The sequence below is a fragment of the Xanthobacter wiegelii genome, assembly GCF_043193855.2.
Taxonomy (GTDB): domain Bacteria; phylum Pseudomonadota; class Alphaproteobacteria; order Rhizobiales; family Xanthobacteraceae; genus Xanthobacter; species Xanthobacter flavus_A.
Window position 1 is genome coordinate 3394258 of sequence record NZ_CM195529.1, and the last position, 223445, is coordinate 3617702.

A 223445-nucleotide genomic window follows, 5' to 3' on the forward strand; every position below is an offset into this window, starting at 1 on the left:
GCATAGCCGTGGAAGATAGCGAACACGCCGACGATGGTCGCCGCCACCCACAGTGGCGGGCGGATGTTCAGGGCCACCATGGCACCCAGCGCGATGCCGGACAGCGCGATCATCAGCTCGACGAAAGGCAGGTCGATGCCCATGACGCCGATGAGGCCGCCCACGGCCATTACCAGCGGGAAGGTGATGGGCAGCACCCATATGGCCGGGTTGCCGAGTTGCGCGCCCCACAGGCCCACCGCCACCATGGCGATGATGTGGTCCGCGCCGGTGAGCGGATGCAGGAACCCGCTCTGAAGGCCGATCTGCACTCCCGAGCCCGTATGGGCGAGGGCAGGCGACAGCGGGATCATGGCGAGCAGACCGGCGAGGACGAGCGCCGGATTCGGACGATGGGACTTCATGACGAATGCCCTTCCAAGGAGTTTGCCCCGAGCAGGCTCAGATGCGGGTGAGGAACCAGAACGAGGCGACGGAGCCGATGACATAGGCCGGAACGGCCGCGCCCCAGCGGGGCAGCAGCGCCTGCGCCTGCCGGTGCGCCCACATGAGGGCGAGCACAGCCATGACGAACATCAGCTGGCCGATCTCCACGCCCACGTTGAAGAACAGGAGGGCGATGGGCAGCGTCGCCTGCGGAATGCCGAGCGCCGTCAGCGCCGTGGCGAAGCCAAGCCCGTGCAGGAGGCCGAAGGCAAAGGCGACGACCCAGGGATAATGCGCGGTGAGCCCCGGCTCGCCCCGCTGCAGCTTCACGATCTCGACGCCGACGAAGACGATGGACAAAGCGATGGCGGCATTCAGCGGCCGTTCCGGCACGCCGACCCAGCCGAAGGTGGCGGCGGCGAGCGAGATGGAATGGCCGACGGTGAAGGCGGTGATGGTCTTCACCAGCCGCCAGCCGCCCTTCACGATCCAGATCAGGCCGAGCACAAACAAGAGGTGGTCGATGCCGCGCAGGATGTGGTCGATGCCGAGGTTGACATAGGTGTCCGCAAGATCGGCCCACACCGCGAGATTGGTGCCGGGCTCGCTGGCCACCATCATGGAGGGCTTGGCGGCGCTCACCGTGTAGGCGACGGGCGACCCGTCGCGCGGGACCACGCGGATGGTCGCCACCGACTGCTTGCTGCCGAGGCCCATGAAGCTCAGGCGGCCGGTCAGGCCCCGCTCGCCGCAATACAGCTCCGGCGGAGTCCAGGTGCAATGGGCTGGAAAGATGGGCTGGAGCGTCACGTCCACCGGCGGCATGGTCCATTGGCCGATGAAGCGGCCCGGCGCGATCTCGCGCAGGGTGATGACCGCCATGGTCGCCTCATGCGCCCGCGCCACCGCCGAGGGCAGCAGCACGGCGGACGCCAAGGCGAGCATCGCCAGAAGCCCGGCCAGCGGACGGCGCAGGGCCGCCGCGCCGCGACGCAGGAGGACTGTCGCGCAGCGGGCGATCATGGCTCACCGCGCCGGATGACGTAGGCATTGCCGAGATCCCTGGTCGCGGCGATGCCGAGGATGCGCCGGCGCTCGTCCTTCCAGGCGAGGGCCACCTGGGCGGACACGTCGTCGAGGTCTGTCGGATGGCCGGGCGCATAGGCATCGAGCCGCACCACGTTCCAGCCGTCCCTGGAGGGCAGCACGCGCCACTCGCCCTGCGGCAGCGCCACCAGCGTTTCCACGAACGGCGCGCCGAACGACGGCTCCAGCGACTTGCGGGGGCGCTCGCCGAAGATGAGGGCGCGGTTCTGGATCTCCTCGGGTTCCTCGCCGACGAGGATCTGCTCCAGCGTCTGGCGTGCCTCCGCCTCGGCGTTCGGGCCGGTGAAGGGCACGGAAATGAAGCTGATGGTCTCCGGCACGTCATATTGCGCGCGCCGCTTCTCGTACCAGGCTTCGAGCTCGGCGCGGGTCGGCTCCTTCACCTCGACGCCGTTGAAGATGAGCAGGCGCATCTTGTGGACGATGCGGTCGCGGATCATCTCGTCGCCCTTGTCGAGGCCCTGCGCCATGGCCTCGCGGAAGGTGATCTCGTTCAGGATCCACACGTCGACCAGCTTGCGATACTCGTCCGCCCCCGGCTCGCGGCCCTCGTGGGTGGACTTGAAGGCGTCGACGATGCTCTGCCGCACCTCGGGGGTGACCTCGATGAGCTTTTCCTTTGGCACCGCGGGCGTCACGGCCGCATGGGCCGCGAAGATCATGGCGCCGAGCACCATGAACTGGAGCAGCGGCTCGCCGATGAGCCGCCTCAGAAGACTCTTCTTCCCCGTGCCGGCCGGGCCATTCGCGCCCGCATTCAAACCCGATGCCGTCAAGACTCATCCCCCGCCCACAGGGATGCGGAAAAGCGCATCCCTGCCACTTCGTGCTTCCGCGACTGCTGGCGGCGCATCCCCTAGCGGGCCACCGGTGTCGGCTTGATGACAGCGCCGGCACCACATCGGGCACGAGCGTGCATCGCGGACGGAGGCGCCGCCAGCTTCGCCTGGCGAGCCAATTTTCCATTACTCTATTGCAAAATAACGAAAAACCAGCCTTTTTAATGCCAAGCTAAAGCCGTAACAGACCAGGCCAGACGGAGCGATCACCATGTCATTGACGGGACGAATAGTGCTTTTTGCGGTCGCGGGAGCCATCCCGCTCTTTGCCGCTTCGGGTCCTGCCTTCGCGCAGAAAATCGATATGCAGCGCGAATATTATCAAGGATGCTGGACGTGGTATGGCGTCCACAAGGCGAGAGCTTCGCCCAACAATAAGAGCCGAATCCAATTCAATACGCCAACCCAGGCCGTCTACTGATGATAAGAGCTGCTGGAACGTCACCATCAACAATGGCGTCGGCGGGGATCTGTTTTTTCGTTCGACAAGAAAAACTACTTTGAACTGAACGTCGTCGGCTCTCAGATCAAGGCACGGTTTTGGATCGACATGAAGCCCCCGGCACGCTCGCCCGACGCCACGACCACCTTTTCGCGGTTCAATTGATAGAACGATCGAAACCGCGGCCCACAGGGCGCCTCGATCGCTGACGCTTTGCGGACAAGAACGGACTTTCTTCCGGTGGCAGATCGGCGCCCCGCGTGCCGGCTGCCACCGCATTCCAATATCTGCAGTCCCGGCATGTCCCGTCGTCGCGCCAAACGCCTCCGCCCGTTGGTTTCCCGGCTCACCTTCCATGGCGTCACAGAACCTTCAGCACCCGGTCACAGAACACCGCTAGGAGGCCCTCACGGGCGGACTGGCGTCCGTGGGAAAATCAGGGGTTGGAGCATGAAGGGCGGGGTGCTGACACAGCAGCTCATCGCGGGGGCGTCGGTCCTCGCTGTTGCCGGCGGGGCGGCGTTGATGCCGACGCAGGCGTTCGCCGACAGCTACATGGCCGGCGACTTCCACAATCACACACCGTGCTCGGACGGCCGCTCGTCGGTCGAGACCATGGTGAAGAAGGCGGTCCAGAGCTACGGCCTGGAATGGCTCGGCGCGGCCGATCACGGCGGCTCCAGCCCCCGCGACTGCCGCGTGGACGACCCGGAGGGTGACGGTTCCACCACCGGTACCGGCCGCTTCTTCGATCAGGTCCAGGGCCTGGTGATCAAGGGCGACACGGCCACCTCGCAGGGCCACCGCTCCATGTGGCGCTGGCAGAGCGCGGAAGAGATCATCTTCCCCGAGCTCGTGCGCCTCGCCAAGGAGACCGGCGTGCCGATGCTCTATGCCGGCATCGAGACCAACGTGCCCGGCCACGAGCACACCTCCATGACGGTCATCGGCAATCAGAAGCCGCAGAACGCCATCGAGAAGAAGGGTCTGTTCGGCAAGAAGAACAAGGACAAGGACACCGGAGACGCCAGCGCGGTGGCCGAGTTCGAATACCGCTTCGACCGCTCCGACGCCGACTTCGGCAAGGGCGCGCCGACCCACAACTGGGAAGGCAAGGTCGCCAATGCGTCCGGCGTCGGCTCGGGCACGGCGAACCACCAGAACAAGGCGGTTCCCTCCGTCCAGTGGCTGCAGAAGTACTATCCGCTCGACAGCTACTACGTGCCTGCGCATCTCGAGCGCGCCGGCGTGTTCAACCCGGACAAGAACAACGGCTTCAACATCGAGCACCTGCGCGACTTCAACAACGCGGGTCCGACCGTCGCCGTGGGCTTCGAGAGCCAGCCGGGCCACCAGGCCTCGAACAATCGCGGCGAATACCGCGCCGGCTTCTGCGGCACCGGCTGCGACTCGGTGGGCGTGACCACGTTCGGCGGCACCGGCATCTATGCCGCCAAGATCGGCGGCGTGTGGGACGCGCTGCTGGGTGAAGGCCGCAACTGGTTCTTCTACGCCAGCTCCGACTGGCACAACCGCGGCGCCTTCTCCATCTACGAGAAGGGCACCACCAACGACTTCTACCCCGGCGAGTACCAGAAGCTCTACATCCCGCGCCCCAAGCGCAATGTGGCGCTCCGCCCGCAGGTGGTGGTCGACGGCGTGCGCTCGGGCAACTCCTACTCGGTGCAGGGCGATCTCATCTCCGGCGAGCTCACCTATTCCGCCAAGGCCGGCCTCGGCGCAAAGGCGGGCATGGGCGAAACGCTGGTCGTGAAGCGCGGCAAGTCGGTGACGCTGACCCTCGAGGTCAACGTGCCCACCGGCACCAACTACTCGCCCTACACCTTCAACAACCCGTCGCTGGCCCAGATCGGCATCCAGGAGCCGCTCAACAAGCCGACGCTGCGTCAGGTGCAGTTCATCAAGGGTGACGTGACCGGCGTCGTGGCGCCCACCAGCGCCAACTACACCGCCGGCACCAATGCCTCGGCGGCGATCATCGCCACCTTCGGCCCGTCCACCTGGAAGGCGCGCGGCACCAAGCGCACCATGACCGTCACCATCCCGAACGTGCAGAACAACATGTACGTCCGCGTGCGTGGCTCCAACCTGCCGGCCTCCGTGCCGGCCGAGACCGACGCCCAGGGCAACCCGCTCAACGACTGGGATCCGGAAAACGCCGCGCAGGGCCCGTTCGTGCCCTGCAACGACGCCGCCTGCCCCTCGCACCTCGTGGTGCGCGACGGCCAGAAGATCTCCAGCTACGACGTGGCCGCGTGGTCGGACCTGTGGTTCTACGCGAACCCCATCTTCATCCGCGTCTCCGACCAGCCGGAACTCCTCGTCGAGACCAACGAGAAGCTCGCGGTCTCCCTCGCCAAGTGACGCCTGCTCAGTGATGGGCAGCTGACGACAGAAGACAAGCGCCGGCCACGGCCGGCGCGAGACCTTCGGATGCCGGGGGCCTTCGGGCCTCCGGCTTCTTTCGCTTTCAGGGATCGTCTCGTTCATGTCCCAGGTTCAGGCTTCGCAGTCCCGATCCGCCGCGTCGCAGGACCTGACGCTCGGCCGAAACGCGCGCACCGGCATCGCCATAACGCTGGTCGCGACCCTCTCGGGCTTCGCGGGCCTCGGTTACGAGATCGTCTGGACCCGCATGCTCGCCGTCAGCCTCGGCCATGAGCTGGTGGCGGTGCTGGGGGTGATTTCCGCCCTGTTCGGCGGCCTCGCATTGGGCAGCCTGCTGCTGGGCCGAGCCATCGCCGCGAGCCGGCGGCCCGCCGTCTGGTATGCCGGCCTTGAGCTGGTGATCGGCGCCTGGGCGCTGGTTCTCATCGTCGCGACGCCGCTCTTCGGCGATCTCGTGCCCACGCTGGTGCCGGTGGATGCCTCGGCGCTGCGGCAATGGTCCGTCGCCTTCGCTTTGCCCTTCGTGCTGCTGCTGCCGGCGACCCTCGCCATGGGCGCCACCCTGCCGGCGCTTGAAGCCGTGCTCGCGCCGCGACTCGCCTCCGGGACGGCGGTGGGGCACGTCTATGCCGCCAATACATTCGGCGCGGTGGCGGGCACGCTGGCCACCGCCTTCCTCATCATCCCCGCCCTCGGCCTCAATGCGACGCTGGTTCTGTGCGCCGTCCTGAATGCGCTGTGCGCGGCAGCGATGCTGGCCGTAGCCCGGAACTCCGCAGCGGCGCCGGTCACTCGCCCGATTCGCGCGCCTGAGACCGCATCCGCCGCGCTACCCGTTCTGGTCCCCCTGTTCCTCACCGGCCTTCTCGGCATCGGCTACGAGGTGCTGACAGTGCGGGTGCTGAGCCAGATTCTCGAAAACACCATCTATACCTTCGCCATCCTGCTCGCCTGCTACCTTGCCGGCACCGCGCTCGGGGCGGCGCTCTATGCCCGGTGGGAGGCGAATCGCGGGCCGGGTGGAGAGGGCACGATCGGCTGGCTCGTCACACTCACCGCCCTCGCCTGCCTCGCCGGAGCGGCGCTGCTCGGCGCCTCCGGGGTGATTCTCTCGGGCCTCAAGGCCGTGTTGCCCGTCACAGTGGCCGGCCGGCTCTCGGCCGAGGTCGCCATCGCCGCGCTGGCCTTCCTGCCACCCACCCTCGCCATGGGCGCGCTATTCACCGCCCTTGCCCAGCGCGCGTCGGACCGGCTCGGCGGCGTCGGACCGGGGCTCGCGGCCAATACGCTGGGTGCCGCCCTGGCGCCCATGCTGTTCGGCCCCGTCCTGCTGCCCCTGATGGGGGCCAAATACGCCTTCGCGCTGCTTGCCGCCGCCTATGTGCTGGCGCTGCCGCTCCGGAGCCGCGCGGCGCTGGCCGGCGGCGGGCTGACGCTGGCGGCGACGCTGGCGCTGGTCTTCGCGCCGATTTCCCTGCGCTTCGTGCAGGTCCCGGAAGGCGGCGCGCTGGAATGGCACCGCGACGGCGTGATGGCGGCGGTGAGCGTGGTGCGCAATTCCGCCGGCGACCGCCACCTGCAGGTGAACAACCATTTCCGCATGGGCGGCAGCGCCTCCATGCGCTCGGACCACCGGCAGGCGCACATCCCTTTGCTGCTGCATCCGAATCCGCACAGCGCCCTGTTCCTCGGCCTCGGCACTGGCGCGACCCTCTCCGCCGCCGGCGACCATCCCGGCCTCAAGGTGGAGGGCGTGGAACTGGTGCCCGAGGTGGTGGAAAGCTTCCCCTATTTCGAGCGCACACCGCCACGCCTCGCCGGCAATCCGGACATCCGCATCCATGTGGCCGATGCCCGCCGCTTCGTGCGCGCCGGGACGACGCCCTATGACGTGATCGTCGCGGACCTCTACCACCCCTCCGTGGACGGCTCCGGCGCGCTCTATGCCCGCGAGCATTTCGCCGCCATCCGCGACCGCCTCGCGCCGGACGGGCTGTTCTGCCAGTGGCTGCCGCTGCACCAGCTCGACATCGCGACGCTGCGGGTGATCGTGCGCACCTTCCTCGACGTGTTTCCGGACACGACGGCATGGCTCGCCCAGTTCAGCGTGGAGACGCCGCTCGTGGCGCTGGTGGGCCGCCGCACGCCCGCCGCCTACCCGGCCGACTGGGTGGAGCGCCGCGTGCGCGACCGCGCACTCGCGGCGGGGCTGAAGGCGGTGGATATGGACGGCAGCTTCGCCCTCTTCGGCCTCCACCTCGCCGGCCCGGCGGAGCTGGCCCGCTTCGCCGGCGATGCCCCCCTCAACACCGACGACCGGCCGGTGGTGACGGCCGCCGCCCCGGGCACCGCCTATGCCGCCAGCGAGCGGCCGGCCGACCGTCTGGTGGCGCTCCTCGCGGCGCTTCATCCGGCGCCGGAGGCGCTGCTGGCGGGGGCCGATCCCGCCACGCAGGCGCGGCTCGCCGCCTACTGGACGGCGCGGGACGGCTATATCGGCATGGGCGCCCGGGCGCTGGCGGCGAAGGGGCCGCGCGACGTCATCGGCACGCTGGCGCCGCAGCTCATCGAGCTGGTCCGCATCAGCCCGGATTTCGAGGCCGCCTACGCGCCTGTGCTCGCCATGGCGCGACAGCTCGCCGTCACTGATCCTTCGGGCGCCCGGCGGCTCCTAGAAGCATTGGATAGGGCGAACCCGAGCCGGCCCGAGGCGCGGCGGCTGCTGTCCCGGCTGCCGCCGGCGTGACGGGCGGGATTTCCCCCGCCTTCGCCACGGTGAAGGCGATGGAGCCGCCGTCCGCATGGTGGTGGCGGCGCAGATAGCCGTTCCATTCCACCAGATACTTGCCGGGCGGCAGGGGCTGGGTCATGCGGAACGCGGTCTGGCGCACCTCCTGCGACGGACGCGCCCAATCGGTCGGCCACACGGCCTTGTCGTCGAGGCTCACCACCCGCACGTCATCGAGCCGGAACTCGTCGGTGAAGTCGATGGTGACTTCCGGCTGCGTCTCGATCAGCACCGCGTTGGCGTTAGGCACGGACTGGTCGAACGCGCACTGGGCCTGCGCCCCCGTCGCCGCGAGGCCGACACCGAGAACGACCGCGATTGCTGCATGAAGGCGCATGGGGCTCTCCCTGAACATGGGCCTCTCCCTGAAAAGGCGTGCTCTTGCGTTCAAGTGAAGTGGATGGCGTAGCCGAAATTGTCGAGGCGGTCGGGAATGGCGTTGAACGCCACCGAGATGCGCCGCCCGCCCTTGTTCACCGGCACCTCGTGCAGCAGGTAGCTCGGGAACATCACAAGATCGCCCGCGCCCGTCTGCGGCATGGCGAACTTGCCGCCGTTGAAGGCGTTGATGCGGGCATTGGGATTGGTGTTGCCGAAGATGAAGCCGCTGCCGCCGATGGCCTTGTGAAAGACGATATTGGCGGAGGGGTGCGCTTCCGTCAGATAGACGACGCCGGAGATGAAGCTGTTGGCATGGGTGTGGATGGCCTGGTGCCCGCCCGGCTCCAGCACGTTCACCCAGATCTCCTTGATCTGCCAGCGCAGCGCCTCGCCGAACAGCACCTCGCCGAACTCCGTCACCTTGGGCAGCACCAGCGCGCCCAGCCGCGACAGCAGGGTGTCCGACTGATCGCCCGCCACGGGCGTGTGGGAGAGCAGGTCCGAATAGGCGTTGGTGAGCGAGGTGCGGTCCGCCACCTCGGCCGCGAGCGCCGCCACGTCGGCGGGGCCGACGAGGCCCTCGACGCGCATCACGGGGGTGGGGAAAAGTCCGATAAGCTGGGTCACGACAGGCCGGCCGATGTGCGCGAGACGGGGAGACGGCGCACTTTCCCTATGGCCCATGACCCCACGATGACGACCTTAGGTGATGCGCGGCCGGCAAACGCCCGAAGCCAACCGTCAATGGCTCGAATCGAGATCCGCCGGCGACGGCTTCGTGCGGCGCGGCACCAGCACCTGCCCGGCCACCGGCTTCGCATTGCCGACCTGCGCCGCGGCGAACGGGCCTTCGGAGCCGCGCGGCGGCTGGGGGCCGCCCTTGCCGGGGGCGGGCAAGGCGAGGGTCACGGTGTCGGCACTGCCGTGCATGACCACATCGCGCGGGCCGACGCTGCGCAGCGTCCAACCGCCATGGGCATCGCCGACCTTGAGGCGCACGATCTGGCCGCTGGCCTGATCGGTGAAGATGCCGATGCTGCCGGCCGTGCTCACCACCGTGCCCATCAGCGCGAGTTGCGGACGCGGCGCGGCGGCGGCGGCGGGCGGTGCGGAGGGCGGCGGAGGCGCCAGCGCCACCGGCTGATCGGGCGGGCGGCGCGAGGGCGTGAACAGGGGGCGGTCGCGGGTCGCCGACAGGCTTTCGATGGGGACCGCCCACAGGGGATTTCCGCGCTCGGGGTCGGCGCTGGCCGTGGGGGCGCGGGCGGGCGGCTGGCCGGGCGCGAGAAATTCGATCTGCGGCGGGGGCGCCTCCACCTCGGTCGAGGCCGCGGAAACAGCGGTGGCGATCCCCGCGACGGCAACCGGAAGAGCGAGGGCGAGCGCAAGCGAGCGCCGACGGCGCGCGGATGGGGGGACGAGGCGGATCATCGCGCCCCCCGCCAGCGGCCATGGACGGTCAGCATCACCTGGATGCGTCCTTCCTGCCCCCGTGCTTCGGCGCCATCGCCCTGCATCCGTCCCTCGGCTCCATCCGCGTCCAGCTGCCCCAGAGCAGCGCCCTGCCCCTGGGCCTGGACCACAAGGGGATCCACGAACAGGAAGGGCTGCCCCGTCTCGATATCATATAGCAGGTTCTGCAGATCCTCCTGCCCGATATCGATGGTCGCGGCCACCGCCACGAAGCCAGGACCCAGCGGCGAGGCGCCAAGCTCCACGCTGGAAGAGACGAGATGCCCGCCCGCCGCATCGGCGGCGGCGGCGACGCGCTCGGCCAGCGATGCGCCGGCCACCGTCACCGTCGCGCCCTCGAGGAAGGGGGAGCCGCGCTCTTCGGCCCCGGCGGCGCCGGGCCGGGGGGGCCTTCGCCCTTCCAGCCGGTCCAGCAGATCCTGCGCCTCCGCCACCGCCGCGCGCTTGGCCAGCACGTCCGCCACCTCGCCGAACGCGACGGCCAGAAGCACGGCGACGAGCACGCCATAGCCCAGCGCGGCCAGCGCCAGCGTGCGGCGGGAACGGGCGGGCGCGGCGGCGGTCACTGGGTCACCTCGAACGGCACGGTAATGTCGGCCTGGATCTGGAAGCGCTCCCCCGCATCCCCCGGCTGCCGGGTGGTGGGGGCGACGAAGGTGGCGGCGGAGAAGTGCTTCGATTCCTCCAGCAGCCGGACGAGGGAGGGCGCCTCGCGGGAGACGCCGGTCAGCTCCACCTTGCCGTTCTGAACGGTCAGGGCCGAGAGATAGGTGTGGTCGGGCAGCACCTGGGAGAGCGCCTCCAGCACGAGCACGGTCGGCGCCTGCGCGCGCTTGGCCTTCTCCAGACCGCGCAGGGCCGCGCCCTCCGCGCCCAGTCCGTCGCGGGCGGCGGCGATGGCGCGGCGGCGGGCGGCGATGGCCTGGTCCAGCGTCTGCTGCTCCTCGTCGAGGCTGCCGCCCAAGAAGCCGGACACGCCGGACGCGAATGTCGCCGCGAGGGCCGCCGCCGCAAGCACGCCGAGCAACACTTGCCTGAGGCGTGCCGTGCCGGCCCCTTCGCCGGACGCGCCGGCATGAACGGTGATGGACGCGCCATCGCCTTGACGGGTCGTCAGCACCAGATGGCCGACGCCGAGCGCCTTCAGCGCATCGAGGGCGGGGGCGAGACGAGCGCGCGGGGTGGCGGCGACCATCACGCGGATGCGGCCGTCGCCCAGCGGTTCGGGCGCCGTCCAGCCGAAGGCGGCCTCTGCCGCGCTCCAGGGCGTGAGCCGGTCGATCTGCGCCCGCACGATGCCGTCGAGATAGGGCCTCGCCCCCTCCGGCAGATCGAGCGGACGGAACAGGAAGCGGGCGGGGTCGAGCGCCAGCTCCACCTCCCGGCCCTTCAGCGACGCCGCGACCTCGGGCGGCACGCCATGCGATGCGGCGGCCGCAAGGGGGAACGGTACGGCGCCGGGAAGGACGAAGGCGCCGTCTTCCCGCTCCTCGATCCGCACCGCACGCATCCGGCCGAGCCGCGCCCGGCCGGCGGCGAAGGCGGTGGCGAGGGCCGTCGCCGTCAGGTCGACGAAGGCCGAGAAGCCATCGATGGCGCGGGTCAGCAGCGAGGCGTCGGGTGCGCCCGGAACCAGGCTCATGGCCGTCCTCCCGTCGTCTTCCGGCGGGCGGCGGGAGGCGCGTCGTCGGCAAGCTCCCGCCACGAGAGATCGCGCCACAGGAGCACGCGATAAGGATCGACACCGAAGTCCCGCAAAAGGATCACCGCCTCCATACCCAGCCGCCGTCCGTCGTCGAACGCGACGCGCACGGTCACGCGCGCCGTGTCCCCGGCCGCGGTGGCGATGCCCGAGGCGCCCGCGACGACGCTGCCTTCGCCGCCCGCCTTGTCCTCGCCGGAGGTCGCGAAGGTGGCGGTGTCGATGTCGTCCATCCCCTGCCCCGCCTTGGCCAGCGCCGCGCGCACCATCGGCCCCGCGATGTCCGGATTCACTTCCCGCCGTCCGGCATAGACCGTGAGGTGAGGCAGCGCGGCGGCGACCACGTCGGCCGGCAGGCCCGGCACGCGCGCCAGTTCCGCCGCATGGGCGAAGGCGCCCTGCCCATGTCCCGCCTCGGCATCGCCGACCGCAGAAGACTTGTCGCCCGAGGCGGGCGCGCGCCAGGCGGCGATGCTGGCGGCATAGGCCTTTGCCGCCGGTTCCGGCACGCCCAACGCCTGGAACAGGCCGGACAGCACGGGCGGCGCGGCGGCGTTGAGATCGATGCGGGCCGCCTCGTCGGCGAAGCGGGCGGAGACGTTGGCCTCGCCCATGCGAAAGCGCACCTCGCCGCTGGTCGCCCGCTCCTGCGCCGGCACGGAGAGGAGGCGCAGCGCCGCCAGTTCCACCCCCGCCATCGCCAGCCCATCCGCGCGCAGCGTCTGCGTGCGCACCGCGGAGGCCGACGCCGTGTCCGCCACATAGACCGCATAGACGGCGGTGAAGGCGGCCAGGGCGGCGAGAATCCACAGCACGGTCACGAGGATGAAGCCGCGCTCCGTCCCTGCCGGGGCGCGCCTGAGTCGGATCGCGCTCATTGCGTCGCTCCCCCACCGTTGCCGCCCGCGCCGGAGACCGCTGTTGCGCGCGATCCGCTGAAGCCGATGGCGGTCCCGCAGATGGGCTTGGTGGCGTCGGCGGCGCAGAAGGCGGGCGCGTCCGAGCGGATGGTGACGGAGGTGGAGGCGCCGGTGGCCCGCCCCCCCTCGCGCACCACCATGCGCACCGCGCGCGGCAGTTCCTCCTCGCCGCGCCATTCGGCGTGCCATGCCCCGTCGCGGCCGGCATAGGAGAAGGAGACGCTGACCGGCGGGCGCAGCAGCCGCACCGGCGCGCCGAACGACGGAAGCCCCCCGGCCTCGGCCGGCGGCGCATAGGGCGCGGCGCGGCGGACCATGGCGGAGCCGCGCCCGTCCGGCACGGGCGCCAATTCGACAACCTCCAAGCCCCGCGCCGCGCCGGGGGCGAGCACTTCGCGCACGAAGACCACGCGCTCGGACGATCCCTGGAACAGGGGCTCCGCCCCACCCTGCACGGAAGGCAGGAAAGCGGCGGCGGCGAGGTCCGCCGCCATGCGGTCGAGGGCGAGGGCGACAAGTTCGCTCTGCTGCACCCGCCCCAGCCCGCGCTGCCAGGCGGGGAGCCATTTCGCCGTCACCATGGCGATGGCGGCGAGCACCAGCCCGGTGAGCGTCATCGCCACCAGGATCTCGATGAGGCCGAAGCCGGCGCGGCGGCGGCGCGAGGCGATGGTGCTCATTGCGGCCGGCTCCGCACAAGGCGCACCGTCTCCAGCGCCACCATCTCGCCGCCGGGGCCGCGCACGCGGATGCGGATGTCGAGGGGCGTCCAGGGCGCAGTGTCCGGCAGGCCGGCGAGCGTCATCGGCTGCACGTCCATCTGCCAGCGATGACCGGCGATCTCGCCTTCGGTGCGGCCGATCTGGATGAGATCGCGGCTCGGAATGCCCGTCTCCACGGCGCGGGCGGTCTGCAGCAGCGCCACCCGCCGCTCCAGGATCCTGGTGCCGCGCAGGCTGGAGCCCGCCACCATGGCGATGGCGCCGAGAGAGGCCGCGACCACCGCCAGCGCCACCAGCACCTCGATCAGGGTGAAACCGGCGGTGCGGCGCCGGAGGCGCAGATCAGGAGCGGCCACGGGGCACAATCTCGACGCCGCCGGTGAGCCAGTTCACCCGCACCTCATAGCCCGTCCCGCCCTTGAGCATGGCCACCACGCCGCCGCAGGAGAGGCCGGAGGGGAAGAATTGCACCGAGGCGCGCGCCGGCCGGCCGTCGCAGGTCGCGGGCAGCACGGTGTCCATCTGCACGTCGCCGGGCACGCGCACCACCCGGCCGGCTGAGCCGGAGGTCATGCGTCGGCCGGTGGCATCCACCGCCGTCGCCACCGGTACGCCCCGGCGGATGGCGGCGGCGCGGTCGGCCTTCAAAAGCGCGGCGGCCTCCACAGCGAGGGATTCGAGCTTCGCCCGCGAGGTGCCCGGCGCGAGACGCGGCAGCGCGAGGGTCGCCAGCGCGGCGACGATGGCGAGAGCGCACACGACCTCCAGCAGGGTGAACCCCGCCTCGCCGCCCCCCGCCTTTGCGCGCCCGCGCGACATGCGACGTCTCCGGCCTACCGCGCCCAGCTCGTGACGTCGGCGGCATTGCCGGTGCCGCCCTCCTGCCCGTCGGAGCCGAGGGAGACGATGTCGAACGGCCCATGCTGGCCCGGCGCGCGATAGGCGTAGGCCTTGCCCCAGGGATCGAGCGGCACGGTGCCGCCCTTCAGGTACGGCCCGTTCCAGGTCGAGACATTGCCCGGCCGCTGCACCAGCGCGTTCAGCCCTTCCGACGAGGAGGGATAGCGGCCGGCATCCAGATAGAAGAGATCGAGGGCGCTGGAGAAGCCCTGGATCTGGATCTTCGCCGTCTTCACCTTGCTGTCGCCGAGATAGCCGAGCACGCGCGGCCCCACGAGGGCGACGATGAGGCCGATGATGGTGATGACCACCAGCAGTTCCACCAGCGTGTAGCCGCCTTCGCTCTTCCGGCGACGAGAGCGGGACGGGATATGGGCCATCATGGGGGCGGGACCTTGATTCACGTTTCGTCACCCGATGCTTTGGCTGACCGACAGCAACGCGGTCATGACCGAGACGATGAGCCCGCCCACCACCACCGAAATGGTGACGATGGCCGCCGGGCCGATGACCGCGACCACCCTGGCGAGGGCGCGCTGGAGCTTTTCCTCGTAGAAATCGGCGATGCGGCCGGAGAGCAGGGCCAGTTGGCCGGTCTCCTCGCCAAGGCGCAGCATGCGGATGGCCATGGGCGGCAGCACGTCGCCCTCGGCGAAGGCATCCGACAGCCGCCCGCCGTGGCGCACCCGGTCCGCCGCCTTGGCCCAGACGGAGGCCTCTTCGCCCGCCGCCATCACGTCCACGATGATGCGCAGCGCGGCGGTCAGCGTCACGCCGTTGCCGAGCAGGATGGAGAGGTTGCGGCAGAACACGGCCGAACGGCGGAACAGAAGCACCGTGCGCACCAGCGGCAGCTTGGAGAGCACGCCCGTCACCGCCCCGCGCACTTCCTTCCGGCGAAGCGCGAGGAAGGTGAGGGCCGGAAGCACCACGGCCGCGATGCCCACCTCCATGGCATGGGCCTGCAATCCGTCCGACAGATCGAGCAGCACCTGCACCATGGGGTCCAGCTTCGCCCCCATGTCGCGCAGCACGGAGGAGAATTGCGGCATCACGAACATGAGGAAGAAGACGAGCACGCCGCCCGCCGCCACCAGCACGAAGGCGGGATATTGCAGCGCCGACACCACCTTGCGGCGCAGCTCCTCGGCCCTCTGCCGCTCGGCGGCGACCAGTTCCAGCATCCGGTCCACGGTGCCGGAGGCCTCGCCAACCTTCACCAGCGCCACATAGACCGGCGGGAAAAGCTTGGGATGGGACGCCAATGCCTCCGCCAGACTCTCGCCGGCCAGCACGTCCGCGCGGATCTTGCGGGCGACGGCGCGCATGCGGCCGAGGTCGGTGTCTCCGGTGAGCAGTTCGAGCGCCTCGTCCAGCCGCGCGCCCGCGCGCAGCAGCAGAGCGAGGTCGCGGGTGAAGAGGGTCACGTCCTCCGCCTTGGGCGCGCCGAAGGTGAAGCCGAAGGCGCTCTCCTTCTTCTCCTTGAGCGGCGTCGTCTCCACCGGCACGAGGCCGAGGAATTCGATGCGGCGGCGGACCTCCGCCTCGGTGGGCGCGGCGATCTCGCCGCTCACCATCTGCCCGGCCTGGGTGAGCGCGCGGTAGGAGAAAGTGGCCATGGGCTCAGCGCACCGTGGTCACGCGCAGCACCTCGGCGGCCGAGGTGAGGCCGGCGCGGCACTTGGCGACGCCATCGTCCAGCATGGTGGTCATGCCGCCGGAGATGGCGGCGCGGTCGAGGGCGGCGGCGCCGGCATGGCGGTCGATCATCTCGCGGATGTCGTCCGAGAGGGTGAGCACCTCGAACACGCCGATACGCCCGCGATAGCCGGCTCCGCCGCAGCGCTCGCAGCCGACCGGCTCGTACACCGTCTCGCCCGCCGCGAGGCCGAGGGCGGCATAGCGCGGGTCGTCCCGCACATCCGAGACCGAAAGGGTGTGCGGCCGCTTGCAGCGCTCGCACAGCTGGCGGACGAGGCGCTGGGCGATGACCGCACGCAGGGTGGACTTGAGGAGGAAGCCCTCCACGCCGAGGTCCAGCATGCGCGGCACCGAGGCGGCGGCGGTGTCCGTGTGGAGGGTGGTGAGCACCAGATGGCCGGTGAGCGCGGCGTGGACGGCGATGTGCGCCGTCTCCGGGTCGCGCACCTCGCCCACCATGATGACGTCCGGGTCCTGCCGCAGGAAGGAGCGCAGCGCCGCCGCGAAGGTAAGCCCGATCTGCGGACGCACCTGCGACTGGAACACGCCCCGGATCTCGTACTCCACCGGGTCCTCGATGGTGAGGATCTTGCGGGTCGGCTCGTTGAGAACCGAGAGGATGGTGGCGAGCGTGGTCGTCTTGCCCGAGCCGGTGGGGCCGGTGACCACCACCATGCCGTGGGGCAGCGCGAGCAGCTTCATCAGCGTCTCGCGGTCGTGCGGGGCGAGGCCCAGCTTGTCCACGGTGAGCACGCCCCGGTCCCGCGCCAGAAGGCGGATGACGGCGCTTTCCCCGTGCTGGGTGGGCATGATGGCGACGCGCACGTCGATCTCGTCGCGCCCGAGCTTGAGGCGCGCCGCGCCGTCCTGCGGCAGGCGTCGCTCGGCGATGTCGAGGCCGGCAAGGATCTTGATGCGGGAGATGACCGCCTGCGGCAGCACGTCGGCGAGCGCATGGATGGGGCGCAGCATCCCATCGATGCGCAGCCGCACCTCGAGGCCGGTGCGGAACGGGCCGATATGGATGTCGCTCGCGCGCAGCTCCATGGCCTTGTCGAACAGATCGTTCACCGCCCGCACCACCGGCGCGCCGGAGGCGAGGTCGCGCAAACTGTCGATGTCGTCCTCGGCCCGCGCCGTGGCGGGACCGGCGGCCTCGCGGGCGGCCGCCTCGTCGGCGCCGAGCCGTTCGGCCAAGGCGGTGGCGATATCCTCGAAGGAGGCGACGGCGAGCGTGACCTTGCTCCCCAGCACGATCTCCGCCGCCCGTACCACCGTCTCGTCGGTGGGATCGCCCACCGCGAGCCAGGCCGTGCCGTCCGCCGCGCGGAAGGGCAGCACCGTCATCTCGCGCAGAAAGCGCGGGGTAAAGTGCGAAACGAGGGAGGGCGCCGCCATCAGCTCCGGCAGGGCGATGCGGGGCAGCCGGTAGAAGCGGGCCACCTCATCGGCGAAATCGCCGGCGGTGAGCTCACTCGCCTCCCACACCTGACGCAGCGGACGGGTGTCCGTTCCGCCCCCGGCCGCCTGACCCGAGACGCGCGCGGCGAGGAAGCTCAGAAAATCGGCGCTCCCCTCCCCGCTCATGCCCGCGTCCCCGAAAGCCAGAGTCCGGATCCCGCCGCGTCATGCAGCGGCACTCTTCTGAAGCTGGACCTTGACTGCTATTAACATGGACCGCATCACCGGCGAAGGTTGCGGCCGGAAAGCAACTCCAGGCGCAGTGCCGGCCCATTTGCGGTAGCCGCCTGTTGCCCGCGCGGGGCACCGAAGCCGCCAGCCTGGTATTCCCGGCTCCCGTGACGCTCGCGCGTCACCGTGATGACAATGTCACGACATTCGGACACCACCCCGGTGCGGCGATAGCCAGCTAACTGAAGCTTGGCAGCGGCTCCGGTCAACCCTTATATATCCGTCACATGCAGTCGCTAAAGGATGGGCGCCAAGGGTCGTTCGGCGCGCGCCTGCGACTGTGGCCCTTGCATGCGGCTATCGGATCCCACGGCTCTTCTGGCCGCGCGGCTCTTGCGTTCGGAAGTAGCGGGTGATGCGTGATTGAGGATTGGCGCGGCCGGTCGAGCCCACGACCGGGCACTCTTGTATTGGCGTGCGCGATCCTCTTCGCCGCGGTCCTCTCCGGCTGCTCGGGCATCATGGACGATACGAAGCCCCAGAGCACATTCGACCAGGTCCGCAACATCGATCTGTCGCCGAAGCCCATGCAGCCTGTGGCCCAGCCGCAACAGTCGACCGACAATCGCCAGCCCATCGAATATTTTGCCACCCCCGGCGCGCAGCCCGTGACCGATCCGGCGGCGGTCGGGGCGGCGGGAGCGGCGCAGCGCGGAGCGGATGGCGGGTACGATCTCAATTTCGAGAACACCCCCGTCACCACCGTCGCCAAGGTGGTGCTCACCGATATCCTCGGCGCCAACGTCATCATCGATCCGCGGGTGCAGGGCACCATCAGCCTGTCCTCGGCCCGCCCCGTCGCCCGCACCGATCTGGCCTATGTGCTGGAGAGCGCCTTGCGCGCCAACGGCATCGCCCTCGTCCGGGATTCCTCCGGCTACCAGCTGATGCCGCTGACCGAGGCCGCCGGCTCTGGCGCCACCGATGTCGGCACATCGCGGCCGGAGCCGGGCTACGGCGTCTCCGTGGTGCCGCTGCGGTATGTCTCGGCGGAGACGCTGATGCCGGTCATCGACAGCTTCGCCACGCGGGCCGGCATGGTGCGGGTGGACCCCGGCCGGAACGTCCTGCTCATCCAGGGCACGGCGCAGGAGCGACAGGCGGCCATCAACACCGCCCTCTCCTTCGATGCCGACTGGATGCGCGGCCAGTCGGTGGGCATCTACCCCCTGCGCAACAGCGCGCCGGAACCGCTCATCACCGAGCTGGAGACGCTGCTCGATGCCGGCGAGGGCGGGCTCAGCCACAAGATGGTGAAGTTCCAGGCCATCAACCGGATGAATTCGGTGATGGTGGTGGCCAAGAAGCCGGACCTGCTGCGCACCGCCGCCACCTGGATCGAGCGCCTCGACCGCTCCGACAGCTCGGTGGGCGTGCGCGTCTATCGCCTGCGCTACGGCGAGGCGCGGCAGACCGCGCGGGTTTTGAACGAGCTGTTCAACGGCACGTCCTCCCAGGGGCTGGACCAGGCCTCCAACCAGATCGCGCCGGGCTCGGGCACCTCGCTTTCATCCAATGGCGGTGGCTCGAACGGCCCCATGTCCGTGCAGCAGCGCCTCGGCCAGACGCCGCCCCAGAACCAGAGCCAGGGCCAGAACGCCCAGCCGGTGAACCGGGGCGAGACCGACAACGAACTGCAGGGCGGTCCCGGCTCCGGGCCGTCCGGTGGCGGCGGGGCGCTGCTCTCGGGCGTCCGCATCACCGCCGATCAGGTGAACAACTCCCTGCTCATCTACGCGAGCCAGGAGAACTACCGCATCATCGAGCGCACCCTGCTCCAGCTCGACCAGCCGCAGTTGCAGGTGGCCATCGAGGCGACGGTGGCGGAGGTGACGCTCAACGACCAGCTCGCCTATGGCGTGCAGTTCTATCTCACCAGCAACAATCTGGGCCTCGGCAAGAACAACGGCTCGGTGATGAACACGCTGTCCTCAAGCGTCACCGACCAGGCGATCAACCGCGTGCTGCCCGGCTTCAACCTGCTGATCGGCCGCGAGAACCAGCCGCGGATGATCCTCGACGCCTTGCACACCGTGACCGACGTGAAGGTGCTGTCCAACCCCTCCGTGGTGGTGGTGGACAACCAGAAGGCGACACTTCAGGTGGGCGACGAGGTGCCGGTCTCCACCGGCAGCGCCACCGTGCTCACCTCCTCAAACACGGTGGTGAACACCATCGAGTACAAGAACACCGGCATCATCCTGCACGTGACGCCGCGGGTGAACGTGAACGGGCAGGTGCGGCTCGATATCGAGCAGGAGATCAGCAACGTCACCAAGCAGCCCACCGCCAACGGCAGCTCGTCCGAAAGCTCGACCCTCACCCCCACCGTCTCCCAGCGCCGGGTGAAGAGCACCATCGCGGTGACGAGCGGGCAGACGGTGCTGCTCGCCGGGCTCATCAGCGAGCGCAGCGACGGCGTGCGGCAGGGCGTGCCGGTGCTCGACCAGATCCCGGGCTTGGGCGATGCCTTCGCCCATAAGGACACCACGGTGAAGCGCACCGAGCTCATCATCTTCATCCGCCCCCAGATCATCCGCGACAATATGGATGCCCACACGGTGGCGGAGGAATTGCGCGCCAAGCTCAAGGGCACGGTGGGCGTGCTGCCGGGCGGCCCGCAGCCGCTCATCAACCGGTGAGGCACGCCATGGCCGAAGCCGCAACGGGTGATGCCGTGCACCAGCCTTCCCTTGGCGACGGACTTCCCGGAAGCCTCGGCGCCCATCCGCGCGTGGCCAGCCGGGGCGAGGTCGCGGCCCTCGCCGCCGTCTGCCTCGCCGCCATGGGCGCGAGCCTCGCGGTGGCGGGGCTTCCCACCGGCCTGCCGCTTGCCGCTCTGGTGCCGGTGCTGGCGGCCATCGCCGTCATCGACGCGCGGCACTTCCTCATTCCCGATACCCTGAGCGCCGCCGGCATCGCCCTTGGGCTTGTCCATGTGGTGCTCGCCGCCGACGACGTTGCGGAAGGACTGATCGTTTCCGGCGTGCGCGGCATTCTCCTGGGCCTGCTCTTCCTCGGCCTGCGGACGGGCTATCGCGTGCTGCGCGGACGCGACGGGCTGGGGCTCGGCGACGTGAAGCTCGCCGTGCTTGCCGGCGTCTGGCTGGAGGTGACGGCCATTCCCCTCGCCATCGAGATCGCGGCCCTGTCCGCCCTCCTCGCCTACGCCCTGCGCCGCCGCGCGGCGGGCCGGGCGCTGCGCCTCGACGGACGGCTGCCGTTCGGCCTTTTTCTCGCGCCGGCGGTGTGGATCGCCTTCATGATTGACGCCCTCCTCCTCAAGGCGAGCTGAGCATGCGCCCGGACGAGAATTTTCCCACACAGGCCTTACGCCGCTGTGCCGCGATGCTGGCTCTGATTCTGGCGCTGGCGCTCGCCGCCGGGCCGGTGATGGCCGGCAGCCGGGACGGTCCCCAGTCCCGCGCCTACGCCGCCTATGCCAAGGGTGACTACGTGACCGCCGCCGCGCTGCTCATTCCCCTCGCATGGGAAGGGGATGCGAAGGCGCAGGGGATGGTCGGCTACCTCTACGAGACCGGAAAGGGCGTGCCGCAGGATTTCGTTGTTTCGGCCCAATGGTACGGCTGCGCCGCCGAGCAGGGCGACCCCACCGCGCAATACCTTCTCGGCCTCGCCTACGACAAGGGCCGGGGCGTGCCCATCGACGTGGTGCTCTCGCAGAAATGGCTGATCCTCGCCGCCGCCCGGGCCGGCAAGCAGGAGCGCGACACCTTCACCCGCATCCGCGATGCGGTGGCCTCCAAGATGAGCCGGGCGCAGATCGCCGCCGCGCAGGAGCAGGCCATCCTGTGGATGCCGGCCCCGCCCTATGTACCCCAGCCCCTCTGGCTGAACCGGCCGCGCTCGTTCACGCCCTTCTAACCGGAGCGGGTGTTTGATGCCGTCCGTGATCCCGGATTGCGGAGGCGGCATGGCCCTGTTCGACCAGATGATCGGCGGGCTCGTTTCGAGCGTCGTCGGCCAGATCAAGAAGAGCGGCGCGGTGGGCGGCCTGCTCGATAGCCTCCTGAACAGCCCAGCCGTCGCCGCTTTGCCCGGCTGGATCGACCGGACCATGGCCGGCACCAGCTTCGGCGGCATCGAGGGCTTCGCCGAGGCCCTGCGCGCGGGCGGCCTTTCGGAGGCGCTGGACAGCTGGATCGCCGACGGTCCGAACCTGCCGGTGGACGGGGACGCCATCGTCGCGGCGCTGGGCGAGGCACGCATCGCGGAACTCGCCGCCGCCTTCAACCTGCCGGCCGCGCCTTTGCCGGGCCTGATGGCCCGCTTCCTGCCGGTGATCGTGGACCGGCTGAGCCCGGACGGCACGTTCGAGCTGCCCGAGCGGTCCGCCGCCTGACGTCAGCGTGTGCGGCGGGAGGCTCGCGCGCGCCGCGCGGGACCGCTATATAGGGGCAGGTCCGGTCGCGGCGCGGGGGCGCCATCGGGCCATCCTTGAGAAAGACCAGAGCCCGCACCGTGACCGAGCGCAAGCGTCCTACCCTTCTCGAGCGCCTGCGCGGGCTGATGCTCGATTTCGACGCGCTGCTGGACAGCTCCCTGTTCAGCCTCGGCGCCCGCACGCGCAACATCCTGTCCGCCTATTCCGCCTTCACCGAGCGGTTCAACGTCACCGGCGTCGGGCGCTGGGCCATCGGCGCGGCCTCGGAAGGCTTCACGCTGGGCGTGGCCGGGGCCATGGTGATGCTGGCGCTGGCCATGCCGGCCTTCCGCGAGACCTCCGACGACTGGCTGAAGCGCACCGAACTGGCCGTCACCTTCCTCGACCGCTACGGCAATTCCATCGGCGAGCGCGGCGTTAAGCAGAACGACACCATCCCGCTGGAAGACATCCCCGACAACCTCATCAAGGCGACCCTCGCCACGGAGGACCGGCGCTTCTACGAGCATTGGGGCATCGATGTCGCCGGAACGGCGCGCGCCCTCGTCACCAATGCGCGGGCGGGCGGCGTGCGGCAGGGCGGCTCCTCGCTCACCCAGCAGCTCGCCAAGAACCTGTTCCTGTCCAACGAGCGCACCATCGAGCGCAAGATCAAGGAGGCCTTCCTCGCCATCTGGCTGGAGTCGCGCCTCTCCAAGAGCCAGATCCTGAAGCTGTACCTCGACCGCGCGTATCTCGGCGGCGGCGCCTACGGCGTGGATGCGGCGGCGCGCTATTATTTCGGCAAGTCGGTGAAGGAGGTCAGCCTTTCCGAGGCCGCCATGTTGGCCGGCCTGTTCAAGGCGCCCTCCAAATACGCCCCGCACATCAACCTGCCGGCCGCCCGCGCCCGCGCCTCCACCGTGCTCGACAATCTGGTCGAGGCCGGCTTCATGACGGAAGGTCAGGTGTTCGGCGCCCGGCGCAATCCCGCGACGCCGGTGGACCGCCGCGACGACGAGGTGCCGGACTTCTATCTCGACTACGCCTTCGGCGAGGTGAAGAAGCTGGTGGACCAGCTTCCCCAATCCGTGGTCGAGCGCAACTTCATCGTCCGCACCGGCCTCGACCCCAACATCCAGAAGGTCGCGGACGCGGCGCTGGAGACCTCGCTCAACGAGTTCGGCCGCGACTACAAGGTGAAGCAGGGCGGCGTCGTGGTGATGGAGCCAAACGGCACCCTGCGCGCCATGGTGGGCGGGCGCGACTATGGCGAGAGCCAGTTCAACCGCGCCACCGACGCCCTGCGCCAGCCCGGCTCCTCCTTCAAGCCCTTCGTCTACACCGTGGCGCTGATGGGCGGCATGAAGCCCTCCACCATCGTGCAGGACGCGCCCATCTGCCTCGGCAACTGGTGCCCGCAGAACTACGGGCGCTCCTACATGGGCTCCATCACGCTGAAGACCGCGCTCCAGCATTCGCTGAACACGGTGGCGGTGCGCCTCGCGGAACGTTTCACCCGGAAGAAGATCGTGGATCTCGCCCACCAGATGGGCATCAAGACCCCGCTGCCCATCAGCGCGCCGCTGCCGCTGGGCGCCGCCGAGGTGACGCTGTTCGACATGACCACCGCCTATTCGGTGTTCGCCAACGGCGGCAAGAGCGTCTACCCCCACGCGGTCATCGAGATGCGCATCGGCAACGGCGACGTAGTGTGGCGCTTCGACCGCGACGCGCCCAAGCCCATCCAGATCATCCCGCAGCAGCAGCTCTATGACATCAACGACATGCTGAACAACGTGGTGGAGAACGGCACCGGCCGCCGCGCCCGCCTCGTCAATGCCAAGGTCGCGGGCAAGACCGGCACCACCAATGCCTATCGCGACGCCTGGTTCATGGGCTTCACCGGCAATTACGTCTGCGGCGTGTGGTTCGGCAATGACGACTACGCCATGATGAACAAAATGACCGGCGGCTCGCTGCCCGCCATGACCTGGCAGAAGGTGATGGCCTATGCCCACCAGGGCATCGAGATCAAGCCGATCCCCGGCGTCACCACGCCCATTCCGAAGCTGGACGAGCCGCCCGCCGCCATGAACGTGCCCGGCCTCGCCGACAGCGAGCGACCCGTCACCCTCTCGCCCCGCTCGGCGGAGCGGCTGGCGGCGCTGGAGCGCATGTTCAAGGAGGCGGAGGTGAAGATGACCGACGCCGGTGCCGCAGCAGCCCCCGTTCCGGCCGCGGCGCAGGCAACGCCCGCGCCCGCCCCCGCCGGCGCCGGCGCCCCTGCGGCGCCCGCGACCCCGATGCCGACCGCCGTGCGCCGGAACTGAGATCAACCCTCGTCCGGCGCCTTCGGCGTCCGCCAGATGCCATAGGCCCAGGGCCTGTACCAGCGCCCGCCCGTGGGCAGGCATTGGGGCACCGGATCATAACCGTGCCCGCCCCAGGGATTGCAGCGGCAGATGCGGGCGGTGGCCATCACCGCGCCGGGAAGCGCGCCGTGCCGCATCACCGCCTCCTCCGCATATTCCGAGCACGTGGGCAGATAGCGGCACTGCCGGCCCATGAAGGCGGAGAAGGTGTAGCGATAGACGAGGATGAGCCCACGCAGGGCGAGGCGCGGCGCGCGGGCGACCTGCGCGGCAATCCCCCGCACCGGCCCTGCCGTCTCCTTTGTCCCGCTGTCATCCGCCGCCATATGCGCCTCGGTCTTTGCCTCGATGCCCCGCCGCCCCACATTCGCCATGCTCAAGGGGCGGAATGCGCCTATCCAGCCTTCATGTCGAAGTCGGGGCCGAGCTGGTCCCGGCGACCCGCGCGGCTCCTGCTTCCGGGGCTCTGCTGACGCGCGAGGTGATCGACGATGCCTGATGTCTTCCCGCCCGGTTCTTCCGTCCCGCCTTTGTCCGTGGTGATGCGCGCCCTCGCCTTCGCGACGCTGCGCCACACCGACCAGCGGCGGAAGGGGCGGCGGGCGCAGCCTTATGTGAACCACCTCGTGGAAGTCGCCTTGCTGGTGAGCGAGACGACCGGCGGCACCGACCCCAACCTCATCGCCGCCGCGCTGCTGCACGATGTGGTGGAGGACCAGGGCGTCACGCCGGAGGAGATCGCCACCACCTTCGGCCCGGACATCGCCACCCTCGTCATGGAGGTGACGGACGACAAGGGGCTGACATCGCCCGAGCGCAAGCGCCTGCAGGTGGAGCACGCGCCCCACCTGTCCCCGCGCGGCAAGCTGCTGAAGCTCGCCGACAAGACCTGCAACCTGCGCTCCCTCGCCGAGGACCCGCCGGAGGACTGGCCGCAGGCGCGCGCCCGGGCCTATGTGGAATGGTCGCGGGCGGTGGCGGCGGGGCTGCGCGGCATCAACCCGGCGCTGGAAGCGGCGTTCGATCAGGCGGCCGAGGAAGCCATCGCCGCCATCGAGACGCGGCGGGCCGAGGAATGGGCGGCGGGCTAAAGCATTCTCAAGCGAAGGGGGCACCGGTTCGCGTGAAGAAAATGCGTCTCCGCGCTGAGGCCGGAGGCCTATTCCGCGGCGGCGCGGGCGGCCTCGATCTGGCCGATGGCGTCCACCACCGCGTCGAAGGTGAGCATGGTGGAGGCGTGGCGCGCCTTGTAGTCGCGCACCGGCTCCAGAACCTTGAAATCCTCCCAGCGGCCGGCGGGCGGCGGGCCGTTCTCCCGCAGCATCTTCCACATGGTGTCGCGCGCCTCGCGCAAGTCCTGCGCGCTGGCGCCGATGATGTGGCTGGCCATGAGGGAGGAGGAGGCCTGCCCCAGGGCGCAGGCGCGCACCTCGTGAGCGAAATCGGTCACGGTATCCCCGTCCATCACCAGATCGATGGTGACGGTGGAGCCGCACAGCCGGGAATGCGCCCGCGCGCTCGCCTGCGGCGCGGCGAGCCGGCCGAGCCGCGGGATATCGGCGGCGAGGGCGAGGATGCGGGCGTTGTAGACATCATTGATCATGGGCGAACCGATCAGGCGGCGTGGCACGGGCCGGAAGACCTTGCCGGACCCTGCCGCGCGGGCTTTGCCTTCTTATATAGAGACGGGAGGAACGGACGCAAAGGTAGGCGGTCCCGGCCAATCGGATGGTGCCATCAAACCTTTGCGTGGCAACTTGAGCCGCCTCACCCTTGCGAAAATGGCCCTTCGGCCCCATCATGGAACTTGGGCCCAGCTTTGGGCCTTCATTTTTGACACGGACGGCAAAGCCGCCGCCGGCAGGTCCGGCGGGGCGCGGTTTGAGCGACACCGCGCAAGCGAGCCGACAACCGGTGACACTCCCGCCTTTTCCCGGCCCCCTGGGATGGCGGGTCGAACGGAGTTGGTCATGGACGCGGTAGTCAAGTTGTTCAAGGCGCAGGCCGAGAACGAGGAGCGGGAGCGTCAGCTGAAGGCCAAGCGGGCCGAGGCTGCGCGTGCGCCCGCGCCCGATGGTGCCCCTGCCCTCCCCAAGGTGCATCCCCCCCTCTCGGACGGCAGCCCCCGGCCCTCCCGCGCGGAAGCGGAAGCGGCGGTGAAGACGCTGCTCGCCTACATCGGCGAGGACCCGGCGCGCGAAGGCCTGCTCGACACGCCGAAGCGCGTGGTGAAGGCCTATGACGAGCTGTTCTCCGGCTACGGCGAGGATGCCGACGAGCTGCTCGACCGCACCTTCGGCGAGATCGGCACCTTCGACGACTTCGTGCTGGTGCGCGACATCCCGTTCCACTCCCATTGCGAGCACCACATGGTGCCGTTCGTGGGCAAGGCGCACGTCGCCTATTTCCCGGTGGAGCGTGTGGTGGGCCTCTCCAAGATCGCGCGGGTGGTGGACATCTTCGCCCGCCGGCTGCAGACGCAGGAGCACCTGACCTCGCAGATCACCAATGCCCTCGACGAGAGCCTGCGCCCGCGCGGCGTGGCGGTGATGATCGAGGCCGAGCATATGTGCATGTCCATGCGCGGCATCACCAAGCAGGGGGTGTCCACCCTCACCACCCAGTTCACCGGCGTCTTCCGGGATGATCCGGCCGAGCAGGTGCGCTTCATCACTTTGGTGCGCTCCAAGGGCTGACGCAGGACCGCCGCCGAGAGGCGTTCCTGCCGAGGCGGGAGCGCCCGACACGCGAGCGAAAGAGTCCAGCGAATGAGCGCCGACACCGCCTTCACCTTCCCCGCCGCCGGCAAGGGCGCCGCGCTGGAGGAGGACACCCTCCTCTCCCCGCGCTTCGACGCCAACGGCCTCGTCACCTGCGTCGCCGTGGATGCGGAGACGGGCGAGGTGCTGATGCTCGCCCACATGAATGCGGAAGCCCTCGCCCTCACCATGGCGACCGGCGAGGCGCATTATTTCTCCCGCTCGCGCGGCAAGCTCTGGAAGAAGGGCGAGACCTCCGGCCACACCCAGAAGGTGCGGCAGATGCTGATCGATTGCGATCAGGATGCGGTGGTCATCAAGGTGGAAATGGGCGGCACGGGTGCCGCCTGCCACACCGGCCGCCGTTCCTGCTTCTATCGCTCGGTTCCCATCGGCGCCGCGCCCTCCGAGGCGACCCGCCTCGCCTTCACCGGCGACACCCCGCGCTTCGATCCCGCCGCCGTCTACGGCAAGGGGCACACGGACGGTCACGGCCACGACCACTGACACCGGCGGCCCGTATGGCGTGACGCACCGGCGGCCGCTGTCCCATGCCTGTGGGGAGGCCGGTACAGTGCCGACCCGTCGCTTGCGGGGGCGAGACGAACGGGACGACGGCACTGCACCGGCAGCGGAGATTGCAGGCGATCGCCCTGACGGAATCGCCTGAAACCCTGGTCCGCATCTCGTTATCGGACATTGCCCGGCAAGTTTCTCGGCATTGCGCGCACCCGCCCTATGCAGGGGACGAATCATCCGGCTTCCCTTCCGGAAAAAAGCCCGACACGGCCAACCGACATCGCTTCGGTCGTTGACGTGGCAAAGCTTCCCTTGCGATCCTTGGCGCGCGGCATCTCTCCCGGCTTCAGGCGGGCTCCGCCGCATTACGACGACGTGCGGAACCGGCGGCTCCAGCCGCCGCCGGGCCGCAAGCCAAGCGCCGATCAGATGCCCCAGGTTCCGACGCCAACAGCCGACACGTCCGTGCCGCAGGCCGCCGGCCTCGCCGGCGCGCTCGCGCCCGTAAGGTTCAGCACTTCCGACGTTCCGGAAGCCGATCGCATGGCGTTCGCCCTGGAGTTCTATGGCCCCGTCCTGGTCGGTCTCGAACTCGCCCCCGATCCCGACGACCCCTTCTCCATCTCGGCCTGCTTCCTCCAGCTCCCCGGCGCGATGGTCGCGCAGGGACACGCCAGCGCCCTGGTCTCGACGCGGACGACCGCCCTGTTGGCCGATGGCGTGGATGACCTCATCATCTGCCGGCCCGCTCGCGCCTATCGGGTGACCACCCCGCAGGGCCACTCGCTCGAAATCGGAGCCGGGCAAACCGGCGTGTGGAGCCTCGGCCAGCGGTCGTCGGCGCTGCTCCAGCCCGACACGGCGTTTCGCAGCGTGCAGATCTCCCGGTCGCTGCTGCGCGCCATGGTGCCGAACGTGGACGACATCGACATGGTTCACATCGCGCCCGGCGACCCGATGCTCGACCTTATGTTCGCCTATGCGGACCTCGTCGCCGAACACCCCATCGGCTCGGAGGAAGGCGGCAGGATCGTGGCCGCCCACATTGCCGACCTCACCGCTTTGGCACTCAAGGGCGCCGCCGGCCTGCGCGAGGGGCTGGGCCGCAGCAGCGTGCGGGCGGCGCGCCTCGCCGCGGCGAAGACGGCCATTCAGGCGGCCCTTCACCGGCCCGAGCTGTCGGCGGCCACCATCGGCGCCCAGCTCGGCATCAGCGCGCGCTATGTGCAGCTTCTGTTCGAGGAAAACGGCGAGACTTTTTCCGCTTATGTCACCCGGCTCAGGATGGAATGGCTGCGCCGGATGCTCGGCGATCCGCGCCAGACCCACCGGCGCATCTCCGACCTCGCCTTCGAGGCCGGCTTCCGCGATCTCTCCACCTTCAACCGCCAGTTCCGCCGCCATTTCGGCGAGGCGCCCTCGGCGACGCGGCGCCAGCGGGCGCCCTGGAGCGCGATCCGGGCGGAATGAACCCATGCGCTCGGCGCGTGCGCCAGGGCGCCACGCTTCGGTCACCAGACTTTAGTAAACGAGTCGGCACTGTAGCGGTGCGCCGGGATCGGGTCAGTGCAGGTGGGAGTGAGACGTCCCACGGCACCAGCCTCGCGGCGCGACGGGAGGCGTCGATGTTTCAGTCCCTCCACTGGCGATCCGGCCCCACCGCCGCAGCGGCCGCCCCCAAAGCTGCGACGTCTTCCTCGACCAGCCCCGCGCCGACGCCGGCCGATGCCGGCACGCCCGATCTCGGCACGCCCGCCCACCCGGCACCGCGCACGTCCGCGCCCAACGGCCCGGCCATCGGCCTTGCGCTGGGCGGCGGCGCGGCGCGCGGCTTTGCCCATATCGGCGTGCTGAAGGCGCTGGACCGCGCCGGCATCCGCCCCTCGGTGGTGGCGGGCACGTCCATCGGCGCGGTGGTGGGCGGCATTTGGGCCGCCGGCAAGCTCGACACCCTGGAGGACTGGGCGCTCAGCCTCACCAAGCGCAACGTGCTCGGCCTGCTGGATTTCAATCTCGGCGCCGCCGGCCTCATCGGCGGTCGACGCCTCGTGGAGCTGATGCGCCGCAACGTGGGCGGCATCGCCATCGAGGACCTGCCCATCGTCTTCGCCGCCATCGCGACGGAGCTGGGCACCGGCCACGAGATATGGCTGACGCGCGGCGATTTCGTGGACGCCATCCGGGCCTCCTATGCCCTGCCCGGCATCTTCACCCCCGTGAAGGTGGGCGGCCGCTGGCTGATGGACGGCGCGCTGGTGAACCCGGTGCCGGTCTCCGCCGCCCGCGCCATGGGCGCGCGCATGGTGATCGCGGTGAACCTCAATGCCGACGTGTTCGGCCGCGGCACGGTCATCCAGGACCATGGCGGGGTGGTGGAGCGCGTCGCCGAGATGGCGGTGGCCGAGAAGAAGGAGGGGCTCGCCGGCATGCTCAGCCCCGAACGGCTGCGGCGGCAGTTCTTTGCCGGCCCCTCGGGCGACGGGCCGCGCGGGCTCACCACGGTGATGATCGACGCCTTCAACATCACCCAGGACCGCATCGCCCGCTCCCGCCTCGCGGGCGACCCGCCGGACGTGATGCTCTCCCCCAAGCTCGGCCGAATCGGCCTGTTCGAGTTCCAGCGGGCCAAGGAGGCCATCGCCGCCGGCACCGAGGCCGCCGAGCGGGCGCTGGAGGACATTTCCTCCACGATGGTGGCGCTGGGGTAGGCCCGCGCCAAGCGCGGGCACGGGTCGCGCTGGGGTAGGCCCGCGCCGGGCGCGGGCACGGGTGGCGCTGGGCTGAGGCCCGCCCCATGCGTGAGTATAGGTGCCGCGCGGCGGGCGGAGCGGCTATGGTCCGGCATCTTCCGGATCAGGATCTGCCCCGCCATGTTCTATGAGCCGTCCAAGCGCAACCACGGCCTGCCCTTCTCGCCGCTCAAAGCCATCGTCGCGCCCCGCCCCATCGGCTGGATCTCCTCGCTGACGCCGGAAGGCGTCGCGAATCTCGCCCCCTATTCCTTCTTCAACCTGATCTGCGAGGCGCCGCCGCTGGTGATGTTCTCGTCCGCCGGCCACAAGGACAGCGCGGCCAACATCGAGGCCACGGGCGAGTTCGTCTGCAACCTCGCCACCCTCGACCTGGTGGACGCGGTGAACCTCACGTCCGCCCCCGCTCCCCGCGATGTCAGCGAGTTCGACCTCGTCGGCCTCGAGCGCGCCCCCTCGCGCCTGGTGAAGCCGCCCCGCGTGGCGGCGAGCCCCTGCGCGCTCGAATGCGTCTATGTGGAAACCTTCCGCCCCAAGGGGAAGGACGGCACGCAGCCCGACCAGCACATGATCATCGGCGAGATCGTCGGGGTCTATGTGGACGACGCCGCCATCGTTGACGGGCGGGTGGACATGCGGGTCATGAAGTCCCTCGCCCGCTGCGGCTATCTTGACTACGCCTGGGTGGAGGAGCTGACCGAGCGCGAGCGTCCGCCGGGCGGCGGGATGGACCTGAAGGCGCGCACCAAGGCCTGACCCGTCGTCCCCCGGCCTGGCCGGGGGATAAGCGGTGGGCGGAAGGGCTCAATAGTCGATCACGCCGTCCAGCGCGTAATGCTTCACGCTCTTGCGGTTGGCGATCAGCTCGTCGATGGAGGGCTCGCCCTTCAGCGCGCGGGCGATGGCGAGCTTCGTCGCCTCGTAATTGGTGCGGTAGAGGTCGGCCTTGTCGAGGTTGGGGTCCTCGGGGCAGCGCGGGTCCAGCCACACCATGATGATCATGGCGAGTTCGTCCACCTGATCCTTCGGGATGATGCCCTCGCTGACGCAATCCACGATGGCGTCTCCCATGGCCGCCTGCACCACGCCGCCCAGCAGTTCCACATATTCGGCGGTGTGGATGGTGGCCTTGGTGGTCATCATGGTCGCCGGGCGCACCATCTGGTTCAGGTCGCGCACCACGAACATGCGGGTATGGCCCTGCACCTGCCCCATCATGGAGGCGAAGGCCTGACCCACCGGGCCGCGCACCGAGCCGATGAGCACTTCGGGCATGGCGTCCGTCACCTGCCCGTCCGCCGCCAGCACCGTCGCCTCGCCCGCCTTGAACCAGATGTCGCTCATCGTTTCCTCCTCGTTGGAGGGCGCAGGTAAGCACCCGCCGCCCCGCACGTCCAAGGCGACCGTGCGTCGCTGGTGCCAAAGGGCACGCGGGTGGCGCCTCGCCTTGAACGCGGGCGCGGGCCGTGGCACCTCTGGCGCGAGGGGCGCCGTGCGGGCGATTCGCGCCCCGGTTCGAGGGAGGCAGCGATGCCCACGCTCTTCCGCATTCTGGTGGTGCTGGCCGTGCTCGGCGGCCTCGGCTACGCCGCGCTCTGGGCGCTCGCCACCAAGGTGGAGCCGCAGGAGCGGGAACTCTCCTTCACCGTCGCCCCCGAAAAGATCGGCAAATGACCGGCGCGGGCCCGGCGTCCCAGGGTCCGCTCGCGCTCTTCCTCGACATGCAGGCGGTGGAGCGCGGGGCCGGCGCCAACACGCTCGACGCCTACCGGCGCGACCTCACCGACCTCGCCGAGTTTCTGGCCCCCCGCGCCCTCGCCGCGGCGGACACCGGAGCCATCCGCGACTGGCTCGCCGATCTCTCCGCCCGTGGCTACAAGGCGACCACCGTGGCGCGGCGCCTTTCGGCCGTGCGCCAGTTCTTCCGCTTCCTCTATGCCGAAGGGCACCGGGGGGATGATCCCGCCGCCGTGCTGGAAGGCCCGAGGCGCGGGCGGCCCCTGCCCAAGGTGCTCACGGTGGAGGAGGTCTCGACCCTGATCGAGACGGCCCACGCGCGGGCGGCCGAGGCGCCAGCGGCGGAAGGCGAGGCCGCCGGCAAGGCGCGGGCGGAGCTGCTCAAGCGCCGCCGCACCGCCGCAATGGTGGAGCTGCTCTACGCCAGCGGCCTGCGCATCTCGGAACTGGTCTCCCTGCCGGCCGCCGCCGCGCGGGCGAAGGGCGATGCCATCCTCGTCACCGGCAAGGGGCGCAAGGAGCGGCTGGTGCCTTTGTCTGAGCCGGCGCGGGCAGCCATGGCGGCCTATCTCGATGCCCGCAAGGCGGCGGGGCTGGAAGCCTCGCGCTGGCTGTTTCCGTCGTCCGGCGAAAGCGGCTACGTGACCCGCCAGCAGGCGGCGCGCGACCTGAAGGAACTGGCGCTGGCCGCCGGCCTCAACCCGGCGAAGCTCTCCCCCCACGTGCTGCGCCACGCCTTCGCCAGCCATCTCCTGGCCCATGGCGCGGACCTGCGCGTGGTGCAGACCCTGCTCGGCCATGCCGACGTCTCCACCACCCAGATCTACACCCACGTTCTGGACGAGCGCCTGAAGAGCATGGTGCGCGACCTGCATCCGCTGGGGGATGAGTGATCTGCAACGCAAGCATGCTCGGGCTTCGGCTGGACCGAGCCATCCCTCGTCCCGACCCCGCCACAGTCATCCCCCGGCTCGTCCGGGGGATCCACCCATCCGCCTTGGGCCTTGTCCGAAATCTTGGTCCAGCCCAACCGTGGATCGCCCGGACGAGCCGGGCGATGACGGTGGAGCAAGGGACGAAGACCGCGCCCCCTCAGAACCGCGTCACCACCGTCGCCAGCGATGGTCGCGGGCGGTCTTCGAGCTTCTGGGTGGCGGTACCGATATAGATGAAGCCGACGAAGCGCTCGAACTCGTCGAGGCCCAGCGCCGCGCGGGCGTTGGCGTCGTAGGTCGTCCATTCGGTGAGCCAGGTGGCGCCGTAGCCGAGCGCCGCGCAGGCGACCAGGATGTTCTGGCAGCTCGCCGCCGCCGACAGCAGTTGCTCGTACTCCGGGATCTTCACGTGCGGCGCCGCCCGCGAGACCACCGCCACCACGAGGGGCGCGCGCAGGAAGCGGCGACGCTCGTCGTCGAGATGCGTGTCGGCCACGCCGGGATCGGAGAGCGCCCGCGCCTCGGCCAGCAGTTCGCCGGCCCGGGCGCGCCCCTCCCCCTCGATCACGATGAAACGCCAGGGGGCGAGCTTGCCATGGTCCGGCACTCGCGCGCCGATGGTGAGGATGGTGTCCAGTTCCTCTGCCGAGGGGCCGGGTTCCACCAGATCGAGCACGCGCGAGGAGCGGCGGGTGGAGAGGAGCGCGATGGTCTCGGGGCTCGACTTGAAAACGGCGCTGTCGGTCATGGGCAATGGCTTCCGATGAATGTCTCCGGGCAATCTACAGAGCGGTCGCCCGGTAAGGAACCGCTGGGGCGCGGCGGCAACCGGCCGCATGGGGGAATGGGGAGTGACTTGAATCCGCCCTGAATTTTGTGCACGTCAAGGGCATGATCCGCTTCGCCCGCGCCTTCTCCCGGTTTGCTCGCCTCCAGCCGTTCACAGCGGCCCGGCGGAGGCCGGCGGCCAGCTGGTGGGCGAACCGGCTCGCGCCGGCGCTCCGGGCCGTTCTGATGGCGCCCGTTCTGGTCCTCGCCGCAACGCCGGCCGGGGCGCAGTCGATGCAGTTCCTCGGTCCGCCCGCCGCGCCTCCGCCGCCCGGCCCGTTCGGCACGCCGCCCGCCGCGCGGCCCACCGGCCTGCCGCCGGGGCTGCCGCCGCCGCCCGGACAGCCCGCCCCCTCGAGCCAGCCGGGACGCGAGCCCCACGCGGTGCTGCCGCCGGCGCCTCCCGGCAAGGCGGCGCTGGGCGTCTATGCGCGTTTCGGTGCGGAAGGCGGCGCCATTCCGCGCGGCCTCGTCTGGCGCGTCTTCGCCGACCAGCCCGAAGCCTCCACCGGCGCCTTCCCGCTGGTGGCGGAAAGCTCGGAGCCGGCGCCCGTCTTCTTCCTCAATCCCGGCGGCTACATCATCCACGTCGCCTACGGCTTCGCGACGTCCGCGCAGCGGGTGCAGATGGGGCCGGTGTCGCGCCGGCAGGCGTTCGACGTGCCGGCCGGCGCCCTGCGCCTCGCCGCCGACGTGGACGACAAGCCGATCCCCGCGCAGAAGCTCACCTTCGACATCTTCGAGGGCTCCTTCCTGCAGGGGCGCACCTCCAGCCAGCCCTATTATCGCGGCGCCGCCGCGGGGGACGTGGTGCTGCTGCCCGAGGGCACCTATCACGTGGTCTCCACCTATGGCGACGCCAACGCCGTGGTGCGCGCCGACGTGATCGTCCAGCCCGGCAAGCTCACCGATGCGACCGTCCACCACCGGGCGGCGCAGATCAGCCTGAAGCTGGTGAAGGTGGCGCACGGCGAGGCGCAGGCGGACACGCAATGGACGGTCATCACCCCCGGCGGCGACACCATCAAGGAATCGATCGGCGCCTTCCCGACCTTCGTGCTGTCCGAAGGCGACTATTCGGTCATCGCCCGCCGGGAGGGCAAGAATTTCAGCCGCGACATCAAGGTCGAGGCCGGCAAGAATCAGGAGGTGGAGGTTCTGGCGAAGTGACGCCCGTCCGCCGCCTCGTCCGGAGGGTCCCCATGGTGCGTCTTCTTCCGCGCTTGGCCGGTATCGCCACGCGCGCGGTCCTCGTTGCCGCCGGCCTCGTGGCCCTGCCTCTCGCCGCCACGCCGTCTCTTGCCGCCGACGCCTCGGCCGGGCAGGCGATTGCCCAGCGCTGGTGCGCCAGCTGCCATGTGGTCGGGACCGCGCCCCAGAGCGCCGCCAGCGACGCCCCCACCTTCGCCAGCATCGCCGCGCGCGACGGCGACATTTCCGGCCCCTGGCTCGCCTTCCGCCTCTTGAACCCGCACCCGCAGATGCCGCAGGTCTCCCTCACCCGCGCCCAGGCGGCGGACCTCGCGGCCTATCTCGCGACGCTGCGGAAGTAGGCGCCAAAAGGAACGGGGCGCCGAAGCGCCCCGCCTGTCAGCTTATCAATCCCCTCACGCCGCCTTCGCGGCCAGCGCCTTGCGCTTCAGGTCCGGCGGCACGGCCTCGTCGACCAGCGCGGCGATCACCTCGTCCAGCGCGCCGGAGGTCTGGGCGTTGGAGCCGAGGCGGCGGATGGAGAGGGTGCGTTCGGCCGCCTCCTTCTTGCCCGCCACCAGCAGCACCGGCACCTTGGCCAGCGAGTGCTCGCGCACCTTCAGGTTGATCTTCTCGTTCCGGAGGTCGAGTTCCGCGCGCAGCCCCGCCGCCTTCAGCGCGTCCACCACCTCGGCGGCGTAATCGTCCGCGTCGGAGGTGATGGTGGCGACCACCACCTGCGTCGGCGCCAGCCACAGGGGAAAGTGCCCGGCGAAGTGCTCGATGAGGATGCCGGTGAAGCGCTCCATGGAGCCGCAGATGGCGCGGTGGATCATCACCGGCGTCTTCTTCTGCCCGTCCGCATCCACATAGAAGGCGCCGAAGCGCTCCGGCAGGTTGAAGTCCACCTGCGTGGTTCCGCATTGCCATTCGCGGCCGATGGCGTCCTTCAGCGTGTATTCGAACTTGGGGCCGTAGAACGCGCCTTCGCCCGGCAGGATGCCGGTCTTGATGCGCCCGCCCGACTGGGCCTCGATCTCGGCCAGCACGCGGGTCATCACCTCTTCGGCATGATCCCACACGGCGTCCGAGCCGACGCGCTTCTCCGGCCGCGTGGAGAGCTTCACCACGATCTCCTCGAAGCCGAAATCGGCGTAGGTGGAGAGGATGAGATCGTTGATCTTCAGGCACTCCGCCGCCATCTGCTCCTCGGTGCAGAAGATGTGCGCGTCGTCCTGGGTGAAGCCGCGCACGCGCATCAGCCCGTGCAGCGCGCCCGAAGGCTCGTAGCGATGCACCGCGCCGAACTCGGCGAGGCGCATGGGCAGGTCGCGATAGCTCTTCAGCCCGTGCTTGAAGATCTGCACATGGCCGGGGCAGTTCATGGGCTTGAGCGCGAACACGCGTTCGTCCTTGGTCTCGTCGCCGGCCGACTGGACCTTGAACATGTTCTCCTTGTACCAGCCCCAGTGGCCGGAGGTTTCCCAGAGCGAATGGTCGAGCACCTGCGGGGCGTTGACCTCGCTGTAGTCGGCTTTCAGCCGGCGGCGCATGTAGGCGACCAGCTCCTGGAACAGGGTCCAGCCCTTGGGATGCCAGAACACCGTGCCGGGGCCTTCCTCCTGGAAGTGGAAGAGGTCCATCTCCCGGCCGAGGCGGCGGTGGTCGCGCTTCTCGGCTTCCTCCAGGCGGTGGAGATAGGCGCCAAGCTCCTTCTCATCCTGCCAGGCGGTGCCGTAGATGCGGGTGAGCATCGGGTTGTTCGAATCGCCGCGCCAGTAGGCGCCCGCCACCTTCATCAGCTTGAAGGCGTTGCCGATCTTGCCCGTGGAGGGCATGTGCGGGCCGCGGCAGAGGTCGAACCACTCGCCCTGCTTGTAGATCTTCACGTCCTGGTCTTCGGGAATCGCGTCGACCAGCTCGACCTTGTAGTTCTCGCCCTTGGCGGCGAACACGCGCTTGGCCTCCTCGCGCGTCCACACTTCCCTGGTGAAGGGGCGGTCGCGGGCGATGATCTCGCGCATCTTCGCCTCGATGACCGGCAGGTCTTCCGAGGTGAAGGGGGCGTTGCGGGCGAAGTCGTAATAGAAGCCGTTCTCGATCACCGGGCCGATGGTGACCTGGGTGCCCGGCCACAGCTCCTGCACCGCTTCCGCCATCACGTGGGAACAGTCGTGGCGGATCAGTTCCAGCGCGCGCGGGTCGTCGCGGGTGACGATCTCCAGCTTCGCGTCGCGGGTGATGGGCTGGGAGAGGTCGGCCAGTTCCCCGTCGAGGGTGACGGCGACGGCCTTCTTGGCGAGGGATTTGGAGATGGCGGCGGCGATGTCCGCGCCGGACGTCCCCTCGGCATAGTCGCGCTTGGCGCCATCGGGGAAGGTCAGGGAAATCATGTCTCGGCTCCTTGCGGCCCACTCCTGCGCACCTCGCAGGTAGGCCTTTTCGTTAAGCGCGCCCTTTTAGGCGAGGCCATGGCGCCGCGTAAAGCGCGCGGGCGGGGCGAGGCGGCTCGAACGGCGGCGAAGCAAGGTTCGCGACAGCCCCGGTCCGTGAAACCGGCGGCTTCCGCGCTCTGGATACCGTTCAGAAACCGTTCAGGGCCAAAATGCTGCACTGCTTCGGCCGCGTCCCCCCTTTCCCTCGCGCGCGGCCTCGGCTAATCGGGAAGCGGGGTCGTGAGTGTTCGCCATGCTGGCGTCGTTCCGGAAAGGTCCAGGGAGGGCCTTTTCTGGAAGGCAGGGCGGTTCACGCGGGGTGGGAAACCGGACGCGCGCTTTTCAAAGCTGCACGGCCGGCGAGGACACCGCTCGACCGGGCTTATCGCCCGGTATGCGTCTAGAAGAGGCCGGCATGATGCCTGTGACGATCAAGACCTTGACCTTCGCCGCCCTGCTTCAGGTGGGCGTTTTTGCCTTCGCGACCGGCGCCAGCGCGCAGGTCGGCCCGCGCGGTGGCCCCGGCGCGGTGATGGACATCGACGAGCAGCCGGGCCTCACCGCCCCGGACGACGACATGGCGCAGCTCGATCCCCAGTTCCGCCACCAGCCGGTGTATTTCCGCACCACGGAAAAGCCCGGCACCATCGTCATCCACACCAACGAGCGCTTCCTGTACCTGGTGCAGGGCGACAACCGCGCCATGCGCTACGGCATCGGCGTGGGCCGCGACGGCTTCCAGTGGTCGGGCCTCAAGACCATCGAGCGCAAGGCCGAGTGGCCGGACTGGACTCCGCCGTCGGAGATGATCCAGCGCCAGCCCTATCTGCCGCGCTTCATGGCCGGCGGCCCCGGCAATCCCATGGGCGCCCGCGCGCTCTACATCGGCGGCACCGTCTACCGCATCCACGGCACCAACCAGCCGCAGACCATCGGCTATGCCGTGTCCTCCGGCTGCTTCCGCCTCGTGAACAGCGAGATCATCGACCTCTACAGCCGCGTTCCGGTTGGCACCAAGGTCGTGGTGCGCCAGCAAGCCGCCCTCTGAGGGCGGCTCTTTCTCCGATACTTCCTCACTGGGGGACTTCATGAAGACGATCCTGGCCCTACTGGCCGGCGCGGCCGTTGCGCTCGGCGCGACGGGGGCAACGGCGCAGACCCTCAAGACCGTGAAGGACCGCGGCGAACTGGTCTGCGGCGTCTCCAAGGGGCTCCCCGGCTTCTCCGCCCAGGACGCCTCCGGCAAATGGATGGGCTTCGACGTCGACGTCTGCAAGGCGCTGGCGGCGGCCATCTTCAATGACGCGAACAAGGTGAAGTACGTGCCGCTGACCGCGGACGAGCGCTTCCCCGCCCTCTCCAAGGGCGAGATCGACGTGCTCTCGCGCAACTCCACCTGGACGCTGGAACGCGAGGCCAAGCTCGGCCTGCTGTTCACCGCGATCAATTATTACGACGGCCAGGGCTTCCTGGTGCGCGACGCCCGCAAGGTCACGTCCGCCCTCGAGCTCGACAAGTCCAAGGTCTGCGTGCAGGCGGGCACCACCGCCGAGAGCAACACCAAGGACTATTTCGCCGCCAACGGCATGACGCTTGAGCTGGTCACCCTGCCCACCTCCGGCGAGCTGGTAAAGGCCTATGACGAAGGCAAGTGCGACACGCTCACCACCGACGTGTCGCAGCTCTACGCCCTGCGTCTGACCATGACGAAGCCCGGCGACCACATCGTCCTGCCGGACGTGATCTCCAAGGAGCCCCTCGGCCCCGTCGTCCGCCAGGGCGACGACCAGTGGGCGAACCTGGTGAAGTGGACCGTGTTCGCCATGATCAACGCCGAGGAACTGGGCGTCGCGACCACCACCCTCGACGCCGCGGTGAAGTCCCAGAAGCCCGAGGTGAAGCGCCTCGTCGGCAACGAGGGCAATTACGGCGAGGAGCTGGGCGTGACGAAGGACTTCGTCGTGCGCATCGTGAAGGCGGTGGGCAATTACGGCGAAAGCTTCGAGCGCAACGTGGGCGCCGCCTCCAAGCTCGGCATCCCGCGCGGCATCAACCAGCTGTGGAGCATGGGCGGCATCCAGTACGCCCCGCCGGTGCGTTGATACGGTACAGGGATCGGCGGTGCGCTGGTCCCTGCGGCTAAGCTGTTGGTCAAGCTGACAATTCAAAACGCCGCGCTCGCAGGGATGTGAGCGCGGCGTTTCCGTTCGGGCATCAGGGCCGGCTGAATCTCAGGTGGGGATAGCTCAGTGGTCTGCTGTCGGAGCCGGGGTAGTGTTGGCAGCGGGCGGTGGCAGAGCCGGCGCATATGGAGGCGTCATGCGTTGTTGTATCGCCTGATCGACGGTCGACTGGACTTTGTCCCGCCAATCGACGCCGCGCCCGAGCTGATCACCGCCAAATGCCAGCATGGCGGCCAATATCCCAAGGATCGCGAGGACGGAACCAATCGCGGTTACGATCATAGTGATACGAGTCGAATTGTTCTCGCTACGAACCGTGGCCTTCGTTTCCTTAATCTCGTCACGAAGCGACGCAGTTTCCCTATTGGACCCATCAATCCGCGCGAGGATCAGATCCATCTTGCCGGCAAGTTCGGCAAATCCGGTGCGCACATCTCCTTGCATCGTGGCGAACTTGGCGTCCGTCCGGGCTTCTGCGGCGGCGATTTTCGCGTCAACCAAGCTTTCTTCCATGGGCGTAGATATGCGCTCTTTCGTTTGGTCCGGCAACGATTGTGGGAAAATGTAGTTCGAGATTTTTCCTTCTGGCGTAAGCGGACCCACTTTGATGGAGCTTGACGGTTGTTCTCTGCTGGGGGAGAGCCGTTTTGCAAATGCCATTGGGGATGGAGTATTTTTCTGGGTGCTCGCCCGTGTCGAAACTGGGCTCATTCCGCGCCCCCGCCCCGTAGCCTCTTCCGGAACTCCTCGAGTCGAGCTGCGTCGATGAGGCCATCAGAAACTAGGCCTTCGATAGAGTTTTCGAGAAATGCAAAAAATTTACTAGTGCATCAATTGGCATAACGATCTGAATAGAAGCGTTGAATTGGCTGTCTCCAACTCCGCTAATTGAAGGATCAAACCGGCCAAGATAAAATTTGGCGACATGTTTCCCGTGCGCAAGATTAGCAATTGCTTCTACATAGACGATCGGAGTATTTGGGTCTGCGTACAAAGGGCTGTCATCAGCCTCATTTAGTTCGCCCGCCTTAGCGTTGTCTGACATCTACGCCCCTCCCTGCCAGGCTACAACCATAGCGCGACGTTGGATAAGGAGTCGATAGGATTGGCATGGACGCTGGCTAGGCATTCTCATACGACACCAACCTGCCTCAATGCCTTGTCCTAATCTCCCGGCGCTTCACGCCCCGAGGAGAATTGGATGACCGAGGTTTCCCGCCGGACCCTTCTGGCCGGCACGGCCGGCATCGCCGGTGCCATCGCCGGCGGACTCGGTTCCGCCGCCGCCCAGAACCCGACCCAGCCGGTCGCCGGCACCCAGTCCACCCCCGCCCCCAATCCCGACGCGGCAAAAGCCAATCCGGCCAAGGCGGCCGGCCCGGCTCAGGTGCCGAGCGCCTATCGCTACAAGGTCGGCGACGTGGTGGTGACGGCCATCTCCGACGGCATGCGGACGATTCCGCTCTCCGACACCTTCGTGCGCAACCAGCCGAAGGACGCGGTGAACGTGGCGCTGAAGAAGGCCTATCTGCCGGAAAACCAGGTGCCGATCTCCTTCACCGTCCTGCTGCTCGACATCGGCGGGCGCAAGGTGCTGATCGATACCGGCAACGGCGGGCAGGCGGGGCCGGTCGGCCTCGTGCGCGGCACCCTGGAGGATCTGGAGATCGACCCCGCCTCCATCGACCAGATCGTGATTTCCCATTTCCACGGCGACCACATCAACGGCCTCCTCGCCGCCAACGGCACGCCGGTCTTTCCCAAGGCGCAGCTGATGGTCCCCGAGAAGGAATGGGCCTTCTGGATGGATGACGGCCAGATGAGCCGCGCCCCGGACGGCCTCAAGGCCGGCTTCCAGAACGTGCGACGGGTGTTCAAGCCGTTCGAGGGCAAGGTGGAGCGCTACGCCTGGGACAAGGAGGTGGCGCCGGGCCTCAAGGCGGTCGGCACGCCCGGCCATACGCCGGGGCATACCTCCTTCGAGCTGGAGTCGGGCTTCGATACCCTGTTCATCCAGTCGGACATCACCAACCTGCCGGCGCTGTTCGTGGCCAATCCGGGCTGGCACGCCATGTTCGACATGGACGCGGCGGCGGCCGAGGCGGTGCGGCGCAAGACCTACGACCGGCTCGCGGCGGAGCGCATCCTGGTGGCGGGCTATCACTTCCCCTTCCCCGGCGCGGCCTATCTGGAAAAGCAGGGCGACGGCTACCGCTACCAGCCCATCTACTGGCGCCCGGTGCTGTGAGGCATTGAGGGCAAGGCGGCGGGTTCACCCCGCCGCCACCTCGCCGGCGATCCAGGCGAGATAGGCGGGCAGCCCGCCGTCCAGCGGCAGCACGACGATGGCCGGCACATCGTAGGGATGGGCGGCGCGCACCGCCTCCACCACCTCGGCGGCGCGCTCGGAGGTGGTCTTCAGCATCATCACCGCCTCGGTGCCGCGCTCGATCCGTCCCTCCCAGCGGTAGATGGAGACCATCTCCGGCAGGATGTTGGCGCAGGCGACGAGACGCGCCTCCACCAGCGCGCGCGCCATCTCCTCGGCCGCCGCGACGCTGGGGAAGGTGGCGTAGACGATGCGCGCGGGCATGAGTTCCTCCGGGCGATGGGCTTCACCCGCGACCCTACCATCCCGCCCGGCGCCTCGACAGATTGCGGCGGGACCGCTAGACCGTTCCCGGCCCCTTCCGCTCCCGGCCCGCCGACCGGACGATCCTCCTGACCGACGCACCGATGAGCGAACCCCGTTTCCAGCGCATTGCCTTCGTTGCCAGCCAGACGCCCGAGGCCGAGGCCGCGCGCGAGCGCCTCATCGCCCGCTACGGCCTGGTCGAGGAGGAGGACGCCGACGTGGTGGTCGCCCTCGGCGGCGACGGCCTGATGCTGCAGACGCTGCACCGCTTCCGCGAGCGTACCCTGCCCATCTACGGCATGCATCGCGGCTCTGTGGGCTTCCTGATGAACACCTTCCGCGAGGAGGGGCTGGTCGAGCGCCTCACCGCCGCCCAGCAGGTGACCATCCATCCGCTGATGATGGAAGCCGTCACCTCCAACGGCATGCGCCACCGCGCCCCGGCCTTCAACGAGGTGTCGCTGCTGCGCCAGTCCTATCAGGCGGCGAAGCTGCGCATCTCCATCGACGGCAAGATGCGGCTGGAGGAGCTGATCTGCGACGGCATCATCGTCGCCACCCCGGCCGGCTCCACCGCCTACAACCTCTCCGCCCACGGGCCGATCCTGCCGCTCGGCACGGCGCTCCTGGCGCTCACCCCCATCTCGCCCTTCCGCCCCCGCCGCTGGCGCGGCGCGCTGGTGCCGGACCGCGCGCGCATCGACATCGCCGTGATGGAGGCCGACAAGCGCCCGGTGAGCGCGGCGGCCGACCATTTCGAGGTGCGCGACATCATCGCCGTTTCCGCGCGGCTCGACCCCACCTCCTCCGTGGACATGCTGTTCGACCCCGACCACGGTCTCGACGAACGCATCCTGCGCGAGCAGTTCGTCTACTGACGCCACGGGCGCCGGCGAGCCATGGTCTTCTCCTCCGTCACCTTCCTGTTCTATTTCCTGCCGGCCTTTCTGCTGTGCTACTTCGCGACCCCCGGCGTGCGCGCGAAGAACATGGTGCTGCTGGCCTTCTCGCTGGTGTTCTACGCCTGGGGCGGCATCGCCAACGTGGCGGTGCTGGCGGTGTCCATCGTCGCCAATTATGTCCTCGCCCTCGCCATCGACCGCCGCAGCGAACGCTGGCGGCTGCGCGTGCTGGGCCTCGCGGTGGCGGCGAACCTCGCCGGGCTGATCGCCTTCAAATATTCCGGCTTCCTGGCGCAGAACATCAACGTGCTGCTGGCGCCGACCGGCCTCGCGCTGCCGGTGGTGCATCCGGCGCTGCCGCTGGGCATCTCCTTCTTCACCTTCCACGCCATCTCCTACCTCGTGGACGTGTACCGCCGGAAGGCCTCGGCCAACGGGCGGTTCGAGGAGATCGCGGTCTACATCACCATGTTCCCGCAACTGGTGGCGGGACCCATCGTCCGCTACTCCACCATCCATCGGCGCATCCGCGACCGCCGCACGACGCTGGGGCGGGTCTCGGCGGGACTGCGCATCTTCGTCATCGGCCTGTCCTGGAAGGTGCTGATCGCCGACGAGGTGGCCCCCGTGGTGGCGGCGGTGTTCGACAACACCGCCACGCCCAATCTCGGCGAGGCGTGGCTCGGCGTCACCGCCTATGCGCTGCAGATCTATTTCGACTTCGGCGGCTATTCCAACATGGCCATCGGCCTCGCCATCGCCATGGGGCTGAAGTTTCCGCGCAACTTCAACCTGCCCTACGGCGCGCGCTCCATCTCGGATTTCTGGCGCCGCTGGCACATGAGCCTGTCGAGCTGGTTCCGCGACTATCTCTACATTCCGCTGGGCGGCAACCGGCACGGCCACTGGCACACCGCGGCGAACCTGTGGACCGTCTTCCTTCTGTGCGGCCTGTGGCACGGGGCGAGCTGGACCTTCGTGATCTGGGGCGCCCATCACGGCACCTTCCTGGTGCTGGAGCGCACCCGCTTCGGCGCGTGGCTGAAGACCGCGCCGCGCGTGCTCTCCCACCTCTACGTGCTGCTGGTGGTGCTCACCGGCTGGGTGTGGTTCCGCGCCGACAGCCTGCCGCAGGCGCTGGAGCTGTTCCAGGGCCTCGTGGGGATGAACGGCGCCGGCTATCTTTCCGCCCAGCTGGAGGTGGAGCTGAAGCCGGTGACGCTGGCCATCCTCGTGCTGGCGTGGCCGCTCGCCATGTTCGGCCTGCCCCGCCCCGGCGGGCGGAGCATGGCGCCGAAGACGCGCCTCGCCGTATTCGGCGCGGTGGACAGTCTCGTGGTGTGGGGCCTGTTCTTGCTCTGCGTGCTCTCGGTGGGCGCGGCGACCTACTCGCCGTTCCTGTACTTCCGCTTCTAGTTTCGGAGGGACGCCATGCCGCTTCTGATGTCCTTCCGCCGCTGGTGGGCGGTGATCTTCTTCGCCATCCTCACCCTGCCCACCATCGGCCTCGTCGCCCCGGACCTGCCGGCGCCGCTGCGCACGGTCGCCGCCCCCGAGGCGCGCTGGTGGGAGGATGCGGCGCGCCGGCTCGATCCCTACATCAACAACGCCTTCGGCTTCCGCGGCGCGGTGCTTTCCGCCCATCGCTCCTACGTGCGCTTCATCGGCGACACCCAGGGCGACCTCGCGCTGAAGGGGGAGAACGGCTCGCTCTTCCTCAAGGACGAGCACGCGCTGGAGCAGTCCCTCGGCCAATTGGTGCGGCCGGAGGCGGTCAGCGGCATCGTCGCCCTCGCCGAGCGCATGAACGCCTATATGAAGGCCCATGGCGGGCGTTTCGTGGTGCTCATCCCGCCCAACGGCCACACCACCAATTTCGAATATCTGCCCGCCTATGCCCGGCGCCTGAAGACATCGCCCACCGAGTATGACCTCGTGGCGGAGCAGATGAAGGCGGCCGGCATCACCTTCGTGGACATGCGCCCCATTCTCGCCGAGGCGAAGAAGACGGGGCCGGTCCACTGGCGCTACGACACCCACTGGAACCAGCGCGGCCAGCTTCTCGGCTTCAACGCCGCCATGGCCGCCGCCGGCCGTCCCGATCTGGAGGTGAAGCCGGAGGACGCCCTCGGCCCGCCCGAGCCCCGCCTCACCGGCGACCTGCTGCGGGCGACCGGCTCACCCGTGCCCAACCCGCCGGACGTGATGTTCCCGCCCAAGGGGCCGATGGTGGCGCCGAAGGACCCGAAGCTCATCCCCGGCATCTTCAAGCCGGTGCCGGACAACGACCCGTTCCAGCCCTATGCCATCGACACGGGCCATGCCGGCCCGCGCATCATGGTCATCGGCGACAGCTTCTCCCAGGGCTCCTGGCGCGGCCTCGGCCAGTCGCAGGCCTCCGCCTATGCGTGGATGCACCACCGCTATTGCCGCTTCGAGATGAGCGCCATCGAGAAGTTCAAGCCTGACATCCTCATCTACGCCCCGACGGAGCGCGCCATGCCCTGCAAGGGTACGCCGGCGGAGTGAGAGCCGGGTGGGCGACCTAGCCTAAAGGTCACGGTGACGTTGCTGGAGCCAAAGGCGCCGCTCGGATAGGCTCCGGATCCAGCCTCCGCGTCGGGAGGGGTCGGAGCCGCTCATTTTTTCGAAGCGGGGCCACTCATCCACCCGGTGGGGCGCCGCGTATCGAGGGCATGAATGTCGCCGAGCCTCGTCTCCTCCGTGATCCGCCGCAGCAGCGTCGCCCTCGACAGCTGGCGGAGGCCGGCCTTCGTTTGGCGGGAGGGACGGCCTTGAGCGTCCAGCCCGCCGAGCCACGGGTGGCATCCTCCGGTGCCGAGCTGAGCGCGATGATCGTCGCCATCGCCAGCCGCGCCGACCGCGAGGCCTTCGCCCGGCTGTTCCGCCATTTCGCGCCGCGCGTGAAATCCTACCTCGTGCGCAGCGGACTCTCCGCCAATGCCGCCGAGGAGCTGGCGCAGGAAACCCTGCTGACGGTGTGGCGCAAGGCAACCTATTTCGACCCCACCCGCGCCGCCGCCTCCACCTGGATCTTCACGATCGCCCGCAACCTCTCCATCGACCTCAAGCGCCGCGAGCGCTATGGTGATACCTATCATGCCGAGACCCACGAGGACGAGGTGGACGAGACCTCGGGCGAGACCATCCTCATGACCGCCGAGCGGGAGGCGCGCGTCCGTGCCGCCCTCGCCAAGCTGTCGGAGGAACAGGCCACCATCGTCCGCCTCTCCTTCTTTCAGGAGAAGCCCCATTCGCAGATCGCGCAGGAGCTGGGCATCCCGCTGGGCACCGCCAAGTCGCGCGTGCGCCTTGCGCTCAACCGTCTGCGCGCCTTGCTGGAAGACCTGAAATGAGTGTTTCGACCCACCCCGGCACGGAAACCCTGCTGCGCTATGCGGCGGGAACGCTGCCGGCCGGTCCCCGCCTGCTGGTGGACGTGCATCTCGACGGTTGCCCCGAATGCCGGGCGGCGGTGCGGCGGTTCACCGCCGTCGGCGGCGCGCTGCTCGATGCCAGCGAGCCGCTCGCCCTCGCCCCCGATGCGCTCGACCGGGTCCTTGCGCGGCTCGACGGCCCGCCCGCGCGCCGCAATCCCGGCCTGCTCCACCACGCGGAAGCCGCGGGCGCGATGCCGCAGAAACGGCATCCGCTGCCGGAAGGGCTGAAGCTGCCGCCCGGCGTCGTGCTTCCCCCCGCCATCGCGTCGCGCCGCATCGGCCGGATGGTGCCGGTGTCGCCGGGCGTGCGGCTCGGCCTGGTGCATCTGGAGGAAGACCCGGACGCGCAGGTGCTGCTGTTCCGCATCGCGCCCGGCCGCGCCATTCCCCAGCACACCCATGCGGGGCTGGAATTCACCCATGTGATCTGCGGCGGCTTCAGCGATCCCAACGGCCACTACGGCCCCGGCGATCTCGTGGAGTGCGACGCGGACATCGACCACTCTCCCCGCGTGGACGACGACGGCGAATGCATCTGCCTCGCCGCCTTCGACGGCCGCATCCGCTTCCGCGGCCTGCTCGGCATGGTGACCCGGCCATTCCTCTGAGGCCTTCGGCCTCAGGTTTTGCGTTGCTTTCGCTCAGGCGCCGCGCGGGCTTTTAAGGTGGTTTCGCTCAGGCGCCGCGCGGGCTTTTAAGGTGGTTTCGCTCAGGCGCCGCGCGGGCTCCCACGCGCCGGGCGCTCGGGTCCGTTCCAGAGCCGTCATCCCCCGGCTCGTCCGGGGGATCCACCCCAGCGCCCATCCGTCTTCCGTCGTCCGGGAACCGCTCGGGCCCAAAAGTGGATCGCCCGCACAAGGCGGGCGATGACGGGGAGGAGTGCCGTTCGGGCTTTATCGTTGCCTGCGCTCAGGCGCCGCGCGGGGTTTTAAGGGCGCTTTCGCTCAAACGCCGCGCGGGCTTTTAATGACAGCTCCTCAGAACTGCGTGCGGGTGACGCCCTTCTTCACCACCGCCAGCGCCTCGGAGAGATCGCTCGCCAGCGCCGCCTTCTGGACGGGGCCGAGGAAACGGCCCACGGGCACCGTGCGCTTGCCGCTGATGAGAGCGACGTCCAGCGTCCCATGCTCGTCATCGTCCTCGCGCCACAGGCGGGTCCAGAAGGGGTTGAGGCGCGTGGTGGAGGGCCGCCCCGCCGCCGGCTCGCGGCGGATTTCCACGATGCTGGGCGTGACGCGGATGTGCTCGCGCGCCCGCGCCGAGCGGAAGCTGGCGCGGAAGGCGATATAGATCAGAAGCACATCGAGGCCGAAGAAGCCGAAGATGGGCCACGCCCCCATGGCCAGGAACGCCGCGCCGGACACCAAGCTCACCGCCCCGATGACCGCCATCACCCAGAAGAAGCCGCGCCGGGAGAGGGAACGGTGCGGCGCGAGCGTGACCGCATAGACGACGGGCTCGTCTAGAGCCTGCGCGTGCGTCTCGGGTGCGATGTCTCGGTCGCTGGTCTGGGGCATTGCCCGGTACTATACCCGAAAAATGCCGCGCAGGATCACCCCGCCGAAACCCGCTCCCCTCCCAGAGGCTGACGCCGCGACGCAGCCACGCGCGCCGCGCCCGGCGAAGAGCGCAGGGAAAGCCCCCGCCGGCCCGGTCGGCGGCGTTAAACGCCTCCCTCAGCGGCCGTCATCCCCCGACTCGTCCGGGGGATCCACCGCGGCGCGATCGGCCCACCCGAAGGCCCGGAAGCGCCCGGGCGGAAGCGTGGATGGCCCGGACAAGCCGGGCCATGACAACGGAGGGGGTGGTCCCCCGACGAGGCGAGGCCGCGTCGTGCATGCTCCGGCCCCAGCTCCGCCCCCGCTCCCCCGCCGCAACAAGGCGGTGGCCAATGCGGCGGCCGCGGTGCATGGGCGCACCGTCTCGCCGTGGACGGAGGCCGAGATCACCGAGGCCTTCTCCCGCTTCGAGGCGCAGGACCCGGAGCCCAAGGGCGAGCTGGACCACACCGACGCCTTCACTTTGCTCGTCGCCGTGGTGCTCTCCGCGCAAGCCACCGACACCGGCGTGAACAAGGCGACCAAGGGCCTGTTCGCTGCCGCCGCCACCCCGGCCGCCATGGTGGCGCTGGGGGAGGATCAGGTGGCCCACCACATCCGCACCCTCGGCCTGTTCCGCGGCAAGGCGAAGAATGTGGTGGAGCTGTCCCGCCTGCTGCTGGAGCGCCATGGCGGCGTGGTACCTCAGGACCGGGAGGCGCTGGAGGCGCTGCCCGGCGTCGGGCGCAAGACGGCGAACGTGGTGCTCAACATCGCCTTCGGCGTGCCGACCATCGCGGTGGACACCCACCTCTTCCGCGTCGCCAACCGCACCGGCCTTGCCCCCGGCGCGACGCCGCTGGCGGTGGAACTGGGGCTGGAGGCACGCATTCCCGACCGCTTCAAGCTGCACGCCCACCACTGGCTGATCCTGCACGGCCGCTACATCTGCAAGGCGACGAAGCCCGCCTGCGGCCGCTGCCTCATCACCGATCTGTGCCGCTGGCCGGAGAAGAATTTCTGAGGGCCGCGCTGCCGACATTGGCCCTGTCCTGTGTCGCGGCGTCATCCTCCGGCTCGTCCGGGGGATCCACTCCTCCGCCGGCTGGGTCTCAGGTTTCCTGCACCCCACATGCGGCCCGGTGGATGCCCCGGACAAGCCGGGGCATGACGGTGCGAAAAGGCCTCCCCGCCCGAAAGCGGAGAGGCCCAATCATCACGCCACCAGCCGCATCACGCCGCCAGTCAACTCACGCCGCCAGTCAACTCACGCCGCCAGTCCCTTGGCCAGCTCCATGGCCTGCCGCTCGAACAGGCGGCGGTAGAGGCCGCCTTCCCGGCGGACCAGAGCGTCGTGGTCGCCCTCCTCCACGATGCGGCCCTTGTCGAACACCATCAGGCGGTCGAGGGAGCGCACGGTGGAGAGGCGGTGGGCGATGACGAGGGTGGTGCGCCCCACCATCAGCCGCTCCATGGCATCCTGGATCGCCGCTTCCGATTCCGAATCAAGGCTGGAGGTGGCCTCGTCCAGGATCAGGATGGGCGCATCCGCGAGGAAGGCCCGGGCGATGGCGATGCGCTGACGCTCGCCGCCAGAGAGCTTCACGCCCCGCTCGCCCACCAGCGTGCCGTAGCCGCGCGGCAGACGGTCGATGAAGTCGGCCGCATTGGCCAGCTCCGCCGCCCGCCGGATTTCCTCGAACGAGGCATCCGGCCGGGCATAGGCGATGTTCTCCATCAGCGAGCGATGGAACAGCACCGGCTCCTGCTGCACCACGGCGATGGCGCGGCGCAGGGAGCCCTGCGTCACGTCCCGCACGTCCTGCCCGTCCACGGTGACGCGGCCGGCGGTCACGTCGTGCATGCGCTGGATGAGCTTCACGAACGTGGTCTTGCCCGAGCCCGAATGCCCCACGAGGCCCACCCGCTCCCCCGCCGGAATGGTGACGGAGAGGTTCTCGTAGAGCGGCTTGGCGTGTCCGCCATAGTGGAACGTCACGTTCTCGAACGCGATCGTGCCGTCCGTCACCTTCGCCGGCACAGCCTGCGGGGCATCGGAGACGCCGACGGTCTGGTGGTGGATCTCCACCAGTTCCTCCAGCTCGTTCAGGGAGCGCTGGAGATTGTGGACGTGCATGCCGATGTCACGCAGGTAGGAGTGGATGACGAGGTAGGAGGTGAGCACATAGGCGACATCGCCCGCGCTCGCCTGCCCCCGATGCCACAGCACCAGCGCCGTGCCTATGATGGACGCCTGAAGCGCCACCAGCGCCAGAAGCTGCGCCGTTCCGGCCCAGGTGGCCGCCATCCAGGTGCGGTAGGTGCGGGCGTTCCACTTGCCGAGCACCCGCGTGAGCCGCTCCTCCTCGCGGGTCTCCGCGCCATAGCCCTTCACCACGGCGTTGCAGCCCACCGCATCCGCCAGCACGCCGCCGACGCGGGTGTCCCACGCATTGGAGAGGCGCGCCGCCGGGGCGACGTAGTGGACCGACAGGGCCAGCGTGAGCCCGATGAAGGCCACCGCCCCCACCGCCACCACGGCGCCCAGCACCGGCCAGTTCCAGCCGAGCAGCAGCGCCGTGCCGCCCAGCGCCACCACGGAGGGGAACAGCGCCACCAGCAGGGTGTCGTGCAGCACGTCGAGGGACCACATGCCGCGCGAGATCTTGCGCACGGTGGAGCCGGCGAAGGTGGAGGCGTGCCAGTCGGACGAGAAGCGCTGCACCCGCGCGAAGGCATCCGCCGCCAGGTCCGCCATCATGCGCAGCGTGAGCCGCACGATGATGAAGTAGGTGACATGCCGCGCGCTCACCATCGTCACGCCGAGGCCGACGATGGCGAGGAAGGCCACGGTCGCGAGATGCCAGGCCGTCTCCCGGTCGGCGAGCGACAAAGCGTCGATCAGCCGGCCGGCGAACAGCGGCACCAGCACTTCCGCGAGGGTGGAGACGAGGACGGCGGCCAGGGTGGCCGCGATGATGCCCTTCCGCTTTGCCCAGTGGGCAAAGAGGAAACCGAAGATGGCGCGGAACGACAGCCCGCCCTTGTGGGTCTGGAACAACGACATGACACGATCCGGCCGCGCCGCATGGGGCGCCAAAAGCCGGTCCCTGATTGGAACGGGAACGCGCGGCGCGCGACGCCGCGAAGGGAAGAGGACGGGGCGCGTCAGCAGCCCCCACCCCGCGCATCGGCGCAGGCGGGTGGCGGACTGCGGGCCCCTGGATGTCCGAAAAGCTAGCGGCGGGAGCCGGGCTGGCGGGGAATCACATCCGTGCAGTGGGCGCGGCGCAGAATGCCGCGCGGCACGGACGGGGCTGAGGACATGGTGTTGCTCATGGACATAACCCCTCCCTGCCGGAATGTTGATCCCGCGCGGCCCCGGAGCGGGGCGGCGCCTGCAGTATGGCCGGCCGATCTGCCGCGGACCAGACCCTTTCGCAGGCGGCCATCAGACGCTAAGGTCGCGGCGCTTTTTTGGACAAGCATGGGCGGAACCATGGCGGACACCGGCATTCCCCACTTCTGCAACGACCTCGGCGTCACCGTCATCGAGGTGGGCAGCAAGGAATTCATGTGCATCGGTGCGAAGCCGCCCTTCGACCATCCGCACATCTTCATCGACCTCGGCGATGACGACGAGCACGTCTGCCCCTACTGCTCCACGCTCTACCGCTACGCCCCGGCGCTCGCCCCCGGCGCGGCGAAGCCGGAGGAGTGCGTGTGGCACGACGAGCCGGTGGCCAAGTCCGCCGCGTGACGCGCCGGCCCGGTAACGGCCCTGCTCACAAGACAAGCGGCCTGACCGCCGCAGAACACCTCCCCGGCCTGATGCTCCTTTAGACGCATCTTGGGCCTGACCGAGGCGGCCTGATCGCCGCCGCAAAGAAAGACTATCCGGCCGGCTCCTCATTGGAGCCGGGTCCAGCCATGGCCGATCCCATCCCCTTCCGGGCGAAACCCCGCACCGCCGCGCGCAGCGCCGTGGTGGTCGGCGCGGGTATCGGCGGGCTCGCCTGCGCCATCGCCATGCGCCGCGCCGGCCTCACTGTCCAGGTGGTGGAACAGGCGCGCAAACTGCGCGAGGTGGGCGCCGGCCTCCAGCTCACACCCAATGCCACCCGCATCCTGCGCGATTTCGGCCTGCTGACGCGCCTCGAACAGGTGGCGGTCACGCCGCGCTCCCTCGACGTGCGCAGCGGCGCCAGCGGCGCCACCATCACCCGCGCCCATTACGGCCCGGCCGCCTCGCGCTATGGCGCGCCCTTCCTCGTGGTCCACCGCGCCGACCTGCAGAACCTGCTGGCGGAAGCCGCGCAGGCCGAGGGCGTGCTGATCGCGCTCGGCTCCGAACTCACCGCCGTGGAGCCCGCCTTCGGCGGCGTGCGGGCGGTGGTGAAGCAGGGCGAGAACCTCATCGCCCACGGCGCGGACATCCTCGTCGGCGCCGACGGCGTGCGCTCGGCGGTGCGGGCGCATCTCGGCGTTGCCAAGCCCCCGGTGTTCGCCCAGCGGCTCGCGTATCGCGCCACCATTCCCGTGCCGGCCCGCCATCCGCCGGACGTGCGGCTCTACATGGGGCGGGACGCGCATCTCGTGGTCTATCCGGTGAAGGGCGGGGCGACGCTGAACCTCGTCGCCATCGTCAAGCACACCGAGCCGGTGGCCCGCTGGAGCGCGCCGGGCGACGGCGCCGCCGTCCATGCCGCCTTCGCCGACTGGGCGCCGGAGGTGCGCGAGCTGCTGAAGGCCGCGCCGCATTTCCTGTGCTGGGGCCTCTACGACATCGATCCCCTGCCCCGCTGGAGCACCGGGCGCGTGACGCTTCTGGGCGATGCCGCCCACGCCATGCTGCCCTTCCTCGCCCAAGGCGCGGCGCAGGGCATCGAGGATGCGGCGGCGCTCGCCCGCGCGCTCCAGAAGGAGACCGACGCCGCCACCGCCCTCAAGGCCTACGAGACCGAGCGGCTGGGCCGCACCGCGCGCATCCAGTCGGAAGCGCGGCGCAACGGCATGGTCTACCACCTCTCCGGCGCCCCCCGCCTCGCCCGCGATCTGGTGCTGCGCCGGCAAGGCGCCGCGCTGCTCGATCGGTATGGGTGGATTTATCGGGCGTGACCTAAGCTCGCGCACTGCGAAATCGTCGAACCACCTTCTCTGATTTTGCGTGTCATCTTTTCGCGTGTCATCGCCCGGTTCATCCGGGCGATCCACCCCGCCGCCTGCGCGCTGTCCGTGGGGATTACCCCAGCCCATCCGTGGATCGCCCGGACACGCCGGGCGATGACGGCGCTTTGGGGGAACAGCCCCTCTCCCCCCGAACCGCCCGTGCCCCCTCTCCCCTTGCGGGAGAGGGCTGGGGTGAGAGGTGTGGCGTCCTTTGTCCCGGCGCCTCCCAAGCCTAGCCAGCCCGCTCATCCCCGGCCCCTCTCCTGCGAGGGGAGAGGGGAAGAGGGAAAAGGGAAGGCCAAGCGGCGCCCTCACGCGGTGATGCTCTCCCTTTTCGCGTGTCATCGCCCGGTTCATCCGGGCGATCCACCCCGCCGCCTGCGCGCTGTCCCTGGGGATTACCCCAGCCCATCCGTGGATCGCCCGGACACGCCGGGTGATGACGGCGCTTTGGGGGAACAGCCCCTCTCCCCCCGAACCGGCCGTGCCCCGTCTCCCGCCCGAACTCGGCTGTTGCCGAGTTCAGTTCGTGAAGGGCGAAGTCGGCAACAGCCGACTTCGCGGGGAGAGGGGAGGCATCCCCCCCCCGCTGGACCTTCCGCGCGGGCCATGCTATCCGCCCGCCTTTCTCGTGAGGGACTTATGGGCCTTCGGCTTCAGCGACGACGACAGGGCACGGAGCGCATCCGCGCACGCGCCGTCACGCCTGCCTGAAGCCGGCCCGCCGAACTTGCGGGCCTTCCGCCCTGCCCTGCGAGTTTCTCCCCATGACCGAGCTTCCCCTCTCCATCGCCGTCGAGACGGCGGCCGACGATGCGGCCATCGACCGGCTGCATGAGCGCACCTTCGGCCCCGGCCGGTTCGCCCGCACCGCCTTCCGCATCCGCGAGCAGACCGGACACGAGCGCGCGCTCTCCTTCACGGCGCGGGTCGGCACCATGCTGGTGGGATCGGTGCGGCTCACGCGCATCACCATCGGCGGCACGCCCGCTTTGCTGCTCGGCCCGCTCACCGTGGAGCCGCCGTTCCAGTCGGTGGGCATCGGCGCGCGGCTGATGGAGCACGCGCTCGACGTGGCGCGCCAGCAGGGGCACCGGCTCGTGGTTCTGGTGGGGGACGAGCCCTATTACGCCCGCTTCGGCTTCCGCCGCGTGCCATTCGGCCAGGTGACGCTGCCCGGCCCCGTGGACCCCGGCCGCCTCCTCGTCTGCGAGCTGGCAGACGGCGCCTTCGCCGGCGTCGCCGGCATGGTGAGCGGTGCGCGCTGACACGCGACGGTTACGCCCTTGGTCTAAGGCACAACTGGCGGGGCGGCTCTCGCTCCGGTAGCGTGGTCACGAGATGCGAAACGGTTCGTCAGGTTTCTGAACAGCCAGGGGAGGACGGCGCCGCCACGGTGCCGGCCAATGCGTTCCCGCGCGCCGCATCCGCGATGGAAGAGGGAGGAAGGACGATGACGTCTTCGATCATGCGGCATTCGCGCGCCTTGCTGGCGGCGGCGGCGATCGGCGCGCTGCTGACGGGCGCGGCCCGGGCCGACGACACCACGGTGAAGCTCGGCGTGCTCAACGACATGTCCGGCGTCTATGCCGACATCTCCGGCCCCGGCTCGGTGGTCGCGGCGCAGATGGCGGCCGAAGACTTCATGGCCAAGAACAAGGGCTTCAAGGTCGAGGTCGTCGGCGCCGACCACCAGAACAAGCCGGACGTGGGCGCCTCCATCGCCCGCAAGTGGTACGACCAGGAGAATGTGGACGCCGTCATGGACGTCACCACCTCCTCGGTGGCGCTGGCGGTGAGCGACATCACCAAGGAGAAGAACAGGATCTTCCTCGTCTCCGGCGGCGGCACGTCCGACCTCACCGGCGCCAAGTGCTCGCCCAACACGGTCCACTGGACCTACGACACCTGGGCGCTCGCCAACGGCACCGGATCGGCGCTCACCAAGCAGGGCGGCTCGCCGTGGTTCTTCATCACCGCCGACTACGCCTTCGGCGCGGCGCTGGAGCGCGATGCCTCGGCGGCGGTGAAGGCGGCGGGGGGCAAGGTGGCGGGCAGCGTGAAGCACCCGCTCTCCAACACCGACTTCTCCTCCTTCCTGCTGCAGGCGCAGTCCTCCGGCGCGAAGGTCATCGGCCTCGCCAATGCCGGCAACGACCTCATCACCGCGGTGAAGCAGGCGTCCGAATTCGGCATCACCCAGGGCGGCCAGCAGCTCGCCGGCCTGCTCATCTTCTCGTCCGACGTGAAGGCCCTCGGCCTGCAGGCGGCGCAGGGCCTGGTGCTCACCGACGCCTTCTACTGGGACCTGAACGACGACACCCGCGCCTTCTCCAAGCGCTTCGGGGCCAAGTTCAACGGCAAGATGCCCACCAGCGCCCAGGCCGGCGTCTATTCCAGCGCCATGCACTATCTGAACGCCATCAAGGACGCCAAGACCAAGGACGCGCCCAAGGTGATGGAGCAGATGCGCGCCACCCCCATCAATGACCCGCTGTTCGGCAAGGGCGAGATCCGCATCGACGGCCGCGCCATCCACCCCATGTACCTGCTCAAGGTGAAGAAGCCCGCCGACAGCAAGGGCGAGTGGGACCTGTTCGAGGTCGTCTCCACCATCCCCGCCAACGAGGCCTTCCGCCCCCTCAAGGACGGCAACTGCCCGCTGGTGAAGTAAGCCCAAGGCGGCCCCGCCGCCAATCCCGACCGGAAAGGCTCTCCCTCGCGGGAGGGCCTTTTTCTTTGCCACCGCCATGTGAAGCTGTATCTTCAAGCAACAACACGCCAGGCGGGAGCGACCATGCGCATGATTGCCTCGCTCGCGCTCCTGCTGATCTCCACCGGGATCGCGCGAGCCGAGATCGTCCGCTCCCCCACCAACTGGCGGGTGGACCCGGCTCCGTTCCGCACCGACAAGGACGCGAACACCAGCATCAGCGGCGCCGCCTGCGCCACCGGCACGTCCACCTGCCTCGTGGTAAACGACGAGACGCGCTTCGCCCAGTTCTTCACCCTCGGGACCGGCACCATTTCGCCCGGCGCGGTCATAGGACTGCTGCCGAAGAAGGTCGACGGCGCCCGGATGAAGGAGCTTGACGCCGAAGGCGCCGCCTATGTGCCGCCGAGCACGCCGGGCGCGCCCGGCCATTTCTACGTCACCGGCTCCCATGGCGCCTCGCGCGAGAACGGCGTGCAGCCGTCGCGTTTCTTCCTGCTCCGCTTTCCCGTGGATGCCGCCACCGGCCTGCCCACCTTCGCCTTCGGTCCCGGCGACCCGCCGCGCGAGATCCAGCAGACCTCCGCGCTACGGGCGGCGCTCGCCCGCCTGCCGGAGATCGGGACCTATGCCAAAAAGCCGCTGGATGAGAACGGCCTCACCGTGGAAGGCTTCGCCATCCTCGACGGCGAAGCCCTTTTCGGGCTGCGTGCGCCGTGCATCGGCGGTCGGGCCTTCGTGGTGCGCGCCCCGCTCGATCCGCTGTTCTCGGGCGCGCCGGTCACCGCCCGGACGAGCAGCCTTGCGATGGGCGACAACACCGGCATCCGCGACCTCGCAGCCGTGCAAGGCGGCGTCCTGATCCTCACCGGCCGGAGCAATGATGCGCGGCGCGGAAAGACCTATTCCTGCGAGCGCCCCGTCTCCGACACGGCAAACGACGCCATGGCCGGCGTGCCGGACGCCAAGGTCTGGTTGTGGAGCGGCAAAGACGCAGACGCGCCCCTTCTGCTCGGCGCCTTGCCCGGCGTGTCCACCGGGATGAAGGCCGAGGGCCTTCTGGTGCTCGCGGAAGACGCGGCCGGCTATCGCATTCTCGTCTGGTTCGATGGCCCGCCGGACGGCGGGCCCCTGGAATTCACCGTGACCCGCCCTGCGGCCGGCAAGTAGGTGACGCCGGCGATCCGGCTTCGAGCGCGCCTCCCGCAGGCGCGCCCGTGCCCCCTCACCCCTACAGCAGCGCGGCCGCCGCAAACACCGCGACGATGCCGAGGTCGGAGACCATGGCGATGGTCTCGGTGCGGTTCTTCTCCGGCCGCAGGGCGTGCTTCACGCCGGCGAGGAGATAGAACAGCCCGCCGCCCACCGCCGCCGGCACGAGGAAGGACGGAAAGGCGAGGGAGAGCAGGCCGAGGGCGCCGAAGGTGATGTTGGCGAAGCCCAGTTCCTGCACGATCACCTGCGCTTTCGGATCTGAAATCTCGAAAATGGTCTCAGCCGTGAAGGCCGGCTGCGTCACCTGCTTCACGCCCGCCAGCCCCAGCCGCGCCCCGACGCCCCAGACCACGAACCACTTCAGCACCAGAGGCGCCAGCGCCCCGCCCGCCACCAGCGCCTCGACGAGGATACTCGCGAGCGGAGCGATCAGCATCAGCACGAGGATGGCGGCGAGATACATGGGGTGGGCTCCTCCGGAAAAGCCAAATGGCGTTTCTCCACCGTAGCGAACGCCGCCCTGATTTGCTGCGTCATCCCCCGCCTCGTGCGGGGGATCCACCCTGCGGCCGGGCAGGCTCCACGGTATGGTAGCGCCGGCAAACGGCGAAGTGGATGGCCCGGACGAGCCGGGCCATGACGGCAGAAAAGCGACTGCCTCAGCCCAAAACGAAGAACGGCGGGCCGAGGCCCGCCGTCCGTTCAGTCTCGTCCCTGGAAGAACCGCGGATCACTCCGCCGCTTCGACCTTATCGGGTTTGTCTACGCGGCGGATCACTCCGCGGCTTCGACTTGGTGGCGTCTCGTCGAACCGCGGATCACTCCGCGGCTTCGACCTGCGGGCGGCCGCGGGCGAGGCGCTCGCGCTTGAGCAGTTCGGCGACTAGGAAGGCGGTTTCGATGGCCTGCTCGGCGTTGAGGCGCGGGTCGCAGAAGGTGTGGTAGCGGTCGCGCAGGTCCTCGTCCGAGATGGCGCGGGCGCCGCCGGTGCATTCGGTGACGTTCTTGCCCGTCATCTCCAGATGCACGCCGCCGGCAAACGTGCCCTCGGCCGCATGGATGTCGAAGAAGGAGCGGATCTCCGACTGCACCCGCTCGAACGGGCGGGTCTTGTAGCCGGAGGCCGCCTTGATGGTGTTGCCGTGCATGGGATCGCACGACCACGCCACGGTGCGGCCTTCCTTCTCCACCGCGCGGATGAGGCCCGGCAGGTAATCGCCCACCTTGTCGGCGCCGAAGCGGCAGATCAGCGTGATGCGGCCCGCCTCATTGTCCGGCTGGAGGATGTCCAGGAGGCGGATGAGGCCTTCCGGGGAGATGGACGGCCCGCACTTGATGCCGATCGGGTTGCGGATGCCGCGGAAGTACTCGACATGCGCATGGTCCGGCTGGCGGGTGCGGTCGCCGATCCACAGGAGGTGGCCGGAGGTCGCGTACCAGTCGCCCGAGGTGGAATCGACGCGGGTGAGGGCCTGCTCATAGCCCAGCAGGAGCGCCTCGTGGCTGGTGAAGAAATCCGTCGTCCGCATTTCCGGGTGGCTCTGCGGATTGATCCCGCAGGCGCGCATGAAGTCGAGCGCCTCGGTGATGCGGTCCGCGAGTTCCTGGTAGCGCGAGGACTGGGGTGAATCCTTCACGAAGCCCAGCATCCACTGGTGGGCGTTCTCCAGATTGGCATAGCCGCCGGTGGCGAAGGCGCGCAGCAGGTTGAGCGTCGCCGCCGACTGGCGGTAGGCCTCGATCTGGCGGCGCGCGTCGGGCACGCGGGCAGCTTCCGTGAAGGCGATGTCGTTGACGATGTCACCGCGGTAGCTGGGCAGGGTCACGCCGTTCTCGGTCTCGGTGTCCGAGGACCGGGGCTTGGCGAACTGCCCGGCGATGCGGCCGACCTTCACCACCGGCGAGCCGCCGGCGAACGTCAGCACCACCGCCATCTGCAGGAAGACGCGGAAGAAATCGCGGATGTTGTCGGCCGAATGCTCGTCGAAGCTCTCGGCGCAGTCGCCGCCCTGCAGGAGGAAGGCTTCGCCGCGGGCTACCTTGGCGATCTCGGCCTTCAGGCGGCGCGCCTCACCTGCAAAAACGAGCGGGGGGTAGGAGGCGAGCTTCTGCTCCACCTCTTCCAGCTGCGCCTTGTCCGGATAATTGGGCATCTGGAGGCCGGGATAAAATCGCCAGCTATCCGGACGCCAGCCTTCGGCGCGGCGGGAAGCCTCGGCGCCAGGGACGGGAGCGGACTGCGGGCGGGTCACCATTTGACTCTCCATTTGCATAAGGCCGGCCGGTTCTCCGGTCCGGTCCGTCCCGCTGGTGCGCCTCCGGCGTTCCTCTTGTGTTCGCGGGATCGGAAGGCGGGCTTATACACGAAGCCCGTGCGCACCGAAAGGATGCGGCGCAACAGAGCCGGCGCCCCCGCCCGCTGACGCGACCGTGATGGATCGAGGCCCTCGGCCGACTTCTTTCCCTGGCGGAATGGCGCAAGGATCGGCCCCGGCCGTCCTGCGTTCCCGGTCTCACGGCGAAGGAGCCTTCCATGATACTCGCGCGGACACCGACACCGCGAACCGTTCGAACCCCTGCGCGTGCCGCCGGCGGTGGGCGTGCCGTCCGCCGCACCCTTGCGGCGGCGCTCGCCCTCTCGCTGCCGGCCGGCCTCGCCTTCGCCCATCACGGCTGGGGCAGCTACGACACGGCCAAGGCCTTCACCATGACCGGCCCGGTGCAGCACCTGGAATGGGCCAATCCCCATGCCCACCTCACCATCAGCCACGACGGCGCCACCTGGGAGGCGACCCTCGCCCCGGTCTCGCGCATGACCGCGCGCGGCCTGAGCGCGGAGATGATCAAGGCCGGCACCACCGTGAGCGTCTACGGCTATCCCTCCACCCGCACCCCCAATGAGATGCGGGCCGAGCGCATCACCGTGGACGGCAAGACGGTGGAGCTGAGATAGGCGTGGACGCGGCTTTTTCCCTCGCGGCCGCGATCGAGGCCTCGGCCTTCGGGCAGGCGATGCGGGCGAGCATTTGGCTCTATCCGCTGGCGAACCTCGTGCATGTGCTCGGCGCCGCCTTGCTCGTCGGCGCGTCCGCCACCTTCGACGTGGCGGTGCTGCGGGGCGACCGCGCCTCGCGTTTCGTGCTGCGGGCGGGCATTCCGCTGGCCGCGCTCGGGCTCGCGCTCCAGATCGTCACCGGCGTCGCGCTGTTCGCGGCGGAAGCCGGACCGCTCATGCGCAACCCGGCCTTTCTCGCCAAGCTCGCCTTCATCGCCGTCGGCGTCGCCAACATCGCGGTCTTTCACGCCGTTCTGAACCCGCGCGCGCAGCGGCCTTTGCCTAAAGGGGCGCGGGTCGCGGCGGCGGTGTCACTCCTCGCGTGGGCCGGTGCCCTTCTCCTCGGACGCGCCATCGCCTATGTGTGACGGCCCGTGGCGTCCCCCGCCATACCGTCCGAACGTGTCTGTTGCGGGACACGCCAACGCCCGAGCCTGTCATGTCACAGCCCCATCGCGCGCCGGCGCCGGCCTCCGCTTCTGCCGCGCGTCCGCGCGCTCCCGCCCCCGGACAGCCCGGCTCGGTCGGTCCCGGTTTCGTGGAGTTCGTCGCGCTCATCGCCCTGCTCATGGGCATGACCGCCTTCTCCATCGACAATCTCCTGCCCGCCTTCGGCGCGATCCAGGCCGACTTCGGGATGGAGAATCCCAATCACGTGCAGGTGATGGTCTATGCCTATCTCATCGGCATCGGCGGCGCGCAATTCTTCTACGGCCCCATCTCGGACGTGCTGGGCCGCCGCCCCATCCTGTTCGCGGGCCTCGCGATCTATGCGCTGGGCAGCCTGCTCGCCTTGTACACCCGCGACTTCAACGTGCTCATCATCGCCCGGCTGATCCAGGGCATGGGTGCGGCGGCGGGGCGGGTGCTGGCCGTCGCCATCGTGCGCGACCGCTTCGAGGGGCGCGACATGGCGCGCATCATGTCGTTGAGCATGATGGTGTTCCTCACCGTGCCCATCATCGCGCCGGCTCTGGGCGGCCTCATCCTGCTCCTCGGCTCGTGGCACCTCATCTTCGTCGCCATGCTGCTGCTGGCGGTGGCGCTGTTCGCCTGGTTCGGCCTGCGCATGCCGGAGACGCTGCATCCGGAATATCGCATCCCCTTCTCGCTGCGCTCCATCGGCAAGGCGGCGAAGCTGACGCTCACCACGCGCCGCTCGGTGGGCTATGCGGTGGCCATCGGGCTCATGATGGGCTCGCTGATGGCCTATGTGGGCTCGGCCTCGCAGGTGTTCCAGACCGACGTCTACCGCCTCGGCAACCTGTTCCCCATCGCCTTCGCGGCGGTGGCGGGCATCATGGCGGTGGCGTCCTTCCTCAATGCCAGCCTCGTGCATCGCATCGGCATGCGGCGCCTCTCCCACGCCGGCATCCTCGGCTTCATCGCCGCCGGGGCGCTGATGGTGGCCTCGAGCCTCATCTGGGACGGCAAGCCGCCGCTGATCCTGTTCTGCGGCCTCGTGGCGGCGGGGCAGTTCCTGTTCGCGCTCACGGTGCCGAACTTCAATTCCATGGCCATGGAGCCGCTCGGCGCGGTGGCGGGCACCGCCTCGTCCTTCATCGGTGGGTTCACGACGCTGCTGGCTGCCGTGCTGGGCTTCATCGTGGGAAGCCATTTCGACGGCACCGTGATGCCGCTGAGCCTCGGCTACATGGTGCTGGGCGCCATCGCGCTGGTGTTCGTGCTGTGGGCGGAGAAGGGCAAGCTGTTCAGCCACCAGCATTAGCGCCGGCTGGGATAGGGCTGCCCTGCGGCATGGCTGCCCTGCGCCGCCAGGGCGACGTGCGTCGGCGAACTGTCCGCAAGGCGTGGTAAAAGAGGCGCCGACACCGACACGCTTGCGTCATTCCGCGCCTGCGGGATCGACCGATCAGGAGCCCACAGGAGCCCCGATGCCTCAGCTCTCGCCCGAAGGCCAGGCGGCCATCAACGCCATTTCCCAGCGCACCGGCTTCAGCCCGGATGCGGTGACCTCCATGCTGTTCTCGGTCATCGCCGGCAACGGCACCATGGCCCAGTTCAACCATCCCGAATTCGGCGGCTCCGGCCAGTGGATGGCGGGTGGGATGACCATGGTCTCCGACATGTTCAACAATTACCTCAAGGGCCGCGTGGACGGCCTGTGCAGCGAATTGTCGAACCTCGTCGCCAGCCAGCCCGGCCTCACCCAGAGCGGCAGCTTCCAGTCGCAGAGCCAGGGGGGCGGATATTCCGGCAGCGGCCAGTGGCAGACGAACGGCGGCGGTGGCTTCGGCGGCAACATGGGCGGGAGCACGGGCGGCAACCAGCCCAGCCTGTTCGTGCCGCAGGCCTCCGGCGGCTTCAACTGGTGGCCGGCCGATCTCGGCCAGCCGGCCAGCACCGGCGCGCAGAATGGCGTGCGCTACGCCTACTTCCCCGGCGCGCGCCGCCTCGCCATCGATCTCAACGGGCAGGTGACGGTCTATGACAGCCTCGACCACCAGATCGGCGGCTTCTCCCAGCAGCAGGGCGGATCGGGCAGCCTCACCTTCACCAGCCAGTACGGCACGGTGTTCGTCTCCAGCCTGCCCATCGTGAGCGGCGCGCCGCAGGCCCCCGCTTACGCGCCGCAGGCCCCGACCTATGCCCCGCCGCCGCCCGCCTACGATCCGCCGCAGCAGCAGCCGCAGTCGTTCGGCAATGCCCCGCCGCTGGGGCAGAACGAGGTGATCTCGGCCATCGAAAAGCTGGCCGACCTCCACGCCAAGGGCATCCTCAGCGACCAGGAATTCAGCACCAAGAAGGCCGAGCTGCTCAGCCGGCTGTGAGGGGGCGGGGCCCTCCGCTCCGCCGTCACCCGAACTGCCGTCGCCCTCCGGCCTGATCGGAGGGCCCATCCCTCCGCCGGCACCAGCCCGCGAAGTCCAGGGACAAACGGCGCCCTGGGTCCTCCGGTCGAGCCGGAGGACGACGGTGACAACAGTCCTCTTCGATCACGGCGCCTTCGTGCGCAGCGTCACCAGCTCTTCCGCCGCGGTGGGATGCACGGCGATGGTGCGGTCGAAATCGGCCTTGGTCGCCTTCAGCCCCAACGCCACGGCGGCGAGCTGGATCATCTCGGCGGCGGCATCGCCCATGATGTGCACGCCGAGCACCTGGTCGGTCTCGCCATCCACGATCAGCTTCATGAAATCGCGCGTCTCGCGGCCGGAGAGGGTCGCCTTCAGCGGGCGGAAGCTGGTCTTGTAGATGTCCACCGGCCGGCCGGCGGCCCGCGCCGCCTCTTCCGTGCAGCCCACGGTGCCGATCTCCGGCTCCGAGAAGACGGCGGTGGCGATGAGCGAATGGTCCACCGTCCACGGCTTGTTGCCGAACACCGTGTCGGCGAAGGCGTGGCCCTCGCGGATGGCCACGGGGGTGAGGTTGACCCGGTTGGTGATGTCGCCCACCGCGTAGATGGAGGGCACATTGGTGCGGCTGTGCGCATCCACCACCACCGCGCCAAGCTCGTCCAGCGCGACGCCCACGGCCTCGAGGCCGAGATTGCGGGTGCTGGGAATGCGGCCGATGGCGAGCATCACCTCGTCGACCTCCACCTCCGAGCCATCCGAGAGCACCACGCGCTTGCCGCCGGAGACGGCCTCGATGGAGGCGAGGGTCTTGCCGCTGACGAGCTTGATGCCGGCGCGGGCCATCTCCATCTCCAGATGCTCGCGCACCTCCATGTCGAAGCCGCGCAGCACCTTGTCGCCGCGATAGACCAGCGTCACCTCGGCGCCCAGCGAGCGGAACAGGCCGGCGAACTCCACCGCGATATAGCCCGCGCCCTGGATCAGGATGCGGTCGGGGAAGCTCCTGAGGTTGAACGCCTCGTTGGAGGTGATGGCCAGCTCGCAGCCGGGAATCTGCGGCCCGAGCGCGGGATGGGCGCCGGTGGCGAGCAGGATGTGGCGCGCCGCCACCTCCTCGCCCGTCGCGAGGATGCGCACGAGATTCGGCCCCGCCACCACCGCGCGGGAGGCGACGACCTCCACCCCGGCGGCCTCGGCATTGCGCTTGTAGATGCCCTCGAGCCGGGCGATCTCCTTGTCCTTGTTGGCGACGAGGGTCAGCCAGTCGAACTCGGGCGCGCTCACCCGCCAGCCGAAGCCGGCCATGTCGTCGATGTCGTGGGCGTAGCGGCCGGCATAGACGAACAGCTTCTTGGGCACGCAGCCGCGGATGACGCAGGTGCCGCCCATGCGGTACTCCTCGGCCATCATCACCTTGGCGCCATGCTGGGCGGCGATGCGGCCGGCGCGCACGCCCCCCGAACCGCCGCCGATCACGAACAGGTCCACCTCGCGCTGTGTCATATGTCGGCTCCCGCCAGATCCCGATGCGTGGCGGGTGGCTTGAAGGAGCCGCGCCGGGGCGTCAAGCAAACTCGCCGTGGGCCGGCCCGCTTGCCGCTTCTGCACATAGGTGCTTCAACGCGGCATTGAATACGGACGCCGATGCACGAAACCGAGATCCCTCCGCTCTGGCTGAAGAGCGCGTCCACCGCGATGGGCGGGACGGGCTTCGCCTTGCCCGCCGTGCTGCGGCTGCGCGCCCGGCGCGGGGCGCTCGCCATCGTGCTGGCGGGCGCGGGCGCGGACGGCCCCCTCTCCATCGCGTTCGATGCGGGGACAGGCGCGGGCGAGACCTTGCTGCCCGGCGTGCCCACCGTGGCGCTGGTGCCGGCGGGGGCGACGCGCATCGCCGTCGCGGGCGCGCCGCCGGGCTTCCGGCTCGGCTATTATCCGGTCCACAAGGTGGCGCTGAAGCTGCACGCCTTCGCCAATGGCCGGTTTGAAAATCTCGGCCTGCCGCGCCGCTGGAAGGCGGCCGGCGTCGCCGCCCGCACCCTGCGCGGGGCGCTTCATGCCCTCGTCTCCGCCGCGCCCGCGCGCCGGCAGGCCGAAGCGGCGCGCTACCGCGCCTTCCGCACCCGATTCGTCGGCGATTTCGCCGAGGTGGCCGCGCCCGGCGCCGCCCCCCGGCTGAGCCTGCTGACCGATGGCGGCAGCGCGAGCCCGGCCGATCTTGCCGCCTGCGCCGCCGCCCTCGCCGTGCAGACCGACCGGAATTTCGAGTGGGTGGTGGCCCTTCCCTCCAATGCGCCGCCCGCGCTCGCAGAGGCCGCCACCGGCGCGCGCGTGGTGACGGCCGAAGGCGGCCCCGCCGCGCGCCTCGCCGCCGCGCTCACCGCCACCGAGGGCGGGCTGGTGCTGTTTCTCGACGCCGCAGCCCGCCCTACCCGCGATGCGGTGGCGCTGATCCGCGATGCCTTCGCGCAGCATCCCGACTGCGCCCTCGCCTCCGCCGACGAGGAGCGGCTGGACGACGAGGGCGCGCCGCTCCATGCCGTCTACCACCCCGCCTTCAACCGGCACCTCATGGAGGCGTCGGGCTATCTCAGGCGCTTCGCCGCCCTCCCCCGCGCCGATGCGCTGCGCCTCGGCCTCGATCCCGCCGCCGGCGCCGCCGCCGTGTTCGACCTGCTGCTGCGCCATGCTTCGGCGCTGCCCGAAAGCAGCATCCGCCATGTGCCGCGCGTTGCGGTGGGGCTGAAGGGCCACCCGCCCGGCTTCGCGCCGGAGGAGATCGAACAGGCCGCCGATGCGCTGGCGCGGCTGCGCGGCGTGGAGGTCGAAACCATCGGCCGCCACCTGCGGCCGCTCTATCCCACGCCCGCGCCGGCCCCGCTCGTCTCCATCGTCGTGCCCACCCGCGACCGGGCGGCGCTGCTCTCCGTGGCGCTGCGCTCGCTCATCGCAGTCACGAGCTATCGCGCGTTCGAGATCATCATCGTGGACAACGGCTCGGTGGAGCCCGCGACCTTCGCGCTGTTCGACGAGATCAAGGCCCTGTGGCCGGCGACACGGGTGGTGCGGGACGACGGCGACTTCAACTTCCCCCGCATCTGCAACCTCGGCGTCGATGCGGCGCAAGGCGACATGATCCTCCTCCTCAACAACGACGTGGAGGTGATCGAGGCGGGCTGGCTCGGCGAGATGGTGGCCCTCGCATCCCTCCCCGGCGCGGGCGTCGTGGGGGCGAAGCTGCTGTTTCCGGACCGCACCATCCAGCACGCGGGCGTCATCGCCGGGCTGTTCCGCTATGCCGACCACTGGTTTGCCCACAGCCCCGCGGATGCGCCGGGCTATGAGGATCGCCTCCTCGTGCGGCAGAACCTCTCGGCCGTCACCGCCGCCTGCCTGCTCATCCGCCGCGACGTGTGGGACGCCATCGGCCCGCTGGACGCCGAGCGTTTCGCCGAGGATTGCAACGACATCGATTTGTGCCTGAGGGCGCGGCGGGCGGGCTATGACGTGGTGTGGACGCCCTTCGCCACCCTCCTCCACTACGAATCCGCCTCCCGCGGCAAGAAGCGCTCGCGCGAGCACCGGGCGCGCCTGAAAGCGCAGCGGGCGCGGATGGAGGCCATCTGGCACACGTCCACGCTGGTGGACCCGCACTACAGCCCCAACCTCGACCGCAAGAGCCTGTTCGCCGCGCAGGCCGAGGCGCCGGAAGGCCCGCGCGGGCCGCGCACGGGCGAGGTCTAGGGGCTGCGGCGAAAGGCCGGGAGCGAGTGACCGGAGAGCGGGCCGTCATCCCCCGGTTCATCCGGGGGATCCACGGGGTGGCCGGGCCGGCTTTCCGTTATCGCACACTGCTCCAGCGGCGGGGTGGATGCCCCGGACGAGCCGGGGCATGACGGTGCAAAGGGATGACTTGCGCCAATAAAAAGGCCGGCCCCAGCGGGACCGGCCTGTTTCGTATCTTTGAAACTGCCAGCGCGATCAGAGATCGACGCCGCGCTTCTTCATCTCGGCGCGCACGCGCTCCATGGCCTGGGCGTTGATCTGCGCGCCCCACGCCTGGATGCCCTGCACCGCCTCCTGCACGATCACCGGACGGTCCTGCACCAGCTTGATGCCGGTGGGGCTGCGGAAGAAGGCGATGGCTTCCTTCAGCTCGGTCTCGGTGAAGCGGGTGGCGTAGGAGGTGGCGAGGATGTCGATGACCTCGGCCTGACGCTTCTCGAACTCCGGCCGCACCAGCACCGCCACTTCGCGCAGCTGCTTGGCGAGGTCGGGGTTGGTCTGGAGGAAGGAGAGGGCCGCGCCGTCCACGATGTTCGGGATCACGCCCTCGAAGGCCCGGCTTTCACCGTTGGCGGTCACCAGGTCGCGGGCGAGCTGGAGCAGCGCCGGCGAAGGCTTGGCCGCGGGCGCGGCGGCCGGGGCCGCCGGACGGGTCTGGGCGCCGGCCACCGGCGCGAGAAGCGCGGCGGCCGGAACCGACAGCGCCGCGGCGAGGAACATCTGCCGGGCGAGGCGGCCGGAAAGGGGATGACGCATGAAAATCTCCGGAAAGGGGAAAGCTAGAAGCTGCCGGGCTCCAGCTCGGTGATGCCGTCCTTGCCGGCGAGCACGGCGCGCCGGGCGAGGCCGATGAACAGTCCGTGCTCGACGACACCGGCCACCTGCGCAACCGCTGCGGCAAGCGCGGCGGGGTCGGGGATGCGGCCGAGATGGGCGTCGAGGATCAGGTGCCCCTGATCGGTGACGAAAGGATGACCGTCGCCGTCGCGGCGTACGGTGATGTCGCCGGCGCAGCCGGCGCTGCGGATGGCCTCCGCCACCTGCCGGGTGATGGCGTTAACGCCGAAATCCACCACCTCGATGGGCAGCGGGAAGCGGCCGAGCATCTCCACCTTCTTCGAGGCATCGGCGATGACGATCATCTCGCGGGCGGCGCTGGCGACGATCTTCTCGCGCAGCAGCGCGCCGCCGCCGCCCTTGATGAGGGCGAGGCCGGGGCCGATCTCGTCCGCGCCGTCGATGCACAAATCGAGCGGGCCGGCCTCGTCCAGCGTCGCGATCGGCACGCCGAGGGACACCGCCTGCGCCAGGGTCTGCTCAGAAGTGGGGACGCAGAGCACGGTGAGGCCGCCGTGGACCTTCTCGGCCAGAAGCTCGACGAAATGCCGGGCCGTGGAGCCGGTGCCGAGGCCGAGGCGCATGCCGTCGGTCACATAGGTGAGGGCGTGGGCGGCGGCGCGGCGCTTCAGGTCTTCGGCGTGGACCATTGTGTTTCCTGCCTCGATGTCCTTGAAACGTCGGCGCGACCCGGCCCGGATGGGCCACGCCGCGACGGCGCTTCTGTTCTGGCGGAACGGCGGGACCGCCCTGCTCCGGCTCTAGCCCCGATCGGGCCGCCGGACAAGCCGGCGCGACGCCCCACCGGGTGCCCTAGCGGGCCGCCGGGGTGCAGACGAGGCTCGAATCCGTTCCGCCGGCCGCGCGCGCCGTCTCGCGCACGTAGCAGATGCTCATCTCGCCGGTGTCGCGGTTGACGCGGAAGATGCCGGTTTCCCCTTCGTAGCGGGTGGGCACCAGCGCGTAATTGCCCGCCTTCTGCGCCCCCGCCCCCTCGCCCTGCGCGAAGCAGAAGGTGACGCCCACGCCGGCCGCGTTCGGCCGCTCGAACTGGCAGACGTTCATCTCCCCGGTCTGGCGGTTGATGCCGTAGACCCGGTTGGCCTGCGCGGAGGGCGGCGCGGCGAAGTCGAAGCCGGCTCCCCCCGGCGCGGCGGCGGGCTGGGCAACGGCGCCGCCGATGCCGCCGAGACCGGCGGCGAGGGCCACCGCGAGCAGCATCGCCGGAGTGCGGCGCGCCGCGCGCGCGTTGCGAAGGGGAGTGGTCCGCATTCATGCCTCCTGGAAAGCCCACACGCCACGGCTTGGGCGCGGCCGTGAACTGCGCGCCGGGGCCGCAGCCCTCGAATCCCCGCGACGCTGGCGCGAAAAAGCGGCAGGATTTAAGGCAGAAGGCGAGGATATGCTCCTTGCCGACCCTTTCCCCGCTGCCGGCGCCAGCGCCCGGAAGGGGCGGCCAACCGATCCCGGCGGCCATCGTCTGCCCCCGATACCGCCACGCTGAAGGACCGCGCCATGACCTTGACCGCACAGCCCCGTCCCCTCGTCGCCTTCGATCTCGACGGGACGCTGGTGGACACCGCGCCCGACCTGCTGGACGCCCTCGACCTCGTGCTCTCCGCCCACAGGATCCCCCCCGTGGACCGCGCCGAGGCGCGCAACATGATCGGCGGCGGGGCCCGGCTCCTCATCGTGCGGGCGCTGAAGAGCGAGGGCATCGACCTGCCGGACGAGGAGATCGCCGCCATGACGCAGCGCTTCATCGCCCATTATGCCGAGAACATCGCCGTGGGTTCCCGCCCCTTTCCCGGCCTTCTGGAGGCGCTGGACCGGCTGGAGGCGAAGGGCGTGGCCCTCGCGGTGTGCACCAACAAGCTGGAGCACCTCGCCCGCCTGCTGCTCGACGCGCTGGAGCTGACGCCGCGCTTCGCCGTCATCACGGGGGCCGACACCTATCCCCGCTCCAAGCCGGATCCCCTCCCCCTCATCTCCACCATCTCGGCGGCGGGGGCGGACGTGGCGCGCTCCATCATGGTGGGCGACAGCATCACCGACGTGCTGACCGCCCGCGCCACCGGCGTGCCCGTGGTGGCCGTCTCCTTCGGCTATACGGAGACGCCCCCCGGCGAACTCGGCGCCGACCTTCTGATCCACCATTTCGACCAGCTGGAAGAGGCCGTGGACGCCTTGCTGGCCAAGGCTTCGGCATAAGTTCCGGCCCGGCGTCGGCGCGGGCGTCGGCCCGAATGATCCACAGGCAGGCGCGGCCCTCGTCGCGTCCGCCCTTGACAGGGGAGGCCCTGCGGCTCTAAACGGCCCTCCTCGCAATGGCGCGGGCGATTAGCTCAGCGGGAGAGCACTCCCTTCACACGGGAGGGGTCGCAGGTTCAATCCCTGCATCGCCCACCATTCCGCGCCGGCGAGACTTCTCAAATTTTCTTTTATCCGAACCGGCGCCACGCAGTCCGCGCAGCGCCCGCCCCCCGTCACTGGCAGGCGCACTCGTAATTCTTCGCGGCCACTTCCTTGCCGCCATATCCCACCCAGCAGGCGCTGGCCCATTTGGGCTTCAGATTGTAGCCGGGGCGGTAGCCGTTCATGTTGGTGGCGCAGATGTAGAATTTTTCCTGCGTCGCCTGGTTGCCGGCCGTGTGCACGCCGGAATAGAGCGCGGTGAGGCGGGCGGCGCTGCAGACCTGATCGCAGGAGCCCCCGTTCGCCGGCTTCCATTGGATGTCGGCCGCGACGCCGAGCGTGGCAGACAGCATCGGCGCGGCGAGCGAGGCCGCGACACCAAGAGCCTTCAGGATTTTCATCAGTCCCCCAGATGGATCGGCCCTGCCCTCCCGCAGGGAGGCCGGCATATTCCACCAGGCTTGGCCGTGGGCAATCGATTGGCCGTTGAGGCCAATAAAAAACCCCGCCGGTCGCCCGGCGGGGTTTTCGGGTTGGGGACGTGCGGCGCCCTATTCGGCCGCGCGCATGTTCAGCCGGGCCTCGGCGAGGCTGGTGAGCTTGGCGTCGGCGGCCTTCTCCTCCTCCAGGTTGCGCTGGAGCACGGAGGCGCAGTCGTTGCGGCCGAGCTGCTTGGCCCAAGCGATGAGGGTGCCGTAGCGGGTGATCTCGTAATGCTCCACCGCCTGCGCGGCGGCCGCGAGCGCGGCGTCCAGCACCTCCGGATCGGCGACCTCGGAGGCGACGTCCTCGGCCTCCTCGATGATGCCGTCGATGGCCTGGCACTTCACCGTCTTGGCCTCGACGCCGTGCATGCGGAAGACTTCCTCAAGCCGCTTCACATGCCCCTCGGTCTCGCCGAGATGGCTCTGGAACGCCTGGCGGAGGGTGGAATTCTGCGCCTTCTCGATCATGGTCGGCAGCGCCTTCAGGATGCGCTTCTCCGCATAATAGATGTCGCGCAGGGTGTGGACGAACAGGTCGTCCATGGAATGGATATCCTTGGAGAAAAGGCCCATGTGGCACCTCCGGAAGAAACGGGAAGGAGAAAGGGGCGCGGCCCGAAGGCCGTGCCCCGCTGGCGCGCTGTCAGCTCTGGCCGCCCTTGCGGCCTGCCTCGGAGGCGAGATCGTGGTCCTGCGAGAAGGACCGCTTCTCGTCCGGCACGCTCTGGCCGCCCTTGCGGCCCGCCTCGGAGGCGCGCTCGCGATCCTGGGCGAAGTTGCCGGAGCCGCCCTGCTGGCCGCGGTTGCCGGCGTCCTGCTGGGTCTGCTGGCGGTTGTCGCCACCCGGCTGACCGCCCTGCTGGCGGTTCTGGGCGCTCTGCTCGCCGCCCTTGCGACCGGCCTCGGAGGCGCGCTCGCGATCATTCTCGAAGTTTCCGGATCCGCCCTGCTGACGATTGTTCATCGGTTCGTATCCTCTCTTGTGCCCCCGCTCAGAGAACGGGAGGCAGGGAGGATGGTTCCGGCGCAGAGCATTACAAAACCGAAGCAATCATGGCCGGAATGTGCAGGCTTTGGCCTGTCTGAAAGCCTTACGCAAAGTAATCAATTTCGTATACCGTGAGGCTTGGTCGACGATATCTTGACCTGAACCGTACTGCGGCCAAGCTCAACTGGTCCGCCCATAATGAAAATGCCCGGCAAAGGGCCGGGCATCACGCGACATCAGGAAACGGCGAAGGTTCAGCCCCCACCCTGCCTCAGTTATCCTCGGCGGGGCTCACGTCGTCGATGGCGAGGTTGGTGCAGGAGAGGCTGCCGTCGGGCTCGTCGAACGCGGTCTGGGTCAGGAAGCTGCACCGGGTGCCTTCGGCAGCGGCGATGTAGGAGACGAGGCGGTGGCTGATGGCCGCCACCTGCGAGGAATCATCCGCCGGCTTGAAGGCGGCATCGGCCGGCGCCTGCGGGCCGGATTTCTTCGCCACCTTGAGATCGGTGACGACGGGCACCAGCGACACCGACGCGGCGGTGTCGGCCGGCGTCACCACCGGCTGGAGCAGAACGGTGAACTGGTCCCAGGTGCCCTTGGCGAGGCGGCTCGCCTCGGATTCGGCGGAGACGGTGGCCTTGTAGGCCGGCCCCGCCTCGCCCGGCACCACGGTGCCGGTGCTCTTGAACTTGCGCGAGCCCGTGCCGCCTTCGGGCGCCGCGCCGGAGAGGAGGCGCGCCAGCATGGCGTCGCCATAGGCCTTGAGCTTCGCCTCGGAGACCTTGTCGGCGTCCATCAGCTTGGCGCGCGGCACGGCGGCGAACGCCATCTCCCCGCACACGGAGGGCAGCGTGACGGTGGCCACCAGCGGCACCTTGCGCAGGTCCTGGGCGATCTTCGCCTCCGCGCCCAGCGGCACGGCCACGTCCACCGAAACGTCGTCGTCGTCGCGGGCGGCGAGGCGCAGGCGGCTCCAGTAGTCCTTCATCTTCACCGTCGCGGTGCCGCCCTGCTGGGGCGTGACCACGAGATCGATCTCGGCGAGCCCGGCGGGCGCGACCGGCGTGCGGGCGAGGTCGGCGGCCTTGAGGCTCACGGCGAGGCCGCCGGTGACGAGGCCGCACCAATTGTCCTCGTCATGCTGGAGCACCAGCGCCGGCTCGGAGAAGCCGGCCTCGGGCCGGAACACCGTGACCGCCGTGAGGCCGGGGACGGACGCCGTCTCCTCATAGATGTGATGCAGGCCGCGCTGGTTCTCGGTGAAGGCGAGGGCGTAGCTGTCATCCCCCTGCCCGATGGTGAGCTTCAGCGCGCCGTTGGCCAGCGTGCCGGACACCGGCAGCGGCGCGCGGGCATCGCCCGCCGGCGGCGCGAGGGTGCCGGTGACCTTGCCGGCGCCATCCACATCGAGCGTCGCGATCGCCGCCCGGTACGGCTTGAAGAAGGGCAGCCCCAGCACCATGAACCGCTCCGAGGCGGCGCTCGCCGCCGTGGGCGCGATCAAGGCGGGCACGAGCGCGAGGGCCGAGAGGACGGATAGAACCGTCCGGCGGTGGGCGGTGCGTGTCACGGTGCGCATTCCGTCGCCTCTCTTTGCGATGCAGGTCTTTGCGATGCAGGTCTTCGATTCGGGCGGTGCTGTGCAAGCTGATCTATAGCACCGCCCCATGGCGCCCCAAAGGCGGGGGGGGCTCATCAGGATCAGGACAAGTCAGCGCGCTGCTCCATTTTGCACTGTCATCCCCCGGCTCGTCCGGGGGATCCACGGTTTGGCTGGGTCCGCTTTCGGTTTTGAGGCACCGAGCAAATGGAGGTGTGGATGCCCCGGACAAACCGGGGCATGACGGCTGGGAGACGGGGCACGTCCGCGCCTCGCTTCGGACTGCCCTCCCCCTTAAGCCCGCGCCCCCGCAATGCTAAAGCGGGCCGGACACCCTCGCTCCGGAACCCGCCCCATGACCATCCCCGCCCCCACCGACCGTGAGGTCCGCCGCATCCTCACCCCCGATGGCGTCGGCATCGCCAGCGCCGCCTTCGGGCCGGCCGACGGGGCGCCGGTGGTGTTCATCCACGGCTTCTCGCAATCCGGCCTGTGCTGGAACCGGCAGACGGCGAGCCCGGCGCTGGCCGGCCATCGGCTCGTGACCTACGACTTTCGCGGCCATGGCGCCTCCGACCGGCCGTCCGATCCCGCCGCCTACCAGTCGGCGGAAATCTGGGCCGGGGAGCTCGATGCGGTCATCCGCGGCTGGGGGCTGGAGCGGCCGGTGCTGGTGGGCTGGTCCTATGCCGGGCGCATCATCTGCGACTATCTGGCGGTGAAAGGCACGGCTGGCATCGGCGGCATCGTCTTCGTCGATGCCGTGACCGCCAACGAACGGCGCTTCTACGGCAGCTGCAACCGGCTGATGCGCCTGATGTGCAGCACGGACGTGGAAGAGAACATCGCCGCCACCCGCACCTTCCTGCGCCGCTGCTTCGCCGCCCCCATCGCGCAGCCGCTGTTCGAGCAATTGCTGGCGGTGAACATGATGGTGCCGCCCGAAGTGCGCGTCGCCCTGTTCGGCCGGACGGCCGACTATGAGGGCCTGCTGAAGCGCCTCGACGTGCCGGTGCTGGTGGCGCAGGGCGCGCTGGACGAGGTGGTGGCCCCGGCCATGGCGGAGCATATCGCCGCGACCGTTCCGGGCGCCCGGCTGGACCTCTACGCCGGCATCGGCCACGCCCCCTTCATCGAGGCGGCTGATCGCTTCAACGCCGCGCTCGCGGCCTTTGCCGCCGCGAAGTGAGGGATTTCCAGAACGGTAGCATGATAGCTGGACGAAGCTTCACACTCCCGTGGGCCGGGAACCATGTCGCCACAAAGCGGTTGCAGTCTTGTCCGTTTTGTGGCGACAAAGCGGTATTGCCGACGTATCCGGGCGTGCTCGATGGTCGTTCGCGCTCCGGCCCATCCGAGACGCAGAGCCATGATGAAGCTGAAATCGCTTGTTTTCGCGGCCGTCGCCGCGCTGGTGGCGACAGGCTCGGCCAAGGCCGATGATCGCTACGACATCTTCAATTTCAACAAGTTCTTCGGCGGCGGGAATGTCGGCGTGGTGGGCGGCTCCTCGCCCATCGGCCGGCAGATGGTCTCCATCGATCCGAAATATGCGCCCGGCAACATCGTCGTGAACACGTCGGAGCGGCGCCTTTATTTCGTGACCTCCCGTGGCCAGGCCATCCGCTACGGCATCGGCGTCGGCCGCGACGGCTTCCGCTGGTCGGGCGTGAAGACGGTGAGCGCCAAGAAGGAATGGCCCTCCTGGACGCCCCCGGCCCAGATGCTGCGGCGCCGGCCCGACCTGCCCCGCTACATGCCCGGCGGCCTCGACAACCCGCTCGGCGCCCGCGCCATGTATCTCGGCTCAAGCCTCTACCGCATCCACGGCTCCAACGAGCCGGAGACCATCGGGCAGGCGGTGTCGTCCGGCTGCTTCCGCATGACCAATGACGACGTGATCGACCTCTACAATCGCGTGCGCGTGGGCGCGACCGTCTACGTCCTGCGCTGAGCGCGCGCCACAAAAAGGCTCAACGAAAAAGGCCCGGCCGTCTTGCGACGACCGGGCCTTTTCTTGTCAACGCCTGGACCTTTAGCCCTGCTCTGCGTGGCCCCTGAACCGCGACCGGCGCCGAGCGGGTTCGCTCAGGCACGGCGCGGCATCCAAAGGCGGCTTGGCCAAAAGCTGGTGAGCAAGCTCACGCGCCTTCGGCTTCAAGCACTCAGAGAGCGGCGAGGTTCGCAGCCTTGCTCTTGCCGCGGTTGTCCGCGACGACGTCGAACGAGACCTTCTGGCCATCGTTCAGGCTGTACATGCCAGAACGCTCCACGTCGGAGATGTGGACGAACACGTCGGGTCCACCCTCATCCTGAACGATGAAGCCGAAACCCTTCTGGGCGTTGAAAAACTTTACGGTACCCGTGGCCATGGAGGCCTCCTGTAGAAACGCTCTCCGGGGGTTCCCCGAAGGCGCCGATCGTCCCGGCGACGCGCAACACACGAAGGTCGCGGCGCAACGGGACGCAGTTCAGGACAGGTTCGTACTTGGGGAAGGCTTTTGCGTCGCGGCCCGAAGGAAACGAAGAAGAGGCCGTCGACGAACTTGTCCGCTCGGCTCGCCCCTCCGCACATCCATGAAATGGAAAGCGGAGGAACGAACACCCCGTGCCATGGACCGATCTGCTCAGGCGGGATCGGAGTACATCCGTCCGTCTCCCGGAAGCGTCTGCGCTCAAAAGCGCGCCGCATCCATCGGCTGGGGTTGATGGGAAGATAGGGATCAATCGCGGCGGTTCAAGGGCGGGAGGCCAAGTTTTTCATCTGCCGCTCCCGAACCATTTCCGAACCACTCCCGAACCCACCCGATACCGGGGGTGAACGCCCCCCGGCAAGGTGGTGAAACACACCCGAACCGGAGCCGGATTATTTCGGCGCCGCCGCCTTCGCCACGAAGGTGCCGTCGAAGGTCTTGGCGAGGTCGATCTTCGCGGCTTTCAGCTCGGAATCAAACTCCACCAACATGTTAAGGGCATTCTTCATGCCCCGCTCGGGGATCAGGCCGGTGCGCGAATAGATCGGCAGGGAGTTCTTGACCGCGTTGAGGTACAAGGCCTTGTCCCCAAGCAGATATTCCTCCGGCACCACCGCCGCCACGTCCTCGGGGGTGGCGGTCTTAAGCCATTGAAGGGCCTTGTAAAAAGCATTCACCAGCTTCTGCGTGGTGACCGGATTCTGCTCCACGAAGTCGCGTTTCATATAGAGCACGGCGGCCGGATTCTCGCCGCCGAAGATCTTGTCGTTTCCAGCTTCCGTCCGGCTGTCCGCCAGAATAATGACGTCTCCGTCATCCACCAGCTTGGTAATCACGGGGTCGAGATTGGACATGGCATCGATCTCGCCGCGCTTCATCTGCGCCACGGCAGAAGCTCCGCCGCCGACACCGACGTAGGAGGCATCATCCGGCTTCAGGCCATCTTTCGCCATCAGGAAATTGACGAAGAAATTCGTGGAGGACCCCGGCGCCGTCACACCGATCTTCGCGCCCTTGAGGTCCTTTACCGACTTGATCGGCCGGTCCTTCCGCGCCACCAGCACGATGCCTGGGAAGCGACCCAATTCGATAACGGAAACAATGTCCTGGCCCTTGGCCTGCATGCGGATGGTGTGCTCGTAGGCCCCCGTCACCACATCGATCGACCCGCCGATAAGGGCTTGCAAAGACTTGGCTCCGCCGCCGAAATCATTGATGGCGACATCCAGCCCCTCGTCCTTGAAGAAGCCCTTCCGCTCGGCGATCGTCAGCGGCAGATAATACAGCAGTGGCTTGCCGCCGACCCCGAGCGTGAGCTTCGGCTTCTCGATCTTGGTGGCCTGTTGCGCGACGGCCGGAGTGGCGATAGCGAGCGCGAGCACGGCCGCTGCGAGCTTGAGCATCCTCATGATTTTCCTCCCGTTTTTCTTTAGGCCTGCGTCGCCGGCGCGGGGCGCCAGACGAGGAGGCGGTTCTCGATGGCGCTCACCACCGTGTCGATGATGATGACGAAGATGGCCAGCACCAGCATGCCCGAGAACACGCCGGTGACATCGAACACCCCTTCCGCCTGATGGATGCGATAGCCCAGCCCCGCCGCCGACCCGAGATATTCCCCCACCACCGCACCAACCAGCGCAAAGCCAACGGCGGTATGGAGCGAGGAGAACATCCAGGTCAGCGCGGAGGGCCAGAACACGTTCCGCATCAGCTGGCGCTCGCTCATGCCCAGCATGCGGGCGTTGGCGAGCAGCGTCGGGCTGACCTCCTTAACGCCTTGGTAAACATTGAAAAAAACAATGAAGAAGACCAGCGTCACCCCCAGTGCCACCTTGGACCAGATGCCGAGCCCCAGCCACAGGGCGAAGATCGGCGCCAGCACCACGCGCGGCAGGGCATTGGCCATCTTCACATAGGGATCGAACACCGCTGCGATCAGCGCCTTGCGGGCAAACCAGAAGCCCACCAGCACCCCGCCAAGGGCGCCGATGGCGAAGGCGAGCAGGGTTTCAAGGAGCGTGATGCCAAGGTGATACCAGATCACCCCCGTGTAGAAGTCCTTGAAAGTGCGCTCGAAAACGGCCATCGGCGTGGAGAAGAAGAAGGGGTCCAGCGGGTAGAAGGGCTTCGGCGAAAGCGCCGGTATCGAGACCTTCACCGTGGAGCCGAAATGCCAGATGGCGATCAGCACCACCGCCACCAGCACCTGAAGGGCGAAAAGGACGAAGCGGTTGCGCATGGTTCAGCTCGCGACCTCGGACTGGCGATACCCCTTCACCACCTCGTCCTTCAGCGCCGCCCAGATCTCGCGGTGAAGGTGGTGGAAGGCGGGCTCCAGCCGCACGTCGATGTCGCGGGGGCGGGGTATGGGCACCCGCCATTGGCCGATGATGCGCGAGGCCGGCCCGGCACCCATGATCACCACACGATCGGCCAGCGAGATGGCCTCCTCCAGATCATGGGTCACGAACATCACCGCCTTGCGGTCCTGGCTCCATAGGTCGAGCAGCAGGTTGCCCATGATCTGGCGGGTCTGGGCATCGAGCGGACCGAACGGCTCGTCCATGAGCAGGATCTTGGGATCGCGGATGAGCACCTGGGCGAGACCCACGCGCTTCCTCTGTCCGCCGGACAATTGGTGCGGATAGCGATCCGCGAAGGCCGCGAGCCCCACTCGGGCCAGCCACTTGCGGGCGCGGCTGCGCGCCTCTTCGGTGTCGGTGCCGGCGACCTCAAGGCCGATGGCCACGTTGTCGAGCGCGGTCTTCCAGGGAAACAGGGCCTCGGCCTGGAAGAGATAGCCCGCCGCGCGATTGAGGCCGGCAAGCGGGGTCCCGTGGATTGTGACCGTGCCGGAGGCCGGCTTCAGGAGGCCGGCCGTTGCGTTGAGAAGGGTGGACTTGCCGCAGCCGGTGGGGCCGACGATGGCGACGAACTCACCATCCGCGACTTCGAGATCGACACCCTGCACGGCCACAAAGGGCGAGGCGGCGCGGCTGGCGCCCGGGAAGGCGATGGTGATGTCGCGCAGCCCGACCGCGCATGCCTGAGCCATGCGGCCTCCCTGGACCACGCTGAAGGGTTGCACCACTGAACGTCTCCCGATCCCGCCCGCGCGTCCGGTTGGCCCGGATCAAGCGGACAAGGTAGCCGAGGGCGCGCGGGAGGCAAGGGCGGAGGCGTGAGGTCGGGCGCCCCCTCACCCCGGCCGGGAAAAGGTCAGGATCTCCCGCTTGCCGGCGTGGTTGGCCGGGCCGACGATGCCCTCGTTCTCCATGCGCTCCATGAGGGAAGCAGCCTTGTTGTAGCCCACCTGCAGCCGGCGCTGGATGTAGGAGGTTGAGGCCTTGCGGTCACGCATGACGATGGCCACGGCCTGCTCGTAAAGGTCACCGCCGGCGTCCGCGATGCCGGAGCGGTCGAACACCGCCTCGTCGTCGTCCTCGGCCACGGCGTCCTCGTCCAGCACCACCTCGTCGATATAGTCCGGGCCGCCCTGGGCCTTGAGGAAGGCGACGACCTTCTCCACCTCGCCGTCGGAGACGAAGGGGCCGTGGACGCGGCTGATGCGACCGCCGCCGGCCATGAACAGCATGTCGCCCTGGCCCAGCAGCGTCTCCGCCCCCATCTCGCCGAGGATGGTGCGGCTGTCGATCTTGCTGGTCACCTGGAAGGAGATGCGGGTGGGGAAATTGGCCTTGATGGTGCCGGTGATGACATCCACGGAAGGCCGCTGCGTCGCCATCACGAGATGAATGCCGGCGGCGCGGGCCATCTGGGCGAGGCGCTGGATGGCGCCCTCGATCTCCTTGCCCGCCACCATCATCAGGTCGGCCATCTCGTCCACGATGACGACGATGTAGGGCAGCGCGGTCAGGTCCATCTCCTGTTCCTCGAACAGGGCCTCCCCGGTCTCGCGATCGAACCCCACCTGAACGTTGCGGGTAATGATCTCGCCCCTGGCCGATGCCTCGCGGACGCGGGCGTTGTAGCCATCGATGTTGCGCACCGCGAGGCGGCTCATCTTGCGGTAGCGCTCCTCCATCTCCTTCACCGCCCACTTCAGCGCGATGATCGCCTTCTTGGGGTCGGTGACGACAGGCGTGAGCAGGTGCGGGATGCCCTCGTAGACGGAGAGCTCCAGCATCTTGGGGTCGATCATGATGAGCCGGCAGGCTTCCGGCGTGTGCCGGTAGAGCAGGCTCAGGATCATGGTGTTGATGGCCACCGACTTGCCCGATCCGGTGGTGCCGGCGACCAGCAGATGCGGCATCCGCGCCAGATCGGCAATCACCGGCACGCCGCCGATGGTCTTGCCCAGGCACAGGCCGAGCTTGGGATGGGCCTCGGCGAATTCGTGGCTCGCCAGAAGCTCGCGCAGCCACACGGTCTCGCGCCGCCGGTTGGGCAGCTCGATGCCGATGACGTTGCGCCCCTCCACCACCGCGACGCGGGCGGAGACCGCGCTCATGGAGCGGGCGATGTCCGGCGATAGGCCGATGACGCGGGAGGACTTCACCCCCGGCGCCGGCTCGAACTCATAGAGGGTGACGACCGGGCCGGGATTGGCGTCGATGATCTCGCCGCGCACGCCGAAATCGCGCAGCACCTGCTGGAGCATGGTTGACGACTGGTCGAGGAATTCCTCGGAAAGTTCATAGTCCGGCTCGACTACCGGCGGCTCGCGCAAGAGATCGAGGGGCGGGAGGAAATAGGGGCCGCTGTCCCCCTCCGCCACTGCGGGAACAGCCTCGGGCGGGAGGGTTGCAACGGACGGCACCGGAACAGGGGCGACGGCACCCGACGCTGCAGGCGCTGCTGCCGAGGCCGCGGGAGCGGACGTGGCAGCCGAATGCAGGGCGCCGAAGAACTGGGCGCTGATGCTCTGCTGGTAGGGCCGCCAGGACGCGAACGCTTCGCCCGACAGGATCGACCCGGCCGCGAGGGGTAGGGATTCATCCTCGGCTTCGGCCTCGTCCTGATCCTCGTCTTCGAGCACGGCGGTGTCTTCCGGCTCATCCTCGTCGAGTTCGGTGTCGAGTTCCTCGTCTTCCTCGTCCGTCAGGTCCGTTTCCTCGAAGGCATCGTCTGCGAGTTCGTCGTCTTCAAGTTCATCGTCCTCCAACTCCGAGGAGAGTGCCCCGTCGTCCTCGTCCAGTTCGTCGTCGTCCTCGGAAAGGTCGATCTCCTCTCCCTCCTCCTCGGCATCGTCCGTGTCGCCCTCCAGTTCAGCGACCTCATCGTCCTCGGAGTCTTCCTCCTCGGAGTCTTCCTCCTCGATCTCGTCGTCCTCGAGTTCATCCTCCTCGGAGGCGTCCGCCTCGGGAACCTCGTCTTCGTCGAAGTCGACAGCCTCCTCGGCGTCGGACAGGACCTCGAACGCCGGGTCCTCGCTCTCCACCAGGTCGTCTTCCACACCGGCCGTCTCTGCGGGCGCAGGATCGAGGTCCTGCTCCCCGGCCGGAGCGGGCGGGGTGGCGGCGCGGCCGAGGACGACGAGGCGGAGCAGGCTCCACAGGTGATCGGGGACGTCAGCCGTGTCGACCTCCGAAGCCGCCTCGGCCACAGCCTGTGGCGCGGTGTCGGCCTCAAGGAGCGCAGGCGCTGCCGTTTCGGTCAGGATCTCCTCGCCCGGGACTGTCTCCGCAAGCGCGACCTCGGAGGCCGGGGGCTCGCAAACCAGCGCAGTCGCTTCTTCCGCAACGGGCGGCAGGACGACGGGGGCCGCCGTCACCTCTTCCGGCACGGCGGCGGGCGCGGCGAAGGCGGTCTCCGTGGGGATATCCGCGAGCTTGGCGACGGGCTGTGCCAGCGGCTGGACCACGTCATCCGCCGGCTCGAACAGGAAGTGCCAGCCGCGGCTCGACCCCTGGGTCGTGACCGGGGTGGGCACCTGCGGCAGGACGGGCGGCATGCTCGGCAGCGGGGGCGCGCCCGGCTCGCGGGGCCGCAGCAGATGGTCCGGGGTGCGGGTGAAGCGGGTGTTGGCGTCGAGGGTGAAGGGCCGGAGCCAGCTCGGGACCAGTTCCAGGTCGATCCAGCTGTGGGTGGGCTCCGCAGTCTCGAAGGCGCCGTCATGGAGGCTCGGGTCGTATTCCGGAATCCGCTCGTAGAACGAGGGCAAGCCGCGTTCGGAACCAGAATCGGCCACGGGCGCTTCGAACGTTTCGTCAGGAGCGAACGAGGGGTACGCAAAAGGTCTGGGAGGACGGTTGAAGGAAGACATGGGAATCCGAAATCCGCAGCACCGGCGCCGTTTCGCAGACACTAGGGCGGGGGCGTTAAGGGGAGGTTTGCACCTCCAAATAACGGTTTCTGAATACCTTGCATGTGAATCATGGGGACAAGCCGACACGGCCTCCCCTCGCCTGAACCCGGTTCGGTCCAGCCCCCGCAACCCCTGCTGCCGGACCTCCATACGGTTGACATTCCGCGCTCCCGGAGTCCTTTTTAATGAGAACAAAATAGGAACATTGGTCTTCCTCCATGCACCCCCAGCAGGCTCCGCGCGAGGATCTGGCGGCCCTTCGCCGCCGCATCGTCGAAATGGAACGGCTGTCCGGACTTCCGGACGGGGCTGCCCGGCCGCGCCTGTCCCTGGGGGCCCCACTGGATGATGCCCTGGGCGGCGGCCTCGCCCGCGATGCGCTGCACGAGGCCTTCCCGGCGGAGAAGGGCAATGCCGCCGCCGTGCTCGGCTTCGCCCTCGCGCTCGCGGCCGGCACCCGCAAGCCGGTGCTGTGGGTGCGGCAGGATATGGCGGCGCTGGAGGGCGGCGACCTCTACGGCCCCGGTTGCGCCGCCTTCGGGCTTGATCCCTCCCGCCTGATCCTGGTGGCCGCCGCCGACGCCGCCGACACGCTGGGCGCCGCGGAGGAGGCCCTTGGCCACGGCGCGCTCGGGCTGGTGGTGGCGGAGCCTTGGGGATCCCCGCGCCTCATCGACCTCACCGCCACCCGCCGCCTCGCCTTGCGCAGCGAGCGCTCCGGCGTCCCCTCCCTCCTGCTGAGGCCGGGGGCGGACCCCGGCCCTTCCGCCGCCGCCACCCGCTGGCGGGTCGCCGCCGTCCCCTCCCGCGTGGCGGGGGACGTGCCGGCCTTCTGCCTCGGGCCGCCCGCCTTCGCGCTGGAGATCGAGCGCAACCGCCTCGGACCCACCGGCCGCTTCACCGTGGAATGGAATGCCCATGCCCGACGCTTCACCCCGGCGCCTCGCCGCGCTCTTCCTGCCGCGCCTGCCGACCGACCGGCTGCACCGCAGCCGGCGGGGACGTCGCATGTCGTCGGCTGGCGCCGCACCGGCTGACCTGCCGCTGGTCACGGTGGAGGTGAAGGCGAACGCCCGCCGCCTCGCCGCGGTGGACGCAGCCGCCGCCCGCCTCGGGCTTCATCCCGGCCTTACCCTCGCCGACGCGCAGGCCCGCGTGCCGCAGATGGAGGCGGTGGAGGCGGATGCGGCGGCGGATGCCGCGCTGCTTGCGGCCATCGCATCGTGGTGCGAGCGCTGGACGCCGTTCGTCGCCGTTTCCGGGCCGGACGGCATCGTGCTCGACATCACCGGCTGCGCCCATCTGTTCGGCGGCGAGGGGGCCATGCTGGCGGCCATGACCGAGCGGCTCGCCGCCACCGGACTGGCCGCCCAGGGCGCGGTGGCCGGGACCGCCCGGGCCGCCCTCGCCCTCGCCCGCTGGCGGCCGGGGCAGGTGGTGCGGGCGGGGGGCGAGCGGGAGGCCGTCGCGCCCCTGCCGGTGGAGGCCCTCGACCTCGATGCGGAGGTGGCGCGCAGCCTCGCCTATCTCGGTCTCGTGCGGATCGGCGACATCGCCGGCAAGCCCCGCGCGGCGCTGGCCGCCCGCTTCGGCAGCGCCCTTGTGGACCGGCTGGACGAGCTGTGCGGCGCGGCTTCGCCGCCCATCTCCCCGCTCAATCCCCTGCCCGTCTACGTGGCGGAGCGGCGCTTCGCCGAACCCATGGGCGATGAGGCGACCGCCCGCGCCGTGCTCGCCGACCTCGCCCGCGATCTCGCCGGTGTACTGGAGCGGCATGGCGAGGGCGGACGACGCTTCGAGGCCGCCTTCTTCCGCAGCGATGGCGCGGTGCGGCGGGTGGCGGCGGGCACGGCGGCGCCGCTCCGCGACGGCGCCCGCCTCGCCGGCCTGTTCCGCGAGCGGCTGGCCGCGCTGGCCGATCCACTCGATCCCGGCTTCGGCTATGACGTGATCCGCCTCTCGGTGACCGCAGCCGAGCCGCTGGCCGCCACCCAGTCCGGTTTCGGCGCCGAGCCGGCCGGCGCGGGGCTGGACCAGTTGGTGGACACCCTCTCCGCCCGGCTGGGTCCGCGCCGCGTCACCTGCCTTGCCGCGCAGGACAGCCATGTACCCGAGCGCGCCGCCGTGCGGATGCCGGCGCAGAAGGCCTGGCGCAGCCGGGACATGCTTGCTCATGATTGGGCCGAGCCGGCTGCCGCAGATGCGCCCCTTGCCCGCCCGCCGGCCCTCTTGCCCGTGCCCGAGCCGGTGGAAACGCTGGCCGAGGTGCCGGACGGCCCGCCCCTGCGGTTCCGCTGGCGGCGCGTGCTGCACGAGGTGGCGCGGGCCGAGGGGCCGGAGCGCATCGCCCCCGAATGGTGGACCGCCCTCGATGGCACCCGGCCGGGCCTGACGCGGGACTATTTCCGCGTGGAGGACACCGAAGGACGCCGCTTCTGGCTCTATCGCGAAGGCACCTACGGACGCGAGACGTCGGCGCCGCGCTGGTTCCTGCACGGCCTGTTCCCGTGAGCGGCCCCTTCTATGCGGAGCTGGCGGCGGCCTCGCATTTCTCCTTCCTGCGCGGGGCGAGCGCGCCGACCCATCTGGTGCGCACCGCCGTCGCCCTCGGCCTCGACGGGCTCGGCATCGCCGACCGCAACACGGTGGCGGGCGTGGTGCGGGCCTATAGCGCGCTGGAGGATCTGCGCAGTCTCGACGAGGATCTGGAGGCAGACGACCCCGAGGCGGAGGCAAAGCGCGCCGTCGCCGCCCGCGCCCGTGCCTTCCGGCTGGTGACGGGCGCGCGGCTCGTCTTCTGCGACGGCACGGCGGACATCATCGCCTATCCCTCCACCCGCGCCGGCTGGGCCCGGCTCTGCCGCCTGCTGACCACCGGCAACCGGCGGGCGAAGAAGGGCGACTGCCACCTGTCCCTTCCCGATCTCCTCGCCGATGCCCGCGACCTGATGCTCATCGTGCTGCCGGGTGAAGACGGGAACACTCTTCCACCTCTCCTCTCCCTCCTTGGCGAAGCGGCCGCCGGGGCAGTGTGGCTCGGCGTCGACATGCCCTTCTCCGGCGCCGACCGCCGCCGTCTCGCCGCGCTCAAAGCCGTCGCCCGCACTGCCGGCGTGCCGCTGCTGGCGGTGAACGAGGTGCTCTATGCGACGCCGCAGGAGCGGGACCTGCAGGACATCCTCACCTGCGTGCGCGAGGGCACAACCATCGCCGAGGCCGGACGACGGCTGATGGCGAACGCCGAGCGCCATCTTAAGCCCCCCACCGAGATGACCCGCCTGTTCCGCGATGCCCCGGAGGCGGTGGCGGAGAGCGCGGCATTCCTCGCCCGCATCGACTTCACTCTGAAGGAGCTGAAGTACGACTATCCCGAGGAGCCCGTGCCTCCCGGCTGGACGCCGCAGGCCTGGCTGGAGGAATTGACCTGGCGCTGCGCCGCCGTGCGCTATCCCGGTGGCCTCCCCGAGAAGGTGGAAAAGCTGCTGAAGGAGGAGCTGGCCCTCATTCGCCAGCTCGAATACGCGCCTTACTTTCTCACCATCCACGACATCGTGCGCTTCGCCGAGAGCCGGGGCATTCTCTGCCAGGGGCGCGGGTCGGCGGCCAATTCCGCCGTGTGCTACGTGCTCGGCATCACCGCCGTGGACCCCGCCGACAACGATCTCCTCTTCGCCCGCTTCATTTCCGCCGAGCGGCGCGAGCCGCCGGACATCGATGTCGATTTCGAGCACGAGCGGCGCGAGGAAGTGATCCAGCACATCTATGAGAAATACGGCCGCCACCGCGCCGGCATCGTCGCCACCGTCATCCACTACCGCCCGCGCAGCGCCATCCGCGACGTGGGCAAGGCTCTTGGGCTCACCGAGGACGTGACGGCGCGCCTCTCCTCTACCCAATGGGGCAGCTGGGGCCGGGACGTTTCAGACGCGCACATCCGCGAGGCGGGGCTCGACCCCTCAAATCCCTTCATCCGCCGCGCGGTGGAGCTGGCCGGCCGGCTGATGGGCGCGCCCCGCCACCTCTCCCAGCATGTGGGCGGCTTCGTCTTGGCCCGCGGCCGGCTCGACGACACCGTGCCCATCGGCAACGCCGCCATGGCGGACCGCACCTTCATCGAATGGGACAAGGACGACATCGACGTGCTCGGCCTGATGAAGGTGGATGTGCTGGCGCTCGGCATGCTCACCTGCATCCGCAAGGCGCTCGACCTGATGCGCGACCACGAGGGCATCGACTGGGGCCTCGCCGACGTGCCGCGCGAGCAACAGGACGTCTACGCCATGCTCCAGCGCGGGGATTCCATCGGCGTATTCCAGGTGGAAAGCCGGGCGCAGATCAACATGCTGCCGCGCCTCAGGCCGAAGGAATTCTACGATCTCGTCATCCAGGTCGCCATCGTGCGGCCGGGGCCGATCCAGGGCGACATGGTTCACCCCTATCTCAGGCGCCGCAACGGACTGGAGGCGGTGGACTACCCTTCCCCCGCCCCGGACTTCGGCGACAAGGACGAGCTTCGGGTGGTGCTGGGCAAGACCATGGGGGTGCCGCTGTTCCAGGAGCAGGCCATGAAGCTCGCCATGGTCGCCGCCTGCTTCTCCGACAAGGAGGCAAACCGCCTGCGCCGGGCCATGGCCACCTTCCGCAACCTCGGCACCATCCAGGAATTTGAAAGCATGATGGTGGAGCGCATGGTGGGGCGCGGCTACAAGCGCGACTTCGCTCAGCGCTGCTTTGAGCAGATCAAGGGCTTCGGCAGCTACGGCTTCCCCGAGAGCCATGCCGCCTCCTTCGCCAAGCTCGTGTACATCTCCTCCTTCATCAAGTGCCGCCACCCGGCGGCCTTCGCCTGCGCCCTGCTCAACGCCCAGCCCATGGGCTTCTACGCCCCGGCCCAGATCGTGCGCGACGCGCGCGAGCACGGCGTGGAGGTGCGGCCCGTGGACATCAATTTCAGCCATCAGGACAACACGCTGGAGCGACGGGAGGACGGCACGCTGGCCCTGCGCCTCGGCTTCCGGCAGGTGGACGGCTTCCATGCCGACTGGGGCGGGCGCCTCGCGGCGGCACGATCCGGGTCTTTCGCGAGCATCGAGGAATTGGCCCGCCGCGCCCGGCTGCCCACCCGCGCGGTAAAGCTGCTGGCCGATGCGGATGCCTTCCGCTCCATGGCCCTCGACCGGCGCGCCGCGCTCTGGCACGCCCGCCGCCTGCCGGATGACGACGCCCTCCCCCTGTTCGCCGCGGCGGACGCCCGCGAGCTGGGCGTGGAGGAAGCGGTAACGCTGCCGCGCATGGCGCGCTCGGAGCACATCGTCGCGGACTACCAGACCGTGCGCCTCTCCCTGAAGGGGCACCCCATGGGCGAGCTGCGCGACCATTTCCGCAAGGAGCGCATCCTCACCTGCGCCGAGACGGCCGCGCTGAAGGACGGCGCGTTCGCCCGCAATGCGGGCGTCGTGCTGGTGCGCCAGCGGCCGGGCAACGGCAAGGCCATCTTCATCACCATCGAGGATGAGACCGGCATCACCAACATCGTCCTATGGGAGCGCACGCTGGAGCGCTTCCGCCGCGAGGTGATGGGCGCGCGCCTGCTGCTGGTGGAAGGACGCATCCAGAAGAGCCCGGAGGGGGTCGTCCACCTCATGGCCCAGCGGCTTACCGACCGCACCGCCGACCTCACTTTGCTCTCCCGGGTGCGGCAGCCGCGCATGGAGGTGGCGCGGGCCGATGAGTTCGCCCACCCCCAGCATCCGCGCAAGCATCCGCGTGACGTAAGGGTACTGCCCAAGTCGCGGGACTTTCACTGATCGCCGCGCCGAAATTGCCGAAGAGGTATCCAGCAGCCCAAGTCCGTCGGCGAGGGGGCGAAAACTCGATAATTCAGGCAAAAAAGGCACGACAGCCCTGCACGCTTCACGATTTATCCACAAAAACCCGTGAGGCTTCAGGGCATATGGAACTAAGGCCGGGATACCGCCGCCGTGAAGCCGCTCCTCATCGTTACCGGATTTGTGGCCGCCGCCGCCGTTGGCGCAGGCATGGCCATCAGCCCGTTCCTGTCGGCCAAGGACGACGGCCCGGCAACCACCCAGTCCATCTCACAGGCCGCGACACCGGCTTCTGGACAGGCGGCCCAGGGCAAGGGCGCAACCGCCGCGCAGAAGACGGCGGCGGCCGCTGCCCAGCCGACGCCGGCCCCCGCGCCGGAACCCGCCGCGCCGCCGCCGGTGACGCCGCGCAAGAACTACACCTACAAGTCGTTCGACGTGGACGGCTCCTACATCGCCCTCACGTTCGACGACGGCCCGAGCCCGGAGACCACCCCCCGGCTGCTGGAGATGCTGCGCCAGCGCAACATCAAGGTGACCTTCTTCGTGCTCGGCAACATGGTCGCCAAGCATCCTGAAGTGCTGAAGATGATTGCCGACGAGGGGCACGAGATCGGCAGCCATTCCTGGAGCCATCCGCAGCTCACCCGCATCAGCGCCGCGGCGCTGGACAAGGAGCTCGGCAACACGACCGAGGCGATCTTCCAGGTCACCGGAAAGCGCCCGATCTTCCTGCGTCCGCCCTACGGCACCATGAAGCCGACACTACGCACCACCATCGAGGAAAAGTACGGCCTCACCATCGTCAACTGGTCTGTGGACCCCAACGACTGGAAGAACCGCAACAGCCAGGCGGTGCATGACGCTATCATGGCGCAGGTGAAGCCGGGCGCCATCGTGCTCTCGCACGACATCTACGCCACCACCGTGGACGCCATGCCGCGCATCCTCGATGAGCTGATCGCCAAGGGCTACAAGTTCGCCACGCTGTCGCAGATGGTGGCCATGGACAAGCCGCTGAAGGTCGCGCTCGCGACTCCTGGCGCAGCCAAGCCGCAGCAGAAGCCGAAGCCCGCTGGCGCAAAACCCGACGCGGCGAAGCCCGCTGGTGCGCCTAAGCCGGCCGCCACCTCGGCGCCGAAGCCCGCCGCGTCCCCGGCCCCGGCTCGCAGCGCCGGCGTCTACTGACACGCAGGTCGATCCCGAACAGAAGGCGCTCCGGTCCTCCGGGGCGCCTTTTGCGTTTCGCGGCGATCAGTCCTCGGCCGGATGACGATGCCCATGGTGCGCGTGGTCATGGTCGTGATGGGCATCCGGCGCGGGAAGCGTGAGGCCGAACGTCTTCACCAGATCGTCCACCTGCGCCGGCGACAGATAGCGCGGGTTGAGGCCGCGCAGCAGCAGATAGAGCTTCGCGGTCTCCTCCAGCTCCTCGGTGGCGAATACGGCCGCCTCCAGCGTATCGCCCGCCACCACCGGCCCATGGTTGGCCAGCAGCACGGAGGAATAGCGGCCCGCGAGGCCCCGGATGGCATCTGCGACGGCGGGGTCACCCGGCCGGTAATAGGGCAGGAGCGCGGTCTGTCCGGCGCGCATGAGGTAATAGGGCGTCATGGGCGGCAAGGCCGCGCGCGGGTCGATCTCCGGCAGCATGGTGAGCGCCACCGAATGGGTCGAATGCAGATGCACGATGGCCCGCGCCGTGCCGCGGGTCTCGTAGAGTGCAGAATGCAGCGGGATCTCCTTCGTAGGCTTGTCGCCGGTGAGGAGCCGCCCTTCTGCATCGAGCCTCGAAATGCGCGCGGGATCGAGGAAGCCGAGGGAGGCGTTGGTGGGTGTCACCAGCCACCCGCCGTCATCGAGCCTGAGGCTGATATTGCCGGACGAGCCGGGCGTCAGCCCCCGCTCGAACAGAGAGCGCCCGAAGCGGCAGATCTCCTCCCGCAGTCTGGTCTCGTCCATGGGCCAACCTCCGCTTGTTCCGCCGCCGCACCAAAGCGAAGCGCAACCGCCTTGGCAAGCGCGAACGCCGCCGGGCTAAAACGATTTGATCCGCTCCCGTCAGGCTCCTACAACATGCGCAGGATGCCGCTGCGCTAAAAAGCGGCCGAAACACCAGAACAAGACGGGGAAACGGCCATGGCCGATCAGGCGGAAGGGACAGCGGGCAAAATGGGCGCCGGACGCGCGGCCGTGATCGGCCTCGGCTCCATGGGCTTCGGCATGGCGCAGTCGCTGCTGCGGGCCGGCCTGGATGTCGCGGGATGCGACGTGGGCGCGGCGGCGGTGGAGCGCTTCGTCGCCGCGGGCGGACGCGGCGCGGCCTCGCCGGCACAGGCGGCCGAAGGCGCGGACATGGTGGTCAGCGTGGTGGTCAACGCCGCGCAGACCGAGGCGATCCTGTTCGGCCCGTCCGGTGTCGCCGAAACCTTGCCCGAGGGCGCGGTCTTCATCTCCTCCGCCACCATGGACCCGGACGTCGCCCGCGACCTCGCCGCGCGGCTGGAAGCCACCGGCCGGCATTATCTCGATGCCCCCATCTCCGGCGGCGCCCAGCGGGCGGCGGAAGGGGCGCTGACCATCCTCGCCTCCGGCAGCCCCGCCGCCTTCGCCAAGGCGAAGCCCGCGCTAGATGCCATGGCCGCCAAGCTCTACGCACTGGGCGACGCGGCGGGCCAGGGCGCGGCCTTCAAGATGATCAACCAGCTCCTCGCAGGCGTGCATATCGCCGCCGCCTCGGAGGCCATGGCGTTCGCGGCGCGGCAGGGGCTCGACCTTAAGAAGGTCTACGAGGTCATCACCGCGTCCGCCGGCAACAGCTGGATGTTCGAGAACCGCATGCCCCACGTGCTCGCCGGCGACTACACGCCGAAGAGCGCCGTGGACATCTTCGTGAAGGATCTCGGCATCATCCAGGATATGGCGCGCAGCGCGAAGTTCCCGGTGCCGGTGTCCGCCGCCGCCCTGCAGATGTTCCTCGCCACCTCCGCCGCCGGCATGGGCCGTGACGACGATGCGTCCGTGGCCCGGCTTTATGCCCGGATCACCGGCACGAAACTGCCCGGCGAGGCGGGCTGAGGCACGGCACTTGTCGCTTTTCCGCCGCGTGGACGGCGTTACACTCCGTCGCGATTCGTCACGTTCGGGGAACGCCCCTGCAACCTCGCGCCGCGAGGGTAGTTGTCGACCCGACGCATCCAAAGAGGATCCCGCCGATGACCCTCCCGCCCCGCGCCGCCTTCCTCGCGCTGCCTCTTCTCGCGCTGTGCGCCGGCCCGGCCTCGGCCCAGACGGCCGCCACCCTCACCGCGGATCAGGCCCAGGCCCTGCGCACCGCCTGTTCCGCTGACGTGAAGAAGCTGTGCGGCGATGTGCAGCCGGGCGGTGGCCGCGTGGTCCAGTGCATGCAGGCCAAGAAGGAACAGACCACCCCGCCCTGCCAGGCCGCCCTCGGCGCCCTGAGCAAGAAGTAAGCCCCGGCCAGCCTCAGGCGAGGGTCATGAGGCTGGCATTGCCCCCCGCAGCGGCGGTGTTCACCGACACCGCGCGCTCCTCCAGAAGCAAATTCGCAGGATAGGCGAAGGGCGACGCCGCAATCTCCGACGCCGTCGCCGCATGAAGGGGCACGATCGCGCCCTCCCGCTCCACCAGATCCTGGGCGGCGACGCGGCAGCGTTCCCCTTCCCCCTCCACAAGCGCCACGGCGACCGGCTCGGGACCAGCGGCGAGGCGGGCGCGGACGTCCTCCGGCACCGTTGCGAGCATCCCCGCCAGGCCAGCCGGCGCGTCCAGCAGCGCACGGTTGCCAGTGGCGAGGGTGACGCCCAGCTGCCGGATCAGGCCCGTTTCCGTCTCCGGCATCAGCAGAACCGTGCCGCGCGGGTGGAGGGCGTAGGTATTGCGCTCCCCCACCGGACCGGGAAGCTCCAGAGACAGGCCGAGCGGCACCCGCGCCACCAGTGCCCGGACGGCGTCCGCGTCCAACCGCCGGCCGGATCCCTCCAGCCAGTTGGCGAAAGCCAGCGCCGCCGGAGCGGCCGTCCCGCCGGGAAGGTCGAAATCCGGCCCGCGCACGAGCCGCGAGAGGTAGAGCGGCCCGCCTGCCTTCGGCCCCGTGCCGGAGAGCCCGCGCCCGCCGAACGGCTGCACCCCCACCACGGCGCCGATGATGTTGCGGTTCACATAGAGGTTGCCGGCCTCGACCCGCTTGGTGACCTCGGCGACGGTCGCATCCAGCCGGGTGTGCAGGCCGAAGGTGAGGCCATAGCCGGTGGCGTTGATGGCCTCGATGAGCCGCCCGAGATCGGCGCGCCGCCAGCGTACCACATGCAGCACCGGCCCGAACACCTCGCGGCCAAGATCGGCGATGGACTCCACTTCGATCAGCGTCGGCGCCACGAAGGTGCCATGCGCCGTGCCGGACGGCAGCGGCAGGCGATGAACCGGAAAGCCCTTCCGCGCCATGGCGGCGACATGCGCCTCGATGGTCTCGCGGGCCTCGGCATGGATCACCGGCCCGACATCCACCGAAAGGCGATCCGTGCGTGCCACCTCCAGTTCAGCCATGGCGCCCTTCAGCATGGCGAGCATGCTGTCGGCCACTTCCTCCTGAAGGCACAGGACCCGAAGGGCTGAGCAGCGCTGGCCCGCGCTGTCAAAGGCGGAGGCGATCACGTCCGCCACCACCTGCTCCGGCAGAGCCGAGGAATCAACGATCATGGCGTTCTGACCGCCGGTCTCGGCGATGAACGGCACCGGTCGGCCATCCAGCCCCTGCCGGTCCGCCAGCGTGCGGGCGATCAGCCGCGCGACTTCGGTGGAGCCAGTGAACATCACCCCAGCCACAGGCGCCGACACCAGCGCCGCGCCCACGCGGCCATCTCCCGGCAGAAGCTGGAGCACGTCGTCGGGAACGCCGGCGTCGTGCAGAAGGCGCACCGCCTCTGCCGCGACGAGGGGAGTCTCCTCCGCCGGCTTGGCCAGCACCGGATTGCCGGCGGCAAGGGCAGCCGCCACCTGCCCGATGAAGATGGCAAGCGGGAAGTTCCACGGGCTGATGCAGGCGACGGGGCCGAGCGGGCGATGGGCGGGTGTGAGCCGCGCCTCCGCTTCACCCGCGTAATAGCGCAGGAAATCCACGGCCTCGCGCACCTCGGCCACCGCATTGGCGGCGGACTTGCCGGCCTCGCGCATGATGAGGCCCATCAGCCCCATCATCTGCGCTTCCATGGCGTCCGCCGCGCGCCGAAGCATCCCCGCCCGTTCAGCCGGTGGGCGGGCGGCCCAGTCGGCTGCGATCGAGGAGGCGCGGGCGGCAGCGCGCGTCACATCCGCAACAGTCGCGTCGCGCACCTCGCCCACCGCATCGCGATGGTCGCCGGGGTTCAGCACCAGCCGTGCGGCCGCGCCGCCGGATGCGGGCGCCGCTATTGTCCACTTGCCCGCCTGTGCCGCGAGCTGCGACGAGAGCACGGCGAGCGTCGCGTCGTCCGCAAGATCGAGCCCGGCCGAATTCACCCGCTTCCCATAGAGGGCGCGCGGGGCGGCGATGGCGGGATGGGGCGCGCCGGGCACCGGCATTGCGGCGATGACCTCTGCGGGATCGGCGATGAGGTCCTCCACCGGGACGGCGGGGTCACGGATGCGGTTGACGAAGGAGGAATTCGCGCCGTTCTCCAGCAGCCGCCGCACCAGATAGGCGAGCAGCGTCTCGTGGGTCCCCACCGGCGCATAGATCCGGCAGGGCCGCCCGTGCGGACCGACGACCTCCTCGTACAGTGGCTCGCCCATGCCGTGGAGGCACTGGAATTCATAGTCGCCGGTTCGGAAGTCGGGGCCGGCCATTTCGTGGATGGCGGCGAGCGTCTGGGCGTTGTGGGTGGCAAACTGGGGGAAGACCGCATCCTTCGCCGCGAGCAGCTTGCGGGCGCAGGCGATGTAGGAGATGTCGGTGTGGACCTTACGGGTGAAGACGGGGAAATCCGGCATCCCGTCCACCTGCGCGCGCTTGATCTCGGCATCCCAATAGGCGCCCTTCACCAGGCGCACCGCGATCCGGCGCCCGGTGCGGCGCGCGAGGTCGATGATGAAATCCAGCACCGCCGGGCAGCGCCGGCCATAGGCCTGCACCACGAAGCCGATGCCGTCCCAGCCGGCCAGCTCCGGCGCGGCGCAAAGCGCCTCCAGCAGATCGAGGGAGAGTTCGAGCCGGTCCTGCTCCTCGGCATCGATGTTGAGGCCGATATTCCAGCGCCGCGCCTCGACGGCGAGGGCGAGCAGGCGCGGGAACAGTTCGCCCATCACCCGCTCCGCCTTGGCGCGGGCGTAGCGCGGATGCAGCGCCGAGAGCTTCACTGACAGCCCCGGCCCGCCGAAGATGCCGCGCCCGCCTGAAGCCGCGCCGATGGCGGCGATGGCATGACGGTAGGCCTCGAAATAGCGCGCGGCATCCGCCGCCGTCATGGCCGCCTCGCCCAGCATGTCGAAGGAATAGAGGAAACCCGCGTGCTCGCCCTTGCCGGCGCGCGCCAGTGCTTCCTCGATGCTGCGGCCCATGACGAACTGCTCGCCCATGATGCCGATGGCCACATCGACCGCCCGGCGGATCACCGGCGCGCCGCAGCGGGCGATGAGCCGCGTCAGCACGCCGGACAGGCCCTGGGCATCCTCCGCCGTGGCCAACCGGCCGGTGAAGAGAAGGCCCCAGCTGGCCGCGTTCACAAACATGGAATGGCCGCCACCCACGTGCGCCCGCCAGTCGCCGGGACCGATCTTGTCGCGGATGAGCGCATCGCGCGTGGCCGCGTCCGGAATGCGCAGAAGCGCCTCGGCAAGGCACATGAGGGCGATGCCCTCGCGGCTGGAGAGGTCGTATTCCTGCACCAGCTCCTCCACCGCCGAGCCGCGCGGCTTTTCCCTGAGCCGCGTGACGAGGGCCCGGGCATGGGCGGCGACCCTCTCGCGCTGCGCAGGTGAGAATTGCGCCTGCGGCAGCAAAGCAGCGACACACGCCGCTTCGGGCGCGCGCGTCATGGCGGTGATCGCCCGCCGCAGGTCGCCGCGGGGCGCGAGCGGGGGCGCAAAGTTTGCGAACAGCGGCGGGCGAAGTGTCTCCCGAGGCGGGCTGAGCAATGCGGGGCTTGGCATCGGAGGCACCTTTCGTCGCGCCGTTCGGGCGATCTCGAACAGGCTCTGATGCTAACCCGGACGGCCGGAGGCGATCTGACCGAATGCGAAGCGCATAGTTTATGAATTGACTTTTTTTGCCTCAAATCGAAAATCGAATTTATGCAGAATGACTATATTTCTGATCAAATTGACTCTTTCGATGCGCGCATCATCGCCGCCTTGGTGGAGGACGGGCGCATCTCCGTCACGGATCTCGCCGCCAAGGTCGGGCTGTCGCGCAGTCCGTGCCAGGCGCGGCTGAAGCGGCTGTTGGACGAGGGCTATATCCGCGGCTTTCGGGCCGTACTCGATCCGGCGAAGCTCGGACTCGACCACATCGCCTTCACCGAGGTGAAGCTCTCGGAGACCACCGAGGCGGCGCTCACGGCGTTCAACAGGGCGGTGATGAAGATCCGGGAGGTGGAGGCGTGCCACATGATCGCGGGCTCGTTCGACTACCTGCTCAAGGTCCGCACCCGCGACATCCGGCGCTATCGCGAAGTGCTGGGGGAAAGGATCTCCAGCCTGCCGCACGTCGCGAGCACCTCCACCTACGTGGTGATGGAGCCGGTGAAAGACGACGGTGCGTAAGGCGCGCAACCGCCGGTCTTCTGGTTTTGCGGCATTGCATCATGGCTCAGGTGGCGTTTCACTGGAGGCGATTTCCGGAGCCCGACCTTGCCCCATCCCCTGCCGACCCTAGAGACGCCGCTGCTGCGGTTCATCAAGGAGACCCACACGGAATTCTCCCGCATCGATGCGGGTGAGGTCGCCTCCTACATCCCGGAGCTGGGCAAGGCCAATCCGGACCATTTCGGCATCGCCGTCGCCACCACGGACGGGCACGTCTACGAGGCGGGCGACACGCAGGTGCCCTTCACGATCCAATCCGTGTCGAAGGCGATGGTGTTCGCTTTGGCGCTGGACCTGCTGGGAGCCGAGCGGGTGGAGGCGGCCATCGGCGTGGAGCCGAGCGGCGAGGCGTTCAACTCCATCCGCCTGAGAGCCGACAACAAGCCGTTCAACGCCATGGTGAATGCCGGCGCCATTGCCTGTTCCGGCCTGATTGCGGAGAGCGCGGGGGACGAGGCGTTCGAGCTGATCCGCACCGCCCTCGGCCGCTTCGCCGGGCGGGATCTCGGCGTCGACGAGGCCGTGTTCGAGAGCGAACGCTCCACCGGCGACCGCAACCGCGCCATCGCATACCTCCTGCGCACCTACGGCGGCGTCGTGGGAGACGTGGACCGGCTGCTCGACGTCTATTTCCGCCAGTGCTCCGTGCTGGTCACCGCCCGTGACCTCGCGGTCATGGGGGCGACCTTCGCCAACCACGGCGTCAATCCGCTCACCGGCGATACGGTGTCGTCGAACTATGCCGTGGCGCGCACGCTGGCGGTCATGAGTTCCTCCGGCATGTACGACTTCGCCGGCGAGTGGATCTATCGCGTGGGCGTGCCGGCCAAGAGCGGCGTAGGCGGCGGGATTCTGGCGGCCCTGCCCTCCCAGCTTGGCCTCGGCACCTTCTCGCCCCGGCTCGACATGCACGGCAACAGCGTGCGCGGCATCCGTACCTGCGAGGCGATTTCCGAGGCCTTCGACCTGCACATGCTGTCGCGTCGGGACGATGTGCGCACATGCGTCGTCGCCGATTACGATTTCCGCACCGTGCCCTCCAAGCCCGGCCGGCAGCCGCACGAGCAGGATATCCTGTCCGCCCGTTCCGGCGCCATACGGGCCATCGAGTTGGCCGGCAAACTCTCCTTCGCCTCCATGGACTACGTGACCCGCCGGCTCACGGCCCCTGCGGACGTGCCGGAATTCCTCATTCTCAACCTCCACCGCGTGGCCACCATCACCGACGCGGGCCTGAAGCTCCTCACCGGCCTCATCAAGAACCAGCTGCCGGCAGGGACCACGGCCGTGATCGCCGGTGTAGAGGCCACATCGCCCGTGGCGCCGCAGCTGAAGGCGCTGCGGGAACAGGGCGTGCGCGTGCGCATCTTCCCGACCTACGACGCGGCGGTGGAATGGGCCGAGGATCAGGTCGTGTACCGCCATGGCGGCTTCTCGCGGATCGAGGTGGAGGCGGATCTCAGCCGCCAGGCGCTTCTCGCCGGCCTCTCGCCCCAGGAACTGGCCGATCTATCCCGGCTCGGCACCCGAGTCGTGTTCCCGGCCGGCACGCGCATCATCTCCGCCAACGAGCCGCCGGCCAGGGTCTATTTCCTCCTTCGGGGCATGGTGAGCGCGCGCTCGGCGGGCGACGTGCGGCTCTCCACCATGATCCCCGGCATGGTCTTCGGGGAGATGGCCCTCATCGAGCAGCCGCGCAGCACGGATGTCTGGGCCGACACGGAGGCGGTGTGCGTGGAGGTGACGGCGGACCAGTTCCGCGCCTTCCAGGAGACCCACGCCCGCGCCGCGGACCGGATCATGCGCAATCTCGCTGTCCTGCTCGCCGGGCGCATCCGCATGGCCACCGCCCGCATCGAGATGCTGACCGGCTGAGACCAGCCGCATCGCGGATTGCAAAACTGCGGGCGCGCGCAGGCTTTGTCGACCCTCCGGCCTAGCACTTTCGGCCAGCCTTGAGCGAAGCCCTTTACAACCCCCTTTTCCCCTCCCAGTCTTCTCTCAAAGAGAAGAAATTCGGGAGGTAAAGATGGTGGATACGGTCGAGAACCGGCCACAGACCGTGCAGGCAATGCCGGCGGTCCGGGCGGTGACGTTCGCGGATGTGAAGGCCGCGCTCATCGAGGGACTTTCGGACTTCGCGCGGGCACCGGCGTTCGGGCTGGCGTTCGGCGCTCTTTATGCGGCAGGCGGCCTTGCCATCGTCGGCTGCGTCTTCTTCTTCGACCTCGGTTACCTTGCTTATCCCCTGTTCGCCGGCTCGGTGCTGATCGGCCCGTTCGTGGCAGCCGGCCTCTATGACGTGAGCCGCGAACTCGAGGCGGGCCGGCAGCCCACCTGGCATGGCGTCATGTCCACCATCTTCGCCCAGCGCCAGCGCGAACTCGGCTGGATGGCCTTCGTCACCATCTTCGCCTTCATCATCTGGATGTATCAGGTGCGGCTGCTGCTGGCGCTGTTCCTCGGCTTTGCCTCGTTCGCCACGCTCAGCGACTTCCTGCGCGTACTGTTCACGACCTCCGACGGCATCGCCTTCCTGGCCGTGGGCCATGTGATCGGGGCGGCGCTGGCGCTGGGACTGTTTTCCATCACCGTCGTATCCTTCCCGCTGCTCATGGACCGGGACCTGGACGTGGTCACCGCCATGATCACCAGCGTGCAGGCCGTGCTCACCAGCCCCGGACCGATGATCCTGTGGGGCATCTGCGTGGTGGCGCTCATCGCCATCGGCGCCGCGCCGGGCTTCCTCGGGCTCATCTTCGTGCTGCCGGTTCTGGGCCACGCCACGTGGCACCTTTACCGCCGGGCCGTGGCGCCACTGCCGTAAGAGGCGCCGCCGGCGCCCTGCGCGGCGCGGCGCGGCTGGCCTAACGCTTCGGCTTGGGTGCGGGTTTGGTCGTGGATTTGGGTGCAGCCGCGTTCCGTGGCCGACCTTTCTTGATCGCGCCGGCCGCTTCGGCGACGGACGCGAGAGGGGACTGGGCGGTTTTCAGCACCTTGGCCTTCACAGCCGGCTTCTTGGTAATCGCGGCTTTGGCCGCGGATTTTGCCGGAGCAGCCTTCGCCGGCACAGCCTTCACAGCAACCTTGGCCTTCGTTCCATTGCCCTTCGTCGCCTTGGGGCGCGCGACCTTGGCGGGTGTCACCATCTTGGCCGGCGCTGCCGTCTTGGCTGGCGTTGCCGTCTTGGCTGGCTTGGCGACCGCCTTTTTCGCGGCGTCTTTTGTCTTTTCGACCGCTTCAGCTGGGATGGGCTCAACCGACTCGGTCTTCGCCTTCGCCGGAGGCGCTTTCGACACCTTTTTCTTGGCTGTCTTGGCTGTCTTGGCCACGGCAATCGGCGCGGTCTCTTTGTCCCCTGCCTCGCCGGGATAACGGCTCTCCGGCTCGATGGCCGCCGTCTCACCGTCCTTTGCGGCCTTCGCCTTCCCTGCCTTCGCCTTGGGCGTTTTGGCCTTTGGGGGTTTGGCCTTCGAGGGTTTGGCATCGGCCTTGGCCGGCTTCGCCTCCTTAAGCGCCTTGACCTTGGGCGCCTCGGGCTCCGCCTGAGCCGTCGCAGGGTCCTTGCCTTTGGCGACCTTGGCCTTGCTGCCCGAAGCCCTGTCGTCCTGAGCCTTCGCCGCCTTCACTTTCGCCGGCTTCGCCTTGGCTTCAGGCTGCTCTTCCGCTCCCGCCGTTTCGGCGTTCTTCTCCGCCCAGCGCCGCGCCATGATGGCTCCAAACGACAGGATCAATTCGGAGAGATCCTCCTCCTGAACCGCCGCAGCCGCCGTCTCGACGGAGAACCAGAAGCCGTAGCGCTGGAAGCGCTCCGGCCATTTCTGCAACAGCCGCTTCACCTTGAGGGGAAACACCAGCACGTCGCAGAGCACCGAGCGGGTGCCGAGGCGCTTCTCGTAAGTGTAGGCGCCGAGCGGCTCGCGGGAGACGACGCCGACGAGCCCGGCTTCCTCATAACACTCGCGCGCCGCTGTCTTGGGCGGGGTGAGGCCCTTGATGGGCCACCCTTTGGGAATCACCCAGCGGCGCGTCTCGCGCGAGGTGATCAGGCGGATCTGTACTTCGCCATCCCGCCGGACACGATATGGCAGGGCGGCATACTGCACCCTGCGCCCGCCCGGAACACCGGTGGCAACCCGAACATGTGGCCAATCCGACCAAGGCGCCATGGGCGTTCCAGGAGCGGCGGAACGTGAAAGACGAACTCAGGAAGCGCGGATTCCCTTCTCCGCCCGCCGACGGCAGAATCGGTCATCAAACCTGATCTATCATAAAGCCTTGCAACCAAGAACCGCGCCGGACGGCACGGCTGGCCCGTCACTGGGGCTCGGCCTCGTAAACCAGCACGGTGCGCGCCCGAACCTCGATCTCACCGGCTTCCACGGGCACCGCCATGCGGGCCGCATCGGCCTTCATCATCATGGGCGCCGGCATGATGGGTCCACCGCTCTGTCCCTCGGGCTGGATCGACATGATGCGGGTCAGCCGAAGCCCCGCCGCCGCGGCGACGCCTTTCGCCTGGTCAATGGCGTCCTTCACGGAGGCGGCGCGCGCCTCGCCTTCAAGCCGCTCGCTGTCGGCGAGCGCGAAAGAAAGGCCAGAGGCCTGATTGGCGCCGGATTGCACCACCTTGTCCAGCAACGCGCCGAGCTTGCCGAGATCGCGCACCGTGATCCGCACCGAATTGCGCACTTCGAACCCGATCAGCTTCGGCGCCTCCCGGGACGGCGGCTGCGGATAGGACTGCTGGGGCTGGATCGAGAAAGACGAGGTGGAGATGTCGTTCGGCGCGATGCCGGCCGCCTTCAGCGCCGCAATCACATCCGAAACCGACTTGGAATTGGCGGCCAGCGCCTCGTCCGCCGTCTTGGCGTTGCTGACGACGCCGGTGGTGAGGACCGCCATGTCCGGCGGCGCGGTGCGCTTCGCCTCGCCGACCACGGTGATGGTCGCTGCCGCCGCGGCCGGTCCGGCAACGGCCAATGTCGCAGCCAGAGCCGCCGCGAACACAACCGCCGCGCGAGTGGCGACGCGCGGGATGGAAACGGTGCGGGGCGGCGCATGACGCATGACAGTATCCTCGTTCGGTCCCGGCCGATGTCCGGGGGACACGGAACGGGAGACGACAGCGCGAACGCGGCACCATTGCGGCGAAGCCACCCGCCATCCCCACCCTGGCGACCCGACGGCACCCGCCGGCGGGAATCTGTTGTTCCCGGCAGGCAGGATTGCTAGAGCAGCAACCAGACGCTGCGCGTTGGGGCCTGTAGCTCAATGGTTAGAGCTGACCGCTCATAACGGTTAGGTTGGGGGTTCAAGTCCCTCCGGGCCCACCATTTTTGTCAAAGGCTTACGCCGAGGGCCGCTCACCAACCTGTGCTTTGGCCAACTAATCGCCAATGGCACACGGTCGGGGCGTAGATTCCCGCCGTTCTCGGTCCGGTGCCGCTGGCGTTCCGCAGTGGCGGCAAGGCTCGGCGCCTCCGAAGGATCCGGTTCATCGGGATTTGCTGCGAGGCGGTCTCCGATACTGGTATCTTGGTCTTGCAGCCCATCCCCTTGGGCCGGAGGTCAGGGACGGATGCCTTTACTCCCATCGAAAGCGACAAGGCGCAGCATCGGCAACGTGATAGCCCCGGCGCGCTTCATCGCGTTCGCGGTCCTGCTGGTTCTTGTTGGCGGCGTATCCGTATGGCTCTTGGGCTGGCGCCTTGGCTTCATGACCGGGTTCGATGTCGCATCGGCCATCTTTCTCCTGTCCTGCTACGGCCTGCTGGACGATGCGCCCAGCGACATGCGCGCGAATGCCAAGCGCAATGATGCCAACCGGCCGGCGCTGTTGGCGCTGACATTCGTCATGGGGCTGCTGATCCTCACGATCGTGGCCAGCGAGCTGATGGAAAAGGGCAGCGCCGGCCCCGGCACGATCGCGTTGATCGTGCTAACCTTGGTTTTGGCGTGGATCTTCAGCAATACGGTCTATACGATCCACTACGCCCATTTATTCTATACGAATTCAGAAGACGACACGGATGTGGGCGGCCTGGCGTTTCCCCAGACACGTGAACCCAATTATTGGGATTTCATCTATTTTTCCTTTTGCCTTGGCATGACGTTCCAGACTTCGGACGTGGAGGTGACAAGCACGTACATGCGCCGCGCGGTGACGTTCCATTGCCTCGCCGCCTTCATTTTCAACATCGGCATTCTTGCATTCAGCATCAATTCTCTGGGCGGCTGATATTGATCGTGCCGGCACCCGTCAGGCCATGCCGCGGCCCGTCGCGCCTTCCGCGACGGGCGTGCCGCGATGCCCCGGGGACATGACAGCCGAAACGACATGCAGGCCGGGATGGAAGCGGCTGCGATAGGCGGCCGGGGTCACGCCGATGGTTTTGGCGAAGATGCGCCGCATGGTGTTCATGTCAGCGAAGCCGCAGTTCGTGGCGATGCGCTGGAGCGGCTGGGCGGTGTCCTCCAGCAGGCGGCGGGCGGCACCCGGGTCGGAAAGGCCGCGGCCGGCGTCAGGCGGCGTGCGGTTCGGCCAAGGCGGTGGACAGCGCGGCGGACAGCTCCGCCGGGTCGAGGAGGCCGGTCTTCACCACGGCCGTTTCCAGCGCGGCGAGCCAGCGCTCGTAATAGTTCCAGGACGAGCGGTCGTCGGGGTGCGCGGCCTCCCATCGGCCGATTTCCGCGATGAGTTCGTCGCGGAAATCATCCCATTCGAAATAGCCGTTGCGCGCGAGGGTGAGGGCGACACCGAAGGCCGTCCGCTCCCATTCGCTGCCGAAGCACAGCGTGCCGTTGGCCCGGGGCGGGGTGTCCGGCTTGCCCATCATCTCGGTGACGGCGAACTGCTCGAAGCGGGCGAGCATCGCGCCCTCCCCTACGCCGCGCGGGCGACGGCGACGCCCATCATGGCTTCGGGCGTGACGAGAGCTTCCAGCTCCGCCTCGCTGAGCGCCTCCGTGCCGGCCGGCCGCTCGGCCACCACGAACCAGCTGATCTGCGCGCTCGAATCCCACACCTTCACCTGCGTGCTCTCGGGCACCGCGAGGCCGAATTCCTTCAAGACCGCCCTCGGCTCGCGCGCCGCCCGGCTGCGGAAGGTGGGGTCCTTGTACCAGTAGGGGGGCAGCGCGAGCACCGGCCAGGGATAGCAGGAGCAGAGCGTGCAGATGATGAGGTTATGGACGCCCGGCGCATTGGCGACCGCCCGCATGTGCTCGCCCTCGGCCCCCGCCATGCCGTCCGGCAGCGCCAGCTCGGCGATGGCAGAGGGCGTGTCGGCGACGAGACGGTCCTTGAAGCCGGGATCGACCCAGGCGCGGGCCACGATCTTGGCGCCGTTGAACGGGCCCATCTTCGTCTCGAAATAGTCGAGCACCGTGTCCACCGAGCGATCGGTGATAATGCCCTTCTTGATCAGCAGCGCCTCGAGCGCGCGCACCCGGGCGCCGCTGTGGGCCTCGCGATCCTCGCGATAGTTGAACTGGTCGGCCATGGCTGGGTCTCCCCGTTGAATGCACTCACGCCGCCTGCTGCGCCGCGTCCGGAGCCGCGACGTAATGGGCGTAGAGGTCTGCAGGCGCACAGCGACGACGCCCGGCGAAACGAGGTCCACGCGGCCGTCGCCCGCGCCAAAGCCGCCGCCCTCGCTGGCTGAGGCCGGGTAAAAGGCGCGCGCAGACAGGGTGACAAATCCTCGCCCTCAGGCCAGCTGACGAAACGCGCCATCGAAGTAAAGCAGCGGCTCGGCGCCGCGACAGCTGACGCCGATGACCTCTCCGACGAAGATGGTGTGCGTGCCGGCGTGGTGGCGCTCGCGCAGCCGGCATTCGAGCACAGCCACGGCTTCGGCAAGGAGGGGACAGCCGGTCTCGCCCCACCCGTGGGCGATACCCTCGAACGGCTGATCGAGCCGGCGGGCGAACCGCCCGGCCAGATCCTGCTGGTGCGCGGCAAGGATGTTGACGGCGAAGGCACCGCTGTCGGCGATCAGTCCATGGGAGGTGGTCTCGCGGTTCACCACGGCGAGGATCTGCGGCGGGGCGGTGCTGACACTGCACACGGCCGTCGCCATCATGCCGTTGAGCTGGTCGCCCCGGCGCGAGGTGATGACGGTGACGCTGGCCGCGAGCACGCGCATGGCCGCCTTGAAATCCGCCGCGTCCACCGGCGGTTTCTCGATGCTGGCGGAAGGGCGCATCAGGCCGCCCCTTCGGCGAGGAGATCGCGCAGATGCCCGCCGCCATACCCCCGCCGAAGATATCCGCGGGCCTGCAGGAGCGGCACCACCGCGCCGACGAAATCCTCGAACGTGTCCGGCAGGAAGGCGGGCGACACGACGAAGCCGTCCGCCGCCCCGCTGTCGATGATGGCGATGAGCTGGTCCGCCACCTCCTCGGCCGTGCCCACGGCGCGCGGGCACATGACGCCGCGCGCATAGACCCCCCCTGCCTCGGCGATGGTCATGCCGCCATCGGGCGTGATGCTGCGCAGCGCCGCCATATTCCCCTGGCTGCCCGAGGCGGCGATCTCCTTCACCGTGGCCTCCATGGGCAGGCTGGAAAAGTCGGTGTTGGCGTGCGCGGCAAGCGTCGAGAGGCCGGCGACCGGATCGGCGAGGGAATCGTGCAGCGCCTGTTTCTCCTCCGCCTCGGCGCGGGTGGCGCCGATGAAGGGCATGATGGCCATCAACACCTTGCTGGCGCCGGGTGGCCGGCCGGCCACCGCGAGAGCGCCAGCGACGTCGGCCTTGAAGGCGTGCATGCGCTCCAGATTGGGCTGGAGCGCGAAGATCACGTCGGACCACCGCGCCGCGAAGGCTTTTCCGCGTCCGGAGGAGCCCGCCTGCACGATCACCGGCCGCCCCTGCGGGCTGCGGGGGATGTTGAGCGGCCCGCGCGACTGGAACCACGGCCCGCGATGGTTCACGTAATGCACCTTGGCGGGATCGGCATAGATGCCCGCCGCCCGGTCGAGGACGAGGGCGTCCTCATCCCAGCTGTCCCATAGGCGGAAGGCCAGCTCCATGAATTCGTCGGCCCGGTCGTAGCGCTCGTCATGGCCGAGATGGGGCACGGTGCCGAAGTTCAGTGCCTCGCCGTCATTCATGGAGGTGACGACATTCCACGCCGCCCGCCCGCCGGAGATGTGGTCGAGCGTCGCGAACTCGCGGGCGATGTTGTAGGGCGCGTCATAGGTGGTGGAGCGCGTGGCGCCGAGGCCGATGTGGCGGGTCACCGCCGCCATGGCGCCGAGGATGGGCATGGGGTCCATGCGGGTCGCGTCCTGATCGCCCCGCGCGAGGCCGGCGGCATGGCTGTCGCCGTAGCGATCGGCGATGGCGAGGCGGTCGGCGAAGAACAGGAAATCGAAGCACCCCTGCTCCAGCAGACGCGCGATGCGCACATAATGGTCGAGGCTGAGAAACGGCGTCTCGTGGGCCGGATTGCGCCAGATGGCGTGGCTGTGGACCACCGGCCCGGCGATCAGGAAGCCGCACAGATGCATGGGTTTGGGCATAATTTTTCCTCCCTGTCCCGTTGGGCAAGGCTCTGCGTTCATGCGCCGGATGCCGCGCGCATGGTGATGATGGACCTAGATGCTCAGCCTCGACGGCCGTTCCCCGGCCGGGCCGGGGAACGGCGGGTCAGGAAGGCCTCAGGTAATGACGCCGAGGGTCACGTTCTTCCCGCCCTTGATTTCCTGGACGAGGAAGGAGCGGTTGATCTGATCGCCACGGGCGTCAAAATCGCAGGTGGCGCCGGCGCCGATGAACTTGATCTTCTTGCCGGCGCGGATCAGCTCCAGCCCCTTCACCACGTCGTCGACCTCCTCGCCGGGCGGGTTGCAGACCTCGAACACCGACTTCGCCCACACCTTTGCGTCGGATGATTTGGCGTGCTCCATGGCGAGGGCTGTCACGCACATCTGGTCGTGGGCATTGCCCGCGAAGAGGAACACCGTGCCGGGCGCCGCGCCCATCTCCTTCACGAATTTCTTGTAGGAGGGCGAGTCCAGCGGCGGCGCGGGCTGGAGATGGTAGATGCCGTTGGCCACCTCCGGTCCCGCTGCCTGGAGGAACTTGCCCTCCGCATCGGCACCGATGGACAGCGCGACGATCTTGGACTTGAAGCCGCCGCGATAGGCCTCCTTGGCGATGGAGACGAAATCGGTGAGCAGCGAGAGGCAGAACACCGCGTCCGGATCGCCGCCGAACGCCTTCTCGACTTCCGAGCGGTAGGACGGCTGATCCGGATTGTACATCACCACGTCGAGCACCTTGCCGCCGAGCTTGGCGAATTCGGCCTTGAAGGGCTCGATCATGGCCACGACGAAGGGGTTTTGCTGAGCCAGCACCACCGCCGTCTTGGCGCCGATGGTCTTCATCACCTTGGCGCCGGCGGGGCCCCAGGAGGTGCTCTTTGCCTGGAAGCGGAAGACCATGCCCTTGGTGTCGCCCTCGGTCACCGCGTTTGCGGCGCACGAGACCATCTGCACCTTGTCGGCGGCGAGGATGATGGGCTTGGCCGCCAGCGCGATGGGGCTGCCCCAGAAGCCGCCGACGAGTTCCACCTTGTTCACTTCCAGCAGCTTCTTGGTGGCGGTGACACCGACCGTGGGATTGGTCTCGGAATCCTCGATGAACAGCTTGAGCGGGCGCCCGCCGAGGATGCCGCCGGCATCATTCACCCATTTCACCGCCATCTCGGCGGCCTTCTTCATGTCCGGGCCGTAGGGGCCGGTCGCGCCGGAGAAGGGCAGCACCATGCCGATAGGGATCTCGGCCGCCTGCGCTGCGGCTGGCCGCCCAAGCAGGGCAGCCGCCGGGAGCGAAGCGAGGCCGGCGACCACATGCCGGCGAGTGAGGGGCAGACTGCGCGTCACGGCTGTTCTCCTGCTGCTATGTCGGGTTCGGGATGGAGGTGGAGCAGCGCTTCTGCGGCGCCGTCGTCGATCTGGAGCGCGTCGTTGAAGCGGTTGAAGAAGCCGGCGAGCGCCGAGCGAAGGGTCAGCTCGACGATCTGCGCCTCGGTGAAATGCCGCCTGAGGTCGGCGAACACCTGGTCGCGAATACCCCAGGCGCGCTGGGTGACGAGGCGGGCATAGTCGATCACCGCGCGGTCGGCCGCGTCGAAGGCGGGATGGCCGCTCGCGGGCAGCGCCGCGACCGCCTCCGCCGGGACGCCTTCCACTTCGAGCAGAGGGGTGTGGTGGGAGACGCAATAGGGGCAGGCATTGAGCTTGGAGACCGTGACGACCGCCAGCTCGATGTAGCGGAACGCCACGCCCTCGCGCGCCCGCAGCTCCATCAGCATCCGGTAGAGATGGTCGAGTGCGGGCGGCACATGGGCGAGCACCGCCGCCTGATCGCGGAAATCGGCGTAGCCGCCGGCGAAGGCCGCGAAGACCTCCGCATAGGCGGGCGGCAGATCGGCCGCGGTGAGGGGTGCGACGCGGGGCATCAGGCTTTCTCGCTTTCGGGCGGGAAGAATTCGGCGAAGCGGCGCTTCGGCTCGGAGACGAGGCCCTCCGGCCGCAGGATGAGCAGGAGCACGATGCCGACCCCGATCATCCCGAGCCGCAGCGCGGACAGCTGGGCGCCGTCGATGCCGGGGATGAGGTCCTTGAGGAAGCGCGTGGCTTCCAGGATCAGCATGATGGAGCCGGCGCCAAGCACCAGGCCGAGGTTGGAGCCGCGCCCGCCGGCGATCACCGCCATGAAGGCATAGGCGGTGATGATGGGCGTGAACTGGCTCGGGTCGATATAGGTCAGGAAGAAGGCGTGCAGCGCCCCAGCCACGCCCATGATCGCCCCGCCGATGGCGAAGGCGCGCACCCGCAGGGCGAGCACCGGCTTGCCCAGCGCTGCCGCCGCCGTCGCATCGTCGCGGACCGCGCGCAGGGCGCGGCCGAAGGGCGAGCGGACCAGCGCCTCGCTGAAGACGAAGACGATCGCCACCAGTCCCACCGCGAAGGCGAGGATCACCGCATCGCCCCACCCGGCCGGCGTGATGCTCGCGAAGGGTCGCGGTATGTCGGCGATGCCGAGGGCGCCACCGGTCAGGCCGCCGAGATTGAGCAGCAGGATGCGCACGATCTCCGCGAAGCCGATGGTGACGATGGCGAGATAGTTCTCCTCCAGCCGGATGGTGAGCAGCGACAGCAGCATGGACAGCCCGGCGCAGACCGCCGCGGCCAGTGCGAGACCGGCGAACCAGCCCACATACGGCGCGCTGATGGCGAGGGTGTATGCGCCGAGCGCGGCGAAGCCGGCGACGCCGAAATTGACCAGACCCGCTAGGCCCCATTGCAGGTTCAGCGCCAGCCCCACGAGGGCCGCGATGGCGACAAGGATGACGACGGTGACGAGGTAGGAGATCATTGCCGCACCCTCACTTTCTGATGGCCTTGGCCCCGAACAGGCCATTGGCGCGGAACAGGAGGAGCAGCAGGATGACGCCGAAGCTCACGATCTGCCGGAACGAGACAGGCAGGACGAGGGCGGACATCTCCTCCGCCACGCCGATGAGAAGCGCGCCTGCCACCGCGCCGATGGGACTGCCCAGCCCACCGAGGATCGCGGCGGCGAAGATGGGGATCTGATAGTTCCAGCCCATCAGCGGATCGATGGCGCGATCGAGCCCCGCCAGCACGCCCGCAAGCCCGATCAGCGCGCCGGTGAGGGCGAAGGTAATGCGCGCGATGGTGCGTCGTTCCACCCCGCGCACGGCCGCGAGCGCGGCGTTGTCCGCCACCGCCCGCATGGCGCGGCCAAGCGGCGAGGCGGTGATGAGCAGGTGCAGCAGCACAAGCGCGATGACAACCACGCCGGCGGTGATGATCTGCTCGTGATTGATGCGCAGGCCGTTCCAGCGGATCGGTCGCGCAACCGCGAGATCGAAGCTGCGCGCGGCATTGCCGAAGATGAAGCGGCAGATGTTCTCCACCACGAGCGAGACGCCCATGGAGGCGACCAGCAGCGTGATGGAGCCGCGGGCGCGCAGCCGCTCGAATACCAGCGCATCGGCGATGAGGGAGGCGAGCGCCACCGTCGCCGCAGCAAAGGCCGCCGCAATCGGCAGGGGCAGCCCGAGCACCACGTTCGCCGTATAGGCCGCATAGGCACCCAGCGTGAGGAAAGCGCCCACGGCGAAGTTTGCGAAGCGCAGGATGCCGAACACCAGAGTCAGCGCCAGCGCCGGCAGGGCGAGCAGAAGGCCGGTGACGAGGCCGTTGAGGAAAAGCTGAAGCGCCATGGCTTAGGCCGCCTTTCCGAAGAACAGGCCGGCGAGGTCCGCCTGCCGGATGTCGCCGGCAGTGGCGCGCAGGGTCAGCCGGCCGGCGACCAGCACCACCACCTCATCGGCGATACCGAGCGCCGCGGCGACATTCTGCTCCACCAGCAGCACTGTGACGCCCGCCTCCCGCACGCGGACCACCGCCTCCATCGTCTCACCGACGATCTTGGGCGAGAGGCCTGCGGAGGGCTCGTCCAGCAGCAATACCTCGGGATTGGCGAGGAGCGCACAGGCGAAGGCCAGCATCTGCCGCTGGCCGCCGGAGAGGTTGCCCGCGAGCGTGCGCGGCCGCTGGCGAAGCTCCGGGAAGAGGTCCAGCACCTTCTCCCGCTGCTCCGGCCCCACGCCGGCGCGCCCGCGCAGGAATTCGGTGGCGAGCTTCAGGTTCTCGGCGATGGTGAGGGTGGCGAAGATGTTGGCTTCCTGCGGCACATAGGCGAGCCCCGCCGCCACCCGGCGCGCCGGCGACAGCGTGGTGATGTCCCGCCCGGTCACCGCCACGGTCCCGGCCCGCGTCGGCACCAGGCCGGCGATGGTCTTGATGAAGGACGACTTGCCCGAGCCGTTCGGGCCGATGACGGCGACGATGCTCTCGGCCTGCTGCGCGAGGTCGATGCCGCACACGATGTCCCCGCCCCTGCCGTAGCCTGCGCGCAGACCCGATACGGACAAAGCGAGGGACAGCTCGGCCGTCTTGGAATCGAGGGGAGCCGCCGTCATGCCGCCACCCCGAGATAGGCGGAGACCACGCGCGGATCCGAGGTCGCTTCGGCGAACGTGCCGGAGACGAGCACGCGCCCCAGGGCGAGCACGTGCACGCGGTCGCACACCTCCTCCACCAGATGCATGTCATGCTCGACGATACCGAAGGTGAGGCCTTCCGCCTTCAGCTCACGCACCAGCCGCACGATCTCGAGACGCAGCGGCGGCGAGACGCCCGCACCCGGCTCGTCGAGCAGGATCAGCTTGGGCTTCATCAGCAGCGCGCGCGCCATTTCCAGCAGTTTCTTCTGGCCACCGGAAAGCATCGCGGACGGTTGGTCGGCGAGCTTGACGAGCCCCACCCGCTCCAGCAGCGCACGGGCGAGATCGGCATTGGCGCGCTCCTGCGCCCACCATTTGCGGCGGCCAAACAGGGCGCCCGCCACGCTCTCCCCGCTTTGGGCTGGCGGCGCGGCGAGAAGCGTCTCGAATACGGTCAGGCTGGAGAGCTCGCGCACGATCTGGAAGGACCGGACCACGCCCTTGCCTGCCATCACGTGGGCCGGCAGGCCGGTGACGTCCTCGCCCTCCAGACGCACCGTGCCGCCTTCGGGCCGGGCGAGACCGGTCAGTGCGTTCAGCAGCGTGGTCTTGCCCGCGCCGTTGGGACCGATGAGGCCGGTGACCTGACCGCGGGCGATATCGAGGGTCACGCCATCGAGGGCGGCGACGCCGCCATAGCGACGCATCAGACCATCAACCTGAAGGAAGGGGCTCGGATTCACGTCGTCTCCACGGCGCAGGCGAGAGTGCCTCGCTGTTGCGCAAATGCCTTTTTGATGTGCATCAAAATCAGAGATTTTGAACAGTCGTTGGACAGTCGATCACGACCACGCACAGATTAGACCGAGACATTCCGCTCAAATCAAATTTATATTGCTTTGCACTTGGCCAAGTATTTTTAATGAGGCCGATGTCGCACCCGTTGGAGATCGCCCTGCTGCGCACCTTCGTCCTCCTGGTGGAGGAGAAGAGCGTGACCCGCGTAGCCCGGCGCCTGAACCGCACCCAGCCCGCCGTCAGCCTGCAGATCCGGAGGCTGGAGGCGGCTGCCGGCTTTCCTTTGTTCGAGCCGGACCTGCGGCATCTCAAGCTGTCGCGCCACGGGGAGATGCTTCTGCCGCATGCGCGCACCATGCTGCGGCTCGACGAGGAGGCCCGGCTGCGGCTCTCTGCGGACGATGTGGCGGGGCGCGTCACGCTGGGCTGTCCGGATCTTTATGCCGCCTTCCTGCTGCCGGACACCCTGGCGCGCTTTCGCGACACCTATCCGGGGGTGGAGGTGACTGTGCGCTGCGCTCTGTCGCGACAACTCGCGCAGGACATGAGCGAAGGCCTTCTGGACATTGCTATCGCCACCCGGATGCCCGGCGTCTCGCCGCGCGTGGGCACCGGCACACTCCTGCGGCCCGAGCCGTTGATCTGGCTGGGGGCGGAAGGCGGCAGCGCGCATCTCGCCGACCCTGTCCCGCTCGCCATGCTGCCGGACGGCAATCTCTATCGGGACTATGCGCTGGCGGCGCTCGACCGTATCGGCCGGCGCTGGCGCATCGCCTGCGTATCGGAAAGCATTGCCGGGCTTCAGTCCATGGCGCTCGCGGATTCGGCGGTCTGCGTCCTGGCCCAGTCGGTGCGCACGCCGGGGCTGGTCCGCCTCGGCAGCGCGGAGGGCCTGCCGGCGCTTGAAGGCGTGGACCTCATCCTGTGGGAGCGCCATCCCGGCGGCTCGTCGGCAGCGGACCATCTTGCCGCGCACATTCGCCGGTCCGTGTCGGAAGGGGCGTGACCCGCCCGCATCCGCGACCGCAAGGGCTCACGCCATGCGTACCGAAACGGCCGCGGGCGGACGGAGGCCATCAAAAACGCAGTCGGCGAGGCTCCCGGCCCACGCGGGGGTCAGGGGTGCGTGCGGAACGAGGATGCGATACCAGATCGGCCCGTAGAGCGCATCGATCACCACATCGAGATCGATGTCGGCGCGCAGCTCCCTGTTCGCGATCCCCCGCAGGAGGGCTTTCTTCGCCTCTTCCCGGCGCGGCAGGACATAGCCCTCGAGGAGCGCGCGCAACGTCTCCGGGTCGCTCTGGCCCTGGGCGACCAGCGCGGAAATGGTGCGCCCCACCTTCTGGCCATAGACCTCGGCGACCCGCATCATCTGGCTCTTCACGTCGGCAACCGCCGAGGACGTCGTCGGATAGCTGATCTTTTGGGCAGTCTCCGCGAGGAAGCCTGCCATCGCCAATGCCCCACGGTTCGGCCACCAGCGGTAGATGGATGAGCGCGCCGTACCCGAGCGGGTTGCAACGGCATCGATCGTAAAGCCCGAAAGTCCGCGCTCTTCAAGCAGCTCGTTCGCTGCCTTGAGGATTGCGATCTTCACTTCATCACCTTGCGGGCGACCGCGGCGGCGAACGGTTTTATTGTCCGTGCTCAAAATTTAACGCCCATCATCGAGATTTTGCCCAGATTATCGCCCGGCCCATAACTTGACAATCAGCCGGCCTGATTAAAACTACACACTGTCGCTTTTATCCGGATCCATGGAGCGAAGCCCACGGTGTGCGTCGGCCGGCGCCGCCTTCCTGTGAAGCCCCGAAACCGCCTGCACACGCGCAGGCATACGCAAACACAGCGAGGAAGCGCAATGACTGGCGTGCTCAGCCCCGAACAGATCGCGCATTTCAATTCCGAGGGATTTCTCTGTCCAGTCCGGGCCATCAGCGCCGAAGAGGCCCGCGCCTATCGCAATAAAATCGAAGACTTCGAGGCCAGCTCCGGCGAGGAGGTGAACAAGCGCCTCAAGATCAAGGCCCATCTGGCCTTTCCCTGGCTGATCGAACTGGCGCGCCATCCGCGCATCGTGTCGGCCGTCCAGGATATTCTGGGGCCAGACATACTGCTCTTCGGCTCGTCCGCCTTCGCCAAGAATGCGCGAGACCCCCGCTTCGTTTCCTGGCACCAGGACTCCGCTTACTACGGCCTGAACCCGCACCAGGAAGTCACCGTCTGGCTCGCTCTGTCGCGCGCCAGCACCGAGAGCGGCTGCATGAAGGTCATCCCGAAGAGCCACCTTGGCCCGGACCTCGTCCACGAGGAGACCTTCGATGCCGACAACCTGCTCGCCCGCGGCCAGAAGGTGACGGTGGACGAGAGCCTCGCCGTCGACATGCCCCTCGAACCGGGCGAGTTCTCCCTGCATCACGAGCGCACGGTGCATGGATCGCCCGCCAACATGTCGGACGACCGGCGCATCGGCATCGCCTTCTTCTACATGCCCACTCATTGCCGTTCGATGCTGGGGCGCCGTTCCGCCCTGCTCATCGCCGGCGAAGATCGCCACGGCCATTGGGATCGCGATCCCGAGCCGCGCTTCGACCTCGACCCCGAAAGCCTCGCCTTCATGGAAGAGGTCTGGGCGAGCTACCGCGACGACGCGACGACCGTTCAGGCCGCACGCCTCGCCTGACCCATTGCTCCGGCCGGGCACATGCTTCGGCCGGAGCACAGCCATCTGGAAGCCGCCCGCCTGCCCCCTTTGAAACCGAGAGCGCATTCCATGAAAGCCAGCATCCTTTTCAGCGCAGCCCTGTCTCTCCTTTGCGCCGCCCCCGCCTTTGCCGACCCGGTGAAGGTCGGCGTCATCCTGCCCCAGACCGGTGTCGGTGCCGTGCTCGCCAAGCAGATGCAGGCGGCTATCGAACTCGCCGTCGCCCACGAGGGCGGCAAACTTGGCGGACAGCCGGTGGAATTCATCTGGAGCGACAGCCAGGGCAAGGCGGACGTGGCCAAGCAGCTCGCCGACGAGATGGTGAAGTCGAAGCGCGTGGACTTCCTCGTCGGCCCCGTCTTCTCCTCGGAGATGATGGCGGTGCATGGCGGCCTCGCCCGTACCGACGCCTTCGTGATCTCGCCCATTTCCGGGCCGGCGCCCATCGCCGGAAAGTCCTGCTCGGCGAATTTCTTCAACGTGTCGTCGCAGAACGACCAGCAGGCCGAGGCGCTCGGCGCCTATCTGGAGAAGCTCGGCGTCAAGCGCGTCTATGTCATGACGGTCAACAACCAGGCCGGCAAGGACATGGTTTCCGGCTTCAAGCGCAACTTCAAGGGCGAGCTCGTCGGCGAGGTCTACACGCGCTTCGGCCAGGTGGACTTCGCCGCCGAGCTGAGCGCCCTGCGCACCGGCGCGCCGGAAGCCACCTTCATCTTCTATCCCGGCGACATGGGCGTCCAATACGTGAAACAGTACGCCCAGGCCGGCCTGGCAAAGTCGACGCCGCTCTACACCGTGTGGACGGTGGACCAAGCGACGCTGCCGGCCGTGGGCGACGACGCCATCGGCGTGCGCTCCGGCAATGTGTGGAGTGTGGACCTGCCCAACGCCGCGAACGCCCGGTTCGTTGCCGACTTCAAGCAAAAGAACGGCTTCCTGCCCAACGACTACGCAGCCCACGCATACGATTCCATTCTGCTTGTCTCCAGCGCGGTCAAGGCGGTGAATGGCGACATGAGCCGGAAGGACGACATCCGCAAGGCGCTGCAGAAGGCGGACTTCGCCTCGAACCGCGGAAAATTTGCATTCAATACCAACCACTTCCCCATCGAGGACTATTATGTCCGCGAGGTGGTGAAGGGCGAGGATGGCACGCTCGTGACGAAGACCGTCGAGAAGGTGATGACGGACGCGAAGGATGCCTATTACCAGGACTGCCCGCTGAAGTGATCGCGGATCATCTTGAAGAGAACTCCTGACACAGCGGGACGTCGATCATGCAACTCCTGTTCGTCGAGCAACTCCTGAACGGGGTCCAGCTCGGGGTCATCCTGTTCCTGATGGCGGCGGGGCTCACGCTCACCTTCGGCATCATGAACCTCGTGAACCTCGCGCACGGCTCCCTGTTCATGCTCGGCGCCTATCTGGGCGTCGCCTTCGCGCTGGTCACGGGCTCGTTCGTCGCGGGGTTCGTCGCGGCCGGCATCGCCACCTTCGTCATCGGCCTCGTGCTGGAGCGGCTGGTGATCCGGCATCTTTATGCCCGCAGTCACCTCGATCAGGTGATGTGCACCGTGGGCCTCGTCTACGTGCTCAACGAGGCGACGCGGATGGTGTTCGGGCCGGAGCCGCTGCACGCGCCCATCCCGGCCTTTCTCGCCGGCTCGGTGGAGCTCATTCCCGGCGCGCCCTATCCCGCCTACCGGCTGGCGATGATCGGGGCCGGGCTTGCCATCGCAGGCCTGCTTTATGTCCTCATCGGCCGGACGCGGATGGGCATGCTCATCCGCGCCGGCGCCAGCAACCGAGTGATGACGAGCGTTCTGGGCGTGAATATCGGCGCAATCTATGCCGTGGTGTTCGGCATCGGCGCGGCGCTGGCGGGCTTTGCGGGCTACATCGCCGCGCCCATCCTCACCGTCTATCCCGGCATGGGCGACAACGTGCTCATCCTGGCGCTGGTGGTGCTGGTCGTCGGCGGCATGGGATCGGTGAAGGGGGCCTTCGTGGCGGCCCTGCTGGTGGGCGTCATCGACACCATCGGCCGGGCCTATCTGAAGGACCTCATGGCGCTGGTCCTCTCGCCGGTGGCGGCGAACACGGTGGCGCCGGCTCTCGCCTCCATGCTCATCTACATTCTGATGGCGGTGATCCTGTTCTTCCGGCCGCAGGGGCTCATCCCGGCCGCCGGCCTGCGCCGGCCTGAGGCGCCGCCGGAGGCATCCGACCTCGGCCCGACAGGCCCCGGCCTACTGGCGCGCTGGCGCGTGCCGGCCATCGGGCTTCTCGGCGGCGGCTTCCTGCTGTTGCCGCTGGTCGCCGGTATCGCCGACCAGCCGTTCTGGGTGGACATGGGGCTGCGCGTCATCATCTTCGCCATCGCCGCCCTCAGCCTCGACCTCATCCTCGGCCAGACCGGGTTGGTGAGCTTCGGGCACGCGCTCTATCTCGGCATCGGCGCCTATGTGGTGGGCATCCTGGCGGATGCCGGGGTCGAGAGCGGCTTCGTCCAGTGGCCGCTGGCCATGGCGATCTCTGCTCTGCTGGCCGCGGCGCTGTCGGTGGTGGCGCTGCGCACCTCCGGCACCTTCTTCATCATGATCACCCTCGCCTTCGCGCAGATGATGTTCTACGGCGCCTCCAGCCTCTACGAATATGGCGGCGACGACGGCATGCACCTCGCCGTGCGCAGCACCTTCGGCGGGCTGGTGGACCTCTATGATTCCCGTCAGTTCTACTATGTCGCCCTCGGCCTGCTGGTGGTGCTCGCGGCTCTCAACATACGCCTCACACGGGCGCGCTTCGGCATGGTGCTGAAGGGCATCCGCATCAATGAGCGACGCATGGCGGCGGCCGGCTTTCCCACATTCCGTTACAAGCTTGTCGCCTGCATCATTTCGGCAGCGGTGTGCGGGCTCGCGGGCGCAATGCTCGCCAATGCGGCGGAGTTCGTCGGCCCGCAATATATGGACTGGACCCGCTCGGCCGAGCTGATGATCATGGTCGTGGCCGGCGGGCTGGCGACGCCCTTCGGCGCCATCATCGGCGCGCTGGCCTATCTCGGCATCGAGAAATATCTCTCAGACCTCACCATCCACTGGCGGCTCGCCTTCGGCGCGCTGCTCATCCTCCTCGTCTTCCTCGGCCGGGGCGGGCTCAGCGCACTGTTCGCGCCGGGCGCGGCGCGGCAGGCGGCTCCGGCGCACAAGGGATCATTCCGATGGGCAAGACCCTTCTTCAGACCGCGGGCGTGACCCGCCGGTTCGGCGGGCTCAATGCCGTCGACGGGGTGGATTTCGAGCTTCGCACGGGCGAACTGGTGGCGGTCATCGGGCCCAACGGCGCGGGCAAGACCACATTCGTCAATCTCCTCTCCGGCGCGCTCAGGCCCGATGCGGGCACCGTGACATTCGAGGGGCGGGACATTTCCCGCCTGCCGATGGATGCGCGCGCCCGGCTTGGCATTGCCCGCTCCTTCCAGATCGCCAGCATCTTCCCCGAGCTGAGCGTCGTCGAGAACGTGGCGCTCGCCGCCCAGGCCCACGCCGGCCACAGCTTCCATTTCTGGCGGGAGGTGGCGGACGAGGCCCCGCTGCGCCGGAAGGCGCAGGCGCAGCTCGCCGACCTCGGGCTTTCGGACTGCGCAGACCGGCCCGCGTCCCAGCTCTCCCACGGCGAAAAGCGGCTGCTGGAGATCGCCATGGCCCTCGTGGTCGAGCCACGGGTGCTGCTGCTGGACGAGCCCATGGCCGGTCTCGGCATCGCCGAGGCGCGTCGGATGATCGACTTCATCGCCGGATTGAAAGGGCGTTTCAGCATACTACTGGTGGAGCACGATATGGAGGCGGTCTTCACCCTCGCCGATCGCGTCTTCGTCCTCGCCTCGGGCGCGCGGGTGGCGGACGGGCCGCCGGAGGTGGTGCGCGCCGATCCACGCGTGCAGCTCGCCTATCTCGGCGGCGAAGGGGAGGACCTGTGATGCTGGAGCTGCGGCAGGTGAGCGCGGCCTATGGCTCGAGCCGTGTCCTGTTCGGCGTAGACCTTGCCATTGCGGAGGGCGAGGTGGTGACGCTGCTGGGCCGCAACGGCATGGGCAAGACCACGACGGTCAATGCCATCATGGGCCTCGTCTCCCTCACCCAGGGCGATATCAACTTCCGTGGCGCACGCATTTCCGGGCTGCCGGCCTACAAGGTGGCCCGCAACGGCCTCGCGCTGGTGCCGGAAGGGCGGCAGGTGTTTCCCAACCTGACCGTGGAGGAAAACCTCGTCGCCACGGCGGCGAACCGCATCCACGCCCCCGCGCCGTGGACGCTGGAGGCCGTCTATGGCTTGTTCCCGGCCCTCGCCCCCCTCGCCCGCCGCGGTGCCGGCCTGCTCTCCGGCGGCGAGCAGCAGATGCTCTCCATCGGCCGGGCGCTGATGACCAATCCTCGCCTGCTGATCCTCGACGAGGCGACGGAAGGCCTCGCCCCCCGCATCCGCCGCGAGATCTGGGATGCGCTGGTGCGTATCCGGGAACGCGGCCAGTCGGTGCTGGTGATCGACAAGAACATCGACATGCTGTGCCGCTTCGCCGACCGCCACCACATCCTGGAGAAGGGGCGCATCGTCTGGAGCGGCAGCTCGCCGGCGTTGATGGCCGACGAAGATGTCCGGATGCGCTTTCTGAGCGCCTGATCGCGCCAAGCAGCCGTTGTTGCCGGACAAAGGTCCGTCACCGGGCGCCACCAGACGGCGCCGGCGGTAACGGGACGACGACTTGATTGGTATTTAAATATTCTTTGCGTTGACAGATCTTATCCGCCTCAAAAAAGTGCATTCTAAGAGGGCGATTCTCGGTCACGAGATCACGCGAGAGGCAGCGCTCGCGCGATCACCGATGGCCTGCCACATATCGCTCAATGGGCTTTCGGGGTGGAAACAGGCACATGAGGCTGCCCAGGCGATCAGAAGATCGGCGCCAAGACGGCGGCCGGCGGGTGAAGGCGCGGCTCGATCTCATCGCAGCGATCCTGGTCGCCTGCACGGCACCCGTTCTCGCGTCGGATCTTGCAAGTAGTGGCACTCCGGCCCAGCCCGCCAGCGCACAGGATGATTTCTGGACCCGCCCCTATCTGTTCGGGGATCTCGGCCGAGCCCGTCTGAAGGACCAGGGCATCGACATCTCGGGCGGGCTGGTCAACGAAACGGTCGGAAACCTGACGGGCGGCACCCATCAGGCGGGGGCGAACGCCGGTCAGGCCTTCGTCCAGGGCATCTTCGACATGGAGAAGCTTGTCCACATCACGGGCGGCACGTTCGGCATCACGCTGGTGGGCCGTTGGGGCGACAACCTGGCCGAAGTGGCGGACATCCCCGCGCTGATGCTGCTCAATGAAGTCTACGGCCGCGGCAACATCGTCCGCCTCGTGGACTTCCACTATAATCAATCCCTGTGGGACGGGGCAGTGGACGTCAAGTTCGGGCGCCTCGCCGTCGGTGCAGACTTCGGCTTCGACCGCTGCGATTTCATCAACTTGACCTTCTGCGGGTCCGTCCCCGGAAATATAGCTGGAAACTATATTTTCAACTGGCCGGTCAGCCAGTGGGGCGGGGTCCTGAAGCTCCATCTCGCCGATGATCTCACCTTTTCCGCCGCCGTGTACGATGAGAACCCGACCTATCTGTCGGTGCAGGCGAAATGGGCGCTGCTCCCCACCTGGCCGTCGGGGTCGGAGGGGGCGCTGGTGCCCATGGAGCTGAAATGGACGCCGACGCTCGGAGACCTCTCGGGCACCTACAGGATCGGCGGCTGGTTCGATACCGCGACTGCCGATAACGCCGTCACGAGCATCAACGGGCTGCCTGCGCTCATCTCGGGGCTGCCCTATGCGCAGGATTATGCGCGGTACGGCTTCTATATTTCCTTCATTCAGCAGCTGACCGGCAATGCCACTGGCCCGAGCCCCAAGCAGGGGCTGTGGAGCTTCCTGAACGTCACCTATTCGGACCCGCGCACCTCCACCACCCTCTATCAGGTGTCGTGGGGCCTTCAGCAGCATGGAACATTCGCGGGACGGCCGGACGACGAGATCGGCTTCGCCATCGGCACCACCGGCATCAACCCGCGCCTTGCGGACGCCCAGACCCAGGCCAACTGGCTGGGTCTCGGGCCGGGATATGTGCAGCATAATGAGTATGTGATGGAAGCCTATTACGGGCTTCAGGCCACGGGCTGGCTCAACCTGAAGGCTTCGCTGCAATACGTCATCGACCCCGGCGGCTATTCTTCGCCCCTCAACGAGAACGCCTGGGTGGTCGGCCTGCGGACGACCGTGGCCTTCTGAGCCATATCGACACGGCGCCGGACGCCACGGTTCGGGTGCGATTCAGCGGGGGAATCGGTATCGTTCGGGTGGCATTCGGCGCGGAGTCAGCGCGCGGTTCAGGTCGGACCGCGCATATCCCGCCTGACACGCAGGACGAGTCGATCAGATGAACGCATGGGTTGCAGCGGGGATTGCATTCATCACCATGGCCGTCACGATGGCGGTGGGCATGGCCATCGGCAGCCGGCTATCCGACTCCCGCTATGAGGACGGGTCGGTCAAGAATTTGCGCACAAGCGTCGCCATCATCGCGACCATGTCTTCGCTGTTGCTTGGCCTCATGGTCAACTCGGCCCGCTACAATTTCAGCGATGCCTATTCCGACGTGCAGAAATACGCCGCTGTTCTACAGATCACCGATCTCAACCTGCTCAGCTTCGGCGCCCCGGCCTGCCCGCTGCGCGGCGACCTTCAGGCCTATGCCCGCCAGCTGGTGGCGGAGACGTGGACCGCCGGCGAGGATGACGCCTCCGGGGCCGCGCAGGTGACGGCGCTCGCCGCCCTCCTCCGCTTTGATGCAGGGGTCCGCAGCCTGAAGAGCGAGACCCCCGACCAGCAGGACGTGCGGGGCACCCTGCTCGGCCTGTCGCGGCAGTTGGTGGAGTATCGATGGAAGGTCACGGGCGTCGCCCGCACGGCCACGCCCGTCACCTTCATCTTCGTGGTGATCTGCTGGTTCGCGCTGATCTTCCTCTATTCCGGCGTGTTCGCGCCGCGGAACGCGCTGGTCCTCATCGGCCATGGGCTGGGCATGGTGGGCATTTCCGCCGCCATCTTCCTCGTCATGGAGATGGGCCAGCCCTTCACCGGGCCGATCAAGGTGTCCCCCGCCCCTGTGGAGCGCCTGCTCGCGCGCATGCAGGCCGAGCCCTGCCCCACGGTGGCGCCGCAGCGTTGAAACGGCGACGGCCGGATCGCGGATGCGACCCGGCCGCCCAATGCCCCGGACGAAGCCGATCAGTTCAGGCGCGGCTGCTGCGACGTGCCCTTGTACCAGTCGAAGGCCTTACCCTCGGTGGAGAGCATCACCGACTTCACGTCGAAATGGTCGTTGAAGCTCTCGATGCCGAATTCCCGGCCGATGCCGCTGTCATCCACGCCGCCCCACGGGGAAGCCGGATCGAGGCGGTGATGGTCGTTGATCCAGACGATGCCGGCCTTCACCTTCGCCGCGACCCGATGGGCGCGGTGCACGTCGCGGGTGCGGATGGCGGCGGCGAGGCCGAACGGGCTGTCGTTGGCAATGGCGAGGGCCTCCTCCTCCGTCTCGAAGGGGATCACCACCGTGAACGGGCCGAACACCTCCTCGCGGGCGATGCGCATGTGGGGCGCCACATCGGCGAACACGGTGGGCTCCACGAAGAAGCCGTTCTCGTGCCCCGGCACGATGCGCCGCTGGCCGCCGGCCACGAGACGCGCGCCATCGTCATGGCCCGCCTGCACGAAGGAGAGCACGCGGTCGAGCTGGCGCTGGGAGACCACCGGGCCGAGCTGGGTCTCGGGATCGCGCGGATCGCCGATGCGGATGGCCTTGGTCTTCGCGGCAAGGCGCTCCACGAACTCGTCATAGATGGTCTTCTGCACGATATGCCGGGCGGCGCAGACGCAGGTCTGGCCCGCGCCGACGAAGGCGCCGAAGGCGGCATAGTTCACCGCCTGCTCCACGTCGTAATCGTCGAACACCATCACAGGCGTCTTGCCGCCCAGCTCCAGCGTCTGGTGGGCGAAGACCTTCGCCGCCGCCGAGCCGGCGATGCGGCCGGCCTCGGTGCCGCCGGTGAGCACCAGCTTGTTGATGTCGTGATGCTCGGCGAGGAAGCGGCCGGAATTGCCGCCGATGCCGTTCACCACGTTGAACACGCCGGGCGGCAGGCCATTGTCGCTCATCAGCTTGGCGAGGCGCAGCGTGGTGAGGGGGGTATATTCGGAGGGCTTCACCACCGTGGTGCAGCCCGAGGCGAGCACCGCCGCCAGCGACTTGCACAAGATCATCAGCGGGTGGTTGAAGGGCGTGCAATTGGCCACCACGCCGATGGGCGTGCGGCGGGTGTAGTTGAGATAATTGCCTTCCACCGGGATCACGTCGTCGCGGCGGGCGAGGGCAAGGCCGCCGAAATAGCGCAGGAAGTCCGGCAGGCGGCCGAGCTGGGCGCGGGTCTCGTTCACCGGCCGGCCGTTGTTCTGGGTCTCGAGCTGGTACAGCTCCGGCAGCGCGGCCTCGAAGGCGTCGGCGATGCGGTTGATGAGCTTCACCCGCTCGCGGATGGCCATGCCGCCCCAGGCGTCGCCGTTGAAGGCGGCGCGGGCGCTTTTAACAGCCGCGTCCACGTCCTCGCGGGTGCTGTCGGGAATGGTGGCGATGACGGCGCCGGTGGCGGGGTTCTTCACCTCCACCGTGCCGCCGCCGATGCTTTCCACCTCGCGGCCATCGATGAAGTTGCCGCGCGCCGCGATGGCGATCTCGGCTTTGGCGTTCATGGCGTTTCTCCGGTTTTTCTCAAAGGACGACGGCGTGGCGCGACAAGGCCGCGACCACCCGTTTTTCGGCATCGGCGATATGGTCCCGCAGCAGGCGGGCGGCCTTGCGGCCGTCGCGGGACTGGAGCGCCTCGATGATGGCGACGTGCTCGGCAATCAGCCGGTCAGGGTCGCGCCCCTGCATGGTGCCGATGCTGACCAGCACCAGACGATCCGCCTGCGCGACCAGATCCACCACCTCTTCCCGCATGCGACGATGGGGCGAGCACATGGCAACCGCGACGTGGAAGGCGCGGTTGTAGCGGATGAAATCCGACTTCGACGCATCGAAGGTGCGGAAGGAATCAAGAGCGGCCAGCGCCGCGTCGGTGGCGTGGCGGGCGGCATCGGCCGCGCAGGCCGGCTCCATCACCTCGCGGAAGCGGAAGATGTCGCGCGCATCGGCCAGCGACACCGGATTCACCCTGTAGCCCTGACGCGGCAGCACGGTGATGAGGCGTTCCTGCTCCAGCCGCAGCAGGGCCTCGCGCACGGGCTGCTTGCTCACCTCGAAACGGCCGGCCAGCTCCTGCTCGCGCAGCTCCTCGCCGGGCTGGAGATGGCAGCCGAGAATCTCGTCCTTCAGCCGCGCATAGACCGCGTCCCGCAGCAGGCCGGAGCCGCCAATGGCCTTATCAGAGGCGGTGTCATGATCGAATAACATATTTCATGCCCTGACAAACTGGAGGCATTCTGGAGGAGCGATAACGACAGAACAACGAAAAAATGGCCCTTGACGGCGGTTTTCGGTTCTGTCTGAAATATCACGACAAAAAATTTAGCCGTCAAGAGCATCTCAGGGAGAGCGAAAATGCCCACACTCACCAAGCGCACCACGGCCGCGTGGCTGGCCGCGACGGCGCTGTCCGCGCTGATGGCCGTGCCCGCCGCGGCGCAGCAGCCGCCCATCAAGGTCGGCTTCATGACGGTGCGCTCCGGCGCGCTGGCGGCCGGCGGCAAGCAGATGGAGCAGGGCATGGAATATTGCCTTGCCGAGCGGAACGGCATGATGGGCGGCCGCAAGGTCGAGCTCATCACGGTGGACACCGCCGGCCAGCCGGCCACCACCAAGACCCGCGCCCAGGAACTGGTGGAGCGCGAGCGCGTCAACGCCATCATCGGCCCGCTCGCCGCCTTCGAGGCGCTGGCCATCGACGACTACATCCGGCAGGTGGGCGTGCCCGTCATCTCGCCCTCGGCGGCGGCGGAAGACCTCACCCAGCGCAAGGTAAACCCGTGGTTCGTGCGCGCCGTGGGCACCTCGGCCCAGGCCAACCACGCGCTCGGCGAATATGCCGCCAAGGACATGAAGCTGAAGCGCGTCGTCACCATCGGCGACGACTTCGCCTTCGGCCACGAGGCCACCGCCGGCTTCCAGCGCGCCTTCGAGGACAATGGCGGACAGGTGGTGCAGAAGCTCTGGCCGCCGCTCAACGTCGCCGATTACGGCAGCTACATCAGCCAGATCCGCACCGACGTGGATGCCGTCTACGCCGCCTTCGCCGGGGGCAACGGCCTGCGCTTCCTGCAGCAATACGCCGAATACGGCGCGCCGGTGAAGGTCATCGCGCAGATGACCACCGTGGACGAAGGCATCCTCAAGTCCATGGGCAAGGAGGCGGTGGGCGTCATCTCTTCCGGCTGGTACACGGCGACGCAGGACGTGCCCGGAAACAAGGAATTCGCCGCCGGCATCCGCGCCAAGTACGGCGCCGACCCCGGCTACTACACCGCCGGCGCCTATGCGGCCTGCGCCTTCCTCGATGCGGCGGTGAAGGCCGTGGACGGCAAGGTGGAGGACAAGCAGGCGCTGATGAAGGCGCTGCGCGCCGTGAAGCTGGAGAAGGGGCCGTATGGCGAGGTCACCCTCGACGCATACGGCAACCCCATCATGAACGTCACCATCCGCAAGACCGAGGAGAAGGACGGGCGGCTGCAGAACGTGGTCGTCAAGACCTATCCGAAGGTGACGCAGTTCTGGATTTACGATCCGAAAGCCTTCCTCGCCGAGCCGGTCTACAGCCGCGACTACCCGCCGGCGAAGAATCTCGGGAAGTAGTCCCGGCTGAAAGCCGTCGTCCCCGGGACCCGCCCGGGGACGACGGGCTGCTCCGCGTCGCCGGACAATCTCCTTTCCTTTCCGAGGACCAATCATGACCTTCTGGGTCAGCCAAAGCCTCAATGCCCTCGCGCTCGGCGGGCTCCTGTTCATGCTGGCGTCGGGCTTCAGCCTCATCTTCGGGCTGATGCGGGTGGCGAACCTCGCCCATGGCGCGCTGTTCATGCTGGGCGCGTATCTCGGCCTTGCCGCCGTGAAGGCCGGCTTCGGCTTCTGGGCGGCGGCGGCTTCGGCCGCGGTGGCGGTGGGGCTGCTCGGCGGCATCATCGAGCGCACGCTGCTGCGGCGCCTCGCCGGGCGCACCCTGCCCCAGGTGCTGCTGACGCTGGGCCTCGCCTTCATCATCGCCGACGCCTGCCTGATGATGTGGGGCGGCGACCCCATGCGCCTGCCGCCGCCGCCCGAACTCTCCGGCGCCGTGCGCATCGGCGACGCGGTGTTCCCGCGCTACCGGCTGTTCGTCATCGGCGCTTCGGCGGCGGTGGCGCTGGGGCTGTGGCTGCTGGTGGAGCGCACCCGCGCCGGCGCCATGATCCGCGCGGCGGTGGACGACGTGGGCATGGCCCGCGCCATCGGCGTCTCCGCCTCCACCCTCTTCACCGCCGTCTTCTGCCTCGGCACCGCTCTGGCGGGCCTCGGCGGTGTCATCGGCGGCCCCATCCTCTCGGTCTATCCCAGCCTCGACCAGGACATGCTGCCGCTGGCCCTGCTGGTTGTCATCCTCGGCGGCGCCGGGAGCCTCGCCGGGGCGTTCGTCGGCGCCTACGCCATCGGCTTCATCTACACGTTCGGACAGGTGCTCGTGCCCGACCTTGCCTATGTGATCCTGTTCCTGCCCATGATCCTGGTGCTCTCCGTGGCGCCGCAGGGCCTGTTCGGCCGGAGGCTCGGATGAGCGCGCGCGTCCTTCCCTTCGCGGTGGCGCTGGCCGCCATGGCCATGGTGCCGCTTTTCTCCACCTCGCCCTTCTATGTGAACCTCACCAGCCAGGTGGCCATCGCCGCCATCGGCGCGCTGGGGCTCAACGTGCTGGTGGGTCACGCCGGGCTGAACTCGCTGGGCTTCGCCGTCTTCCCCGGCCTCACCGCCTATCTGGTGGCGTGGCTCTCCACCGTGGGCGGTATCGATCCCGTGGCAGCGGCCTTGCTGGCGCTGGGCGGGACGCTGGCGGTGTCCGCGCTGTTCGCCCTCGTCGCCTTGCGCACCACCGGCCTCGGCTTCGTGATGATCACCATGGCGCTGTGCCAGATCGTCTGGGGCGCGGCCTATCGCTGGACCTCGGTGACGGGCGGCGACAACGGCCTGTCCGGCGTGCCGCGCCCCGGCGGCGCGTGGCTGCCGCTGGAAAAGCCGGAATATTTCCTGTGGCTGTGCCTCGCCGTGCTGGCGCTGGCGCTGATCCAGCTCGGCCGCTTCTTCGACAGCCCGCTGGGCGTCGCGCTGCGCGGCACGCGGGACCAGCCCCGCCGCATGGGGGCGGTGGGCTACGACGTGTGGCGCATCCGCTTCGTCGCCTGGATGCTCGCCGCCGCCTGGGGCGCGGCCGCCGGGCTGCTCTATGCCTGGTACCACCAGTTCGTCAGCCCGCACATGATGGCGGTGACCGCCTCCGCCGAGGTGCTGCTGATGGTGGTGGCGGGCGGCGCCGGCACGCTGGCCGGCCCGCTCATCGGCGCGGCGCTCGTGGTGCTGCTGAAGAACCTCGCCTCCATCTGGATCGACCGCTGGGTGATGCTGCTCGGCTTCACCTTCGTCGTCATCGTCCTGCTAATGCCCGACGGCATCGTGCCCGGCTTCAACCGCCTCACCGCATGGCTGAAGCGCATGAAGCCGGCGGCCCCCGCCCCCAAGCTCGTGCCGAGGGAGCGCGCCGATGGCTGAGCCCGCATTGCGCATCGACGGCCTGACGAAGCAGTTCGGCGGCCTGCCCGCCGTCGCCGATGTCAGCCTCGACATCATGCCCGGCGAGCGGCATCTGCTGCTCGGCCCCAACGGCGCGGGCAAGACCACGCTGTTCAACCTGATCTGCGGCGACCTCACCCCCACCGGCGGCTCCATCCGCCTGTTCGGATCGGAGCTGGTGGGCCTGCCGCCCCGCAAGCGCACCGGCCATGGCCTCGCGCGCACCTACCAGATCCTCACGCTCTTCCCGCACGAGACCATCTGCCGGAACGTGATGCTGGCCCTGAACGGTCTGCGCCGCGAGAAGTGGCGCGCCTGGGCGCCCTTCAATGCCGATGCGTCGCTGCGGTCGGAGGCGCTCGCCATCCTCGACCGGGTGAAGCTCGCCGATCTCGCGGACCGTCCCGTGTCCCAGACCGCCTATGGCGACCGGCGGCGGCTGGAGATCGCCATGGCCCTCGCCCTCGCCCCGCGCGTGCTGCTGCTGGACGAGCCCCTCGCCGGCCTCTCCCGCGACGAGCGGGTGATGGTGCAGGACCTCCTCGCCAATTTGCCGGAGGAGATGACCGTGGTGCTCATCGAGCACGACATGGATGTCGCCCTCGCCTTCGCCGAGCGCATCACCTTGCTCCATCACGGCCGTGTCGTGACCACCGGATCGCGCGCCGACATCGCCGCCGATCCCCGCACACGGGAGGTGTATCTCGGTGCCTGAAGCCCTCACTTTGTCCAATCTCCACGTCTATCACGGCGAGATCTGCGCCGTGCGCGGGCTCGACATCGCCTGCGCGGAAGGCGCGGTCACCGCCCTGCTCGGCCGCAACGGCGCGGGCAAGTCCACGACCCTCTCCGCCATCGCCGGGCTGCTGGACGCCCGGCAGGGGCGCATCGATCTGTTCGGCACGTCGCTGGAGAACCGCAAGCCCGAGGTCATCTGCCGGCTCGGCGTGGGGCTGGTGCCGCAGGGGCGGCGCATCTTCCCGTCGCTGACCGTGCAGGAGCATCTCGCCATCGCCTACCGGCCGCCGCGCCACAAGGCGGCGCGGGTGTTCGACATCGCCTCGGTGGAGACGCTGTTTCCCCGCCTGAAGGAACGGCGCCGGCAGCTCGCCGGCTCCATGTCCGGCGGCGAGCAGCAGATGCTGGCCATCGCCCGGGCGCTGGTCACCAATCCGCGCGTGCTGCTGCTGGACGAGCCGGCGGAAGGCCTCGCGCCGCAGATCGTCGCCGAGGTGGCGGATGCCATCGCCGCGCTGAAGCAGGCGGGGCTCTCGATCCTCCTCGTGGAACACAATCTGCCGCTGGCGCTGCGGCTCGCCGACACCTGCGTGGTCCTCTCCTCCGGGGAGGTGGTCTGGCGCGGGCCGCCTCAGGTCCTCGCCGATGACCCCGCCCTCATGGCCCAACATCTGGGAGTGCACTGATGCTCACCGCCAACACAAGCGCCGCCGGCCTCTCCGCGCACGTCACCGGCACCGGCCCCAGCATCGTGTTCCTGCACTCGCTCCTGTCCGATCGCGGCAGCCTGGAACCCATGGTGCCGCTGCTGTCGGACAGCTTCCGGCTGGTGCTGCTCGATCTGCCCGGCTTCGGCGGCTCGCCGCGTGTCGAGGGAGGACTGGACGGACAGGCGGATGCGGTCGCGGCGGCGGTGGCGGCGGCCTGCCCCGGCGAGACGCCCATCCTGTTCGGCAACGGCTATGGCTCGTTCCTCGCCCTCGCCACGGCGCTTCGCCATCCGCACCTGTCCAGCGGGCTGTTTCTCGCCGGCTGCGGCGCCGGCTTCACCGAGGAGGGGCGCGGCGCCTTCCGCTTCATGGCCGCCAAGGCGGCCGGCGAGGGCCTCGAATCCATCGCGCAGACCGCCATGCTGCGCCTTTTCCCGGCCGCCATGGCGGCACGTGTGCCGCAGACGCTGGCGGAACGCCGGGCGGCTTTCGTCGCCACCGATCCGGAGGTCTTCCGCGAGGCCTGCGGAATTCTGGCGACGCTTGATCTGAGGGAGGCGGCCGGGGGGCTCGCCGTGCCGGTGTTCGCCTGCGCCGGGACGCACGATGCGGCGACGCCGCCGCTGATGGCGCGGGAACTGGCCGATCTCGTACCGCGCGGCACGTTCCACGAGATCGCCGACTGCGCCCATGTGCCAACGCTTCAGGCGCCGACCGAGGTGGCGGTGCTGCTCACCGGATTTGCCCGCGCGCTGGAGGCCCCCAGGACCGGGGCCGTCGCCGCAAGGGCACACTGATCGGCGCGGCCGATCCTCAGGCGACGGTGGGAACGTCGATGGCCAGGGCCACCAGCGTGAAGCCGAGCGCGAGCAGGAAGTTGAGGCCGCCGCTGCCGCCGAACAGCAAGGTGACGCACACGCTCAGGAGCGCGGCGACGGCGGTGAGGATTATTCCGAAAGCGATGCCCTTCATGGGTCTGGTCCAGGATCAAGATACTGCCGCGAGCCCCCTCGCCGTGTCGTGGTGATGCTCCGGACCCCGGGCGGAATTTCGACAGGAAAGCGGCGTCTTTGCTGCGGGCGGGGTCGCCGCCCACAGATCGACGAAACGTGATCTTTTCGCCACGGCGGGCGCGGCGGCTCAGTCAGTGAAGCCGGCGACGCCGTGCGGCACGTAGGGCGCTTCCAGCGCCGCGACTTCCTCGCCCGTCAGCACCAGCGAGAGGGCGGCCACCGCGTCCGTGAGATGGCCGGGCTTGGAGGCGCCGATGATGGGCGCGGTGACGCCCTTCTTCTGCAGCATCCAGGCGAGGGCCACCTGCGCGCGCGGCACACCCCGCGCGGCGGCGATGGCGCCCACCGCGTCCACCACCTCCCGGTCGCCCGCCACATAGAGCGTCTTGCCGAACTCGTCGCTTTCAAGCCGATAGGTCGCCTCGTCCCACGCCCGCGCCAGCCGGCCGCGCGCCAGCGGGCTCCAGGGGATGACAGCCACGCCCTCCTCGATGCACAAGGGCAGCATCTCCCGCTCCTCCTCGCGATAGAGGAGGTTCATGTGGTTCTGCATGCTCACGAAGCGGGTCCAGCCGTTGAGGCGCGCGATGTAGATCGCCTTGGCGAAGCGCCACGCCGGCATGGAGGAGGCGCCGATGTAGCGCGCCTTGCCCGCCTTCACCACGTCGTGCAGCGCTTCCAGCGTCTCCTCGATGGGGGTGGCGTGGTCGAAGCGGTGGATCTGGTAGAGGTCCACATAGTCGGTGCCGAGCCGGCGCAGGCTGGCGTCGATCTCGGCCATGATGGCCTTGCGCGAGAGGCCTGCGCCGTTGGGGCCGGGGCGCATGCGGTTGAACACCTTGGTGGCGAGCACCACCTCCTCGCGCCGCACGAAATCCTTCAGCGCGCGGCCGACGATCTCTTCCGACGTGCCATCCGAATAGACGTTGGCGGTGTCGAGGAAATTGATGCCGAGGTCGAGCGCCTGGCGGATGAGGGGGCGGCTCTCCTCTTCCTTCAGGGTCCAGGCGTGGGAGCCCCGGCCGGGCTCGCCGAACGTCATGCAGCCGAGGCACAGCTTCGAGACCTCAAGGCCGGTCGCGCCGAATTTCACGTAGTCCAATGGCCGTCTCCCGCGATGAAGGCGCCCACCATGGCCGCCGCGGCGGGACATGCAAGCGCTCAATGCATCACGATACCGCGCTCTTCGCGCGCGGATGGGCGCGCACCAAGGCGCCGGCGGCGGCGCCCGCCTCCTCGAACCAGCTGGCATCGCGATGCACCAGCGAGGCGGAGAAGGCGCCATCCAGCAGCAGCAGGATCTGCCGCGCCAGCGCCATGGGCGCATCGAAGCCGGCGGATTCCAGCTCGCCCGCCAGCCACGTCGCGAAAGCCGCCTTGTGGCGGGCGCCGATCTTCACCGCCGGATGTCCGGGCAGGGCGGCGAGTTCGGCCGTGGTGCGCAGGAAGCCGCAGCCCTTCCACTTGGGATGCCGCGCGCTCTTGGCGAGGGCCGCGAAGATGGCCGCGACCTTCGCGTCCGCCCCGCCCTCGGCGGCAGCGAACCACCCCGCCATCTGCGTCAGGTTGGGCTGGTCGCGGGCATCGAGATAGGCGGCGACGAGGTCGTCCTTGCTGTCGAAATGATAATAGAGCGTGCGCTTGGTGACGCCCGCCTTCTCCGCCACCGCATCCATGCTCACGCGGCCGATCCCCTCCGCATAGAACAGCTTCGAGGCGGCCTGGACGATGTTCGCCCGTGTGTCCTTGGCGCGGATGTTCTGGGCGCGGATGTCCTGGGCGCGTCCGTCCTGGGCGCGTCGGTCCTGAGAACGGGCATCGTGGGCGCGCTTTTCCTGGGCGCGCTTGTCTTGAACGCGGGCATTCGGGGGCTTCGGCATGGCCGCAAGGTATACCGTACAGTGAGTATACTCAACCGGCCGCCGCGCGCATGGTCGGCGCCTCGCTGAACGAGGAGCCATCCATGAACGCGAACGAGACGGCGCTTGTGCTGAAGACGGTGGACGGCGCCATCGCCACCCTCACCCTCAACCGTCCGGAAAAGCTCAACGCCCTGAGCTACGACACCATCGACACCCTCCTGCGCCACCTCGACGCCATCGAGGGCGACGCCGGCATCCGCGGCGTCATCCTCACCGGCACCGGACGCGCCTTCTCGGCGGGCGGCGACATTCCGGAATTCTCCCGCTCGGTGGCGGAGAGCCCCGAGGCCGCGCTGCGGGATTTCGTGGCGCGCGGCCAGCGGCTGACGGCGCGGGTGGAAGCCTTCCGCAAGCCGCTGGTGGTGGCGGTCAACGGCCTCGCCTATGGCGGCGGGTGCGAGGTGACGGAGGCGGCGCCGCTCGCCATCGCCAGCGACCGCGCGGTGTTCGCCAAGCCCGAGATCTTGCTCGCCATGCCACCCACCTTCGGCGGCACCCAGCGCCTGCCCCGCCTCGCCGGCCGCAAGCGGGCCATGGAACTGCTGCTCACCGGCGAACCCTTCACGCCCCGGCGCGCGCTGGAGCTGGGCCTCGTGAATGCCGTGGTGCCGCACGACGAACTGATGCCCCGCGCCCGCGACCTTCTGGAGCGCATCCTCGTCCACTCGCCGCTCGCGGTCTCGACCATCCTCACGGCGGTGACGCGGGGCATCAATGTGCCCATCGCCGAGGGCCTGCTGGTGGAGGCCGAGCAATTCGCCCGCGTGGCCCCCACCGCCGACCTGCGCGCGGGCCTCGACGCCTGGATCGCCCGCCGCGCGCCGACCTATCCCGGCGTCTGGACAGCAACGGCGGCCGGCTGAATCATGTCGCCCCCGTCGCCGTCCCGTCCCATCATCCGTGAGGAGAATTCAATGACAGAGCCCGCACGCACGCCGCTCGTCGCCAAGGACGTGCCGCCGCGCACCAAGCCGTCGAACTACCCCGCCCCCTTCGCGGCGCGCATGGCGGGGCGAGAGAAGCGGCAGCTGGGCGACGCCTTCGGCCTCTCCCGGTTCGGTGTGAACCTCACCACGCTGGCGCCGGGGGCACAGTCCGCGCTGCTCCACCGGCACAGCCGGTCGGAGGAGTTCGTCTACATCCTCGAAGGCACGCCCACCCTGCGCACGGACGAGGGCGAGTTCCCGCTCTCGCCCGGCATGTGCATCGGCTTTCCGGCCAACGGCCTCGCCCATCACCTCGTCAATCAAAGCGCGGCGGACGTCCGCTATCTGGAAATCGGCGACCGCGATCCCGAGGATGCCGGCACCTATCCCGAGGACGATCTCGTGGCGCAATTCTCCGCCACCGGCTGGTCCTTCACCCGCAAGGACGGCACGCCATGGTGAGGCCCGCATGATTTCCCACGTCAATGTCGGCACCAACGACATCGTTGCCGCGAAAGCCTTCTACGATCCTTTGATGGCGCGCCTCGGCTGGCGCCTGCGCTTCTTCGATGCCGCCGACGGGAAGGCCGGATGGCAGCCGGGGCCGGAGCGGTTTCCCCTGTTCCTGCTGAGCCGGCCGTTCGATGGCGGTCCCGCCACGCCCGGCAACGGCGCCATGGTCGCCCTGCTCGCACCGGACCGGGCGAGCGTGGACGACATCCACCGCATGGCGCTCGCCGCTGGCGGAACGGACGAAGGCGCCCCGGGCCGCAGGCCCCAGTATCACCCCAACTATTATGGCGCTTATTTCCGCGACCGCGACGGCAACAAGATCTGCGTCTGCTGCCATGCGGCGGAGGGCGCATGAGCCAACCGGAGGCTCCCGACGTGACGCTCACCCGTGAGCAGATGCATGCCCACGCACAGGCCTGGATCGCCGCCTGGAACCGGCGCGACGTGGAGGCGGTCCTCTCCGCCTTCGCCGACCACGCCCGCTTCCGCAGCCCCATCGCCCTGCAAGTGACGGGATGCGCGACACTGGAAGGCCGCCCGGCTATCGAAGCTTATTGGCAAGAGGCGCTGGGGCGGATCGAGCGGCTGGAGTTCCATCTCCTCGCCGCCATCTGCGACGAGCCGGGCCAGCGCATGGTGGTCCACTATGAGGCGACGCTGGGCGACGCCACCCGCCGCGCATGCGAGATCTTCGTCTTCCGCGGCGGGTTGAAGGTCGAGGCCGAAGCGCTCTATGGCGATACGGTCGCGCTGCCGGGCGGCGGCGCGGCGGGCGCCTCCGAGGCCGCGGCGCCCGTCTCCGGCATGGCGAAGAGATAGAGCAGGAAGCCGGCTGCCGCGATGGCGGAGAGGGTGAGGAAGGCGGCGCTGTAGCCGGCGGCGACGATGGTCACGCCGGCGATGGAGGCGGAGAAGGCCGCGCCCAGCCCCTGCGCCGTGGCCACCGCGCCCTGGCTCACGTTGAAGCGCCCGGTGCCGTGCGTCAGGTCCGCCACCACCACCGGGAAGAGCGCGCCGAAGATGCCGGCGCCCACACCGTCGAGGCACTGCACGGTGAACAGCCAGAACGGATCGCTGGAGAGGGTGTAGAGCGCGCCGCGCAGCGCCAGCACGGCGAAGGCGACGAGGAAGATGGGTTTTCGTCCCCACGCATCCGCCTTCGCGCCGACCATGATCGCCATGGGCACCATCACGCACTGCGCCGCCACGATGCACAGGGCGATGAGCGAGGTCGCCTGCTCCTTGCCCACCACATAGGTGAGCAACTGCCCGGTGGTGGGCAGCATGGCCGCATTGGAGAGGTGGAAGAGGAAGCAGGTGAGCGCGAAGATCAGCAGTGGCCGGCTCGACAGGAGAGTCTTCAGGCCCGACGGATGTTCGTGGTGGGCGGCATCGTGGGCGAGGCCGCGGGCCAGCGTGTCGTCGATCTCGCGGCGCGGCACCACCAGCATGGCGCCGATGCTGCACGCGGCCAGCACCGCCATGAGCCAGAACACCACGATGGGACCGAACAGCACGGCGGTTCCGGCGGCGATGGCGGCGGAGACGGCGTTGCCGAGATGGTTGAACGCCTCGTTGCGCCCGATGCGCCGCGCGAACGCCTTCTGCCCCACGAGGCCCAGCGTGATGCCCGAGAGCGCGGGCGGGAAGATGGCCCCCGCCATGGCCGCCAGCGACTGGCTGCCCGCCACCAGATAGAAATTGGAGAGGAAGGGCAGCGAGAGGCAGGCGAGCGTCACGGCCAGCGCGCCGGCGATCACGATGGCCGGCTTGTTGCGGCTGCTGTCGATGAGCGCGCCGGCCGGGGTCTGGGCGAGGAGGCCGGTGAGGCCGGCGATGGTCATCACGAAGCCGACGGTGGCCTCCGTCCAGCCCTGCTCCGGCCCGCGCACGGCGAGGAGATAGATGGCGAGATAGGGCCCGAGCCCGTCGCGCACGTCGGCGAGAAAGAAGTTGAGCGCGTCGAGCCCCAGCATGGCGCGGCGCGATGGCCCCGGATGGGCCGCTGCGCCGCCACCCTGCCCCACCGCCTGAACATCACCCGCGACCATCGGCAGCCCCCCAACTCGTCCAACCCCTACGCGGAAAAGCGGCCGAATCGTCCCGCCATCAGGCACGACACAGCGGCAGCGTGACAACGCCGCCGGATACGCTCCAGATCCAGCTCGCCGCGCAGCCAATTTCGCCGGCGTAGCGGACGCCGCGTCATCCGATTCCGCTTTACGTTGGGAGGAGACAACCTTAGGTTCCCCCTCCGCCGTGCGGGGGACCTTTGTGCGGGGGCTGGCGCGCGGGGGGAGTTCGGAGGGACGCGGCGCGATGAAGCGGTCTACTCAGATCAGCCTTGGCCTGTTCCTCGGCGGGACGGTGCTGACCTTCTACGCCTGCAGCGGCCCCGATGAGACCGCCGAACTCGTCTATGAAGGCAATCACGCGGACGCGGTGCGCCAGTGCGTCGCCGACGACGTGCCGGCGCAGACCTGCGCAACCGCCTATGCCGAGGCGCAGCGCGCCCATGCGCAGACCGCGCCGCGCTTCACCTCCCGCGCCGAGTGCGAGCGCGCCACCGACAGCGCCTGCGACTTCACGGTGGTGAAACGGTTCGACGGCACCCTCGCGGACGTGGTGGTGCCGCTCATGACCGGCTTTCTTCTCAGCCAGGCGCTGCCCGGCCGCGAGGCGAATGTGGGCACGCCGCTCTATCGCTCCCTGAAGGATCCGACCTCCTACCGGCAGCTCTCCGCCTTCACTCGCGTCAGTGCCGGCGTCGGTCCCGCAGGCGGCGGCGGCATGGCCCTCGGCCCGACGACGGTGGGCGGCGGCAAGGGCATCGGCGCGGGGGGACGCGGCGGGTTCGGTGCCCATGGCAGCGGCGGCAAGGGCGGCGGGGGAAAAGGCGGCGGCTCCTGATGCGGCGCCATTCCATCTCCCCGCGCCCGGACTGGCGGGCGACGGCGCAACGGCTCGGCTTCCACTTCGCCAACATGTATGGCGCGCCCTATTGGGATGAGAGCGCCATGTTCTCGTTCTCCCTCACCGAGATCGAGGACGCCATTGAGGACCCCAGCCGCGACCTCCACCAGATGTGCCTCGCCCTCGCCGAACGGGCGGTGGCGGACCCGCGCGTCATGGCCCGGCTTGGCGTGCCGGAGGCTCATCGCGATCTGGTGGCGGCCTCGTGGCGCGCCGCCGACCCCACGCTCTACGGCCGCTTCGATCTCGCCTACGACGGCACGGGGCCGGCCAAGCTATTGGAATACAACGCCGACACCCCCACCGGCCTTTATGAAGCCGCCGTCTTCCAGTGGATCTGGCTGGAGGAGGCGCGCGGCCTCGGCATCGTTCCTTCCGGCGCCGACCAGTTCAATTCGGTGCACGAACGCCTCGTGGCGCAGTTCGCCGCCATGGGCACCGCGCCGCGCCTCCACCTCGCCGGCATGCTGGACGATGTGGAGGACGGCGGCACACTGGCCTATCTCGCAGATTGCGCGCAGCAGGCCGGCAACCGGGTGCAGCTCGTCAACATGGCCGACATCGGCGTCGATGTGCGCGGACGCTTCATCGATCTCGACAATCTCGTCATCTCGTGGATGTTCAAGCTCTATCCGTGGGAATGGATGTTCGACGAGGCTTTCGCCGTACACCTCGCCGGCGCCCGCTGCGCCTTCATTGAGCCCCCGTGGAAGGCGATGCTCTCCACCAAGGCCATCCTGCCCTTGCTGTGGGAGATGTTCCCCGGCCACCCCAACCTGCTGCCGGCCTATTTCGCCGGAGACCCCCGCGCCGACGCGCTGGGCGATCACGTGGTGAAGCCGCTGTTCTCCCGCGAAGGCGAGAACGTGACGCTGGTGCGCGGCGGCCGAGCCCAGACGACGCCCGGACCCTACGGCGAAGAGGGCCATGTGGTGCAGGCGGCCGCCCCGCTCTTTGAATCCGCCCACGGATATGCGGTGATCGGCAGCTGGATCGTCGGCGACACCGCCTGCGGCATCGGCATCAGGGAGGACGCCTCCCCCATCACCGCCAACCTCTCCCGCTTCGTGCCGCACATCATCGACGGCTGAGCCCGCCCTCACGGCTCGGCGCGGTGCTCCTCGCGGGCGGCCTCCCCCACGTCCCGTGCGGCATCGAGGTTGAGGGCGGCGATGGCGAGGCCGACGATGAGGTCCGGCCAGGCCGAGCGCCAGAGGAAGGCGGTGACCCGAGGCGCGCCATGTGTCGAGACCCGCCGGACAGGCTCAGGAGAGCACGCCCCGCCACACCGCCACCAGCAGGAACACGCCCATGCCGACGCGGTAGAACACGAAGGGCCAGGAGGAGAGGCGCTCCATCACCCGCATCAGCGTCCAGATGGCGACGAAGGCGGAGAGCGAGGCGGTGAGGAGGCCGACGCCGAGCACCTCCCAGCCCTGCATGTCGAGGCCGGCGTGGTGCAGCTCCAGCAATTCCTTCACGCCCGCCGCGAAGATGGCCGGCAGGCCGAGCAGGAAGGAGAAGCGCGCGGCATCCTCCCGGCGCAGGCCGAGGAACATGGCCGCCGTCAGCGTCGAGCCCGAGCGCGACACGCCGGGAATGAGCGCGCCCACCTGCGCGAGGCCCACCACAAGCGCGTCGGGGAGCCTGATCTGCGCGAAGGTGCGGGTGTGGCGGCTGGTCATTTCCGCGATGCCCAGCAGCAGGCCCATGACAAGGCTCGCCGCGCCGATGACCCACAGCTCGCGCAGGGGCGAGCCGCAGGCATTGAGTTTGTCCTTCAGCAGCACGCCGCCGATGACGATGGGGATGGTGCCGAGGATGATGCCGAGCACCGTCTTCGGCGCGTGGGCGGTGAAATCTCCGGCCCGCACGGCGGAGAGGGAGCCGCAGGCGAGCGCCCGCAGATCGCTCCAGAAATAGGTCACCACCGCGAACAAAGCGGCGAGCTGCATGGCCGCCGAGAAGGCGGAGCCGGGATCGGGCCAGCCGAGCAGCGCCGGCACGAGGCGCATGTGCGCCGTGGAGGAGATGGGCAAAAGCTCGGTGATGCCCTGCACGACGCCGAGGATGGCGACCTTGCCGGTGCCGAGGGCGACGAACCCGGTGTCCACCCCGCTGGTGCAGACGCTGGCCATGGTGTCGGTTTCCGCTTGCTGTGAGGACGGCGGGGGACGGGAAAAACTGAAGGCCTTCGTTGCTATCCGCTTCGCGCCGGGGACGAAACCGGACAGGGTGCGCGTTGTCACCGCAGTCCCGTTGCGGAAGGGCGACGGATGTCCTGCCGCGGCCCTACTCCCGCCGCGCCCACGGCAGCACCACCGTCTCGCCGGCATGGGTGAGGCGCACGGCATCCACGCCGAAAGCGTCCGCGAGATAAGCGTCGTCGAGCACCTCTGTCGGCGTGCCCTCGGCGAGGAGGCGGCCGTCCTTCATCAAGGCGAGCCGATCGCAGAAGCGGCCGGCGAGGGTGAGATCGTGCAGCACCGCCACCACCACGGCACCGCGCCGGGCGGTGTCGCGCAGCAGGGCCATCACCTCCAGCTGGTGGAGCGGATCAAGCGCGGCGGAGGGCTCGTCTGCGAGGAGGATCGGCGCCTCCACCGCCAGCGCGCGGGCGAGCAGCACCCGTGCCCGCTCGCCTCCGGAGAGGGTATCGGCCGAGCGGCGGGCAAGCCCTTCCACCCCGGCCGCCGCCATGGCCCGGCGCGCGGCATCGTCCACGACCGCCGCGCCATGGGGCAGGCGCCCCAGCGCCACCACCTCCTCCACCGGCAGAGGCCAGTGGATGCGGCCATCCTGCGGGAGATAGGCGATGGTCCGCCCGAGCCCCCGCCGACCGATCTCGGCACCGCTGCGTCCGTCATAGAGCACATGGCCGGCGGCCGGCGTCTCGAGGCCGGCGAGCACCCGCATCAGGCTGGTCTTGCCGGCGCCGTTGGGGCCGAGGAGGCCGAGGAAGGTGCCGCCTTCAACCGCGAGGCTGAGATCGCGTACCAGCGTCGCGGCGCCGCGCGTGACGGTGACGGAACGGGCGTCAAGCCTCATGCCTCCCTCCCCCTGAGCCGCGCGAGGAGCACGAGGAAGAAGGGCGCGCCGATGAGCGCCGTCACCACGCCGAGCTGCAGCTCCGGCCGGGTGGGCACGAGGCGCACCGCGATGTCCGCGCCGAGGGTGAGCGCCGCGCCCGCGAGCCCGCTCGCGGCCAGCAGCCGTCCCGGCCGGTGCCCGACCAGCGGGCGCACCAGATGGGGCACCACGAGGCCGACGAAGCCGATGGCCCCCGCCACCGCCACGCTCGCCCCCACCGCAGCCGCCGTGCCGCCGATGACGAGGAGGCGCACCCGGCGCAGCGGGAAGCCGAGGCTTTCGGCGGCGTCCTCGCCCAATGTCAGCGCATCGAGCGCCGGGCCGGTGGCGAGCACCAATACCCAGCCCACCGCCATGAAGGGCAGCGCCAGCGCCACATGCACAAGGCTGCGGTCGGCCAGCGAGCCCATGAGCCAGAACACCAGCTCCAGCGCCGCATAGGGGCTCGGCGCCAGATTCAGCGCCAGCGCGGTGAGCGCGCCGGCGAGGCTGGACAAGGCGACGCCGGCGAGGATCAGCATCACCGTCCCCGCGCCCCGCGCGGCGAGGGCAAGCAATACGGCAGTCGCGGCGGCGGCGCCTACCAGCCCGCCCAGCGGCAGGGCCAGCGCGAAGGAGGTGGAGAAGCCGAAATAGAAGGCGATCACCGCCCCCAGCGCCGCCGCGCCAGAGACGCCCACCACGCCGGGATCGGCCAAAGGATTGCGCATCAGCCCCTGCAAGGCCGCCCCGGTGAGGCCGAGGCTGAAGCCCACCGCCGCGCCGAGGATGGCGCGCGGCAGGCGCAGCTCCGACAGCACCAGCGCGGCCACGCTCGGCCGGCCGGCGAGGAGATCACCGAAGGCAGCGCCAAGGTCGAGCGGGGCATAGCCCACCGCCACCGAGGCGCAGAACAGCAGCAGCACCAGAAGGCCGAGGCCGAGGACGACGCGCGAGGGCATCAGCGCGTCCCCTCGGCGGCGGCGTGGTGCAGATGGGGAGGCCGCGCGGCGTCCGGCCCGGAGATGCGTGACCGCGCCTTCGCGAGCAGCGCCGCCGCCTCGGCAAGGTCCGGCCCGGCGCAGGTCCACAGCCTGAGCGGCAAAGCGAGCGTGCGGTCCTTGAAGGGGGCGAGAGCCGGATGGTGCAGCAGCGCGTCTGCCAGCGACGGCGGCGCCGCCTCATCAGCATTCACCACCACGAGGTCGGGCGCGGCGCGCACGATCTCCTCCAGCGCCAGCTGGCCCATCTTGTCCGTGGGCAGACGCGCGGCGAGGTTGGCGAGGCCGGCCTTCGCCATCAGTTCGTCCGCCAGAGAACCGCGCCCGGTGGTGAAGCCGTTGGGGCGCAGAACAACGGCGGTCGGGCGCTCGCCCGCGACCGGCGGCAGGCGCGCGAAGGCCGCTTCCATCTCCCGCACCATGGCCGCGCCCCGCTCCGGCACGCCGAGGCGTTCGGCCACCATGCGGATCTGGGCGTAGGCCTCGTCGAGCGTCTGCGGCTCGGCCAGTTCAAGCACCTCGAAGCCGAGTCGGCGCAGCATGGCGGTGGCGGTGCGCGTGGTGTAGGCGCCGGCCAGCGCCAGGTCCGGCTTCAGCGGCACCACCTCTTCCGCCAGCCCGCGATTGACCGGGACCGCGCGCGCAAGGTCCGCCACGTTGGACGAGAGCGGGTCGCGCGCCAGATGGGTGACGGAGAGCACCTGCCCGGCATCGGCGAGCCGGAGGGCCATTTCGTCCGTGCACAGGTTGAGCGAGACGACGCGGGGCCGGGCATGTGGCGGAACAGGGGCTTCCTCCGCCCGCGCCGGGGCGCAGGCGAGAAGAGCGGCCAAGAGAGCCGCCGGGAAAAGCCCGGCCGCCGCGAACCTCACCGTCTCACCATGCGCTTCACCATGTGAGCCTCACCCCGCCATAGGCGCCGAAGCCGGGGGCGAGGAAGCCGTTGGGGTTCTCGTAGGTCTGGTTGAACAGATTGTCGATGCGCCCGAACACGCTGGTGGCGGCATTGAGCCGGTAGTTCGCCGCCAGGTTCACCACCGTGTAGCCGGGCTGGTCGATGTAGTTCGACGTGAGGCGCACGATGTCCCACCAGGAGGAGGCATAGACGAGGCTCGCCGCCAGATCGAGCTCATCGGTGGGCCGCCAGCCGAGCGTCAGGCTCACCTTGTTGTTGGGCCGGCGCAGGGGATAGCAGGAGGTGGCGTCGATGGGCGCGCAGGCGGCGCCGAAGGGCTGGCCGGGCGGCACAGAACCCACCACGTCGGTGTAGGTGTAGTCCACCCGCGCGTCGATCCGGTCCGTCACCTTCACCGACACGAACGCCTCCACGCCCTGCGAGACGGCGCTGGAGATGTTGACGTTCTGGTACGTCACCGGATCGTAGCTGATGAGGTTGGTGATGGTGTTGTGGAAGTACGTCACCCCGAACAGCACCCGCTCCGCGAACGCCTTCTGTTCGAAGCCTAAATCCCAGCCCTCGCTCTCCTCCGGCTGGAGGCTCGCATTGCCATAATAGGGCGCGTAGAGCTGGTAGAGCGTGGGCGCCTTGAAGCCGGTGCCGTAGCTCGCCTTCAGCTTGGTGCCCGTCTCGTCGAACAGCAGCGCGGGGGCGAGGCGGTAGGTGGTGTGGTCGCCGAAGCTGTCGTCGCTGTCGTAGCGCACGTTGGCGGCGAAGAAGAGCCGGTTCCAGAGATTGCCCTGGTATTCGGCATAGACGCCCGTGTCGCCGGTGGAGGCGTCAACCGTGGTGTAGGCCGTGGAAGAGGTCATGGCCTCGTTCCGCCGCTCCGCGCCCACCAGCAGGTTCTGGCCAGGTGCGACAAGATAGTTGGAGCGCACGTAATAGACCTGCCGGTCGCCGTCATAGGTGCCGTTCACGTCCGGGTTCGGCCCCACCGTGGGGCTCGACGAGGTCATCTCGCTCGCGCCGAATGTGGTGACGAGGGCGCCATCGAACGCGGTCCACACGCCCTCCCCCTTGGTGAAGAACATGCCCGTATAGGACGTGGAGCGCAGCGCCGCGGGAAGGCCGGCATAGGTGGGCGGGGGAAAAGTATCCGGCGTGAAGGCGAGGCTGGTGTCGATGTAGCGCGCGACGAAATTCACCGCGAGCGTCTCGGTGGCCTGCCAGTCGAGCCGGGTGGAGTAGGTCCAGTTGTCATAGGCATTGGGATTGCGCGGCCAGAAGGGCGGGGCAATGTTCTGCGGCGTCACCGGAATATCGGTGGAGGAGAAGTGGGTGACGTTGAACGAATAGGCCAGCTTCTCGGTGGAGCCGGTGAGGCTCGCATACTGGTTGAACGTGCCGAGCGCGCCGCCCTCCACATAGGCCGACACCTTGGGCGGCCCCTCGCCCTTCTTGGTGGTGATGGAGATGACGCCGCCGATGGCGTCCGAGCCGTAGAGGCCGGATTGCGGGCCGCGGAGCACCTCCACGCGTTCGAGATCGGAGGCGAGCAGCTTGCCGAAATCGAACGCGCCGTTGGTGGCGGCCGGATTGCCGGCGTCGATGCCGTCGATCAGCACCTTCACATGGTTGGAATTGGTGCCCCGGATGAACACCGAGGTGGTGCCCCCCGGCCCGCCGGTCTGCACCACGTTGAGACCGGGCAGGGATTGCAGAACGTCCGGCAAGGTGCGCTGCTGGTTGCGGGCGATGTCCTGCTCGGTGACGATGCTGACCGAACTCGCCACCTCGGTCTCGGGGGTGGGAATGCCGGTGGCGCTGACCACCAGTTCCGGCAGGTCGCCGGCATTCTGGTCGTCTGCATTCAGATTTTGGGTCTGGGCGAGCGCGGAGGGAACGCAGGCAAGAGCCAGCAGGGCCGCGGCCGGCAGCGCGCGGCGGGATCGGAACGGGAAAAGGGACGGCATGAGGAACTCGACGGCACGGGTGGTCCGTCACCGCGAACGAGGCATGCCCGGCCCTATCGGACCGGGACAAAACCGCCATCAGGAGAACCCCGCCCGATGTGCTCGCGCGTGACCACGGCTGACGGCAGGTCTCCTGGCTCGCGGGTCGCCGCCCTTGTGCCGCCTTCCCAGGCCTTGCGACCCAGTGGCTGATGGCAGAGGACTCGCCGCTTACAGTTGCGGGGGCAGCCGCGGCATATCCGGCAAGGCCGGAGCACCGCGTTCCCTTTTGATCCCTTGCGGGAACCGTCGCCACGACCATAGGCGGGGGCGGTCCCTCGCGTCAACGAATCCTTCGCATCTGCAAAAACTTGAACGCAACTGCGGAAAGACCTCGCGCAACCGCGAGCGTAGCGATCACATCTTGCGCTTTGCTTCACCAAACGCGTGGTCCGAAACCACCACCGCGCCGCAAATTCTGCATGCGACTGCCTGCAAAAACGGCACCAGCAAAGGCTCGACCCTCCTTCCGCTAGGTTATGGTAGCGCACGGTTCTCAATTCGCTTAAACGATTGAGAGCCGCCCCGTCCTGCGGGAGGGTGGGCACTACTAAAGTATAATAACCGAATAATCGGACACACAGGGAGTAGAAGATGCGACTGAGGAGCATGGTCGCGGCTTTGGCCGCAGGCGTTGCCGTTTTCGGGCTTGCCTTTTCCGGCGCAGCCTACGCCGCCGACCCCATCAAAATCGGACTCACCGGCCCCTTCACCGGCGGCTCGTCCTCCATGGGCGTGAGCATGCGCGACGGCGTGAAGCTCGCCGTGGATGAGGTGAACAAGGCCGGCGGCGTACTGGGCCGTCCCCTCCAGCTCGTCGAGCGTGACGACGAGGCCAAGAACGAGGTGGGCGTGCAGATCGCCCAGGAGCTCATCAACAAGGAAGGCGTCGTCGCCACCCTCGGCTACATCAACACCGGCGTGGCGCTGGCCTCCCAGCGCTTCTATCAGGAAGCCGAGATTCCGGTGATCAACAACGTGGCCACCGGCACCCTCATCTCCAAGCAGTTCGTGCCGCCGGACAACAAGAACAACTACATCTTCCGCACCTCCGCCAACGACGCCATCCAGAGCGCCATGATCGCCGACGAGGCGGTGAAGCGGCAGGGCTTCAAGAAGCCGGCCATCCTCGCCGACTCGACCAATTACGGCCAGCTCGGCCGCGCCGACCTCGTGAAGGCCCTCGCCACCATGGGCGTGAAGCCGGTCGCCGAAGAGAAGTTCAACATCGGCGACACCGACATGACCGCGCAGCTGCTGCGCGCCAAGGAGGCCGGCGCCGACGTGGTGCTGACCTACGCCATCGGCCCCGAACTGGCGCAGATCGCCAACGGCATGGCCAAGCTCGGCTGGAAGGTGCCCATGATCGGCTCGTGGACGCTCTCCATGGCCAATTTCATCGACACCGCCGGTGCCAACGGCAACGGCGCGATGATGCCGCAGACCTTCATCCAGCTGCCGGACACCCCCAAGCGCAAGGCCTTCATCGAGGCCTATCAGGCCGCCTACAAGATCGATCGCATGCCCTCGCCGGTCTCGGCCGCGCAGGGCTATGATTCGGTGCTGCTGCTCGCCGCCGCCATCAAGCAGGCGGGCTCCACCGACGGCCGCAAGGTCCGCGAGGCGCTGGAAAACCTCAGCACCAAGGTCGAGGGCGTGGTCACCGTCTACGACAAGCCCTTCTCCGCCACCGACCACGAGGCCATCACCGCCAACATCCCGGTGTTCGGCCTCGTGAAGGACGGCCGCGTGGTCGCCGCCCACCCCGAAGACATCGCCGGCGACAAGGCGGTGCGGGTGAAGGCGAAGAACTGAGGCTGACCGGGCCGCGTCCATTAGCTGACCCGGCCATTTTGTGCGCCGTCATCCCCCGGCTTGTCCGGGGGATCCACGGGGTGACCTGGCGGCCTGCGAAGTAACAAAGAGCTGACCAGGCGGCGAAGTGGATGCCCCGGACGAGCCGGGGCATGACGGAACTGGGTGGGGTGTCGGTTCATAACCCGCCCCTCTCCCCATCCTTCACCCCACACCATTCGGATCGCCGCGCCATCGAGCACGGCGGCCGGTTCGCCCGGAACCCTGCCGTGACGCGGGGGCCGCGCCCCCTTCCGGAGATCGTCATGAACGTCCTCTCGCAGCTCATCGTGAGCGGCATCGCCGTGGGCATGATCTACGGCGTCATCGCCTTCAGCTATCAGCTCACCTTCGCCACCTCGAAGACCCTGAACTTCGGCCAGGGCGAGGCCCTGATGCTGGGCGCGCTGGTGGGCCTCACCACCATCAATTTCCTCATCGGCCAGGCGCTCGGCACCCTGTGGGCCTACCTGCTCATGCTGCCCATCGTCTTCGCCTTCGGCCTCGCGCAGGGCGCGGTGGTGGAATGGCTCGGCGTGCGGCAGGCGGTGAAGGCGAAGTCGGAAGCCGGCTGGATCATGGCGACCATCGCGCTGGGCATCATCTTCCGCAACCTCGCCGAGAACATCTGGGGCCGCGACGCGCTGCGCTTCCCCTCCCCGCTGCCGGAGGCGGCGCTCACCATCGGGCCGGTGCGCATCCAGCCCATGGAGATCGCCATCGTCATCGGCGCGCTCGCCATCATGCTGGCGGTGGAAATCTTCAACCGGCGGTCCATCTTCGGCAAGGCCGTGGTGGCCACCGCCAATGACCGCGACGCGGCGGGCCTGATGGGCATCGACACGCGGCGCGTCATCACCTTCTCCTACGCACTCTCTTCCATGACCGCGGCCTTCGCCGGCGTGCTCATCGCCCCCGTCACCCTCACCGGCGCCACCATGGGCGCGGTGCTGGGGCTGAAGGCGTTCGCGGTGGCCATCATCGGCGGCCTGTCGAGCGGCATGGGCGTCATCGTCGGCGGCCTCATCCTCGGCATCACCGAGACGCTCACCGGCTATTACATCTCCACCGGCTACAAGGACGTGCCGGGCCTCGTGCTGCTGCTGCTGGTGCTCTCGCTGAAGCCCTCGGGCCTGTTCGGCCGCGCCACCATCAAGAAGGTCTGAGCCCCATGCTCGCGCGCCGCCTCCTCTCCTCCACGGGGTCGCTCCTCGGCCTCGCGGTGCTCGTCGTGCTGCCGTTCGTGGTGACGAGTCCCTATTATCTCCACCTGCTGGTGACCATCGCCATCTTCTCGATCCTGCTGCTCGGGCTCGACGTGGTGTTCGGCTATACGGGCGAGGTGTCCATCGGCCATGCCGCGCTGTTCGGCATCGGCGCCTACACGGCCGGCTGCCTCGCCATGCATTTCGGCATCGGCTTCTGGCCGGCGCTGCCCTTGGCCATCGTCGTCGCCTGCCTGTTCGGCGTGGTGCTGGCGCTGCCGGCGCTGCGCGTCACCGGCCCCTATCTCGCCATGGTGACGCTGGCCTTCGGCACCATCGTGCAGATCCTCATCAACGAGATGACGGATCTCACCAACGGTCCCCTCGGCATCAAGCTGACGACGCCCCTCTTCATCGACCTCAGGTGGCTCGGCGACACCATTCCGCTGTTCGACATGTCGCTGAAGCGCATGAAGGAAGTGGAATATTACTACATCGCCGCCATCGCGCTGGTGCTCACCCTCATCATCATCAACCGCATCCTCGCCTCCCACCTCGGCCGGGCGTTCGAGGCGCTGCGCGACAGCCCCATCGCGTCCGATTGCATGGGCGTGTCGGTCTACAAGCACAAGGTGCTGGCCTTCGTGATCTCCGCCGGCCTCGCCGGCCTCGCGGGGGCGCTGTTCGCCTATTCGGAGCAGTATATCGCGCCGAACAATTTCGGCTTTGAGCTGTCGGTGCAGTTCCTGCTGGCGGTCACGGTGGGCGGGCGCAAGTCTCGGCTGGGGCCGATCCTCGGCGCGGTCATCATCGTGTTCCTGCCGAACCTGCTGTCCGACATCGAGCTGTTCCGCTACATCGCCGGCACCATCGCGCTCATCGCCGTCATCGCCGGCGCGCGGGCCTTCGTGAAGGATCCGGAGAACCGCGTGCGCAACGCCATTCCCGTGGTGCTGTGCCTCGCCTTCTTCGTCTTCTCGATGCTGCTGCAGAAGATCACCGACTACAAGCTCGCCGTCTTCGGCGTGATGATCCTGTTCGTGGTCTATTATCTGCCGGACGGCATCGTCGGCTTCCTCAAGCGCGCCGCCGCACAGCTCTGGCCGAGCCTCGTGCAGTCCCACGCCGTCATCCACGCCGACACCCACGGCAAGGCGGTCACCGCCTCCCACGAAGGCCATTCGGGCGTGCTGCTCCACGTGGACAATGTGGTGATGCAGTTCGGCGGCCTGCGGGCGCTGGATCAGGTCTCCATCGAGGTGAAGCCCGGCACCATCCACGGCCTCATCGGGCCGAACGGCTCGGGCAAGAGCACCATGATGAACGTGCTCACCGGCATCTATGTGCCCACCGCCGGCGCCGTCCGGTTCAAGGGGCAGGACATGGCCGGCAAGACCTCTTCCGACATCGCCAGCGAGGGCATCGCCCGCACCTTCCAGAACGTGCAGCTCTTCGCCGAGCTGACCCTGATCGAGAACGTGCTGGTGGGCCTCCACCACACCTATCAGGCGACCTTCGCCGAGGTGGCGCTGGGCCTGCCGCGCATAAGGCGGGAGGAGAAGGCGGCGCGCGAGCGGGCCATGAGCCTCCTCGCCTTCGTCGGCCTCGCGGACCTTGCCAACGAGGAGGCGCGCAACCTGCCGTATGGTAAGCAGCGCCTGCTGGAGATCGCCCGCGCACTGGCCCTCGACCCCGCCCTTCTGCTGCTCGACGAGCCCGCCGCCGGCCTCACCGCGCCGGACATCAAGCACCTCGTGGAGATCATCAAGAAGGTGCGCCACGCGGGGCTCACCATCGTGCTCATCGAGCATCACATGGATGTGGTGATGGGCCTGTGCGACACGGTGACAGTGCTGGACTTCGGCCAGAAGATCGCCGAGGGCAAGCCAGCCGAGGTGCAGGCCAACGAGCGCGTCATCGAGGCCTATCTCGGCGGCGCCGCCGCTGCGGCGGAATGAGGAGATCGCCATGCTCGAAGTGAACGATCTCGTCGCCGGCTACGGCAAGGTGAAGGTGCTGCACGGCCTCTCCCTCAAGGTGGAGGAAGGCCGGCTCGTCACCCTCATCGGCTCCAACGGCGCCGGCAAGACGACGACGCTGCGCGCCATCTCCGGCATGATCGTGCCGGAATCAGGCACGGTGCGGCTAGGGGGCGAAGACCTCACCGGCCAGCCCTCCTTCAAGATCACCAAGAAGGGCCTCGCCCACTCGCCCGAGGGGCGGCGCGTGTTCCCCACCCAGAGCGTGAAGGACAACCTCCTGCTCGGCGCCTTCCCCCGCCTCACCGGGGCCCGGGAGCGCGGCGACGTGGAGGGCGACCTCGACCGCATGTTCACCCTCTTCCCGCGCCTCGCCGAGCGGCGCGCCCAGCTTGCCGGCACCCTCTCCGGCGGCGAGCAGCAGATGCTCGCCATGGCCCGCGCGCTGATGCTGAACCCGCGCGTGCTGCTCCTGGACGAGCCCTCCATGGGCCTCGCCCCGCGCCTCGTGGCGGAGGTGTTCGCCACCATCGCGCGGCTCAAGGAGCAGAAGATCACCATGCTGCTGGTGGAGCAGTTCGCCGCCGCCGCGCTGGAGGTGGCCGATTTCGGCTATGTGCTGGAGAACGGCCGCGTCGCCGCCAAGGGTCCGGCGGAAGCGCTGCGCAACGACAGCGCGGTGCGCGCCGCCTATCTCGGACACGCCCACTGAGGGGCGCCGCCCACTGAGGGCGAACGCCTGATCGCAACACGAAGGGCGCCCCAGTGGGCGCCTTTTTTGTTTGGCCGGAAGTGCTCCTTCCCAGCGCTTTTCTTTATGGGATTTTTATTTCGGCCCATCGCGGCCCGTCTCGAATCTTTATGCGCAAGGTGACACCTTTCGATCGCTGAGCAGCGGCCGGGCGAAAAGGTTCCGGCGCTGCGGCCGGTCGCGACGCAGGTCCTCCCGCGTCATTGCGGCCCGACACTTCTGCGAGGACGGACGTCCCATGCTCGACATTCTGATGCTCGCCCTGGCCGGCGGGCTTTTCGCTCTCGCCATCGGCTACGGCTACGCCTGCGAGCGGCTCTAGCGCCGGCTTACGGCAAGAAAGCTCTTCGGCCACCCAAGCCGTCATGCCCTGGCTTGTCCGGGGCATCCACTGCGTCGCCCTCTGCGCGCCACAAGATCTCGCACCGGCCTGGCCGCGAAGTGGATCCCCCGGACGAGCCGGGAGATGACCAACCTTCATAGTATTCGAAGGAAAAATCCATGACCCTAGACTTCGCATTGGGAGGCCTCATCACGATAGGTCTCCTCTTTTACCTCACCCTCGCGTTGCTGAAGCCCGAGCGGTTCTGAGGAGGCACCGATGACCCTCAACGGCTGGATCCAGATCGCCCTGTTCTGCGCGATCATTCTCGCGCTCACCCCGCTCCTCGGCGGCTACATGACCCGCGTGTTCGCGGGCGAGCGCACATTCCTCTCCCCGGTCCTGCGCCCGGTGGAAGGCGCCCTCTACGGCCTCGCCGGCGTGGACGCCAAGCGCGAGCAGACGTGGCTCGGCTACACCCTCGCCATGCTGGTGTTCCACGTAGGCGGCTTCCTCATCCTCTATGCGATCCTGCGCCTGCAGGACCTGCTGCCGCTGAACCCGCAGGAGATGGCGGCGATGCCGCCGGACCTGTCGCTGAACACCGCCATCAGCTTCCTCACCAACACCAACTGGCAGAATTACGGTGGCGAGAGCACGCTCAGCTATCTCGCGCAGATGCTGGGGCTGACCCACCAGAATTTCCTCTCCGCCGCCACCGGCATCGCGCTGGCGGTGGCGCTGATCCGCGGCTTCTCTCGCGCCTCGGCGCAGACGGTGGGCAATTTCTGGGTGGATGTCACCCGCTGCACCCTCTACGTGCTGCTGCCGCTGTGCATTCCCTACACCCTGTTCCTCGTCTGGCAGGGCATCCCGCAGACCCTCGGGCCCTATGTGGATGCGACCACGCTGGACGGCGCGAAGCAGACCATCGCGGTCGGCCCCGTGGCCTCGCAGGTGGCGATCAAGATGCTCGGCACCAATGGCGGCGGCTTCTTCAACGCCAATGCCTCCCACCCGTTCGAGAACCCCACCGCCCTCTCCAACTTCGTGCAGATGCTCTCCATCTTCGCGCTGGGCGCGGGCCTTACCAACGTGTTCGGCCGCATGGTGGGCGACGCGCGCAAGGGCTGGGCGATCCTCGCCGCCATGGGCGTCATCTTCGTCGCGGGCGTGGCCGTCACCTATTGGGCCGAGGCCGCCGGCACGCCGGGGCTGAACGCGCTGGGGCTGACGGGCGGCAACATGGAAGGCAAGGAGGTGCGCTTCGGCATCGTCGCCTCGGCTCTCTTCGCCGTCATCACCACCGCCGCCTCCTGCGGCGCGGTGAACGCGATGCATGACAGCTTCACGGCGCTCGGCGGCATGATCCCGCTCATCAACATGGAGCTGGGCGAGATCATCGTCGGCGGCGTGGGCGCGGGCATGTACGGCATGCTGCTGTTCGTGGTGGTGGCCATGTTCGTGGCCGGCCTCATGGTGGGCCGCACGCCCGAATATGCCGGCAAGAAGATCGAGGCCAAGGAAGTGAAGATGGCCATGCTCGCCATCCTCGTCCTGCCCTTGATGATGCTCGGCTGGACCGCGGTCGCCACCGTGCTGCCCTCGGCGGTGGCCTCCATAAACAATCCCGGGCCGCACGGCTTCTCCGAGATCCTCTACGCCTTCACCTCGGCGACGGCGAACAACGGCTCGGCCTTCGGCGGGCTCACCGGCAACACGCCCTTCTACAACGTGACGCTTGCCATCTCCATGTTCATCGGCCGCTTCATGATGATCGTGCCGGCCATGGCGCTGGCGGGATCGCTGGCGGCGAAGAAGACCGTGCCGGCGTCGGCGGGCACCTTTCCCACCCATGGCGGGCTGTTCGTCGGCCTGCTGGTGGGCGTCATCCTCATCGTCGGCGGCCTCACCTTCTTCCCGGCGCTCGCGCTCGGGCCGATCGTGGAGCACCTCGCGGCGGTGGCCGGCCAGACCTTCGGGGGCTGAGATGGCACGCAGCACCCCTCCCGCGCGGGCTCCGGCCCTGCGCACCTCCGAACTCATCCTCCTTTTGACCCTCGCCGCCTTCGTCCTCGTCGCCGCCATCCAGATGGTGGCGCTCGTTGTCGGCAAACCCTGATTTCCGGGAGCCATCCATGGCCAAGCCCCGTTCCAGCAGCATCCTCGACCCGGCCATCCTGGTGCCGGCCATCGGCGCGTCGTTCAAGAAGCTCGATCCGCGCGCGATGGTGAAGAACCCGGTGATGTTCGTGGTGGAGGTGGTCGCCCTCCTCACCACAATTCTCTTCGTCCGCGACGTCGTGGCGGGAGGGAGCGGCCTCGGCTTCTCCTTCCAGATCATCCTGTGGCTGTGGTTCACCGTGCTGTTCGCCAATTTCGCGGAAGCGGTGGCGGAAGGGCGCGGCAAGGCGCAGGCGGATTCGCTCCGCCGCACCCGAGCGGAGACGCAGGCGAAGCTCCTCACCGGCGCCGGCAATGACTGGCGAGAGGTGGCCGGCACCTCGCTCAAGGTCGGCGACGTGGTGCTGGTGGAGGCGGGCGACGTGATCCCCTCCGACGGCGAGGTGGTGGAGGGCGTCGCCTCGGTCAACGAGGCGGCCATCACCGGCGAGAGCGCGCCGGTGATCCGCGAGAGCGGCGGCGACCGCTCCGCCGTCACCGGCGGCACCACGGTCATCTCCGACCAAATCAAGGTGCGCATCACCGCGGCGGCCGGCTCCACCTTCCTCGACCGCATGATCCACCTGGTGGAAGGGGCGGAGCGGCAGAAGACGCCGAACGAGATCGCCCTCAATATCCTGCTCGCGGGCATGACGCTGATCTTCGTCTTCGCCACCGCCTCCATCCCGAGCTTCGCCGCCTATGCGGGGGGCACCATCTCCGTGGTGGTGCTGGTGGCGCTGTTCGTGACGCTCATCCCCACCACCATCGGCGCGCTGCTCTCGGCCATCGGCATCGCCGGCATGGATCGCCTGGTGCGCTTCAACGTGCTCGCCATGTCCGGCCGCGCGGTGGAGGCGGCGGGCGACGTGGACACGCTGCTCCTCGACAAGACCGGCACCATCACGCTGGGCAACCGGCAGGCGGCGGAGTTCCGCCCCGTTCGCGGGGTGACCGCGCAGGAGCTGGCGGACGCGGCGCAGCTCGCCTCGCTCGCCGACGAGACGCCGGAGGGCCGCTCCATCGTGGTGCTGGCGAAGGAGAAATACGCCATCCGCGGCCGCGACATGGCGACCCTGAACGCCCATTTCGTGCCCTTCACCGCCCAGACCCGCATGAGCGGCGTGGATGTGGACGGAAGCGTGATCCGCAAGGGCGCGGTGGATGCCATCCTGAAGGATCTCCAGGCGTCCGGTGCGGGCGCGCGCCCGCTCTCGCCGGAGACGCTGCGCGAGGTGCAGGCCATCGCCGAGGAGATCGGCAAGGCCGGCGGCACCCCTTTGGCCGTGGCGCGGGATGGCAAGGTGTTGGGCGTCGTCTATCTCAAGGACATCGTGAAGGGCGGCATCCGCGAGCGCTTCGCCGAATTGCGCCGCATGGGCATCCGCACGGTGATGATCACCGGCGACAACCCGCTGACCGCCGCTGCCATCGCCGCCGAGGCGGGCGTGGACGACTTCCTCGCCGAGGCCACCCCCGAGGCGAAGCTGAAGCTCATCCGCGACGAACAGGCCAAGGGCAAGCTCGTCGCCATGTGCGGCGACGGCACCAACGACGCCCCGGCCCTCGCCCAGGCGGACGTGGGCGTCGCCATGAACACCGGCACGGTGGCCGCCCGCGAGGCCGGCAACATGGTGGACCTCGACAGCGACCCGACCAAGCTCATCGAGATCGTGGAGATCGGCAAGGCGCTGCTGATGACGCGCGGCTCGCTCACCACCTTCTCCATCGCCAATGATGTCGCGAAGTATTTCGCCATCATCCCGGCCATGTTCGTGGCCTTCTACCCGCAGCTCGGCGCGCTGAACGTGATGGGCCTCGCCTCGCCGCAGAGCGCCATCCTCTCGGCCATCATCTTCAACGCCCTCATCATTATCGCCCTCATTCCGCTGGCGCTGAAGGGCGTCACCTTCCGGCCCATCGGGGCGGCGGCGCTGCTGAAGCGGAACCTGCTCATCTACGGCCTCGGCGGGATCGTGGTGCCGTTCGCCGGCATCAAGCTGATCGACGTGGCCGTCACCGCCCTTCACCTCGTCTGAGGAGAGCCCCCATGCTCAACACCCTCCGTCCCGCCTTCGTCCTCGTCGTCCTTCTGACGGCGCTGACGGGCCTCGCCTACCCCCTCGCCATGACCGGCGCCGCGCAGCTCATCTTTCCCGCGCAAGCCAATGGCAGCCTCATCGAGAAGAACGGCACCGTGGTCGGCTCGGCCCTCATCGGGCAGGCCTTCACCTCGGAGCGCTACTTCCACGGCCGGCCCTCCGCCACCACCGGCGCCGATCCGGCGGATGCGTCCAAGACCGTTCCCCAGCCCTATAACGCCGCCAATTCCATGGGCTCGAACCTCGGCCCCACCAACCCCGCACTGTTCGAGCGGGTGAAGGGCGACATGGCGGCGCTGAAGGGTGAGAACCCCGGCGCGGCGGTGCCGGTGGACCTCGTCACCACCTCCGCCTCGGGGCTCGATCCGGACATCTCGCCGGAGGCCGCCCTGTTCCAGGTGCCGCGCATCGCCAAGGCGCGCGGCGTCAATGAGGACGTGCTGCACCGGCTGGTGGCGCAGACCACGCAGGAGCCGACCTTCGGCCTCCTCGGCGAGCCCAAGGTGAACGTGCTCGCCCTCAATCTCGCGCTGGACCGCTTCGCCGGCGCAAAATAGAAAAAGCGGGACCGCAGCGGCCCGGCCCGGAGACGGCAATGCCCGAAGAGCGCGAGAGCGATCACCGCCCCTCGCCGGACGCCCTCCTGAAGGAGGCGCAACGGGAGGGCCGTGGCCAGTTGAAGATCTTCCTCGGCGCCGCCCCCGGCGTCGGGAAGACCTACGAGATGCTCGCCTCCGGCCGCACCCGCCTGAAGGACGGTGCCGATGTGGTGATCGGCGTGGTGGAGACCCACGGCCGCAAGGAAACCCAGGCGCTGGTGGAGGGCTTCGAGATCGTCCCCCGCCGCACCGTCTCCTACAAGGGCCGGCAGCTCGAGGAGATGGACCTCGACGCCATCCTCGCCCGCAAGCCCGATCTGGTGCTGGTGGACGAGCTGGCCCACACCAACGCCCCCGACAGCCGCCACGCCAAGCGCTACATGGACGTGGAGGAACTGCTCGCCGCCGGCATAAACGTCTATTCCACGCTGAACATCCAGCATGTGGAGAGCCTGAACGACGTGGTGGCGCAGATCACCCGCATCCGCGTGCGCGAGACGGTGCCCGACGCCATCATCGACCGGGCGGACGAGATCGAGGTGATCGACATCACCCCCTCCGATCTGATCCAGCGCCTGCACGACGGCAAAGTCTATGTGCCCGACACCGCCCGGCGCGCGGTGGATAATTACTTCTCCCCCGGCAACCTCACCGCCCTGCGCGAGCTGGCCCTGCGCCGCACCGCCCAACGGGTGGACGAGCAATTGCTCAGCCACATGCGCGCCCATGCCATTTCCGGCCCGTGGGCGGCGGGCGAGCGGGTGCTGGTCTGCATCAGCGAGGACAAGCGCTGCGCCGCTTTGGTGCGCTATGCCAAGCGCCTCGCCGACCGGCTGAGGGCGCCGTGGGTGGCGCTCTATGTGGAGACCCAGCGCAGCTTCCAGCTCGGCGACGTGGAGCGCGACCGCATCGCCGAAGTGCTGCGCCTCGCCGAGCGGCTGGGCGCCGAGGCCGTCACCGTGCCCGGCGGCGCGCACATCGCCGACGACGTGCTCGCCTACGCGCGCGCGGCCAACGTCACCCAGATCGTCATCGGCAAGTCGGACCGCTCGCGCTGGTTCGAGATTCTGTACGGCTCGGTGGTGCATGACCTTGTGCGCCGCTCCGGCAACATCTCGGTGCATGTGATCGCCGGCGATATCGGCGAGCCCCCTTCGGGCGAGGCCCGTGCCGCCGCGCCGATGCCGGTGCGAAGGGAGGTGCGGGCCTATGCGGAGGGCGCATTCCTCGTCGCCGCCGCGACGCTCATCGGCCTCGCCCTGCAACGCCTTTTGGGGCTGCAGAATGTCGCCCTCGTCTTCCTCACGGCCGTGCTGGTCAGCGCGGTGCGCTCGGGCCTGTGGCCGGCGCTGGCCACTTCGCTCGCCGCCATGCTGGCGTTCAATTTCTTCTTCATCCCGCCGCTCTACACCTTCACCATCGCCGATCCGGAGAACGTGATCGCGCTGTTCTTCTTCCTGGTGGTGGCGGCCATCGCCAGCAATCTCACGGCGCGGGTGCGCGGTCAGGCGCTGGCCGCGCGGGCGCGCGCGAAGACCACGGAAGACCTCTATCTCTTCTCCAAGAAGCTGGCGAGCGCGGTGAGCCTCGACGACCTGCTCTGGGCCACCGCCTTCCAGATCGCCTCCATGCTGAAGGTGCGCGTGGTGATGCTGCTGCCGGAGGATGGCGCGCTCACCGTGAAGGCCGGCTATCCGCCGGAAGATGCCATCGATGCGGCGGACCTCGCCGCCGCCAACTGGACCTACGAGAACAACCGCCCCGCCGGCCGCGGCGCCGATACGCTGCCCGGCGCGCGCCGCCTGTTCCTGCCCATGCACACGGGGCGCGGGGCGGTGGGCGTGGTGGGCATCGACAAGGACAAGGAGGGCCCGCCCCTCTCCCCCGAGGAACGCCGCCTGCTCGACGCCCTCGCCGATCAGGCCGCCCTCGCCGTGGAGCGGGCGAACCTCGTCTCCGACGTGGAGAAGGCGCGGCTCGATGCCGAGACCGACCGGCTGCGCTCGGCCCTTCTCACCTCCATCTCGCACGATCTGAAGACGCCGCTCGCCTCCATCCTCGGCGCGGCGGGCACGCTCAGGAGTTTTGCCGCCGCCCTCAGCGAGGACCAGCGCGGCGAGATGCTGGCGACCATCGAGGAGGAGGCGCTGCGGCTCAACCGCTTCATCGCCAACCTGCTGGACATGACGCGGCTGGAATCCGGCGCCATCGTGCCCAATGCCTCGCCCAACGACCTCGCCGAGATCGTCGGCAGCGCCTTGCGGCGGGCCGCCTCCATCCTGAAGGACCACAAGGTGGAGATCGACCTTGCGCCGGACCTGCCCATGGTGAACGTGGACCCGGTGCTGTTCGAGCAGGCGCTGTTCAACCTCCTCGACAATGCCGCGAAATATGCGCCGGCCGGCTCCCTCGTCTCCCTCCACGGCTGGGCCGAGGTCGGGCAGGAGGGCGCGCACGTGACGTTGCAGGTGCTGGACGAGGGGCCGGGCATTCCGGCGGAGGATGTGGAGAAGGTGTTCGACAAGTTCTTCCGCGCCCGCAAGCAGGATCAGGTACGGGCGGGCACGGGCCTCGGCCTTGCGATCTGCCGCGGCTTCATCGAGGCCATGGGCGGCACGATCACGGTCGCCAACCGGGCCGACCGGGCGGGCGCGGTCTTCACCGTCGATCTGCCGGCAGGCGCGCTCGCCCCGGTGCTGGAGGCCGCGCCATGAGCGCGCCCGTCAAGCTCCTCGTGGTGGATGACGAGCCGGCCATCCGCCGCCTGCTCGCCACCGGCCTGCCGACACAGGGCTATGGCGTGGAGAGCGCCGCCACCGGCGCCGAGGCGCTGGCGCTCATGGCCGCCGGCGCGCCCGATCTCGTGCTCCTCGATCTCGGCCTGCCCGACATTCCCGGCCGCGACCTGCTGCGCCGCTGGCGCGAGGAGGGGCAGACCTGCCCCATCATCATCCTCTCCAGCCGCACCGACGAGCCGGGCATCGTGGAGGCGCTGGAAGCGGGGGCGGACGATTACGTCACCAAGCCCTTCGGCATGAACGAGCTGGTCGCGCGCATCCGCGTCGCCCTGCGCCACCGCCTCCAGCAGCAGGGCGAGAAGCCGCTGTTCGTGGTGGGCGACCTTTCGGTCGATCTGGTGCGTCGGATCGTGAAGGTGAAGGACAGGGAGGTAAAGCTCTCGCCCAAGGAATACGCCATCCTGCGCGTGCTGGTGCAGCATGCGGGCAAGGTTCTCACCCATCATTACCTGCTCTCGCAAGTGTGGGGCGGCAGTCAGGATCTGCAATATCTGCGCGTCTATGTCCGCCAGCTGCGGCAGAAGCTGGAGGATAATCCCGAGAAGCCCCGCTACATCCGCACCGAGACCGGCGTCGGCTATCGCCTCACCGAGCCGGAGTGAGCGTCACCCGCCGCTGAAGCTGCCCGCCCTGCTCCGGCCCCGGAGGTTCAGCCGAAGAACACGCGCTCGGCCGTTCCCCTCAGCAGGAAGTCCCGCTGCGTGTCGTCGAGGGGCGCGCGGCGGGCGATGAAGTCGAAGGCGGCGCGCAGGGTGTTCGGCGGCTCGCGTTCCAGCACCGGCATGTCGCTACCCCACATCAACCGGCCCGCGCCGAACGCGGCGAGGAGCGCAACGAGCTGCGGGATCACCCGGTCATAAGGCGGCGTGTCGAACTTGTTGAGGCCGGAGATTTTCACGCTGACGCCGGGAAAGGCCGCAAGGGCCATGAGCCGGTCCAGCTGGCGCGCGTCGCCGGGCATCACATGGGCCATGTGGTCGAGGCAGACATTCGTCGCGGGGTAGCGCCGGCACAGTTCGGAGATGTGTACGAGCGCGTCGTCGCTCATGTCCGGGCTGTCGCGCAGAAGGGGACACAGCACGAGGTTTTCCTCCGCCGCCGTCGCCCAGATGCTCGCCATCACCGGAGAGGTCAGCCAGGCGGCCGTATCGACGCCCCTCAGGCGGAAGCCCTTCACGCCGGCCGCCTTGGCCGTCCGCATGGCGTCGGACGCATCCACCCGCCGGTCGTCCACCGCGCCCACCACGGCGAATGTGCCGGGATGCGCCCGCGCCGCGTCGGTCAGGTAGGAGCTGTCAGTGCCGAAATAGCCGATGTGCTGCACCAGCACGACCCGCGCCACGCCGATGGCCGTCTCGCGCGCCAGCAGGGTTTCGATGTCGTAATCGGGCGGATCGCGATCGCGCGCTGTCTGGTCGTGGACCATGGGGTAGCGGGTGAGATCGCCGCCCCAGCTATGGCTGTGCGCATCAATGCGCCCGCCAGCCGCCATCGCGCGCGACACGGCGCCCCCGGCAAGCGCCAGCGCCGCCGCTCCCGCCAGCAGGCGGCGGCGATCAAGGCTGCCGCTTGCCCATCCGTCACTGTGCGTCATCGCCTGCCTCGCGCCCGGAACAGCCGCGCCCTAGATGGGCATGGCGTGGCCCGTTCTGGCAAGAGCGCCGGGCGGCGCCGGGCGGCGGCGGGCGGTGCCAGCCGGCTCAGACCAGCGCGTCCGCGCTCCCGTGCACGGGATGAAGCACCTCATGCACATGAGCCGCCAGCGCCTCCGCCCGGCTTGCCAGTTCGTGCACCAGCGCAGGGTGCTCGGCCTGAGCGTGATCGAGAATGGCGGAACCAATGGCATCCAGATAGTCCGCCACCGCTGCCGGCAGATGAAGCTCCGGCATATGGGCCGTCGCGAGGGCGCCATGGGCATGCGCGGCGGCATCGATCAGCCCCTCGGCCCGCGCTTCCAGCGCCGCGAACACGGCGGACAGATCGTCCGGCGCGCCCGAAGCGGCCGCCTTCAGGGTCGCGAAGGGGTCGGATGTGATCCCGTCCGTCCCGGACGCAGGCTCGCCCGAAGCAGAAAAAGCGGAAACCCGCGAGGCCGTTCCGCCGCCGGTGCCGACCAGCGTGATCGTGACATCCTGGGTCGCGGCCGCTCCGGATGTATCCGTCACCCTGACCACGAACGTCTCAGCCCGCGTCTCGCCCTCGGCCAGCGGCGCCACCTTGGCCTCGTCCACCGCATAGGACCACTGGATGATGCCGGCACCGTTCACGTCGCTGACGACCCTGGCCGTAAGCGTGCCCAGCGCATCGGAGGGACTGGTGACACTGGCGGTGTGAGTATCCGAGGTGTCAGCGTCGGCGAACTGGATGGTGCCCGTTGTCGCGAGGCTCTTCAGACCGCTCTGGTCGATGATGACCGGCCCATGGACATTGGGCGCGCCGATCGATGCGATGAAGATGTCACTTGCGCCGTTCGTGTCGCCGGCCACCAGATTTGAGGCATCTGACTGAAAGACGATCTGCTGACCATCGGGCGTAAAGACCGGACTGATGCTGCTGCCATCGCCCGCAACCCGCGTGATGACACCCGTCGCCAGATCCTTCACGAAAATATCAGTCCAGCCATTGTCGTCCCCGGCAACAAGGTTGCTCCCACTCGAACCGAAAGCCACCTTCGTGCCATCCGGCGAAAACGCAATTTTTCCATAGCTTGGATTATTGGCGACATCACCTTGTAAATTGGCACTCGCCACCGTCACGTCATTTGTGACCAAATCTTTGACCAGCACCTGAACTTTATCATACTGCGAATCGGAATTCGGATTTCTAGACGAAAGGAATGCCAGTTTGGAACCGTCCGGGGAAAATACCGGGGCAATCGGTCGGGAGCCGGCGGCATACGAAACGAACGTAACTTCACCCGTTGCAAGGTCCTTGATGTAGTAAGCATAAGGGCCGGCCACCCCCGGCCCCGCCTCGGACCCCGTTGCAGCAAAGGCGATCTTGGTCCCGTCCGGAGAAAACACGGGATCATAGCTGTCGGTTTCGAAGGCCTTGCCGCCGGCGTTGGTCGAAACCAGAGTAATCGCACCCGTCGACAAATCCTTCACGAAAAGATCAGTGTGGCCGGTGTCGCCGGCGACGAATTGGGAATTGGATTGAAAAGCAATCTTCGTTCCATCCGGCGAAAAAACCGGTCGATCGCTTGATGAAGTTCCCTGACCACCGTTCGCGCCTGTGGAAACGCGCGTGATGGCACCCGTATCAAGATCCTTAATGAAGACATCGGCGGCACCGTTGGTATCGCCTTGGACGAGATTGTTCGCCAGCGACACAAATGCGACCTTGCGGCCATCCGGCGAGAACGCGATATCGCCGGTGCTCATGTCGTTGCCGACCCGCCCTTGAGCATCGGAGGAAACGATCACGACGTCGCCCGTCACCCGGTCCTTGACCATGACCTGCTGATTGGTGCCAGACGGAAAGAAACCTCCGGCCGGCACCGATACGAGATTCCCGGCGCCGGACAGAAAGGCCACCTTGCTGCCATCCGGCGAAACGGCCGGCATCGAGCTCGCTCCGCTTCCCGGCTGGCCCGCTGCCGTCGCCGAAAGCAGCACGGGATCGCCCGCCCAACTGGTTACCCCGATCGTTGGCGCATGGGTCTCGAACGACAGCGAGACATGCGCGCTTGCCACACCCTTGTCGGCATCGGTGACGGTAAAGGTCACGTCGCGGGCGTTCGTTGGTGCCGTCGAAGATGTCGAACGATAGGACACCTGATCGAGCAGCGCGCTCATCTGGGCATCGGATATGGCGGACTTCAAGGTGAAAGCGAGGTCGTGGCCGGACAAGCCATTGGCGGAAACAATGCCAACCTGCTTGCCATCGAGATACAACTTCGTGCCGGTGATGCTGAATGCCCCGCTCGACAGATAAAACTCATCCGTCGATGTTCCGCCCGCCAGGTGCACGCTCAGCTTGCCATTCTTGAACCCGGTACCATCAGGATTGGCCACGTGGGCATCAGAGTCGATGACAACACCCGCCTCGGCTGCCGAAGGCCGGAATTCCTGCGTCGGACCAAGATCGGAGAATTTCGGAGCGTCCCCTTCCGGCTTGAGCTTAAGCCGCATACTGGCGGAGGAGGCTGGCCCCTCAGAGAAGGAAAGCGAAAATGTCACCGCTCGCGCGGCACCCGATGGCGCGTCGCCCGAATAAGAGTATGCGATCGCACGCGCGAGCGCGGTGACTTCCTCATTCGTTACATCGGACTCAAGTATTATACTTAAATATTGATCCGTTCCGGCCGACGTCTCCCAGCCAATGTGTTTTCCATTGTAGAATATCGAAGACGTTTGAGCTGTCGTATCGACCAGAGTGATACCGCCGACTTGCGATATACTGAAGTGATCGAGCGTGGTCGAATTGGCCATTCTCACATCGAAAAATGCGTTCGAAGCAAAACCATTCGGTGGGGCCGCAAACGTCACATTCGAATCCAGCACCACCGGACCCGCATTCAGCGTGTTCTCGGCCAGCGTCTTGCTCCTGTCGAGCCCGCTGAAGCCGGTTTTTGCCTTTGCCGCCATGACCGCAACTCTCCCTGACCAGAGTTGCAATTAGGGGTAGCGAGACGCGATGGCCCGGTCTAGGCGGTGACGGAACGGCAGGCCGAAGATGGCACGGGCAAGCGACCAATGGGCCACAGTGCGGCGCGGCCGGTTCAGCCGCCATCGCCCGAAACAACGCCATGCCAGAGCTCTCGCTCTACCAGCGCAGCAGCCGGCTACCCACGAGCGCGCCCGCCGCCGTCACCACCGCCACCGCGATGCTGTACCAGGCGAGCAGGAACAGCGGGGAATCATCCACGCAATGCAGCGCGTAGAGCGCGGCGCCAATGCCCCCCGCTGCGAGGCCCGCGGCGGCGCCGGCGAGGGTCGGACGGGTCGGCGCGCCGCGACGCAAAGCCAGGAGGAGCGCGCCGAGGGCCGGCGCGGCGATCATCGGGATCAGCGTGGCGCAATAGATGGCATAGCGCCCGACGAGTTCGGCCCCCCACGCGGCCGCAGGTGTCGTCGCCAGCTCGGCCGCGACCCCCGCCGCGAGCAGCAGCACCGGCAGCAGAAGCGCCCGAGCGGCGCGCCCCACCGTCGCCCCGGGCTGCGACAGCCGCAGCGCCAACACCACGGCGGACGCAGCAAGGGAGAGCGTCACCGCGAACTTGAGGAGGAGGCGCCATTCTCCCAGCAGCGCGAGAAGCCCGGGACGCGGCGAGAGACGCCAGGCGAACACGCACGCCGCCGCCACGACGCCGAAGACAAGCGCCAGGGCGAGCGTGCTAGCGAAGCTGCGCACCGGTCGCGCATCGGCGGCCAAAGCGCGTATGAGGTCATCCGTCTTCACGATTCTCCTTCACTCCTCCCTCAGGCGGGCCGAAAGGCTCGCAAAGGCCCGGTGCAGTGCCACCCGCACCGCCCCGGGGGTCATCCGCATCCGCTCCGCCGTCTCGGCGACGGACGCGCCCTCCACCGCCACCGATCGCAGGACCGCCTGCTGCTTCTGCGGCAGCAGGGCGAGGTGGCGCTCCACATCCGCCGCGCCGGCATCCGGCCGCTCCTCCGGCGCGGGAAGGAACTCGGCGAAATCCTCCACCGGTACCTCCACCCGCCGCCCGCGCCGGCGCAGATGATCCACCATCTTGTTGCGGGCGATGGTCCAAAGCCAGGGGCCGAGGAGATCCTCGGCACGCCAGGTGTGCCGCTTCAGATGCACCGCCAGCAGCGTCTCCTGCACCACGTCCTCCGTCTCCGCCGTGGGCGCGCCGAGGCGGATGAGACGACGCTGCACCACGGTGCGCAACGCGGGCGCGAGCTCGCGTAGCAACTGCTCATAGGCCACGCCCTCGCCGGCAAGCGCGCGCCGCATCAATTGCGCCCACCGCTGTTCGCGGTCGTCCATCTCCACGTTCCCGAAACCCAGTTCGCAGGCGACACGCCGAACGTTACAGCGCGGCCGAGGCCGCGCCGGAATGCGCAAGGATCATTCTTCGCCGCGTTTCGCAAGGCAATGGGCGAATGGGCCGCGGCAGGGGCGGAGCGATTGGACGCGCCCGGCATCCGGCATCGGAAATCCTGCAAGGCGCGGTGCGGAAAGGCGGCGGCATTCGGCCGGATGGGCATCAATCGCGCACATCGCCTCTTCGCAAGGCGCCGCAAACCAAGGCAATTGCGCCGGAACGAGGCAGACCGGCCCCCATGCCGGCGCGGTGGCGAAAGGCCCGCCTGCCGCATGGGAATATGCGCAAGCCCCCCTGCACATTTGCGCCCTTCCGCGCCCGGCTCGCTGCGCCATCATGAGCCGGCGCAACCAACGCCGCCTGATTGGCAGAAGAGCCCGATGACCGTCCAATATCCCCGCTTCAAGGCCGCCGCCTGCCACGCCTCGTCCGTCTTCCTCGACGCGGACAAGACCGCGGAGAAGGCCTGCGACCTCATCGCCGAGGCCGCCGCCAACGGCGCGTCGCTGGTGGTGTTCCCGGAATCTTTCCTGCCCGGCTTTCCGGTGTGGGCGGCGCTGCAGGCCCCCATCTACAATCACGGCTTCTTCCGCGCGCTGGTGGCCGAGGCGCAGAAGCTGTCGGACGGGGCCATCCGCACCATCCGCATGGCGGCGCGCCGGCACGGCGTCCACGTCTCCCTCGGCTTCACCGAGGGCACCGATGCGAGCGTCGGCTGCATCTGGAATTCCAACGTGCTGATCGGGCCGGACGGCGCGATCCTCAACCACCACAGGAAGCTCGTCCCCACCTTCTACGAGAAGCTGGTGTGGGCGAACGGCGACGCGCGCGGCCTGCGTGTAACGTCCACCGAGATCGGCCGGGTCGGCATGCTGATCTGTGGCGAGAACACCAATCCGCTTGCGCGCTATGCCCTGATGGCGCAGGGGGAGCAGGTGCACATCTCCTCCTATCCGCCGATCTGGCCGACCCGTCCGCCGGAAGAGGCCGGCGCCTATGACCTGAAGCGCGCCATCGAGATCCGCGCCGGCGCCCACGCCTTCGAGGCCAAGGTGTTCAACATCGTCGCCTCGGGCTTCGTCGATGCCGCCATGCGCGAGGCCATGGGCAGCATGGGCAAGGCGAGCCTCGAGGTGATGGACAAGTCCCCCCGCGGCATCTCCATGGTGCTCGATCCCACCTCGCAGGTGGTGGGCGAGGTGCTGGGCGAGCACGAGGGCATCCTCTACGCCGAGATCGACACCGCCCGCTGCGTGGAGCCCAAGCAGTTCCACGACGTGGTGGGCTATTACAACCGCTTCGACGTGTTCCACCTGGAGGTGGACCGCTCCGCCCGCGAGCCGGCCTATTTCTCCGAGGGCGCGGCCATCGCCCGCGCGGCCGAGGACGGGGCGCTCGACCCCGCGGCGGACGTGCTCTTCGCCAACGGCGCGGCCTGAATTTTCCCTCCACCGGGGCCGGCAACGACCGGCGCCGCATCACCTGAAAAAATCACCTTCCAGAGGATCATCACATGGCAACGGATCGAAAGCTTCCGGCTCGAAAGCTGTTCAACCTCGCAGGCGCGGTGCTCTCCGCGCTGTCGCTGGCGACAGCCCCCGCGCTCGCCCGCGACACGGTGAAGATCGCCTTCATCGGCCCGCTCACCGGCGGCAACTCCGCCACCGGCCTCGGCGGCCGCAATTCCGCGGCGCTGGCCGTGGACCTGCACAACGCCAAGCCGGACGCGAAGTACACCTACGAGCTCGTGCCCTTCGACGACGAGTGCAAGCCCAACGTGGGCGTGCAGGTGGCCACCAAGGCGGCGTCCGACAAGTCGGTCATCGCCGGCATCACCCACTATTGCTCGGCGGTGGCCATCGCCACGGTGGACACCTACAATCGCTTCGGCCTGCCGGTGGTGGTGTGGGGCGCGGTGCTGCCGGAAATCACCTATGGCAACGACTACAAGGAAATCCACCGCGTCAACGGCACGATGATCAACGAAGGCAAGATGGCCGCGGAGTTCCTCACCAAGCAGGGCTTCAAGACCTTCGTCGTCATCCACGACACCACCGACTACGGCAAGGGCCAGAACAAGTATTTCGCCGAGAATCTGAAGCCGAAGGGCGGCGAGATCCTCGCCACCTTCCCGGTGCCGCCGGACCAGCAGGACTTCACCGCCGAACTGACCAAGGTGAAGGAGCTGAAGCCGGACGTGGTGTTCATCGGTGGCCTCACCCCGCTCGGCGTGCGCGTGCGCTCGCAGATGGACCGCCTCGGCATCCCGGCTCAGCTCGCCGGCGTCTCCGGCATCATGAGCGCCGGCTTCATCGAAGGCGCCGGCCCCGCCGCCGAGGGCACCGTCTCGTTCCACAATGGCGCGCCGCTGACCAAGTATGCCGACGGCAAGGCCTTCATGGACGCCTATGCCAAGGCCGGCTACCGCGAGGACCCGGACGCCTACGGCCCGTTCGCCTTCTCCGCCGCCAACCTCATCATGGACGCCATCGAGAAGGTCGGCCCGGACCGCAAGAAGGTGCGCGACGTGCTCAACACCACCAAGGGCTACAAGGCGCTGGTGGGCGAGATCAATTTCGACGACCACCGGCAGAACATCGTCTCCGCCAACGTCTATGTCTCGCAGGACGGCAAGTGGGTCTACTGGCCGGACAGTGCCTATGCGACGGGCAACAAGAAGCTGCCGGGGAAGGTTGCGGGCAACTGAGGGGCCTCGCGGATACCCCCGCCCAGGGATAACGGCCGCTCCCCGTCGTCCCGCGCCGTCATCCCCCGGCTTGTCCGGGGGATCCACCCGGAAGCCGGGGCCGGCGCATCCTGCGCAGACGCGGCGTTTTCGGCGAAGTGGATGCCCCGGACGAGCCGGGGCATGACGGCCGGGAAAAATCTGAACACGCCCACGGCGCCCTTCTTGCAGCGCGCCGGACCATGCTTCCCTTGAGAGACCCGCCATGGACCCCGGACTTCTCGCCCAATACCTGTTCAACGGGCTGATGCTCGGCACCATCTACGCCATCGTCGCGGTCGGCTTCTCGCTGTTCTTCGGCGTGCTGGACGTGATCAAATTCTCCCACGGCGACGTGGTAAGCGTGGGTGCCTTCTCCGCCTTCGGGGCGGCGGGGCTGATGGCGGCGCTCGTCAGCCTCTCCGGCCCGCTGGCGCTGGCGGTGGGGCTCATCGCGGCGCTGGGCGCGGGGGCTCTTTCCGGCGTCATCATCGGCCGCCTCCTGGTGCTGCCGCTCAAGAACGCGCCCGGCGTCAACGTCCTGCTGGCGACCCTGATGGCGGGCACCGTGCTGCGCGAGGCGATCCGCCTCGGCGTGCCCAACGGCGGCAATCCCAAGCCCTTCCCGGCCCTGCTGCCGGACGGCGTGCTGAAGGCCGGATCGTTCAGCGTCGGCGTGGACAGCGTCATCATCCTCCTCGCCGGCCTCGGCGTGGTGGTGGCGACCCATCTCGTCATCACCCGCACACGCCTCGGCCTCTCCATCCGCGCTGTGGCGCAGGACGAGGAGGTGGCGCAGCTCGCGGGCGTCAGCTTCAACCGCACGGTGCTCGGCACCTTTGCTTTAGGGTCGATGCTCGCCGGCCTCGCCGGGCTGATGCTTGGGCTCTACTATCGGGAGATCAATTTCAACATGGGCGTGATGCTCGGCATCATCGGCTTTGCCTGCGCCGTTGTGGGCGGGCTCGGCAGCCTCATCGGGCCGATCATCGGCGGCTTCCTGTTCGCGGGCGTGCAGACGCTCGTCACCGTCCTCCTGCCCTTCACCAGCGCCTACAAGGACGTGGTGGCGTTCGCCGTCATCATCGCCCTCATCGGCCTCTTCCCCACCGGCCTCATCGCCGAGAAATCCAGCGAGCGGGTGTGAGATGAGCATGGCGGACCTTGCCCCATCCCTTCCCGCACAGACGGCTCGCACCGGCACCCTCGCGCGCCTCCTCGTCGCGGGCACAGTGGCCCTCCTTTTCGCCGGCGGCGGCTTCCTGCTCCATGTCGAACAGCAGGGCCAGGTGATCGCTCTGCTCGCCGCCTTCGTCGCGGTGTTCGCACTGGCGGAGAAGGTGCCCGCCGGGCGCCGCATCGCCGCCTTGTGTCGCGCCCATCCCGGCACGGTGAACCTCACGGCGGCCCTCAGCATCCTCGCCATCGCCGCCGTTCTGCGGGAAGAGCACTACACGCTGCTGATGATGGCGACCGTCGCCCTCTTCGCCACCGCCGCGGCGGGGCTCACCCTGCAGATGGCCTTCGCCGGCGTGCCCAATTTCGCCGGCGCCGCCTTCTTCGCGGTGGGCGCCTATGTGGCGGCGCTGCTGGGGAATACAGGCATCCCCCATCTGCTCGTCCTCGTCATCGCCGGCCTTGCGGCGGCGGTGCTGGGGCTCGTCCTGCTGCTGCCGGTGCTGCGCACGCGGGGCCATTATGCCGCCCTCGTCACCATCGCCTTCGGCCTGCTGCTGCGCGCCTTCCTGGAGGTGAACGACGTGCTGGGCGGCCCGCAGGGCATGAAGGTGAAATCCTTCTCGCTGTTCGGCCTCGACTTTAGCCGGATGACCGAGATCGGGCCTTACGACGTCTCCTTCTACCTGCCCTATGCGCTCGCCTCCTGCGCCCTCTTCGCCCTCGCCTTCTTCCTGGTGCGGCGGCTGGAGACCTCGTTCGTCGGCGTGGCGCTCGATGCGGTGCGCTCGGACGAGGTGGCCGCCAGCGTGTTCGGCCTCTCCATCGCCCGCTGGAAGGCCACCGCCTTCCTGCTCGGCAATGCCATGATCGGCGTCGCCGGCGCGCTCTACGGCATGATGAACGGCTTCGTGAACCCCAACAGCGCCAATTTCGGAGACAGCCTCATCATGCTGTCCATCCTCGTTCTGGGCGGGCTCGGCAACCTGTGGGGCGCGGTGGTGGCGGCGGTGGTCATCCTCGTCATCCCGGAGAAATTGCAGGCGATCCAGGAATTCCGGCTCGTCATCTTCGCCCTGCTGGTCATCGCCATCCTGCGCTTCCGCCCCTCCGGCCTGATGCCGCGCGCGGTGCGCGACTTTTCCGCCCTCGTGAAGGGAGGCTCCCGATGAGCCCGCTGCTCGCCTGCTCCGGCCTCACCATGCGCTTCGGCGGCCTGACCGCGCTGGACGCCCTCGACATCAGCGTGGGGAAGGGCGAGACCATCGGCCTCGTCGGGCCGAACGGCTCGGGCAAGACCACCTTCTTCAACGTGCTCACCGGCCTCTACAAGCCCTCGGCCGGGGCGGTGCGACTGGAGGCGCAGGACCTCTTCGCCCGCTCGGCGCAGGAGATCGGCAGGGCGGGCGTCGCCCGCACCTTCCAGCGCTCGCGCCTCATGCTGGACCAGACGGTGTTCGACAACATCGCCCTGGGTGCGCTCGGGCGGCTTGACCTCAGCCTCCTCTCCGCCCTCGTGCTGCGCGGCCGCTTCCGCCGCCAGCTGTCCGAGCTGGTGGAGCGGGCGACCGCCCTCACGCGCCGCTTCAATCCGCAGATCGCCGCGAACCTGTTCAAGCCGGCCGGCAGCTTCACCATGATCGACCGGCGCCGCATCGAAATCTGCCGGGCGCTGGTCGGCGCGCCGCGCCTGCTGCTGCTGGACGAGCCTTCCGCCGGCATGACCCATGACGAGACCCGCCAGCTCATGGACGATCTCCTCGCCTTCCGGGAGGAGATGCCGGACCTCGCCATCGTCCTCGTGGAGCATGAGATGGACGTCATCCGCCGCATCTCGGACCGCTGCATCGTGCTCAACTTCGGCAAGAAGATCTTCGAGGGGCCCTTCGACGCCCTCATCGCCGACCGCGAGGTGCAGACCGCCTATCTCGGAGGCGCCCAATGAGCCGACCCCAAGCGCCCCGTCTCGAAGCCTCCCGCCGCCTGTCCGTCTCCGGCGTCACCACCGGCTATGACCGGGCGGACGTGCTGCACGATGTCTCCATCGAGGCGAAGCCCGGCCGCATCACCTGCATCCTCGGCGCCAACGGGGCGGGCAAGTCCACCCTCATCCGCTCCATCCTGGGACTGACGCCGGTGCGGCGCGGATCGGTGGCATTCGGCGGCGACACCATCACCAATCTCGCCACCCACCGCATCGCCGCGCTCGGCATCGCCACCGTGCCGGAGGGCAACCGCGTGCTACCGCGCATGACCGTGCTGGAGAACCTCAAGGTCGGTGGCCTCCTGGAGAAGGACCGCCACCGCCTCGCCGCGCGCATGGAGCGCATGTTCGAGACCTTCCCGCGGCTGAAGGAGCGGCGCAACCAGCTCGCCGGCACCCTCTCCGGCGGCGAGCGCTCCATGCTCTCCATCGCCCGCGGGCTGATGACCGATCCGGAGCTGATCGTGTTCGACGAGCCCTCCCTCGGCCTCTCGCCCTTGTTCGTCGCCGAGGTGTTCCGCATCGTGCGGCGGCTGAAGGAGGAGGGCTACACCATCCTCCTCGTGGAGCAGAACGTGCGGCAGACGCTGGACGTGGCCGACGACGGATATGTGCTGGCGCAGGGCCGCGTCGTTGCCTCGGGCACCAGCGCCGCGCTCGCCGCCGATGGCGAGCTGCACAAGGCCTATTTCGGCGTTCACTGACGAAAATCACCAATAGCCCGCGCGGCGCATGAGCGGGCCCACTTGGCATCGGTCGAAGACCGAGGCCGATGGCAAAACAAGGACGATACCCCATGGCCATGCCCGTCTATGACCGCGTCCATCCCCTGCGCAAGCCGAAGGGCTTCGAGCCGGTGGTGCAGCGCTGGTCCACCGCCTTCGCCAACAACTGCCGTGCGCTCTGCGTCGCCTTCCACGGCGTGCAGGGCAAGAGCGCGGAGGAGGTCCACGCCTCGCCCTTCTTTGGCTGGATCGAGGCGGCGCTGACCCTGCCGGATGGCCCCACCGTGAGCGATCACGCCGCCTTCGTGGACCCGAACGGGCTCTACACGCACATCGTCGCCGCCTACTGGCTGGATGAGGCGAAGCGCGACCGCTTCCTCGCCCACCCCATCGTCGCCGGCTGGTGGGACGACGCCGCCCGCCTCACCGAGCCCACCGGCTATTTCCGCGAGAGCATGACCGTGCCGGTGGAGCGGCAGGAGAGCATCTACTGGCAGGACTATGCCGGCGGCCTTTCCGCCGCGCCCGACGTGGCGCTCTATCCCACCCCGTGGTGCGGCTATTACGGCGCCATGCGCGACCGCATCCCGCTCGCCGCCGCCGATGCGCTGGAGAGCCCCGTCCACGCCCTCTTGCCGGTGGAGCGCGAGACGAGGGGTGCGCGCTGGCGGCTCGCGATCCCGCACAATTTCGCGGTCATCCGCTCCGCCGCCTTCTGGGGCCGCTGCGATCCCGAGCAGGCGGAGAACTACATGCGCGAGCTGCGGGAGCCGCTGCTGAAGGGCATGGATTTCCTGAAAGAGAACGGCGAAGCGTCCGGCTGCGCCTCCCTGCGCTTCCAGCAGACCTGCGATGCCCAGGGCGTGCCGGTGCTGGAGACCCATGCGCTGGGCTATTTCCTCTCCCTCGGCCATCTGGAAAACTGGGCGGAGCACCACCCCACCCACGAGGCCATCTTTTCCGCCGCCATCGCCCGGTATCGCAAATACGGCAAGGCCAACCAGCTGCGCACCTGGCACGAGGTGTTCGTGCTGCCGGAGGGCGACAAGCACCAGTTCGAATATGTGAACTGCGCACCCGGAACGGGCCTGCTGGGCTTCCTGCCTGGGGAGCGGGTCTAGGGGCGCTCGCGCGGGCGCCGTCATACCCGACGCGCCCTGCCTGAAGCCGTCATGCCCCGGCAGGTTTTGACCGAGATAGACATTGGCTGACCGTGGAGATTTGAAACCCACTACCATGCCGTCAGGAGACCTGTGAGGATACAAACCCAGCTGGGGGAAAACCGCAACCAGCGCCAGCGCCAGCGCCATGATCGCAACATAAGGCAGCGTGCCGGAGATGATGCGCCCCAGCGGCACCTCCGGCACCACGCCCTTCACCACGAACAGGTTGAGGCCCACCGGCGGCGTGATCAAAGCCATTTCCATGTTGATCATCAAGATCACGCCGAACCAGACCTTGTCCCAGCCGAACGTGTCGATGATGGGGATGATGATGGGCGTGGTGATCACGATGATCGACAAGGTCTCCAGCAAGCATCCAGGGAACAGCAGGAGCAGGTTGATGGCGATGAAGACCAGCCACTGCGGCAAGTCCACCCGCGCCATCACGCGCGACAGCGTGGGGGCGATGTCCGTGGTGGTGAGCGCGTAGCCGAACACCATGGCGCCCGCGATGATCGTCATCACCATGATGCTGCCACGTCCGGTCTCCATCAGGATGAGCCGGCACTTCTGCCAGTCGAGCTCGCGATAGAGCACGGAGGCCAGCAGCAGGCTGACCGCGACGCCGATGGCCGCCGTTTCCGTGGGCGTCGCAATGCCGCTGTAGACCGAGCCGAGGATGATGGCGATGAGCGTCGCCACGGGCAGGATTTCCACCAGCGCCCGCATGTGATCGGACATGCTGACGGGACCCGCGCGCACAGGCTGCGCGGCGCTGACGAACCGCCGGCGGGCGAGCCACATCTGATAGGCGGTGAACAGCAGCGCGAGCAGCAGGCTCGGCAGGATGCCCGCCAGGAACAGCTTGCCGACGGATTCCGCGCCCATGCCGGACGCCGCGATGATGGCGCCCATCAGGATGTAGAGCGGCACAGCCGTGAGCGTGAAATTGGTGACCGAGTCCCAGATGGTGCTCGGCACGACGCCGAGAGCCGACCAGTCGCCGCCACCCGCGATGAGCAGGGTCGTGATGGCCAGAAGCCCACCGAACCTGAAGAGCGCGGTCGGCTTGCGCGCACGGGCGCATGGACCGGAGCCGGCCGACCAGGCGCACCGCCTGGAAGGCGAACAGGAGGGCGCTGCCGGTGAGGAAGGTGAGGTAGGGAATCCCAGAGCGGCACGGATCGAAGGGCCCTGCCTCGGCCTCCACGGCCATGCGCTGGCGGAGGCCGCGGTGTTCGCGGAAGACGCGCCGGGCAGCATCCGCCTCGGCCTCTGATTCCCCGCCGCCCGGAGCCTCAGGCGCGCGTGAACACCCAGCGCCCGTCCGCGACGCCCTGCGCCAGCGCGCCCTTGAACACCAGATGGCGCAGGTGCGCCAGCGCCTCGCTGAGGCCGAAGCCGGTCTGCTCCAGAGGCAGCGGGCGGAACAGCACCTCCAGCGTGTCCATGGCGGTGCGCGGGGTGGCGCAGAAGTCGATCAGGCGGGCGAGCCGCTCCTCGTGGTGCGCCTTGAGGACGGCGATGCGGGCATGCAGGCCGTCGAACGGCTCGCCGTGGGAGGGCAGCACGTGCGTGCCCGCGGGCAGCGCCTCGAACGTCTCCAGCGACCGCAGGAAGGCGCAAAGGTTGTCGGCGCCCGGATCGGAGGGCTGCACGCCGATATGGGGCGAGATGTGGCCGAGGATCTGGTCCGCCGCGATCAGCAGGTCGCGCTCCGCGGAATGGAGGCAGATCATCTCCGGCGCGTGGCCCTCGCCGATCATCACCCGCCACTCGGTGCCCGCCATCTTCAGCACGTCGCCCGCGGCGACCCGCAGGTAGCGGCGCGGCAGCGGGCCCACCCATTTCGGGTACAGCATGCCGCGCTTCGGCAGGTACTCCAGGAATTCCTGCGGCGCGCCGGCGCGCCGGCAATGGGCGACCAGCGCGGCCATCTCCTCGGCCGGGTCCTCCTTCAGCAGCAGGTTCGCCTGCAGCCATTCGGTGCGGCTCATATGGAGATCGGCGCCGGTGATCCCGTGGAGCCAGCCCGCGAGGCCGATATGGTCCGGGTGGAAATGGGTGACGAGGAGGCGCTCCACCGGCGCGCCGCCGAGCCGGGGATCGGCGAGCACGCGGGTGAAGATGTCGCGGGTGGGCGCGTCGTCCACGCCCGAATCGATCAGCGTCCAGCCGTCCGCGCCGGAGAGCAGCCAGGCGCTCACCTCGCGCGGCGGGAAGGGCAGGGGCACCCGCACCCTGAGGATGCCCGGAGCGACCTCGCTGAGCTCGGGCGCCTCCACCTGCGTCGAAACCGTCATCGTCGTCCCGCCTCTTCGCGCCGCCTCGGCCAAGGGGCGGTCATGACGCCCGCCTGAGATACATCCGTTGCCGGGCAAAATGCCCATTCGGGCCGGCGAGGCAATGGCAAAGTCGCATCGCGCCGCCAGCTCTCACCGCGTCCAGGTGGCAAAGCGCCCGCCGCTGCGCGCCAGCTCGACCAGCAGCGGCGCCGGCTCGGACCCCGCGCCGCCCGCCGCGTGGGCCGCCTCCATTTCCGCGAGCACGGCGGCAAGGCCCATCTCGTCGGCGGCGAACATGGGCCCGCCCTTGAGGCGCGGGAAGCCATAGCCGTTGACGAAGGCGAGGTCGATGTCGGACGCCCGCAGAGCGATGCCCTCGCCGAGCGCCTTCGCGCCCTCATTGGCCATCACCGCGAGAAGCCGGCGCTGGATCTGCCCGGCGGTGAAGGCGCGCGGCGCGATGCCGGCCGCGCGCCGGGCGGCGGCGACCGCCTCGGCGACGGCCGGATCGGCGGACTTGCCGCCCGCCGCGTCGTAGGCGTACCAGCCGGCGCCGGTCTTGCGGCCGAGCCGGCCCGCCTCCACCAGAGCGTCGGCGATGACGACGTAGCGCTCCGCCGGATCGCGGGTCGCCGCGCGGCGCTTCCTCATGGCATGGCCGATGTCGAGCCCCGACATGTCGGAGACCGCGAAGACGCCCATGGCGAAGCCGTAGGCCTCCAGCGCCGCGTCCACCTCCTCCGGCGTGGCGCCGTCCTCCACCATATATTCCGCGTGGCGGCGGTAGACCGCATAGATGCGGTTGCCGATGAAGCCGTCGCAATTGCCGGCCACCACCGGCTGCTTGCCCATCCGCTTCGCCAGCGCCAGGGCCGTGGCGAGCACGTCCGGCGCGGTCGCCTTCCCGCGCACCACTTCCAGCAGCTTCATGACGTTGGCGGGGGCGAAGAAGTGCAGGCCCACCACGTCCTGCGGGCGGGAGGTCGCGGCGGCGATGGCGTCGAGGTCGAGATAGGAGGTGTTGCTCGCCAGCACCGCGCCGGGCTTGGCCACCGCGTCGAGGCGGCCGAAGATGTCGGCCTTCACCGCCATGTCCTCGAACGCCGCCTCGACGACGAGATCGGCGTCCGCGAGCGCCTGCCAATCGCTGGTGGCGGTGATTGCGGCGAGTCGCTTGTCGGCCTCCGCCTGGGACAGGCGGCCGCTCTTCACGGGCCGCTCATAGAGCCCGCGCACCCGCGCGAGGCCGGCCTCGGCCGCCGCGGCGTCGCGCTCCACCAGCGTCACGGGGAGCCCCGCATCCGCCAGCGCCACGGCGATGCCGGCGCCCATGGTGCCGGCGCCGATCACCGCCGCCTGCTTGAGCACGCGCGCCGCCGCGCCTTCGAGGCCGGGCACCTTGCCGGCCTCGCGCTCGGCGAAGAACAGGTGGCGCAGCGCCTTCGCCTCAAGGCTCTCGCGCAGCGCGAGGAAGGTGGCGCGCTCGTCGGCGAGGCCCGCCGCGAAGGCCGTGCCGCGGGCGGCGCGCACCACGCGCACCGCCTCGGCGATGGCCGGAAGGCCCTTGGCGCCCTTCAGCGCCGCCGCGGCGGCGGCCTCCTCGCGGGCGGCGTCGCCCTCGGGCACCGCGCGCTCGGACAGGCGCCGCTTGGCGGCCTGCGGCGCGCGGGCGACGGCGACGGCGATCAGGTCGCCGTCCACCACCTCGTCCAGCAGGCCGAGGCCGAGCGCGTCCTGCGCCTTGAGGATGCGCCCCTCGCAGACGAGGGCGATGGCGTCGGCGATGCCGACGAGGCGCGCGATGCGCTGCGTGCCGCCGGCGCCGGGGATGATGCCGAGCCGCGTCTCGGTGAGGCCCACCAGGGCCTTGGGGCTGGCGATCCTCAGGTCGCAGGCGAGCGCGACCTCGCAGCCGCCGCCGAGCGCCGCGCCGTCGATGGCCGCCACGACGGGCTTGTCCAGCGCGTCGATGGCCGCGATCACGTCGGGCAGGAGCGGGTCGTCCGGCGGCAGGCTCATCTCGCGGATGTCGGCGCCGGCGATGAAGCGCCCCGGGCCGCCGCTCAGCACGATGGCGCTGACGCCGGGGTCAGCCCCGAGCGCGCCCACGGCGTCGCGCAGGCCCTGCCGCACGCCCTTGGACAGGGCGTTGACCGGCGCATGGTCGATCACCACCACGCCGACCGGGCCGTGCCGCTCGACCCGGACGGGAGAGGTCGCCGCGTCCATGGCTCAGACCCGCTCGATGAGGGCGGCGATGCCCTGGCCGACGCCGATGCACATGGTGGCGACCGCGCGCTTCTGGCCGCGCGCCTCCAGCGCGCTCACCGCCGTCATGGCGAGCCGCGCGCCGGACATGCCGAGGGGATGGCCGAGGGCGATGGCGCCGCCGTGCGGGTTCACGTGCTCCGCATCGTCCGGCAAGCCGAGCTGGCGCAGCACGGCGAGCGCCTGGGCGGCAAACGCCTCGTTGAGCTCGATCACGTCGATGTCGGCGAGGGCGAGACGGTTCTTCTCCAGGAGCTTTCTGGTCGCCGGCGCCGGGCCGATGCCCATGATGCGCGGCGGCACCCCCGCCTGCACCACCGACACCATGCGGGCGCGCGGCGTGAGGCCATACTTGCGGGCCGCCGCCGCCGAGGCGAGGATCAGCGCGCCCGCCCCGTCATTGACGCCGGAGGCGTTGCCGGCGGTCACGGTGCCGCCCTCCTTGCGGAACGGCGCCCTGAGGGCGGCGAGCTGCTCCAGGGTGGTGTCGCGCGGGTGCTCGTCCTTCTCCACGCGGACGAGCGCGCCCTTCTTGCCCTTGATCTCGACCGGAGCGATCTCCCGGTCGAAGAAGCCGCTGTCCTGCGCCGCGCGGGTGCGCTGCTGGGAGCGATAGGCGAACAGGTCCTGGTCGGCGCGCGAGACCTGGAAGTCCTCGGCCACGTTCTCGCCGGTCTCGGGCATGGAATCGACGCCGTACTGCGCCTTCATCAGCGGGTTCACGAAGCGCCAGCCGATGGTGGTGTCGAAGATCTCCGCCTGGCGCGCGAACGCTTCCGCCGCCTTGCCCATGACGAAGGGCGCGCGGGTCATGCTCTCCACGCCGCCGGCGATCACGAGGTCGGCGTCGCCGGTCATGATCGCCCGCGCGCCGATGCCCACCGCGTCGAGCCCCGAGCCGCACAGGCGGTTCACCGTGGTGCCGGGGGCGCTGGCCGGCAGTCCGGCGAGCAGCGCGGCCATGCGCGCCACGTTGCGGTTGTCCTCTCCCGCCTGGTTGGCGCAGCCGAACACCACGTCGTCCAGCGCCTCCCAGTCGACGCCCGCATTGCGCTCCATCAGGACGCGGATGGGATGGGCGGCGAGATCGTCCGTCCGCACGTCCTTCAGCACGCCCGCATAGCGGCCGATGGGCGTGCGCGCGAAATCGCAGATATAGGCGTCGTTCATCGCGTCCTCCGTGCGCAGGCGGGCGCCGCGCGCTCAGTTCTTGATCTTCTGCAGCAGTTCGCGGGCGATGATGAGCTGCTGGATCTGGGTGGTGCCCTCATAAAGGCGGAACAGCCGCACGTCTCGGAAGAAACGCTCAACGGCATATTCCGACATGTAGCCGGCACCGCCGTGGATCTGCACCGCGCGGTCGGCGACCCGGCCCACCATCTCGGAAGCGAACATCTTGCAGGCCGAGGCCTCGATGGTGACGTTCTCGCCGGCATCGCGCCGGCGCGCGGCATCGAGCACCATGGAGCGGGCGGCGTAGGTCTCCGCATAGCTGTCCGCGAGCAGCGCCTGCACCAGCTGGAACTCGGCGATGGGCCGGCCGAACTGCTGGCGCTCGCATGCATAGGCGGCGCTCAGCTCGATGAGCCGCGTCGCCGCGCCCACGCAGACGGCGGAGATGTGCAGACGCCCCTTGTCGAGCACCCGCATGGCGACCCTGAAGCCCTGGCCCTCGGCGCCGACGAGCGCATCGGCGGGGACGACGCAGTCCTCGAACATCACGTCGCTGGTGTGGGCGCCGCGCTGGCCCATCTTGCGATCCCACGGGCCGAGCGAGAGGCCCAGCGCCTCGCGCTCCACAAGGAAGCAGGAGATGCCGCCCGCTCCCGGCGTGTCGGAGGTGCGCGCCATGACGGTATAGAGCCCGGCCTCGGGGGCGTTGGTGATGTATCGCTTGGTGCCGTTGATGACCCAGCTGCCGTCGGCGCGCCGCACCGCCCGGGTGCGCAGGGACGCGGCGTCCGACCCGGCATCGGGCTCGGTCAGGGCGAAGGACGAGACAAGCTCGCCGCTGGCGAGGCGCGGCAGGTAGCGCTGGCGCTGCGCCTCGGTGCCCGCGAGCACGATCGCCTGGGAGCCGATGCCGATATTGGTCCCAACCGCCGAGCGGAAGGCGGGCGCGGCGCGACAGAGCTCCATGACGATCTCCACCTCCTCGGCCATGCCGAGGCCGAGGCCGCCCCACTCCTGCGGGATCGACAGGCCGAACAGTCCGAGCTCGCGCATCTGCGAAAGGATGGCCGGATCGATGACGTCGCTCTCCGCCACCGCCGGCTCGGCCGGGATCAGCCGCTCGTCCACGAAGCGGCGGACGGTGTCCTTGAGCAGGGTGAAGGTTTCATGATCCAGCGCCACCGGTACCCTCCCCGAGATGCCGCGCTTGCTCGCATGCGCGCCGACCGGCGTGCACGACAATTCGGGCCGGACACCCCGTTCTCCATCTCCGCGCGAGCCGCCGATCCAGCGACAAAGCGCGTGGATCTGCACGGATCTCGCTCCGGCCGGAAGGGGTATCGGAGTTTCCCCGACAAGTCCAGATTCTAATCCATTATGCGGAACGCATTTTTATTTTCTTGATTTCGATCCCGGCCGGATTATCAGTTTGTCAGCGCGCCGCCCCAGCCGGAAGGATGCTCCGTGTCTCTCAAGAAGCTGATCGACCCCGCCTCCATCGCCATCGTCGGCGTCTCCACCAAGAAGGCCACGTTCCAGGTGGGCGGGCGCGCGATCTTCGATCACCTGCGGCTGCACGGCTACGACCAGCGCATCGATCTGGTGACCCGCGAGAAGGCGGTGATCGATGGCGTCGAGACCGTCACCAGCCTCCGCGAGTTGTCCCATGTTCCGGACTGCGTGGTGATCTCGGTGCCGGCCGACGACGTCTACGCCACGGTGGAAGAGGCGCTCGGCCTCGGGGTGCGGGCGTTCGTGGTCATCACCGGCGGGTTCTCGGAATCCGGCGAGGAGGGCGCCGCCAAGCAGGCGCGCCTCGCCGCGCTGGTGCGCAGCCACGGCGCGGCCATGCTTGGACCGAACACCACCGGCTTCGTCAATCTCGGCCGGCGCGTCGCCCTGAGCTCCACCAGCCGCATCACCGCCAGCCTGCCGCGCCCGGGCGTGGTGGGCCTCGTGGTGCAGAGCGGGGCGCTCGGCAGCGCGCTGATGGAGGAGGCCGAGCGCGCCGGCATCGGCCTCAGCCACGTCATCTCCACGGGAAACGAGGCGGCGACCGGCCTCGCGGACTTCGTGCAGTTCCTGGTCGACGACCCGGCGACGCGCGCCATCGCGCTCTATGTGGAGGGCATCCGCGAGAGCGGCCGGCTGCTGGCGGCCGCGCGCAGCGCCCATGCCGCCGGCAAGCCGGTGGCGCTCTACAAGGCTGGCCGCTCGGAGGCAGGCAGGCGCACCGCCGCCGGCCATACCGGCGCGCTGGTCGGCGAGCGCGGCGCCTACGAGGCGGCGGTGCGCCAGCTCGGCTGGGTGGATGTCGCCGCCATCGAGGACCTGCTGCCGGTGGCGCAATATGTGGCGACCGCCTGCGCCACCCGCAGCCTTGGCATCCTCACCGTTTCCGGCGGCTATGGCGGCTGCGTCGCCGACGCGCTGGAGAGCAGCGGCGCCGTGTCCCTTCCCGCGCCCGGGGAGGCCACCGTGGCGCGCATGCGGGCCGACATCCCGGCGTTCCTGTCCACCAGGAACCCAGTGGACATCGCCGGCACGCCGTTCCGCCGTCCCGAGGGCTTCGCCACCTGCCTCGACGCCTTCGCGGACGATCCCGCCTTCGACGGCATCGCGGTCGCCAATACCCCCATCGTGCCGCCCTGGGCGGAGAACGTGGCCGATGCGATGATCGCCGCCAGCCGGCGCACCGGCAAGCCGATCTCGCTGGTCTCGCCCGCGGAGATCTTCAACGGCGCCGCGCTCGGGCGGCTGCGGCGCGAGGGCGTGCCGGTCTTCACCCGCATCGACACCTTCGTGGCGGCGGTGGCCGGTGCGGCGGTGGCCGACGCGGCGCGGCGCGCGCCCCCCCGCCTGCTGCGCGAGGGTCCGGCCGAGGGCCGGGAGCTGCGCCTCGACGGCGTGCCGGTCGCCCTCAGCGAGGCGGCCAGCAAGGACCTGCTGAAGGCCCGCGGCCTCGCCTTTCCGCGCGAGGCGTTCGTGCCCGGCGCAGACGGTGCGGCGGTCCTCGCCGCCGCCCGCGAGGTGGGCTATCCGGTGACGCTGAAAGGCATGGCCGCCGGGGTGGTCCACAAGTCCGAGCTCGGCCTCGTGGCCGTGGCGGTGCCCGACGAGGCGGCGCTCAAGGCGAGGATCGCGGCGATGCTGGACAGCATCAAGACGCATGCCCTCACGCTTGAAGGCTTCCTCCTCGCCGAGACGGTGCGGCCCCAGGCGGAGGTGATCCTTGGCCTAGGCCTGGACCCGGAGTTCGGCCCCACCCTCACCTTCGGTGCCGGCGGCATCTACACCGAGATCATGCGGGACGTGGCGGTGCGCATCCTGCCGCTGGACCCCCAGGAGATCGCCGCCATGATTCGCAGCTGCCGGATCGCGGCGCTGCTCGAAGGCGCGCGCGGCCGGCCGGCGCTCGACGTGGAGGCGCTGACCGACCTTGCGGTCGCCGTCGCTGACCTCGCGCCCGGCCTCGGCCACGACTTTGCGGGCCTGGAGCTCAACCCGGTGGGCGTGGGACGCGCCGGCGAGGGCGCGTGGATCCTCGACGCCACCGTGTTCCGCATGGGCGCGCCGTCGTGAGCGCGCCGGGCAAGAGGCGCGAGAAGCGCATCGCCGCAAAGGATGCCGGCGCCCTGATCGCGCGCACACTCGCCGACGGGGACCTCCTCGCCATCGGCGGCTTGTTCAAGCAGGGCCGCCCCTTGGCCCTGGTGCGCGAGGTGATCCGGCTCGGCCGCAAGAAGCTCAAGCTCGTCTCCTCGCCCGGCTCCGGCTTCGACGTGGACCTGCTGATCGCTGCGGGCTGCGTGGCGGAGACGTTCCTGCCGGCGGTGACGCTGGAGGACCGCATGTGCCCCGCCTTCCGCGGCGCCGTGGAGGCGGGCACCGTCACCGCCCACTGCGTCGACGCGCTGTCTATCGTCGGCGGGCTCCTGGCGGCGGCGAACGGCGTGCCGTTCCAGCCAGTGGCGGCCTGGAAGGGCTCGGACGTGCCGAAGCACAATCCGCTCGTCGCCCCAATCACCTGCCCGTTCACCGGCGAAGCGCTCTACGCCACCCGCGCCATCCGCCCCAAGCTCGCTTTGCTCCATGCCCAGGAGGCCGACGCCTACGGCAACGTGCGCCACCTCGCCACCATGACCTATGCGGACCAGCTCATCGCCCGCGCCGCCGAGACGGTGATCGTGAGCGTCGACCGCATCGTCCCGCCGGATGAGATCATCGCGCGCCCGCGCGAGACCTCCATCCCCTGCATCTATGTGGACGCGGTGGTGGAGATCCCCTACGGCGCCCACCCCACCGGCAGCTTCCCGCTCTACTCCATCGACGAGGCCTATATCGAGCACTATGCCGACCTCGCCGAGGCCGCCCGGCGCGGCGCCGACGGCGCGCGGGAAAGGCTCGCCGACTACATCGCGGCTCACGTGCGCGCGCCGGCGCGCCAGGAGGACTATCTCGCTCTCGCCGACGGCACCGCCCGAATGCGCGCGCTCGAGGAGGAGGCCGCATCCCTATGACCACCGACTGCGCGCCGGCCGAGCTCCAGGCCGTCTATCTCTCCCGCGACCTTGAGGATGGCGAGCTCGGCGCTGCCGGGGCGTCGGCGGCCATTCCCATGGCGGCGATCCTGCTCGCCCGCCTCACCCATGCGCCGAACATTCAGATCGCCGGCGAGATGTTCGTCAATCCGCGGCCCAGAAAGCTGTGGAACTCCATGCTGGACGACCGGGCGCTCGGGGCGTGCGAGGCCTCGGAGACGTTCCTGGAACTGTTCGGCCACTCCCATCGCGGCCTCGACTTCTTCTTCCACAACGGCATGCAGGTGGACGCGCACGGCAACATCAACCTGCATTTCGTGGGCGGCACCATCGACAAGCCGAAGATGCGCGGGCCGGGTGCCGCCAACATCTCCTATGCCGCCATGTCGCGGCGCTTTTACATCTGCACAACCGCGCACTCGCCCCGCACCTTCGTGGAGAAGGTGGACTTCGTCACCTCCCCCGGCTTCCTTGACGGGCCGAAAAGCGTCAAGGCGGCCGGCCTGAAGGGCGGCCCCCGCTTCTGCATCACGCCGCTGGCGGTGATGGACTTCAACCCGCAGACCCTGCGCATGCGCCTGAAGTCGGTGCATGCCTGGAGCTCGGTGGACGAGGTGGCGGCGAAGACCGGCTTCGCGCTCGAAGTGCCGGCCGAGGTGCCGGAGACGCCCGCGCCCACCGCGCGCGAGCTGGAGCTGCTGCGCGGCATCGTGGACCCCGACGGCCTGCTGCGGAACTGAGCGCCGCCCCGGCCTCAGGAGGCGCGGGCGCGCAGGGCGAGCGCGGCGTCGAGCGCCGCGTCGTGCTCGGCGCTGCCATGGGCGGCCGCCTGCATGGCGGCGGCGGCGCCGAGGAAGTCCTGAAGATGGGTGCGCTCCGCCATGCGCAGAAGGCGCTTGGTCATGCGGATCGCCGGCGCGGGCTTGGCGGCGATCTCGCCGGCGAGCGCGAGCGCGCGCGGCAGAAGCTCCTCCTCTGGCACCACGTCGAGCACCAGGCCGAGGCGCAGCGCCTCCGCGGCATCGATGGGCCGGCCGCGGAAGCTGATCTCGCACGCCCGCTGGTAACCCACATGGCGCACCAGGAACCAGCCGCCGCCGTCTCCGGAGACGATGCCGAGATTGACGAACACCTCGCCGAACAGCGCCGTGCCCGAGGCGAGGCGCATGTCGCACATGAGGCTCAAGTCGCAGCCCGCGCCCATGGCCGGCCCGTTCACCGCGGCAATGGTGGGGATGTCGAGCCGCTGCATGATCTGCGGGATCTGCTGCACGCCCGACAGGTAGGCCTCGGCGATCTCCACCGCCGGCCCCGCGAACATGCCGGCCTTCGCCCGCATGTCCTTCACGTTGCCCCCGGCGGAGAACACCGGCCCCGCGCCGGTGATCACCAGGACGCGGACGGCGCCGTCCTGCTCCACCTCCCTGAGCCGCGCCACCAGGGCATCGAGCATGTGGCGGTCGGAGAGCGGATTGCGCCGCGCGGGATCGTTCAGGGTCAGGAGCGCGACGCCGTCGGGCCGGCGATCCAGCAGGACCTCATCGGACATCGGAAACCTCCGGGACACCGGGATGGGCCGCCACGTTGCCGTCCAGCAGGCGGCGCTCGATCTCGCGGGCGATCTGCACGAGGCGCTGGCCGATCTTGCGCTGCTTCCAGCCAGGCAGGTGCCGGGCCGGGGCGCCGCAGGCGAGCGCGTAGACCGGCGAGCCGCCGGGGAAGACCAGCGGCACGGCCACGCCGTTGATGTCGGTGTTCCAGCTCGCGGACGCGGTGGTGAAGCCCTGCTCGGCCACCTCGCGCCGCCCGGTCTCGATGCTGGCGAGCAGGGTGTCCCAGCGCTTGGCGTGGCGCTCGCGCAGCAGGCCGAGGAGATACTGGAGCTCGTTCTCGGCCAGCGGCGCGATCAGGGCATGTCCGGTGGCGGTGCCTGCCAGCGGGATGCGCGAGCCCACTTCCAGGCGCAGGGTCATGAGCGTGTTGAGGGAGTGGCACACCTCGAGCTCGATCACGTCGAGGCGGTCGCGCGCGGCGAGGGAGGCATGGACCGCGAAGGTGTCCGCCAGCTCCTTCAGGTAGGGCCGCACCAGGTCGCCGAGGCTGAACGGCTCGCGCGCGGCGAATCCCAGCGCCAGCACCGCCGTGCCGATGCGGAACTGCCGCCGGCGTGGCGAATAGTGCAGATAGCCGAGGCCGGCCAGCGCCTGGAGCAGACGCGACGTGGTGGGCTTGGGCAGGCCCACCTTCTCCGCCACCTCCATGCCGCTGAGCCAGACCGACTGGGTGGTGCCGAACGCCTCGAGCACGATGAGCCCGCGCGCCAGCGCGTTCACGAAGTCGCGGTCCTGCGCGATCACCCCGCGCTGGCGGCGGCGGCGCACCATGTCGCGCGGGGCCGGGGCGGCCCGGTCTTCGGCGGTGCTTTCGTCGATCTGGTCATCCATGGAAAGGTCAGTCGCCCCAGAAGCTCGCGCCCAGTTGATCCATGCGGTGGCCGATCTCGCTCGACATGGCCATCAGCTCCGGTCCCAGCTCGTCCTGGAACCGCGCCGGATCGAGATCGCGCCGCCGCGTGCCGCAATTGAGCGCCAGGATGGTTTCGCCGCGGTCGAGCCACACCGGCGCGCCCACCGCATATATCTCCCGGCGCCAGTCGCCGAAGGAGACCGAGAAGCCACGCCGGTCCACCTCGGCGATGGCCTCGCGCAGGCCATCCTCCATCGCGTCGGCGGAGGGGCCAGCCGCGGCGCGGATGGCCTGCATGTGGGCCTCGCGTGCCGGCGGCGGCAGCGCCCACATATAGGCCCGCCCCATGGCCGACTGGGCGATGGGCACCAGGGCGCCGATATGCAGGCGCATGGTGATGGTCTCGGGACCCGAGCAATAATGCAGATAGATCATGTCCGGACCGTTGCCGATGCCGAGCGCGACCGACATTTCGTGCTTGTCGGCCATGGCCTGCATCAGCGGCTCGGCCACCTGGCGCACCGAGAGCGTGCGCAGCACCGTGTAGCCGAGCGTGGAGACCTTGTCGCCGAGGTGGTACTGGGCGTGCGGCCCCACCTGCCGCAGATAGCCCATGGCGCACAGCGTGTAGGCGAGCCGCGCCACGGTCGCCTTGGGCAGCCCGGTGCGCTCGGCGATCTCCTTGTTGCCGAGCGGCGCGTCGATGGCGCGGAAAGCCCGCAATATGGCGAGCCCGCGCGCCAGCGAGACGACCTCGGTGGTCTTGTCCTTGGATGGCGCCATGATCCTTCCCACGCTCGCACCCTCAAGCCGGATTCGCCTACGCCGAATCCGGCTCTCTCAATAAGTTAGAGAGCGAACCACAGTCCACGTGGAAGCGCCTCGCGCTTCCGGAGCGACCAATCGCACTCTAAGTCCCGGTCCAGACCGGCGCGCGCTTCTCGGCGAAGGCGCGCGGGCCCTCCTGAGCGTCGCGGCTGTCATAGACGGAGCGATAGATCTGCTTGGCCTCGGCAAGGCCGGCGTCGCAGCCCAGGCTCATGGCATTGAGCAACGACTGCTTGCCCGCCGCCACCGAGAGCGGAGCGTTGGCGACGATGATGCGCGCCAGCGTCCGTGCCCGCTCCAGCGCCGCTTCTGCCGTCGGCTCCACATAATTGACGAAGCCGATGGCGTGCAGGCGTTCGATCGTCTGGGGCTCGCCGGTGAGGACCATCTCCATCACCAGCGGCTGCGGCATCTGCCAGAGGAGCGGCACCGCCCAGGGCGAGCCGCGCCCGCGCTTCACCTCGGTGATCCCGCCGCTGGTGCCGGCGACGCCGATGCGGATGTCGGCGTTGAGCGAGAGCATGAAGCCGCCTGCGGCGAAGTGGCCGGTCATGGCGGCGATGATAGGCGCGCGCACGCGGCGCATGCGCTCGTGAAACGGGTCGCGAATTATCTGCAGTACGTCGCCGCCCTTGGCACCGATGCTGCTCGCCTCCTTCAGGTCCATGCCGGCGCAGAACGTGCCGCAGGGCGCGGCGGTGAGGATCACGGCGCGGATCTCGGGGCGCCGGTCTACCTCCTCCCACAGGTCGAAGAGCCTCTCGGCGGCAGCGACCGACAGGGCGTTGCGCCGCTCCGGGCGGTTCAGGGTGATGGTGGCGAGGCCGTCTGCGGCCTCGAATTGCACGATCTCGTCGGGATGCATCACCGATTCCGTTCCTTGCCGAATGATGGCACGGCGATCAGGCTACATCAAAAACTCACTGTGCGGAACGTATTTTCAAAATGTAATTGTACCTTCCTCCGATCTGTGTCACGTTCATAAGTATCGGGACGATGAGGGCCCGGCCCGGCGCGTTCGTGCGCGCCGCCGGCGTTCATCCCGTGACCGCCGGCGCGACCCGGCGTGCGACAAGAAAAACTTTGGAGGAACGACATGCGGGGACACTTCTCTCGCGCTATTGGGCTTCTCATGGGCCGCCGGCGCGGCCGCGGCCGCGCGTCGGCCCTCTTCTGCGGCGGCGCCTTCGCGGCGCTGCTGGCGCTGCCGGCCGGGGCGGAGACGCTCACGCTCGGCGCCACCAACGCCACGTCGAGCCACTACCAGGTGGCCGTGGGCATGGCGCAGGCCATCGAGAAGGGAAATCCGGGCACCACGGTCACGGTGGTGGAGACCGGGGCCAGCGTCGACAACGTGCGCCGGCTGGCGCGGGGCGAGATCGACCTCGGCCTCGTGGCGGGCGACGTCTTTGTGCAGGCGAAGAACGGCACCGGCCAGTTCGAGGGCAAGCCGGTGGCCGACCTCGTGGCGCTCTACCCCTATGACGATTCCATCATCAACATCGCGGTGCGCGTCGACAGCGGCATCACCGACCTCAACGGGCTGACGGGCAAGAACTTCACGCCCGGCATTCGCGGCAGCGGCGGCGAGCTGCTCGTCACCCAGAGCTTCAACCTGCTTGGCATCAAGCCGCGCTACATCTACGGCACCGTGAACGACGCCATCGAGGGCGTCGGCAACAACCAGCTCGTGGGCTACTCCAAGTACGCCGCCGCCTCGCGCGTCGACGCGACTCTGCGCGAGCTGATGACCAAGGTGGACATGCGCATCCTGGGCTTCACCAAGGAGCAGCAGGAGAAGGTGCTCGCCAAGATCCCGGGCGTGAGCTTCGTCACCATCCCGGTCGGCTTCATCAAGGACAACCCGGCCTTCGCCACGCCCTCGGTGCCGATCGTCTATGCCACGCGTTTGTCGCTGATGAACGATGCGACCGCGAAGAAGATCGCCCACGCCATCGACCAGAACCGGCAGATCCTCATCAGCGTGTGGCCGCAGCTGAAGGACTACGACTTCAAGAAGTCGCTGCTCGAGACGGTCGAGATCGGCATCGCCGTCCATCCCGGCGCGCTCGCCCACTGGAAGTCGGCGCAATAATTCCTTCGGCTGCGAACGTCAGAGGCGCTCAGATGGCAGACGGCACCACCGACAGCTGGCTCGGCAAGAGCACGGCGTTCTCCTTGCGGATCATCCTCATCGGATTCGCGCTGTTCCAGCTCTACACCTCGTTCGCGGGGATGATGGAGCCGCTGGTCCAGCGGGGCCTGTTCCTCGGGCTCGGGCTCGGGTCGGTGTTCCTGCTCTCGGCCGTCGAGGGCGGGAGCAAGGGCGCGCGCCGCATCCTCGACATCGTGCTGGCGCTCGCGGGCTACTACGTCTGCTTCCACGTGGCGCTCAACAACCAGCGCCTGTCCGACTTCATGGGCGAGTTGAGCACGCTCGACCTCGCGCTCGGCTTCATCGCGCTGGCCCTGGTGCTGGAGGCGGCGCGCAGGACCATCGGCTGGTTCCTGCCGCTGCTCGCGCTCACCGGGCTACTCTATTTCTATCTGGGCAGCGCCTATGTGAGCGGGCCGTGGCAGCCGCCGCGCGTCTCCACCCTGACGCTGATCGAGACCACCTACGCCTCCACCGAGACCATCTTCGGCTACATGGTCGACATGGGCACCCGGGTGATCGCGGTGTTCATCATCTTCGGCGCGCTGCTGCTCAGCACTGGGGCGACGGAGATCTTCATCAAGCTCGCCACCCTGATCGCCGGCCGCAGCTGGGGCGGCCAGGCGAAGGTGTGCACCGCCTCCTCCGCCCTGTTCGGGACGGTGACCGGATCGGCGGTGGCGAACGTGATGGCGCTCGGCCCCATCACCATCCCCACCATGCACCGGGCGGGCTACACCAAGAGCTACGCCGCCGCCATCGAGGCGGTGGCGTCGGCGGGCGGGCAGATCATGCCGCCGGTGATGGGGGCGGGCGCCTTCATCATGGCGGAGATGCTGGACATTCCCTATTCCAGCGTGGTCGGCGCCGCCCTCATCCCGGCCATCCTCTACTTCCTCACCATCTGGTTCAGCGTCGGATTCCGCGCGCGCAAGATGAACATCCGCCCGCTCGACCGCTCGGAGATGCCGTCGGCGCGCGAGCTGCTCGACCCCTACACCGCCTTGCCCATGTATCTGCCGGTTGGCGTCCTCATCGGCATGCTCGCCATGGACCTCACCCCCACCCTCGCGGGCGCGACGGCGGTGGCGATGCTGGTCGTCACCCAAGTGATCCTGCGCGGCGCGAAATGCTTGGCCGAGGGCCGCGCTCATGAGCTCGGCGCCACCTACAGCGAGTATCTGGGCCAGGTGCTGGAAGGCCTCTACGACGCCGGCCGGGCCATCGCTATGATCGCGGTGCTGCTCGCCTGCGCGGCGATTGTGGTGAAGGTGCTCACCGCCACCGGGGTGGGTGTGAAGGTGTCGAGCCTCATCCTGTCGCTGTCGGGCGAGAACCTCGTCTTCGTGCTGATCCTCACCGCGGTGCTCGCCATCCTTCTCGGCATGGACGTGCCCACCACCGCCTCCTACATCCTGGCGGCGGCGGTGGCGGCGCCCATCGTCATCAAGCTCGGCGTCGCCCCGCTCAACGCCCACCTGTTCATCTTCTATTTCGCGATCCTGTCCGCCATCACGCCGCCGGTCTGCGCGAGCGTGTTCGCGGCTGCTTCGATAGCGAAAGTGAACTTCTGGAAGGTGGGCGGGCATGCGGTGGTGCTGGCCATCGGGCTCTACCTGATCCCGTTCCTCTTCATCTTCCGCACCGGGGTGCTGATGGAGGGCTCGTGGCTGCAGATCGCCTATGACACGGGCATCACCTCCATCGCGATCATCGCCATCACGGCGGCCTCCACGGGCTACTTCTTCGGCCCGCTCAACTGGCCGCTGCGGATCTTCGTCTATGGCGCGGCGGCGCTGCTGTTCTATCCGGCGGCCTGGAGCGACATCGTCGGCCTGATCATGATCGCGGCGCTGGCAGGGGTGAGCCACTTTCGCGAGCCGCGATCGGCCGGCGCCGCACAGCGGCAGCCCGCGGATCTGAAGCTTTAGCTTCGGCCGCGCCTGCGCCGCGGCCCTGGCCCCCCGCACCGTCGATCGAAATCCTTGCGCCCGGATCGTCCCGCGATCCGGGCGCAAGCTGTTTCGGGCCACAAAAGACGCGCCGCCGCGCGCGGGCGCCCGGCGAGGCGTCCGGCGCTTCGCGATGGCCGTCGTGGTTTTCAGGAAGATCAGCACGCCGCCGCACCGGAACATATCCCGGTCGACAAGGCGGCAATGGCGCGAGCGCCGGCGGGACCTAAGCCTTGTACCGGCGCGCGGCGCGGGCGCGGCGCTCCAGCCACCAGCCGAACGGCTTCGGCCAGTGCGCCCAGCCGCCGTCCTCAACAAGCGTGGCGGCGGCGTGGAGCGCCCAGTTCGGATCGGCGAGCATCGCGCGGCCGATGGCGACGAGGTCCGCATCCTCGCGCGTCAGAACCGCCTCGGCCTCGGCCGCATCGGCGATGCCGCCGACCGCGATCACGCAGGCGCCGGTCGCCCGCCTGAGCTGGCTCGCGAACGGCACCTGGAAGCCTGGGCCGCGGGGCACCATCATCTGGCCGCTCGGCAGGATCATGCCGCCCGAGGAGCAGTCCACCAGGTCGACGCCGGCGGCGATCAACGCCTTCACCAGCACCTGGGAATCCTCCAGCGACCAGCCGATGCCGATCCCGTCCACCGACGAGATTCGGCAGGCGAGCGGCTTGTGCGCCGGCCAGGCCGCCCGCACGCCCTCCACCACTTCGAGAGGAAATCGCATGCGCCCCTCGATCGCCCCGCCGTACGCGTCGGCGCGGGTGTTGGAGAGGGGCGACAGGAAGCTGTGGAGGAGATAGCCGTGGGCCATGTGGATCTCGATGAGGTCCACGCCCGCCGTATCGGCGCGCCGGGCCGCAGCCGCGTAGGCGGCCACGAGCGGGGCCATGTCGGATGGCGCCATCGCGCGCGGAACATGGCCGCCGGGAGCCGCGGGCGCATCGGTCGGCCCGAGCACCGCCCCGCCGGCCTCCGGCGCGAGCGGCCGGAACCCCTCCCACGGCGCGGACGTCGCCGCCTTGCGGCCTGCATGCTGGAGCTGCACGCCGAGCGCCGCGCCGCAGGCGTGGACCGCTTCCGCGAGGCCGCGCAGGGCGTGTTCCTGCGCACCGTCCCAGAGCCCGAGATCGAGGTCGGTCGAGCGCCCCTCCGGGGTCACGGCGGTGGCCTCCGCCACCACCAGCCCGGCGCCGCCGAGGGCGAAGCGCGCGAGATGCGCCTGGTGCCAGGCCGTCGCGCGCGCCTCGGGCGCGCTGTAGGTCTGCATGGGCGAGACCACCACGCGGTTCTTCAGCGTGAGGCCGCGCAGGCCGAGGGGCTGGAACAGACGCGCCATCTCAGCCCGGGTTCTGGTGCATGGCCTTGGCGATGATGGTGCGCTGGATCTGCGAGGTGCCGCCGCCGATGGTGCTCTGCATGCCTTCGCGGAAATAGCGCTCCATGTCCGAGTCCGGCAGCATGGAGTGCCCGCCGAGGATCTGCATGCCCATGCGCGAGACATTCTGCAGCGTCTCGGATGCGAACAGCTTGCCCATGGCCACCTCCTTGGCGCACGGCTCGTGCCGTGAGGCGAGCTCGGCGCCGCGGTAGACCAGGAGCCGGGCGGCATCCACCTGGGTCTGCATGTCGGCGAGCATGTGGCGGATCACCTGGAAATCGAAGATCGGCCGGTCGAACTGCTCGCGCTCGTGGGCATAGGCGAGCGCGTCGCTCACCGCGGTCTGGGCATTGCCCACATAGGCGGCGGACACCGCGATGCGCTCCAACTCCAGATGATCGGTGATGATCTCCCATCCCTGCCCCTCGTGACCGAGCAGGTTGGCGGCGGGCACCCGCGCGTCGTCGAGGAAGATCTCCGTGGTGCCGGTGGCGCGGCGCGCCAGAGTCGGCAGCCGGCGGATGTCGACGCCCGCCGTGTCGTTGGGCACCAGCAGCACCGAGAGCCCGCGGTGCTTGGCGGTCTCCGGGTCGGTGCGCACCAGCATCTGGATGGTCACGTTCTGCGCCGCCGCGCCGCTGCACCAGAGCTTCTGGCCCTTGATGACGTAGCTCTCGCCGTCGCGTCGGGCGCGGGTGCGAGTGCTGGCAGCGTCCGAGCCGGCCGAGGGCTCGGAGATGGAGATGGAGAAGCGCCGCGCGCCGGACATGAAGGGTTCGAGATAGTCCGCCTTCTGGGCGTCGTTGCCGAACTTCACGATGTTCATGGCGGTGAAGGTGGGCACCAGCACCGCAGTCGCGAAGTCGAAGCCGAACTTGCCGAGCCCCTCGCACATGAGCGCGTAGTCGAAGATGTCGCCGCCGTAGCCGCCGTGATCCTCCGGGATCAGCAGGCGCAGCCAGCCTTCCTTGGCGATCTTCTCATAGCCTTCGTAAGGGTAGGCGCGCGCCTCGTCCTGGGTGCGGATGTATTCGCGCGTGATCTCCTTCTCCATGAAGCGGTCGACGGTGTCGTGCCAGGCGCTCTGTTCGCTGTTGAGGAAGTTCATTGGGCCGCAGGCTCCGCAAGGGTGAAGGGGTCGTTCGAGGGCGGCAGCAGGCGCGCGCCCAAGATGAGCAGGCTGAACTCGCAGCGCATGACTTTTTCCCGGCGCTGGTTCGCGCCGACGAGCTCGAGCGTGGCAACGCCGGCGCCTCCGTCCTTCTCGCGCAGGTCGATGATCTCGGAGCGCGCCCACAGGGTGTCGCCGATGAAGGTGGGCTTGAGGAATCGCAGCCGGTCCACGCCGTAGAACGCGTCCACCACGCTCGAATCGAAGGGCAGGAGCGCGTTGACGATGGAGAAGACGAGCGAGCCCTGAACCACCCGCCGGCCGAAGCGCGCGGTCTTGGCGAACTCCTCGTTGGCGTGGATCTCCAGCCAGTTGCCGGTGAGCATGCAGAAGTTGACCACGTCGGTCTCGGTCAGCGTGCGCCCGCGCGAGACCTTGGACTGGCCGACCTTCAATTCGGGAAACGGCTGATCGATCATCGCTCCTGCTCTTCCTTCCTGGTCACCGGCCCTGCCAGACGGGCACGCGCCCCTCGGCGAAGGCGCTCGGCCCTTCCTGTGCATCGGCGCTGGCATAGACCGCGCGGTGAAGCTCGGCGCCGCGCGCGAGCCCGCCCGCGCAGCCGAGGTCCATGCCGGCGGCGAGCGTTGCCTTGGCGGCGCGCACGGAGAGCGGCGCGTTCCGGGCGATCTGGCCGGCGAGGGCGAGGGCGCGCGCCAGCACCACCTCCGGCGTCGCCTCGAGATGGTTGACGAAGCCGTGGCGCCACAGCTCCTCCACGGGCAAAGGCGCGCCGGTGAGCATCATCTCGCTCAGCACCGGCTGCGGCAGCATCCACAGCAGCGGCACGGCCCAGGAGGTGCCCCGGCCGAACCGCACCTCGGAGATGGCGGCGCGCGATCCGGCGAGGCCAACGCGGATGTCGGCGCCCATGGCGAGCAGCATGCCGGCGCCGCTGAAATGGCCGTTGAGCGCCGCCACCACCGGCTGGCGGACTGCGCGCAGGCGCTCCTGGAACGGATCGGCGATGCGTGCGAGGAGGTCCGCGCCCTCGGCCCGCGCCGCGGCCATCTCCTTGAGATCCATGCCGGCGCAGAAGGTGCCGCACGGGGCGGCGGCGAGCACGACGGCGCGGATCGCCTGGTCCGCGTCGATGCGGGCCCACGCGGCGGTGAGCGCGTTCGCCATGGACGCGGTGAGGGCGTTGCGCCGCGCCGGCCGGTTCAGGGTGACACGCGCGATGCCGTCGGCGACGGCCAGTTCCACCTCATCCGCCTGCATGGCGCGGCGCCTTCCTCCAGGGCGGGCCCGATGGCGGGCCGGAGCGCTCGGGGCGCCCTTCTCTGGCGACGACCTTAGTGCCTGCCCGGCGGGCGGGTCAAACAAAAATCCATCTTGCGGAACTGATTTTCGAAATACACTTGACTTTACGCCCCGCAGCGACGCACCCTCTGCATCGATCCGGACCCTGCGGGACCCGGCGCGCCTCGGCGCGCCCCGGCCTATGGCGTTGCGGAAGAATGATTTCTTTGGGAGAGGCGCGCATGAGGCGTTCGCTGAGGCTCGGGGCCGGTTCCGGCTTCTGGGGAGATGCCTTCGACCCTGCGGTCGAGCTGCTGGAGCGGGGGACGCTCGACTATCTCTCCATGGACTATCTCGCCGAGCTGACCATGGCGCTGCTCCAGCGCCAGCGCCTGAAGGACCCGGAGACGGGGTACATTCCCGATCTTCCCGCGCACCTTTCCGTTCTTCTTCCTCTCGCCCGCAAGAGCGGCACCCGCATCGTCTGCAACGGCGGCGGCGCCAACCCGCGCGCGGCCGGCGAGCGCATCCGCTCGCTCGCCCGCGAGCTCGGGCTGAACGGCCTGCGCATCGGCGTGATCGAAGGCGACGACGTGCTCGACCGGCTGGACGAGCTGATCGAGAGCGGCACCGACCTCACCAACATCGACACCGGCGAGACCAACTTCGCCGCCATCCGCAACCGCGTGGTGGCCGCCAACGTCTATACCGACAGCTCCGGCATCGTGGAGGCGCTCGCCCAGGGGGCGGACGTGGTGATCGCCGGCCGGGTCTCCGACAACGCGCTCTATGTGGGCCCGCTGATGCACGAGTTCGGCTGGAGCTACGGCGCGGCCGACACCGACCGCATCGCCGCCGCCATCACCATCGGCCACGTGGTGGAGTGCGCCGCCGCCGCCACCGGCGGCATGTCCTCCCGCTTCGACGAGATGCCCAACATGGGCAGGGTCGGCTTTCCCATCGTCGAGTTCGACGGCGACGGCACCGCGGTCATCACCAAGCTCGACCAGACCGGCGGACGCGTGGACCCGTTCACCGTCAAGGAGCACCTCGTCTACGAGATCGGCGATCCGCGCCGCTACCTCATGCCGGACGGCGTCGCCGACTTCACTCGCGTGCGGCTGGAGGAGATCGGGCCGGACCGCGTCCGGCTCTCCCACATGGGCGGCGGCCCGCGCCCGGAAACCCTCAAGCTGGTGGTGGGCTACGAGGACGGCTGGATCGGCGAGGGCATGATGTTCTTCCCCTGGCCCGACGCGCTGGGGCGCGCCGAGAAGGCGAAGCAGACCCTCGGCGAGCGCTTCGAGCGCCTGAAGCTGAAGGCCGACGCGGTGCAGTTCGACCTCGTGGGCGTCAACATGCTGCACGGGCCGGCCTCCCCCATGCCGGATTACGAGCCGGCGGAGATCGGCCTGCGCGTCGCGGTCCACACCGCCACCCGCCAGGAGGCGGAGAAGGTGCGCCGGGCCTGCGCGCAGCTCTGGATCATGGGGCCGGGCGGCACCTCCTTCGGCACGCCCATGAAGCCGCGCCCGGTCTACGGCGTGTGGCCCACCCTCGTGCCGCAGTCCGTGGTGACGCAGCGCGTCTCGCTCCTGGAGGCCTGAGCCATGCAGCTTCTTCGCGACTTCGCCTATGTGCGCTCCGGCGACAAGGGCGACGTGGTCTCGGTGGGGGTCATCGCCCGCACGCCGCAGGATTATCCCGTGCTCCTGGCGAGCCTCACGCCCGAGCGGGTCAAGGCGCTGTTCGGCGACTGGGTCCAGGGCGACGTGGAGACCTATCCCATGGACAATATCGAGGCCGTGGTCGTGATCATGCGCCGGGCGCTCGGCGGCGGGGCGACGCGCACACTGCGCCTCGACCAGACCGGCAAGGCCATGGGCAACGGCCTGCTGCGCCTTCCGGCCGTGCTGCCGCCCGCCGGATCGGAGGCCGCCTGAATGGCGGCCCTGCCGGACACTCCCGCCCAAGACCCCGAGCAAGAGCCGGCGCAAGCGGTTCCCCCCGACAACGCCGAGGCCTTCCGCCTCCAGTGCGCGGCGATCGAGGAGGCCGCGCGGCTCGCCGCGGCGGGCGGGCCGGCCGAGGCGGTGGCGCGCCACAAGGAGCGCGGCAAGCTGACCGCGCGCGAGCGCATCTCGCTCCTGCTCGACCCGGCGACCCCGTTCCTGGAGATCGGCCGGCTCGCTGCCCACGGCGTCTATGACGAGCCGGTCCCGGCGGCGGGCATCGTCACCGGCGTCGGCAGCGTCGGCGGGCGCCTCGTCATGATCATGGCGAACGACGCCACGGTGAAGGGCGGCACCTATTATCCCCTCACGGTGAAGAAGCAGATCCGCGCCCAGCAGGTGGCGCGGGAGAATGCCCTGCCCTGCGTCTACCTGGTGGATTCGGGCGGCGCCTTCCTGCCGCACCAGGAGGACATCTTCCCCGACGCGCACCATTTCGGCGCCATCTTCCGCAACATCGCCGAGATGTCCGCGCTGGGCCTGCCGCAGATCGCGGCCGTCATGGGCTCGTGCACCGCCGGCGGCGCCTACATCCCCGCCATGGCGGACGAGACGGTGATCGTGCGCGGCACCGGCACCATCTTCCTCGGCGGCCCGCAGCTGGTGCAGGCGGCGACCGGGGTTGTGGTGGAAGCCGAGACCCTCGGCGGGGCCGACGTGCACACCCGCCGCAGCGCGGTGGCCGACCATCTGGCCGAGGACGACGTGGAGGCGCTGTTCCTGGTGCGCGCCATCCTCGCCCGCGCCCCGGCGCCGCCTTTGCCCGGCCCGGACCTTCCGCCCGAGCCGCCGCTGAGCCCGGCCTCGGAGATCGCCGGCCTGATCCCGGCGAGCCCGCGCCAGCGCCTGCCCGCCCGCGAGATCCTCGCCCGCCTCATCGACGGCGGCCGGCTCGACGAGTACCGCGCGCGCTATGCCCGCACCATCATCTGCGGCACCGCCGCCATCGAGGGCTACCGCGTCGGCGTGCTCATGAACGACGGCGTGCTCTATGCCGAGAGCGCGCAGAAGGCGGCGAACTTCATCGAGCTGTGCTGCCAGCGCGGCGTGCCGCTGCTGTTCCTGCACAACATCAGCGGCTTCATGGTGGGCGAGGAATACGAGGCGGGCGGCATCGCCCGACACGGCGCGAAGCTGGTGAATGCGGTGGCGACCGCCGCGGTGCCGAAACTCAGCCTGCTGGTGGGCGGCAGCTACGGCGCCGGCAACTACGCCATGTGCGGGCGCGCCTTCGGCCCGCGCCTCATGGCCATGTGGCCCAATGCGCGCACCTCGGTGATGGGCGGCGAGCAGGCCGCGACCGTGCTCGGCCTGGTGCGCGAGGGCCAGCTGGCCAAGGCGGGGCGGACCTTCGACGCGGAGGAGCGGGCGCGCTTCGAGGCCCCCATCCGCGCCGCCTACGAGCGATCGAGCCACCCGCTCCACGCCGCCGCCCGCCTGTGGGTGGACGCGGTGATCGAGCCGGAGGAGACGCGCGCCTTCCTCGCCCTCGCCCTCGCCATGGCGAAAGGCGGCCCGAAGGGGGAGACCCGCTTCGGCGTGTTCCGGATGTAGCCATGATCGGCAAGCTCCTGATCGCCAACCGCGGCGAGATCGCCCGGCGCATCGCCCGCACCTGCGCGCGGCTCTCCATCCCCTATGTGGCGGTCTATTCCGACGCCGACCGCGGCGCGCCCCACCTGGAGGGGGCGGCGGACCTGGTGCGCATCGGCCCGGCACCGGCGGCGCGCTCCTATCTCGACGGGGCGGCGCTGATCCGCGCCGCGCGCGAGCGGGGTGCCGACGCGATCCATCCCGGCGTCGGTTTCCTCTCGGAGAATGCGGACTTCGCCGCCGCGGTGGAGGCGGCGGGGCTGATCTTCGTCGGGCCGCGGCCCGACACCATCGCCGCGCTCGGCGACAAGGGGCGGGCGAAGGCGCTCATGGCCGAGGCCGGCGTGCCGGTGGTGCCCGGCTCGGCCGCGGCCTCCGACGACGTGGAGGAGGTGGAGCGGCTGATCGCGGCGACCGGCTATCCCGCCTTGCTGAAGCCCGCCGCGGGCGGGGGCGGCAAGGGCATGCAGGTGGTCACGAAGCCGGGCGCCCGCGCCGAGATCGCCTCGGCGATCCGCACCGCACGCTCCAGCTTCGGCGACGGGCGCCTGCTGGTGGAGCGCCTGATCGAGCGGCCGCGCCATGTGGAGGTGCAGGTGTTCGGCGACGGCGCGGGCGGCGCGGTGCACCTGTTCGACCGGGAATGCTCGCTCCAGCGCCGCCACCAGAAGGTGATCGAGGAAGCCCCCGCCTCCACCCTGCCGGACGCCCTCAGGGCGCGCCTCGCGCAGGCGGCGGTCGCCGGCGCGCGGGCCGTGACCTACCGCAATGCCGGCACGTTCGAGTTCATCGTCGGCGCCGATGGGGCATTCTACTATCTGGAGGTCAACACGCGCCTCCAGGTGGAGCATCCGGTGACGGAGGCGATCACCGGCCTCGACCTCGTGGAATGGCAATTGCGCCTCGCCTCGGGCGCGCCGCTACCGCTCGCCCAGGAGCAGATCCACGCGCGCGGCCATGCCATCGAGTGCCGGCTCTATGCGGAGGACCCGGCCGCGGGCTTCCGGCCGGCGCCGGGACGCGTCACGCACCTCGCCTGGCCCTCCGGGGCGCGCATCGACAGCGCGGTCGAGGCTGGAAGCCCCGTGCCGCCCCACTACGATCCCATGATCGCGAAGATCATCGTCCATGGCGACGACCGGCGGCAGACACTGGCGCGCATGCGCGCGGCCCTCGCCGAGACCGCGGTGATGGGGGTCGCGACCAATCTCGGCTTCCTCGCGGCGCTCGCGGCGCGGCCGGAGGTGGCGGCCGGAACGGCGCACACCCGCCTCATCGACGAGGTTCTGCCCGAGCTCCTCGGCGCGGCCGCGCCCGGCGCGCTAGCCGCGGTGGCCGGCGCCGCCGTCGTGCTCGACGCCATGCCGGAGGGAAGCGGGCCGGCCTCGCCCTGGCAGGCGAGCGCGGCGCCCTATGGCCGGCACGCGCTGGCGCAGGGCGCGCCGCTCGGCGCGATGGTCCTGGAAATCGCCGGGGCACGCGCCGCCGTGCGGGTCCTTTCCGCCCGGCGCGGCGCCGTGACGGTGGAGGCCGAGACCGCCGGGATGCGGCTGACCGCGACGGTCGAGGGCGGGCGCGGTTCCGGCGGCCTCCTCGAAGGCATGCTCGACGGCCGGCGCTGGCGCGCGCTGGTGCTGCCCGATGCGGTGGAGGTGATCATCGACGGCGCGCGCGCGGAGGTCTCGCGCCGGGTGCGCGGCGGCCCGGACGAGGCGGAGGCGACCGACTGGGCCAGCGCCGAGATTCCCGGCCTCGTGGTCGCGGTCGCGGCCAAGGCGGGCGAACGGGTGGCCCGCGGCGACGTGCTGGCGGTGATCGAGGCGATGAAGTTCGAGAACCCCGTCACCGCCCCGCGGGACGGCATCGTCGCCGAGATCGTCTGCCGGGTCGGCGAGCAGGTGGAGGCGGGGCAGAGGCTGGTGCGCCTCGCCCTGTGAGCGCCGGCCTCAGGCTGGCATCCGGAAGTCGAGGAAGCTCCGGGTGGGGAAATCGTAGAGCCGCCCGGTGTCCTCGCACGCCGGCAGGCACAACGGTACGATGGCGGCGGCGGCCTCCTCCGCGGTCGGTAGCGTGCGCGGGTCGTCGAGCGACAAATCCGCCACGATCCGCTTCAGCTGGACACCTCCAATAACTGCATTCGTCGCGGTGACTGCCCGCGCCAATGCGGGTGCGCCAGGTGTGGACGGGATGACCTTCGGACAGATCGAGGCGGCGGATATAGACGCGTGGCTGGCGAGCTTGCGCGAGGACCTCGTCTCGAAGTCCTACCAGCCTGATCCAGTGCGGCGGGTGATGATCCCAAAGCCTGGCGGCGGCGAACGTCCGCTTGGCATCCCGACGATCCGGGACCGGGTGGTTCAGGCCGCAGCCAAGATCGTGCTGGAGCCGATCTTCGAGGCGGACTTCGAGGACGGTGCCTACGGCTATCGGCCGCGTCGGAGCGCGATCGATGCCGTCAAGGAAACGCACCGGCTGCTATGCCGGGGCTATACCAGGGCTATACCGACGTCGTCGATGCCGACTTGTCGAAGTATTTCGACACGATCCCGCACGCGGACCTCCTCCGATCGGTGGCCCGCCGTGTCCTCGACCGGAATGTGCTGCGGCTGATCAAGCTGTGGCTGCAAGTGCCGGTCGAGGAACGGGATGGCGACGGGAAACGGCACATGAGCGGCGGCAAGAGCAGCGCTCGCGGCACCCCCCCAGGGTGGTGTCGCCAGTCCGCTGCTCTCCGTCATTTACATGAACCGATTCCTGAAGCATTGGCGGTTGACGGGGCGCGGCGAGGTGTTCCACGCACATGTCATCTCTTATGCCGACGACTTCGTCATCCTCAGCCGCGGACACGCGGAAGAGGCTCTGACCTGGACGAGGGCGGTGATGACGAAGCTCGGGCTGACGCTCAACGAGGCGAAAACCTCGGTGAAAAATGCCCGGCGTGAAGGCTTCGACTTCCTTGGCTACACACTGGGACCGCGCCACCTTCCCAATGGAGGTCGCTGGCACCTGGGGGCGAGCCCGTCCAAGAAGAGCGTGCAGCGGGTCAAGGTGAAGATCGGCGAACTTCTGGTGCCCGGCAACAAGGGCGCTTGGGACGAAGTGCGAGCACGGTTGAACCGCGTTCTGCGCGGTTGGTCGGCCTACTTCTCCTACGGCGCCCTCGCGTCGGCATACGAGGCCGTCGATCAGCATGTGTATGACCGAACGCGGCACTTCCTCCGTCAACGACACAAAGCGCAGGGGCGTGGAGCGGACCGGTTCTCTCGAGAATATGTCTACGGGGAATTGGCCGTCCGATGCCTTCGACGCGAGCGCAGTCGGTCGTCGCCGTGGGCCTTGCGGTGAAACCAGTCGGAAAGCCGGATGCGGGAAATCCGCACGTCCGGTTTGATGAGCGGGGACGGGAAACGGGGCAATGCCACCGCGCCCGTCCTCGACTCTACAGATCGCCCAGGCGAGCCTCACCATTTCGGAAGGCGGCAAGGCGATCGGCGCCATCACGGTCGGCTTGCTGATCTTCGTCATGGTCCACGGGGCCGACGTGCAGGACCGCGACGGTGCTCCCGACCTGCTCAGGGCGATCCGCTCCCGCCATCCGTGGCTGCGCCAGGTCTTCGCCGATGGCGGCTATGCCGGCGACAAGCTAAAGGACGCCATGGCCGGCCACGGACGCTGGACCATCGAGATCGTCAAGCGCTCCGACGCGGCCAAGGGCTTCGTCGTCCTGCCCCGCCGCTGGGTGGTCGAGCGGACATTCGCATGGCTCGGACGCTGCCGCCGCCTCGCAAAGGACTGGGAGAAATCCATCGAAAGCGCGACCGCCTTCGCCCACATCGCCAGCATCCGCATGCTAACACGCCGCATCGTAAGACATTGCAAAACCGCGTGAACTTTTGAATCCGGCTCTTAAGGCTCGGGTGTCGAATCCTCGAAGGAAAGCAACGCCATGAAGAAACCTACCACATCGGCAGCGGTGACACCGTCTGCGCTCGTCGAGGCAGCTGTGGACGAGGTCCGCGCCAGCTTCGAACGCCTGTGCCTGACGGCCGGGCTGGCCACTCTCACCGGTATGATGGAAGAGGATGCGGCTCGGCTCTGCGGCCCGCGCCATGGTCGCGGTGGCGATCGGGAGGCTCATCGTTGGGGCAGAGCCAAGGGAAAGATCGGCTTTCACGGCGGCAAGGTCGAAGTCGAGCGCCCTCGGGTTCGTGCCCGCTCGGCGGTGAGATGCCCCTGCCGAGCTGGGCGGCGGCGGTCGACGAGGATCTTCTCGGCCAATGGGCGCTCAATCTGATGCTGATGAACGTGTCGACCCGCAAGTTCGGCGGCGCCGTCCGCCTGCCCGGCGGCGACATCCCCGCCGAGCGGGGAGCCGGCGTGACCCGATCGGCGGTGTCGCGTCGCTTCGTGGCGCTGTCGGCCGAGACGATGAAGGCGTGGATGGCCGCCGACCTCTCCGCGCTGGATCTGCTGGTCATCCAGATCGACGGCATCCACATCGCTCAGGACCTGATCCTGCTGGCGGCGGTCAGCGTCGACGGCAACGGCGACAAGCACCCGCTCGGGGTCATGGAGGGGGCAAGCGAGAACGCCGCCGTCTGCCAGGCCCTGCTCGACAACATGGTCGGCCGGGGCCTCGACCCCGCCGTCTGTCGCCTGTTCATCATCGACGGCTCGCGTGCCCTGTCGAAGGCGATCCGCAACAGCTTCGGCCGAAGTGCGCCGATCCAGCGCTGTCAGGTCCACAAGGCCCGCAACATCACCGAGCGCCTGCCGAAATCCCTGCACGCCTCGGTGCGCAGGGCTCTTCGCCAAGCCTGGGAGCTGGACGACGCCGACAAGGCCGAAACGCTGATCCGCAATCTCGCCCGTCGGCTCGAGCGCGAGGCTCCGGGTGTCTCGGCCAGCCTCCTGGAGGGCCTCGACGAGATCCTCACCGTCACGCGCCTGCGGCTGCCGACCGAACTGCGGCGCTCGCTGGCCTGCACCAACATCATCGAGAACATGAACGGCACCATCCGGCGCGTCTGCCGCAACGTGAAGCGGTGGCGGGATGCGGCCATGGCCCTGCGCTGGACAGGGGCCGCCATGATCGAAGCCGCCAAGGGCTTCCGCCGACTGAAGGCCCACAACCAGTTGCCCAGCCTGCGCGCCGCCCTTCTCGCCCATCAGGCCGAGTGCGCCGTCGGCGCCGGCCTTGACCCTGTCCGCGAGGCTGCATAGCCTCCTCAACCAGCCACGTCCGCCGCGCTCTTTTCAACATCGGGTGGGACATCCCCACGGGGACCTTGAACATCAGCATGTGATCGAAGGCGGGCCTGCCGCCCTTCGACCGGTCCGCGCGCAGCACAGCGGCTTCCAGTGCAGGTCGAAACATCTCGAAATCGACCAGCGCCTTCACCCGCTCCAGATCGTCGCCCTTCGCCAACAGTGCCGCCATCCGATCATCGAAGTCGAAGAAACTCGGCGATTGATCCACCATGCCCGCGATCCGCCTCAAAAAGCAGCGAGAGAATCAGCCCAACGCCGATTTGCACAGGGGTTTTTGGAGGCCTCCAACTGGCGGATGGCTTGCTGCGCGTTCTCTTTCCATGACCACGACGCGCGCCGAAGGGGCCGTGTCGTTTGGCGATGCTGATGGCCAGTCATACTCGAACGCCTGCTTTCCCTTTGCAGCCCACAGGCTTCGCGCGTGATCGCCGTGATCGCCTTGCAGCTTGTCGGCCATCCAGAGCAGCGCGCCGAGGATGATGGCGCGGTCATCGCCGGTCAGGTCCACGATGCCGGCCTTGACGACGAGGCCGCCGAGTTCGATCAGATGCCGGGTGCGCTTGCGGCGCTCGACCTGCCATGTGCGCATGTCATGTCGAGCCCGCGCCGCCTGATGCCGGTTGCGCGCCGCCCGATTGTGCCGTAGCGCCGCCCGCGTCGCGGTGAGGCGCCGATGCAGGTCGCCGCGCCCGGCCGTGAAAGAACGCGGCCCCGCGCTTCGCCCATGCCTCCCTCTTTCCGGCATCCTTCGTCTCGGCCAGCACGATCAGCGCGCCCGCCAGTTCGTCGGGGCTGAGGGCGTCGGCGCCGGTCGAAATGACCAGTTCGCCAAGCTGCTGCACCTTGCGGGCTTTCAGGTCTCGCGTCTTGTCTTCGAGCGACCTCAGTTCCGCGTCGAAGTCCCGTGGCTTGCGCATCATGTCCTCCATAAGTTGTCGATGGAGCGATGATAGTTGAGCCTCTGCCGGAATGCTGTAAGGTTGCCGGGACGGTGTGGCACGGCCCGGTCCCTCCCGAGATTTTTTCGAGGGAGGGCGCGCTTATACGTCGTTCCGACGTGCGCTTTGTCGTGCAAATGATCTGATCGCGATGGCGATCTATCATCTCCATGTCAAGGTCATTGGCCGTAAATCCGGTTCGAGCGCGGTGGCGTCCGCCGCCTACCGCTCGGCCTCGCGGCTGCGCGACGAGCGCATTGACCGCGTGCAGGACTTTTCCGCCAAACGCGGCGTCGTCCATTCCGAGGTGCTGCTGCCGGAGAACGCACCCGAGCAATGGAGCGACCGCGAACGGCTCTGGAACGATGTGGAAGCCTTCGAGGTCCGCAAGGACGCCCAGCTTGCCCGCGAGGTGGAGTTCGCCCTTCCGCGCGAGATGACGCAGACGCAGGGCATCGAACTCGCCCGCGACTTCGTGCGGTCCGAATTCGTCGATCAGGGCATGATCGCCGACCTCAATGTGCATTGGGACAGGGCCGAGGATGGGAGTCCCAAACCCCACGCCCATGTCATGCTGACCATGCGTGCGGTGGACGAAAACGGCTTCGGCCCGAAGGTGCGGGACTGGAACCGCACCGAGATGGTCGAACGCTGGCGGGAACGCTGGGCCGCGCTCGCCAACGAACGGCTGGCCGAACTCGACATCGACGCACGGATCGACCATCGCAGCCTGGAGGCCCAGGGCATCGCGCTGGAGCCACAAAGCCAGATCGGCGCAACCGCGCAGCGGATCGAGGGCGAAGGGATCGAAGCCGCCGACCGCGCGGAAATGCACCTCGAGATCGCGCGCGGCAACGGCGAGCGCATCATCGCCAATCCAGCCCTGGCGCTGGACGCCATCACCCATCAGCAATCGACCTTCACGCGCCGGGACATGGCGATGTTCGCGCACCGGCACAGCGACGGGATCGACCAGTTCAATGAGGTGATGAGCGCGATGCGCACTTCGCCCAATCTGGTCGAACTCGGCAAGGACGGACGCGGCGAGGACCGCTTCACCACGCGCGAGATGATCGAGGCCGAACAGCGCCTGCACCGCGCCGCTGAATTGATGGCCGACCGCGAACATCATGAAGTCAACGACAGGGACAGAGCGGCGGCGCTTGCCCGTGCGGAAGAACGCGGCCTTGTTCTGTCCGGCGAGCAGGCCGATGCGTTGGCGCATGTCACGGACGGGCGCGATCTTGGGATTGTGGTCGGCTATGCCGGGACGGGGAAGAGCGCGATGCTGGGCGTGGCGCGCGAGGCTTGGGAAGCGACTGGCTACGAGGTCCGGGGCGTGGCGCTGTCCGGTATCGCGGCGGAAAATTTGGAAGGCGGATCGGGCATCGCGTCGCGCACCATCGCCAGCCTGGAACATGGTTGGGGACAGGGCCGCGACGTGCTCACCGCCCGCGATGTTCTGGTGATCGACGAGGCCGGCATGGTCGGCACGCGGCAGATGGAGCGCGTGCTGTCCCATGCCGCCGAGGCTGGCGCAAAGGTCGTGCTGGTCGGCGATCCGCGGCAGTTGCAAGCAATAGAAGCCGGCGCGGCCTTCCGCTCGATTCACGAACGCCACGGCGGCGCGGAGATCGGTGAGGTGCGCCGCCAGCGCGAGGACTGGCAGCGCGACGCCACGCGCAATCTTGCCAGTGGTAAAACCGGCAACGCTCTTGAAGCCTACCGCTCCCACGACATGGTCCATGCCGCTCCGACGCGGGAGGACGCGCGGAAAAATCTGATCGAGCGCTGGGACCGCGACCGGCAGGCGCATCCAGACGATAGCCGCATCATCCTGACCCATACCAATGCCGAGGTACAGGAACTCAACGAGGCAGCACGCGAGCGGATGCGGGAGGCCGGCGATCTGGGCGAGGACGTGCGCGTCACGGTCGAGCGCGGCGAGCGGAACTTTGCCAGCGGGGATCGCGTCATGTTCCTGCAAAACGAACGCGGGCTTGGCGTGAAAAACGGCACGCTCGGCACCATCGAACAGGTCAGCGAACAATCCATGTCGGTGCGCACCGATGACGGCCGTTCCGTTGCTTTCGACCTGAAGGATTACGACCGCATCGACCATGGCTATGCGGCGACCATCCACAAGGCGCAAGGGATGACGGTGGACCGCACCCATGTTCTGGCGACACCTGGGCTGGATGCCCATGGCAGCTATGTCGCCCTGTCGCGACATCGCGACGGCATGGAGCTGCATTACGGCCGCGACGACTTTGCCAATCAGGACCGGCTCGTGCGCACCCTGTCGCGCGACCGGGCCAAGGACATGGCGTCCGATTATGAGCAGATCGATCCGGCGCGGGATTACGCCGAGCGGCGCGGCATCACCTTCCGCGCCCGTGTCGCCGAGATCGTGCGCAGACTCGTGCCCGAAAAGCTGCGCGACCGGATCGACGGGATGCTCGACGGGGTGCGCTCCCCCGCAGACGCTGTGCCCGGCGGGAATGGTGTGCAGCGGCTGGAAAGGGAGGGGCCGCAAAGTGCGGCGGCGGAAGACCCGGAGGTGTCGTTGCGCCGCGCCCGCACCGATGCCCTCGTGCGCCATGCCCGCGCCATCGATGCGATCCTCAGCGCCGGAGACGCGGAGGGCAAGGCAAGTCCTGTACAGATGCGGGAACTGACCGAGGCCCGCAAGGCCTTCGAGGAGGTTCGCCCGTATGGCTGGCGCGATGCGGAAGCAGCCTATGTCAAGAACCCAGACCTTGTCCGCGAGACGGCGGTCGGCCAGGTTGCTCGTGCCGTGCGCGCCGTCCAGCTCGAAACCGAAATCCGCACCGATCCCGGCCGCAATCCGGGTTGGCGGGCCGACCGCTTTGTGGAGCGCTGGCGGAAGCTCGAACAGACCAGCCAGCGCCAGTATCAGGCGGGCGACATCTCCAGCTACAAGGCGACGCGGGCAGAGATGGGCAATATGGCCAAAAGCCTCGAACGCGATCCGCAGTTAGAGTCCATCCTAGCGGGCCGCAAGAAAGACCTCGGCATCGGTATGGAATCAGGCCGTAGCCTCGGCCAGGAACTCGCCTTCACCCACGGTCTCGGCCTCGGCAGGGGACGCGGCATCGGCATCTGAACCCATCCGATTTGCCGCCGTTCCTGCGCCACAGCCCTGCGACGTGTTGAACCCTCTTGCGCGCGCGTAACCGCCTGACCTGACTGGTCCCAGCAGTTGTCAGAAACAGCCAGCATGAGGCAGGCCAGCCATGCGCCAACCAGACCGTATCATCCGCCTGAAAACCGTCCTTGCCTGGACCGGGCTGTCCAGGTCCACCATCTACCGCAAGATCGCCGAGGGCACCTTTCCCGCGCAGATCAGGATCAGCGTCAACGGTACGGGGTGGAAGGAGTCCGATGTCAATCGATGGATCGCCAATCCCGTCGGATGGCGTCCACGGAGCGAGTCCGACTTCGATGATTTCTGATGAGGGCGGAGGCATGGCCTTTGCTGCCGGTAGGGATGGAACCAGAACGGCGTCAGCCCTCAAGGCCGAGCCGCTGCGCAGGGGCGCTGAAGCGCCCGCCTTGACCGCCCGCCGCCGCTCCGGTCAGGGCTCTCCAAGCAGGCAAGGGCGGATTGTGGGCGCGGTCGCGCTCCCAATTCGGAACGAACAGGCGGCAGGGGCGGCACGATTATAATCCATTGGATCATCATTTCGATTGCATCGACTGAGTCAGTGGAGTAATATCAAACAAGGCAAAATCGGTTCCCGTCAGTGTCGTGGAAACCCCGGAGTTCCTGGCGGCGACGCGCAAGCTGATGGGCGATGACGAGCGTACTTTGCTGGTGGACTATCTGGCCCACAATCCCACGGCCGGCGATCTCGTTCCGGGGACAGGCGGCATCCGCAAGGTCCGCTGGGGGCTGGAAGGGCGAGGCAAGCGCGGCGGCGCGCGGGTGATCTACTTCTACCACGACGCCGACATGCCGCTCTTTGCGCTCACCGCCTACGCCAAGAACGAGCGGGCCGATCTGAGCCAGCAGGACAAGAACGACTTCCGCCAATTGACCATGCTGCTGGTGGACGCCTTCAAGAGGAGAAAGTGATGAACACAGTTGCCGACAGCATCCGGCGTGGCCTTAACGAGGCTCTGGCCTATGCCGAGGGCAAGGCCGACGCGAACGCCTATCGCGTCCATGTTCCCGAGCGGATCGACGTGAAGGCGATCCGCACGAAGCTCGACATGACGCAGGAAGAATTTGCCGGACGGTTCGGGTTCAGCGTCAACACGCTGCGCCATTGGGAACAGGGTTCGCGCCAACCGGAAGGGCCGACTCGCGCTTATCTTCTGGTCATCGACCGCGCGCCGAAGGCTGTTCAGAAGGCTTTGCAGGCAGCGTGACCCGTCCTATATGCCGCCGATACTTCGCCAACGCCGCACGCGTGAGTTTTATGCCTTCACAGGCTGAATCCCGTGCCGCTTCATGCCTGTTTGTCTCGAAAACACGGCAGGAAGCGGCATGGAAGACGACAGTGAATCAAGGCCGGAACGGTTCAAACCGGCCAACGACAATAACGGCCCGCAGGGCGAGCCGAGTGCGGAAACCTGGCTCAAGATCGACCGCGCAGCGCTGACGCTGGCCCGCATCATCGGCCGCCGCATGGCGCGAGAGGATTTCGAGCGGCTGACCGCCGCCAACGACAACAGGCCCAACGCATCCGAGGCGACGGGGGACGGGGCCGACAAGGAGTGAAAGGACCGCCCCGATGACTGCCCGTCCGATGCCGCGCGTTGCGCTCTATGCCCGTTATTCTTCCGACAACCAGCGTGACGCTTCCATTGAGGACCAGTTGCGCCAGTGCCGCGAGCGCGCCGCCCGCGAGGGCTGGACGGTCGCGGAGACCTATTTCGACCGGGCCATATCGGGCGCGTCCCTGATCCGGTCTGGCATCCAGTCCCTGCTTGCCGACGCACAGGCAGGGCGCTTCGACATGGTGCTGTCCGAGGCGCTGGACCGCATCAGCCGCGATCAGGAAGACGTGGCGGGCGTCTTCAAACGCCTGCGCTTCGCGGGCGTGACCATCTTCACCCTGTCCGAGGGCGAGATCAACGAGCTCCATGTCGGCCTCAAAGGCACGATGAACGCGCTGTTCCTCAAAGACCTTGCCATCAAGACCCATCGCGGCATCAGGGGCCGTGTCGAGGCCGGAAAGATTGGCGGTGGCAACGCCTATGGCTATCGCGTCGTCCAGCAGCTCGACGCGCGCGGCGAGCCGATCCGTGGCGAACGCGAGATCATCGAGGAACAGGCCGAGATCGTGCGCCGCATCTTCCGCGAATATGTCGCCGGAAAGGGGCCGCAGCGCATCGCCGCCGATTTGAACCGCGACGGCATCCCCAGCCCCACCGGCAAGCGTTGGAACGACACCACCATCAGGGGCAACCGCATCATCAGTTCCGGCATCCTCAATTGCGAGCTTTACGTCGGCGTGATCCGCTGGAACCGGCAGAAGAAGCTGAAAAACCCCGATACGGGTCACTTCGCCTATCGGGTCAATCCCGAAAGCGAATGGATACGTTCGGAGGCTCCCGAGCTTCGCATCGTGCCGCAGGAGCTATGGGACGCCGCCAAGGCGCGGCAGGACGAGCTGACCGCTCGGTACAAGACCCAGATCGAGGCATCGCGCGAGGGCATGAAGCGCAGCCTCGCCCGAAATGGCGGCCTCAACGCCACCCATCGCCCGCGCACCCTGCTGTCCGGCCTGTTGTTCTGCGGCTGCTGCGGCGGCTCCTATGCCCGTCGCGGGCAGGACCGCTACGCCTGCACCAATCATGTGCTGGGCAATGGCTGCGACAACGCCCGCACCGTGGACCGCAAGGCTCTGGAAGCGCGTGTGCTGGCCGGCCTGTGCGAGCGAATGATGACGCCGGAGATCGCCGCCGAGGCCATGCGAGTCTATGCCGAGGAAACCAACCGGCTCAATCGCGACCGCCGAAACTCGGCCGAAGCCAGCCGCAAGGAACTGGGCGACATCACGAAAGCCATTGCCGAGATCGTGCGCGTCATCGAGCAAGGCGGGTATCACCGCGCCCTGTCCGACCGCCTGACCGAGCTTGAGGCCCGACAGGACAGCCTCACCGCCCGTCTCTCCGACGCGCCACAGGACGTTCCCGACATCCACCCCGGCATTGCCGAGACCTACCGGCGTAGGATCGAGCGCCTGACCGCCGCGCTCGACCACCCCGACGACGCGGCAGAGGCGGCCGAGGCGATCCGCGAGATCATCGACGGCATCATCATCACCCCCGGCCCGATGCGCCGCGACCTCTCCATCACCCTGCAAGGAGAGCTTGGCGCAATCCTCGATTGGATCGAACGCACCGGAAAACCCGGCCACAAGCCTGCGATTGACACCCCATCATCCCGTTTGTCGGTCTCGGTAAAAACCGGGGCTTGTCCGGGGCATCCACCCGGCCGCTCGGCCGCTGCATAGGGCAGAGCGCCGGCCCGGTGGATCCCCCGGACAAGCCGGGGGATGACGGCTGTTCGGGCGCCCGGCGGCCGCCGATCGGCTCAGAATTCCGTCAGATAGGCCGCGTCCCGCTGCACCACCTCTGCCAAGTGCTGGAGCACGGCGCGGAAGCGGCCCATGAATTCCAGGTCTTCGTGAACGCTCACATAGATGTCGCGCATCACCACCACCTCGTCGGTGAGGATGGGGATGAGGCGCGGATTGCTCTTGGCCGAGAACAGCGGCAACAGCCCGATGCCGGCGCCGCGCGCCACCGCATTCTGCTGGGCGTGCATGGAGGTGGAGCGGAACGACACCTTCAGCGGCTCCAGCACATCCAGCAGCCAATGCACCGGCTGGATGGCGACCAGATCCTCCACATAGTCCACGAAGGTGTGGGAGGGCAGCTCCGCCCGCGTCCTCGGCATGCCGAAGCGCCGCACATAGTCCGGCGCCGCATAGAGCGCGAGGCGGAAGGCGCCGATCCTGCGCACCGCGAGACGCTGGCCCTGCGGCGGCACGAAGGAGATGGAGATGTCCGCCTCGCGCTTGGTGAGATTGATGAGATGGCGCTCGGTGACCAGCTCCACCACCAGCCCCGGCTCCTTCTCCGCCAGCTCCGCGAAGCGCTCGGCGAGGTAGAAGGCGCCGATGCCCTCCATGGAGGCGACGCGCACATGCCCGCGCGGCGCGCTCGGGGCCGCCTGCAGCGTCTCCTCGACACCCACCGCCTCCTGCTCGATGCGCTCGGCGACGGCGAACAGGCGATGGCCCGGCTCGGTCAGCACGAAGCCGTCGGGCTTGCGGTCGAACAGCTTGAGGGAAAGGTCCTTCTCCAGCTCGCTGATGCGGCGGGAGACCGTCGTGTGGTCCACCTTCAGCCGCCGCGCGGCGGGCATCAGCCGGCCCTGCCGCGCCAGTTCGAGGAAGAAGATCAGGTCGTTCCAGTTGAACATGGCTGAAGGTCCGCGCGCCCCGGTCCCGGTGATAGCAGCAGCCGGCGCGCCGCCCAACCCCGCCCCGGTTGCAGGGGAACGGTCTGGCGAAGACATGGCCGCGCGGATCGGCTAAGCCTTGCGCCCCGCCCCTCCCGTCGCCCCACGGATCGCTCATGCCGGTGAATGACACGCTCGACGCCTTCGTCTCCCATGGCCATTTCGAGCTTGCCCCCACAAGCGCCGGGCCGCTCGACGGCCTCTCCTTCGCGCTGAAGGACCTGTTCCACGTCGCCGGCGTGCCCACCGCAGCGGGAAGCCCGGCGTGGCTGGCGAGCCACCCCGTGACGTCCGAGACTGCGCCGGTTGTGGACAGGCTGCGCGGCGCCGGCGCCCGCCTCGTCGGCAAGACGCATACGGACGAAATGGCCTGGAGCCTCAACGGCGAGAACCACCATTACGGCACGCCCATCAACCCCGCCGCGCGGGAGCGCATTCCCGGCGGGTCCTCCTCCGGCTCGGCGGCGGCGACGGCCGGCGGGCTGGTGGATTTCGCCATTGGCTCGGACACCGGCGGTTCCGTGCGCCTGCCGGCGAGCTATTGCGGCCTGATCGGCCTGCGGCCGACCCACGGGCGCATCCCCATCGATGGCGCCGTGCCGCTGGCGCCCTCCTATGACACGGTGGGCTGGTTCGCCCGCGACGGGGAGACGTTCGCAAAGGTCGGCGCCGTGCTGCTCGGCGGCGTTCAGTCGATGCCCGCGCCGCGCCTGCTCCTCGCCCGCGATCTGTTCGAGGCGGCGGGGCCGCAGGTGACGGCGGCGCTGGCGCCAGCCCTGGCGCGGATCACGGCGCTTTATGGGGCGGCGGAGGAGGTGGATGTCGCACACGGCGCCCTGCCCCACTGGCGCAATGCCTTCCGCATCCTCCAGTCGGCCGACGCCTGGGCGGCCCACGCCGATTGGGTGCGCACGGCCCAGCCGGACTTCGGCCCGGGCGTGAAGGAGCGCTTTGCCGCCGCAGCCACGCTCGATCCCACCGATGTGGCCGAGGCGCGCGCCCTACGGGACGAGGTGCGGGCCCGCATCGATGCGCTCTTGGGCGGGGACGGCATTCTCCTCCTGCCCACCGCACCCGGCATCGCACCGCTACGCGGCACGCCGCTGGCTGATCTGGAGGCCTTCCGCGCCCGCGCCATCGAGCTTCTGTGCCTCTCCGGCCATGCCGGGACGCCCCAGATCTCCCTGCCGCTGGCGACGCTGGACGGCTGCCCGCTCGGCCTTTCTGCCATGGCGCCGCGCGGCAAGGACGAGATGCTGCTCGCCCTCGCCCGCGCGCTCGGCTGAAACAGAACTAGTTCTTCCGTCCGGCGGGGGCGCCGGCCACATACTGTATGGCGCGGTGGATGAGCTCGGCGAGGTTGGTCGCGCCGAGCTTGGCCTTCAGCTGGGAGCAGGTGTTGGCCACCGTCTTGTAGCTGACGCCCAGTTCGTCGGCGATCTGGCCATAGGCCTTGCCTTCGGCCAGCAGCGCCAGCGCCTGCAGTTCGCGCGGGGTGAGATCGGCCATCACGCCGCTGCGCCCGCGCGTTCCCAGCAGGGCCACCTCCAGCGCAAGGTCATGGCTGATGTAGGGCTGGCCGCGCCGCACCTTCTCGAAGGCTTCGATGAGGTCGTCGGGCGAGGTGTCCTTCAGGAGATAGCCGGTCGCCCCCGCCTCCAGCGCGCGGCTGGCGATCACCGGGTCGGCGTGCATGGAAAAGACGAGGATGGGCATGCGCGCCGCATGCGCCCGCAGCCGCCGCACCAGCGCGAGGCCGGCGAGGCCGCTGCCGTTAAGGGCGAGGTCCACGATCACCACATCCGGCCGCTTGCGCCGGAACAGGCGATAGCCGGCGAGCGCCGTCTGCGCCTCCATCAGGTCGCTGACGCCCGCGTCTTCCAGCAGGTGCCGGCAGCCCTGCAGCACGATGGGGTGGTCGTCGATAAGGAGAACGCTGGTCATACCGGATGCCCTGGCCCTGAACGCACACGCCCGCCCCCGGCGGAGGCCGGGGATACCGGTGCAGCATGCCCCAACGGGATCGGAAGCTCCACCAAAAGGCGCGCGCCGCCCTGCGCGCCCCGCTCCAGCCGGCACGTGCCGCCCAGCGCGCGGACCCGTTCCGTCATGCCCGAAAGGCCGTGGCTGACCTTCGGAAGGGCCGGCGGCCCCTCCCCGTCGTCCGCGACGACCAGACGCAGCAGCGCCCCCCCGCCGCGCCGCCCCTCCTCACCCACGGTGATGCGCACCGAGCGGGCATTGCCGTGCTTGAGGGCATTTGTGATGCCTTCCTGCGCGCAGCGATAGACGGTGGCGTCGAACGACGGCTCGTAGTGATCGGCCAGCACGCCCGCCTCCAGCGCGAATCGCCGGTCGGGATCGTGCTGGCGAAAATCGCCGACGAGGCTGGAAAGCACGTCCTTGAGCGGCACATGGCCAAGCGCCGCGGGGCGGATGCGGGTGAGGAGGCGGCGGTTGGCCACCTGCATCCGCTCCACGATCTCGATGAGGCTCCTCGCCCGCGCCACCATGCGTTCGGCATTTTCGGCCGGCGCCGTGGCGGCAAGGCGGGCGAGCGAATCGGCGCTGGCCTTCAGGCCGAACATGAGCGGCCCCAGTTCGTCGTGCAGGTCTCCGGCGATCTGGCGCCGCTCGTCCTCCTGCAGGCTCACAAGGCGGGCATAGAGGTGGGCATTCTCCTCGCGGGCAGCGCCGAGGGTCTCGGCGAAGGTGTTGAAACGCTCCGCCACCTCGGCGAGCTCCCGGGTGCGGGGCGGCTCGACGCGGCAGGCGAACTCGTTATGCTCGAGTTCGTCCAGCCCGTCGCGAAACCGGGAGAGATCGCGCCGCACCTGTCCCAACGCCACGAACAGAGCCGTGAGAATCGCGAAATTCACCGCGAGGGCGACGCTGGCGAAATCGAACACGTCGTCCCAGACCTCGGCCACCTCGTCGTCCGGCACGCCCTCAATGCGCACGCGACCGATGAGCATGCCATCGGCCACCACGTCGATGCGACGGGTCACCTGCGATACGCCGATGAGCCGGGCGAACCATGAGGGCGCGGCGTCACTGGGGGCCGGCGCGCCATCGGCCGGCAGCACGGCCGGGCGCCCGTCCGGCCCCTCGAGGGAGATCCTCACATGACGCAGGTGGCGCAGGTGCGGCGGGAAGGCCGCGGCAAGGCTTGTACCGGGCTCCGTGGCGACGCGCTCTGCCACCTCGCGGACCATGTTCTCGGCCATCTCGATGGACGCCACCATCTCGCGCCCCGCGGCGACCCGCGCATTCACCACCACCACGGCACCCGCCACCACGGCGGCGACCAGATTGATGGCGAGGACGGCGCCGAGCACGCGGGTGCGCAGCGAGACCCGGCGCGAACCGGCCTGCGCCGCTTCCGCCTCACTGGCGCCCGTTTGCCCTGCGCGCGCGATGCCCTGCGGCAGCGCAGTCCCCGGGGCGGGGTGGACGCTCATGGTTTCCTCCGTTCGGCCGCCGGCGTGGCAAGCACGGCGAGGGCCTCCGCGCGGCGCGCTCCGGCGGCGCGCAGATTGAAATAGTGCTGGCACAGATCACTATAGCCGATCCGCCCCACCGCGCGACCGACCGCGATGAAGCCCGCGAGCAGCGCCTGCGGGGTCTCGACCACGGAGATCTCGCCGAGCATCCGCTCAAGCTGGAGCGTGCGGTTCGCAAGCATGCGCCGGTTCTCGTCGAAGACCACGTCGGCCTCGCCGAGCAGCGCGGCGATCTCAGCCACCGCCTCCGGCGACGCAGGGGGCGCTCCCTTCGGTGTGGACCGCGTGGCGAGAAACACCTCGGGCGCGGTGGCGTCGCCCACATCCAGCCATTCGCGCCCCGCCCCGGCGCCTCTCGGGCTGGCGATCGAGGCACCTGACGGCGACATGGCCTGCTGAGAGGGTGCCTGGCTGGAGGCGACCGGCCGCCGCTCGTCCTCCTCGCCACAGGAGGCCAACGCGAGCGCGCCCAACGCCGCGCAAAAGCAAATGGCGCGGCGTTTGGCGCGCGCCATCCCAAGGCAAGGCGCACGGCGATGCAGCTCCGCCAAAGCAATCCCACGTGCGGATTCTGCTGGACGTGCGGATAATTTCATCGCCCACGCACAGCCTCGCACCGCAAGGATCCCTGAATATTTTCTTGGAACAAGATGCATCCAGAATCCATCTTCGCGAAAACCCCATGGATATAAAGCATAACATCCTTGGCGGAGGCACAAATAGCGCGAAAGTCGCGGCGGCGGGAACGCCACGGAACGACCGGACAAACCGCATACTTATCAGCTACTTATGGAATTTCGGCAACCGTGTTTGCCAAGTGTTCCCATATTGAATTGCCGAATGATCGGCAGACAAAGGTTCCGATACGGCTTCAAGTGTCATCACACAAGATTAAGAACCATAAGAATTCAATAAGAAAAAGAAGAAGCGGGTCTCAGGTCGCAATCGGAGGACGACCGCCACCCTGGCCACCACCATCTCTGCTGTCCCGCAAGGTGCGATTCCCGCTGTCCCGGTCCCGGGAGAGCTGGTCGAGCCTGCGCGCGCCGGCGGAGGGGAAGCTCCGGCTCCCGCGCCCCCTGCGCTGCCCTTTCCGGCCGCGCGGGATACGCAGGAGCGCGGAGGGACAAGTCCAACCGAGTGAGGAACCACCCAAGGAAACGCCAAATGACGAGATTGTTTTCTTCCGTCTCCCTCTGCGCCGTGACCCTCGCCCTGGCGGCGGGCTCGGCGGCCATCAATACGCAGGCGCTCGCCAACGACAAGCTCGTCGAAATCGCCAAGAGCGACGAGAACTGGCCGATGACCGGCAAGAATTACGACGCCAACAACTACAGCCCGCAAAAACAGATCAACAAGACGAACGTGAAGCAGCTTCGCGCCGCCTGGTCGTTCTCCACCGGCGTGCTGTCGGGCCACGAGGGCACCCCGCTCGTCGTCAACAACGTGATGTACATACACTCGCCGTATCCGAACACGACGTTCGCGGTGGGCCTGGACGATCCCGGCCACATCCTGTGGCAGCACAAGCCAAAGCAGAACCCCACCGCCCGCGCGGTCGCCTGCTGCGACGTGGTGAACCGTGGCCTCGCCTATTGGCCCGGCGACGGCAAGACCCCGCCGCTCATTCTCAAGACCCAGCTCGACGGCCACATCGTGGCGCTCAATGCCGAGACCGGCGCGGAGTTCTGGAAGCTGGAGAATTCCGACATCAAGGTCGGCTCCACCCTCACCATCGCGCCCTATGTGGTGAAGGACACGGTGCTGGTGGGCTCCTCCGGCGCCGAACTCGGCGTGCGCGGCTACGTCACCGCCTATGACGTGAAGACCGGCGCGCAGAAGTGGCGGGCCTATGCCACCGGCCCGGATGAGCAGGTGAAGCTCGCCGACGACTTCAACAAGGCCAATCCCCAATATGGCCAGAAGGGCCTCGGCACCGGCACCTGGGAAGGCGACGCCTGGAAGATCGGCGGCGGCACAAACTGGGGTTGGTACGCCTTCGATCCCTCCACCAACATGATCTACTACGGCTCCGGCAACCCCGCGCCGTGGAACGAGACCATGCGTCCCGGCGACAACAAGTGGACCATGACCATCTGGGGCCGCGACATCGACACCGGCGAGGCGCACTTCGGCTACCAGAAGACCCCGCACGACGAATGGGACTATGCCGGCGTCAACGTCATGATGCTCTCCGAGCAGAAGGACAAGACCGGCAAGATGCGCAAGCTCCTGACGCATCCGGACCGCAACGGCATCGTCTACACCCTCGACCGCACCGACGGCTCGCTCGTGTCCGCCGACAAGATCGACGACACGGTGAACTGGGTGAAGCAGGTGGACCTTAAGACCGGCCTGCCCCAGCGCGATCCCGAATACGCGACGCGCATGGACCACAAGGGCCGCGACATCTGCCCCTCGGCGATGGGCTACCACAACCAGGGTCACGACAGCTACGACCCGGAGCGGCAGTCCTTTTTCATGGGCATCAACCACATCTGCATGGATTGGGAGCCCTTCATGCTCCCCTACCGCGCGGGCCAGTTCTTCGTCGGTGCCACGCTGTGGATGTATCCCGGCCCGAAGGGCAACAAGCAGACCTATGAAGGTCTCGGCCAGGTGAAGGCCTACGACGCCATCAACAACAAGTACAAATGGGAAGTGATGGAGCGCTTCGCGGCCTGGGGCGGCACGCTCGCCACTGCCGGCGGCGTGATGTTCTACGGAACTCTGGACGGCTTCATCAAGGCCCGCGACAGCGACACCGGCGAGCTGCTGTGGAAGTTCAAGCTGCCCTCTGGCGTCATCGGCCATCCCATGACCTACACCCACAAGGGCGTGCAGTACGTCGCCATCTATTACGGCGTCGGCGGCTGGCCGGGCGTGGGCCTGGTGTTCGACCTCAACGACCCCACCGCCGGCCTCGGCTCCGTGGGCGCGTTCAAGCAGTTGCAGAACTACACCCAGATGGGTGGCGGCGTGATGGTGTTCTCGCTCGACGGCAAGGGCCCCTACGACGACCCGAAGGTGGGTGAATACGCTTCCGGCGGCTGACCTCCGACAACCGCCCCTTGCCGGCCGCCGCTCCCGGGCGGCGGCCGGTTTCTTCTTTCGAAACGAGCGCATCAATCGCAATCCAGATCGCCTGCCGCAAGGCGGCGCGACCGGACGCGAACCAGACGGAGGCCCAACCGATGACCTGTTCTGCGAGCACATCCGCGCGCCACGCCGCGACGTCCGCCCCCGGCCATCTCGTCGCCGGAGCCCTTCTCGCCGGGACGCTGGCCCTCTTCGCCGCGCCGGCCCTCGCGCAGACGGCGGAATCCGGCAAGATGTCGCCACAGACCGCCAACCAGGGCTCGGCGGCACCGGCGCAGGCCGCGACGCCGCCCGATCCCTCGATCCTGCGCGTCTGTGCCTCCGAGGTGGAAGCCCCCTTCTCGCAGAAGGACGGCAAGGGCTTCGAGAACCGCATCGCCGGCGTGCTGGCGCAGGCCATGGGCCGCAAGGCGGTCTTTGTATGGACTTCCAAGCCCGCCATCTACCAGGTCCGCGACCAGCTCGACGCCAAGCTCTGCGACGTGGTGATGGGCGTCGACACCGGAGATACGCGGGTCCTCAGCTCCAAGCCTTACTACCGCACGTCCTACGTGCTGGTGACGAAGACCGACCGCAACATCACGGCGGCCGACTGGAACGACCCGCAGGTGAAGGCGCTCAACCGCTTCGTCATCCGCTTCTATTCGCCCGGCGAGACCGTGCTGAAGCGCCTCGGCAAGTATGAGGATAACGCAGCCTATCTCTACGGTCTGGTCAACTTCCGCTCGCCCCGGAACCAGTATGTGCAGGTGCCGGGCGAGCGCGTCGTCTCGGAGGTCGCCAATGGCGAGGCCGACATCGCCTTCGCCTTCGCGCCGGAGGTGGCCCGCTATGTGAAGTCCTCGCAGGTGCCCCTGCGCATGAACCTCGCCGGCACCTCGCTCACCAAGTTCGACGGCACCGAATTGCCCCTCCACTATGACCAGTCGGTCGCCGTGCGGCTCGGCGACACCGCGCTCCTCGCCCAGATCGACGCGGCGCTGGTGAAGGCGCGGCCGCAGATCGACGAGATCCTGGCGGAAGAGGGCATCCCCCTGCTGAAGCCCAATTCATGAGCCGACGCGGCGCCGCCTTTTCAATCTGATTTTCTGGAAGGTCCAATGCACAGCCGATTTCTGTCGCGGGGCGTCAAGGCCCTCCTCGCCGTCGCCTTCGTGTCCGGCTTCGCGCTTGCCGCGCAGGCCACGCTCAACTTCACCAATACGGTAACGGGCCAGCCCCTCGACCTGTCAGATGCGCCGGAGGAAGGGCGAGATACGGAAGCGGTGAAGAAATTCCTCGCCACCGGCGTCAACATGTACCTGGAAAATGCATCCTGCCTGCCAAAGGGCAAGGATCTGTTCCTGTCCATGTGCTCGGGCTGCCACGGCCATTACGGCGAGGGCAAGATCGGCCCCGGCCTCAACGACAGCTACTGGACGTATCCGAAGAACATGACCGACCAGGGCCTGTTCGAGACCATCTTCGGCGGCGCGCAGGGACAGATGGGGCCGATGTACGGCGCGCTCAATCTCGACGAGATGCTGCTGGTGATGGCCTGGGTGCGCCACATCTACAAGGACGACCCCAACGATGCGGTTTGGCTGACCCCGGCGCAGCGCGCGGCCTTCAAGCGCTTCGACGACAAGGAAGACAAGACGCCGGATCTCGACAAGGCCCCGGTGTGCAAGGCGACGGCCGCGACCGCGGCTGGGAGCAAGTGAGAAGGCAAGAGAGAAGGGAGGACGACAAGATGAAGCATAAGGTTCGCATGCCCGTGCTCGCCGCTGCCGCCGCGTTCGCGGTGACGGCCCTCGCCGCCGGCGGCGCCGCCGCCTATGACGGCACCAATTGCAAGGCGCCCGGCAATTGCTGGGAGCCGAAGCCCGGCTATCCCGACAAGGTGGCCGGCAGCAAGTACGACCCCAAGCACAATCCGGCAGAGATCGCCAAGCAAGCCGAATCCATCACCCAGATGGAAGCGCGCAACAAGAAGCGCGTCGAGTATTTTCAGAAGACCGGGCAGTTCGTCTACGACGTAAGCAAGATTCCGGCAAACTGACGCAGCTTTTTCCGACCCCCACCAGCAAGGCTGAGCCTTCAGCAAAGCCGGGCAATCCTCCGATGGATGGTGGGCAACTGGCGCAGCCGCTCGGGCCTGCGTGCGGGAGAGCCGCCCCCGCCCGTCGGCTGCGCCTTTCTTGCCGCTGAGGCCTCGACCTACCGGCCAAGGGGAAGCCCTATGCACGCCATCGCCGACACGGACGGCGCGCTCGCCCAGTGGCGCGCCCGCGCCCTCGATTTCGAGAACGCGGTCGGCCGCATCGTGCTGGGGCAGGAGCGGGTGATCCGCCTTCTGACCATCGCGGTGTTCGCCCGCGGCCACGTGCTGCTGGAGGGCGACGTCGGCGTCGGCAAGACAACGCTGCTGCGCGCGCTCGCCCGCGCCATCGGCGGTGCCTATGAGCGGGTGGAGGGCACCATCGACCTCATGCCGGCGGATCTCGTCTACGACGCGCGCGTCGGCGAGGACGGCCGCCCGCGGGTCGATCCCGGACCGCTCCTGCGCCGGGGGCCGGAGCTTTCGGTCTTCTTTTTCAACGAAATCAACCGCGCGCGGCCGCAGGTCCACGCCATGCTGCTGCGGCTGATGGCGGAACGCACGGTTGCCGCCTTTGGGCGCGAATATGTCTTCCCTTTCCTGCAGGTGTTCGCGGACCGCAACCGCGTGGAGCGGGAAGAAACCTTCGAGCTGCCCGCCGCCGCCCGCGACCGCTTCTTCATGGAAGTGCAGGTGAAGGCGCCGGAGGATTTCGCCGCGCGTCGCGCGCTGGTGTTCGAGCCGCGCTTTCACGACACCGACCGCCTCATCGCGGAGGTGCCCGAGGCGGTCATCGACCACCGCAACCTCGATCAGGTCGCCCGCGAGATCCAGAACGCCATTCCCGCGAGCGACGCCATCGTCGCCTATACCATCGCGCTGTGGGACGCGATCCGCACGCCAGACCGCGCCGGCATCACGCTGCCCGGCGTGCGCATGGACCGCCTGGTGCAGGGCGGTGCGAGCCCGCGGGGGATGTCCTTCCTCATCCGCGCTGCCCGCGTGCGCGCATGGCTGGAAGGACGGGAGATCATCGTGCCGGAGGATTTGCGCGCCGTCTTCCCGGAGGTGATGGCGCATCGCATCTTCTTCGATCCGGTCTATGAGATGCGGCGCGAGGAGATCGCCGCCGATCTCTGCCGCGCCGCCTTCGCCACGGTGCCCGCGCCATGAGCGGGGGTATGGAAGGCGATTTCGATCGCACCGTCGTGCCCTACCGCCTCAGATGGCGCCCGCGCGGCGTGCATCCCGGCGCGCATCCCGGGCAGGGCGACGGCGGCGACGGCACCTTCCGCGCCCTCGTTCCTCTGGTCGCCCGGCCCGATCCGCGCCGCATCGACCTGCGCGCCTCGCTGCGCGATCCGTTCGAGGGCGTGCACGTGCGCACCTTCGCCCCGCGACGCGCCACGACGGTCGCCGTGCTCACCGACCTTTCGGGCTCCATGGGCTTCGACAGCACGGGCGCGGAAGTCGCGCGCCTCGCCGCGACACTCGCCGCATCCGCCGGGGCGACGGGGGATGAATTCACCCTCATCGGCGCCGGGGACGGCGTTCGCGCCGATGCGTTCATTCCCGCCTCACGGCGCCGGGGGCTGGGCGCGCAGGTGGCGGCCACCCTCGCCGGCGCAGAGCCCGCGGGCATGAGCGCGCAAGGGCTCGCGACCGCAGCCGAGCGCCTGCCGCGGCGGCGCTGTCTTGTCTTCCTCGTCTCCGACTTTCTCATGCCGCAGGCCGATCTCGACCTCACCCTCGATGCCCTGTGGCGGCACGACGTGGTGCCAGTGGTGGTGCGCGACAGCCGCGCCGAGGGCGATGTTCCGGCATGGGGGCTCATGGAAGTCGCCGATGCCGAGACGGGCGGGCGCCGGCTTGTATTCATGCGACCGCGCCTTCGCGCCCGCTGGCAGGCGGCGGCGCACGCGCGGCTTTCCGCGCTCGAGTCCAGCTTCGCCGCGCGTGGATACACGCCCTTCCACCTCGTGGACAGGTTTGACCCCGATGCGCTGGTCGCCTTTCTTGCCCGCCGCTAGGCCCTGCCGAAGGGCGGTACTCGCGTTTGCCGGCCTCCTGCTGGCGGCCACCCCGATCCGCGCAGCGGGCGTGGATCTCTATGCGCCGCGCGCCTTCGGCTATTACATCGGCGATACCATCTCGCTGGAGGCGGTCGTCACCCTCGATGCCGGCTGGCATCTGGATGAAAGCGCCCTGCCCCGCCCGCGCTCGGTCACCTACTGGCTGGACCTCAAGCGCCTCGACATGAAACCGGAGACCGCGCCGGACGGCACCCCGCGCTATCGCCTCACCCTCACCTACCAGACCTTCTATTCTCCGCTGGAGCCGCGCGCGCTGACCATTCCCGCCGTGCCGCTCGCCGCGCGCAGGGAAGACGCAGGCACGGGCGACGCGCGCCAGACACTGACCATTCCCGCCTGGACCTTCGTCTCCTCGCCCCTGCGCGAGTTGGTCGCCAGCCAGCGGGGAAATCCCATGGCGCTCCAGCCGGACATCCGCCCGCGCCCCTACCCCCTCGCGCCCGATGCGCGGTTCGCGGCGGCGGCGGCCATCGTCGCGGCGGCGAGCCTCATCGTGTTCGCGGCGGCCTCGGGATGGGGACCGTTCGCCGGCCGCAGCCGCCCCTTCGCCGCCGCCCTGCGCCACATGCGTCGGCTTCCCGACCTCGACGCGCCACTCGGCTACGAAGATGCCCTGCAACTCCTCCACCGCGCTTTCGACGCGGCGGCCGGACACCGGCTGTTTGGCGAGGATGTGTCCGCGTTCCTCGCCGAGCGGCCCGCCCTCGGTGGCGAGGCCCGGGAAATCGACCGCTTCTTCACCGCCTCCCGCGTCGCCTTCTTCGGCGATGATCCGGAAGGAGCCATGGCCCTGTTCCCGCCCGCAGCATTGCTGGACCTCGCCCGGCGGCTCTCTGCCATCGAGCGGCGCGGCGGCACGCGAGAGGAAGCGGCGTGATGTTCAGCCTCGACGTGGACCATCCCGCGCTCCTCTTCCTGCTGGCGCTAGCCCTCCTCCCGCTCGCGGCCCTCCCCCTGCACGGCTCGGTGCTGCCGGCGGTGGCGCTGGTGCCGCGCGACGGGCTTTCCATCGCCGTCTCCCTCGGCATCCGGCTCGCGGGAGCGCTGGCCATCGCCGCGCTGGTGCTGGGCCTCGCCGGCCTGAACCTGAAGGCGCGGGAGATCGAGCGCATCGGCTCCGGCGCCAATCTGATGCTGCTCATCGATCGCTCCGCCAGCATGGACAACACCTTCGCCGACCGGGCGCCCGGTGCCGGCGAGGAATCGAAATCCGCCGCCGCCAAGCGCCTGCTCACGGAATTTCTGGTCCGCCGCCCGCGCGACCGCATCGGCATCGCCGCCTTCTCCACATCGCCCATCCCGGTGATGCCGCTGACCGACCATCACGAGGCGGTCGCCGCGGCGGTGGCGGCCATCGACCGGCCGGGCCTTGCCCTGACCGACGTGGGGCGGGGCCTCGCCCTCGCCCTCGACAGCTTCGACGCGACGGCCGGTTTGGGCGGCGCACGCGCGGTGCTGCTGGTGTCCGACGGCGCCGCCGTCATCGATCCACGCGTCCAGGCCGCGCTGCGCGATTCCCTGAAGCGCGCGCCGGTCCGGCTGTACTGGCTGTTCCTGCGCACGGTCGGCTCGCCCGGCATCTTCGACAAGCCGCGCGTGCCCGGCGAGGACACGCCGCAGGCCATGCCGGAGCGCCACCTCAACCTGTTCCTCGCCAGCCTCGGCGTGCCCTACCGCGCTTTCGAGGCCGGAAGTCCGGAAGCCGTGGCGAACGCCATTGCCGAGATCGACCGGCAGGAGAGCCAGCCCATCGCCTATCTGGAGCGCATTCCGCGCCGCGACTTCGCCCGCCTCTGCTACGCCATCGCCGCGGCTGCCTCCGCGCTCCTCTTGGCCGCGCGCCTCGCCGAGCGCGGCCTTGGTGCCCGACGGAACACTGCCTCCGGCCTCCCCGGCATCGAAACCCGGAGGGCGGCATGAGCCTGCGCGCGCCCCCCATCCGCCTAAGCCGGCTCGCCGCGCTGGTGTCCCTCGCGGTGCTGATCCTTGCGCTGGCGGTGATGGCGGTGACGGGTGTCCGCATGGCCCTGAATGCCAACGCCAACCGAACGATCGCCGCGCTCGCCTCCGGCCGCGACGTGCCGGTGGCGCCCGATGCGCCGGATCGCCTGCTCCTGGCCCGCGCCCATTTCCTCATGATCCGCGACCGGCTGGACGAGGCGCAGCCGCTGGTGGACCGGCTGGCGGCGAGCGGCAGCCCGCTCGCGGTCGCCGGCCTGTACGACCTTGCCAACGCCCGTCTCGCCGTCGCCGTCTCATTTCTGGAGAAGACCGAGATCGACCCCGCCGTGCCGCAGGTGCGCCTCGCCAAGGCCGGCTATCGCGCGGCCCTCGTGCGCGCGCCGGATTTCTGGGACGCCAAGTACAATCTCGACATCGCCATGCGCCTCGTGCGCGATTTCCCGCAGATCGAGCAGGACCAGCAGGACGAGGCGCAGGAGACGCCGAAACGCCTGTGGACCGATCTGCCCGGCCTGCCGAAGGGCCTGCCCTGATGCGGCCGAACCTGCGCACCCTCGCCCTCGCAGCGACCTGCGTGCTGGCCCTTGCGGCCACCATCGCGCCGCGCCTTTCCAAGACGACCGACGCATACCGGCTGCTGGCGGTTGTAGACATCACCGGATCCATGAACGTGCGGGACTACAGCTTCGAGGGCCACCCGTCCTCGCGGCTCGACACGGTGAAGCGCGCCCTCGGCGCGCTGGCGGCCCGGCTGCCCTGCGGCTCGCGCATGGGGCTTGGCATGTTCACCGAGCGGCGCACCTTTCTGCTGTTCGAGCCGGTGGAGGTCTGCGCCGATTTCGCCCCGCTGGACGGCGCCATCGGCGCACTCGACTGGCGGATGGCGTGGGAGGGCGACAGCTACATCGCGTCCGGCCTCTATTCCGCCATCGACCTCGCCGGGCCGCTTGACGCCGATCTCCTCTTCTTCACCGACGGACAGGAGGCACCGCCGCTGCCGGCCTCGGGCGCGCCAGCCTTTTCCGGCGCGCCGGGTAAGGTGCGCGGCCTTATCGTCGGGGTCGGCGGCGAGACGCCCGCGCCCATCCCCAAGTTCGACCGGGATGGTCGGGAAATCGGCTTCTACGCCATGACCGACGTGCCGCAGGAGAACCGCCACGGCCTGCCGCCCACCGGCTCCGAGCAGCGCGAGGGCTGGCACCCGCGCAACGCCCCCTGGGGCGCGGAGGACGCCACAGGGCAGGAGCATCTCAGCGCGGTGCGCACCAACCATCTCAAGGACCTCGCCGCCGCAACGGGCCTTACCTACGCGCCGCTGGCCGATGCCGCGCGCCTCTCCGCAGCAATTAAGGCATCGGCCCGCCCCCGGCCGGTCGAAGGCACGCTCGACACCGCCCCGCTGCCGGCCACCCTCGCCCTGCTTCTGCTCGCAGCCCTTTATCTGGCGCAGCTGTGGCACCGACGCCCCGATTTTCCGCGTAACCGAAGGATTTCCCCGTCATGATCTTTGCCGCTCTCTGCCGCCACGCGGTGCTGCCTGCCCTCGGCCTCCTGCTCGCGCTCGCCGCTCCCGCGCAGGCGCACGGGCCGACCCCGCAGAAGGCCGAGGCCAAGGCCGCCGTGGCGGCCGCTCCCGACGCGGTGTGGAAGATCGCTGGGGATTTCGCCGGCATCGGCGCCTGGCATCCCATGGTGAAGGCGGTGAAGGCCAAGGGCGGCAACACGGCCGGTGCGGAGCGCGTACTGGTGCTGGAGAAGGGCGAGATCACCGACGGGCTCGATGACGTGGACACCGCCCAGCGCAGCCTGTCGTGGCGCCTCAACACCGAGAATGTGGAGGCCATGCCGGTGAGCTTCTACACCATCACCCTCAGCGTGAGCGACGCCGGCGGGGGAAAGAGCGAGGTGGTGATGGCCGGCCGCTTCTATCGCGGCGATACCTCGAACTTCCCGCCCGACGAGCTCAACGACGAGGCCGCCGTCGCGGCAATGACGGCCTTCTTCGAGGCGGGGGTCAACGGGCTGAAGGCCAAGGCGGAAGGCAAATGAGCTGGCGCGCCGCGCTCGCCATTCTGGCCTTGGGCTGGAGCGGGCCCGCCGCCGCCGGCACGCTCCTCGCCGTCTGCCAGGGCGCGGCGGAGGTGGACGTGATCGACACGGCAGCCCGCACCGTCTCGGCGCGGGTGAAGGTGGACAAGGTGCCGGCCGGCATCACGCTGTCCCCCGACGGCGCGTCCGCCTTCATCACCCATCCGGACATCGGCCTGCTGACCCACCTCGACGTGAAGACACGGACGGTGGTCGCCACCGCCCGGATCGGCGGGCAGCCCTTCGGCATCGCGGCGGCCCCGGACGGGGAGGCCCTCTACGTCGGTGACTGGTCCGGCGACAGGATCCTGCGCGTCGATCCGCGCACCCTTGCCGTCACCGGAACGCTCGCGGTGGGCCGGGCGCCGGCTCACCTCGCCATCGATCCTGAGGGCCGCACCCTCTACAGCGCCGACCGGGAGAGCGACGCCGTGAGCGTGATCGCCTTGTCCGCC

The 223445-nt window shown here is 68.8% G+C and carries 206 protein-coding genes, 2 tRNA genes, 8 pseudogenes and 1 riboswitch (2 of these 217 only partly in view); of the genes and pseudogenes, 124 read left to right on the plus strand and 92 right to left on the minus strand.

From position 1 onward, the window contains the following. The 3 genes from V5F63_RS15775 to V5F63_RS15785 form a co-directional block, all read right to left on the minus strand. On the minus strand, positions 1-404 hold the 5' portion of the coding sequence (locus tag V5F63_RS15775; RefSeq protein ID WP_209483712.1) for a HupE/UreJ family protein. Its footprint begins 208 nt before the window's first position; only the first 404 of its 612 coding nucleotides appear in the window; the start codon lies at positions 402-404; its stop codon lies beyond the left edge, outside the window. 37 nt (positions 405-441) lie between these two features. Beyond that, entirely contained in the window at positions 442-1371 is a 930-nt protein-coding gene (locus V5F63_RS15780; protein WP_394100969.1) for a HupE/UreJ family protein, read from the minus strand. A 74-nt stretch (positions 1372-1445) separates the two neighbouring features. Continuing rightward, a complete protein-coding gene (locus V5F63_RS15785; protein ID WP_209483717.1) occupies positions 1446-2309 on the minus strand; it encodes a peptidylprolyl isomerase in 864 nt (287 codons plus the stop codon). Between the two features lie 955 nt (positions 2310-3264). Between V5F63_RS15785 and V5F63_RS15790 the strand changes: the two genes are divergently transcribed. Together V5F63_RS15790 and V5F63_RS15795 are read left to right on the plus strand one after the other, a co-directional pair. Continuing rightward, entirely contained in the window at positions 3265-5199 is a 1935-nt protein-coding gene (locus V5F63_RS15790; protein ID WP_394028185.1) for a hypothetical protein, read from the plus strand. A gap of 124 nt (positions 5200-5323) precedes the next feature. Beyond that, positions 5324-7969: a fused MFS/spermidine synthase gene (locus tag V5F63_RS15795; RefSeq protein ID WP_394100921.1), complete on the plus strand. Its 2646-nt coding sequence runs from the start codon at positions 5324-5326 to the stop codon at positions 7967-7969. Here V5F63_RS15795 and V5F63_RS15800 read toward each other — a convergent pair. The 12 genes from V5F63_RS15800 to V5F63_RS15855 form a co-directional block, all read right to left on the minus strand. Continuing rightward, complete coding sequence (locus tag V5F63_RS15800; protein ID WP_209483723.1) at positions 7866-8348, minus strand: copper resistance CopC family protein; 483 nt, start codon at positions 8346-8348, stop codon at positions 7866-7868. The two genes, V5F63_RS15795 and V5F63_RS15800, sit on opposite strands and share 104 nt — an antisense overlap. 50 nt (positions 8349-8398) lie before the next feature. Further along, positions 8399-9019 carry a TIGR02466 family protein gene (locus V5F63_RS15805; RefSeq protein WP_348634213.1) on the minus strand — a complete coding sequence of 207 codons (621 nt, stop codon included), beginning with the start codon at positions 9017-9019 and terminating at the stop codon, positions 8399-8401. A gap of 114 nt (positions 9020-9133) precedes the next feature. Continuing rightward, positions 9134-9823, minus strand: coding sequence for a hypothetical protein (locus V5F63_RS15810; RefSeq protein WP_394100920.1), 690 nt, complete (start codon positions 9821-9823; stop codon positions 9134-9136). Beyond that, the gene (gene gspM / locus V5F63_RS15815; RefSeq protein ID WP_209483729.1) at positions 9820-10431 is read right to left on the minus strand and encodes a type II secretion system protein GspM; all 612 of its coding nucleotides are present in this window, start codon (positions 10429-10431) and stop codon (positions 9820-9822) included. Before gspM ends, V5F63_RS15810 begins: the two co-directional genes overlap by 4 nt. Further along, positions 10428-11507: a PilN domain-containing protein gene (locus V5F63_RS15820; protein ID WP_394100919.1), complete on the minus strand. Its 1080-nt coding sequence runs from the start codon at positions 11505-11507 to the stop codon at positions 10428-10430. Before V5F63_RS15820 ends, gspM begins: the two co-directional genes overlap by 4 nt. Continuing rightward, positions 11504-12445 (minus strand): type II secretion system minor pseudopilin, encoded by a 942-nt coding sequence (locus tag V5F63_RS15825; RefSeq protein ID WP_394100918.1) that lies wholly within the window; start codon positions 12443-12445, stop codon positions 11504-11506. The genes V5F63_RS15820 and V5F63_RS15825 overlap by 4 nt, the downstream gene beginning before the upstream one ends. Next, complete coding sequence (locus V5F63_RS15830; RefSeq protein WP_394100917.1) at positions 12442-13167, minus strand: PulJ/GspJ family protein; 726 nt, start codon at positions 13165-13167, stop codon at positions 12442-12444. Before V5F63_RS15830 ends, V5F63_RS15825 begins: the two co-directional genes overlap by 4 nt. Beyond that, on the minus strand, positions 13164-13565 hold the full coding sequence (locus tag V5F63_RS15835) for a prepilin-type N-terminal cleavage/methylation domain-containing protein (RefSeq protein WP_209483737.1): 402 nt from the start codon (positions 13563-13565) through the stop codon (positions 13164-13166). Before V5F63_RS15835 ends, V5F63_RS15830 begins: the two co-directional genes overlap by 4 nt. Next, complete coding sequence (locus V5F63_RS15840) at positions 13552-14028, minus strand: prepilin-type N-terminal cleavage/methylation domain-containing protein (RefSeq protein WP_209483739.1); 477 nt, start codon at positions 14026-14028, stop codon at positions 13552-13554. Before V5F63_RS15840 ends, V5F63_RS15835 begins: the two co-directional genes overlap by 14 nt. A gap of 14 nt (positions 14029-14042) precedes the next feature. Beyond that, a complete protein-coding gene (gspG, locus tag V5F63_RS15845) occupies positions 14043-14492 on the minus strand; it encodes a type II secretion system major pseudopilin GspG (protein WP_209489782.1) in 450 nt (149 codons plus the stop codon). A gap of 27 nt (positions 14493-14519) precedes the next feature. Continuing rightward, complete coding sequence (locus V5F63_RS15850) at positions 14520-15728, minus strand: type II secretion system F family protein (RefSeq protein WP_394100916.1); 1209 nt, start codon at positions 15726-15728, stop codon at positions 14520-14522. A 4-nt stretch (positions 15729-15732) separates the two neighbouring features. Further along, the gene (locus V5F63_RS15855) at positions 15733-17397 is read right to left on the minus strand and encodes a GspE/PulE family protein (RefSeq protein WP_394100915.1); all 1665 of its coding nucleotides are present in this window, start codon (positions 17395-17397) and stop codon (positions 15733-15735) included. Positions 17398-17963: 566 nt separating this feature from the next. On the opposite strand from V5F63_RS15855, the gene gspD reads away from it, so the two are divergent. The 5 genes from gspD to V5F63_RS15880 all read left to right on the plus strand — a co-directional run bounded on the left by gspD (position 17964) and on the right by V5F63_RS15880 (position 24219). Then, positions 17964-20144: a type II secretion system secretin GspD gene (gene gspD, locus V5F63_RS15860; RefSeq protein ID WP_394100914.1), complete on the plus strand. Its 2181-nt coding sequence runs from the start codon at positions 17964-17966 to the stop codon at positions 20142-20144. An 8-nt stretch (positions 20145-20152) separates the two neighbouring features. Further along, a complete protein-coding gene (locus tag V5F63_RS15865; protein ID WP_394100913.1) occupies positions 20153-20797 on the plus strand; it encodes a prepilin peptidase in 645 nt (214 codons plus the stop codon). Between the two features lie 53 nt (positions 20798-20850). Beyond that, positions 20851-21387 carry a tetratricopeptide repeat protein gene (locus V5F63_RS15870; RefSeq protein WP_245327185.1) on the plus strand — a complete coding sequence of 179 codons (537 nt, stop codon included), beginning with the start codon at positions 20851-20853 and terminating at the stop codon, positions 21385-21387. A gap of 49 nt (positions 21388-21436) precedes the next feature. Further along, a complete protein-coding gene (locus V5F63_RS15875; RefSeq protein ID WP_394100912.1) occupies positions 21437-21865 on the plus strand; it encodes a YidB family protein in 429 nt (142 codons plus the stop codon). 167 nt (positions 21866-22032) lie between these two features. Next, positions 22033-24219, plus strand: coding sequence for a transglycosylase domain-containing protein (locus V5F63_RS15880; RefSeq protein ID WP_394100968.1), 2187 nt, complete (start codon positions 22033-22035; stop codon positions 24217-24219). A 2-nt stretch (positions 24220-24221) separates the two neighbouring features. On the opposite strand, the gene yidD is transcribed toward V5F63_RS15880, so the two are convergent. Further along, complete coding sequence (gene yidD, locus V5F63_RS15885) at positions 24222-24635, minus strand: membrane protein insertion efficiency factor YidD (RefSeq protein WP_394100967.1); 414 nt, start codon at positions 24633-24635, stop codon at positions 24222-24224. A gap of 117 nt (positions 24636-24752) precedes the next feature. Here yidD and V5F63_RS15890 point away from each other — a divergent pair, with 117 nt between their 5' ends. Further along, entirely contained in the window at positions 24753-25352 is a 600-nt protein-coding gene (locus V5F63_RS15890) for an HD domain-containing protein (RefSeq protein WP_394028172.1), read from the plus strand. 68 nt (positions 25353-25420) lie between these two features. Here the strand turns inward: V5F63_RS15890 and V5F63_RS15895 are convergent, their stop codons facing one another. Then, entirely contained in the window at positions 25421-25864 is a 444-nt protein-coding gene (locus V5F63_RS15895; RefSeq protein ID WP_394100911.1) for an iron-sulfur cluster assembly scaffold protein, read from the minus strand. 367 nt (positions 25865-26231) lie between these two features. Between V5F63_RS15895 and folE the strand changes: the two genes are divergently transcribed. The 5 genes from folE (at position 26232) to V5F63_RS15920 (ending at position 31045) form a co-directional block, all read left to right on the plus strand. Then, positions 26232-26957 (plus strand): GTP cyclohydrolase I FolE, encoded by a 726-nt coding sequence (gene folE, locus V5F63_RS15900; protein ID WP_394028171.1) that lies wholly within the window; start codon positions 26232-26234, stop codon positions 26955-26957. Positions 26958-27029: 72 nt separating this feature from the next. After that, positions 27030-27527, plus strand: coding sequence for a phosphoribosyl-AMP cyclohydrolase (gene hisI, locus V5F63_RS15905; protein WP_209483757.1), 498 nt, complete (start codon positions 27030-27032; stop codon positions 27525-27527). Positions 27528-27968: 441 nt separating this feature from the next. Then, positions 27969-29009: a helix-turn-helix transcriptional regulator gene (locus V5F63_RS15910; protein WP_394100910.1), complete on the plus strand. Its 1041-nt coding sequence runs from the start codon at positions 27969-27971 to the stop codon at positions 29007-29009. 155 nt (positions 29010-29164) lie between these two features. After that, positions 29165-30247: a patatin-like phospholipase family protein gene (locus V5F63_RS15915; protein WP_209483761.1), complete on the plus strand. Its 1083-nt coding sequence runs from the start codon at positions 29165-29167 to the stop codon at positions 30245-30247. A 162-nt stretch (positions 30248-30409) separates the two neighbouring features. Beyond that, positions 30410-31045, plus strand: coding sequence for a flavin reductase family protein (locus V5F63_RS15920; RefSeq protein WP_209483763.1), 636 nt, complete (start codon positions 30410-30412; stop codon positions 31043-31045). A gap of 48 nt (positions 31046-31093) precedes the next feature. Here the strand turns inward: V5F63_RS15920 and fae are convergent, their stop codons facing one another. Then, on the minus strand, positions 31094-31633 hold the full coding sequence (fae, locus tag V5F63_RS15925; protein ID WP_394100909.1) for a formaldehyde-activating enzyme: 540 nt from the start codon (positions 31631-31633) through the stop codon (positions 31094-31096). Positions 31634-31819: 186 nt separating this feature from the next. On the opposite strand from fae, the gene V5F63_RS15930 reads away from it, so the two are divergent. Continuing rightward, complete coding sequence (locus V5F63_RS15930; protein WP_209483767.1) at positions 31820-31963, plus strand: hypothetical protein; 144 nt, start codon at positions 31820-31822, stop codon at positions 31961-31963. Continuing rightward, positions 31960-32919, plus strand: a complete 960-nt coding sequence (locus V5F63_RS15935; RefSeq protein WP_394100908.1) for a site-specific tyrosine recombinase XerD — start codon at positions 31960-31962, stop codon at positions 32917-32919. The genes V5F63_RS15930 and V5F63_RS15935 overlap by 4 nt, the downstream gene beginning before the upstream one ends. Positions 32920-33118: 199 nt before the next feature. Here V5F63_RS15935 and V5F63_RS15940 read toward each other — a convergent pair whose 3' ends face one another. Beyond that, positions 33119-33709, minus strand: a complete 591-nt coding sequence (locus V5F63_RS15940; protein WP_209483771.1) for a nitroreductase family protein — start codon at positions 33707-33709, stop codon at positions 33119-33121. 266 nt (positions 33710-33975) lie between these two features. Between V5F63_RS15940 and V5F63_RS15945 the strand changes: the two genes are divergently transcribed. Both V5F63_RS15945 and V5F63_RS15950 read left to right on the plus strand, forming a co-directional pair. Then, positions 33976-34959: an RgsD C-terminal domain-containing protein gene (locus V5F63_RS15945; protein ID WP_394100907.1), complete on the plus strand. Its 984-nt coding sequence runs from the start codon at positions 33976-33978 to the stop codon at positions 34957-34959. A 32-nt stretch (positions 34960-34991) separates the two neighbouring features. Continuing rightward, the gene (locus V5F63_RS15950; RefSeq protein WP_394028167.1) at positions 34992-35342 is read left to right on the plus strand and encodes a c-type cytochrome; all 351 of its coding nucleotides are present in this window, start codon (positions 34992-34994) and stop codon (positions 35340-35342) included. Between the two features lie 54 nt (positions 35343-35396). Here the strand turns inward: V5F63_RS15950 and thrS are convergent, their stop codons facing one another. Further along, on the minus strand, positions 35397-37373 hold the full coding sequence (thrS, locus tag V5F63_RS15955) for a threonine--tRNA ligase (RefSeq protein ID WP_394100906.1): 1977 nt from the start codon (positions 37371-37373) through the stop codon (positions 35397-35399). 457 nt (positions 37374-37830) lie between these two features. On the opposite strand from thrS, the gene V5F63_RS15960 reads away from it, so the two are divergent. Continuing rightward, complete coding sequence (locus V5F63_RS15960; RefSeq protein WP_394100905.1) at positions 37831-38463, plus strand: L,D-transpeptidase; 633 nt, start codon at positions 37831-37833, stop codon at positions 38461-38463. A 40-nt stretch (positions 38464-38503) separates the two neighbouring features. Continuing rightward, entirely contained in the window at positions 38504-39517 is a 1014-nt protein-coding gene (locus tag V5F63_RS15965) for an amino acid ABC transporter substrate-binding protein (RefSeq protein WP_394100904.1), read from the plus strand. Between the two features lie 144 nt (positions 39518-39661). Here V5F63_RS15965 and V5F63_RS15970 read toward each other — a convergent pair whose 3' ends face one another. Both V5F63_RS15970 and V5F63_RS15975 read right to left on the minus strand, forming a co-directional pair. After that, entirely contained in the window at positions 39662-40309 is a 648-nt protein-coding gene (locus V5F63_RS15970) for a hypothetical protein (RefSeq protein WP_394100903.1), read from the minus strand. A 70-nt stretch (positions 40310-40379) separates the two neighbouring features. Continuing rightward, positions 40380-40643: a hypothetical protein gene (locus V5F63_RS15975; RefSeq protein ID WP_394100902.1), complete on the minus strand. Its 264-nt coding sequence runs from the start codon at positions 40641-40643 to the stop codon at positions 40380-40382. Between the two features lie 156 nt (positions 40644-40799). On the opposite strand from V5F63_RS15975, the gene V5F63_RS15980 reads away from it, so the two are divergent. Then, positions 40800-41846, plus strand: a complete 1047-nt coding sequence (locus tag V5F63_RS15980; RefSeq protein WP_394100901.1) for an MBL fold metallo-hydrolase — start codon at positions 40800-40802, stop codon at positions 41844-41846. Positions 41847-41870: 24 nt separating this feature from the next. Here V5F63_RS15980 and cutA read toward each other — a convergent pair whose 3' ends face one another. Further along, on the minus strand, positions 41871-42191 hold the full coding sequence (cutA, locus tag V5F63_RS15985; RefSeq protein ID WP_209483783.1) for a divalent-cation tolerance protein CutA: 321 nt from the start codon (positions 42189-42191) through the stop codon (positions 41871-41873). A 143-nt stretch (positions 42192-42334) separates the two neighbouring features. On the opposite strand from cutA, the gene V5F63_RS15990 reads away from it, so the two are divergent. From V5F63_RS15990 to V5F63_RS16010, 5 genes are all read left to right on the plus strand, one after another. Beyond that, positions 42335-43111, plus strand: a complete 777-nt coding sequence (locus V5F63_RS15990) for an NAD kinase (RefSeq protein WP_209483785.1) — start codon at positions 42335-42337, stop codon at positions 43109-43111. 21 nt (positions 43112-43132) lie between these two features. Further along, positions 43133-44551: an MBOAT family O-acyltransferase gene (locus V5F63_RS15995; RefSeq protein WP_394100900.1), complete on the plus strand. Its 1419-nt coding sequence runs from the start codon at positions 43133-43135 to the stop codon at positions 44549-44551. Between the two features lie 15 nt (positions 44552-44566). Continuing rightward, positions 44567-45664, plus strand: coding sequence for an alginate O-acetyltransferase AlgX-related protein (locus V5F63_RS16000; protein WP_209483789.1), 1098 nt, complete (start codon positions 44567-44569; stop codon positions 45662-45664). A 266-nt stretch (positions 45665-45930) separates the two neighbouring features. Continuing rightward, entirely contained in the window at positions 45931-46512 is a 582-nt protein-coding gene (locus tag V5F63_RS16005; RefSeq protein WP_245327186.1) for a sigma-70 family RNA polymerase sigma factor, read from the plus strand. Then, the gene (locus tag V5F63_RS16010; protein WP_209483793.1) at positions 46509-47204 is read left to right on the plus strand and encodes a ChrR family anti-sigma-E factor; all 696 of its coding nucleotides are present in this window, start codon (positions 46509-46511) and stop codon (positions 47202-47204) included. Before V5F63_RS16005 ends, V5F63_RS16010 begins: the two co-directional genes overlap by 4 nt. A gap of 369 nt (positions 47205-47573) precedes the next feature. Here V5F63_RS16010 and V5F63_RS16015 read toward each other — a convergent pair whose 3' ends face one another. Beyond that, positions 47574-48113 carry a DUF2244 domain-containing protein gene (locus V5F63_RS16015; protein WP_209483794.1) on the minus strand — a complete coding sequence of 180 codons (540 nt, stop codon included), beginning with the start codon at positions 48111-48113 and terminating at the stop codon, positions 47574-47576. 316 nt (positions 48114-48429) lie between these two features. Between V5F63_RS16015 and nth the strand changes: the two genes are divergently transcribed. Beyond that, positions 48430-49158 carry an endonuclease III gene (nth, locus tag V5F63_RS16020; RefSeq protein ID WP_394100899.1) on the plus strand — a complete coding sequence of 243 codons (729 nt, stop codon included), beginning with the start codon at positions 48430-48432 and terminating at the stop codon, positions 49156-49158. A gap of 243 nt (positions 49159-49401) precedes the next feature. Here the strand turns inward: nth and V5F63_RS16025 are convergent, their stop codons facing one another. Further along, positions 49402-51201 carry an ABC transporter ATP-binding protein gene (locus V5F63_RS16025; protein WP_394100898.1) on the minus strand — a complete coding sequence of 600 codons (1800 nt, stop codon included), beginning with the start codon at positions 51199-51201 and terminating at the stop codon, positions 49402-49404. Positions 51202-51633: 432 nt separating this feature from the next. On the opposite strand from V5F63_RS16025, the gene V5F63_RS16030 reads away from it, so the two are divergent. The 5 genes from V5F63_RS16030 to V5F63_RS16050 all read left to right on the plus strand — a co-directional run bounded on the left by V5F63_RS16030 (position 51634) and on the right by V5F63_RS16050 (position 57186). Continuing rightward, entirely contained in the window at positions 51634-51894 is a 261-nt protein-coding gene (locus tag V5F63_RS16030; protein ID WP_394100966.1) for a zinc-finger domain-containing protein, read from the plus strand. Between the two features lie 170 nt (positions 51895-52064). Next, positions 52065-53252, plus strand: a complete 1188-nt coding sequence (locus V5F63_RS16035) for an FAD-dependent monooxygenase (RefSeq protein ID WP_394100897.1) — start codon at positions 52065-52067, stop codon at positions 53250-53252. A gap of 818 nt (positions 53253-54070) precedes the next feature. After that, positions 54071-54571: a GNAT family N-acetyltransferase gene (locus tag V5F63_RS16040; RefSeq protein ID WP_209483803.1), complete on the plus strand. Its 501-nt coding sequence runs from the start codon at positions 54071-54073 to the stop codon at positions 54569-54571. A gap of 185 nt (positions 54572-54756) precedes the next feature. Continuing rightward, positions 54757-55977: an ABC transporter substrate-binding protein gene (locus V5F63_RS16045; protein ID WP_245327187.1), complete on the plus strand. Its 1221-nt coding sequence runs from the start codon at positions 54757-54759 to the stop codon at positions 55975-55977. 123 nt (positions 55978-56100) lie between these two features. Further along, a complete protein-coding gene (locus V5F63_RS16050) occupies positions 56101-57186 on the plus strand; it encodes a DUF3616 domain-containing protein (RefSeq protein WP_209483805.1) in 1086 nt (361 codons plus the stop codon). A gap of 61 nt (positions 57187-57247) precedes the next feature. Here the strand turns inward: V5F63_RS16050 and V5F63_RS16055 are convergent, their stop codons facing one another. Further along, the gene (locus tag V5F63_RS16055; RefSeq protein ID WP_394100896.1) at positions 57248-57694 is read right to left on the minus strand and encodes a DUF6790 family protein; all 447 of its coding nucleotides are present in this window, start codon (positions 57692-57694) and stop codon (positions 57248-57250) included. A gap of 355 nt (positions 57695-58049) precedes the next feature. Continuing rightward, complete coding sequence (locus V5F63_RS16060) at positions 58050-59486, minus strand: class II 3-deoxy-7-phosphoheptulonate synthase (protein WP_209483809.1); 1437 nt, start codon at positions 59484-59486, stop codon at positions 58050-58052. 278 nt (positions 59487-59764) lie between these two features. On the opposite strand from V5F63_RS16060, the gene V5F63_RS16065 reads away from it, so the two are divergent. The 4 genes from V5F63_RS16065 to V5F63_RS16080 all read left to right on the plus strand — a co-directional run bounded on the left by V5F63_RS16065 (position 59765) and on the right by V5F63_RS16080 (position 63078). Next, positions 59765-60184, plus strand: coding sequence for a DUF6152 family protein (locus tag V5F63_RS16065; protein ID WP_394100895.1), 420 nt, complete (start codon positions 59765-59767; stop codon positions 60182-60184). Positions 60185-60186: 2 nt separating this feature from the next. Beyond that, complete coding sequence (locus tag V5F63_RS16070; RefSeq protein ID WP_394100894.1) at positions 60187-60654, plus strand: hypothetical protein; 468 nt, start codon at positions 60187-60189, stop codon at positions 60652-60654. A 71-nt stretch (positions 60655-60725) separates the two neighbouring features. Next, complete coding sequence (locus V5F63_RS16075) at positions 60726-62015, plus strand: multidrug effflux MFS transporter (protein ID WP_394100893.1); 1290 nt, start codon at positions 60726-60728, stop codon at positions 62013-62015. A 166-nt stretch (positions 62016-62181) separates the two neighbouring features. Next, positions 62182-63078 (plus strand): SHOCT domain-containing protein, encoded by an 897-nt coding sequence (locus tag V5F63_RS16080; RefSeq protein ID WP_209483815.1) that lies wholly within the window; start codon positions 62182-62184, stop codon positions 63076-63078. Between the two features lie 165 nt (positions 63079-63243). Here V5F63_RS16080 and gor read toward each other — a convergent pair whose 3' ends face one another. Further along, positions 63244-64605, minus strand: a complete 1362-nt coding sequence (gene gor / locus V5F63_RS16085) for a glutathione-disulfide reductase (protein WP_209483817.1) — start codon at positions 64603-64605, stop codon at positions 63244-63246. A 141-nt stretch (positions 64606-64746) separates the two neighbouring features. On the opposite strand from gor, the gene V5F63_RS16090 reads away from it, so the two are divergent. After that, positions 64747-66843 carry a glycosyltransferase family 2 protein gene (locus V5F63_RS16090; RefSeq protein WP_394100892.1) on the plus strand — a complete coding sequence of 699 codons (2097 nt, stop codon included), beginning with the start codon at positions 64747-64749 and terminating at the stop codon, positions 66841-66843. 237 nt (positions 66844-67080) lie between these two features. Here V5F63_RS16090 and V5F63_RS16095 read toward each other — a convergent pair whose 3' ends face one another. From V5F63_RS16095 to V5F63_RS16105, 3 genes are all read right to left on the minus strand, one after another. Beyond that, a complete protein-coding gene (locus V5F63_RS16095) occupies positions 67081-67641 on the minus strand; it encodes a DUF2059 domain-containing protein (protein WP_394100891.1) in 561 nt (186 codons plus the stop codon). Between the two features lie 23 nt (positions 67642-67664). Then, complete coding sequence (gene rpiA / locus V5F63_RS16100; RefSeq protein WP_209483823.1) at positions 67665-68372, minus strand: ribose-5-phosphate isomerase RpiA; 708 nt, start codon at positions 68370-68372, stop codon at positions 67665-67667. 163 nt (positions 68373-68535) lie between these two features. Then, positions 68536-68994: a hypothetical protein gene (locus V5F63_RS16105; protein ID WP_245327189.1), complete on the minus strand. Its 459-nt coding sequence runs from the start codon at positions 68992-68994 to the stop codon at positions 68536-68538. A gap of 249 nt (positions 68995-69243) precedes the next feature. On the opposite strand from V5F63_RS16105, the gene gph reads away from it, so the two are divergent. Together gph and V5F63_RS16115 are read left to right on the plus strand one after the other, a co-directional pair. Continuing rightward, positions 69244-69933, plus strand: a complete 690-nt coding sequence (gph, locus tag V5F63_RS16110) for a phosphoglycolate phosphatase (RefSeq protein WP_394028250.1) — start codon at positions 69244-69246, stop codon at positions 69931-69933. Between the two features lie 123 nt (positions 69934-70056). Beyond that, positions 70057-70131 (plus strand) — tRNA-Val (locus V5F63_RS16115). A gap of 77 nt (positions 70132-70208) precedes the next feature. Here the strand turns inward: V5F63_RS16115 and V5F63_RS16120 are convergent. The 4 genes from V5F63_RS16120 to V5F63_RS16135 form a co-directional block, all read right to left on the minus strand. Continuing rightward, the gene (locus V5F63_RS16120) at positions 70209-70538 is read right to left on the minus strand and encodes a hypothetical protein (protein WP_394100890.1); all 330 of its coding nucleotides are present in this window, start codon (positions 70536-70538) and stop codon (positions 70209-70211) included. A gap of 150 nt (positions 70539-70688) precedes the next feature. After that, complete coding sequence (locus tag V5F63_RS16125; protein ID WP_394100889.1) at positions 70689-71195, minus strand: YciE/YciF ferroxidase family protein; 507 nt, start codon at positions 71193-71195, stop codon at positions 70689-70691. 70 nt (positions 71196-71265) lie between these two features. Next, the gene (locus V5F63_RS16130) at positions 71266-71586 is read right to left on the minus strand and encodes a con-10 family general stress protein (RefSeq protein WP_394100888.1); all 321 of its coding nucleotides are present in this window, start codon (positions 71584-71586) and stop codon (positions 71266-71268) included. A 295-nt stretch (positions 71587-71881) separates the two neighbouring features. Further along, positions 71882-73189, minus strand: a complete 1308-nt coding sequence (locus V5F63_RS16135; protein WP_209483971.1) for a hypothetical protein — start codon at positions 73187-73189, stop codon at positions 71882-71884. A 376-nt stretch (positions 73190-73565) separates the two neighbouring features. On the opposite strand from V5F63_RS16135, the gene V5F63_RS16140 reads away from it, so the two are divergent. After that, positions 73566-74399, plus strand: coding sequence for an alpha/beta fold hydrolase (locus V5F63_RS16140; protein ID WP_394100887.1), 834 nt, complete (start codon positions 73566-73568; stop codon positions 74397-74399). Positions 74400-74579: 180 nt separating this feature from the next. Then, entirely contained in the window at positions 74580-75164 is a 585-nt protein-coding gene (locus tag V5F63_RS16145; RefSeq protein ID WP_209483975.1) for a L,D-transpeptidase, read from the plus strand. Between the two features lie 211 nt (positions 75165-75375). On the opposite strand, the gene V5F63_RS16150 is transcribed toward V5F63_RS16145, so the two are convergent. The 5 genes from V5F63_RS16150 to V5F63_RS16170 form a co-directional block, all read right to left on the minus strand. Then, positions 75376-75582: a cold-shock protein gene (locus V5F63_RS16150; RefSeq protein WP_209483978.1), complete on the minus strand. Its 207-nt coding sequence runs from the start codon at positions 75580-75582 to the stop codon at positions 75376-75378. Positions 75583-76076: 494 nt separating this feature from the next. After that, on the minus strand, positions 76077-77093 hold the full coding sequence (locus tag V5F63_RS16155) for an ABC transporter substrate-binding protein (protein ID WP_394100886.1): 1017 nt from the start codon (positions 77091-77093) through the stop codon (positions 76077-76079). 20 nt (positions 77094-77113) lie between these two features. After that, positions 77114-77923, minus strand: a complete 810-nt coding sequence (locus V5F63_RS16160) for an ABC transporter permease (protein ID WP_394100885.1) — start codon at positions 77921-77923, stop codon at positions 77114-77116. 3 nt (positions 77924-77926) lie between these two features. Beyond that, complete coding sequence (locus V5F63_RS16165) at positions 77927-78739, minus strand: ABC transporter ATP-binding protein (protein ID WP_394028151.1); 813 nt, start codon at positions 78737-78739, stop codon at positions 77927-77929. Between the two features lie 144 nt (positions 78740-78883). After that, a complete protein-coding gene (locus V5F63_RS16170) occupies positions 78884-81835 on the minus strand; it encodes a DNA translocase FtsK (RefSeq protein WP_394100884.1) in 2952 nt (983 codons plus the stop codon). A 335-nt stretch (positions 81836-82170) separates the two neighbouring features. Here V5F63_RS16170 and V5F63_RS16175 point away from each other — a divergent pair, with 335 nt between their 5' ends. The 4 genes from V5F63_RS16175 (at position 82171) to V5F63_RS16190 (ending at position 88968) form a co-directional block, all read left to right on the plus strand. Then, positions 82171-82989: an ImuA family protein gene (locus tag V5F63_RS16175; protein WP_394100883.1), complete on the plus strand. Its 819-nt coding sequence runs from the start codon at positions 82171-82173 to the stop codon at positions 82987-82989. After that, positions 82871-84463: a Y-family DNA polymerase gene (locus V5F63_RS16180; protein WP_394100882.1), complete on the plus strand. Its 1593-nt coding sequence runs from the start codon at positions 82871-82873 to the stop codon at positions 84461-84463. The genes V5F63_RS16175 and V5F63_RS16180 overlap by 119 nt, the downstream gene beginning before the upstream one ends. Then, entirely contained in the window at positions 84460-87759 is a 3300-nt protein-coding gene (locus V5F63_RS16185; RefSeq protein ID WP_394100881.1) for an error-prone DNA polymerase, read from the plus strand. The genes V5F63_RS16180 and V5F63_RS16185 overlap by 4 nt, the downstream gene beginning before the upstream one ends. 174 nt (positions 87760-87933) lie before the next feature. Then, positions 87934-88968 carry a polysaccharide deacetylase family protein gene (locus tag V5F63_RS16190; RefSeq protein WP_209483992.1) on the plus strand — a complete coding sequence of 345 codons (1035 nt, stop codon included), beginning with the start codon at positions 87934-87936 and terminating at the stop codon, positions 88966-88968. A gap of 66 nt (positions 88969-89034) precedes the next feature. Here V5F63_RS16190 and otnC read toward each other — a convergent pair whose 3' ends face one another. Further along, on the minus strand, positions 89035-89742 hold the full coding sequence (gene otnC / locus V5F63_RS16195) for a 3-oxo-tetronate 4-phosphate decarboxylase (RefSeq protein ID WP_394100880.1): 708 nt from the start codon (positions 89740-89742) through the stop codon (positions 89035-89037). A gap of 177 nt (positions 89743-89919) precedes the next feature. Here otnC and ltnD point away from each other — a divergent pair, with 177 nt between their 5' ends. Continuing rightward, positions 89920-90858: an L-threonate dehydrogenase gene (gene ltnD, locus V5F63_RS16200; RefSeq protein WP_394100879.1), complete on the plus strand. Its 939-nt coding sequence runs from the start codon at positions 89920-89922 to the stop codon at positions 90856-90858. Positions 90859-90995: 137 nt separating this feature from the next. Next, positions 90996-91253, plus strand: a complete 258-nt coding sequence (locus V5F63_RS16205) for a cysteine rich repeat-containing protein (protein WP_394100878.1) — start codon at positions 90996-90998, stop codon at positions 91251-91253. Positions 91254-91266: 13 nt separating this feature from the next. Here the strand turns inward: V5F63_RS16205 and putA are convergent, their stop codons facing one another. Then, on the minus strand, positions 91267-94926 hold the full coding sequence (gene putA / locus V5F63_RS16210) for a bifunctional proline dehydrogenase/L-glutamate gamma-semialdehyde dehydrogenase PutA (protein WP_394100877.1): 3660 nt from the start codon (positions 94924-94926) through the stop codon (positions 91267-91269). Between the two features lie 141 nt (positions 94927-95067). Here putA and V5F63_RS16215 point away from each other — a divergent pair, with 141 nt between their 5' ends. The 3 genes from V5F63_RS16215 to V5F63_RS16225 all read left to right on the plus strand — a co-directional run bounded on the left by V5F63_RS16215 (position 95068) and on the right by V5F63_RS16225 (position 98407). Continuing rightward, a complete protein-coding gene (locus V5F63_RS16215; RefSeq protein ID WP_209489801.1) occupies positions 95068-95538 on the plus strand; it encodes an Lrp/AsnC family transcriptional regulator in 471 nt (156 codons plus the stop codon). An 87-nt stretch (positions 95539-95625) separates the two neighbouring features. Further along, positions 95626-97455, plus strand: a complete 1830-nt coding sequence (glsA, locus tag V5F63_RS16220; RefSeq protein ID WP_394100876.1) for a glutaminase A — start codon at positions 95626-95628, stop codon at positions 97453-97455. Positions 97456-97609: 154 nt separating this feature from the next. Next, complete coding sequence (locus V5F63_RS16225) at positions 97610-98407, plus strand: DUF2189 domain-containing protein (RefSeq protein WP_245327192.1); 798 nt, start codon at positions 97610-97612, stop codon at positions 98405-98407. A 40-nt stretch (positions 98408-98447) separates the two neighbouring features. Here V5F63_RS16225 and V5F63_RS16230 read toward each other — a convergent pair whose 3' ends face one another. Next, positions 98448-99686: an NUDIX hydrolase gene (locus tag V5F63_RS16230; protein WP_394100875.1), complete on the minus strand. Its 1239-nt coding sequence runs from the start codon at positions 99684-99686 to the stop codon at positions 98448-98450. A gap of 211 nt (positions 99687-99897) precedes the next feature. Further along, positions 99898-100650: an SIMPL domain-containing protein gene (locus tag V5F63_RS16235; RefSeq protein ID WP_209484023.1), complete on the minus strand. Its 753-nt coding sequence runs from the start codon at positions 100648-100650 to the stop codon at positions 99898-99900. Positions 100651-100840: 190 nt separating this feature from the next. Here V5F63_RS16235 and V5F63_RS16240 point away from each other — a divergent pair. Then, positions 100841-100916, plus strand: a tRNA-Ile gene (locus V5F63_RS16240). 245 nt (positions 100917-101161) lie between these two features. Continuing rightward, positions 101162-101821 carry a DUF1345 domain-containing protein gene (locus V5F63_RS16245; RefSeq protein ID WP_394028140.1) on the plus strand — a complete coding sequence of 220 codons (660 nt, stop codon included), beginning with the start codon at positions 101162-101164 and terminating at the stop codon, positions 101819-101821. A 21-nt stretch (positions 101822-101842) separates the two neighbouring features. On the opposite strand, the pseudogene V5F63_RS16250 reads toward V5F63_RS16245, so the two are convergent. The 11 genes and pseudogenes from V5F63_RS16250 to V5F63_RS16300 all read right to left on the minus strand — a co-directional run. Further along, a pseudogene (locus V5F63_RS16250) lies at positions 101843-102076 on the minus strand (helix-turn-helix domain-containing protein); the annotation flags it as partial. Positions 102077-102104: 28 nt separating this feature from the next. After that, positions 102105-102455, minus strand: coding sequence for a nitrile hydratase accessory protein (locus tag V5F63_RS16255; RefSeq protein ID WP_394100874.1), 351 nt, complete (start codon positions 102453-102455; stop codon positions 102105-102107). A gap of 11 nt (positions 102456-102466) precedes the next feature. Continuing rightward, complete coding sequence (gene nthA, locus V5F63_RS16260) at positions 102467-103084, minus strand: nitrile hydratase subunit alpha (protein WP_394100873.1); 618 nt, start codon at positions 103082-103084, stop codon at positions 102467-102469. 207 nt (positions 103085-103291) lie between these two features. Beyond that, a complete protein-coding gene (locus tag V5F63_RS16265; protein ID WP_394100872.1) occupies positions 103292-103789 on the minus strand; it encodes a flavin reductase family protein in 498 nt (165 codons plus the stop codon). Next, positions 103789-105108, minus strand: a complete 1320-nt coding sequence (locus tag V5F63_RS16270; protein WP_394100871.1) for an LLM class flavin-dependent oxidoreductase — start codon at positions 105106-105108, stop codon at positions 103789-103791. Before V5F63_RS16270 ends, V5F63_RS16265 begins: the two co-directional genes overlap by 1 nt. A gap of 138 nt (positions 105109-105246) precedes the next feature. Next, the gene (locus V5F63_RS16275) at positions 105247-106473 is read right to left on the minus strand and encodes an ABC transporter substrate-binding protein (RefSeq protein WP_394100870.1); all 1227 of its coding nucleotides are present in this window, start codon (positions 106471-106473) and stop codon (positions 105247-105249) included. Beyond that, entirely contained in the window at positions 106470-107051 is a 582-nt protein-coding gene (locus V5F63_RS16280; protein ID WP_209484034.1) for a carboxymuconolactone decarboxylase family protein, read from the minus strand. Before V5F63_RS16280 ends, V5F63_RS16275 begins: the two co-directional genes overlap by 4 nt. Continuing rightward, the gene (locus V5F63_RS16285; RefSeq protein ID WP_394100869.1) at positions 107051-107971 is read right to left on the minus strand and encodes a branched-chain amino acid ABC transporter permease; all 921 of its coding nucleotides are present in this window, start codon (positions 107969-107971) and stop codon (positions 107051-107053) included. Before V5F63_RS16285 ends, V5F63_RS16280 begins: the two co-directional genes overlap by 1 nt. Before the next feature lie 10 nt (positions 107972-107981). Then, positions 107982-108845, minus strand: a complete 864-nt coding sequence (locus V5F63_RS16290) for a branched-chain amino acid ABC transporter permease (RefSeq protein ID WP_209484038.1) — start codon at positions 108843-108845, stop codon at positions 107982-107984. Between the two features lie 3 nt (positions 108846-108848). Then, positions 108849-109607 (minus strand): ABC transporter ATP-binding protein, encoded by a 759-nt coding sequence (locus V5F63_RS16295; protein WP_209484041.1) that lies wholly within the window; start codon positions 109605-109607, stop codon positions 108849-108851. Next, positions 109604-110338 carry an ABC transporter ATP-binding protein gene (locus V5F63_RS16300; protein WP_394100868.1) on the minus strand — a complete coding sequence of 245 codons (735 nt, stop codon included), beginning with the start codon at positions 110336-110338 and terminating at the stop codon, positions 109604-109606. The genes V5F63_RS16295 and V5F63_RS16300 overlap by 4 nt, the downstream gene beginning before the upstream one ends. 224 nt (positions 110339-110562) lie before the next feature. Here V5F63_RS16300 and V5F63_RS16305 point away from each other — a divergent pair, with 224 nt between their 5' ends. After that, entirely contained in the window at positions 110563-111435 is an 873-nt protein-coding gene (locus V5F63_RS16305; protein ID WP_209484045.1) for a LysR substrate-binding domain-containing protein, read from the plus strand. A gap of 27 nt (positions 111436-111462) precedes the next feature. Here V5F63_RS16305 and V5F63_RS16310 read toward each other — a convergent pair whose 3' ends face one another. Next, positions 111463-112029, minus strand: coding sequence for a TetR/AcrR family transcriptional regulator (locus tag V5F63_RS16310; RefSeq protein WP_209484047.1), 567 nt, complete (start codon positions 112027-112029; stop codon positions 111463-111465). A gap of 264 nt (positions 112030-112293) precedes the next feature. Between V5F63_RS16310 and V5F63_RS16315 the strand changes: the two genes are divergently transcribed. The 8 genes and pseudogenes from V5F63_RS16315 (at position 112294) to V5F63_RS16350 (ending at position 120408) form a co-directional block, all read left to right on the plus strand. Next, positions 112294-113115 (plus strand): phytanoyl-CoA dioxygenase family protein, encoded by an 822-nt coding sequence (locus tag V5F63_RS16315; RefSeq protein WP_394028129.1) that lies wholly within the window; start codon positions 112294-112296, stop codon positions 113113-113115. A gap of 90 nt (positions 113116-113205) precedes the next feature. After that, positions 113206-114369 carry an ABC transporter substrate-binding protein gene (locus V5F63_RS16320; RefSeq protein WP_209484051.1) on the plus strand — a complete coding sequence of 388 codons (1164 nt, stop codon included), beginning with the start codon at positions 113206-113208 and terminating at the stop codon, positions 114367-114369. A 47-nt stretch (positions 114370-114416) separates the two neighbouring features. Next, a pseudogene (locus V5F63_RS16325) lies at positions 114417-115325 on the plus strand (branched-chain amino acid ABC transporter permease); the annotation flags it as partial. A gap of 165 nt (positions 115326-115490) precedes the next feature. After that, positions 115491-116393, plus strand: a complete 903-nt coding sequence (locus V5F63_RS16330) for a branched-chain amino acid ABC transporter permease (protein WP_245327653.1) — start codon at positions 115491-115493, stop codon at positions 116391-116393. Beyond that, positions 116360-117118, plus strand: a complete 759-nt coding sequence (locus tag V5F63_RS16335; RefSeq protein ID WP_209484053.1) for an ABC transporter ATP-binding protein — start codon at positions 116360-116362, stop codon at positions 117116-117118. The genes V5F63_RS16330 and V5F63_RS16335 overlap by 34 nt, the downstream gene beginning before the upstream one ends. Beyond that, positions 117118-117819, plus strand: coding sequence for an ABC transporter ATP-binding protein (locus V5F63_RS16340; RefSeq protein WP_209484055.1), 702 nt, complete (start codon positions 117118-117120; stop codon positions 117817-117819). The genes V5F63_RS16335 and V5F63_RS16340 overlap by 1 nt, the downstream gene beginning before the upstream one ends. A gap of 251 nt (positions 117820-118070) precedes the next feature. Further along, a complete protein-coding gene (locus V5F63_RS16345; RefSeq protein ID WP_394100867.1) occupies positions 118071-119468 on the plus strand; it encodes a carbohydrate porin in 1398 nt (465 codons plus the stop codon). 148 nt (positions 119469-119616) lie between these two features. Beyond that, positions 119617-120408: a bestrophin-like domain gene (locus tag V5F63_RS16350; RefSeq protein ID WP_394100866.1), complete on the plus strand. Its 792-nt coding sequence runs from the start codon at positions 119617-119619 to the stop codon at positions 120406-120408. 59 nt (positions 120409-120467) lie between these two features. Here V5F63_RS16350 and V5F63_RS16355 read toward each other — a convergent pair whose 3' ends face one another. Both V5F63_RS16355 and V5F63_RS16360 read right to left on the minus strand, forming a co-directional pair. After that, positions 120468-121988, minus strand: coding sequence for an aldehyde dehydrogenase (locus tag V5F63_RS16355; protein WP_209484061.1), 1521 nt, complete (start codon positions 121986-121988; stop codon positions 120468-120470). Positions 121989-122007: 19 nt separating this feature from the next. Further along, on the minus strand, positions 122008-122691 hold the full coding sequence (locus V5F63_RS16360; protein ID WP_394028124.1) for a GntR family transcriptional regulator: 684 nt from the start codon (positions 122689-122691) through the stop codon (positions 122008-122010). Between the two features lie 147 nt (positions 122692-122838). Between V5F63_RS16360 and V5F63_RS16365 the strand changes: the two genes are divergently transcribed. The 6 genes and pseudogenes from V5F63_RS16365 to V5F63_RS16390 all read left to right on the plus strand — a co-directional run bounded on the left by V5F63_RS16365 (position 122839) and on the right by V5F63_RS16390 (position 128293). After that, complete coding sequence (locus tag V5F63_RS16365) at positions 122839-124086, plus strand: ABC transporter substrate-binding protein (protein WP_394100865.1); 1248 nt, start codon at positions 122839-122841, stop codon at positions 124084-124086. Positions 124087-124180: 94 nt separating this feature from the next. Then, positions 124181-125041 carry a branched-chain amino acid ABC transporter permease gene (locus V5F63_RS16370; RefSeq protein WP_394028123.1) on the plus strand — a complete coding sequence of 287 codons (861 nt, stop codon included), beginning with the start codon at positions 124181-124183 and terminating at the stop codon, positions 125039-125041. Continuing rightward, a complete protein-coding gene (locus tag V5F63_RS16375; RefSeq protein WP_209484070.1) occupies positions 125038-126027 on the plus strand; it encodes a branched-chain amino acid ABC transporter permease in 990 nt (329 codons plus the stop codon). The genes V5F63_RS16370 and V5F63_RS16375 overlap by 4 nt, the downstream gene beginning before the upstream one ends. A 64-nt stretch (positions 126028-126091) precedes the next feature. Further along, positions 126092-126763 (plus strand): annotated as a pseudogene (locus V5F63_RS16380) (ABC transporter ATP-binding protein); the annotation flags it as partial. Next, the gene (locus V5F63_RS16385; protein WP_394100864.1) at positions 126756-127472 is read left to right on the plus strand and encodes an ABC transporter ATP-binding protein; all 717 of its coding nucleotides are present in this window, start codon (positions 126756-126758) and stop codon (positions 127470-127472) included. The pseudogene V5F63_RS16380 and the gene V5F63_RS16385, both read left to right, overlap by 8 nt. Next, complete coding sequence (locus tag V5F63_RS16390) at positions 127472-128293, plus strand: alpha/beta fold hydrolase (protein WP_209484074.1); 822 nt, start codon at positions 127472-127474, stop codon at positions 128291-128293. The genes V5F63_RS16385 and V5F63_RS16390 overlap by 1 nt, the downstream gene beginning before the upstream one ends. A 16-nt stretch (positions 128294-128309) precedes the next feature. Here V5F63_RS16390 and V5F63_RS16395 read toward each other — a convergent pair whose 3' ends face one another. The 3 genes from V5F63_RS16395 to V5F63_RS16405 form a co-directional block, all read right to left on the minus strand. Beyond that, complete coding sequence (locus V5F63_RS16395; protein WP_209484076.1) at positions 128310-128468, minus strand: hypothetical protein; 159 nt, start codon at positions 128466-128468, stop codon at positions 128310-128312. A 168-nt stretch (positions 128469-128636) separates the two neighbouring features. Further along, entirely contained in the window at positions 128637-129611 is a 975-nt protein-coding gene (locus tag V5F63_RS16400; protein WP_394100863.1) for an aldo/keto reductase, read from the minus strand. Between the two features lie 67 nt (positions 129612-129678). Then, positions 129679-130389, minus strand: coding sequence for a TetR/AcrR family transcriptional regulator (locus V5F63_RS16405; protein ID WP_394100862.1), 711 nt, complete (start codon positions 130387-130389; stop codon positions 129679-129681). An 83-nt stretch (positions 130390-130472) separates the two neighbouring features. On the opposite strand from V5F63_RS16405, the gene V5F63_RS16410 reads away from it, so the two are divergent. From V5F63_RS16410 to V5F63_RS16425, 4 genes are read left to right on the plus strand one after another with little or no spacing between them, the layout of a single operon-like run. Then, entirely contained in the window at positions 130473-131294 is an 822-nt protein-coding gene (locus V5F63_RS16410; RefSeq protein WP_394100861.1) for a crotonase/enoyl-CoA hydratase family protein, read from the plus strand. Positions 131295-131345: 51 nt separating this feature from the next. Beyond that, positions 131346-131819: a cupin domain-containing protein gene (locus V5F63_RS16415; protein ID WP_209484084.1), complete on the plus strand. Its 474-nt coding sequence runs from the start codon at positions 131346-131348 to the stop codon at positions 131817-131819. 7 nt (positions 131820-131826) lie between these two features. Beyond that, positions 131827-132225: a VOC family protein gene (locus V5F63_RS16420; protein ID WP_394028118.1), complete on the plus strand. Its 399-nt coding sequence runs from the start codon at positions 131827-131829 to the stop codon at positions 132223-132225. Next, positions 132222-132689, plus strand: coding sequence for a nuclear transport factor 2 family protein (locus V5F63_RS16425; RefSeq protein WP_394100860.1), 468 nt, complete (start codon positions 132222-132224; stop codon positions 132687-132689). The genes V5F63_RS16420 and V5F63_RS16425 overlap by 4 nt, the downstream gene beginning before the upstream one ends. Here V5F63_RS16425 and V5F63_RS16430 read toward each other — a convergent pair. Beyond that, a complete protein-coding gene (locus V5F63_RS16430) occupies positions 132602-133921 on the minus strand; it encodes an MFS transporter (protein ID WP_394100859.1) in 1320 nt (439 codons plus the stop codon). The two genes, V5F63_RS16425 and V5F63_RS16430, sit on opposite strands and share 88 nt — an antisense overlap. Before the next feature lie 268 nt (positions 133922-134189). Between V5F63_RS16430 and V5F63_RS16435 the strand changes: the two genes are divergently transcribed. Next, positions 134190-134780: a DUF1190 domain-containing protein gene (locus tag V5F63_RS16435; protein ID WP_394100858.1), complete on the plus strand. Its 591-nt coding sequence runs from the start codon at positions 134190-134192 to the stop codon at positions 134778-134780. Continuing rightward, a complete protein-coding gene (locus tag V5F63_RS16440; protein ID WP_394100857.1) occupies positions 134780-135934 on the plus strand; it encodes a glutathionylspermidine synthase family protein in 1155 nt (384 codons plus the stop codon). Before V5F63_RS16435 ends, V5F63_RS16440 begins: the two co-directional genes overlap by 1 nt. Positions 135935-135942: 8 nt before the next feature. Here V5F63_RS16440 and V5F63_RS16445 read toward each other — a convergent pair. From V5F63_RS16445 to V5F63_RS16470, 6 genes and pseudogenes are all read right to left on the minus strand, one after another. Further along, a pseudogene (locus tag V5F63_RS16445) lies at positions 135943-136080 on the minus strand (cation transporter); the annotation flags it as partial. A 28-nt stretch (positions 136081-136108) separates the two neighbouring features. Further along, on the minus strand, positions 136109-136981 hold the full coding sequence (gene uppP, locus V5F63_RS16450; RefSeq protein WP_394028115.1) for an undecaprenyl-diphosphatase UppP: 873 nt from the start codon (positions 136979-136981) through the stop codon (positions 136109-136111). Between the two features lie 154 nt (positions 136982-137135). Next, positions 137136-137891: an ABC transporter ATP-binding protein gene (locus tag V5F63_RS16455; RefSeq protein WP_394100856.1), complete on the minus strand. Its 756-nt coding sequence runs from the start codon at positions 137889-137891 to the stop codon at positions 137136-137138. Further along, the gene (locus V5F63_RS16460) at positions 137888-138874 is read right to left on the minus strand and encodes a FecCD family ABC transporter permease (RefSeq protein ID WP_394100855.1); all 987 of its coding nucleotides are present in this window, start codon (positions 138872-138874) and stop codon (positions 137888-137890) included. Before V5F63_RS16460 ends, V5F63_RS16455 begins: the two co-directional genes overlap by 4 nt. Continuing rightward, on the minus strand, positions 138874-139746 hold the full coding sequence (locus tag V5F63_RS16465; protein WP_394100854.1) for an ABC transporter substrate-binding protein: 873 nt from the start codon (positions 139744-139746) through the stop codon (positions 138874-138876). Before V5F63_RS16465 ends, V5F63_RS16460 begins: the two co-directional genes overlap by 1 nt. 55 nt (positions 139747-139801) lie before the next feature. Beyond that, positions 139802-141787 (minus strand): TonB-dependent receptor plug domain-containing protein, encoded by a 1986-nt coding sequence (locus V5F63_RS16470; RefSeq protein WP_394100853.1) that lies wholly within the window; start codon positions 141785-141787, stop codon positions 139802-139804. Between the two features lie 106 nt (positions 141788-141893). Next, a riboswitch (cobalamin riboswitch) is annotated at positions 141894-142091 on the minus strand. A gap of 329 nt (positions 142092-142420) precedes the next feature. On the opposite strand from V5F63_RS16470, the gene V5F63_RS16475 reads away from it, so the two are divergent. The 11 genes from V5F63_RS16475 to V5F63_RS16525 all read left to right on the plus strand — a co-directional run bounded on the left by V5F63_RS16475 (position 142421) and on the right by V5F63_RS16525 (position 156201). Next, complete coding sequence (locus V5F63_RS16475) at positions 142421-143641, plus strand: ABC transporter substrate-binding protein (RefSeq protein WP_209484107.1); 1221 nt, start codon at positions 142421-142423, stop codon at positions 143639-143641. Between the two features lie 305 nt (positions 143642-143946). Next, a complete protein-coding gene (locus V5F63_RS16480) occupies positions 143947-144846 on the plus strand; it encodes a branched-chain amino acid ABC transporter permease (RefSeq protein WP_029554861.1) in 900 nt (299 codons plus the stop codon). Between the two features lie 5 nt (positions 144847-144851). Further along, complete coding sequence (locus tag V5F63_RS16485) at positions 144852-146843, plus strand: branched-chain amino acid ABC transporter ATP-binding protein/permease (RefSeq protein WP_394100852.1); 1992 nt, start codon at positions 144852-144854, stop codon at positions 146841-146843. A gap of 10 nt (positions 146844-146853) precedes the next feature. Then, positions 146854-147576, plus strand: a complete 723-nt coding sequence (locus tag V5F63_RS16490) for an ABC transporter ATP-binding protein (RefSeq protein ID WP_209484111.1) — start codon at positions 146854-146856, stop codon at positions 147574-147576. 540 nt (positions 147577-148116) lie between these two features. Further along, the gene (locus V5F63_RS16495) at positions 148117-148206 is read left to right on the plus strand and encodes a K(+)-transporting ATPase subunit F (RefSeq protein WP_209484113.1); all 90 of its coding nucleotides are present in this window, start codon (positions 148117-148119) and stop codon (positions 148204-148206) included. A 10-nt stretch (positions 148207-148216) separates the two neighbouring features. Then, positions 148217-149926, plus strand: coding sequence for a potassium-transporting ATPase subunit KdpA (gene kdpA / locus V5F63_RS16500; RefSeq protein ID WP_394100851.1), 1710 nt, complete (start codon positions 148217-148219; stop codon positions 149924-149926). 1 nt (position 149927) lies between these two features. Beyond that, complete coding sequence (locus V5F63_RS16505; protein WP_281066332.1) at positions 149928-150059, plus strand: hypothetical protein; 132 nt, start codon at positions 149928-149930, stop codon at positions 150057-150059. 16 nt (positions 150060-150075) lie between these two features. Continuing rightward, positions 150076-152139 carry a potassium-transporting ATPase subunit KdpB gene (kdpB, locus tag V5F63_RS16510; RefSeq protein ID WP_394100850.1) on the plus strand — a complete coding sequence of 688 codons (2064 nt, stop codon included), beginning with the start codon at positions 150076-150078 and terminating at the stop codon, positions 152137-152139. 11 nt (positions 152140-152150) lie between these two features. Next, positions 152151-152759 carry a K(+)-transporting ATPase subunit C gene (locus V5F63_RS16515; protein WP_394100849.1) on the plus strand — a complete coding sequence of 203 codons (609 nt, stop codon included), beginning with the start codon at positions 152151-152153 and terminating at the stop codon, positions 152757-152759. A gap of 38 nt (positions 152760-152797) precedes the next feature. After that, positions 152798-155515: a DUF4118 domain-containing protein gene (locus tag V5F63_RS16520; RefSeq protein ID WP_394100848.1), complete on the plus strand. Its 2718-nt coding sequence runs from the start codon at positions 152798-152800 to the stop codon at positions 155513-155515. Continuing rightward, entirely contained in the window at positions 155512-156201 is a 690-nt protein-coding gene (locus tag V5F63_RS16525; protein WP_394028103.1) for a response regulator transcription factor, read from the plus strand. The genes V5F63_RS16520 and V5F63_RS16525 overlap by 4 nt, the downstream gene beginning before the upstream one ends. Positions 156202-156248: 47 nt before the next feature. Here V5F63_RS16525 and V5F63_RS16530 read toward each other — a convergent pair whose 3' ends face one another. From V5F63_RS16530 to V5F63_RS16545, 4 genes are all read right to left on the minus strand, one after another. Continuing rightward, positions 156249-157193, minus strand: coding sequence for an amidohydrolase family protein (locus tag V5F63_RS16530; RefSeq protein ID WP_394100847.1), 945 nt, complete (start codon positions 157191-157193; stop codon positions 156249-156251). Between the two features lie 106 nt (positions 157194-157299). Next, complete coding sequence (locus V5F63_RS16535) at positions 157300-160188, minus strand: VCBS domain-containing protein (RefSeq protein WP_394100846.1); 2889 nt, start codon at positions 160186-160188, stop codon at positions 157300-157302. Positions 160189-160366: 178 nt separating this feature from the next. Next, on the minus strand, positions 160367-161002 hold the full coding sequence (locus V5F63_RS16540; RefSeq protein WP_394100845.1) for an NrsF family protein: 636 nt from the start codon (positions 161000-161002) through the stop codon (positions 160367-160369). Positions 161003-161011: 9 nt separating this feature from the next. Then, positions 161012-161557, minus strand: a complete 546-nt coding sequence (locus tag V5F63_RS16545) for a sigma-70 family RNA polymerase sigma factor (RefSeq protein WP_209484131.1) — start codon at positions 161555-161557, stop codon at positions 161012-161014. A 438-nt stretch (positions 161558-161995) separates the two neighbouring features. Here V5F63_RS16545 and V5F63_RS16550 point away from each other — a divergent pair, with 438 nt between their 5' ends. The 7 genes from V5F63_RS16550 to V5F63_RS16580 all read left to right on the plus strand — a co-directional run bounded on the left by V5F63_RS16550 (position 161996) and on the right by V5F63_RS16580 (position 169346). Continuing rightward, entirely contained in the window at positions 161996-163054 is a 1059-nt protein-coding gene (locus V5F63_RS16550) for a carbon-nitrogen hydrolase family protein (RefSeq protein ID WP_209484133.1), read from the plus strand. 74 nt (positions 163055-163128) lie between these two features. Next, a complete protein-coding gene (locus V5F63_RS16555) occupies positions 163129-164322 on the plus strand; it encodes a branched-chain amino acid ABC transporter substrate-binding protein (RefSeq protein ID WP_394100844.1) in 1194 nt (397 codons plus the stop codon). A gap of 244 nt (positions 164323-164566) precedes the next feature. Beyond that, complete coding sequence (locus tag V5F63_RS16560; RefSeq protein WP_209484138.1) at positions 164567-165487, plus strand: branched-chain amino acid ABC transporter permease; 921 nt, start codon at positions 164567-164569, stop codon at positions 165485-165487. Positions 165488-165494: 7 nt separating this feature from the next. After that, positions 165495-166688: a branched-chain amino acid ABC transporter permease gene (locus tag V5F63_RS16565; protein WP_394100843.1), complete on the plus strand. Its 1194-nt coding sequence runs from the start codon at positions 165495-165497 to the stop codon at positions 166686-166688. Then, on the plus strand, positions 166685-167461 hold the full coding sequence (locus V5F63_RS16570) for an ABC transporter ATP-binding protein (protein WP_394100842.1): 777 nt from the start codon (positions 166685-166687) through the stop codon (positions 167459-167461). The genes V5F63_RS16565 and V5F63_RS16570 overlap by 4 nt, the downstream gene beginning before the upstream one ends. Then, a complete protein-coding gene (locus V5F63_RS16575) occupies positions 167458-168204 on the plus strand; it encodes an ABC transporter ATP-binding protein (protein WP_394100841.1) in 747 nt (248 codons plus the stop codon). The genes V5F63_RS16570 and V5F63_RS16575 overlap by 4 nt, the downstream gene beginning before the upstream one ends. Positions 168205-168296: 92 nt before the next feature. Then, entirely contained in the window at positions 168297-169346 is a 1050-nt protein-coding gene (locus V5F63_RS16580) for a phenylacetaldoxime dehydratase family protein (protein WP_394100840.1), read from the plus strand. Positions 169347-169553: 207 nt separating this feature from the next. Here the strand turns inward: V5F63_RS16580 and V5F63_RS16585 are convergent. Beyond that, positions 169554-170303 (minus strand): annotated as a pseudogene (locus V5F63_RS16585) (TRAP transporter large permease subunit); the annotation flags it as partial. Positions 170304-170325: 22 nt separating this feature from the next. Between V5F63_RS16585 and V5F63_RS16590 the strand changes: the two are divergent. After that, positions 170326-170667, plus strand: coding sequence for a hypothetical protein (locus tag V5F63_RS16590; RefSeq protein ID WP_394100839.1), 342 nt, complete (start codon positions 170326-170328; stop codon positions 170665-170667). 19 nt (positions 170668-170686) lie between these two features. Here the strand turns inward: V5F63_RS16590 and V5F63_RS16595 are convergent, their stop codons facing one another. The 4 genes from V5F63_RS16595 to V5F63_RS16610 all read right to left on the minus strand — a co-directional run bounded on the left by V5F63_RS16595 (position 170687) and on the right by V5F63_RS16610 (position 176296). Further along, positions 170687-171691, minus strand: a complete 1005-nt coding sequence (locus tag V5F63_RS16595; protein ID WP_281805186.1) for an MBL fold metallo-hydrolase — start codon at positions 171689-171691, stop codon at positions 170687-170689. A gap of 132 nt (positions 171692-171823) precedes the next feature. After that, complete coding sequence (locus V5F63_RS16600; protein WP_281805188.1) at positions 171824-173902, minus strand: 3-hydroxyacyl-CoA dehydrogenase NAD-binding domain-containing protein; 2079 nt, start codon at positions 173900-173902, stop codon at positions 171824-171826. Positions 173903-173905: 3 nt separating this feature from the next. Next, positions 173906-175111 carry a 3-oxoadipyl-CoA thiolase gene (pcaF, locus tag V5F63_RS16605; RefSeq protein WP_281805190.1) on the minus strand — a complete coding sequence of 402 codons (1206 nt, stop codon included), beginning with the start codon at positions 175109-175111 and terminating at the stop codon, positions 173906-173908. A 33-nt stretch (positions 175112-175144) separates the two neighbouring features. After that, positions 175145-176296, minus strand: coding sequence for an acyl-CoA dehydrogenase family protein (locus V5F63_RS16610; RefSeq protein WP_281805192.1), 1152 nt, complete (start codon positions 176294-176296; stop codon positions 175145-175147). Positions 176297-176578: 282 nt separating this feature from the next. Between V5F63_RS16610 and V5F63_RS16615 the strand changes: the two genes are divergently transcribed. Genes V5F63_RS16615 through V5F63_RS16625 form a run of 3 tightly spaced genes read left to right on the plus strand, consistent with a single transcriptional unit; the run spans position 176579 to position 180395 of the window. Continuing rightward, positions 176579-178696 (plus strand): acetate--CoA ligase family protein, encoded by a 2118-nt coding sequence (locus V5F63_RS16615; protein ID WP_281805194.1) that lies wholly within the window; start codon positions 176579-176581, stop codon positions 178694-178696. Next, positions 178693-179634 carry a CoA transferase subunit A gene (locus V5F63_RS16620; RefSeq protein ID WP_281805196.1) on the plus strand — a complete coding sequence of 314 codons (942 nt, stop codon included), beginning with the start codon at positions 178693-178695 and terminating at the stop codon, positions 179632-179634. Before V5F63_RS16615 ends, V5F63_RS16620 begins: the two co-directional genes overlap by 4 nt. Further along, complete coding sequence (locus V5F63_RS16625) at positions 179631-180395, plus strand: CoA-transferase subunit beta (protein ID WP_281805198.1); 765 nt, start codon at positions 179631-179633, stop codon at positions 180393-180395. Before V5F63_RS16620 ends, V5F63_RS16625 begins: the two co-directional genes overlap by 4 nt. Positions 180396-180409: 14 nt before the next feature. Here the strand turns inward: V5F63_RS16625 and V5F63_RS16630 are convergent, their stop codons facing one another. From V5F63_RS16630 to V5F63_RS16645, 4 genes are all read right to left on the minus strand, one after another. Then, positions 180410-181204: an enoyl-CoA hydratase-related protein gene (locus V5F63_RS16630; RefSeq protein WP_281805200.1), complete on the minus strand. Its 795-nt coding sequence runs from the start codon at positions 181202-181204 to the stop codon at positions 180410-180412. After that, entirely contained in the window at positions 181194-182099 is a 906-nt protein-coding gene (locus V5F63_RS16635; RefSeq protein ID WP_281805203.1) for an IclR family transcriptional regulator, read from the minus strand. Before V5F63_RS16635 ends, V5F63_RS16630 begins: the two co-directional genes overlap by 11 nt. Positions 182100-182106: 7 nt before the next feature. Beyond that, positions 182107-182904, minus strand: a complete 798-nt coding sequence (locus V5F63_RS16640) for an IclR family transcriptional regulator (RefSeq protein ID WP_281805205.1) — start codon at positions 182902-182904, stop codon at positions 182107-182109. Between the two features lie 127 nt (positions 182905-183031). Further along, complete coding sequence (locus tag V5F63_RS16645) at positions 183032-183814, minus strand: enoyl-CoA hydratase/isomerase family protein (protein ID WP_281806378.1); 783 nt, start codon at positions 183812-183814, stop codon at positions 183032-183034. 231 nt (positions 183815-184045) lie between these two features. On the opposite strand from V5F63_RS16645, the gene V5F63_RS16650 reads away from it, so the two are divergent. Next, complete coding sequence (locus V5F63_RS16650) at positions 184046-185044, plus strand: TAXI family TRAP transporter solute-binding subunit (protein ID WP_393976602.1); 999 nt, start codon at positions 184046-184048, stop codon at positions 185042-185044. A gap of 32 nt (positions 185045-185076) precedes the next feature. Beyond that, the gene (locus V5F63_RS16655; protein ID WP_281805209.1) at positions 185077-187035 is read left to right on the plus strand and encodes a TRAP transporter permease; all 1959 of its coding nucleotides are present in this window, start codon (positions 185077-185079) and stop codon (positions 187033-187035) included. Between the two features lie 247 nt (positions 187036-187282). Here the strand turns inward: V5F63_RS16655 and V5F63_RS16660 are convergent, their stop codons facing one another. Genes V5F63_RS16660 through V5F63_RS16675 form a run of 4 tightly spaced genes read right to left on the minus strand, consistent with a single transcriptional unit; the run spans position 187283 to position 190829 of the window. Further along, a complete protein-coding gene (locus tag V5F63_RS16660; protein WP_281805211.1) occupies positions 187283-188395 on the minus strand; it encodes an NADH:flavin oxidoreductase/NADH oxidase in 1113 nt (370 codons plus the stop codon). A gap of 1 nt (position 188396) precedes the next feature. Continuing rightward, positions 188397-189545 carry an acyl-CoA dehydrogenase family protein gene (locus V5F63_RS16665; protein WP_281805213.1) on the minus strand — a complete coding sequence of 383 codons (1149 nt, stop codon included), beginning with the start codon at positions 189543-189545 and terminating at the stop codon, positions 188397-188399. After that, a complete protein-coding gene (locus V5F63_RS16670) occupies positions 189542-190027 on the minus strand; it encodes a MaoC/PaaZ C-terminal domain-containing protein (protein ID WP_281805215.1) in 486 nt (161 codons plus the stop codon). The genes V5F63_RS16665 and V5F63_RS16670 overlap by 4 nt, the downstream gene beginning before the upstream one ends. A gap of 22 nt (positions 190028-190049) precedes the next feature. Next, positions 190050-190829, minus strand: a complete 780-nt coding sequence (locus tag V5F63_RS16675; RefSeq protein ID WP_281805217.1) for an enoyl-CoA hydratase/isomerase family protein — start codon at positions 190827-190829, stop codon at positions 190050-190052. 263 nt (positions 190830-191092) lie between these two features. Between V5F63_RS16675 and V5F63_RS16680 the strand changes: the two genes are divergently transcribed. Genes V5F63_RS16680 through V5F63_RS16695 form a run of 4 tightly spaced genes read left to right on the plus strand, consistent with a single transcriptional unit; the run spans position 191093 to position 196392 of the window. Further along, a complete protein-coding gene (locus tag V5F63_RS16680) occupies positions 191093-192457 on the plus strand; it encodes an acyclic terpene utilization AtuA family protein (RefSeq protein WP_281805218.1) in 1365 nt (454 codons plus the stop codon). A gap of 3 nt (positions 192458-192460) precedes the next feature. Next, positions 192461-192793 carry an AtuA-related protein gene (locus tag V5F63_RS16685; RefSeq protein WP_281805220.1) on the plus strand — a complete coding sequence of 111 codons (333 nt, stop codon included), beginning with the start codon at positions 192461-192463 and terminating at the stop codon, positions 192791-192793. Next, positions 192794-194416, plus strand: coding sequence for a carboxyl transferase domain-containing protein (locus V5F63_RS16690; protein WP_281805222.1), 1623 nt, complete (start codon positions 192794-192796; stop codon positions 194414-194416). It abuts the gene before it with no gap. Between the two features lie 2 nt (positions 194417-194418). Beyond that, positions 194419-196392 (plus strand): ATP-binding protein, encoded by a 1974-nt coding sequence (locus tag V5F63_RS16695; RefSeq protein WP_281805224.1) that lies wholly within the window; start codon positions 194419-194421, stop codon positions 196390-196392. Between the two features lie 9 nt (positions 196393-196401). Here the strand turns inward: V5F63_RS16695 and V5F63_RS16700 are convergent, their stop codons facing one another. Beyond that, entirely contained in the window at positions 196402-196557 is a 156-nt protein-coding gene (locus V5F63_RS16700; protein ID WP_281805226.1) for a hypothetical protein, read from the minus strand. 85 nt (positions 196558-196642) lie between these two features. Here V5F63_RS16700 and V5F63_RS16705 point away from each other — a divergent pair, with 85 nt between their 5' ends. The 5 genes and pseudogenes from V5F63_RS16705 to V5F63_RS16725 all read left to right on the plus strand — a co-directional run bounded on the left by V5F63_RS16705 (position 196643) and on the right by V5F63_RS16725 (position 199678). Then, positions 196643-197065, plus strand: a complete 423-nt coding sequence (locus tag V5F63_RS16705; protein WP_394016264.1) for a reverse transcriptase domain-containing protein — start codon at positions 196643-196645, stop codon at positions 197063-197065. 102 nt (positions 197066-197167) lie between these two features. Then, positions 197168-197413 (plus strand): annotated as a pseudogene (locus V5F63_RS16710) (reverse transcriptase domain-containing protein); the annotation flags it as partial. A gap of 75 nt (positions 197414-197488) precedes the next feature. Next, on the plus strand, positions 197489-197800 hold the full coding sequence (locus V5F63_RS16715) for a group II intron maturase-specific domain-containing protein (protein WP_281806380.1): 312 nt from the start codon (positions 197489-197491) through the stop codon (positions 197798-197800). A 154-nt stretch (positions 197801-197954) separates the two neighbouring features. Then, positions 197955-198344, plus strand: a pseudogene (locus V5F63_RS16720) (IS5 family transposase); the annotation flags it as partial. A gap of 57 nt (positions 198345-198401) precedes the next feature. Beyond that, positions 198402-199678: pseudogene (locus tag V5F63_RS16725) on the plus strand (IS256 family transposase). A gap of 292 nt (positions 199679-199970) precedes the next feature. Here V5F63_RS16725 and V5F63_RS16730 read toward each other — a convergent pair. Both V5F63_RS16730 and V5F63_RS16735 read right to left on the minus strand, forming a co-directional pair. Beyond that, entirely contained in the window at positions 199971-200315 is a 345-nt protein-coding gene (locus tag V5F63_RS16730) for a conjugal transfer protein TraD (protein WP_281805229.1), read from the minus strand. A gap of 1 nt (position 200316) precedes the next feature. Continuing rightward, positions 200317-200643, minus strand: a complete 327-nt coding sequence (locus V5F63_RS16735; protein WP_281806382.1) for a conjugal transfer protein TraD — start codon at positions 200641-200643, stop codon at positions 200317-200319. 172 nt (positions 200644-200815) lie between these two features. On the opposite strand from V5F63_RS16735, the gene traA reads away from it, so the two are divergent. From traA to V5F63_RS16765, 6 genes are all read left to right on the plus strand, one after another. Beyond that, entirely contained in the window at positions 200816-203791 is a 2976-nt protein-coding gene (gene traA / locus V5F63_RS16740) for a Ti-type conjugative transfer relaxase TraA (RefSeq protein ID WP_281805232.1), read from the plus strand. Positions 203792-203921: 130 nt separating this feature from the next. After that, positions 203922-204140, plus strand: a complete 219-nt coding sequence (locus V5F63_RS16745; protein ID WP_281805234.1) for a helix-turn-helix transcriptional regulator — start codon at positions 203922-203924, stop codon at positions 204138-204140. A 296-nt stretch (positions 204141-204436) separates the two neighbouring features. Further along, the gene (locus V5F63_RS16750) at positions 204437-204763 is read left to right on the plus strand and encodes a type II toxin-antitoxin system RelE/ParE family toxin (protein WP_281805236.1); all 327 of its coding nucleotides are present in this window, start codon (positions 204437-204439) and stop codon (positions 204761-204763) included. Continuing rightward, entirely contained in the window at positions 204763-205059 is a 297-nt protein-coding gene (locus tag V5F63_RS16755; protein WP_281805239.1) for a helix-turn-helix domain-containing protein, read from the plus strand. Before V5F63_RS16750 ends, V5F63_RS16755 begins: the two co-directional genes overlap by 1 nt. 118 nt (positions 205060-205177) lie before the next feature. Next, on the plus strand, positions 205178-205411 hold the full coding sequence (locus V5F63_RS16760) for a hypothetical protein (RefSeq protein WP_281805241.1): 234 nt from the start codon (positions 205178-205180) through the stop codon (positions 205409-205411). 13 nt (positions 205412-205424) lie between these two features. Continuing rightward, positions 205425-207152, plus strand: a complete 1728-nt coding sequence (locus V5F63_RS16765) for a recombinase family protein (RefSeq protein ID WP_394100838.1) — start codon at positions 205425-205427, stop codon at positions 207150-207152. A gap of 80 nt (positions 207153-207232) precedes the next feature. Here the strand turns inward: V5F63_RS16765 and V5F63_RS16770 are convergent, their stop codons facing one another. Further along, a complete protein-coding gene (locus tag V5F63_RS16770) occupies positions 207233-208126 on the minus strand; it encodes a LysR family transcriptional regulator (protein ID WP_394100837.1) in 894 nt (297 codons plus the stop codon). Between the two features lie 155 nt (positions 208127-208281). Here V5F63_RS16770 and V5F63_RS16775 point away from each other — a divergent pair, with 155 nt between their 5' ends. Continuing rightward, the gene (locus tag V5F63_RS16775; protein ID WP_394100836.1) at positions 208282-209451 is read left to right on the plus strand and encodes an amidase; all 1170 of its coding nucleotides are present in this window, start codon (positions 208282-208284) and stop codon (positions 209449-209451) included. A 7-nt stretch (positions 209452-209458) separates the two neighbouring features. Here V5F63_RS16775 and V5F63_RS16780 read toward each other — a convergent pair whose 3' ends face one another. Genes V5F63_RS16780 through V5F63_RS16790 form a run of 3 tightly spaced genes read right to left on the minus strand, consistent with a single transcriptional unit; the run spans position 209459 to position 212183 of the window. Further along, on the minus strand, positions 209459-210109 hold the full coding sequence (locus tag V5F63_RS16780; RefSeq protein ID WP_209484152.1) for a response regulator: 651 nt from the start codon (positions 210107-210109) through the stop codon (positions 209459-209461). Beyond that, positions 210106-211626 (minus strand): histidine kinase, encoded by a 1521-nt coding sequence (locus V5F63_RS16785; protein WP_394100835.1) that lies wholly within the window; start codon positions 211624-211626, stop codon positions 210106-210108. Before V5F63_RS16785 ends, V5F63_RS16780 begins: the two co-directional genes overlap by 4 nt. Continuing rightward, on the minus strand, positions 211623-212183 hold the full coding sequence (locus tag V5F63_RS16790) for a hypothetical protein (RefSeq protein ID WP_394100834.1): 561 nt from the start codon (positions 212181-212183) through the stop codon (positions 211623-211625). Before V5F63_RS16790 ends, V5F63_RS16785 begins: the two co-directional genes overlap by 4 nt. A 652-nt stretch (positions 212184-212835) precedes the next feature. Between V5F63_RS16790 and V5F63_RS16795 the strand changes: the two genes are divergently transcribed. From V5F63_RS16795 to V5F63_RS16850, 12 genes are all read left to right on the plus strand, one after another. Next, positions 212836-214722 (plus strand): methanol/ethanol family PQQ-dependent dehydrogenase, encoded by a 1887-nt coding sequence (locus V5F63_RS16795; protein ID WP_394100833.1) that lies wholly within the window; start codon positions 212836-212838, stop codon positions 214720-214722. Positions 214723-214862: 140 nt separating this feature from the next. Next, positions 214863-215822: a methanol oxidation system protein MoxJ gene (gene moxJ / locus V5F63_RS16800; RefSeq protein ID WP_394100832.1), complete on the plus strand. Its 960-nt coding sequence runs from the start codon at positions 214863-214865 to the stop codon at positions 215820-215822. Positions 215823-215867: 45 nt separating this feature from the next. Further along, positions 215868-216470: a cytochrome c(L), periplasmic gene (gene moxG, locus V5F63_RS16805; RefSeq protein WP_394100831.1), complete on the plus strand. Its 603-nt coding sequence runs from the start codon at positions 215868-215870 to the stop codon at positions 216468-216470. Between the two features lie 47 nt (positions 216471-216517). Then, positions 216518-216808 (plus strand): methanol dehydrogenase [cytochrome c] subunit, encoded by a 291-nt coding sequence (locus V5F63_RS16810; RefSeq protein ID WP_245327663.1) that lies wholly within the window; start codon positions 216518-216520, stop codon positions 216806-216808. Between the two features lie 180 nt (positions 216809-216988). Continuing rightward, positions 216989-218020, plus strand: a complete 1032-nt coding sequence (locus V5F63_RS16815) for an AAA family ATPase (RefSeq protein WP_209484164.1) — start codon at positions 216989-216991, stop codon at positions 218018-218020. Further along, entirely contained in the window at positions 218017-218877 is an 861-nt protein-coding gene (locus V5F63_RS16820) for a DUF58 domain-containing protein (protein WP_394100830.1), read from the plus strand. Before V5F63_RS16815 ends, V5F63_RS16820 begins: the two co-directional genes overlap by 4 nt. 70 nt (positions 218878-218947) lie before the next feature. Continuing rightward, positions 218948-219817, plus strand: a complete 870-nt coding sequence (locus tag V5F63_RS16825; protein WP_394100829.1) for a nonribosomal peptide synthetase MxaA — start codon at positions 218948-218950, stop codon at positions 219815-219817. Beyond that, a complete protein-coding gene (locus tag V5F63_RS16830; RefSeq protein WP_394100828.1) occupies positions 219817-220860 on the plus strand; it encodes a vWA domain-containing protein in 1044 nt (347 codons plus the stop codon). Before V5F63_RS16825 ends, V5F63_RS16830 begins: the two co-directional genes overlap by 1 nt. After that, positions 220857-221435 carry a beta/alpha barrel domain-containing protein gene (locus V5F63_RS16835; RefSeq protein ID WP_394028087.1) on the plus strand — a complete coding sequence of 193 codons (579 nt, stop codon included), beginning with the start codon at positions 220857-220859 and terminating at the stop codon, positions 221433-221435. Before V5F63_RS16830 ends, V5F63_RS16835 begins: the two co-directional genes overlap by 4 nt. Then, positions 221435-222406: a vWA domain-containing protein gene (locus V5F63_RS16840; protein WP_394100827.1), complete on the plus strand. Its 972-nt coding sequence runs from the start codon at positions 221435-221437 to the stop codon at positions 222404-222406. Before V5F63_RS16835 ends, V5F63_RS16840 begins: the two co-directional genes overlap by 1 nt. Further along, on the plus strand, positions 222403-222951 hold the full coding sequence (locus tag V5F63_RS16845; RefSeq protein ID WP_394100826.1) for an SRPBCC family protein: 549 nt from the start codon (positions 222403-222405) through the stop codon (positions 222949-222951). Before V5F63_RS16840 ends, V5F63_RS16845 begins: the two co-directional genes overlap by 4 nt. Beyond that, positions 222948-223445, plus strand: the 5' portion of a protein-coding gene (locus tag V5F63_RS16850) for a YncE family protein (RefSeq protein ID WP_394100825.1). Its footprint extends 435 nt past the window's final position; only the first 498 of its 933 coding nucleotides appear in the window; it begins with the start codon at positions 222948-222950; the stop codon falls past the right edge of the window. Before V5F63_RS16845 ends, V5F63_RS16850 begins: the two co-directional genes overlap by 4 nt.

Excerpts from the sequence above, each read along its gene's own strand:
- V5F63_RS15780 (WP_394100969.1), bottom strand. The coding sequence starts at position 1,371 with ATGCTCGCCTTGGCGTCCGCCGTGCTGCTGCCCTCGGCGGTGGCGCGG.
- V5F63_RS15790 (WP_394028185.1), top strand. The coding sequence starts at position 3,265 with ATGAAGGGCGGGGTGCTGACACAGCAGCTCATCGCGGGGGCGTCGGTC.
- V5F63_RS15795 (WP_394100921.1), top strand. The coding sequence starts at position 5,324 with ATGTCCCAGGTTCAGGCTTCGCAGTCCCGATCCGCCGCGTCGCAGGAC.
- V5F63_RS15800 (WP_209483723.1), bottom strand. The coding sequence starts at position 8,348 with ATGCGCCTTCATGCAGCAATCGCGGTCGTTCTCGGTGTCGGCCTCGCG.
- V5F63_RS15810 (WP_394100920.1), bottom strand. The coding sequence starts at position 9,823 with ATGATCCGCCTCGTCCCCCCATCCGCGCGCCGTCGGCGCTCGCTTGCG.
- V5F63_RS15820 (WP_394100919.1), bottom strand. The coding sequence starts at position 11,507 with ATGAGCCTGGTTCCGGGCGCACCCGACGCCTCGCTGCTGACCCGCGCC.
- V5F63_RS15825 (WP_394100918.1), bottom strand. The coding sequence starts at position 12,445 with ATGAGCGCGATCCGACTCAGGCGCGCCCCGGCAGGGACGGAGCGCGGC.
- V5F63_RS15830 (WP_394100917.1), bottom strand. The coding sequence starts at position 13,167 with ATGAGCACCATCGCCTCGCGCCGCCGCCGCGCCGGCTTCGGCCTCATC.
- V5F63_RS15840 (WP_209483739.1), bottom strand. The coding sequence starts at position 14,028 with ATGTCGCGCGGGCGCGCAAAGGCGGGGGGCGGCGAGGCGGGGTTCACC.
- gspG (WP_209489782.1), bottom strand. The coding sequence starts at position 14,492 with ATGATGGCCCATATCCCGTCCCGCTCTCGTCGCCGGAAGAGCGAAGGC.
- V5F63_RS15850 (WP_394100916.1), bottom strand. The coding sequence starts at position 15,728 with ATGGCCACTTTCTCCTACCGCGCGCTCACCCAGGCCGGGCAGATGGTG.
- V5F63_RS15855 (WP_394100915.1), bottom strand. The coding sequence starts at position 17,397 with ATGAGCGGGGAGGGGAGCGCCGATTTTCTGAGCTTCCTCGCCGCGCGC.
- gspD (WP_394100914.1), top strand. The coding sequence starts at position 17,964 with ATGGACGATACGAAGCCCCAGAGCACATTCGACCAGGTCCGCAACATC.
- V5F63_RS15865 (WP_394100913.1), top strand. The coding sequence starts at position 20,153 with ATGGCCGAAGCCGCAACGGGTGATGCCGTGCACCAGCCTTCCCTTGGC.
- V5F63_RS15870 (WP_245327185.1), top strand. The coding sequence starts at position 20,851 with ATGCTGGCTCTGATTCTGGCGCTGGCGCTCGCCGCCGGGCCGGTGATG.
- V5F63_RS15875 (WP_394100912.1), top strand. The coding sequence starts at position 21,437 with ATGGCCCTGTTCGACCAGATGATCGGCGGGCTCGTTTCGAGCGTCGTC.
- V5F63_RS15880 (WP_394100968.1), top strand. The coding sequence starts at position 22,033 with ATGCTCGATTTCGACGCGCTGCTGGACAGCTCCCTGTTCAGCCTCGGC.
- yidD (WP_394100967.1), bottom strand. The coding sequence starts at position 24,635 with ATGGCGAATGTGGGGCGGCGGGGCATCGAGGCAAAGACCGAGGCGCAT.
- V5F63_RS15890 (WP_394028172.1), top strand. The coding sequence starts at position 24,753 with ATGCCTGATGTCTTCCCGCCCGGTTCTTCCGTCCCGCCTTTGTCCGTG.
- V5F63_RS15895 (WP_394100911.1), bottom strand. The coding sequence starts at position 25,864 with ATGATCAATGATGTCTACAACGCCCGCATCCTCGCCCTCGCCGCCGAT.
- folE (WP_394028171.1), top strand. The coding sequence starts at position 26,232 with ATGGACGCGGTAGTCAAGTTGTTCAAGGCGCAGGCCGAGAACGAGGAG.
- hisI (WP_209483757.1), top strand. The coding sequence starts at position 27,030 with ATGAGCGCCGACACCGCCTTCACCTTCCCCGCCGCCGGCAAGGGCGCC.
- V5F63_RS15910 (WP_394100910.1), top strand. The coding sequence starts at position 27,969 with ATGCCCCAGGTTCCGACGCCAACAGCCGACACGTCCGTGCCGCAGGCC.
- V5F63_RS15915 (WP_209483761.1), top strand. The coding sequence starts at position 29,165 with ATGTTTCAGTCCCTCCACTGGCGATCCGGCCCCACCGCCGCAGCGGCC.
- V5F63_RS15920 (WP_209483763.1), top strand. The coding sequence starts at position 30,410 with ATGTTCTATGAGCCGTCCAAGCGCAACCACGGCCTGCCCTTCTCGCCG.
- fae (WP_394100909.1), bottom strand. The coding sequence starts at position 31,633 with ATGAGCGACATCTGGTTCAAGGCGGGCGAGGCGACGGTGCTGGCGGCG.
- V5F63_RS15930 (WP_209483767.1), top strand. The coding sequence starts at position 31,820 with ATGCCCACGCTCTTCCGCATTCTGGTGGTGCTGGCCGTGCTCGGCGGC.
- V5F63_RS15935 (WP_394100908.1), top strand. The coding sequence starts at position 31,960 with ATGACCGGCGCGGGCCCGGCGTCCCAGGGTCCGCTCGCGCTCTTCCTC.
- V5F63_RS15940 (WP_209483771.1), bottom strand. The coding sequence starts at position 33,709 with ATGACCGACAGCGCCGTTTTCAAGTCGAGCCCCGAGACCATCGCGCTC.
- V5F63_RS15945 (WP_394100907.1), top strand. The coding sequence starts at position 33,976 with ATGGCGCCCGTTCTGGTCCTCGCCGCAACGCCGGCCGGGGCGCAGTCG.
- V5F63_RS15950 (WP_394028167.1), top strand. The coding sequence starts at position 34,992 with ATGGTGCGTCTTCTTCCGCGCTTGGCCGGTATCGCCACGCGCGCGGTC.
- thrS (WP_394100906.1), bottom strand. The coding sequence starts at position 37,373 with ATGATTTCCCTGACCTTCCCCGATGGCGCCAAGCGCGACTATGCCGAG.
- V5F63_RS15960 (WP_394100905.1), top strand. The coding sequence starts at position 37,831 with ATGATGCCTGTGACGATCAAGACCTTGACCTTCGCCGCCCTGCTTCAG.
- V5F63_RS15965 (WP_394100904.1), top strand. The coding sequence starts at position 38,504 with ATGAAGACGATCCTGGCCCTACTGGCCGGCGCGGCCGTTGCGCTCGGC.
- V5F63_RS15970 (WP_394100903.1), bottom strand. The coding sequence starts at position 40,309 with ATGAGCCCAGTTTCGACACGGGCGAGCACCCAGAAAAATACTCCATCC.
- V5F63_RS15975 (WP_394100902.1), bottom strand. The coding sequence starts at position 40,643 with ATGTCAGACAACGCTAAGGCGGGCGAACTAAATGAGGCTGATGACAGC.
- V5F63_RS15980 (WP_394100901.1), top strand. The coding sequence starts at position 40,800 with ATGACCGAGGTTTCCCGCCGGACCCTTCTGGCCGGCACGGCCGGCATC.
- cutA (WP_209483783.1), bottom strand. The coding sequence starts at position 42,191 with ATGCCCGCGCGCATCGTCTACGCCACCTTCCCCAGCGTCGCGGCGGCC.
- V5F63_RS15990 (WP_209483785.1), top strand. The coding sequence starts at position 42,335 with ATGAGCGAACCCCGTTTCCAGCGCATTGCCTTCGTTGCCAGCCAGACG.
- V5F63_RS15995 (WP_394100900.1), top strand. The coding sequence starts at position 43,133 with ATGGTCTTCTCCTCCGTCACCTTCCTGTTCTATTTCCTGCCGGCCTTT.
- V5F63_RS16000 (WP_209483789.1), top strand. The coding sequence starts at position 44,567 with ATGCCGCTTCTGATGTCCTTCCGCCGCTGGTGGGCGGTGATCTTCTTC.
- V5F63_RS16010 (WP_209483793.1), top strand. The coding sequence starts at position 46,509 with ATGAGTGTTTCGACCCACCCCGGCACGGAAACCCTGCTGCGCTATGCG.
- V5F63_RS16015 (WP_209483794.1), bottom strand. The coding sequence starts at position 48,113 with ATGCCCCAGACCAGCGACCGAGACATCGCACCCGAGACGCACGCGCAG.
- V5F63_RS16025 (WP_394100898.1), bottom strand. The coding sequence starts at position 51,201 with ATGTCGTTGTTCCAGACCCACAAGGGCGGGCTGTCGTTCCGCGCCATC.
- V5F63_RS16030 (WP_394100966.1), top strand. The coding sequence starts at position 51,634 with ATGGCGGACACCGGCATTCCCCACTTCTGCAACGACCTCGGCGTCACC.
- V5F63_RS16035 (WP_394100897.1), top strand. The coding sequence starts at position 52,065 with ATGGCCGATCCCATCCCCTTCCGGGCGAAACCCCGCACCGCCGCGCGC.
- V5F63_RS16040 (WP_209483803.1), top strand. The coding sequence starts at position 54,071 with ATGACCGAGCTTCCCCTCTCCATCGCCGTCGAGACGGCGGCCGACGAT.
- V5F63_RS16045 (WP_245327187.1), top strand. The coding sequence starts at position 54,757 with ATGACGTCTTCGATCATGCGGCATTCGCGCGCCTTGCTGGCGGCGGCG.
- V5F63_RS16050 (WP_209483805.1), top strand. The coding sequence starts at position 56,101 with ATGCGCATGATTGCCTCGCTCGCGCTCCTGCTGATCTCCACCGGGATC.
- V5F63_RS16055 (WP_394100896.1), bottom strand. The coding sequence starts at position 57,694 with ATGTATCTCGCCGCCATCCTCGTGCTGATGCTGATCGCTCCGCTCGCG.
- V5F63_RS16060 (WP_209483809.1), bottom strand. The coding sequence starts at position 59,486 with ATGGTGACCCGCCCGCAGTCCGCTCCCGTCCCTGGCGCCGAGGCTTCC.
- V5F63_RS16065 (WP_394100895.1), top strand. The coding sequence starts at position 59,765 with ATGATACTCGCGCGGACACCGACACCGCGAACCGTTCGAACCCCTGCG.
- V5F63_RS16075 (WP_394100893.1), top strand. The coding sequence starts at position 60,726 with ATGTCACAGCCCCATCGCGCGCCGGCGCCGGCCTCCGCTTCTGCCGCG.
- V5F63_RS16080 (WP_209483815.1), top strand. The coding sequence starts at position 62,182 with ATGCCTCAGCTCTCGCCCGAAGGCCAGGCGGCCATCAACGCCATTTCC.
- gor (WP_209483817.1), bottom strand. The coding sequence starts at position 64,605 with ATGACACAGCGCGAGGTGGACCTGTTCGTGATCGGCGGCGGTTCGGGG.
- V5F63_RS16090 (WP_394100892.1), top strand. The coding sequence starts at position 64,747 with ATGCACGAAACCGAGATCCCTCCGCTCTGGCTGAAGAGCGCGTCCACC.
- V5F63_RS16095 (WP_394100891.1), bottom strand. The coding sequence starts at position 67,641 with ATGCGTCATCCCCTTTCCGGCCGCCTCGCCCGGCAGATGTTCCTCGCC.
- rpiA (WP_209483823.1), bottom strand. The coding sequence starts at position 68,372 with ATGGTCCACGCCGAAGACCTGAAGCGCCGCGCCGCCGCCCACGCCCTC.
- V5F63_RS16105 (WP_245327189.1), bottom strand. The coding sequence starts at position 68,994 with ATGCGGACCACTCCCCTTCGCAACGCGCGCGCGGCGCGCCGCACTCCG.
- V5F63_RS16120 (WP_394100890.1), bottom strand. The coding sequence starts at position 70,538 with ATGAAAATCCTGAAGGCTCTTGGTGTCGCGGCCTCGCTCGCCGCGCCG.
- V5F63_RS16125 (WP_394100889.1), bottom strand. The coding sequence starts at position 71,195 with ATGGGCCTTTTCTCCAAGGATATCCATTCCATGGACGACCTGTTCGTC.
- V5F63_RS16130 (WP_394100888.1), bottom strand. The coding sequence starts at position 71,586 with ATGAACAATCGTCAGCAGGGCGGATCCGGAAACTTCGAGAATGATCGC.
- V5F63_RS16135 (WP_209483971.1), bottom strand. The coding sequence starts at position 73,189 with ATGCGCACCGTGACACGCACCGCCCACCGCCGGACGGTTCTATCCGTC.
- V5F63_RS16140 (WP_394100887.1), top strand. The coding sequence starts at position 73,566 with ATGACCATCCCCGCCCCCACCGACCGTGAGGTCCGCCGCATCCTCACC.
- V5F63_RS16145 (WP_209483975.1), top strand. The coding sequence starts at position 74,580 with ATGATGAAGCTGAAATCGCTTGTTTTCGCGGCCGTCGCCGCGCTGGTG.
- V5F63_RS16150 (WP_209483978.1), bottom strand. The coding sequence starts at position 75,582 with ATGGCCACGGGTACCGTAAAGTTTTTCAACGCCCAGAAGGGTTTCGGC.
- V5F63_RS16155 (WP_394100886.1), bottom strand. The coding sequence starts at position 77,093 with ATGAGGATGCTCAAGCTCGCAGCGGCCGTGCTCGCGCTCGCTATCGCC.
- V5F63_RS16160 (WP_394100885.1), bottom strand. The coding sequence starts at position 77,923 with ATGCGCAACCGCTTCGTCCTTTTCGCCCTTCAGGTGCTGGTGGCGGTG.
- V5F63_RS16165 (WP_394028151.1), bottom strand. The coding sequence starts at position 78,739 with ATGGCTCAGGCATGCGCGGTCGGGCTGCGCGACATCACCATCGCCTTC.
- V5F63_RS16175 (WP_394100883.1), top strand. The coding sequence starts at position 82,171 with ATGCACCCCCAGCAGGCTCCGCGCGAGGATCTGGCGGCCCTTCGCCGC.
- V5F63_RS16180 (WP_394100882.1), top strand. The coding sequence starts at position 82,871 with ATGCCCGACGCTTCACCCCGGCGCCTCGCCGCGCTCTTCCTGCCGCGC.
- otnC (WP_394100880.1), bottom strand. The coding sequence starts at position 89,742 with ATGGACGAGACCAGACTGCGGGAGGAGATCTGCCGCTTCGGGCGCTCT.
- ltnD (WP_394100879.1), top strand. The coding sequence starts at position 89,920 with ATGGCCGATCAGGCGGAAGGGACAGCGGGCAAAATGGGCGCCGGACGC.
- V5F63_RS16205 (WP_394100878.1), top strand. The coding sequence starts at position 90,996 with ATGACCCTCCCGCCCCGCGCCGCCTTCCTCGCGCTGCCTCTTCTCGCG.
- putA (WP_394100877.1), bottom strand. The coding sequence starts at position 94,926 with ATGCCAAGCCCCGCATTGCTCAGCCCGCCTCGGGAGACACTTCGCCCG.
- V5F63_RS16215 (WP_209489801.1), top strand. The coding sequence starts at position 95,068 with ATGCAGAATGACTATATTTCTGATCAAATTGACTCTTTCGATGCGCGC.
- V5F63_RS16225 (WP_245327192.1), top strand. The coding sequence starts at position 97,610 with ATGGTGGATACGGTCGAGAACCGGCCACAGACCGTGCAGGCAATGCCG.
- V5F63_RS16235 (WP_209484023.1), bottom strand. The coding sequence starts at position 100,650 with ATGCGTCATGCGCCGCCCCGCACCGTTTCCATCCCGCGCGTCGCCACT.
- V5F63_RS16245 (WP_394028140.1), top strand. The coding sequence starts at position 101,162 with ATGCCTTTACTCCCATCGAAAGCGACAAGGCGCAGCATCGGCAACGTG.
- V5F63_RS16255 (WP_394100874.1), bottom strand. The coding sequence starts at position 102,455 with ATGCTCGCCCGCTTCGAGCAGTTCGCCGTCACCGAGATGATGGGCAAG.
- nthA (WP_394100873.1), bottom strand. The coding sequence starts at position 103,084 with ATGGCCGACCAGTTCAACTATCGCGAGGATCGCGAGGCCCACAGCGGC.
- V5F63_RS16265 (WP_394100872.1), bottom strand. The coding sequence starts at position 103,789 with ATGCGCCCTTCCGCCAGCATCGAGAAACCGCCGGTGGACGCGGCGGAT.
- V5F63_RS16270 (WP_394100871.1), bottom strand. The coding sequence starts at position 105,108 with ATGCCCAAACCCATGCATCTGTGCGGCTTCCTGATCGCCGGGCCGGTG.
- V5F63_RS16280 (WP_209484034.1), bottom strand. The coding sequence starts at position 107,051 with ATGCCCCGCGTCGCACCCCTCACCGCGGCCGATCTGCCGCCCGCCTAT.
- V5F63_RS16285 (WP_394100869.1), bottom strand. The coding sequence starts at position 107,971 with ATGATCTCCTACCTCGTCACCGTCGTCATCCTTGTCGCCATCGCGGCC.
- V5F63_RS16290 (WP_209484038.1), bottom strand. The coding sequence starts at position 108,845 with ATGGCGCTTCAGCTTTTCCTCAACGGCCTCGTCACCGGCCTTCTGCTC.
- V5F63_RS16295 (WP_209484041.1), bottom strand. The coding sequence starts at position 109,607 with ATGACGGCGGCTCCCCTCGATTCCAAGACGGCCGAGCTGTCCCTCGCT.
- V5F63_RS16300 (WP_394100868.1), bottom strand. The coding sequence starts at position 110,338 with ATGCGTCGCTATGGCGGCGTCGCCGCCCTCGATGGCGTGACCCTCGAT.
- V5F63_RS16305 (WP_209484045.1), top strand. The coding sequence starts at position 110,563 with ATGTCGCACCCGTTGGAGATCGCCCTGCTGCGCACCTTCGTCCTCCTG.
- V5F63_RS16315 (WP_394028129.1), top strand. The coding sequence starts at position 112,294 with ATGACTGGCGTGCTCAGCCCCGAACAGATCGCGCATTTCAATTCCGAG.
- V5F63_RS16320 (WP_209484051.1), top strand. The coding sequence starts at position 113,206 with ATGAAAGCCAGCATCCTTTTCAGCGCAGCCCTGTCTCTCCTTTGCGCC.
- V5F63_RS16330 (WP_245327653.1), top strand. The coding sequence starts at position 115,491 with ATGGGGCTGCGCGTCATCATCTTCGCCATCGCCGCCCTCAGCCTCGAC.
- V5F63_RS16335 (WP_209484053.1), top strand. The coding sequence starts at position 116,360 with ATGGGCAAGACCCTTCTTCAGACCGCGGGCGTGACCCGCCGGTTCGGC.
- V5F63_RS16340 (WP_209484055.1), top strand. The coding sequence starts at position 117,118 with ATGCTGGAGCTGCGGCAGGTGAGCGCGGCCTATGGCTCGAGCCGTGTC.
- V5F63_RS16345 (WP_394100867.1), top strand. The coding sequence starts at position 118,071 with ATGAGGCTGCCCAGGCGATCAGAAGATCGGCGCCAAGACGGCGGCCGG.
- V5F63_RS16350 (WP_394100866.1), top strand. The coding sequence starts at position 119,617 with ATGAACGCATGGGTTGCAGCGGGGATTGCATTCATCACCATGGCCGTC.
- V5F63_RS16355 (WP_209484061.1), bottom strand. The coding sequence starts at position 121,988 with ATGAACGCCAAAGCCGAGATCGCCATCGCGGCGCGCGGCAACTTCATC.
- V5F63_RS16360 (WP_394028124.1), bottom strand. The coding sequence starts at position 122,691 with ATGTTATTCGATCATGACACCGCCTCTGATAAGGCCATTGGCGGCTCC.
- V5F63_RS16365 (WP_394100865.1), top strand. The coding sequence starts at position 122,839 with ATGCCCACACTCACCAAGCGCACCACGGCCGCGTGGCTGGCCGCGACG.
- V5F63_RS16370 (WP_394028123.1), top strand. The coding sequence starts at position 124,181 with ATGACCTTCTGGGTCAGCCAAAGCCTCAATGCCCTCGCGCTCGGCGGG.
- V5F63_RS16375 (WP_209484070.1), top strand. The coding sequence starts at position 125,038 with ATGAGCGCGCGCGTCCTTCCCTTCGCGGTGGCGCTGGCCGCCATGGCC.
- V5F63_RS16390 (WP_209484074.1), top strand. The coding sequence starts at position 127,472 with ATGCTCACCGCCAACACAAGCGCCGCCGGCCTCTCCGCGCACGTCACC.
- V5F63_RS16395 (WP_209484076.1), bottom strand. The coding sequence starts at position 128,468 with ATGAAGGGCATCGCTTTCGGAATAATCCTCACCGCCGTCGCCGCGCTC.
- V5F63_RS16405 (WP_394100862.1), bottom strand. The coding sequence starts at position 130,389 with ATGCCGAAGCCCCCGAATGCCCGCGTTCAAGACAAGCGCGCCCAGGAA.
- V5F63_RS16410 (WP_394100861.1), top strand. The coding sequence starts at position 130,473 with ATGAACGCGAACGAGACGGCGCTTGTGCTGAAGACGGTGGACGGCGCC.
- V5F63_RS16415 (WP_209484084.1), top strand. The coding sequence starts at position 131,346 with ATGACAGAGCCCGCACGCACGCCGCTCGTCGCCAAGGACGTGCCGCCG.
- V5F63_RS16420 (WP_394028118.1), top strand. The coding sequence starts at position 131,827 with ATGATTTCCCACGTCAATGTCGGCACCAACGACATCGTTGCCGCGAAA.
- V5F63_RS16425 (WP_394100860.1), top strand. The coding sequence starts at position 132,222 with ATGAGCCAACCGGAGGCTCCCGACGTGACGCTCACCCGTGAGCAGATG.
- V5F63_RS16430 (WP_394100859.1), bottom strand. The coding sequence starts at position 133,921 with ATGGTCGCGGGTGATGTTCAGGCGGTGGGGCAGGGTGGCGGCGCAGCG.
- V5F63_RS16435 (WP_394100858.1), top strand. The coding sequence starts at position 134,190 with ATGAAGCGGTCTACTCAGATCAGCCTTGGCCTGTTCCTCGGCGGGACG.
- V5F63_RS16440 (WP_394100857.1), top strand. The coding sequence starts at position 134,780 with ATGCGGCGCCATTCCATCTCCCCGCGCCCGGACTGGCGGGCGACGGCG.
- uppP (WP_394028115.1), bottom strand. The coding sequence starts at position 136,981 with ATGGCCAGCGTCTGCACCAGCGGGGTGGACACCGGGTTCGTCGCCCTC.
- V5F63_RS16455 (WP_394100856.1), bottom strand. The coding sequence starts at position 137,891 with ATGAGGCTTGACGCCCGTTCCGTCACCGTCACGCGCGGCGCCGCGACG.
- V5F63_RS16460 (WP_394100855.1), bottom strand. The coding sequence starts at position 138,874 with ATGCCCTCGCGCGTCGTCCTCGGCCTCGGCCTTCTGGTGCTGCTGCTG.
- V5F63_RS16470 (WP_394100853.1), bottom strand. The coding sequence starts at position 141,787 with ATGCCGTCCCTTTTCCCGTTCCGATCCCGCCGCGCGCTGCCGGCCGCG.
- V5F63_RS16475 (WP_209484107.1), top strand. The coding sequence starts at position 142,421 with ATGCGACTGAGGAGCATGGTCGCGGCTTTGGCCGCAGGCGTTGCCGTT.
- V5F63_RS16480 (WP_029554861.1), top strand. The coding sequence starts at position 143,947 with ATGAACGTCCTCTCGCAGCTCATCGTGAGCGGCATCGCCGTGGGCATG.
- V5F63_RS16485 (WP_394100852.1), top strand. The coding sequence starts at position 144,852 with ATGCTCGCGCGCCGCCTCCTCTCCTCCACGGGGTCGCTCCTCGGCCTC.
- V5F63_RS16490 (WP_209484111.1), top strand. The coding sequence starts at position 146,854 with ATGCTCGAAGTGAACGATCTCGTCGCCGGCTACGGCAAGGTGAAGGTG.
- V5F63_RS16495 (WP_209484113.1), top strand. The coding sequence starts at position 148,117 with ATGACCCTAGACTTCGCATTGGGAGGCCTCATCACGATAGGTCTCCTC.
- kdpA (WP_394100851.1), top strand. The coding sequence starts at position 148,217 with ATGACCCTCAACGGCTGGATCCAGATCGCCCTGTTCTGCGCGATCATT.
- V5F63_RS16505 (WP_281066332.1), top strand. The coding sequence starts at position 149,928 with ATGGCACGCAGCACCCCTCCCGCGCGGGCTCCGGCCCTGCGCACCTCC.
- kdpB (WP_394100850.1), top strand. The coding sequence starts at position 150,076 with ATGGCCAAGCCCCGTTCCAGCAGCATCCTCGACCCGGCCATCCTGGTG.
- V5F63_RS16515 (WP_394100849.1), top strand. The coding sequence starts at position 152,151 with ATGCTCAACACCCTCCGTCCCGCCTTCGTCCTCGTCGTCCTTCTGACG.
- V5F63_RS16520 (WP_394100848.1), top strand. The coding sequence starts at position 152,798 with ATGCCCGAAGAGCGCGAGAGCGATCACCGCCCCTCGCCGGACGCCCTC.
- V5F63_RS16525 (WP_394028103.1), top strand. The coding sequence starts at position 155,512 with ATGAGCGCGCCCGTCAAGCTCCTCGTGGTGGATGACGAGCCGGCCATC.
- V5F63_RS16530 (WP_394100847.1), bottom strand. The coding sequence starts at position 157,193 with ATGACGCACAGTGACGGATGGGCAAGCGGCAGCCTTGATCGCCGCCGC.
- V5F63_RS16535 (WP_394100846.1), bottom strand. The coding sequence starts at position 160,188 with ATGGCGGCAAAGGCAAAAACCGGCTTCAGCGGGCTCGACAGGAGCAAG.
- V5F63_RS16545 (WP_209484131.1), bottom strand. The coding sequence starts at position 161,557 with ATGGACGACCGCGAACAGCGGTGGGCGCAATTGATGCGGCGCGCGCTT.
- V5F63_RS16550 (WP_209484133.1), top strand. The coding sequence starts at position 161,996 with ATGACCGTCCAATATCCCCGCTTCAAGGCCGCCGCCTGCCACGCCTCG.
- V5F63_RS16555 (WP_394100844.1), top strand. The coding sequence starts at position 163,129 with ATGGCAACGGATCGAAAGCTTCCGGCTCGAAAGCTGTTCAACCTCGCA.
- V5F63_RS16560 (WP_209484138.1), top strand. The coding sequence starts at position 164,567 with ATGGACCCCGGACTTCTCGCCCAATACCTGTTCAACGGGCTGATGCTC.
- V5F63_RS16565 (WP_394100843.1), top strand. The coding sequence starts at position 165,495 with ATGGCGGACCTTGCCCCATCCCTTCCCGCACAGACGGCTCGCACCGGC.
- V5F63_RS16570 (WP_394100842.1), top strand. The coding sequence starts at position 166,685 with ATGAGCCCGCTGCTCGCCTGCTCCGGCCTCACCATGCGCTTCGGCGGC.
- V5F63_RS16575 (WP_394100841.1), top strand. The coding sequence starts at position 167,458 with ATGAGCCGACCCCAAGCGCCCCGTCTCGAAGCCTCCCGCCGCCTGTCC.
- V5F63_RS16580 (WP_394100840.1), top strand. The coding sequence starts at position 168,297 with ATGGCCATGCCCGTCTATGACCGCGTCCATCCCCTGCGCAAGCCGAAG.
- V5F63_RS16595 (WP_281805186.1), bottom strand. The coding sequence starts at position 171,691 with ATGACGGTTTCGACGCAGGTGGAGGCGCCCGAGCTCAGCGAGGTCGCT.
- V5F63_RS16600 (WP_281805188.1), bottom strand. The coding sequence starts at position 173,902 with ATGGACGCGGCGACCTCTCCCGTCCGGGTCGAGCGGCACGGCCCGGTC.
- pcaF (WP_281805190.1), bottom strand. The coding sequence starts at position 175,111 with ATGAACGACGCCTATATCTGCGATTTCGCGCGCACGCCCATCGGCCGC.
- V5F63_RS16625 (WP_281805198.1), top strand. The coding sequence starts at position 179,631 with ATGACCACCGACTGCGCGCCGGCCGAGCTCCAGGCCGTCTATCTCTCC.
- V5F63_RS16630 (WP_281805200.1), bottom strand. The coding sequence starts at position 181,204 with ATGTCCGATGAGGTCCTGCTGGATCGCCGGCCCGACGGCGTCGCGCTC.
- V5F63_RS16635 (WP_281805203.1), bottom strand. The coding sequence starts at position 182,099 with ATGGATGACCAGATCGACGAAAGCACCGCCGAAGACCGGGCCGCCCCG.
- V5F63_RS16640 (WP_281805205.1), bottom strand. The coding sequence starts at position 182,904 with ATGGCGCCATCCAAGGACAAGACCACCGAGGTCGTCTCGCTGGCGCGC.
- V5F63_RS16645 (WP_281806378.1), bottom strand. The coding sequence starts at position 183,814 with ATGCATCCCGACGAGATCGTGCAATTCGAGGCCGCAGACGGCCTCGCC.
- V5F63_RS16650 (WP_393976602.1), top strand. The coding sequence starts at position 184,046 with ATGCGGGGACACTTCTCTCGCGCTATTGGGCTTCTCATGGGCCGCCGG.
- V5F63_RS16655 (WP_281805209.1), top strand. The coding sequence starts at position 185,077 with ATGGCAGACGGCACCACCGACAGCTGGCTCGGCAAGAGCACGGCGTTC.
- V5F63_RS16660 (WP_281805211.1), bottom strand. The coding sequence starts at position 188,395 with ATGGCGCGTCTGTTCCAGCCCCTCGGCCTGCGCGGCCTCACGCTGAAG.
- V5F63_RS16665 (WP_281805213.1), bottom strand. The coding sequence starts at position 189,545 with ATGAACTTCCTCAACAGCGAACAGAGCGCCTGGCACGACACCGTCGAC.
- V5F63_RS16670 (WP_281805215.1), bottom strand. The coding sequence starts at position 190,027 with ATGATCGATCAGCCGTTTCCCGAATTGAAGGTCGGCCAGTCCAAGGTC.
- V5F63_RS16675 (WP_281805217.1), bottom strand. The coding sequence starts at position 190,829 with ATGCAGGCGGATGAGGTGGAACTGGCCGTCGCCGACGGCATCGCGCGT.
- V5F63_RS16680 (WP_281805218.1), top strand. The coding sequence starts at position 191,093 with ATGAGGCGTTCGCTGAGGCTCGGGGCCGGTTCCGGCTTCTGGGGAGAT.
- V5F63_RS16685 (WP_281805220.1), top strand. The coding sequence starts at position 192,461 with ATGCAGCTTCTTCGCGACTTCGCCTATGTGCGCTCCGGCGACAAGGGC.
- V5F63_RS16690 (WP_281805222.1), top strand. The coding sequence starts at position 192,794 with ATGGCGGCCCTGCCGGACACTCCCGCCCAAGACCCCGAGCAAGAGCCG.
- V5F63_RS16695 (WP_281805224.1), top strand. The coding sequence starts at position 194,419 with ATGATCGGCAAGCTCCTGATCGCCAACCGCGGCGAGATCGCCCGGCGC.
- V5F63_RS16705 (WP_394016264.1), top strand. The coding sequence starts at position 196,643 with ATGACCTTCGGACAGATCGAGGCGGCGGATATAGACGCGTGGCTGGCG.
- V5F63_RS16730 (WP_281805229.1), bottom strand. The coding sequence starts at position 200,315 with ATGCGCACATGGCAGGTCGAGCGCCGCAAGCGCACCCGGCATCTGATC.
- V5F63_RS16735 (WP_281806382.1), bottom strand. The coding sequence starts at position 200,643 with ATGCGCAAGCCACGGGACTTCGACGCGGAACTGAGGTCGCTCGAAGAC.
- traA (WP_281805232.1), top strand. The coding sequence starts at position 200,816 with ATGGCGATCTATCATCTCCATGTCAAGGTCATTGGCCGTAAATCCGGT.
- V5F63_RS16745 (WP_281805234.1), top strand. The coding sequence starts at position 203,922 with ATGCGCCAACCAGACCGTATCATCCGCCTGAAAACCGTCCTTGCCTGG.
- V5F63_RS16755 (WP_281805239.1), top strand. The coding sequence starts at position 204,763 with ATGAACACAGTTGCCGACAGCATCCGGCGTGGCCTTAACGAGGCTCTG.
- V5F63_RS16760 (WP_281805241.1), top strand. The coding sequence starts at position 205,178 with ATGGAAGACGACAGTGAATCAAGGCCGGAACGGTTCAAACCGGCCAAC.
- V5F63_RS16765 (WP_394100838.1), top strand. The coding sequence starts at position 205,425 with ATGACTGCCCGTCCGATGCCGCGCGTTGCGCTCTATGCCCGTTATTCT.
- V5F63_RS16770 (WP_394100837.1), bottom strand. The coding sequence starts at position 208,126 with ATGTTCAACTGGAACGACCTGATCTTCTTCCTCGAACTGGCGCGGCAG.
- V5F63_RS16775 (WP_394100836.1), top strand. The coding sequence starts at position 208,282 with ATGCCGGTGAATGACACGCTCGACGCCTTCGTCTCCCATGGCCATTTC.
- V5F63_RS16780 (WP_209484152.1), bottom strand. The coding sequence starts at position 210,109 with ATGACCAGCGTTCTCCTTATCGACGACCACCCCATCGTGCTGCAGGGC.
- V5F63_RS16785 (WP_394100835.1), bottom strand. The coding sequence starts at position 211,626 with ATGAGCGTCCACCCCGCCCCGGGGACTGCGCTGCCGCAGGGCATCGCG.
- V5F63_RS16790 (WP_394100834.1), bottom strand. The coding sequence starts at position 212,183 with ATGGCGCGCGCCAAACGCCGCGCCATTTGCTTTTGCGCGGCGTTGGGC.
- V5F63_RS16795 (WP_394100833.1), top strand. The coding sequence starts at position 212,836 with ATGACGAGATTGTTTTCTTCCGTCTCCCTCTGCGCCGTGACCCTCGCC.
- moxJ (WP_394100832.1), top strand. The coding sequence starts at position 214,863 with ATGACCTGTTCTGCGAGCACATCCGCGCGCCACGCCGCGACGTCCGCC.
- moxG (WP_394100831.1), top strand. The coding sequence starts at position 215,868 with ATGCACAGCCGATTTCTGTCGCGGGGCGTCAAGGCCCTCCTCGCCGTC.
- V5F63_RS16810 (WP_245327663.1), top strand. The coding sequence starts at position 216,518 with ATGCCCGTGCTCGCCGCTGCCGCCGCGTTCGCGGTGACGGCCCTCGCC.
- V5F63_RS16815 (WP_209484164.1), top strand. The coding sequence starts at position 216,989 with ATGCACGCCATCGCCGACACGGACGGCGCGCTCGCCCAGTGGCGCGCC.
- V5F63_RS16820 (WP_394100830.1), top strand. The coding sequence starts at position 218,017 with ATGAGCGGGGGTATGGAAGGCGATTTCGATCGCACCGTCGTGCCCTAC.
- V5F63_RS16830 (WP_394100828.1), top strand. The coding sequence starts at position 219,817 with ATGTTCAGCCTCGACGTGGACCATCCCGCGCTCCTCTTCCTGCTGGCG.
- V5F63_RS16835 (WP_394028087.1), top strand. The coding sequence starts at position 220,857 with ATGAGCCTGCGCGCGCCCCCCATCCGCCTAAGCCGGCTCGCCGCGCTG.
- V5F63_RS16840 (WP_394100827.1), top strand. The coding sequence starts at position 221,435 with ATGCGGCCGAACCTGCGCACCCTCGCCCTCGCAGCGACCTGCGTGCTG.
- V5F63_RS16845 (WP_394100826.1), top strand. The coding sequence starts at position 222,403 with ATGATCTTTGCCGCTCTCTGCCGCCACGCGGTGCTGCCTGCCCTCGGC.